This window comes from Leptospira dzoumogneensis, assembly GCF_004770895.1.
Classification (GTDB): domain Bacteria; phylum Spirochaetota; class Leptospiria; order Leptospirales; family Leptospiraceae; genus Leptospira_B; species Leptospira_B dzoumogneensis.
Genome location: NZ_RQHS01000010.1, coordinates 173,014 through 403,699, shown reverse-complemented (window position 1 = coordinate 403,699; position 230,686 = coordinate 173,014). Strand labels below are relative to the sequence as shown.

Genomic DNA, 230,686 nt, shown 5'->3' with positions numbered 1-230,686 from the left:
TGTGATCAGAGTTGTATCCGAAATTTTAGAATCCAATGGATCTTCTTCCATGGCTTCCGTATGTTCAGGATCATTAGCCCTAATGGCAGCAGGTGTTCCGATCAAGTCCGCAGTTTCCGGAATTGCAATGGGATTATTCTCGGACGAATCCGGAAGATTTGCAGTATTATCCGATATCGCAGGATTGGAAGACCATTTCGGTGATATGGACTGCAAGATCGCAGGAACCAGAAAAGGGATCACTGCATTCCAAATGGACTTAAAAGTAACCGGTGTTGATTTTAACGTTCTAGATGCAGTATTCTCTCAGGCAGAAAAAGCTCGTTTCCATATCTTGGATGTAATGGAAAAATCCATCTCCAAAGCTGCGGATTCAGTTTCTCGCACAGCGCCTAAAATTATCGTAAAATATATACCTAAAGATCGTATCGGGGAACTGATCGGTCCGGGTGGTAAAAATATCCGTGGGATCATCGAAGCTTCCGGAGCGGATATCAATATAGACGACGATGGAAAAGTGACTATTGCTGGAGCCAACCAAGAGCAGGCAGAAAAAGCTGCAGGCATGGTAGAAGGTTTCTTCGCAGAAGTAGAAGTAGGAAAAATTTACGAAGGCAAAGTAAAACGTATCACCGATTTCGGTGCCTTTGTGGAGATCCTACCAGGTAAAGAAGGACTTTGCCATATTTCCAAATTGGATTCCAAGCGTGTGAATTCAGTTAAAGACGTTGTAAAAGAAGGTGAGATCATCCGTGTCCGCGTATTGAACGTGGATAAAACCGGAAAGATCGATCTTTCCAGAAGAGACGCTCTCGAAGTTTAAAATCGAATCAGACCGGCGAAATTTTTTCGCCGGGTAGTACATTGGTTTTTCTAGAAGAAAAAAATCATAAAATAACATTAGGGAACGGACTTGTAGTCCTTTTCCAAAGAGCTCCTTATTCAGTAAGCGTGTCTATGGGAGTGTATGTAAAAGTAGGATCCAGGTCCGAGACCTTGGAAACTGCAGGTTACTGTCATTTCCTGGAACATATGCTTTTTAAAGACACCGAAAAGCGTACTGCAAAACAACAGGCGGAAGATTGGGAAAGAGTAGGAGCTTACTCTAACGCGGCCACTTCCAGAGAATACACTTACTTTCATGCAACCTTAGCTTCCAGGGATCTGGAACTCGGATTGGAATTACTTTCAGAGATGATGTTCCAACCTTTATTTAGGGACCAAGATATCCGCACGGAAGCGGAAGTTGTTTTGGAAGAAATGAAAGGTTACGAAGATTCTCCGGAAGATGCTATCCACGATTTTTATTATAATAATCTATTCAGAGAAAATTCTCTAGGAAGAGATATTATAGGAACCGAAGCCTCTATCAGAGGAGTGACTCCTTCCAGCCTTAGACAATTTTACGAAACCTATTATCATCCGGAGAATATGATACTTTCTCTTTCCGGAAATTATGAGCCTGAATTCGTATTCGATCTGATCTCCAAATACTTCTCCCATTCGGTTAAAAAAGGGAAAGAAGGAACATTCGAAACTCCTAAAAAAGAATTCGGATATTTCCGCAAAGGGAATAAGGAAACGGAACAGGCTTATTTTATTTTAGGCGGAGAAGGTTTCCCACGAAATTTCCACGATGCTACCAGGCTTTCTCTTCTCACACATGTTTTAGGCGGGGGAATGTCTTCTCGTTTATTCCAAAAAGTCAGGGAAGAAAAAGGACTTTGTTATCATATCACAAGTTACCCTTCTTCTTATCGTGATATAGGGATCAACTCGATCGTATGTTCCACTTCCAAGGAAAGATTTGCGGAAAGTTTGGAGCTGATCTTGGAAGAAGTGAAACTTTTTGTGGATAAAGGAGTGACTTCCCAAGAATTGAAGGACGCTAAAACAAACCACGAAGGAAGTCTTTCCATAGGTTACGAGCATACCGAAAGTAGAATGAATAATATCGCTTTCCAAGAATTGTATTACGGAAAATACAATTCTTTAGAAAACAGGATCAAAGAGATCCATTCAGTAACCGAAGAAGAGATCAACGGGACCGTCCGAAAAATATTCGCATTACCTCAATTACATCTTTCCGTTTTGGCAAAATTAAAACCAAAAGAAGAACAAAAAATTAAATCCATTTTCGGATCTTATTCTTACTAATATGAAAATCCCGGTAAAAAAACTAAAAGAGAAGGCTCTTCTTCCTGAGATCAAAACTTCAGGTTCCGCAGGTTATGATATTGCTGCTTGTTTGGATTCCACTCTGACATTGCCTGTGGGAGAAGTCGTTTTAGTTCCTACAGGACTTTCTTTTGCGATTCCGGAAGGATTTCATTTCGAGATCAGACCCCGCTCCGGATTTTCCACTAAATTCAAGATCCTAATTCCGAATACTCCGGGCACAATCGACTCGGATTATAGAGGAGAATTGATGGTGCCTCTTCTCAACCTGGGAAAAGAACCATATCTTCTCGAAGATAAAACTAGGATCGCTCAATTACTCATCCGCCGCACCTGGCATACTGATTGGGAATTAGTGAACGAACTTCCTGAATCGGAAAGAGGAGCGGGCGGCTTCGGTAGCACCGGTTTTTGAGACGCGGAGAGAAAAGAGACACAGAACTATTCTCACGCAGAGGCGCAAAGTCGCAGAGAGGAGAGATTTTGGGGTTGTACAAAAACTCTGTGCCTTCGCGGCTCTGCGTGTCTAAACTCCTACGCCGCGCCTCACCCCAACTCTGCGTCTCTTATTTAAAAACTTCTATCTTTAATTTTTTAGCTACCCCAGAAACTTTTTCGTCCAGTGTGGCGATCCCTGCTCCTTTGCGGATACAAAGTTCTAAGTAAGAAGCATCATAAGAAGAAAGTTCATAGTTCAGAGCCAGTTCTTGTATATGGCGAAATACTTCGAAAGAAAGATTGATATCGAATTCGATGGGAAGTGATTCGAAGATAGAAACGATCTGTTTTCCTTGGGAATCAGTCAGTCTTTTTCTCCTTTTAGAAACGAGTATTACGTTATTAAACTCGTGCCACCAAAGAGTAGGGACGACCGCGCGGACATTTTTGCCGATCGATTGTAGGAACTGATCTGCTTTAGGAGACTTTTCGTCCGGTAGAAAACTTGCTGCTGCTAAGGAACAATCCAAAACCCAGAGTTTTACCATTTGCGGCCTTCGTTGATAAATTCTTTAATATTTACCTTCGAAGAAATGCTGGCTCTGATTTTTTTTAATGTGCTAAGTCCCTCTTTGGGATCGAATTCGATCTCTTCCGAAAAGGGAACAAGTTTAGCGATCGGTTTTCCTCTGTGTGTGATCACAAATACTTCTCCTGTTTGTACTTTTTTGAGTAATTCCGATAAATGGGTCTTAGCCTGGAAGGCGGAAACCGATTCCATGTTTACGTTCATTGTAAACACTAGTCTATTAACTGGTTGATTTGAATTTTCAACCAAAAAATCGAAAGTAGGCCGGAAAACTCATTCCATTGGGGGAGACATCGAGTTTTGAAGAGAGGCGTAGCGCTTTTCTCACGCAGAGGCGCAAAGTCGCAGAGAGAGAGAAGATTTTTAGGGATACTTTCCTTGAAAAACTCCGCGCCTTCGCGACTCTGCGTGCCTAACTCCGTGTTCTCAGTGGGCCCTGTGCGGACGTTTTCCGATATTTTGTCTCTTTTCGGATTCCGGATTTCTGCCGATTCTTAGAGAGTATGGATAGAAGGGACCAAATAGTCGGACAAAATATAGCGATTTGGGAAAAGGGACGAGCGGCATTGCCGTATCTTATACTTTTTACAGGGATTTTCCTGACCCTTTCTCTGGGTTCTTTCACCATTGCTGAAAATGGAGTGGAGGCGAACCTTTTCGGAAGGCTTGGCCATTATCTTTCCTGGGGATTTTTATACTTATTCGGGAACGCTTCTTTTGTTCCAGGCATCATGCTCATTCTGACCGGTGGGATACTTCTCGCAAAACCTGCTCAGGATGTTACGAACAAACTTCTTACTATTCCATTATTCTTACTCGCGGTTGCTGTGAGCCTGAACGTTTTCGGAAATGTTTCGACGGTTCCATTCGCGTCTAACGGTGGAGTTCTCGGCCAAGCATTAGCCGTGGCTTTGGAATATCTTCTCGGTTCTACAGGAAGACTTCTGATCCATTTCGTGGTCTATTTTTACGGTATACTAGTTTATCTGAACGAATCTCCGGTCCATTTTTTAGGAAGGCTTCTTGCACAAAGCGGCCGGGACTGGAAGGAGCAATGGCTTTCCGGTTATATGAGTGGAAGAACCAAAAAAGAAGAAGATATCCCAAATTACGAACCAGCATTTGCTAAAAACAAATCTGCCGATTGGTCGAAAGGTCTTTCAAGTATGATGAATACCGTATGTTCTTGGAAAGAAACAGACACTGAAGTTTCGGAAGAGAATGTGCCTCCTTGGTTTCGTAGAGAAGTTTCGGGGCCTTCTTCAGAAAAACAAAATCCAGTGAAAACTACTGCTAATTTGGAATCTTATATCCAAAAAGCAAAGGGCAATTCTAAGGTCGCAGATCTAAAAGAATCTAACGTGCAATATAGGAATTCAGGCCTTCTCCAAGGTTTTTTTGAGGATGATAGAAAGATTTTCCAATTCCAAACCGCTTCTTCTCGTCTTGTGGAGAAGGTGTATGGAATTCAGGAAAAAAAAGAAGAAGTTCCGGCAGCTTCTTCTAAAAAAGTTTGGGAGATTTTAGATCTTCGCAGCGAAAGCGAAAGATCTGCAGTTCTTTCTTTTACAAAAGAAGAAGGTCCGCTCGAGACAATAGAACCGGAAGAGATTCCTGCAAACATCCAAAACTTTTCTTCGGAAGAAGATGAGCTGGAAGAATGGACCGAAGAGGAAGATTCTTTAGAAGAACTGGAAGACTCTGAAGAAGAATACGAGGAAGAAGCGGAAGACTCAGACGAGTTAGAAGAAATTGAGGAAGTAGAAGAGCCTAAGGCGGTTGTAACGCCGGAGGTGGTAATTCCGAGTACGTTACCTTCTCCAGTTGTTGGAGTTCCAACATCCACTCCAGAAAAGAAATCAAAACAATCCGAACTTCCTTTTTCACCCGTTTCTATGGTGCCGATATTCCGTTCTAAACGTTCCGTGTATCATATTCCTCTGAACCGTTTGAAGAGTAATCCTACAAAAGTCCAGGATGCACTTTTCAAAGTGGAATCCGAAAAGGTTGCATTCGAGATTGAGAATGCCCTGAAAGTATACGGCTACGAAGCTAAGGTTGTAGGCTGGGAAAGAGGTCCTATCATCACTCGTTATGAACTCACTCCTCCTCCTGGGGTGAAGTTAGGAAGGATCACTTCTTTGACTGACGAGCTTAGAATGTATCTTGCAGTTAAGAATATTCGTATCGTTGCACCTATCCCTGGTAAATCCACGATCGGTATTGAAGTCCCTAACAAACATAGAGAGGATGTTTTCCTTGGGGATATATTACGTTCTTCTTTAGCTCCTAAACCTAAAAAAGATCTGAACATAGTGATCGGTAAGGATATCTCGGGTAAGCTTGTATCCATCGATCTGAATAAACTTCCTCACTTGCTTGTGGCAGGAACTACAGGTTCCGGTAAGTCGGTCTGTTTGAATGCAATGATCGCTTCTCTCGTTCTAAATCTTTCGCCGGAAGAAGTCCGTTTTATCATGATAGATCCTAAGATGGTGGAACTTACTCTATTCGAGGATATTCCTCATCTTCTTATGCCTGTGATCAAGGATGCTCGTAAAGCAACCAAGTCCCTCTCTTGGGTGATCCAGGAAATGGAAGCACGTTATGAGGCTGTTTCCCAATTGAAATGCAGGGACTTCCGTTCTTATAATGAGAAGGTAGAAGAACATTATCACAAAGAAGGTTATAATAAAATGCCTTATCTTGTGGTGTTCATCGACGAGCTTGCCGACCTGATGATGGTTTCCGGAAAAGATCTGGAAGATGCGATCACTCGTATCAGCCAGAAGTCCAGAGCGGTCGGGATCCACCTAGTGATGGCGACCCAAAGACCTTCCGTGGATGTGATCACCGGTCTTATCAAAGCGAACTGTCCTGCAAGGATCGCATTCCATGTGGCCCAAAAAACTGACTCCAAGATCATTCTGGATATGAACGGTGCCGAGTCACTTCTTGGAAAAGGAGATATGTTGTATAAGTCTCCTACTTCCGCGGACCTGGCAAGGATCCAGGCTCCGTTTATTTCTGAGGAAGAAATTGAGAAGATCGTGGAAGAGGCCAAAAAATACGGAGCTCCTACCTACGTAGAATTCGATCTGGAAGAAGAAACCGAATCTGAATCCGCAGAAGAGATGGACGAGGAACTATTCGATAAGGCCTGGGAAATCGTAAGAACGGATAGAAAGGCAAGTGCAAGCTACTTGCAAAGACGTTTGAAAATCGGCTATAACAGGGCGGCTCGGATCATGGAATTAATGGAAGAAAGGGGATACGTTTCTCCGATCCTGGGATCTAAGGGACGGGAAATTTTAAGGTCCGCTTAAAAATTCGACCCGGTCTAGGAATTTCCAGGCCGGGAAAAGAAACCAAGTGACAGTGGGGCGGATACTCGCCATCCTGGAAAAAAATCCCTGCATTACCTGAGAATGAAAGATACCAGAAGCAATCGTTCTATATTTATCGCCCTAGGCATTGTCGTTTTATTCGGCAGCTTCTCCCTGGGCGCTCAGTCTTCCGCGAAACACCATTGGAATTCACCTTCTGAAGTGGTTAAAAAAGTCAGAAAAACTTTTTCGGACCTCAAATCTTATAAGGCTGATTTCGTGATCCAAACGGAATCGAACAAAAAAGTGGTCACTAAAAAAGGTGTCTGCTATTATAAGAAGGGCGGAAAGATCAAATATGAATTCTCTGATCCTTCCGGTGACGAGATCGTTTCCGACGGCAAAACTCTTTGGATCTTCATCAAAAGATTGAACGCAGCCGGAAAGCAGGATCTTACATTAAATAAATCTAATAAATCCGGTCCTATTTTTTCTCCAATGACGGAGGAGGGCCTTTCCAGGATTTTCAGAAAGTATCATTATAAATTCGAGTCCATAGAACAACCTCAGGTCTCTCCTAAGGACAATCGTCAATATTTCGTATTGGCTTTGGAACAAAGAGAAAAGATCGGCGGTTACGAAACTATGACCCTCTACGTGGATGCACAAACTTCCTTTATCAAAAAGGCAGTTGCGAGTGACGGAAGAGGCAAAACCACTACCGTAGAATTTTTCGGATTGGATGCGAACGCGGATATCGAGGACGGAGTATTTAATTTCCGTCCGGACGGTAATTCTAAAATCGTAAATAACCCCTTGGTGTCGGAAGAATAGATCTTCCTAGGAAAGGAGAGCGAAATTGAATCAGAAACGAGTAGGGCAAATCCTTAGAGAGGCTAGGGAAGAAAAAAAGCTCACTGTAAAGGACGTATCTAAGGATACGAATATTTCCGTTAAGTACATTCTCGCATTGGAAACTGAGGATTACGCTCAGTTCCCTGGAGAAACTTTTACCATAGGATTTTTGAAAAACTACGGTAGTTACTTAAAATTAGACACGGGGATGCTGATCAATTTATACAGAGGTGAGAAGATAGAAGAGTCCCAGGCTCCTCTAGAAGAACTCACCAAACCTACTTCCAGTTTTTATTATGATCTAAACTTCGATAAGAACAAGCTGATCACCGCTATCTCAGTTTTAATGGTGGCGATTGCTGCGGTTCTACTGTATACCTTCATTGACGGATCTTCTTCCGGCGACGATGTCGCGGAAGAAAGTGGAAGAAGATTGGAGATCCCGGAAAATATAGATTTTATCAATCGTTCCGTTCCGGAAACAAGACCTGAAAGTTTTATTTTAACTGCGAACCAAGGAGTGAGCTTTAGCGCTTCTAACCAGCAGTGTAAACTTTTCATTTCTTCCGTAGAACAAGGATCCGATACGAATACTGCGGTTCTTGCTTTTAACGTGTATCCTGAATTGACCGTTTACAAATTCAGATTGTCCGAAGGACAGGAAAAAGTTCTTAGCTATTCTATTCCTGAAATTTCTTCCTTACGCAGAAGTATCAGGATCGCAGCTCAAAGTGTGACCGGAAGTTCCGCAAAAGTTTTAGTTTCTTTAAGTGAAGAAGAGAAACAAGGCGCTGCTGTACAGTCTAATCCTCAAGGTGAGGATTCCACCAAAACTTTAGGTGATGTTCCGATCCAAGTCACATTATTTTTCTCTAAACCAAGTTATGCAGAGTTCATGATAGACGGGCAGATGGGATTTAGAGGCCTTGTTCAAGGCGGAGAAAATAAAACCCTAGAAGCGAAAGATCGTCTGGAGATCAAAGTAGGTGACGGTTCCGCAGTGGAGATGATCCAAAACGGAAAACCTAAAGTGGTCTTAGGACGCCCCGGAAAATTAGTGAAGAAAGTTTATATAAAAACACCAAACCCTTACGATAGCACTCAGTTTATCATTAAGGAGTTGGGCGAGTAAGGCTTCGTTTGGATAAAAAGTTCTACATCACCACTCTTGGATGTCCCAAAAATACCGTGGACTCCATGAGCATGCACCACTCCCTTTTGGAAGAAGGTTTTCTTCCGGCTACAAAACCGGAAGAATCCGATTTCCATTTGATCAATACCTGTACTTTTATCCGATCTGCGACAGAGGAAACCATCCAAACTATTTTGGGTGCGGCTCACGCTAAAAAGCAAGAAGGCCAGAAATTAGTCGTCGTAGGATGTTTTGCTGAAAGATATCCTAAAGATATCTCCGCAGAAATCCCGGAAGTGGATCTTGTTTTTGGCACAGGAAAATATTCCCAAGCAGGAAGGATCATCAAAGAAGCTTTCCGTAGGGATATCTCTTCTCCTGCAAAAACCGAATTTAACTCGGATATAGTAGAGAGAATGAAACTTTCTCCCGAGATAGAGAATTATTCCAAACCTTATGCTTATGTAAAGGTTTCAGATGGCTGCAACAGAGGATGTGCATTCTGTATCATTCCTTCTCTTCGAGGAAAATTCGTAGATTCTCCTCTGGAAGAGATCTTAAAAGATACTAAAAGAGCGATCGCAGCAGGTGCAAAAGAGATCTGTCTAGTTTCCCAAGATACAGTGTATTATGGAAAAGACTCGGACAAACTTTTGGATATGATCAAAGCGGTCTCGGATGTCGAAAATCTGGAAATATTAAGATTATTGTATTTATATCCTGATAAGAAGACTGAAAAAATCCTGAGATTGATGGGAGAAACTCCTAAGATCGCTCCTTATCTAGAATCTCCACTTCAACATGTTTCCGAAAGAGTATTAAAAAACATGAATAGAAGCGGGGGGTATTCCCAATTTAAGGATCTATATTCCCTCGCAAGGGAAATGAGACCGGATCTTGAGATCAGAACTTCTTTCATTTTAGGTTTTCCCGGAGAAACAGGAGAGGATGTGGATGAGATCCTACGTTTTGTGGAAGAGACTCGTCCCGAAAAACTGAACTTATTCTCCTATTCTCCTCAAGAAGGAACAAAGGGTGCCGATCTCACCCAAACAGTTTCCGATAAGGAGAAGGCGAAAAGGATCAATCTGATCCGAGATGCCCATTTGAAAATCCTGCAAGAGATCCATGAATCCAGAATAGGAAAAACTTATACTGCGATCGTAGATGGGCTCGAAGGAAACACTGCAATCGTGAGACGTTTGCAGGATGCTCCGGAAATAGACGAAGTGGTTTATGTAGAAGATCCTTCTTTGAAACCTGGAACGATCGGAAAAGTGAAAATCGAATCTTTTTACGAATACGACATGATGGGAACTTGGTTGGAATCTTGAATCCGAATATTAACTTACCCAACGCTCTTACCGTACTGAGAGTTGCTTCTCTTCCTTTTTTTATCTGGTTCTTGTACCAGAAGGAGCAGGCGTATCATATTGCCGCTCTGGTTCTCTTTTCTCTGGCATCTATTACAGATTTTATAGATGGTTATCTGGCCAGAAAATGGAAACAAGAGACCGAGTTCGGAAAATTTTTAGATCCGCTTGCAGATAAGATCATAGTAGTAGGTTGTTTTACCACATTCATATTTCTGCATGAGCAGATAGAACTTTGGATGGTGATACTCATCATCGGAAGAGATATGTTGATCACAACTTTACGTTATCTCGCGATCCGTTTGGGGAAATCCATCCGAACCACCATGCTTGGAAAAGTAAAGACCGCCTTCCAGATGGGGGCTATTATTTTAATTCTGATCTTCTTCATATTAGTCTCTTCGAATAAAAGAATTCTGATCAACGAAGTCTACCAAAGCGGCAAACTTGCTGGGATGACCGTTTTTGGGATCGCTTCCGAAAACGCAGTTGCATTCGTTAAGGTTTGGCAGGAAAACGGTGCCCCCGGCTGGAACGAATTGGTATTCGGATTGGGTGGATTTGTTCCGTACTTCGGTATGCTTTTGACCACTCTTATCACTGTACTTTCCGGAATACGCTATTTGTTTTCAAACAGGGAAGTGATCCGTTACAGCTCTATTCGGAAGGCCTTCGGTAAAAATGGAAATTAGACAAGCTATCATAAAAGTTTTAGAAAAAAAACATCTTACAGTTTCAGAAGCGGAAATTACGATCAATTCCGTAATGAAGGGAGAAGTATCCGAGATCCTGCTTTCTTCTTTTCTGACTGCAATGAGAGCAAAGGGAGAAACCGTAGACGAACTATTGGGTTTCTGTTTAGCGCTTCGCCGTAATGCTCTCAAACCTAAAACAGCTTTTCCTTTTGATATGCTGGACACCTGCGGAACAGGCGGGGACGGAAAAGGTACAGTTAATATCTCCACACTTTCTGCGATCGTACTTTCTTCTCTTGGGATCAAAGTTGCAAAACATGGGAACCGTTCCGTATCTTCTCATACCGGTTCCAGCGATATACTCGGAAGATTAGGTTATAATACCGAGAAGACACAAGAAGAAGTGGAATCTCATTTAGTGGAAAACGGATTTGCATTCTTATTTGCTCCTATGTGGCATCCATCCATGAAGTTTGCGGGGCCTGTCCGTAAAGAATTGGGTTTTAGGACCTTATTTAATATGATTGGACCTCTGAGTAATCCATTCTCTCCTCAATACCAGCTCATCGGAGTGTATGAACCTGAGTTGACTGAAACTTTTATCAGGGTTCTTCAAGGTTTGGGTTTGAGAAGGGCTCTGGTATGTCATTCGCGTGACGGCTTGGATGAATTTTCCATTTTCGAAAAAACGGATTATACTCTCTTAGAAGACGGTGTAATCTCCAGAAAAGACTTCGATCCTAAAGATCTGGGCGTAAAAGATCTAAATCCTGCGGAAGTATTCACCAGCGGCCCGGACCAAGCAGAGTCCTTGGCTAGAAAGATACTGGCAGGGGAGAAGATCGCCGGCACCCACGCGGTCGCCTTAAACGCTGGAGCCGGGCTTTTCACCCTGGGTAAAGCTAGTTCTATCCTAGATGGATATAAAACATCATTAGAACAGTTGGCTTCCGGAAAAACAGGCGCCTTCTTTCAAAATTTAATTACCAAGGGATAATAAAGGAAAATACTGGTCTCAAAAAGGACCAAAAAAGGAAACACAGGTTTCATCATGCTTAGCAATTTTCAAAATTTACTAATATTAGCCCAAGCGGATCCGGCAGGTGCACAAGGCGGCGGATTTAATACTCTATTATTCATCCCGATCCTATTTATTATTCTATATTTTATAGTGATCCGCCCTCAAAGAAACGAGGAAAAGAAAAGAAAAACGATGATCGAGGGTCTACAAAAAGGGGACGTGGTGATCACTTCTTCCGGGATTCATGGCAAGGTGGTAGAATTTAAGGATAATAACGAATCCGTTGTTTTAGCGATCGCTAAGGATACAAACGTTACCTTCAATTCCAGCACGATTTTAAGAAAGAAGGAAAAAGAGAAAGAGGCCTAATTCCCTTTTTCCGATAGTATCAGTATAACCGGTGCGACTCATGAATAAGATCCTATCCCTCCTTCTTTGTATCTCTTTGGCCCTGCCGATTTTCGGACAGGATGGAGAAGAAATCGATTTTTTAGATAAGGTGTCCGAACCTAAGAAGACAACCACTTCTTCCAAAAAGACACCTCTTGCAAAAGCTTCTAGAAAGAAAAAAGTAAAGAAGAATGCAGGCAAAAAGAAGAAGGTCCTAGAATCCAAAGAGACCGAGCAGAAAGAATCCGAGACTAAGAAAAAAGTAGAACCGGAAATCGCACCGGAAGATCCTACTCAGGGAAAAAATTCAGGAGATCCTAACGGACCGAATGAAACCACTGAGAGAAATCTAAACAAAGAAGTTTCGAATCCGGAAGTTTCGGCAGAGATCCAAAAACCGTACTGGCTGAATGAAGAAACGAATTTAAGTCCGAAAAATCTACCGGGTTATGCTGCTGAAGCTTCTTCTTTACCCAAAGAAGATATTTCTATCAGAGAGAAGCTGGGAGAGATCCTAAAACTCGGAGACGATAAGAAAAAAGAAGAAGAGAAAAGAAAAGCTGCGGAACAAAAAGAGCAGGGAGCTATCGCAGGATTTTTCTCAGAACATAAAAAAGGGATCATCATTATCGCAATCATACTTGCTTTTGCTTTATACCAATTCAGAGCCAAAGGCGCACGTGTCACTAGGCGTTCCCCTGTGACCATCAACAAAGTGAGAAGAGACTAGGAGTCCGAATTTGAAATCTGTCCAATGGATTTTTGTTCCAATATTGGTAGTGGCGTCTTCATTGACGCTTCTTTACCCGAACTTCGCCGAAAGGGAATTGGAACTCGCAGTAAGAAAAGAATTTAAAGAATTACCCGAAGAAACCCGCAAAGATGTTCTTTCCAGTTTTGCGGAAAGATGGAAAACCGATTATAACCCTAAAGGTGATTGGCAGATCGAACCTGATCCGAGCGTTTTTCCGGAACAGGATTATTATCTAGTCAAAGGAAGGTTTATCACTTCCGCAAAGATCAACCAGCTTTCCCAAGAAAACCAGGAACTGATCTTAGAACCTAAGAACAAACTTAGACCTACTTGGGTAGAAGAGTATATCTTCGGCGGAAGACCTTTGGCGATCCGTTTAGGATTGGACTTACAAGGTGGAATGAGGGTCGTTCTGAAAGGTGATTTCGACGATTATACTTCTAAATTAAAAGATTCTTATACAAAAGAGATCGAAGAACTTACTCGCAAAAAAGGTGACGCCGCTCTTTCCGAAAAAGAAAGAAAAGAAGCTCAGGACAAACTGAAAGAGATCGAAAGTTATTTCGAATTAACTCCTAGCAGAAAGCTTGCAGAGTTGGAAAAAGCGAAGTTGATCATAGACAACCGTTTGACCAACCAAAACTTGACCGAACCTCAGGTGCGTATCCAGAAGGACCAAGATTCTATCGAGGTTTCTTTACCGGGTGTAAGCAACTCTTCTCAAATCTTAGATATTATCAGAAACACTGAAACCGTGGAATACAGATTGAGAGAACCTTCTGATTCCAATGCAAACTCCAGAGGTACTTACCACGACGCCATCGAGTTGGAAGAAATGAAACTCATGAACGAGGGCAGAAGGGAAGAAACCGAGATCGTAAAATTCCAGAATATAGTGAAACAGAAACTGGGAAAAGACGAGCAGGACAGATTCCTCGCGGCTATGGAGAAGAAGTACAATATCCCTGAAAAATATAAATTGTACGTAAAATGGTCCAGGGCAAATAATCCTAAGGCATCTCTTCTTCCTAGAGAATTCGTAGTTCTGGAAAGAGCTATCTCTCTGGACGGAAAGGATATGAGAAACGCCCGCGAGAGTTATGACCAAAACAGACTTTCCTATTACGTTTCCTTCTCCTTAACTTCTCAAGGTGCCGAGAAATTTTTCGATATCACTTCTAAAAACGTAGGAAGACAACTCGCGATCGTTTGGGGAGACAAAGTTATCTCCGATCCTGTAATTCGTAGTCCTATCGCAGGCGGTAACGCTCAGATCGATGGAGAGTTCGGACAAAAAGAAGCTACGGATCTCGCAAATGTGATCAGTGAGGGTGCGCTTCCGATCCCATTGAACGTTTTGGAAATGAGATTTATCGGTCCTACTTTAGGGATCGAATCCATCGAAGTGGGATTAAAAGCGGTTCTTTTAGGATTCGCATTGGTGATCGTATTCATGCTGGTCATCTATAGATTGTCCGGCTTTGTTGCGGATATCGCACTTCTTGTGAACGTGATCGTGCTTATGGCGCTTCTTTCCTTGATGGGATTCACTTTGACCTTACCCGGTTTTGCGGGGATCATCCTCACAGTGGGTATGGCGGTGGACGCTAACGTTATTATTTACGAAAGAATTAAGGAAGAATTGGCCTCCGGAAAACATGTGTCCGCTGCGGTCGCACAAGGATTCGATAACGCTTTCTGGACGATTATGGACAGTAACGTGACCACTTTGATCTCAGGGATCCTGATGATCAAACTCGGGAACGGACCGATCAAAGGATTTGCGATCACTCTTTGCTGGGGTATCATCACTTCCTTGTTTACCTCCTTGTTCTTGAGCAGAATGATCATGGATATATTGGTAAACAAATTAGGAGTTCGCAAACTCCAGATCGGATTCAAAAAACTGGAGTCCAAAAATGTTTGATTTTATAAAATATAAATATATCTCTATTTGCTTTTCTACTCTCCTGATCGCGGTCGGGTTCGGAGTTACCTTCGGAAAATACGGAGGATTCGCTACTTCTTTGGATTTTGACGGAGGTTTAAGAGCCGTCGTCGAATTCCCTGAGAATGTAGAGCGTAAAAACTTAGAGGAGTATTTCTCCTCTAAAAATTTAGAAGCTGTTTTGGTCCTGATGGATAAGGATAAAAACGATTACCAAATCGATATCGGTTTGGGATCCGTAGATCAGATCAAAGAACTTTATGTGGAAAGAAAAGGTAAAGATAGTGTAGAAGCGAAACAAGCCTCTGCGATCGACGCTTTGATCGGTCTTTTACAAGAAGACTTTAAATTAGAAAAAAAGAAGATCCTATCTGCGAACCAAGTGGGTTCCGTGGTAGGAGCCGAGTTGACTTCCACTGGGATCTCCCTTTTGGGTCTAACTCTTTTCTTTATCATGATATACTTAAGCTTTCGTTTCCAATTCAAGTTTGCATTGGGAGCGATCTTGGCTCTTATTCATGACTTGGTGATCACAATTGCGTTTATCGGATTTTTCCAAATTAAGCCGAGTGTTCCTATTATCGCGGCACTTCTGACATTACTAGGATATTCCATCAACGATACTATCGTGGTATTCGACAGGATCCGTGAAAATGCGGGGAACTTAAGAGATACTTTCTCTCAAGTGATTAATCTTTCGATCAACCAAACACTCTCCAGGACTTTCAATACTTCGGTGGCAACTTTGATCTCAGTGGTTGCGATCATCATCGGTGGAGCAGTTGAGTTGTATGACTTCGCTTATGTTCTTACTTTCGGGATCATTCTTGGGACATTCTCCTCAGTATTCATTGCTGCACCTCTCGTAGACATCTACGATACTCTGAGTAAGAGGTGGAAACGCTCTTGAGTTCTGTCCTCCCGGATCGGATTCGGGAGGAATTGACTCGCTATTCCTTTGTCTCCACCGGATATTCTAGTCCGAATCCTCCGGTGGCCTGCGTTTTAGAAGACGCAAATACAGGCGAGATCCTCGCCTCCGCTTCCACACAAAAAACAGGACAAAACCACGCAGAAAGAGAAGCATATCGTTTGCTTCGAGAGATATTCCCGAATGGAAAACTTCCCGCCCATAATGCTTACGTAACCTTAGAGCCTTGCTCTCATTACGGTAAAACCCCTCCTTGTATCGATCTATTCTTAGAAGAAAAACCTGTTCGATTGGAATACGGTTGGAAGGATCCGAATCCTTTGGTTTCTTCTCATTCCGGTTTAAGTAAGCTGACAGAGATCGGTGTTCAGGTTATCGAGAATCCTGAGTTAGCCGAAATCTCTTCTAAATTTTTGTTCGGTTTTAGATCCAGGATAGAAAGAAGAAGGCCTGCTTTTTTACTCAAAACTTCTCTCAGCAAAGAAGGTTACTTCAGTTCGGGAGAAGGTCACAGAGAGAAAATATCTTCTCCGGAGTCGGATGTATTTCTTTCTATACTCCGAGCAAAAGTGGATGCGATCTTGGTCGGGCCGAATACTGTGCGAGTAGACGATCCAGGTTTGGATTTTAGAATACCTTCTTCTTTACCAATGGCAGGGACGCGGATTTTTGGTGCCGCTGCGGATCCTAACACTCGTGGGAATTCCTACAAAGGATTTTCAGGACTTGTCTCTGGAGTTTTGGAATATTCATCTGATCCAAATATATTTCAGATCCATAAAAAAAAAGAGAAGGATTACCAGCCGCTTAGAGTTTTCTTTTTACCGGATCAAACTTCTATCAGCCAAAACTTTTTAGAAAAACAAAACCAGATCAATGGTAGGACGGAAAAGAAGAATGCAGCATTCTTTTTAGATGAAAAAAGATCTTATGATCTAAACTTTCTAAAAAGTTTAGAAAACCTTTCTAAGTTTCCATTGGAGAAGGTCAACTTCTCGGATGTCTCCAGAGTTTTAGAAGTTTTGTATTCCTGGGAGATCAACACTTCACTTGTGGAAGGCGGAAATTTTTTATACAAACTATTTTCACCCATACTTTCGGAAGAGGATACAATCTTACAAATCAGATCGAATACCGTTTCTTTTCCAAAAGGGATCTTGCCTGAATGGAAGGGAAAATTTTCCATGGAATGGAAGGCAGAACTTGGTTCTGATCTTTGGGAGCTGGGAAGATGTTCACAGGATTGATAGAATGTACCGGAAAAATTGAATCCGTCCAAGACACCGGGGACGGTAAAATTTTTAAAGTAAGCACAGTATGGAAAGATCCGGACCTTAAAAACGGCGACTCTATTTCGGTCAACGGTGCCTGCCATACGGTTACTTCCTTCCAAGACTCCGGAAACAAATTCGAATTTTATTCTTCTTACAAAACTTTGGAGCTTACCAATTTCGGAAGTTTCCAAATAGGAACTAAGATCAATCTGGAAAGATCCGTTCTTCCTCATACCAGAATGGGCGGTCATTTTGTGACCGGTCATGTGGATCTAACAGGTACCATTCTTCTCTCCGAAGAAAAGGATTCCGGAAAAGTGAGAAGGTTCGTAATTTCTCATGATCCTTCTTTTACCAAATATTTTGCGGTCCGTGGTAGCGTGACTGTGGACGGAATTTCTCTTACAATCGTGGATTCTAAACCTGGAGAATTCGAATTGGTTTTGATCCCGGAAACTCTTATTGTCACCAACGCTTCCGAAGCATGGAAGGTAGGAGCCAAGGTAAACTTAGAAGTCGACCTGATCGCTCGCTATCTGGAACAGCTAGGTAAATATAGGTAAAGGTTTCGCACTGAGCACACCGAGTTCACTGATAGTTTGCGATGTTGAAGTTCCAAACCCTTTTCTCCATTCTCTGCGACTTGGCGGCTCTGTGTGAACCAAACCGTTCGAATTACCAACTATCAGTCTCACTTTTCCGAGTTGGCCAGGATTTATCATGGAAAAAAAACAGTCCAAGAAATGAGGTGGAATCATGATCGGCTCCATTGAACAGGCAATCGAAGATATAAAAGCGGGGAAGATGATCATTCTCGTGGATTCCGAAGATCGGGAAAACGAGGGAGATCTGGTTTGTGCCGCCCAATTCACCGACAAAGAAAAGGTGAATTTTATGGCTACCTACGGAAGGGGCCTAATCTGTTTTCCTATGGAGGGAGACAGACTCAGACAGCTCGGTTTGAACAGAATGGTGGACGACCTAAGTTTGGGTGACAAACACGGGACTGCATTCACTGTTTCCGTTGACGCAAAAAACGGAACCACTACCGGGATTTCCGCCCAGGACAGAGCTACTACAATCCAAGTACTTATAGATCCTAAAACTACTCCGGGTGACTTGATGAAACCCGGTCATTTATTTCCTTTGCAAGCGGTTTCGGGAGGAGTGCTCAGAAGAGCGGGCCACACCGAGGCATCTGTGGATCTTTCCAAACTTGCGGGGCTTTATCCTGCGGCTGTGATCTGCGAGATCATGAACGATGATGGAACAATGTCCCGTCTTCCTGATCTGGAAAAATTCGCAGAAAAACACGGACTGAATATTTACACGATCGAAGATCTGATTCGTTACAGAAGGAAAAAAGAAAATCTAATCCATCTGGAAGTAGAGACTAGTCTTCCTACCGAGTATGGAGATTTTTCCGTCAAAGCTTATTCTACGATCATAGACGATAAGGTCCATGTTGCATTAGTAAAAGGTAAAATTGATAAGAACGAACCGGTGATGGTCCGTGTGCATTCCGAGTGTTTTACCGGGGATATTTTCGGAAGCGGACGCTGCGATTGCGGACCTCAACTACATTCTGCACTTTCCATGATCGCTCAAGAAGGGAAGGGTATTCTTCTCTATATGAGACAAGAAGGTAGGGGAATTGGTCTTATCAATAAACTCAAGGCTTATAATATGCAGGACCAAGGTATGGATACTGTAGAAGCCAACGAAAAATTAGGATTTGCTCCCGACCTTCGCGAATACGGAGTGGGCGCTCAGATCCTAAAAGATATTGGAGTCGGTAAGATGAAACTTCTTACCAATAACCCTCGTAAGATCGTCGGTCTGGAAGGTTACGGTCTGGAAGTTACGGATCGAATTCCTATAGAGATCAAACCTACAGGGAATAACCACCATTATCTATTCACTAAAAAAATGAGAATGGGGCATTTATTAGGACTGAACTAAGGTTGTAGTCTGGTTTTTACCCAAGAGCCGCTTTCTTTTCGGAATAAGATCCGATCATGTAAGCGGCTCCTTCTTCCCTGCCAAAATTCTATTTCATAAGCTTCTAATATATATCCTCCCCAGTTTTCAGGGAGAGGTACGGTTTTGCCTTCGTATTTAGATTTCAGTTCTTCATAATGTTTATCTAAAATAGATCTATCGTCTACAGGATCACTTTGAGAAGAAGCGAGTGCGCCTATTTGGCTTGCGAATGGTCTGGAATGAAAATAGTTTTCCGAATTTTCTCTGGAAACCTTGGAGATCTTTCCTCTGATACGGACCTGTCTTTCTAATTCTGCCCAGAAAAATACCAAACAAGCATTCGGATTCGAGTCTAATTCTTTTCCTTTGGCGCTTGTGTAGTTTGTATAAAATTGGAATCCTTCTTTTTCGATCCCTTTTAGAAGAACGATCCTTGCGTCCGGCATTCCGTCTTTTCGAACAGTTGCCAATGTCATTGCGGTAGGTTCTTTTACTTCCGAATGGATGGCTTGGTCGAACCAAGTTTTGAAAAAATCAATAGGAGAATCTCCGATCTCTTTTTCGTCCAGAGAAGCCTGGCTGTATTCGTTTCGAATATCAGAAATATTATTTTGCATATTTCTTATAGAATGAGATCCGCCCAGTTAGGAAGTAAACCTGAATTTGAGAGCATTCTGCCTATAAATGTCAATACAAGCCCGATAGAAAAATAGACTCCCATCGGGATCGGAACTTGTCTTAAACTCTCTCCTTTTTTTCTTTTCAGGACTGTGATAATGATCGCGATCCCATAAGAAGAGTTTAAGAAGAAGATCCACCAAGGGTGCATACTTAAAAATGCAAATGCGGGAGCGAATATCGCATCGGCAAATCCCATACTCGCAGGAAATATAAAATACACTAAAAAGAATACGGCGGAGAAGGAAACATACACGATCAATTCCGCCTTGCCTGGAACGGAATCGAATAATAGATAATTTGCCAATGCTCCAAATAGAACGATAAAAGGCAGATTTTCATAATCTAAGGAAAACTTTTTGAAGTCTGTGCTTGCAGCGACTAATAGATGTCCGCATAAAGCAACGAATGCAAAACTGCCTAATAATTTTCCGGAAAGAAGAAAGCTGACTACGAATAATAATCCGAATATAGCCTCGCATAAAGAATATAACGGATTGATCGGGGTTTTACAATTACTACATTCTTTTTTGGAAATCCAATATCCGAATACAGGAATGATCGAAGTACCTTTGATCCGTGTTCCGCAGGATTCGCAACAAGAAGGTTCTATTAAAATTTTCTTAAGTCTAAAAAGTTTAGAACCGATCTTTCTTTCTTTTCCATAATAGAATCTTAAGATCCTGTAAGCCAGGGTAGAATAAAAACTTCCCATGGAAAAGGAGACTAAAACGCCCCCTATCCATAGGAAGAAGATCAAATATGGGAATTCGGAATAGTACTCCGCCAAAATTTTCTCTTAAGCCAGTTCTTTTAGTGCAGTTATACCTCGTTTCAGATTCTCCCATTCGGAAGCGAAACTGATACGGATATATTCTTTGGAATCCACGAATATATAACCGGGCACTAGGATCAGACCTTTTTCTTTTACGGCTTTTACGATAAAATCGTCGTCCTTCTCCTTTATTTTTAAGAAGAAGTAGAACGCACCCCCGCTTTTTTTCAGCTGGTACTGGTCTTTTAGATTTTCATAAACATAATCCCTTTTTTCCTTATAATCGTCTATATAAGGCTGCATATCTGTTTTAAGAGCTTCTATTCCCATCCATTGAGTGACTGAAGGTGCACAAACCAAAGTGTATTGCTGCAGGGTAGTTAATGTTTTTATAATAGGAGCGGGAGCGACTATGGAAGCAAGTCTCAATCCAGTCATACTATATGTTTTGGAAAACCCGGAAAGAGTGATCGCTTTTTCGTAAAAAGACCCAACTGATAAGAAAGACTTATCATAATCGAACTTCTCGTAGATCTCATCGGAGATCAGATAAGCCCCGGTTTTTTCCGCAAGTTCTGCAAGTGCGGTCAGTTGTTTTTTAGTTAATACAGTTCCTGTAGGATTAGAAGGAGTGGAGAAGATAATGATCTTTAACTTTTTATCCTTGAATACATTCAGATCTTCCGGTTGGAAATCTTCTGAAATTGTATTCATCTTCCCTCCGTAAATTTTGATATAAGCAGGATACATTAAGAAGTGAGGAGTTACTACAAGACACTCATCTCCTTCGTTCAAAAGAGAATTGAAAAGTAATAAAAACGCGGAGCTGATCCCAGAAGTGACTAAAAGTCGATCCGGACTTGCGTAATCGATCTGATTTTCCTGTTTGTATTTTTGGGAAAGAGCTTCTTTCAGTTCGGGAATTCCTGCGGTCAAAGTGTAAGCGGTTTTTCCATCGCGAAGTGCTTTGACTCCGGCTTCTACGATATTCGGAGGACAAGGAAAATGAGGTTGTCCAATGGAAAGATTGATCGGGTCTTTTAATGTCCCGGCTAATTCGAACGCTTTTCGGATGGCTGAGGAATCCAAACCTTGGATTCTTTGCGCTAGTACATAATCAAGGGTACTCTGGCTCATATAAAGACTCTAATGCGAAGGCCGTTTGCCGAACAAACTGAAATTGGGTAAAGAGTAGAAAATTTTCACGCAAAGCCGCAAAGTAAGAAGAGCCGCAAAGACGCAGAGAGGTGTTGATGTTGGAGTTCCTACATTGTTTCAAATTTTTCCTACCTCCGCGACTCGGCGTCTCTGCGTGAGACCTTAACGCTGCGCCTCAGTACGAACCTCCGCTTCTCTGCGTGATCTAGTTGGAGTTCCCAACCAATCGTTCTCAGAAATACCGAAATGAGATTGCCTCGGAATTCCACTTTCCGGATCTTGGGGACATGGATACAATTTCAATCGCCGGCATCAAAGTACCTAAGTCTAAATTAGGAAATAACTCCGGCTCTCTCGGTTCCGATCTGGTGGAAACAGATTCTACTGTAAGGAACTTGCAAAATATCCTGTATCCTCTTCTGGAATCTCGTCCTGTGCTTCTTGTTGGAGATGCAGGGGTAGGTAAAAACGCACTTATCTATTATATTAACTTTAAAAGAAATCATCCGACTGCAAGATTTAGTTTTAACGAAGACACTCTTCCGGAGGATCTGATCGGTTCTTATCGGTTACTCTTGGATGGAAAGGGTTTCGCTTGGGGAGATGGCCCGTTAACTTCCGCAGTCAGAAGCGGCGCAAGTTTTGTGGCGGATGAGATGAACCTTTGTCCACCCCATATCATCAAACGTTTTTCCACAGTATACGAATCCAATTATCTGGAGCTGATCGAGGGTGATGGAACTCGTATTCATGGTGCGGAAGGTTTCAATTTTATAGGGACTCAAAACCCTTCCGAAGGATTCGAGGGACGTAAACCTCTTCCTTTCGATATCACCAGATATTATTCTACAGTATTCATAGATCCTCATACTCCTGACGAGATATTGTTCATTTTAGGAAAATTATATCCGAATATGAACACTGATATTCTTAAATCCTGTATCCGCATTTCCTTGGAGACAGAGACAAAAGTAGTTTCAGGTAATTTAGGAAAAGGTGATTTAGAAAAGTATCACTTCAATATCCGAAATCTCAAAAAACTTTGTAATCGTATTCTTGCTTTGAAAGCGGACCAACCGGAGCTTAGATTCAGAGAGCTTTGGAATTTTTACGTAGAACCATTCCGTAAAGAAGAAGATCGTAATGCACAAATAGAACTTCTACTCAAAGAAACCGGGCTTAAAACCAAACCGAACCTGCCGGAGCCTAAGTTTGAAGTGCATAAAGGATCCTTATTCTGCAACGATAAAGAAATCTATGTAACCAACGAAAATACTGCAAAAGAAATTTTGTCTTCCGTTCCAATGCCTTTAAAACTAAGGGAGTTTGCGGAGAAGGTTTACTCTGCAGTCCAATTTAAAGAAAACGTACTGATAGAATATTCAGAAGAGCAAGATCCTCAGCTTATTCTACCATTATTCACTGAGATCAGCGGAGTTCCATTAGAAGCGGTTCATTTATGTAAAGGAATCCATACTGCTGATATTATTGGAGCATTAAAACCGATTGCCGGTTCCCAAGTAGGCTGGGTAGACGGTCCTCTTACAAAAGGTATCAGAGAAGGTGGAAATATACTGATCACAAATCTGGAAGCAGCAGGCGCGGAACTAGTAGAAAAATTGAATATGCTTACGGATGATGCAAGAGCACTCGTTCTTCCTCCTGAAAGTTCGGAAGATAAGCCTCTTTCTTTAAAAGAGGATTCTAGGATCTTCGCACTTAAATTATTTAGAAAAACAAAGTCTACTCCTACAATTTCCAGAGCATTCCGTAACAGGTTTACTTCCGTTCTATTTCCTGAACTGGAAGATAACGCAACACTTAAAGAAATCCTGAATTTCTATCTACCTGAAGGTGATCTTGTCTCTAAAATGGCGGAGTTCCATACTAAGATTAAGGATCTTGCTAAAAAGAGAACGATCGGTTCTGCAAATTTAATGCCTTATACATTCGGACTTTCTAATCTTCTGCAATGGAAGGATCATATTCTTCGTTATGCAGACGAGTCTCTTGGAAAAGAAGGACTGCGTGAGATTGCTTTCCGGGGCGGAAAGATCGCTTATTCCAATCAGGTTTCAGATCCTGGAGAAAGAAAAGAATTGGAGAGAATTTTAGAATTCTCCTTATCAGGGATCGAGATTGTATCCGACTTCTTCCAAACTTTGGAGGATAAGAAAAAAAAAACTCTGACTCCTTCTACCGAAATCGAAAAGAAACGTTGGTGGGATCCGGAACTACATAAGAGAGAACCTCTTACCGGAAAAGCTGAACTTAAGAACTCAGGAAGGGAATTAAGAGAAGGCCTGGAGATCAACACTCCCGAGACAGGCGGCCAAAGAAAAGAAGGACCCGATGCCTGGTACGGACAAGAGACCCGCGGTAATATGGGGCAAGGCGAACCTGCTGGCGGAGGCGGAGCCTGGGGTTATCGCACGGAAGAATTATACAAAGCATTCTTAGCAAAACGTAGGATACTTTGGGAATACACGATCCAAACAAGCATCAAAGAATTTAAGGAAGTATTCGGACGCAGTTTGGAAGAAGTGGAACTGAATCTCGAAAGACTTTTTGATCCGGAGATAGACATCAACCGGATGTATAGAAGTGAAGGTTCTCGCATCGACACTCGTAAATATATATCCTTTCTCTCCGGAAAAGGAGACTCTAAGGTATTCGATAAGACCACAATCGATAAGGACGAAGAAAAATTAAAAGGTGTAGAAGTCGCCTTCCTGGTTTCTAAGTCCCGTAGGATCTTCAACTTCGAATATTCTGTCGCTACATTATCCGCAATGCTCTCCAGCGCTCATATCTTGGATGAACATGACGTAAACTTCTCCGTAACTGCTTATTCGGATAGAATGAACCGAAAAGACAGGATCGACCTGGTCCAAGTGAAACGAATGGACGAATACTTCGATTCCAAAAAGGAAGAGGAGATGTTCGATTCTCTCCGTTCCGACTGGCAAGGGGATTCGATTGAAGAATACCAGCTCTTAGAACAGATAGAATCCTACTTTTCCCCGGAGGCCCAGACGAAAATACTGGTTATGATTTCGGACTTTAGGGGACAAAGGGGTAAAACGGAGATCGAACACGAGATCCAATCCCGAGACAATAAACGTCTAAAGGCAGAGATCCTAAAACATTCGAATAAAAATTACGTGTTTTTGGGTGTGGGACTAGGACGCAGATATATTGCGGAGCATTTATTTCCGGATTCTATCCAAATCACTTCCGAAAACTTTTATAATATGCCGAATTTGATCGGAGCAGAACTGGGAAGATTGATCCTCACTCACCATTCTTCCCGATAACGGCAAGCGGGTAAATCCCGCGCCCTGGGAACTATGGCAGCGAAGAAGGAAAAAGACAATAGCCCTCAACCTCTGGTAAATAAAAAAGCCAAGTTTAACTTCGAGTTGATCTCATTCATCGAAGCAGGCATCGTTTTGTCCGGATCGGAAGTCAAAAGTCTGCGAGAAAAAAAAGCAAACCTCACCGATGCATTTGCAAAGATAAAAAACGGAGAAGTTTACCTGGATAGTTTTTCCATCACTCCGTATAAGAACGGGGGATATACGAACCATCCTGATATCCGCCCGCGTAAACTTTTACTGAATAGAAAAGAGATAGATAAACTAGATAAACAGATTAAAGAAAAGGGATTGGTGCTTGTCGCTACTAAAGTATATTTTAAAGACAACCGTTGGGCTAAAGTGGAGTTAGCATTAGGAAAACCTAAAAAACTCTATGATAAACGGGAAGATATGAAGAAGAGCGACGCAAAACTGGAAATCGCGAGAGCGATGAAGACCAAGAATTACTCCTAAATGTCCTCTAAAAAAAGAGTTCCGATTATTAGCATCGTAGGACGCCAGAACGTTGGTAAGTCCACATTATTCAACGCACTTCTTAAAAAGAAATTAGCGATCACCGAGGATTATCCTGGTGTGACTCGTGACGTTCTTCGTGCTCGTGTCCTAAACCCGGAAAAGGGCCTGGATTTTATTCTATGCGATACTCCGGGTCTGGATATAGAAAGACCTGAAAGTCTGGAAGAAGCGGTTCTTGAAAATGCTTTCAGACAAGTTGCGGAATCGGATCTTGTAGTTTTTCTTTTAGATCTACATGAAGTCACTTCTTATGATTCCAGACTCATTGACAAGTTCAGAAAAGATCCGGAATTAAATCAGATCCCGGTCTTATACTGTGTAAACAAAGTGGATCATCCGGAAGATGAAGAAGACTTGGATTCTTTTTATAAGATGGGCTTGTCGGAAATCCTGCCGATTTCCGCTATAGGAAGAAGGAATCTTCCTCTTCTTTTGGAAAAAATCGCATTCTTACTTCCGAACGCAAAGAGAAGGACCCAAACTACGGAAGAAGGAGAAACTACTTCCGTTTCTGCCGAGGACTTTAGTCTTGCAATCGTAGGAAAACCGAATGCTGGAAAATCCAGTTTATTAAATGCTCTTTGCGGATATGATAGAGCTGTTGTGAGCGAGGTTGCGGGAACAACTAGGGACTCTGTAGATACAACCGTTACTTTTGACGGGAAAAAGATACGTATCACCGACACTGCAGGTATTCGTAAAAAATCGGATAAGGCAGAAGCCTTAGAATTTTATTCTTACCAAAGAACAAAAAGGACCATCCAAAATTCAGACGTTGTAATTCATCTTTTAGATGCACTTAAAGGTTTTGGAGAATTCGATAAGAAGATAGTAGGAATGCTCCAAGAAGAAGGAAAACCATTCTTACTAGCTGTAAACAAATGGGACGCGATAGAAGACAAGGATAATGATTCCTTTAAGAACTACCAAGAACGTTTGTATTCCAGATTTCCTCTTTTGAAAGAGATACAGATCATTACTTTAAGTGCTAAAGAAAAACAGAGGATCCATAAAATGATGGAGATGACCATCGATCTGGCATCCCGTTCTAAGAAAAAGATCTCCACCTCGGAATTGAATCAATCGCTAAGAGCTTGGATGGCGGAAGCGGGCAGGTCCTTCTCCGCAAACAGACCTCCGAAGATGTTGTATTGTACACAAGTATCCGTTTCTCCGTTCCATCTCATCTTATTCGTAAACCATGTGGATTATTTCAAATCCAATCTATTAACATTCATTAAGAAGAAGTTAACTGATAAGTATAATCTGAAAGGGATCCCGATCCGTTTAGAATTGAGATCCGATAGAAAATGAACGAACTGTACTCATATTTTTTACCTGCATCTTTTCTTTTAGGTTCTATTCCTTTCGGATTTCTGGCTGCTAAATTGAAAGGGATAGATATCAGACAAAAAGGAAGCGGGAATATCGGTGCAACCAATGTGACCCGTATGCTTGGTTGGAGGATTGGACTTCCTGTTTTACTTTTAGATATAACGAAAGGAGCGGTGTTTCCTCTCACGATCAGATTGATCTATGGGGAATCCCAAGAGTATCTTTCTCTTTTTTGCGGAGTGGCCGCTGTCCTTGGTCATATGTTTTCTCCCTTCTTAAAGTTTAAAGGGGGGAAGGGAGTGGCTACAAGTTTCGGAGTATTCGCAGTTCTTGCTCCAGGGCCGATACTGATCACATTGATCGTATTCTTAAGTTTGAAAAAGATCTATGGGTTTGTGTCCATCGGTTCCATTGGGGGAGCAATCACTCTACCTATTTCGTATTATCTACTTTCTTTAATAGAAGGTAAAAGTTTTACCACACCTATCTTTTGGGCCATTATATGTATCAGTTCTACTATCTTGGTTTTGCATAGGACCAATCTGATCCGATTGTTCAAAGGCAAAGAGTTTGCTTCCGACAAAGAGAAGTATAAAGACCAAGAATAAACTTTTTCTAAAATTTCCAAAACTCAGTTTTAGGCTTGAATTTAAAGGCAGGCCGGTCTAAAAATCTATCATCAGTTATGATCCATAAGGAGATAGACGAAAACCGTACAAGAGAAGAGAAGATCGAGAGTCTAAATCGATTCTTGCAGGCTCATCCTTTGGCGGAGATCCAAGACCTGTACAAATGGCTTTATTACGGAGAATTCGGAGAGATCGCTATCCAGGAATTTTATACTGAAAAGAAAAATGCTCCTGCTCTTCATTCCATGTTGGAAGAGTTAAGATTCGACGGTGATAATAATATTTCTCCTGAAAACGTTTGGGAACCTCTCGGTTTTTCCCAAAGATACCTGATGATCTATTTAACACCATATTATAATATGGAATATCCATTGATGAGAGTGGTGAATCTAATCCAAAGATCATCCGCATTCCAAGGTTATCGAATGAGATTCAAACTGGATTGGATCCTACTCAAGGACGAGATCGTTTCCAGAAATATTGGATTTTCCAAACAAGACTTTATCAATTTCGAAGACAGGATCCAATTCCACCAATTGCCCGAGTTGGACTTCTCAGACACATTCAAACAAAATTATCCGGCCGCTAAAAGAATTATCGCAGGCAAATTATTCTTCGAATATTTTCCGGAATTTATAGGCGAGCCAAGAGGTTTCACATTACTAGAAGACGAAGCAGGTTCTTCCATTCCGGAAGAGGAAGAAGAGATGGTCTATCCTCGCTGGGAAGGAGAGGCTCTGTAGGAGTCGCAGAGTTTTTTGGCACACAGAGTTACAAAGCCACGAAGGATAAGCTTACAAGAAGAAGTTCAGAATACCGAGTGCTTTTGTTGGAACTCCTACATCGCCCCCTCTGCGTCCCTGTGCCTCTGCGTGAAATTCCTTAGTGACTCTTCTAAACTTCGCGTCTCCCAGCCGAAATTTCTTTCTTTACAAAACTTCCTGAATAGTCTAAATTTTGTAAAAATAGGATTCGCAGTTATGTTACAAGAAATCAATGCAGCCGGAAGCAATAACCGAGCCGCCCAACAATTCTCACAATCCGAATTCACCATCCGTAATATGCCGGATCGTCTGCATCCGCTTAGCAATATGGATACCGTTGTTACAGCTCCGAAGAGTCTCGCCAAGGTAGGCGTAAATACCGACGATCAAATTACTCGCAGGGGTTATCTAATCGATCTAAATGCATGATCTTTCAGATACAGACTAAAGTCGAAAGGAAAACCCGGCACTAAGGCCGGGTTTTTTATTATACTCCTCTTCAAGAGGTGAACAAAAAAACTGGTACTGAGGCAGAACTAGGGATGTTTCAAAATCAATCTATAAAATTCTTTATACTACTCGTGATCGCTATGGTGAGCTGGGGATTCGCTTGGCCTTCCGCAAAATCGATTGTGGGCACTGAACCTCCGATCGTAATCGTGTTCTGGAGATTTTTAGCGACAGCACTTTCTCTCGTACCGGTACTCATCCTCCGAAAAGAATCCATTGCCTTACCCGATAAAAAAGGATTACTACAAGTTGCGATAGGTGCTGTTTTATACACAATATACAATCAATTCTTCTTACTGGGACTTAGCCAAGGTTTGGCAGGAGCAGGTGGAGTATTAGTCACCACAATGAATCCGATCTTTACTTATATCTTGGTTCACACTTTCCAGAGAAAACTTCCTTCTGCAAAAGAATTCATAGGCTTATTCATTGGATTAGCCGGCGGGTTCTTGCTATTAAAAATTTGGGAAGGGGACTGGACTCTACTCTTCCAATCAGGGAATGTTTACTTTTTACTTTGTGCATTCAGTTGGGCAATTCTGAGCATGAACAGCCATAGCACAGGACAAAGAATGTCTCCGATGGTGTATAGTTTTTATGTGTTCAGTATAGGAACAGTTCTAGATCTATTTCTTGCATTTCCATATGATCTAGGCGGAGTGATGGACAATGATTGGAATTTCTGGGTCCAACTACTTTATCTTTCCGTAATATCTACTACCTTCGGGACCACTGTGTATTTTTATGCTTCCAGTAGACTAGGATCCAGAACTGCGAGTTCATTTATATTCTTAGTTCCGGTCACTGCACTTTTAGGAAGTTGGATCTTTTTGGGAGAAGAACCTAAATTGAGCACCTTACTTGGTGGATTATTCGCTGTTTCCTCAGTGATCATACTAAATAGAACGCAGGGTAAAAAAGAAGAAGTTTCGGCAGCGGAAGAAGAACTGGAAGTTCCGAATTAACCCCAGTTACTTTTATAAAAATGTTTTCCTTTAGGAGCCACCTGGAAACCTTCCGGGTGCTCCACGATCATGCTGGCCTCTTTTAGATCTTCTAGATGGGGCCTCAAATTCCATTCGGTTAAAGAAGTGTTCAGCTCCAAATCCCTCATAGTAAGAAATCCTCCTTCGGAAGATGCCCTATAAATATCTTGCAGGATTTGATTTTCGATACCGCTCATTGAAACCGTTTTTTAGTACAGGCGGGGAGCGGTCACGTCCAAAAATACATAGGCACCGGATTCCACTTCTCTGCTAAAAACGATCAGGTCCTTGACCGCGTCGCTATCAAAATAACGTTCGCTCATTCCCCAATCATCAGGCTTTCTCATAGAATCCCTAAGCTGCCTATAAAAATAGGGGAGATAAGACCAATTTTTACCGATCCCATGACTTGTTTCCCTGAAAGAATCTTCTCCTGTCCTCATATAATAAGGAGAAAGTTGTGTGCCCTTAGAATCGGTGATATACACCCTATGGATCTCCTTGGAAGATTGAAAAACGGTATAAGCGTCTATCAAATATCTATTCGCTATTTTTAATACAGGGAAAGGGCTCAGAAGCTCTCCCAAGGTCAGTCGTATCTTATTTTCGAAATTCAATTCCTGGCGAAGAGCTTCCATTTTTTTCTGATGAAAAAATTTCACCATTTCTTTGATGGAAAGAGAAGGTTCCTTGCCTGTAGAAAGTTCCGCTCCAGGCCTCAAAAGTAGAAATCCCTGCAGGAATCTTGCTCCACCTTCTAATGCAAAATATAATTCTTCCTGAGTTTCCAGCCCTTCGTATAAAACGGAAGCTCCTAAGGAAAAGGCGAGGTCTCGTATATGTTCCAATACTTTTCTCACGGAAGGAGAACGAGAAGATGCTCGTATCAATCTAAGATCTAATTTTAAAAAGTCGGGGCGGAGAAGTCCCACTCTTTCTATACCGGAAGCCTCCGAACCTAAATCGTCCAATGCGATCTTGAATCCATATGCGCGAAGAAGGTCCACTGCGATCCTTAAGGAATCCAAACTTCCGGAAAATTCCTCTTCTGTGACTTCTAAGATGATACGATTCGGTTCTATTCCGTATTCCCTGGCAAGACGTAATAATCTAAAGGAATCGATCCTTTCGTTCTCCAATTCTCTGTAAAGACGATTGGGAGAAATATTCAGGAATAATTTGGATTGGTCCGGATGAACTTTAAGTTTTTCTAATGCTTTTCTCCAGATCCCTTCTTCCAATTCTCCTAATTCGGAATCCGATAATCCTGCCTCTGCGGAAAAAAGATATCCTGCGGAAACGATACCATCCGGAGTCTTTTTACGGGCCAAAACCTCATGAGCGAAAATTTGCCCGTCTTCTACGGACAGGATCGGCTGAAAGAAAGGAATGATATCAGTTTCTTTGCCGATTACTTGTTCCATATTCGTTATATCGAATGAACTATTTGTTATATCAAATGGAATCTATACTCGAAGCTTGTTTTGACTGGAAAATGTTTAATATAGTTAAATATATTTAATATAAATAAACTTAAAATGAGTTATGGGTTTGGAGTCGAGTTATGATGAATAGAATATTCTATGATCTCGGTGAGTACTTTTTCATCGGAGATCGCGAAAGCAGCACCCCAGAATATAAAAGGCCATCCAAACCAATGTTTGATTTCAGTGGCCGGGATACGTATTTGCTCGACTCGATTTTTTAGATCTGTCCTTGAAATTTCCATATTCCATTCTTCTTTAAAGAATCCGGGAAATATTAAAAGAGAGAAAGAAGATAGATATAAGGACCAATGTATTTTACGATGAAAACCTTCGATTTTAATGGTTACCGTAGAGGAAAAATTTTGATCGTCCGAAGGGTCCGGGGAATCGTAAAAACAATTCAAATTTTTTTTGGTCTTACATAGTTCCGTCGAAATGTTTGAGATTTGGTCTATAAACCATTTCTTTCTAGGTGGATAATACTTAAATACGGAACTAACGGCACCTCCGGATGCAAAGTCTGCCGGCATCCAGTCTTTTATCCAATGTTTGCAAATGTTTGTATTGCCGGAACAATTCGGAGACATATCTTCCTTACTGCAAAGTTCCATACATCGATCTCCTGCTAAAAAGACCTGCAGTCTCACCGGTTTTATCTGATCATTTTGGATCTGTTTCGGAGGACTGGGAAAGGAGGTCATGGATCTATAAATACATCCATAATTAGAAAATATGAAAGTTAGGAAAATAAGGGATCGAATTACCATGACATATTCTATATAATTCGAGTCCCTTTCTTTTGCTATTAAGATTAGATATCGATTTAATTCGGTTTTTTATTTTTTCCTTTTGGCGCCGTAATTTGAGTATCCTGATTTTCCGTTTCTATTACTTTTTCCGATTCAGGGAAAGCGTTTCGGAATTCATTCATCTGTTTTTCGTTATATCTATCCGCTGCATTGATCACCCTGTATAAATGATCTTCTTGCTCTCTATTAAAACGAATTGAATTAGTTGTTGCAAAATCATCCCCCAGAAAATCAACAAAGAAGAATCCTGCAACGAAATCCGCTATTTCAGTATAGTGAAGTTCAAATTCGGCTCCGATCAAGATAAATCCTATCTTACCGCCATTACCCCAATAATCACGATAATTTATATAAAGAGGATTGCTCGGCATATGTACAAAGAAACCATTCCAAGTACCTGCATAGGCTCTTCTTCCCGTTCCGATTCTTCTTCCATGAATTGCGGCTCCTCCAAAACCTAAAAATGCATATTCAGCCGAAGATTCTTCTGAAATTCCTAAGTTTCTTTTTTGGGACCAGCCGAAGGATACTGTCTTTCCTGCATATAAAGTCGTCTGGAGTGCACGAGTGTTCCAGCTGCTTAAACCTATTTGGGGGCCGATCGATATATTTAAACTGAATATATCTAGTAAATCTAATAGACGATCCGGAATATACCACGCGATTCTCTCTAAAATTCCGCTGTCTTCGGGAGATCTTTTGGAAAAGGCTTGTCCTACTGCATTATCATACTTGGTTCTTCTTTGCCAAACTTCAGGTAATTTTTCCCAAAGAATTTCCGCTTTTGCGTTTTCCGGATATATCCTAAAAACCGCTCGCAGGGATTCCGAAGCCTCTCCATATTTTTTTTCTTGGATAAGACGTTCCGCATCGTTTAATAAATATATAACGGATGCATTTACTTCCTTATACGCCGGGGCAGATGCGCAATTTAGGACCGAAATATTTAAACAAAATAATATTAGAATTACAAAATATATTTTAAAGTAAGATAATTTTTTTCTTAGATTCATCTTGCTCCCTTTTTCCAGGAATTTTGAGAAACTTTCCGACGATTCATTAAACTTTCTTGGTTCCAAAATTTATACGACTCCGTTCTTAATATTTATACCCGAACTCGATTCCAAGTTGAGATCTAGTATCTCTGGAATTCGGGAAAGGGCCTAAAGGAGGTGATGCTAAGGTCCATAGTAACTGAGAGAAATCGCCTGAAAGTACGCTTCCTCCTGCAGTCGGCACATCCGCTTCTTTAACTTTTTGTGTTGAATCTTGGTATCCGAAAGAGACCCTAAAAAAGGCAATTTCGCTGATATCATATCTGTAACCTAAAGATGCTCGAAAACCTTCTAATTCACTTTTTACGAGTCCGGTTGCTTTCGCAGGAATCAAAAGGTATGTGCCGAAAGAGGTTATGGACATGGAGATATATTGGTTTTCATATCTGGAATCGTTCCCAAAACTTTTAAAGTATTCGAAACCGAAATCGAAACTTGATACGGGGGATAGACTGAGTTTATAATTCAATCCGATCACTCCATTTCCAAAAGTTTCCGCAAGTTTGATCTTCTCTTGGTCGATTGCATCTATCCCGGAATAAGGCGCTCCGTTGGAAATTCCGACATATGGATATGGTTTTGAAGAAGTACTAAAGGTGTTTGAATACGCCTCGACACCTATACGAAAAGCTAAATTTTCTAAATATTTGTTCGAGGAATTTTCAAAAAAGAAAAAGTCCGTCAAAAAAGCGACCCTAGAGGTAATCAGCTTATTGTTTGAATAAGTTTTGAAAGACAGATCGGTAATATTCACCGGGGAACCCATAGAGGGCTGGAAGTTTAAGGTTGCGAGATCGTTTAGATTATTACTTCCTGAGTGTAAGTTTGCATGAGATAGGAAATAATTCGTTCTAATAAAATTGCTATGCCTAATATCTGTTTCCCATTCTATTCCCTGTCCTTGGAAATTCGCAATACTAGGCTTTGCGAATTCATTTGAGCCTGAATTTATTTGGTTGATTGCCCTGGTATTTATAAGGCTCATCGCATTATTTGCCGTGGCCGAGTTTACGGAAATGTTCGTGATCCTAATTTTAGAAAGAGTGTATCCTTCTACCGTTTGATCCGCGTCTTTCGAATATATGGAAGAACTTAGTAAAAATACGCAAAATAAGATCCAACAATTAATATATCTCAAAAGAAATACCTCGACTTGCTTTATCAAAAGCGAATGACGTTTGGGTTAATTAGGATTAAATCCAGAACCCTGTTTTTATCTCAATTATTTATGTAAAAAGTAATGTAAAAAAATAGAATATTCTTCCATCTGTGACGAATTTAAGCGGGCATAACTTAAAATCTGTAATATCTATTAGTTGATTTATCTCAAACGGGGTATGCGGATCTGCAGAATTGGATAACGTTTGAAGAATGTTTACGGCCTTCTCCGTCCGGTCCGGAAATATTCAATTTTTTGAATGATTACACTTTACCTAATATGGGGTTAATGCGACCAATCTGTCGCATTAATTAAGTCTTTTTTCTTTCTCTAAAATTTTAGAAAGCAGGGGCAGGGTACCTAAAACCAGTAAAACTTCCAAGGCTCCATATAGGATCCCTGTGAATTCCAGGCCCAAGGTTTTGTCGTATATACGACTAAAGGATTCCTGAACGGAGATGGAGACCAAAGGCCCTAAAAGAAATCCTAAGGATCCAAGACCTGTGAACACAGTCATTACCACTGCATTAAAGCCGCTGGGTGCAAGTGAAGAAGCAAGTCTCATCGCGGGCACATACATGATCCCGGCACCTATTCCGCATGCGATCATGGATAAATATAATCCGGAAGAAGTGTTTAAAAATCCTGTGCTTGCTTGTGCAATTCCATAAATGAAAGAACCGATCCAAACTAAAGCGATAGAATTCCATTTTCTGGAAAGAAGTGCAGCCGGAAGGGATAATACACTCATCAATAGGAACATTACTCCGAAAAGTCCACCTACTTGACCTGGAGAAAATCCAAGGTCTTCCCTCAGATGTAAATTTAAGGAACTTAAAAAATAACCTACAGTAAATCGATCAATAAAATGGAAGGAGATCGGAACGAGCAATAAAGGAGAAAGTGCCAAAGCTGTTTTTGTTTTTTGCCAGCCTTCCCATTCTAATTTTTTTAGATTACCTTCTTCCAAAAGGAAAAAAGATAAAATCCCCAAAACTAAAAGAATGAACCCGCCCACGAAAAATGGAAGAAGTGGATTTTTATTCCCTAAAAATCCGAGAGATTGGCCGACTCCCCCTCCTAAAGTGAGAAGTGTTCCTGCTAATCCGAATAGAATTCCTTTATTATAAAAACTGGATGTTTGGTCCTTCTCCTTATCTGCAATACAGGTGAGAAGCAGGCCGATCACAAAAATATGTGCTCCTCCTTCTAAAAATCTCAAAACAAAAAGAGAAGAGATATTTGGCATAAATGGAAGGGAAGCGAGTAATACCGCATCAACGATCGCAAAGATGGCGATCAGCTTTTTTCTGGTCCCGAGTTTGTCGGAAATCCAACCGGCGATCGGAGAAAATAAAAAAGAACCGAGCATTGCCGAACTTTGGAACCACGCGACTCCATATCCGGTTCCACCCAGTCTGTCTTTTACAATTTCTTTATATACCGGCACGATCATCGTTACGGGAAGCATAGCTAAAAAAATGAAGGATAGAGTGATCCAGGGAAAAGAATCCGCCCCCAAGGAGGAGGATTCTTTTTTGGCAGATACTTTTAACAAAAATCAGTGCCTCGCAGGACTTGCTAGAACTTCTTCGAACTTCGCTTTTCCTATGGAAGAGATCAAGGTTTCTTCCAGCTCGTCGAAAATTTTTCCGTTCAGTTTGAATACTTCGTTCGCTTCTTGAACGATTTTTTCTTTTTCAGAGTCTGAGAGTGGGAGAGAATCCAAGGTGTTTCTGTATTTATCCTTAAAATCTTTCGGACTGGAAATTTCAGGAAATTCATAAAAATCCAGACCTGATGTTCCTTCTATCCCTAAAGCTTTGGCTGCTACTCTTTTCAAGATCTGTCCACCGGAAAGATCCCCTAAATAACGAACATAACTATGGGCCACCAATAATTCCGGCGAAGTATTTGCAGTTTCTCTAATATGTTTTACGTAAGCTTCCGTAGCCGGAGTTGCTTTTGGGGAATGTCCTGGCTGGAAAAAATGTGCCAGGTCCTTTTCGATCATCCCTTTTCTATATAATTCAGGGAATCTGATCTTTCCTACGATTGGATGATCTTTTTTATTTTCCAACTCTTCTTCCATTACCGCGTAAACGAAATAAAAAGATTCCAAATGTTTGGCGTAACTTTTTGGCTCCAATACTCCTTTCATAAAGCAGCGAATGAATGCGTTATTTTCCGCGATGGTATGAGATTCGGAGGTTCCGTCTCTTAATGCTTGGGCTAGGCTCATGGGGTTTCTCCTGACAATACTGTGACAAATCTCCAATTTTAGGTTTGAGAGTCAATCTCAAAAATGTCAAAAAGGAGAAGATCTGCAATCCTGAAATCAGGGTTCCTAGGGAATTTTGTAGTATCTTCGACAAAGGGGAGAAGGCGGGGAATTTGCATTACACGGGAGCCCGTGAGCTAGTCCTCCATATCCCAAAAAAAATCCTTATTCGTAAGCTCAGACTCTTCCGTTTTAGCAAAGTAGTTCCTACCATCCGACTCAGTAGAAATAGGAAGATCCGAACCCAATCTTTCCAGGTCCTGGGTTTCTTTTTCCCAATATTCTTCCGTTCCGAAATGAGGAAACGTATTCGGGAAAGAAGGATCTTCCCAACGTTTTGCGATCCATGCTGAATAATGAATATAACGTAACCCCCGCAAAGGTTCCACTAGATCAAACCAAGAAGAAGGAAATTCGCGGAATTCTCTATAACCGGCCAAAAAGATATCTCTTTCATACTCGGAAGCGGAGTCGCCAAAAGGAAGAAGCATCCAAAAATCTTGGACCGCAGGCCCGGTCACAAAATCGTCGAAGTCTATAAAGCAGAGTCCGTCTGCGGTTTGTATTAAATTTCCTTTATGGCAATCCCCGTGGATACGATGGAACGGCATGTCCTTGGAAGCCTCGGAAAATGAGTTAAAAATTCGATTAGCAGCTTCTTCATATCTTTTCCAGAGATGTGTTGGTAGGAACTCCTTCTCTTTTAGAAAACGTAAAGGTTCTTCTCCGAAATTTTTCAGATTATATTCTACCCTATGTTTAGCCGGTTTAGAGGCGCCAATATTGTGGATCCTGGCGAGTAATCTTCCTGTTTGGACTAAATTTTGCTCATTTAGCTCTTCTACCAATCTTCCTTTTTGGAGAGGCCAGATCGTATAATAAATTCCTTTTGTTTCTCTTACTGTGACCCCGTTTTCTAAAGGAAGAGGTGCAACTACTGGGATCTCTCCTTCTTCCAGCTCCTTTAGAAAAGAATGTTCTTCTAATATTTGATCGAGAGTCCAGCGCCCTGGGCGGTAGAATTTTACTACGAGTCTTCCTTCTTCTTCCAAGCCGACGTCATATACTCTATTCTCTAAACTGTTTAGAGCGAGACAATGTCCGGAGACTGAAAATCCAGCATCTTCTACCGCTGATAAAACGGAATCTATATCGAGTCTATTATAGAATTCTTTGCCTGGAGTTTCCATTTTCTCTAGTCTCCCGCAAGCAGCTTTCTTCTCAAGCCGGTAAACTCTTTCAGGATCGCACCCAAGAATAATTCTTTTTTGCGGGCCTCGTCCAGCTTATCTTTATGACGAAGAATGTACACTTCCGTTTTTCTGATCAAATATCTTAGATCTTCCCATTTACCTAATGTGTTCCGGAAAAGAGAAAGTAGATCTGCGTACGCTTCTTCTTTTTTTTCCGGTTTAGAGAATTCGTCTTTGATCATATCTATCGTTTCTAAGAGTTCTTTTTTGAAATCTATGGGAGATCCTACCAGGGTTTCCTGGATCAATTCCGGTTTCCAAGCGGGCAATTTTTGCCAGAAGTATTGATGATTCTGGAATCCATTTAGGATCTGGGTGGCTTCTTCCGGGCCTATGTTCTCTGCATTTTCTATTCTCGCGCCTTGCGTGTTTACATTATAGACAGGAAAGTCCAGGGATTTGGAAGATTCTTCAAACCAATGCCTGTATAAGTCCAATACGTAATCTGTTAATACTTCTCCGCCTGTGACGGATGGAACGTATCTTGTGTCTCTTTTTCGGACCACAGCTTCATTAATTTTTTCTAAACTTGTTTTTCTGGTAAGTAAAGTGAGCCATTTTTCATTATGATGGGTTCCAGTAGAATGGATCTCTCTTCCTGAATAGGCAAGGTCTTGGCCCACTAAAAAGCAGGGTTTACATCCAAGACTTCTGAGTAGATCAAATGCAGTTGTAGCGACACTTCCTCCGGATTGTATGTCTCCGATCGGGCCGAGCAAGGATTCTGCACTGGAACTTCCTGCGGTGGCTTCTCTTTTTAATTCTCCGGAAGCATCTACCAGATATTTTGCAGTGATACTATGGACCACCGACTTAAATTTTAAATTTCTTAATATAGGAGGAGAGCTGACCAGGTCCGCGAATAATGGGATCTTGACCGTATCTTCTTCTCCCAGAAAATGGAATACTGAATGAGTTTGTGCATCTAATGTCATTACTCCATCCGGTATGATCCCGTATTTCAAAAGTACTTTGAGAGAAGTATCGCAGGACATTACGAAAACTTTATCTCTGATACTTTTAATCCACTCACATTGTCTGCGCAGGTTTGGCCCGGCGGATACAAGAAGGGAAGGTGTTCCGTCAAATTTTTCTTTTAAGGATTCTATTTTAGTCCTAGGGCTTGGTGGAGATAAAAAATTTGCAGTGTTTACAAGAGAATTTCTCACCCAAATCCTTTCGAATTCGAATTTGGTGAGTAGATCACTCATCTTAGAAGATAAAATTTTTCTAAGTCTTATATCCGTTTCCGCATAGAACATTTCTTCTAAGGAAACACTTGCTGCGTTTCTCAAAATTCTGATGCCTGAAACTCTTTCAACCGGAAGTGACTCTAAATAATTCCATAAAAGAGAGAGAGAATTTTCCCCCAAGAATAAATGTCTTCCGGGGACTTCCATCACAGGTTCCAACCATTCTTCCCAGAGTGGAAAAAGCAGGTCTCTGTCCTTGTCTATGAGCAATAAAATTTGCCCAGGTTCTAATTTGGATTCTACTTCTCGGATCAAATGCGGGTTTCCGAGCCCTAAAACTGCGACCAGGTCTGTGGATTGTATGGAGACCGAGTCCACTTGTCTTTTTGCTTGGGTAAAAGGAGAAACTGAACTTGCTAAGGCTCTTCCTTTTTTGGAGAGAAAGAACTCATTTTGGTTTTTAGCCGCTTCCAGTCGGAACTCCAACATTTCCGTAGGAGGATTTTGGAAATACAGGCTGAGATAGGGTTTTTTCCCGAATATTTCTCTTGTTTTTTCCGGGAGATCGTGAGACATAATACTCCTAAGCATTCCAGAGTCCGCCCGATTCTGGTCACTTGCAATCAATTTCCCAAAGAAACACAAAAATACATATGTATCTCAAAAGCCTGAATATTGTTGGATTCAAGACCTTTGCGGACGAGACAGAAGTTCTTCTCGATCCGGGATTTACCGCAGTTGTAGGACCTAACGGTTCCGGAAAATCGAATATAGTCGACGCTTTAAAATGGGTCTTCGGCGAAAAATCCGCCAAGGGTCTTCGCGGTGATAAGATGGACGATGTCATCTTTCACGGATCGGAAGCTCGTAAGCCTGCCGGTTTCGCCGAAGTCAGCGTAGTTTTCGATAATTCTTCCAAACTTATCAAGATGGATTATCCGACCATCAAATTGACGCGCAGATTATACGCGGATGGAAATAATGAATATCTAATAAACGATTCTCGTGTGCAGCGTAAAGAGATCGAAAAGATCTTACTCGATACAGGTATCGGAAAATCAAGTTACTCTATCATGGAACAAGGAAAGGTGGATCGTATCCTTCATTCCAAGCCGGAAGAGAGAAGGCTGATCTTCGAAGAGGCCGCGGGTATTTCCAGATTCAAGATGGAAAGGCAAGAGGCTCTTAAAAAACTTTCAGACACCAACCAGAACCTTCTTCGTATCCAAGATATTATGAATACGATGAAGAAGGAGATGGAAGTTAAGGAAAAACAAGCGGAGAAGGCGGAAGAATATTTCAGACTCAAACAAGAATTGGATGAGACTGATAAGATCATTCGTTATATCAAATTTTCCACCTTAACTAAGAAGCATGAGACTTCTGAGAATGAATTAAAAGAAATTAAAGAAAAGAACGTAGTTCTACTCGAAAGAATTTCCGCAGAAACCGGCAGGATCGAAGAATTAGATCATCATAAGTCTGATTTAGAGAAGAAGGTTGCAGAGATCGACAAAAAACTTTTGGACCATCTCACCCAAACCCAGATCCAAAAAGACAAGGTAGAAAGTAATAAAGGAATTATCCTAGATTATTCGGATCGTATTTCTGATATTAGAGAATCCTTAACTAAGGAAGAATCCGCACAAAGCCTTCTACAAATCGATAAAGAGAAGTTGGAAAAAGATGCGATCGATCTGGAAGGAGAAAGTAAATCCTTAGAGCTTGGAATAGAAGATCTTCGTAAAAATAAAACGGAGATCGAAGTAAGGATAGAATCTGAGAATACTTCCATCCAAGAGAAAGAAACTCGGATCCAATCCAATGACAAACGACATGTGGAACTGAGAGAAAGACTAAAAGAAGTAATCTTCGATCTGATTTCTCAGTTGGAATCCCGTAAAAAAGAAGCCCAATCTACAGAAGAGGAAAGAAATCGTCTGAAGGAACTCCTACTGGGAGAAGCTGATAGAATTCATTCTGTCGAAACAGAACTTAAAACCGCTTTGGATTCTTATACTGGAGAAGAGACTAAAAACAAAATCTCTTATCTGGCTGGAAAACTGGAAACTGAAAAGTTCAGATCTCAATTAGGGGAATATTTCTCCTTAGAAGATAGCATCCGTAGTTTATTATTCGATAGAGACGGATTTTTATCTCAAAAAGAAGGTTTAGACCAAGAGATAGAAGATCTGATCTTAGAGAACGAAAATCTGACCAGGTCTATTAAGGAATCCGGATTAACTATAGAGTCTCTTAGAGAAGAATCTGAGAATATCCGTGAAAAGATCGTTTATTTAGAAAAACGGATCTTAGAATTAAATTCCGAAAAGAATGCAAAACTAGAATCTGCTAAGTCTCTTTCCGAAAGGATAGAAGAGACCCAAAAAAGGATTTTGGCGGCTCAAGAATCTATCAAAACACTCGGCGCTAAAAAAACGGAATTCGAAAAAGAAGTGATCGAACTGGAACAACAGATCGAGAACAGATACAACGAATTTTTGGAAATGAGCCGTGCTCTTGATTCCGAAAAAGAAGCACTTAGAAATATAGTAAAAGAGATCCAAGGTCTTAAAAACGAGATCCAGAAAAACCAAGAAGATTATAAGAACTTATTCCCAATCTTAACCGAAAAGGAAAAGGCAGTTTCCGTTTATAAGGTCCAACTGGAATCTTTCTCAGAAGAACTCTACAACGATTATTCTATCTCCGAGCAGGAACTTGCGGACGAATTCAAAGACAAAAAACCTGAAAAAGGGGAAAGTGAGACAAAACTCAAACGTTTGAAGTCAGACATCCAAATGCTTGGCTCCATTAATCCTCTTTCTATCGAAGAATATAGGAACGTAAAAGAGATCTACGAGCACCATCGCACTCAAAAAGAAGATATCGAAAGATCCAAAAACGATATCACAGAGATCCTGAAAAATATCAACGAAGAGTCGGAAAAACTTTTCAGAGAAACATTCGAAAGGATCAGAACGAATTTTCAGGAAACATTCTCCACTTTATTCAATGGGGGAAGAGCAATGCTCGAACTCGTAGACGGGGAAGACAGCCTAAACGCCGGTATTGAGATCATGGCAGAGCCTCCAGGCAAACATGTCCAAAACCTAAGACTACTTTCCGGTGGAGAAAAATCCCTAACTGCGATCGCACTCTTGTTTGCGATCTATATGGTAAAACCTTCTCCATTCTGTTTCTTGGATGAGATAGATGCAGCGCTTGATGAGGCGAATAAACTTCGTTTCTGCCAGATCTTGGATAAGTTCAAAGACAAGTCACAGTTTGTAGTGATCACTCACGCTCAGTCTACGATACATAGGGCAAATTCAATCTTCGGAGTCACAAATGAAGAACCTGGAATTTCCAAAATTATCAGCTTAAGACTGGACGAAGCTAGAGATTTTGCTGGAAGAGCGACCGAAGCAGTATAATCTGGAATTGTGGCGGAATCAGACGATCTAATCATCGCAGGCAGAAGGTTCAAATCCAGACTGTTTTTAGGTACTGGCAAGTTCTCTTCTGGCACTTCTTTGGAGCAAGCGATCCATTCTTCCGGAACGGAAGTAGTGACTGTTGCACTACGAAGAGTGGATCTGTCCTCGACGGAAGATGATATTCTGACCAAAATTGACCGGGAAAGAATATTACTTTTACCTAATACGAGTGGCGCAAGAGACGCAGAAGAAGCTGTCCGCCTAGCAAGACTCTCCAGAGAACTAGGCGGGGGCGATTGGGTAAAACTAGAAGTAACTCCTGATCCAGTGTATCTTCTTCCGGACCCGATCGAAACCTTAAAAGCCGCAAAGATCCTCGTAAAAGAAGGATTTAACGTTTTACCTTATATAAACGCTGATCCGATTTTATGTAAACATTTGGAAGAAGCAGGCTGCGCTACAGTAATGCCTTTAGGATCACCGATAGGCACCAACCAAGGGATCCGCACCTTAGCAAATTTAGAAATTATCATAGAACAATCCAATGTACCTGTGGTCGTAGATGCAGGACTCGGATTACCTTCTCATGCTGCGCAAGCGATGGAGCTGGGTGCGGATGCAGTTCTTGTAAATACTGCAATCGCGATCGCAAAAGATCCTGCAAAAACAGCGTACGCATTCAAACTCGCGACCGAGGCAGGAAGGATCTCCAGATTATATTCCAATTCCGGAATAAAAACTTCGAAACAAGCATCTGCTTCTAGTCCTCTTACGGGATTTTTAGAAGAAGAATCCAGAAATGTACACGGAGTTATTTGATAAAATCTCCTTCTCAGAAGCGAAGGAAAGAGTATTATCTAAATCTAAAATCGATATAGAATCCGCACTCCATAGTTCTCACTGCGGAAAACCGCTCAATTTCGAGGAATATCTCTCTTTAATCCATCCGACTGCTGATCCTTATTTGGAAGAGATGGCGAGACTCGCGCTAGACTGGACCAAAAAAAGATTCGGAAATACGATCTCTCTTTATATGCCGATGTATCTTTCCAACGAATGCAGATCTTCCTGCGTTTATTGCGGATTCAGTTTTGAAAATAAGATCCCCAGAAAGACTTTAAACGAGTCGGAGATCCGGGCAGAGTCGGAAATTCTACATTCCAAGGGGATCAGACACCTTCTCATCCTGACCGGAGAAGATTACTCTATCACGAATTTAGAATATTTGAGATCTGCGGTTCGTATCTTAAAATCTTATTTCGATTCTATCTCCATTGAAATTTATCCTATGGACCGGGAAAAATACGAGGTATTGATAGAAGAAGGAGTAGAAGGTCTGGTAGTTTACCAAGAGACTTATGATCCGGAGGTCTATTCCAATTATCATCTGCGTGGGATGAAAAAGAATATGAGATATAGACTGGATGCTCCAGACAGAGGAGGACTTGCGGGATTTAGAAGGATCGGAGTAGGCGCACTTCTCGGACTTTCCGATCCGTATGGAGAAATGTTCCGATTAGGGGAACATGCACATTATCTTTCTAAAAAATATTGGAGAACTACCATCCAAATCTCTCTTCCTAGAATGAGGCCTGCCCAAGGTGAGTTCGATAAGACAATTTTTGTTTCTGATAGAGAGTATGTTCGGTTCTTATTTGCACTTAGGCTTTTTTTACCGGATAGCGGACTTGTTCAATCCACAAGAGAATCCATTCGGATGAGAAACCATCTGGCCGGAATGCCTATCACTCATATGTCTGTGGAATCCAGAACGGATCCCGGAGGATATTCAGGCGGAGAAGAATTAAAACAATTCGAAATAGAAGATACTAGGAAGATCGAAGAATTTACGGAGATGTTAAGGAAGAAGGGACTGGATCCAGTCTTTAAGGATTTCGACCGGGCATTTTTACAAGTACCCGATCGAATTGTTTAAGGATTATTTTTTACCTTTATAACTGTCCATCAGGCAGCTATTAAAAGCTGTACATTGGCCTGAATGAGTTTCGTAACAAGAAGTAACTGCTGAATAATTTTTGCGGCATGTATTTAAACATCCAGCTCCCACTTTTTGTTTATCTGCAGCGCTAAGCTTTTTTTGTCCTTCTACACAAGTTGTATAAAAATCACAGATCTGGTTGCATGCTTGGCTTTGAGCGGAGACCGAGGAGAATCCGGTGAAAACCGTAGCGAGCAAGATTAGGGTTGCGAGGATTGTTTTTTTCATGGGTGTGTTTTCTCCAAAGGACCTAGCGACGCAGGGATTCGAACCCCGGACCTGCGGATTATGATTCCGTTGCTCTAACCAGCTGAGCTACGTCGCCGTTATTCCTAGGAAATACCTTAAAAGGTATTTACCGGTCATTTTTTTTGAAATACCGGCCTTGTCAAAGATTTCTCTCCGGGTGATTCGAAACCTTTCCTAGGATAAATCGGCCCAATATTCTTTAATCAGACCTTTGCCCGATTAGAATGTTCCAGCTTTCGGGTGTTTTTCCGTTCCCTTTTTGTTCCGAATTCGGTAAATTTTTTCTTTCTAAGAGAAAATTTTCGAGACGAGTCTGTAATGTTTTCCCTAAATTTTCCCATTCTGATTTTAGCTCTTCCGGAAAGGAAAGTTTGGAATGAGATTCTAGTTGGGAGAGAAGGTCAGGGATCAGTTTTTCTTCTAGTTCCTTCTTCCTGAGCTGGAAATGTTCGGATAGATCTTTTTGAGAATGCGCATATTCTTTTTCTAATTGTTTAAGAAGGAATCTGTCGGTTCTGTCTGAATATTTATCCAGTAAATGAACGACTTTTTCTTCAAAGATCGCTTCCATTCCGGCATCCGTTTTGGGATGGAATTCTTTTTGAGTCCATTCTTCTAACTTGTTTAACGCGTCTTTTTGTTGGGGTCTTTCTTGTATGAAACGAGAAATTAATTCTTCGTATGCTTCTGCAAGAACGGAAGAGAGTAGTAAAAGTTGTAGTCCGAATGAAAAATAGATCTTCGGTTTAAAAACAAATCCATTCTCGGATCCGATTTTTCCCAAAGCGGATAATAGGGAGAAGTATTTGGAATCCGCTCTTTTGTATAAAAACTTTTGGATCGCGGCCTCTAACTCGGAAGAAGATCCGGAAACTAATTCGTATTCATAGATCTCTCTGATATCCGTCAAAGATCCTACAAAAAACGCCTTCGCCAAGGAGAAGGAGGAAGAAACTCTTTTTCCATTCTCTCTTCTTCCCCATAATTTTCTTTCTAATAGTAGAGAATTTGAATGTTTCTCTTCTTCTTTCCAAACGATCTCAGGGATAGAACGGATCTCTGTTCCGAAAATTCTGCCGAGTTGTTCTTCGGATCTTTCGATTTTTTCTAAAACATGAATATAAGAGTCCGTTAAGCTAGTTCCTTCGGAAGTCCAGAAGCAAAGTTTTTTTCCGAATAATACCGGAGGGAGTAAATAGGAGAAGGTAACTGGATTCGGGATCTCCGTTTGCGCGCGGACCGGATAAGAGGGAAGGGTAGAAAACAATTGAGAAGAAGGAACCCATTCTTCCAAAGGAGCTAAAAAATATTCTTCCGCTCCATTCTCCTTTGCCCATGCCAAGACGGATTGAAAATATTCTTTGGAATCTGGAATTCCTGATTCGGAATCTCTCCCGTCTGAAAAAGAAAGCTCTGATGGACTAGGCCATTTGGCAAGGGTTTGCATGGTTTCTCCCATGATTATATTTTGAGCGTAGTGTACCAAACTAGCGCAAGACAAAGGACAGATAGATCCAAGACCTCGGGGCTGAAAATTCTATCGAATCCATTCAATCGGAGTTTTTTACTGATTGCCTCAGGTTCAAGGATTTTTAGCCTGAGCATGGACTGCTTTTCAAGGGGCTCCTTCTTTTTTTATAAGGAGAAGAGATACTTGCAGGATGGGTATTAGGATTTGGCACATCTCTTGCATAAGCTTAAGCAGGACACGCTTTTCGCGTGCGAATTAGAGACCCCTAGTACAAAGATATAGGAGATAAGTATCAATGGCGAAAAATGCCGCAGAAGTGATCGCTTTCGCAAAAGCGAACAAGATTCTTTTCTACGATTTCCGTTTTACGGATATTAAAGGAGCTTGGCACCACGTTTCTTACCACGTAGATTCCGTACAAGAAGACACTTTAAAAGGACTTCCTTTTGACGGTTCTTCCATCCCTGCTTGGCAGCCGATCCACAAATCGGACATGCAGTTGATCCCTGATCCGACTTCCATCTTTTTGGATCCATTCACTGCAGATCCTACTCTTGTAGTATTCTGTGACGTTTGGGACATCTATAAGAACCAAGCTTACGAAAAATGCCCTCGTTCCATCGCTAAAAATGCGGTGAAATATTTGAAAGATTCCGGGATCGGTGACACCGTATATTTCGGACCAGAGAACGAATTCTTCATTTTCGACGGCTTAAAAGTAAGAGACGCGATCAATATTCAGTATTATGAATTAGATTCTTCCGAAGGTATTTGGAACTCTCACACCGATATGCCGGGCTCCATCAACACTGGACACCGTCCAGGAACCAAAGGTGGTTACTTCCCGGTAGCTCCTGTGGATTCTCAAGTGGATCTTCGTGCTGATATCGTTAAAACTCTTCATAAGATCGGAATGGAAACTTTCGTGGTTCACCACGAGGTTGCGCAAGGACAAGGAGAGATCGGAGTTAAATTCGGAACCCTTATTGAAGCGGCAGATAACGTTCAAAAACTGAAATATGTTGTTAAGAACGTTGCTCATAAATGGGGAAAAACTGCTACCTTCATGCCAAAACCTCTTTACGGAGACAATGGTAACGGTATGCACTGCCACCAATCCATTTGGAAAGATGGCAAAAACCTATTTGCAGGTAACGGATACCAAGGTTTGAGCGAGCTTGCTCTTAACTATACCGGCGGTGTATTGAAGCACGGAAAAACCGTAGCTGCTTTCACTAACGCTTCCACTAACTCTTATAAGAGACTTCTTCCAGGATTCGAAGCTCCTGCGATCTTAGCTTATTCCGCTCAGAACCGTTCCGCTTGCGCGAGAATTCCGTTCGTTAGCGGCGAAAAAGCTAAACGTGTTGAGTTCCGCTTCCCAGATTCTTCTGCGAACCCTTATCTTGCATTTGCCGCATTGCTTATGGCAGGAATCGACGGTATCCAGAACAAGATCGATCCGGGACCACCTCGGGAAGAAGATTTGTTCGAACTTTCTCTGGACGAGATCCGCGAGAAAGGCATCCAACAAATGCCTCATACTCTCAGAGAAGCAGTGGAGCATATGTTGGCAGGTAAAGAAATTTTCAAAAAAGGAAACGTATTTACCGAAGAGTTCATCCAAACCTACAAAGCATACAAATTCGAAACCGAAATTTGGCCTTGGGAAGGACGTCCTCACCCGTTCGAGTTCCTTACTACTTATTCTTGCTAATTGTAAGAATTCAGTATGGATTAAAAAACCCCGAGATTTCTCGGGGTTTTTTTATGGGCACGCAGAGAGATAGAAATGCGAAGAAATAATTTCCACGCAGAGCCGCTAAGCCGCAGAGAGGTGGGATGTAGGAATTCCAACAAAACGCAAGAAAACTTTGCGACTCCGTGCCTCTGCGTGAGAATGCAGCTAAGGGATCTGATCTAGGTTCGGCTTATCTGCTTCCGGATATTTTGCCAGATAAGCTCCCACGGTTTCTCTTTTTTTAGTCAGCCTTTCCCTATGATCGGAAATGATCTGCCCGAAGTCCAGCTTGCCAGTGATGATCTCGTATCTTTCCGTTTCTATGGTGCCTAGATCCAGATCATAATCTATCTCTGAAGCTTGATCTGCGTATTTTCTGGAAGCTTCCCAATAAGGAATAGCTTCTTTATAAAATGAATCCGCAACTTCGAAGGATTGTTTTAGCTCGTGTGCAAAATCTAAATTATAAAAATATAAATGTCTTTTGTCGAATTGAGAAGCTATCCTCATATAGGATCTCATGATCTGCAGATTCATGTGCATAAAGATCAGAAGTCTGTATTTATGATATTCTTCTTCATTGGTTACTCTACAGAGTGCATTCCTTGGATGACGGAATCTTTTTTGTAATCCGGCCTTTAGAAAGAATATATTCCTTCTGAGTTCATTCTCTTTATAATGAAGTTTAAGACCATACATCTCGTAGTAGTCTTCTAAAAATTTCGGTTCCCATTTATGGAGTTTATAGGGTACCCAGTCCGAAAACTTGGTATATACACCGTTCTTCTCGTATTCGTAATTATAATCCAAGTCAGGTTCCGTGCTGATGGAGACTGGAATTGGATTCAATTTTTGTAATGTAGGGGAGAATAGCAGAAAGACTAAGATGCTGGCCCTGGCTATATATTTGGTCTTTCTAAGCATTCTATCTTATTCTATCGGTCTTTCCGCGCAATCCTGGATGGAAAAGAAGTTTCGGAATATTCTACTTTAGCAGAGGAAATGCCGATTTGTCATATTAAATGTAAGTTTTCTATTCAAAAAAGCGACTGAAGGTCAAAAAATCTAGGAAAATATCAAATAAATTGTTTACAAAATCTGCTAAACTCTAATTTATATCCGCTATATTGGATTTTAATCCAAAATAAGGGACTCCCCATATGTTAAAAAATACAATTACGAGCCGACCGAGTCGGAACAAAAAATATTCACTCTTGCCAGTTCGACTCTTTTTGTCTTTCGGGCTTTTCGGATTGGGAACCCTTTGGGCCCAAGATGCAGCACCTCCTAAGCAAGAGACAGTGACTCAGGCGGAGACTACTCCAGCCAAGCCGGTCGCTTCGGAGGAAAAAAACACTGCTCCTTCTACCCAGACTCCTGCTGCAACTCCGACTAGTAATTCGGATGCTAAGGACAAAGATAAGGAGAAGGATAAAGCTCCTGCTGTTCCTTATAAAAGTCCTTGGAAGGGTAAGTTAGATGGGGAATTACTCGGGACTTTACTTTTAACTCCTGAACACCAGGATTCGATTAAAAAAAGTCCAAATCTTTGGATCACTGATAATCTTCGTTTCGGTATTCAGATCCGTCCTAGATTCGAAAATTTTAATAACCAAGACTTTGACAAATCCACAAGTGATTCCAAGAACTACGTTACGCAAAACAGCCAGTTCTGGACACTCTTAGATATCAACGAATCCTTCGCGGTAAAATTGACCATCCAAGACACTCGTTTGTATGGACAATATAAAGACCCAAGTGGGACTGGATACGGTCCAACTTCTTTCACAAATTCTATCGGGACTGCATACGCTCCGGGAAGCCAAATCCCGGTAAAAAATAATACGGATGTGCGGGAAGCTTATGTGATCTGGAAAGATTTTCTTCCTTATACAAAAATGTATTTAGGTCGTCAGGTTTTCTCTTATGGGGATTCCAGGATCATCGGTGCTCGTAACGATAGTCAGATCGGTAACTCTTTCGATGGGGTAAGAGTTGCATTCGATACTAAGACTTGGTCTACTCATGCAGGTTATACCGTTCTTGCAGAAGAGAGTAATGGCCCGAACGGATTTGTAACTGCGAATAGCCAGAAAGTCAGCGGAGCAAGCGCGCTGAATGATACTTATCTTGCATTCTTATACAATACTTGGAAACCTTCCGAAGAGTTAGTGGTAGATCTGTATGAGATCGGTGTTATCAAAAAGTACAATACTACTACCGCTTCCGGTCCACTTGTGGATCCGAATCTAAGAACAAACGGTAGAGATAATCTATTCACTACCGGTATTCGTCTGAGCAATAGAACCGCTTCCGGTAGAAGTCTTCCTGCAGGAAAATCCTGGGACTGGGGTGTAGAATATGCGGCCCAAACAGGAAGCACCGGTCAGACAATAAACGCTTCTTGGGATACTCTGAATACTACCATCGGATCCGGTGCGAACAAACATGCTGCCTACAAGGAAACTGTTCAGCATGACGCTTCCTTCTTTTTGGCTCAAACAGGTTATAACTATAAAGGTTTCCGTGTGGGAGTCCAATTTGCAAGAGCCTCCGGTGACCCGAACAGAACCGACGGAAAATCCGCAACTTGGGATCCACTATTTGCTACAAGATCCGGTGGATTCCCTTATTTTGACTCAGGGAACGGTATTGCAAACGCTGCCTTCTGGGCGAACGTAAGAACTTCTTCCATTCATCTACAATACTATGATGATACTTGGGGAAGATTCATTTTCGCAATTTATGATATTCGCAAGGATAAGGTCCAAGACGCATGGTATGACGGTAATAGGAACGCAGTTACTGGAACAACCGGATACGATGCGAACGGTAATTTTGTTGCGAACAAAACTGTTACAGGAAGTACCGAAAACGCTGCCAATAATCCTTTCCTGAAAAATTGGCAACCTGGGCACAGACTTTTACTGGAATATGATCTGATTTATATCAAGAAGATCAATGACTACTTCTCCATCTGGGCAGGAGCCACTGTCCTTTACGCGGGAGACGCGATCAAAAACCAAAAACAATTCAATTTCGATCGAAATAGTACCTATTTCTCACTCACTCTTCAGTTCGCCATCTGAAGTAGCCATCCAGCTCATGCCCGGTCTTTTTTTAGGAAAGGATCGGGCTTTTTCTGTCCTTTCTACCTTTCCGCTTCGTCCAAACAAGTACGGACCAAATCTAGGGGTCACCGATCCGGGAATTCAGGATTGACCATACTTTTAGAAATCGCAACTTGGTTTCGAGGTTATGGAGCCGATAATGAATCTTAGGAGAAAGACAAATCCTGTTTGGGTCTAATCGTCCATCTCATGAAGAAAATTCGGATCCTTCTCTCCTTAATGTCTGGTCAAAGAGCCGGACTTCTAATATTCTTCTTTTTCCTAACTAGCTCCCTGCAAGCCCAATCCCAGGTAGTCTCCGAATCCTGGATGTCTTCTCTAAACAGATGGTTGGAGACGGGAATTTCCGGTTCAGAGTTCGGATTTCATTCCGCGATCTTTCTGGTCTTGGGAGGGCTTTGTGCCAGCCTCCTTCCTTGTGTTTATCCTTTGTATCCGATCACGGTCGGGATTATAAAAGCAAGGGGGGAAACCGCCACAAACAAAATGTTCCACCCTTTGGTGTATTATGCCGGGCTGGCTTCCATGTATTTTTGCTTCGGTCTTGTGGCGGGAATTTCAGGCGGAGCGTTCAATACTGTTTTAAGATTTCCTGGAACGAATCTATTTTTAGCCGTAGTTATTTTTTTATTGGGACTTGCTTCATTAGGAATTTTGCATTTACCGATTTTTCCCGTAAAAGAATGGAAAGGATGCCAAGGATGGAAGGGGACTTTCCTTTTGGGTATGGGAGCAGGTTTTTTATCTTCTCCTTGTGTAGGTCCGATCGTAGTTGCGATTTTGATCCAAGTGACTGCAGGGGTCCAAAGTATCAGCGTTTATTCTTTAGCTGTTTCCGCATTCAAGATGGCTTTGTTCGGACTAGGACTTGGATTGCCGTTCTTATTTTTAGGAGTGTTCGGTCTTTCTCTTCCTCGTGGAGGTAGATGGACCAGATGGATACAGATCGTTTTAGGATTTGTGGTCTTCTATTTTGCATGGTCTTATTATAATAAGGCAATGCAATTATGGTCCGTTCCTCTCGATCTGAGTCTTGGGATCCTGGTTGCTGCTCTTGGAGTTTTAGCAACTGCATACTTTTACCAACCGGCATCACTTCTTCGCACTGAAAGAATGAAGAAAGCATTACTTCTTACCGGATTGATCTGTTCCAGCGCCATCCTGATCCGGCTTGCAGGCTGGGGTGTTGCTCCCGGCGGGATCAAGAAGGATCTAGTGGAAGAACATGGGAATCTAGAGTGGCATAGGATTTCCGATACCGCATTCGAGACAGCTAAAACCGAAGATCGTTTGGTATTTGCGGATTTTTATGCGGATTGGTGCTCTAACTGTAAGGCTTTCGAGGACCTTACCTTATCCGATACGAACTTGAACCAGGCACTCGGCAAAACCATTCTTTTAAAGATCAAGGACGATGATAAGGATTTTCTAATATATGAGAATGATCCTAGATTTCCTGAATTAAAGATCGGACTTCCATTCTTTGTGATCTTCTCCCCGGACGGTAAGGTCCTTTTTAAAACTACGAATTATTTGAATACTGCTGATATGATCCGCACTATCAAAGGTGAGAATATCCACGCCTCAGGCGAATAGCTGCCAAGGGTTCGCACCGAGGGCACAGAGAACACAGAGGGTTTTTCACGCAGAGTCGCAGGTTTTTTATCCCACGCAGAGACGCTAAGACGCAGAGTTTTTATCACGCGAAGGATTCTTGGTAATAACTTTGCAGGAACTCTTACGAGTTATACAACGAAGGACCAGAAGCTGTGTTGGAACTCCAACAAACTTATCTTTTTTACCCTCTGCGGCTCCGCGCCTCTGCGTGATTTAAAATTCCCTCTGTGTTCTCCGTGAACTCCGTGCGAAAAATTCTTTTAAGCTTTGTGCCTCTTAAAACTCCGCGTCTCCTTAAGCCGGGACCGGCTCCTTCTCCCAGAGTTTCCATTTCACTAAGAAATAAATCCCTACCAGTATGATCGCGATAGATACGTACTGGGATTGAGAAAATCCATGCCAGTAGTATCCGTTTAAGAAGGTAGTAGTTTCTCCGGTTGCTCCCGGAATGTTTGATTGAACCGGTGGATCAAAGAATGGGATCACTGCCTTATTCACTCTTAAGAATTCAATCGCTAATCTAGCAAGTCCATGCAGGATCAAATATTGAGCGCCTAAGCTGAATTTTTTGAAGTTTTGGAATCTTGCCCATTTTTGGAAATAGATGAAGAATAGAAAAGATACGAATGCTTCCATGACAGGAGTATTCCAAACTGGAACACCGCTTGGAACGGCACTTGTCGGCCAGTAGGTGAATGTTAAAAGTGGGATATGTTGGTGAGTCGCAAATCCGTAACAACCGTCTCCGGAAACAAAACATCCTAATCTACCGATCGCATAACCCAATGCCATGCTTGGAATCGTAGCGTCCAAGTAGGATTTTACATCCAATTTGTTTTGGATCATGTATAAGCTAATGAATAGTATCCCGAATAGGAATCCTCCGTAAAATACCAAACCGCTTCCGGAGAATAAGCTGGACCAAAGTCCTGGACGACCTGGGAAACCATCGGCGTGGGTGAGTGGATATAGATACTTTCCGTCAAATCCCGGGGTATCTACGAATATTTGGTCCCAGATCTCGAAGATAAAAAATACCTTAGCGCCTACGAATGTTCCAAAAACCCCTAAGATCAAAAGCCAATCTGCATGAGACGGTTCTAAGTTTCTTCTTTCTAGTTCTTTTGGCAGGAGATAGGAAGCCGCTAAAAATGCGATGACTACTAAAATGCTGAATGTGGAAATTCCTTCCCAACCGCTGCTGATGTATTTCTGGACGAAAGGTACTAGTCCGGGAATATCTATGACTTTATACATGGTTCCTTCTTTGGATCTTTTTTCCCTTATATTCGTTCCCCGAATCGGGAAAGTTTCGGAGAGATTAAAATTTATTCCATATTTACGAATTCTGCAGGATCCATAGGAGGATCGTAACCTATATGGACCTCGTAATGTACGTGAGGGCCTGTGGCCTTTCCTGTGGAACCTACATTGCCTATATGCTGGCCTCTTGTGACAATCTGTCCTTTTTCTACAAAGACTACGGAACAGTGTCCATACACTGTATAAAATCCGTTCAAGTGATTGATACGAATACTTTTTCCGAGTCCACCTGCGGACTGTCCATTATCTTCTATCACACCTGGAGCCGTCGCATAAATAGGAATTCCTTCGCCTGCAGCAAAGTCTATGCCTGAGTGGAACTCTCCCATCTCCACTAGACCGAATGGATCCACCCTTCCTCCGAAAGTAGAAGTCACAAATCCTACTCCGGGTTTTAAAGGACGGCCTCTTGGCATCGCGTATAGAATGGATTCTCTTTCTTCCAAATAATCGAATGCGTTTTGGAAGGCATGTTTGATCTTGTATAATTCAATATTTCTTTCTGCAAAACCTTCCACAGTATCCGAATATAGATCCATGTTAGTCGAAGATTCCGGAACATTTTTCTTTAAGCTGAACTCAGGTACATAATCGAAGGTGAGAATTCTTTTCCAGGGAACTTCTTCCCAGGCGACTAGGTTTAACTGTTCCGTCTTTTTTTCTAATCCGGAAATTTCTTTCTTAGCGTCTTTTAGAAGAGAGTTATAATAAAGAAACAGCCCGACATTATTGTCGGTCTCTCGGATCAACTCACGATTCGGTACAAAGAAGAAGTTCATATAGACCACGAATGCACTCGCGAGTAGAAAAAGTAGGACGGAAAGCACTCCTAAAAACGCGGCCATAAAAACGCTAAGCTCCACATTCAGCACAGCTTCGTGATCGTGAGGTACGAGTAGGAAAGAAATTTTGCGAGAGCCTTTTTCTTTGATTTTTAGCCAGGAAGAACGTAAACGAAGATACTTGATCTTCAGCCTTTCTGCGGCTCTGGGGCGGTCTTCGAACTTTGCCTCGTTGTTCATAGATTTTTACTTGCAGGTAGGGGTCCGACGGGGATTATAGGACTTAACTATCCCATCATATGAAATTTCTGTCCAATCTCTTCAAGAAAAAAATAGGATCCGTCGACGACATTCTTATTTATCCGGAGGGACGGAGGTTCTATCGGGATTCTCATCCGATCCGTAAGACAATGATCGACGAGGATGCGGTAAAGATCATCCACCGTCTCCACAAATTCGGATACAAGGCCTATATCGTGGGTGGGGGAGTTCGTGACCTTCTTTTGGGACGCAAACCGAAAGATTTCGACGTGGTCACCAACGCGACTCCGAATCAAATTAAAAAAATCTTTAATAACTGCCGTATCATCGGTCGTAGATTTAAGATCGTTCATATTCTTTTTAAGGGAAAGGTGATCGAGGTCAGTACTTTTCGTTCTCTTCCGGAACATCGTTTCGAAAAACATGTAGAGGATCAGGACTATCTGATCAAACGAGATAACAAATTCGGTACTCCGCAGGAAGACGCTGCCAGAAGAGACTTCACGATCAACGCGTTATACTATGATATCCGCAATGATTCCATCGTGGATTATGTGGGCGGATATGAAGATATCCAAAGCAGACAACTCAGAGTGATCGGAAATCCGGATATTTCTTTTAGAGAAGATCCTGTGAGAATGTTGCGTGCAGTAAAATTTGCCGTGCTGCTTGGTCTTAAAATAGATAAGGGAACTTCCAAATCTATCAAGAAGAATGTACACGAGCTGGAAAAAGCCTCCTCTTCCCGTATGTTGGAAGAATATAATAAAATTTTCCGCACCTGGAGAACTTCCCTTATTTTCCAGGGAATGGCCCAAAATTCTCTTTTAGAAGTTTTACTCAAAGAAGCATTCGAGAGAGAACGCAAAAAAAATCCGGACTTCGGAGAGAAGTTTTTGGAAACCAGAGTAGGGAAACGTTTGGCGATCGCAGACAAACTTCTTTCCGAAAGAGAGGAGCTTACTCCTCAGATATTTTATGCACTTTTATTTTCCGATCTTGCAGAAGAGTCTTTAACTAAGAAGAGCGGGGGGCATTTAGTTGCTTCTTTGAAACTCGCTTTGGAGCCGATTTTCCAAAGATTAGGAACTCCTAAAAAAGATAAGGAAAGACTGATCAAGGTATTTGCGTCTCAGGAAAGATTTACTCATATAGAAGACGATAAAGCCTCTCAGAACAATTTTTTCCGTAAGAAAGACTTCTTCTACGACGCGTTTTACGTTTATAAGATCAATGCGATCGCGGACAATAATGATAAGGCTCTACAGTCTGCATTCTTCTGGGAAATTTCACTTCGCAAAAGACCTGTTCTACCGAATAGTATCGGAGGCGGAGGCGGAGGAAGAAGAGAAGGCGGACAACAGGGTGGACGTCCGAACCGAAACCGTAAAGAAAGAGAAGGCGGCGGCGGTCGATTCAAAGATCGTAACAGAAAGGGCGGCCGTCAAAACGGGGAACAGTCCAAACAACAGCCGGAAGCGAGTTCCGAAAATTCCGATTATAACGAATCGGATTGATATTGATCATTCGAAAGATTGGATCACGAACTGAAGGCTTGTTTTGCCTCTGAAAGTGTTCTCTTCTAAACTACCCCAAAGATCCAACTCACCTTTATCTCTTAAAGTTTTCGAGAATTCTTCCGCCTTATTCCAGACAATACATTGTATGGATTCGGAAGAGGCTAAAATTTTGAACCTTGCATGTTTGCCATCCGACAAAGGACGATAAGAAAGTATTCTTGCTCCTTTTATGGAAAGTAGTGGAGCAGGATTTTCCATACCGAAAGGTTCGAATAATCCAAGCTCTGTATATAAGTTTTCTCTTAACTCTTGGGGTCTTAGACTCACCAAACTTTTCGTCTCTTCTTGTAAGCCGGTAATATTTTCCGATTCCAGCCAGCTTCCCGCTTCTTGGAAAAGAATTTCCGCAAGTTTAGGGATCTGGTCTATGGAAAGAGAAAATCCTCCCGCTTCTTTATGACCGCCGAATTGGTGAAAAACATTCTCCGCTTTTTTGAGAAGGTTTAAAACATTCTCACTTCCGTAAGCTCTTACACTTCCTTTTGCATGTCCGTGATCGGGCGCTATGAATACGACGGGTCTTTTGTATTGTTCCACAAGTCTTGTGGCAACGATCCCTGAAACTCCAGGTTCAAAATCGGGCTCATAACAGAAAAGGATCGGTCTTTCTGTTCTTTCTCTTTTTCTTTTTAGAAAACCTTCTACCCTGAATAAATTTCTTTTGGTCCTCTCTCTTCTTTCTTCATTTAATTTGAGAAGGTCCGTTGCCAAAGATTCCGCTTCCTTATCCGAGTTCGAAAGAAGAAGTCCGAGTGCAGCTTCCGTTTTTTGCATTCTGCCGGCAGCGTTCAATGCGGGACCGATGCTCCATCCCAAATCTCTGGAGAGTACCTTCTTCTTATCTAGATCCAATTGAGAGAAAAGTTTTTCCAAACCGGGACGATGTGAAAATTCTCCCGTTTTGATCTTTTGTAGAGTAAAACAACCTTCTTTGACTATGATCCTATTTTCTCCCACAAGAGGCATCATGTCGGTGATCGTTCCGATAGAAGCAAGATCTAGATTTTTCAGGACTTGTTCCCAGATCGCAGGAGAAGAATGGATTTGAGAATAGAAAACTTCTCTTTCAGGATACTGAGTTTTAGAAGTTGTAGGCCAATCTATAAAAGTCCCGGAAAAACGTTTTTCTGCTTCCGACTTGTCTCCTTGGAAAAGTTTGATCCCGTTTTTTACAAGAGAACCGCTGAAAAATGTCTCTCCATCCGGTATCCAGACCAAAGAATTATAATATTCTAATGTAGAATAAAGCCATGCAGTGATCAGTTTCCAGGAAATAACGGAAGTGCAGATCTTTTCCGTAGGATAAAGGGAATCTCCTCTTTTAGGAGAGATAAGTTTGCAAGAAGAAGGTATTCTGTCCGGAATTTCATGGTGGTCCAGGACCACTACCTGCATTCCTTCTTGGTTCAATTCTTCTATTTCCGCGCTATTGCTTGTTCCGAAGTCAAGTGTTACGAGCAGGTCGGGTTTGACTTCTCTCACATATTTCATCGCAGGTTCGCATAGTCCGTAATCTTCTTCGCTGGAAGTTTTGACTGTGAGTTTTCCCGGATGAATTCCTCTTAGAAAATTGGCGAGTAAACTTGTGGAACAAACACCATCGCTGTCCCTATCCCCATAGAGTAAGATGGACTTGTTTTCTTTAACTGCTGTTTGAAGAATGCGGATAGATTCATCCATGTCCGGTAATAAGAACGGAGAAGGAAGATCTGAAATATTTTGGGTGAGAATCTTAGAAGGATCAGAAACCCCTCCGAATTTTGTCCCGAACACATGGGACTGGAGGGGAGTTAGACCTTGTATGGAAGAATTTGGTAGGTTCTGAAAATCCGGTCCATGCTGGGGCATAATTACATGATGCAATTTCCGCTGAATTTTGCTCCTGATTCGATCTCAAGATCCGGGGTGCGAACATCTCCGACTAATTTTCCAGTCTTACGGACGGAAACTTTGGAGGCAGCGCTGATATTTCCTTTTAGATCTCCCTCGATTTCCAGGGTCCCTGTTTCGATATCGGCCTCGACTCTTCCGGTTTCTCCCACGATCAATGAGCCTGTGGTCTCAATGGTGCCCTTGAATTGGCCCTTGATCTTCAGTGCGTTATTGAAACGTAGTTTGCCTCGGAATTGGATGTCTTCCCCGATAATCGTGTCTATGGATTCTTCGCTCATGAGTCTCCATTTTTGGACCTTAATCAGGCCTTTCAAATGTTTTTCCCGACATAAGAAGATTTTTTCTCACGCGGAGCCGCAAAGACGCGGAGGGTCGGTTATTGGAATTCCACCAGGACGACCAACTTTAGCGCATGTAGGAACTCCTACATACCAAAAACCTTATAAAAAAATCGACTCTGCGACTTCGCGCCTCTGCGTGAAAATCTTTAAAACGCTGCGACTAGAATGGTCTCGATCTCGTTTTTAGGAAGTTCCCTAGGAAGGGAATCCAAGAAAGGAAAAGAAGAAGCAAGACTTGCGATCCCGGGAAGATCTATCTTACGAACTTCGTATTCAGAAAGCCTTTGAGGGATCTTAAGTTCTATATAAATTTTACGGATACCTTCCACCGCTTTGATGGCTGCCTCGATCACGGAAATATTGGTGATATCCTCGTCTAGGGCTTTTGCGATCATCACATATTTACCCGCGGAAGAGGTGAGGTTATATTCCATTACGTGGGGAAGAAGAATGGACATTGCCTGGAAAACATCCAAGTTCGTTAGGTTAGAAGCAGCCAAGGAAAGTGCATAACAAAGTCCTAATGAACTAGAAGAATGGGACATTCCTACAAGTAAACTTGCACCAAAGATCGCGTTTTTATACTGCAGATTCTTAGGGTCCCTGATCGCAGGCACAAGGTTTTTATAAATGATCTCTATCGCTCTTAAAGAAGAAGAGTTCGTAAGTTCATTTGAATATTTAGAAAGAATACTATCTACTGCGGCAGCTAAAATTCCCACTCCGACTTTCGCAACGTCCGCAGAAGTCATAAAGCTGCTGATCTTAGCGTCGGCGATCACCATCTCGGGGAAAAGGAACTCATTCGCGAAATAACGAACGGTTCTATCGTCATCCATATACACTGTAGCAGTAGGAGAACATTCCAGACCCATCACCGGATGAGTAGGGATTAGGATAAGAGGGATAGGTTTTTTAAGCCTAAGATTTTTTTTAAGAATAAAAACATCTTCTGCGAAAGCGTCGTTATTTGCGAGAAGTGCAACTAACTTAGCAGTATTTAAACTTTCGTAAGAACCGTAACCTATGATACAGTTTGCGTTGGAGATCCTGGCAAAATAAGCGGCAGTATCTAATTCTTTTAATGTAGGTTCCTTCTCTATATTATCATAGAGGATCACACCATCTATATGTTTCTCTAGAGAAGTTTTGATGATGGAGAACTCGTCCATATTCTCCAACTCGCTTTGAGTGGAAAGAATGACCGCACGATTGCCTATGTTCTTGACGAAGTTCCCCATTTTAAAGCCGCAATCGACTTCAAAATGGATTTTGGTGGGAAAACTAAAATTGATCCAGTCGGGGAGTATCGGCATTGTGTGTCGTTCTCCCTTTTAATTGAGAGGAAGTATGTAAAATCCGGAATCCAAGGGAAACAATTCCGGATTTAATTATGGATTAACGGCCTAAGAAAGATTCTGCGATACGATCAGCAACTGCGTTCAAGATCTCAGGGCTGAGATTATCGTAATCTCCATTCTTAAGTTTTTCCTTAACTTCTTTCAGCTTGGTAGAGCGTTCAGAATCCACCGGGCTTGCTACGATCTTTTGTGCGATCGTTTGCACTTCCGCTTGGATACGAGCTTCCGAAGCTTTTTGTTTAGCAGTGTCGGAAATAGAAATATTATCAAATGATTCTTTAGATTCAGATTTGCGTACAGGAGTCGACTTACGTGGCTCGTAAGATCCTCCGCCAATGCCGCCTATTTTATCGATAGTCATGGGTTTTCCCTCTCACTCCAAAGTATCGGCATCTCCGACACGTCCGTTAAGCATTTTTTTAGGATTTGTATAGATTAATACTACAAATTCGCCCTTTTCCGGGAATTTCAGGGATTCCAAGGCCTGAACAGGTTCTATTTTCAGGATTTCCTCATGGATTTTGGTCAATTCCCTTCCTAAAAGAATCGGAGAATTCGGAAAAATTTCCCTGATAGCGGACAGAGTATCCCTAATTCTATGAACGGATTCGAAGATGGTAAGAACTCCTTCGAAGTTTTCCCATTCTTTGAGCTGGTTTCTTTTTTTGCCCTTCTTCTCTGATAAAAAACCTAAGAAGAGTGAAGGTTGCACCTGCCAGCCGGAAACGGACAACATTGAGGTAAGTGCACTTGCCCCTGGGATAGGAACGATTGGAATATTCTCTTCTCTTAAGATCCGCACTAGTTGAGAGCCCGGATCTGAGACTCCAGGAGTTCCTGCATCTGAAACTAAAGCCAAAGTTTTTCCGGACTTCAGATCTTCTATAATACCTTTATAAGGTTCAGCGCCCTGGTCTTTATATAAGGTCCGAGCCTGGGTGGGAATATTATAGGTCTGCAGAAGTCTTCTGCTATGAGAAGAATTTTCGCAATAGATCACATCCACCTGCTTCAGGACTTGTACTGCTCTGAAGGTAATATCTTCTAAGTTTCCTATGGGAGTGGCAACTACGTAAGCAGCTCCTGGTCGTACGGTAAATTTAGAGTTAGGAGCTTCGCTCATAGATTGCAACCCGGCGGAGATTGTCCCGCAGGGCAGGCACAACCTGTGGCAGCAACTCCCTTAGTACAGGGATTACAAGCGGTTCCGACAGGGCAAAGAGATTGGGTAGAAGTAGAGCAGCTCGCAGTAGTACAAGCGCTAGGATTACAACTGGTATTGGTCCCACAATGGTCCGGATAAATGGAACTACATCTTGTGACCGGAGTGGACATATTAGAAGTGATCCCTGTATTCAATAATGCTCTTAATGTGAAAGTGTATACCTCACATTTTTGGAACATCTGCACAGGAGAGAACGGCTGGTAATTTTCGATCGTATTCGTTACTATATTAGAAGTGGAAGCTTGGATCGCCAACTGAGGAAAAGAAGGTTGTACCCCGTTTTCTAAATATAAATTTGCGTTACTTAGAGTTTCTCCCGCAGAAGGGATCGCGAAAGTAATATAAAGATTATAACCTACAAATTGAGGTTCCATATTCGTGATATAATACTTTAGATCGTACTCCGGCCTATGAGTATCCAGATTATCGTACTTAGCGGTGATCGAAAAAATTTGAGGAACCGCAACGGGAGTCAGGAACACAAAAGGGGATTGGGTTACCTCCGTATTCGTTCCGCATGAGGCAAAAAATAAAAAAAACGAGAATAAAACCGCCTGAACGACAGGGGTTTTTAGGTTGCCTGCCTTTAGGCTCTGCTGGATTCTAAATTTACAACCCACAAGGATAGAATTCGACCTTGGAGTGGTCTTACAACTAAAAAATATGGGGCTTCCTCATCGTGACTAGAGTTCGTACATTATTAATTTCAGTAGTTTTTATAGTATTCTTCATCTTCCTATTGGTAGTCTCATTTTGGACTGATGACGACGGTTCTGACTCCAAAAATAAACAAAGTGAAGCGGAAGCACTCGCCAGTATTTTCGGCGGGGGATCTGGATCCACTTCCGGGCGTTCCGGTTATGGTAAAACGGGTGCGGATCCTTCCTTGTTTGATTCCAATTCGGATTTTTATAAGGCCGGAAAAGCGGAATACCGTGAACCGGAAGCGGGAGAACCTTCTTCCGAAAATAAACCGGGAGCACCCGCAGCGGATTCGAATAATCCGGTAAATCCTCAGACTGGAAAACCATACACAAACGAGGAGATGGAAAGGTTCGCTCAACTGAAAGAAAAGTTCCCGAATAACTCACTTCTTCCTAGCCGAATGACTCCTGCGGAAAAAGAACAAAGAAAAGTTTTCGAACAAAGAGTTTCCGAGGCGACTCGTGCTGTCTTAAGCCGCACTGCATCCAAGGACCAAACCGTAACTTATTACGATTATATGGAGAAACAATCCAAGGACAGATTGGAGATCGTAAAATACTTGGTGGATCTTCAAAAAGGATCCGGAGATCCGGAGCAAGAGAAGAAGTTAGAAACCATCCAGCAAACTATGATCCAACAATTGGAGCAAGTGCAGAAGGATAAGCAAAGAGCTTACGAACAAGCCGGGTTGTGAGACGCGGAGTGGGGAGAGTCTCAGAGTTATTCTCACGCAGAGACGCAAAGCCGCGGAGAGAAAGATTTTTTGGGGAGTTCTTTTGTATCAAAACACTCCTTGTTCTTTGTAAGCTCCGTGTGAACTTAAAAAAAATTCTTAAAACAATTTTCACACAGAGTCACGGAGCCCAAAGGGGTAGGGGCGGGTCTACATCATCTTTACGGCTACACAAAAACTCTCTGCGACTTCGCGCCTCTGCGTGCCTAAAAATTAATCTCACTCAATATCGGAAAACGGAAACTGGACTTAGGATCCAAACCGTATTCATCCAAATGAAAAGAAGGCGGAAGCCTTTCTCTTTTCCATTGGCTTGCGGAGAATAATTTCAAAAATTTCTCTTTGCCTTCTTCCGCTTCTTTTGGATCGGACCATTCTTGCGAACCCAAAAGATTGTCAGGAGACTTACCTAGATACACAAAATTTCTTTCTAATTTTTGGAGAAGCGGATAAGGCATTAGATCCTTCTCATCTTCCTGTTTTTCGGACAGCGGTTTTAGTTCCGCTGTGGGTCTAGAATCTAAAATTCCTTCCAGTGCATTTATCTTAGGAAGAATAATATCTTTTCCTTCGTGTACATTTTTCAGCCAAGATAATACGAATTCTTTACTCACACCTGTGAGAGGAGCAACAGAACCGGAAGAGTCCCCGTCCATTGTAGTATATCCTACACTTGCCTCACTTCTGTTCCCTGTGGAAAGAAGAAGATGACCATTCAGATTTGCAAGTAACCAGATAAGAGGAGATCGAACCCTGGCTTGTATGTTTTGGAGTGCAAGATTATGATCTTTCCAATTTGGGACGAGACCTTTCACTGAGGAAATTTTTTCCAGCATGGATTTTACTTCCGAATCCACAGTGATCTCTGCATGAGTAAAACCTAATTCTTCCGAAAGTTGTTTTGCGGAATTTTTAGTTTGTTCCGAATTGTTTTCAGTTCCTTGGAAAAGTGTGAACAGTAGATTTTTAGGATCTAATCCCAAGGATCCCAAATACTTGGGTCCTAGTTCTTTCTGGGAGAATAGAATTCCTGCTTTTACAAGAAGTGCACAGGCGGCACTATCCGCTCCACCTGAAAGTGATAATGTGTAACCTTTCGTTTTGGATTTGATCAGATAATCGAATAAACCAAGAGAAGTTGCCCTGGTAAAATCCTGAAATAGATCCGACTTAGAGACTTGGACAGAATTATTAAAATTCTTTTGGGTTTTGAGTGGAAGTATCTCTATTCTTTGTAGGCCTTTTCCTCTGGATCTAAATTCTCTTGTGCCGGAAGATCTGAAATTTCTGGCACGATTTGATCTGAGTTCTATGGAATCCAAATCTAAATGAGTACTTTCAAAATCCGTAAAATGAAGTTTTGGACCTTCTTGTTTTACGTTCCCGTCCACGATCCCCATACATCCGCCTTCGAAGATCAAACGACCGGATTCGTTCCCGTCTAAATTTGCATAAAGGATTGCAGTGGAAGAATTTCTGGAAGACTCAGAGAACATTTTTTTACGTATCTCTTGTTTTCCCAAAGCAAAATGAGAAGCTCCAGGAGAAAGGATTAGATCAGCTCCTGCTTCTACCAAATATTGACCCGGTCTTGTTTGGACCCAGGAGTCTTCGCAGATCTCTATTCCGAAATTGAAATCTGCACTTTCAAAAAGTAAGGAACCGAAAGGAAGTTCTGATCCGTCGGGAGTGATCGCATAATTTCTGGATTCTTCTCCTTTTGTGAACCATCTGTTTTCGTAATGAACTCCAGTTTGAGCCAGGTTTTGTTTTGGGACGAGTCCCAGTATCTTGCCGTTTTGTAAGACCGCAGATACATTAAATAGATAAGGGCTTTGGAAGAATGGAAGTCCAACAATGACTGTTTTATCGGATGTTGCTTTAGCGATCTCTAAAAGACTTTTCCAGGATTGTTCCCAAACCCAAGGAAAATAGAAAGTGTCCTCGCAACCGTAACCCGAAATACAAAGTTCCGGAAAAAGAATAAGAGAAGAATTTTCGTTAGCCTGGATGGCAGCTAGGATCTTCTCTCGATTTCCCTTAAAATCCAGGGCGGTCGTTTTTAAACTTACTGCTGTACAACGGTAGACGGACATTTCCTTCCTAGTATCCTCACTTAGCAGTAATAGAAAAGGATTTTTTGTTTAGGAGTCGCAGAGGAAGGAGAGGCGCAGGGTTATATTTCACGCAGAGCCGCGGAGCCGCAGAGAGGAAGGTTGGGGGACATGGTGTTTGAATGTTGGAGTTCCAACATGGGGGATTTGCGCTGTAGGAATTCCAACAACGTTACAGTTTCCATGCGAAGCCTTAAGAGTAGAAGATTCTGGCTTTTAAGTTCCTAAAAACCTCCGCGTCTTAGCGTCTCTGCGTGCCTAAAAATCTCTGTGGCCTCAGTGCTCTCTGTGCGAACCTAAGCTCTTATCTCTTTGTAAATTCGCTCTGCTGCGCCTCTGCCTGTTTCCACAAATTGGCGATTGGAAAAACGAATGGCCTCTTTTCTTTCGGAGCTTAATTGAAGTATTTCTAAAACTTCTTCTTTTGTTCGGATAATGAATAGCCCGCCTCTATGATTTAGCTCTATCGCTTCAGGAGCATGAGTGATCCTTGGACCGCTTAAAAGTGGAAGTCCAAAGTAAGCAGGTTCTAGAACATTATGCACTCTATTATGGATTGCTCCGCCTATATAGGCAAAGTCAGCGGCCCTATACGCATGTGCCAAAATCCCAAGCACATCAAATAAGATCACCCTGGAAGAAAGTGAATCAAACTCGGTTCTAGAGTATAAAGTATAATCAGAAGTGAATGATTTAATTTCGGATTCTAACTGAGTAATTCTAGAAGGATCTGTTTTATGGGGGAAGATCCAGAAAGCAGTATTTTTAAGAGAAGATTCTTGCAGAAGTGGAAGTAATAATTTTTCACAAGGCTCGTAGGTAGAAGCGAGTAGAAACACTTGAGAGAAAGGATAATTTTTTGGTCTTTTAAATTCTCTTTGGCTTGTTTCTATTTTTTGGATCACAGAATCAAATCTGGAATCTCCAAGTGTTTTGATAGTTTTTTTCTGACCTAGTAATTCTTTAAACTTCTCTTCCCCGGAAGAATGAGAAGTTAGAATTTTATCGAATAATGAAAATGCCGCCTTGTAAAACTTCTTCTTTAGAAATCCTTTTGGAGGAGTGATGACCGCGGAGGCAAGGACGGTTTGGATCCTTCTTCTTTTAGCAGCTAAAAGTAAATTAGGCCATCGATCCCAGGCCATACATACTAAAACTTGGGGAGAAAATTTATCTAAAATAAAATCATAACTCCAAGGAAAATCCAAGGGAAGACGAAATTTCAGATCGGCCGGAAATGCCTCGAGACTAGAATCTCTTACTGAATCGGAAAATACACTTTGGAGAATAAAAGTTTCCGGCTCCTTCTTCTTATAAACTTGCGCAAGTGCCTTACATTGGTCCAGTTCTCCAACGGATGCCGCGTGTAACCAGACTACTTTTTGTGCCTTGGGTGCAAAAGGGTAGGAGAGTATCCTATGTTTATCTTCCTTTCTGGTTTTGAGAAAATTTTTTGCAGCCGGGATAAGATAGGAGAAAATGAAAATCCAGGGCCAAAGAAGGATCGTCAAAATCCGATACGTTATTAGCATAGTGGTATGAGATCTCCTCTTTTTGTATTCGATCTAATGGATACCCTGATCCAGGACCCGTTCCATCTGGCCTTAAAAGAACTTTTGCCCAGAGAACATTGGGAAGATTTTAAGAACGGTCGGGAAAAGCAAGCCTTCTTAGATTTCGAAATGGGAAGAATCGAAGAAGAGGATTTTTTCCATAGATTTTATTTGGATTCTCATAAGGATAAGGGTCTTCCTCATCCCAAGGACCTAAAGGAAAAGATGTTTTCCAAGATCACGCCGATCCCTGAAACTTTGGAGATCGTAAAAAGTTTAAGATCCAAAGGTTTTTCCGTGATCCTTGCCAGCAACTATTCGATCTGGTACAAAGAAATTATGAAATTCCAAGAGATAGGAGAACTTCTTCATTCTCTGGATGCTTTGTATTTTTCCTGTGAGATGGGTGTGAGAAAACCTGCCCAAGAATATTACCAATGGATAGAGACTGATTTTCCGGGAAAAGATTATGTATTCGTAGACGATAACCCGACCAATGTGGAAGTTGCGGGTTATATGAATTGGAATGCTTTTAAATTTAATCCTAAAAAACCGGAAGAGCTGAAGGAATTCCTTACAGAGCAGTACCCCAATTGTCTTTGACCTCTGCTCCGGGATAAGATTCTTCTCTGCTATCGATGAGTATCCCAAGCCGGTCCATATAAAAATAAAATTCACCTTTTGGCTGGAAAGGATTCGGTTTGATCCGGATGGAAACTAACTCCAAAGGAAAACGAAGAGATTGGTTGAGCCTGATATTTTTAGCGGGAACCGCAATTTGGGTCTCTATTCTTTTCCAACCGTCGAATTTCAGATCTCCTAATTCCAGAACGATCTCTTTGGATTTTTTCTGGTGGAATACCAATTCCAAAACCACGTTATGATTATTGGAGTAAGCCCAGAAAAACACTCTTGTTGGAATTCCAATCGGAAGACGGATCGCTTCCTTAGGTCTGATCTCTAAATGTTCATGTTTTGGATTTTCGAAAAATGTTTGGACCATCATGGACCTGTATTCTTCTTTAGGAGAGGACTTGTATAATTCTCTTTCTTTTAAAAATGCTTGGGAGTCAGGGACTTGAGAAACATAGTCTATCCTGTTTAAGAAGGAGACTCCTCTATAAACTTCCCAGGGTCTTTCTCCTTCGAATGAATCTACTAGAAAAAGATTGTAATGCTTCCAATCGAGTAGTACTTTTTCTAATTGAAGGACTCTGCTTGCCTCGTCTTGGTCTCTTTTGACCGGAGGCGCCCAGGTCGGTTTAGGAAGGATCCATAAACTTAGGCAAAAACAGAATAGAACGGTCCGGATCACTCTAGATCTTTCGGTAGATTTTGTGGATCTCCTAATAAGAAGCGGGGTTTTTTACCGAATTCCGGTGTTTTCCCGGCCGATAATTCTAAAAGGTATTTTATGAACCGGGATATTCTCAAAATCCTACTGAGCGGACTTCTGATCCTGCTACTTGGATCTCTTGCATTTTATTTATATGTGGAAAGGGATCGTATCGCCGCTTGGTATAAGGACAAAAATGTCCAGGTAGAGGAGAAGTCCCAACCGGAAAGGACCATTCTTACACCGGAAGAAGTGCCTGACGGAAAGGATCTATCTTCTCCGAGCCAAAACTTTGACTCCGATTTTTCCAAACCTAAGGATTCGGTTACTGAACCTTCTTCCCAACCATTACCGAAAGACTATGAGGTTCCAGGTTTAGGAAAGGAGAAGAAGGACTCTAACGTTTCTACAAAAACTTCCGAGAAGCCGGAAACAAAAGTTACTGAAACTTCCGATCTTCCTAAAAGAGAAGAAATGGATCGCCCTAGAACAAAACAAAGGGATGAAAATTTAGTAGAATATGACGACGGTCCTAAACTCAAAAAAGAAAAACGTAATTTTAAAAAGTTTAAAAAAAGAAGAGCGGCTCATTCTTCCGTAAATTCTAAGATCAGTTCTTTGGAAAAAAGAGTAGGGCGTTTAGAAAAAAAACTAGGAATGAAAAACGGATCTCCCAAGAAGAAGAGTAAGATCTCCTTACGCAAACGTGTGGAAATCCTGGAACAAGAAGTTTCCGGTCTGAAAAAAAAGTCCAAGGCCGATTAGGCGTGGGTGTCTCTGAGAATTATAGATCTATAGTACAAGAACTGGAGTCCCTGAAACCTGTAGGAACTCCAACGCTCATTGCAGTTTCCAAATTCCAGCCAAAAGAAAAAGTACAAGAAGCGATCTCGGGTGGAGTGATCCATTTCGGAGAAAATAGGGTCCAAGAAGGGATAGAAAAATTTTCCGATCTGGGAAAACCCGAAAAAGATTTTATACTACATCATATAGGTCCAGTCCAATCTTCACATATCAGAAAATATGCGGGACTCTATTCATTTGTGCATGGAGTGGGTTCCGAGAAGATCCTGCAAGAATTGAAAAGAAGAATGGACCAGGACCGATGGAAGATACGTTACTTCCTACAAGTCAATCTAACGGAAGAAGATTCAAAATCAGGATTTTCCAAAGAAGAAGTTTTGGAACTTCTACGTAAAAAAGAAACTCTCAGTTCGGAGTTTTGTGTATTAGAAGGATTTATGACTATGGGCCCAAGTTCCGGCGATCCGGAAGAAACACGTAAAGTATTTAGAGAGATCGCAAGCCTGCGAAAAGAATTTTTGCCCCAAGGAAAATTATCCATGGGAATGTCAGGCGATTACAGGATTGCATTGGAAGAAGGAAGCGATTATCTTAGGATTGGGACCGCAATATTCGGAGAAAGAACATGAAATATAATAAAATCGGTATCGTAGGCTGCGGAAATATGGGAGGAGCGATCTATCATTCCCTCCAATCTAGAAAAATAGATGTGATCGGTTTCGATCCTTATCTAGATCCTAAAAAAGCGGAAGGAATGGTTTTAGAATCCGATTGGTCGAACTTCCAAAAGAAAGCGGACCTTCTAATCTTAGCGGTAAAACCTGCGGAGGTTTCTAAAACTCTTAGATCCTTAGAAGCGCCTAAAGCAATTCTATCTGTTGCGGCAGGTATAGACACAAAGATACTTTCTTCTTCCGCTCCTGCTGGATCTAAGGTGGTCCGTATTATGCCGAATCTTCCTATTCTCGTAGGAAAGGGAGCTTTGGGTTACTATGGAGATAAGGAATTATACGAAAGCCTGAAAGAGATATTCACACCTATCTCTTATTGTTTGGAACTTTCCAAAGAAGAATTAGTGGATGCGGTAACTGGACTCTCCGGTTCAGGTCCTGCCTACGTACTAAGGTTTATACAAAGTTTGGCAGAAGGTGGAGTTGCCTCCGGTTTGACATACTCTCAAGCATTGGAACTCTCCATACAGACCGTGATAGGCGGAGCCGAATTACTTGCAAAAGAATTGGAAAAGAATCCTGATACTCATCCGGAAGTTTTGAAAAACAAAGTAACTTCTCCAGGCGGAACAACAATAGCTGGTTTAGAAGAGTTGGAGAAGAATAAGTTCCCGTTTGCCGTTATCTCCGCAGTGAAAAGAGCAACGGAACGTTCTAAAGAGCTGGGAAACTAAATAGAAAGGATTATCAAATAAGAGATTTGTTTCTTTTTTATAAGGAAAGAGTAGAAAAGGTAGAAATTAAACGTCTCTTTGTCTACTTTTGAGGATAATGATTTGATGTAAAACGCTCTAGCGCGGACAGGATTCGAACCTGTGACCTTTGGGTTATGAGCCCAACGAGCTACCGGCTGCTCCACCGCGCGGCGTCTAAAACCATGTTTCCTGAAGCCAGGCTGAAAGTCAAATGAAAAAGTAAAAAGAGTTTGATTTCCCCGAGGAAAGCTTTTTGATGCTACTACCTCTTGCGGATCGACTTCACGGAAAATGTTCAGAGTCCGTAGGCGAAGAAACGGATTAGCGAAATAAATTATCTTTTCAATTTTGTATTGGGAGATTCCACAGTTGATCGGAAAAGACAATGATCCATTGATGATCGAATATTATGAGAAGAAGATCTACGATCAGAAACAACTTCTCGAGATCAGTAAGGCTCTTAATTCCACACTGGATTATAAGTATCTAATTGATGCTATTTTAAATATTTGTTTAGCTCAATTGCAAACTTTGAGCGCGGCTATCTTTTTAGCACCGGAAGCCGACTCCAATTATTTCGAATTGGAGCCTAGCTTTAAAGGATTCGATCTTGCAGAAGATGATGCAGGATTTAAGATCAAAACGGATGCACCCTTAGTTACTTTTTTAGAAACCAAACTTAAGGCTATGACCCCGGACCAAGTAGAAGAGTCCATGGGTTTAAGTCCTGAATTGGAATTTTTAAGAAGGATCGGCGGAGACCTGATCATTCCTTTGAACGCAAAAGGGAAAGTGAACGGACTTCTTCTATTGGGTGAAAAGATCACCATGGGAGAATGGATGGAGGAGGACAGAGACTTCCTCACTACACTTTCCACTCTTGCCGGAATTGCAGTAGAGAACTCTAGACTGTACGAACTTGCTACCGTAGATATGATGACAGGTTTGAAAGTACATCATTACTTCCAGACCAAACTGAAAGAAGAGATGGAACGTTGCCGTAAAAAAAGAACGAATCTTGCTCTTCTATTCACCGACGTGGACAATTTCAAAAAGTTCAATGATACTCATGGGCACCAAGCAGGGGACCAGGTATTGATCGAAGTTGCTGCAAGGCTGATCCAATGTGCCGGCAAACATGATATCGCCGCTAGATATGGTGGAGAGGAATTCTGTTTGGTCATGCCTGGAGCGGACTTAAAACGTGGTTTTGAAATGGGGGAACGTTTGAGAAAGGCGGTAGAAGCTGCTTCTATCCCGAATCCGAACGGAGGTCCTGATTTCCAAGTCACTCTTTCTATAGGGGTTTCCGAGTTTTGGTCAAATGACCGAAACAATAAGGACCTGATAGAAAGGGCGGATAAAGCACTTTACGAGGCAAAACATTCCGGTAAAAACAGGACCATTTCCTTCCAAATACCGGTCCAGAACTAGTTTTTTCCGATTTTCTTAGGGATTTCGGGCTTATCGAATCCTAAAATTCGGCCGAAACCTCTATCATGGAAAAACAACTTGAGCTGGACCATTATTATATCAGCCAGATCGAAGAGGCGGAGCTCGGAAAACGTATCCGTAACCGCGCTTTAGGAAGAGAAGAGTTCGATTTTTCTCCTTATTCCTGCTTTATAGAATATAAAGCGAAGGATGCCCAGACAGGAATTGAATATAGAGACTGTGTGATAGATTACACTCGTTGTCCGAATTCCCGCTGCATCAAAAAACTACTGTAATTGAGGCGAACTCTTATGAGTTCGCTTTTCCAAATAAAAAAGGATCGATTTTTTCCTTAAATTTGAAACTCTAAGCCGGTCTTCTTTTGTAAGTCCGATGTTTTCCATTCCGAATCGTACATTCAAAAAAACGTATATTCTTTCCAGACTACTTCTTGGTGCATTCTTCTTTTTTGCGGCCGGATGTACTACATTCGATTTTCGGAATTTATTCTCAGGTTATATCCGTTACGAAAAAGAGGCAGGCGGGATTTGGATCCGTCTTCCTCTAAAGGAAGTCGATCATCTTCCTGTGATCTATCTTTCCTTGGACAAAGATAGAGCGCCTCTTAGATTCCTGATCGATACAGGTGCATTCGTTTCTTTCCTTTCGGAAGATCATGTTCCGGAAAATTCTCCTAAAAGAGTTTTGAGCGCTAGCTTTCCCGGGGGTTCCGTCCAGTCGGTCAGAAGAACGATCAAGAATGATCTGTTTATCGGAGGAATTCGTCCATTCGAGTCCGTGGAATTTTATTCTCATGTGTTCCCTAAAGAACTTAGAGTGGACGGGATCTTAGGAATGAATGCATTCTTAGGTTCGGTGGTTGTTTTGGACTTGCCGGATAGAATTTCTCTTTGGAGATCTTCTACTTCCAGTCCTGCTCCCGGTTTTTTGGAAGAAAATTTATTTCCTATGTTCTTAAAATCAGGCCAACCTTCAGCGGTACTTCTCCGCCCGCCTGGAACTAGAAAAGAATCTTGGATCTTGGACACCGGAGCCGAATACAGCGTTCTAGACTGGGACACAATCAAATCGGATCATCCCACGGAGTATGTAGAAGGAAAGGAAGCCACAGTATTCAATTTTGGCGGGGGCCGGCTGCAGGCAAAAATCAGAACACTTCGGCCTTTTTGTCCTGTTTTTGTGAAAAACGATTCTGAGGGGATAGGCTTCTGCACTCCCGAATTGGAGGTGTTTCCAGGAGGTATACCGCCGGACGCTTTACATTCAGACCACCGAAAAGGGATCGTTGGGATCTTGGGCCGGAATTGGATGGAAAACTATCGAATTCTTTTGGACACCAAAAGGAGTCTTATTGGTATAGTAGGAAAGGAATCGGTCTCAGGAAATGAGTAAGGGTAAGATCATAGTAGCGATGAGTGGAGGGGTGGACAGTGCCGTCACTGCAGGCCTACTCATGGAACAAGGTTACGAAGTGATCGGGGTCAACCTGCGCACCTGGGAATATGAGGCTCCTGCCTGCGATACCACTAAAAAATCATGTTGTTCTCCGGAAGATATTCGAGACGCGAGAGATGTTGGTCTCTCCTTAAATATCCCTTTTTACGTGATCAAGATGGAGAAACTTTTCCAAGAGAAGGTCATAGACAGATTTGTAAACGATTACATGGAAGGGAAGACCCCGAATCCTTGCGTGGAATGTAATACTTTCGTGAAGTTCGGTGCATTATTCGAAAAGGCGCAAGCATTAGGAATTGATAAAATAGCTACCGGGCATTATGCGAATATCGTAGAGATAGACGGAAGATATGCAGTGTCCAATGCCCAGGACATGAATAAAAATCAGGCATATTATCTATACGGTTTGTCCCAAGAGAATCTGAAAAATACAGTTTTTCCTTTAGGCGGAATGACTAAACCTGAGGTGCGCGAGATCGCGCGTAAGATGGGACTTCCGGTGGCTGAAAAAGCGGAATCCCAAGAGATCTGTTTTATTCCTGAAAACGATTACAGAAAGTTTTTAGCAAAGAAGAATATAGACTTCACTCCCGGAGTTTTCAAATTACAGAATGGACAAGTGATCGGAGAACATTCCGGAAAAGAGAACTTCACCATAGGACAAAGAAAAGGTTTAGGTATCGCTTGGAAGGCGCCTTTATATGTGATCTCCATCCAAGATGACGGAACAGTTGTTTTGGCAGAAGAGAGACAAACCTTTGTGGAATCTTTTATAGTAGAAGATCTGAATCTACAAGCCTGGGCTCCCATTTTAGGAACGGAAAGTTCGGAATGCAGAGTGCAAGTGAGATACCGTTCTCGTCCTATCAGAGCAAAAGTAGTACGTAATGAAAACTTTATACAAGTATTTCCTTTGGAAGAAGTGAAAGGTGTGGCTCCAGGCCAATCCGCAGTTTTCTATCCGAACGATTCCGATTATTTACTCGCAGGCGGGATTATCCGAAAAGGAAGTGTGACCACTTACGAAAAATCGGGTACCGGTATATTACAAAATTTGGAATTAGGAGAAGGCGTTCTTCCGTGAGTAAAAAAATCGCAGGGAAAACGATCCTGATCATAGGCGGAGGACTTTTACAGGTCCCCATCATCCAAACCGCAAAAACGATGCTTCTTAGGACAGTGGTGGCGGATATGAATCCGGAAGCACCCGGTCTGAAAATTTGTGATCTTCCTCTGATCATGTCCACAAAAGACATTGAAGGAATGGTGAGAGAGGCCAAAAAATTATCCGCAACTACTAAGATAGATGGAGTCATCACCGCAGGAACCGATGCGAGTATGACTGTTGCGGCAGTAGCTAACGCACTCGATCTCCCCGGCATCCGATTCGTGGACGCGGAAGCAGCTTCTAATAAAGTAAAGATGAGAGAACGCCTGAAAAAAGCGGGCGTTCCTATCCCTGGATTTGCTCCTGTTTGGAGTATCCAAGATACACGTGACGCGTTGGAATTCCTACAATTCCCTCTGGTAATGAAACCTGCGGATAATATGGGTGCCCGCGGAGTTGTAAAAGTAAATAATAGAGAGGAGTTACAGGCCGCATTCAAACATGCAAAAAAATATTCTCCTACAGGTGAGATGATCCTAGAAGAATATATGCCAGGTCCTGAAGTTTCCGTGGATGCACTCGCTTGGGACGGAAAGTATATGATCACCGGTCTTGCGGACCGTATCATAGAAAGAGAACCTTATTTTATAGAGATGGGCCATAATATGCCCTCCGCTCTTTCCCCTGAGATCCAAAAAGAAATAGAAGATGTGATGTTCCGAGGAATGCAGGCCCTCGGGATCAGAAGAGGTGCAGGAAAAGGAGATATCAAAGTGACTCCTACAGGTGTAAAAGTAGGAGAGATTGCCGCAAGACTTTCCGGCGGATTCATGTCCGCATTTACTTTTCCTTTATCCAGCGGGATCAATCTGAATAGAGCCGCAATACTCATCGCACTCGGAGAAGAGCCTGATAATTTAGAGCCATTATTTCATAGAGTTTCAATAGAAAGAGCGTTACTCGCGCCTAAGGGAAAACTTCTTTCCATCGATGGATTGGAGGAAGCAAAGAAGATAGAAGGTGTAACTGATATCTATTTATTGCATAAAGTGGGGGATATTATCCCTGAGCCCACAAACAATATTGAAAAAACAGGGCATGTGATCATATCTGCGGAAAATTTAAAACAAGCAGAGACTGTATTCTCCAAAGTACTAGAAACGATTCGATTTACTTGTGATGAATTATATTCTATTTCTGAAAAAGAGATCGCAGCAAATGCAAGGGCTCGATTCGGAAAAGAGATATGTTGGGTCTGTAAAGTTTGTGACGGAACAGACTGCGCCTCTGGAGTTCCTGGAATGGGCGGAGTTGGAAGAATGCTTAGCTTCCAAGACAATACAAAGGCATTAGAAGAATATTCAATTCTTCCTAGATATATCAGAGAGAATGTTCAGGCTAGCACCGAGAGCCAATTTTTGGGACAAAAATTATCCACTTCTTTTATGTGTGCTCCCATGACGGGTGCGATCACAAACATGAGCGGAGCCATGGATGAGTATACTTTGGCTGCGGTCTTATTGGAAGGATGTTTGGCATCCGGCAGCTTAGCATGGTTAGGTGATGGAGCGAGTCCCGAAAAATATCTGATCATTCTGGAAGCTCTCAAAAAAGTGGACGGAAAAGGAATTCTCATCTGCAAACCTCGAGAAGACGAGGGACTCATCAAAGAAAGATTCCAAGAAGCGGAGGCTCAAGGGGTTCTTGCACTAGGCATGGATATAGACGCGGTGAATTTCAAAACACTGGTCCAGAAAAAAATCCCTTCCGTCACGAGAGGAGTGGATGCTCTTTCTAAAATACGTTCTTATACAAAACTTCCTTTTATCTTAAAAGGTGTGATGAGTCCGGAAGATGCAATCCTCGCAAAAGAAGCAGGAGCGGACGCAATCGTTGTCTCCAATCATGGAGGCAGGGTTTTGGACGATATGCCCGGGACTGCAAGAGTCCTTCCCATGATCCGAGAGGCATTGGGTCCTGATTTTCCGATCTCTGTGGACGGAGGGGTGAGAAGTGGGGCGGATGTTTTCAAAATGCATGCATTAGGCGCAAACAATGTTCTAATCGGAAGACCGATGGCGATTTCCGCAGTGGGTGGAGGAGTGGCTGGGGTTAGATTTTTGGTGGGCCAATACACAGAAGGTTTGGCACAGGCAATGAATACCGTCGGGGTTTCCAAAATTGGAGAGATTAGGAAAGAATTTATTTTCAGAAAAAAAGAGGAAACTTCTTCTTAAATTCAACCTTCGATTTTCTTTTTGCCCGGCTTTTGATACAATTCCACAAAAGGTTTCCAGGGCATCCCCACAACGTATTAGTAGAATATAATGCAAAAAGAATGACCCGGAAAATTCCTTGGAATCAGTAATTTCCTTTCCCTAAACGAGGGAGCCGTTAAACTCGGATTCCTTGTTAAAGGGTAGACGATCCTTTAGGAGGAAAGTTTGGATAGGACAGTCAAAGAAACAGAGGCTCTGACTAAAATCCTCCAAACATTGTTTGCGAGACTGCCTGTTTCTGTGGAAATTAAAGGCAGATCCTATCCCGCAAAGATCGTAGGTCTCAAAGATGGTGTCTATCTGCTTGCTTCTCTGCCCGGAAAATCGGATGGAGAGAAGACAAGGATCTTATTTCTCACTCATAATAATCATTTTTTCCACGGAGTTTTTACCGTTGTCCAAAGAAATGAGGGCAACGGTTTGGAATTACTTCGGATCCAAGCCGTAAAAGTCAGCGAAGCAAAACGTGCCCAAGGCAGGGTGGACCTGGAGGGGGGAGGCGGTGAGCCTATCGTTCTTACCAATATCATCAACCAACTTCACTTAAGACGTTCATTAGGTTTTATTGATAAAATAGTGGAAGGTATTCTTCAGAAACATTCCAAAAAGATGAAGGAGACCTATCCCGATTCTTTGATCTATTTTTCGGATCGGATGGATAACCGTCTTAGGATCATGTATAACTTCGAACAATCCATCTTTGTCACCAATCGTTTGGAAAGAAGTTCAGGCGGAGCGGGACAAAATTTCGTTCCGATCGAAGAATATCTAAAACTTCTGGCATTGAATAAGATAGAATCCAGATTTGTTTCCGAAATTTCGGTCCTGATCCGTTATAAAAATTATACTCCTCTAGGTTATGTGCAGGTACTTTCCGACAGACCTATGGATACGGAAGATTATAATAAGATCACATTATTTGCCGCGGCCATCTCTAGGGATGTGATCTCTTCCGGATTCTTCCAAGAATCTAAGGAAAGATGTATGGCGGAAGATATAAGCAGGAGCGGGCTTGGATTTTTCCACCCTCAATCTATATTTTTCTCCAGAAGTTTTGCCGTGGGCGAAATTTTACTATTCGATCTACAATTGAACCAGGAACTAAGAGGAACTTACAGGGCCGTTATCCGAAATATCACGAACACCGATAAAATGTTCCGTATCGGTTTACAATTTTTCAATTTGAATTCTAAAGAAGAAGAGATGCTGAACCAATTCGTGGATTCCAGGCTCGGACCGGGAGAAGGTTCTCAGGCTCCTGAATCGGACGTACAAGGATCAGGTCCTCCATCCGAAGAGGGAGGAGGAGCCGCGGAAGGGTCTTCTTCTGAAATGGAAACTGTTTCGGAAGAAGTTCCGGATATGGGTTTCGAAGGAGAAGAAGAATCTGTCTAATTCTCCCACACAAGAAGGTCTCAGAACAAAGATCGGAAAAGAAGAAGCAGGTTCCAGACTGGATGTATTTCTCGCCTCCAGATTTACTTACCAATCCAGATCCAATTGGAGAAAAATATTAGAAGAAGGTAAAATACTAGTCCAGGGAAAACCTGTAAAACCTTCCTACTCCATCAAAGAAGGGGACGAGATACTTTATCTTCCTGGAGAAAGTTTCGAACCTCCGATCCAAACCGATTTTCAGATTTTATACGAAGATCCTTATTATATCACTGTGGAAAAACCGGGAGATATTCCGATCCATAGTGCAGGCAGATACAGAAAAAATAATCTTACCGATCTCATCCAAGAAGATCCTCGTTTCGAAAAAATTTATACGATCCACAGATTGGACAGAGAGACTTCAGGAGTTGTGATCTTTGGAAAGGATCCCGAATCCGCCTCCAAATTGTCCGATCTATTCTCCAAAAGAAAAATCCAGAAAACTTATATCGCGTTTGTTTGGGGAGAATTTCCGGCCAGATTGAAAGCGAAAGGATTTTTGATATCGGATCCTTCTTCTTTGATCCGTAAGAAAAGAAAATTCGTGCATGAGGATTCTTTTCGAAAATCGGATGTTCCGGAAGAGGATTATGAAACTTCCGAGACGATATTTAGAAAAATTGGAGAAGGTACGTTTCAGGGAATTCACTTTTCTAAGGTATATTGTCTTCCAAAAACGGGAAGGCTCCACCAGATCAGGGCTACTTTATATTCTTTAGGATTCCCATTGCTGGGAGATAAAATTTACGGCAAGGACGAGGGTACATTTCTAGAATTTATAGAAGGAAAAGATCCTGATCTGATCGCAAAACTCGGAATGAATAGACAGGCTTTACATTCCAGTTCTTTAAAGTTCATTCATCCGTTTACAGGGATCAAAACAAAGATCAGATCTAATTTACCTAAGGATTTTCCGAGATGAACGAAAAACCCGGATTTTGGATCTCCTTATTTCCTCTTGGATTTTTGATCCTTTCCTTAAGTATCGCAGGATATTTATTCGGAAGCGGGATCGCAGAAGGGCCTGCTCAAATTTTGTTATTCAGCGCAGGTGCGATCTCCGCGGGAATTTCCAGACTCAGAGGGATTTCTTGGGAAAAAATTGAGAGCACTGTTTTAGATTCTCTTAGGAATGTTCTCCAACCCATACTCATTTTACTTTTGATCGGTGCATTGATCGGGATTTGGATCCGTTCCGGAATTGTTCCTGCACTTATTGTCTGGGGACTGGAATTATTAAAGCCTGAGATATTTTTACCATCCGCTTTAATCTTATCTTCCGTAGTTTCTTTGGCGACAGGAAGTTCTTGGTCCACTGCCGGAACGATCGGAGTGGCACTCATAGGAGTTGGTGCAGGGCTTGGAAAACCTTTGGGAATGGTAGCGGGGGCAGTGGTTTCAGGAGCCTACTTCGGAGATAAACTTTCCCCTTTTTCGGAAACCACAAATCTTGCATCTTCCATTACCGGGGTTTCTCTTCTATCACATATTCGTAATATGGCGAGGACTACTTTACCTACATTCGGGATCTGTCTTTTGGCATTCGGATTTTTAGGGTGGGGCGGAAGCCATGGAGAAACGGAAACTGCAACAGGGCCGGTGATCTCCGCATTAAAAGCCGAATTTCAAATTTCTTGGGTCCTACTTCTTCCACCTCTTCTCACATTCTTTCTCATCTATTTTAGAGTTTCCGCAATTCCTTCCATCTTTATCGGGATCTTGAGCGGTGGAGTTTGTTTTATTCTGACTCAGTCAAATATATATACAAATTCTTCAAACTTTCAAGATGCCGCTTCCGCCGCTTTTAAAAATTTGGTCTCTGCCGCCTCGGAAGGTACAAAAGTAAAAACAGGACATGTAGTAGTAGACGGTTTATTGTCCAGAGGCGGGATGTCATCTATGCTTTCCACTGTTTGGTTGATCATCTCCGCAATGTTTTATGCGGGGATCATGGAAGGAGGCGGAATGACCCAGGTTTTAGCGGAGAAGGTCTTAAACTGGGCCAAGGCAAGAGGATCCCTGTTTGCAGCCACAGTATTTACCTGTATGGGAACCAATCTATTCTGCGCAGACCAATATCTTGCGATCGTGGTCCCGGGTAAAATGTTCAAAGAAGCGTATTCCAGAAGAGGATTGGATCCTAGAAATCTTTCCAGATGTTTGGAAGATTCCGGTACCATGACTTCCGCACTAGTTCCTTGGAATTCCTGCGGTTCATTTATGGCCGCAGCATTAGGAGTTCCTACACTTGTGTATCTTCCTTACGCATTTTTAAATTTACTTTCTCCTTTGTTTTCTTTAATCACCGGATGGACAGGCTGGGGCCTGGCAGGAAAAGATCCAGGATCTAAAAAAGAATTATCCTAAACTCTTTTTCGCTTTAAAGAAGAATCAGCTTTGTATAACATTTGCTCGATTATAAATCTCAGAAAAATGCTTGTGTCGTCACAGCGATATGCGAAAATACTAAAAAAGTGAGCAAAAGCTCACATTTTAAAAAAGGCATGTCTCGGGTGAAATTCCGAGATACTTCGAATATGAGGAGAGGAGTTCCGATGCCTAAATTCCATTTAAAAGAAAGATATATTCCCGTTCTAGGACTATTGGTCCTTGGGATTTTGATGGGAGCCTTCGCTTCTTCTTGCAGCAGCAAAGAAGGAGAGACAACGGAAGGTTTTGCCCATGTGGTAATGGTGGATAATGCATTTTCTCCCCCTATGCAAAAGATCCCAGTCGGCGGTCAGATCGAATTCGTAAATTCAGGGGCTAACCCTCATAATGCGATCGCAGTGGATAAGTCTTGGTCTACCGAAAAAAGTTTCGGTAATATCGTGATGCCGAGAGGCGCAAAGGTAAAGATCACTTATCCTAAGGAAGGGGTTTTCCCTTACTACTGTAGCTTCCACGCTTCTCCCGATGGAAAAAGCGGAATGGTTGCGGATATCGTAGTCGGAAACGCAGCTTATAATCCGGCGGCGAGAGCAGGTAAGGATTGGAAGGTGGCTGAAAAATTCTCAGGAACCACTCGTAAAGTCCCGCAAATGTATCCTACCATCCAGAACGCAGTGGATGCCGCTTCTCCTGGAGATTTGATCCTAGTCGACGAAGGTGTATATTATGAAGAAGTGGTGGTCACTACTCCTTCTCTTACCCTAAGAGGAACGGATAGGAACAAAGTAATTTTAGACGGTCAGTTCCAAAGAGCGAACGGTGTGATCGTGGTAGGAGCGAACGGTGTTGCGGTAGAGAATATGACTGCAAGGAACTCCACGTTAAACGGATTCTTTTGGACAGGCGTAAAAGGATGGAGAGGTTCTTATCTTACCGCTTATAATAACGGAGACTATGGGATCTATGCTTTCGATTCAGTGAACGGAGTATTAGAACATTCTTATGCTTCCGGATCTCCTGATGCGGGTATCTATGTTGGTCAGTGTTATCCTTGTAAGGCTATCCTATATGATGTGATCTCCGAAAACAGCGCCTTAGGTTATTCCGGAACGAACGCAGGGGGAGAATTATACATCCTCAGCTCTATCTGGAGAAATAATATAGTAGGTTTAGGGCCGAATTCCTTGGATAGGGAACTTCTTCCTCCGGAAAGAGAAACTTATATCATAGGAAACCTGATCTATGATAATAATAATTTAACTGCTCCTATCAAACCTTTGGAATATCCTACTTATGGAACAGGAATACTGATTGCGGGCGGTTTGCATAATGTGATCAAAAATAACGTAGTGATCGGACATGATAACCACGGGATCGCGATCTTTCCGAACCTGGACGAAAATTTCTGGTTCTCTCATAAGAATATTGTGGAAGGAAACATAGTACATTCTTCCGGTTTTGGGGACTTGACTCTTGCAGGACCGATCAGTATCGGGAACTGTTTTTCAAACAACAAATACCAGACCTCTGTTCCTCCTTTATTGGAAAAAACGAATTCTTGCGGTTCAGGGATCAGATTCCCGATGGGCGGAGAAATTTTCACTGCGTATAACGCGCTTTCTTTGATGGTGGATGCTACTCATGGAATTTATCCTAGTGGAGATTGGAAGAATCAACCGGTTCCTCCTCCTCAAGCGAATATTCCCGGTGGAGTTGCCGCTCCAATTAAACCTGCTATTCATCCATTCGAAGATTTCGGTTTAGATCTGGATAAAGTAAAACTTCCTGAAGAAGCGGCTAAGATCCTCGCAGAAAGAAAGCCTAAGTTCGGGGACGTTTTAGGCGGATTTTCGGTTCCGAAACCTTTGGATATCCAGATAGTGATCTTCCGTTGGTTCGGATATTTACTTCCACTTCTTCTTTATGTATGTTTGGTCAGCTTAAGTGTTTATGATCTGGTTTCCAAATCGGAGATCAGCCCTGGTAAATACGTTTGGTTAGCATTTGTTTCCTTAGTGCCGTTCATCGGAGGAGGAGCTTATCTTCTTTCAGGCAGATCTTCTTATCCTAAATATTTGAGATTTACTCTGGTATTCGCGGGATTTGGGGCTTCTCTGGCTTTCATTCTCTATCTTGGGTTCACCATAGTAGGGAACGTCGGAGCGGGTTGATCTTAGGAAACTAATACATTAGAATTTTAAAATATATTAAGGAGTTATTTATGGAAACTACTCAATTTTACGATCCCGGATTTTTTACCTTACTTTTCAACTTTTACGGATACTACATTTTCTACATTTTATTCGCTCTTTGGGCTCCTTTAGCCCTGATCGATTTGTCTAAAAGAGAGGACGTTGATCCTAAAAAAGGAAGTTTATGGACTGCTGCGATCATTCTTGTTCCATTATTCGGAGCAGGAGCGTATCATTTGGTCGGCGGTTCTAAGATCCCATCTTGGGCAAAGAACAGTCTTGTGTATGGCGGGATCGGCCTTTTGGTTCTAACACTTCTGATCTCAACAATCGCAAGATTCTAATAAACGGAAAAGTAATATGAATCGGAAGGATTTCCTTCGTTGGTTAGGAATAGGCGGTGCAGGACTCGCAGCGGGTACCGGGATCGCCGGGATTACCTCGGGCAAAAAAGAAGATCCTCTTTGTAGGACAGGATCTTCCGTTCCGGGGCAGACTTCTTCTACTCCGAATCCTTCTATCAGACTGCCTGGATCCATAGGTGGGAATTCCTATGGAAGTATGATCCATCCTCCAATGTTCGCGGATGCCGCGTCCTTGTCTAGGATGGAATTGAATACCACCATTCCTCAGGCACCTTCCGGTCCTAAGTTCCGCTCCGAGGTCAATATTATAGAAATGCCATTGACTGTGGCTCATAACACAGTCGTGGATGCTTGGACATTCGATGGTGTTGTGCCTGGAAAAGTGATCCGTGCAAGACTTGGTCAAGAGATGGAACTCACTTTTAGGAATCATTCCAATCATCCTCACTCAGTCCATTTTCATGGCACTCATGATCCGGGGCAGGATGGTTGGGAGCCGATCGCACCTGGTGCAGAAAGGATCTATAAGATCACTGCAGGTCCAATCGGTTTTCATCCTTATCATTGTCATGTTCCTCCTTTAGCGAGTCATATGTCCAAGGGTTTGTACGGTGGATTTATAGTGGATCCTCCAGGGGGAAGACCTCCCGCATTAGAGTTCATGTTGATACTTGCGGGCTGGGATCTGAATGAAACCGGCCGTAATGATATCTATGCTTGGAACGGTATCGCGGGATATTATGATCGTTTCCCTATCAAAGTTCCTGTGGGAAAAAAAGTAAGATTGTACATTGCGAATATGACTGAACATGATCCTATTGCTTCTTTTCATCTTCATTCACAAACATTCGATGTGTATAGGACCGGGACCAAACTTGTACCTGATGAACATACAGATGTGATCACTCTCGGCCAAACGGAAAGAGCGATCGTGGAATTTACACTTACTAAAAGAGGAAGATATATGTTCCATCCTCATCAGACCCATATGGCGGATAGGGGAGCAATGGGCTGGATCGTAGCAGTATGAATTTTCTAAAATCGAATTATAAAAATATAATTTTGTCCCTATTGATTCTTGGGATCGGTTTCGGCGTCGGGTTTTATATGAAGAAGAAACCTTCTTCTAAATTCGCATCCGAGGCGCCTGTAGCAGAATGGAAAACTTCTATCCTGAAAGATACAGAAGGCAAATCTGTTCGCCCTGCAGAATTACCCGGGAATTTATTCGTAGTCTATTTCGGATTTTCCCATTGTCCTGATATGTGCCCTATGGCTTTGAACGATATAGAGAACGCATTCATATCCTTAAAAGAAGACTCTAAAAATATCACTCCCGTCTTTATCACAATTGATCCGGAAAGAGATACTCCTGAAGTATTAAAAAAATATATTTCTCATTTTCCGGGAAAAGAACTCGTGGCCTTGACCGGCGGAAAGGATCAGATTGGGGAATTACAGAAAGGATTTGGAGTATTCTCCCAAAAGACCCAAGTTCCGGCAGGAAATGGAGAATATGGAATGGATCATACTCTATTCATTTATTTGGTGGATAGAACAGGAAATGTCCTAAGAGCTTATCCTACGGGAATCAAGGGAGAAGAATTAGCAAAAGAGATCAGAGAATTATTATAAAATCACCTTGGCTTCTTACTAAACTAAAAAGCCTCCATGTTCTCTGTGTCCTCCGTGCGAACCAATCATTCTTTATCATAAAAAGCGAACACAACTGCAAGGATCACCAAAAAGAAACTTACCGCGTGATTCCATTTCATCTTTTCTTTTAATACCAAAATTGCAAATCCTACAAAAATAGTGATCGTGATCACTTCCTGCAGGATCTTAAGTTGGAAACCGCTTAATCCATCTTCTGCATATCCGATCCGATTTGCGGGTACCATAAAACAATATTCTAAAAATGCGATCCCCCAAGAGATCAGGATCGTTTTCCAAATCGGAAAGTCCTTAAAGAACTTTAAATGACCATACCAGGCAAAGGTCATGAATAGATTGGAAAGGGAGAGTAATAGAAAAGTCCTCATAAATCCAGGAAAACCGAACGGAAGAATGGAGGCAAAAAAAAACCGGGTGGAAGCCCGGTTGTCAAGTAAGGATTTGCTGAAAAACAATTAGTTGGTTTTGACCTCTATCTTCTTGCTTGAAGGTTTCTTCCTTGGCAGTCTGAGCTGCAGGACTCCGTTCTTAAGGACTGCGGAAATTTTATCTTCTTCCACAGGCTCGGATACAAGGAAGGTCCTTTTATAATCTCCGGTTCCGTATTCCGAATATCTTAAGTTACCTTTCGGTTCGGAAATACTTGTCTTCGCAGAGATCCTAAGCTCGTCCTTCTCCAAAGAAATTTCAAGATCGGATTCTTTCACACCAGGAAGATCCAGGACGAGAAGATGCTCTTCTTCATTCGAATAAAGATCCGTTGAAGGAGTGTAGGTCGGTCTTGGTCTCTGAGTCTTCTCTTGTTCGGTTGCTGCTTTTTCTTCTGTTTTTAATAATTCTGATACGCTCATTTTTTTCTCCTTATGCCTTTGCTTCGATACGGATCTTTCTAGGTTTTTCGCTCTCTAAGATTGGGAGCACTAAAGTAAGAACTCCGTCTTTTACGGTTGCTTCTACCTTTTCCGAATCCACTGCAACCGGCAGTTCTAGTCTGCGTTGGAATTTACCCCTGGCTCTTTCTATCCTGCGAGGTTTGTCTTGTGTGTATTCCTTCCATTCACCTGAGATAGTGAGAAGGTTATGGGCTACCGTGATGTCCAGATCTTCGGGAGAAAGTCCAGGAACTTCTGCGGTCACTGAGATCTTGTCTTGGTCTGTATAAACATTTAGCGCAGGATATACCTGTCCGCCTTCCCAGACCGGATCGAATAAATTATGGAATCTATTTTGAATTCTTCTGACTTCGCTAAAAAAATTAGGGTTTCTCATTATTTGCCTCCTGGGCGTATTTAGCACTTTAATATATAGAGTGCTAAATTGTTCAAAAGGTTCCACTATTTTTTATAAAAATTAGCACTTTTTTATAAAGAGTGCTAATGGGCGGAGAAGGTCCCGGATCCGACCGATCCAGCCCAAAACCTGCTTTTGGAAGGTAAAAAGAAGATATTCCTTTTCCGGTTTGGCAGGAAGATTAGCCGAAATTTTAGACTTCTTAGGCGATTCTGCAGACTAGAAAAGGAGAAATTTTGAACCAGGAATCCAATCTGAAAAAGAACAGAATACTCTTGATCCGTTGCAAAGACGAGGCAGGACTCATCCATAGGATCACTGGATTTTTAGCGAATATCGGCGCCAATATCGTAGGTAATCAGGAATTTGTGGAACCATTGGAGAAGGTATTCTTTATGAGAACCGAATACTCTCTTGAGAACAGCTCCAAAGAAGAAGGTCTTATCTCCGAACTCGCAAAAATCCTGCCGAAAGATGCGGAGCTTACTCTATCCAACCCAAGATTTCCTAAGGTAGTTTTACTCGCTACAAAAGAGCCTCATTGTTTGGGAGATATTCTTCTTCGTTGGAGATACGGAGAATTACCCATGGAACTTTTGGGTGTGGTTTCCAATCACGAAGTTTTAGGAGATCTGGTCCGAGACTTTAAACTTCCTTTTCATTGTATTTCGAGTGAAGGGTTAAGCAGAGAAGAACATGAAAACCAATTGAATTCTTATCTGAAGAAACTCCAACCGGATTGGATCGTTCTTGCAAAATATATGAGAATACTCACTCCGGAATTCGTAAAAAAATGGGAGCATCGTATATTAAATATCCATCATTCGTTTTTACCTGCATTCGTGGGTGCAAAACCTTACGAACAAGCATATAAACGCGGGGTCAAGATCATAGGTGGAACTGCCCATATAGTGACTGAAAATTTGGACGAGGGTCCGATCTTAGTCCAAGACGTTTGTCATGTCGATCATGGTTATTCTCCGGAACGTCTGGTCCTATACGGAAGGGATCTGGAGAAGGTAGTATTATCCAAGGCTCTTCGTCTGCTTTTGGAAGATAGAGTTATGATCTTTCAAAACAGAACGATCATTTTCGAATGATATATCCGGTTTATATTTTTTGTTACGGATTTTTGAATATTAGGTTTTTAGCACATATATGAAATTGAAATACGTCGGTTTTATTTTTTCCATACTACTTGCTTGTGTTCCTCCTGTATTTTCCTTTTACGGTTATGTTCCTCCTTCCGTGGGAGGGATGTTTTTTATATTTTTGATCTCTGCAGGATTATGGATTTTCGAGATTATTCCGGGTCATGCCACTTCTATCCTGATCATATTTTCCGAGATCATCATTTTTTCGAATCCAGGCAAATGGGAATTTTTAAAACAATATGCGGGCCCCGGAAAACCGACTCCTCCTGCCGTATTCTTGGCGTCACTTGCTGATTCCGCAGTTGTTTTGTTTTTGGGAAGTTTTGCATTAGCCAAGTCTTGTGTGAAAGTAGGAGTGGATCGTTGGCTTGCAAACAGGGTTCTTCCTTATTTCGGGACTTCTCCCAAATATGTATTACTCGGTCTTATGTGTATCACTGCCACAATCTCTCTTTGGATGAGTAATACTGCCACGGCTTCTCTGATGATCGCACTTGTGTTCCCATTACTTATGGTTTTGGATAAGGATGAAAAATTTAGAAAAGCGGTCCTGATCGGGATCCCATTTGCTGCAAACTTAGGGGGGATTGGAACTCCGATCGGTTCTCCTCCGAATGTGATCGCATTTGCAAATTTGAAAAACCAAGGATATGGAGATTATATTTCTTTCGGCACTTGGATGCTCGTTGCTGTTCCGCTACTCATCATTCTACTTTTTGCAGCTTGGTTCTGGCTTCTTCGCGCATTTCCCGCGAGTGAAGGTTTAACTCTTTCTCTTCGTTATGAAACGATCTCCGAAGAAGGTTCCGAGAAAAAATTGAGATTTGTTTTGTTCGGATTTTTGACTACCGTACTTCTATGGTTGAGCGAATCATTTCATGGGATACCTGCGGGAGTTGTGGCTTTATTCCCACTTCTTCTTTTTACTTCGTTCGGAATATTAGAATCTAATGATTTACGTTCTTTGGAATGGGATGTTCTGATCTTAGTTGCAGGCGGGATCGCTCTCGGGACAGGAATAGAAAAAAGCGGGGCAGGGATCTGGTTCGGAGAATTGATCGGTAAACAAGCAGGACCCGGAGAAAGTCTTTGGGTGCTTGGGATTTTCTTCTCGATTGGACTTTTTCTTTCTACATTCTTATCCAATACTGCTACTGCAAATCTTTTGGTTCCTTTGGCTCTTCCTGTTGCTGCCTTATTACTTCCTGGAAATGAATCCTATGCAATCCAGTTGGTTTTAGGATCCGCGTTAGGTGCGTCTTTAGCGATGTCTTTGCCTGTATCTACTCCTCCGAATGCAGTGGCTTATGCTGTGGGCGGTTTCGAGATCAAAGATATGGCTAAAGTGGGCGTGAGGATCGGGCTTTTGGGTTTAGTTTTAGTTCTTTTTGGCTTTCTGATCTTTAAATAATAGATCCTGCTAAGGGTAGTAACAGCTTATTTATTTCTAAAGAATCTCCTTAAGGGTTTTTCTTTTTTCAGTATTTTATTTCCGAAAACGAATCGGGACTTAAAACTGTCCCGAAACATGTTGTTTTTTCGAAAACACCTCATTTCCTCGATTTCGGTCCTTCTCAGTTTTCCGATTTTACTCACGTTTGCATGCGCTGGAGTTCCTGAAAATTCTTCCAGTGCCGAAAAACCTGTCGAACCACAAACAAGTATCGTAAATAAGATCGAAACCCAAATAGAAAAGTTATTTGGAAAAGAAGAAGATCCCGAAGTGGTAAAAGTCCTACTGGGCGGGGACGTTATGTTTAATTGGGGGATCCGGGATACGATCAAGTCCAAAGGAGAATTGGCCCCGGTTAAAGGACTAAAATCGGTTTTTGAAAGCGCTGACCTAAGAATTTTAAATTTAGAAACTCCTGTGGTATCCGAAAAAAGCTGGGATCACGGTAAGGCTTACGTTTTCCAAGCAAAAGAATCTGATCTAGAAACTATGAGCTTTTTAGGAGTGGATCTTGTTTCTCTTGGAAACAACCATGCGATGGATCATGGTCCGGAAGGACTGGAAGAAACTCTCAAATTTTTAGGAAATAGAAATATCTATTCTATCGGTGCCGGCAAAAATTTGGAGTTCGCTTTTCGTCCTTGGGTTTGGGAAGGGAAGGATACTTATCTTAGAGTTTATTCCGCAACTAATGTGGCGGAAGGTAGGTCTCATTACGCAGGACAAACTCCCGGTGTTATGCCTCTGGATCCTGAACTGATCTTAAAAAAGGTCCAAATAGAAAAATTCCAACTGAATTCATCTCGGACTTCTAAAAGAGATAAAAAATCTAAAACAATTTCCGCGGGAAAACAATTCAGGATACTTTCACTTCATTGGGGAGTGGAATATTCTCCTTTTCCGACGATTGAACAGAGAAAGACCGCAAAAACATTGGCTGACGGCGGATTGGATATTATTGTAGGACACCATCCTCATATTCCCCAAGGTATCGAGAAGATCGGAAATACGATCGTATTTTATTCTTTGGGAAATTTGATCTTTGGAAGCAGGAACGCCTACTTAAACCATAACTTAATCGTAATACTTCATATTAAAAAAAGCAAATTGATCGATATTGAGCTTGTCCCTATTTTCGGAAAGTTCCAAAATGAAGATCATTTAGTCAGACCTCTTGAAGGAAAGGAAGCCGAGAATTTTTTGAAAGAAATCGCGGTCCTTTCCCAAGACTTGGGTACTAAGATTCGGATAGAAGGAGATAGAGGCTGGGTGGAACTGAACTAAGCTGCGTAGGCCCAGTTTTCTATTTTTAGTCCTGGAATTTTTTGGAAATGCCTTTCGTTATTCGTAACTAAGGTATAGTTCAAATACAAAGCCGTAGATCCTATGAGTAGATCGAAGTCCTCTATAGGATTTCCTTTTTTCTGCTGAGTAGCCTTGAGTTCTCCAAACGTTTCCATAATTCCTTCGGTCAATTCTATCACCGGAAAAAGTTCGGCAATTCTTCGGACAGTAGCTAGATTTCTTTCCTTATAAGAAGATTTCTGGGCCCCAAAAACCAATTCTCCATAAGTGATTACGGAGACTGATTTGATGGAGTTCTTACGGTCCAAAAAATTTTGCCGGACAATCGGATCTTCCTTTAAGCTATAGATGATAATATCAGTATCAATCAAATAGCTCATCTGCATCCTTTCCTATCGTGTTCTTGGTTCGAGAGGAACGTATGTCCTTTACGATCTTGTCAGGACTTCTGTCATCTACCCAGGAGCCTGATAATTCTAAGAAACCCAAGGTCTTACGTTCGGATTCTTTATTGTCGTGTGCTAGATAGTTCTCTATTAGAAGAACTACTTCTTGGCTTACGGATCTGTGTTCCATTTCAGCCCTCCTTTTTAATGCTTCGTAGAGTCTGTCGTCTATGTCCCTGACTTGTAAGTTTGCCATATTCTGAACCTCCCAGAAAATGGTGGGCCAGTTTCATGAAATCGCAAGCAAAATTCATGAAATATGGAGTCTTAGGACGGAAAAGACATTCCCTTGCATTTTGGAGAGTCAAAAAATGGATCTAGAAAATTGGAATTAGAAATGAAGAAGGTTATCGGAATATTGATTCTAATTACGCCTTAGAAGCTTTTTGGGAACTAAGACGCCCAAATCTATTCCACTTGACCCCTTGCCCCTAAAGCCGAAAATAGGACAAAATTCGGTTCTTCTGCTCGCCGCATTTGCGCAGACGGGCATTTTCCCATAGGAGAAACTTTTGAGAAACTACGAGATTACTACAATCACGCGTTCAACCGCGAAGGAAGTAGCTAAAACTGAGGTCCTAGAGATCTTCAAAAAGCATTCCATCAACGTGACCGCAGAAGAAGATTGGGGTCAAAAGAAACTTTGGCATCCAATCCAACACCAAGACTACGGAATATTCACACACTTCAAAGTGAATGCAGAACAATCCGCCTTAGAAAAGGTAGAGCGTGACTTTGGTCTAAACCAAAATTTACTTCGCTCTATGATCGTCCGCCTCAATGGCTAACGATATCAATCGGGTGACCCTTGTCGGGCGCCTGACCCGTGATCCGGAATTTAAAACCGTAAACGGGACTTCTCTTGTGAATTTTTCCTTAGCTAACGGTCGCACTTATGTAACCGGCGGAGAGAAAAAAGAGGAAACTCATTTTTTCGACTGCGAGGCTTGGGGAAAAGGCGCGGATATCATCCAGCAATACTGCAAAAAAGGCAAACAACTCGTGATCGAGGGTCGCCTTAAGCAGGACACCTGGGAAACCATGGAAGGCAAGAAGGCCTCCCGCATTCGTATCGTCGTGGAAAATTTCCAGATGATAGGCGGTGCAAGGGAGAATGGAAGCGGAGAGTACGGCTCTTCCGCTAGTAGCGGATCTTCTTCTTATTCATCTGCTCAAGATGATATGGGAAGTTCTGCGATGGACGACGATATACCTTTTTAACGAGGACAACATTCATGTCAGATAATGAAACACAAGAAGAATTAAAGCAGGAAATTACTGCTGAGGGCATGCCTTTAGACCAAGATGGAGGACGCCCCCCTAAAAAACAAAACAAGTATAAGAAGAAAGTTTGCCGTTTTACTGCAGACCCTGAACTTGCTAAACAAATTAATTATAAGAACACCGAACTTTTGGAAAGATTCATCACTAACCGTGGTAAGATCATTCCAAGAAGAATTACCGGAACTTCTGCAAAGTATCAAAGAATTCTTGCAAGAGAGATCCGCAAAGCGCGCAGCATCGGTCTTCTACCGTTCAAAGTAAACTAAGGAGAAACTAATGAGAGTAATATTACAAAAAGATGTTTCTAACTTAGGAGACGCGGGAGATGTAAAGGAAGTTGCGGACGGTTTCGCTCGTAATTTTCTTTTCCCTCAAAGACTCGCTGTAAGAGCTTCTGAAGGTAAGACCAAAATGGCTCTTCACCAAAAGAAACTTGCAGATCTTAAAAAAGAAAAACGCAAGAAAGATATGGAATCCGTATCTTCTGGATTGAACGGAAAAGAATTCGAAATTTCCGTTAAGACCGGAGGCGGGGATAAACTTTTTGGAGCGGTAACTCCTGCCGATGTAGCAGCTTTGTTAAAAACCGCAGGATTCGAAGTAGACAAACGTAAAATCGAATTCCCAGAGCCTATCCGTAACCTAGGTTCCTATAAATTAAAAGTGCGTCTTGCCGAAGGTATCCTCCCGACTATCACAGTTCATGTGAAGAAAGAGGAAGTCGTTTCTACAGAAGCGTAAGCCGGAGCAAAAATGCAAGCCGACTCCTTGTTTGAACTGGAATCCGAGAAGTCCTTTCTCGGATTTCTGCTTCTTAAAGGAGCGGATAATCTAATCGATATTCCCCTCGTTCCTGAGGATTTTTACCAAGATACAAACAGAAGAATTTACAAGGCAATCCTGGACCTTGTGGACAAACGGATCGCAGTAGATCCTGTTTCCGTCCTAAACTTCTTAAAAGAAAATTCATTACTTAAAGATCCGGAAAGAGAATACGAATATATTTATTCTCTTTATAAGGATTCTGTAGTTTCCCATCCTCTGGGTTACTATGCGGAAAGGATCAAACGTCTTTCCGAAAGAAGAAAATATTCTAAATTATTAATGAACGCCCTGGAGTTGATCCAGAAAGAACCGGGCGAAAACGAGTCGGTATTCAATCAGATCGAACAAAGTCTTACGGATGTTTCCAGATCTGCGGATGTAAAAGGACTTCTTCCTGTTTCCGGAGATAAGGCGGCACTTTCCGAATATATCAAAGATATCATGGAGAGTAGAGGCCAGATCAAAGGTCTCAGGACTAATTTTACTCAGTTCGATGAGATGACTTCCGGCCTAAAAGAATACGAGATGATGGTCTTGGCTGCAAGACCCGGTAACGGTAAGACCACATTGGCACTGAATATCGCATCCAATGTTGCTCTGATCCATAACCGACCGGTGGTGATCTTCTCCTTAGAGATGAGTAGAATGGAACTTCTGCTCAAACTTGTGTGTTCTTATGCCCAGGTGGAATCCAATAAATTAAAACGTTCCGAAGTGACCAAGTCGGATGCTCCCAAGCTGATCGATGCAATCATTAAGGTAACTTCTTCTCCTATTTATATAGATGATTCAGGCGCACTGAGTGTGGACGACTTTAAGGGAAGAGTCCGTAAACTTCTCACCAATGAAACACTTGGACTCATTATCGTGGATTATCTCCAGCTCATGAACGACCCCAAAAATAGGGACGGGGGAAGACAACAAGAGGTTTCTTCGATTTCCAGAGCGCTTAAGCAGATGGCAAAAGAAGCAAGATGTCCGGTGATCGCACTTTCTCAGATGAACCGATCCATTGAGCAGAGATCCAAGGACCAAAGACCTCAACTTGCGGACTTAAGAGAGTCGGGTGCGATCGAACAGGACGCTGATATTGTTACATTCATCTATCGTGGAGAGAAGGGAAAGGACGAAGAGGAAGATCCTAGAATGAAGGGAATGGCGGAGATCATCATCGCCAAAAACAGGTCCGGACCAACCGGTTCTTTTCCACTTGCCTTCCGACCTGAACTTTCCAGATTTGATAACGTGTAGTCCCGGCAAGGCCGGAATTTACGGGACCGTCTTTATTAATCGAAATGCGGCTCGATGTGTCTGTTCTGAAAAATATTTGGAACAAGTTATTATATTAATAAATAAGGAACTGGAATTTCTTTGGAAGATTGGATTTTAGAAGGTTATAAATCAAGAGCCTGGGCAGGAGAAGTAACTGATGCCCAAGAAGGAAAAACTCTCACTCTATTCGGTTGGTCTTTCCGATTCCGGGACCAAGGCGGGGTCATCTTTGTGGACCTCCGGGATAGAACAGGGATCCTGCAAGTAGTATTGCGTAAAGAGATCCTGGGAGAAAACTTCGCGGCTGCGGAGAAGATCCGCTCCGAATACGTGATCGCTGTCCAAGGAAAGCTCAAAAAACGTGATGCGGAAAGTATCAATCCCAAAATGAAAACCGGTACGATCGAGCTTGTTGTAGATCAGCTTATTATTTTGAACTCCGCAAAAACTCCTCCATTCTCCTTGGATGAATTCGAAGAGATTTCCGAAGAGAACCGACTGAAATACAGATACTTGGATTTCAGAAGGGACGAACTCAAAAACAGAATGATCAAACGTCATGAGTTCGTATTCGCAATTCGTAATTATCTAAACTCTCGTAAGTTTGTGGAGATCGAGACTCCAATCCTGAACAAGTCCACTCCGGAAGGTGCAAGGGACTTTTTAGTACCTTCTCGCTTGAACCCGAATTCATTCTATGCTCTTCCACAATCTCCTCAGATCTTCAAACAGATCCTGATGGTAGGTGGGATGGAGAGATATTTCCAGATCGTAAAATGTTTCAGGGACGAGGACTTAAGAGCGGACAGACAACCTGAATTCACTCAGTTGGATATGGAATTCTCCTTTGTTTCCCAAGAAGAGATCCTCTCAGAGATCGAAGGTCTATTCTCCCAAGTGATGAAGGATGTGTTCAGTCTGGATTTCAAGGGTCCATTCTCTAGAATGCCTTATAAACAAGCCATGGAAGAATACGGTTCCGATAAACCCGACCTTCGTTTTGGAATGAAACTGGTAGATGTTTCCGAAATCGTAAAAGATTCGGATTTCCAAGTATTTGCCGGCGCGGTTGCAAACGGTGGAGTAGTAAAAGCGGTTTGTGTTCCCGGCGGTTCCGTAATTTCCAGAAAAGAGATCGAAGATCTGACTGCTTGGTTGAACAGAGATTACAAAGCAAAAGGCCTCGCATACATGAAACACGGGGCAGAAGGTTTAGAATCTACTATTACAAAAAGATTCACTCCGGATGCCCTTTCCAAAATCGCAGGCTTAGTCGGCTCTAAAGAAGGAGACATGGTCTTTTTCGGAGCGGATGAAAGAGAAATTGTAAACCATTCTCTAGGCGCACTTCGCCTGAAACTTTCGGAAAGATTTGACAAACCTGCAGAAGGAAGCTTTCATATTTCCTGGATCGTGGACTTTCCGATGTTCGAATGGAACAAGGACAGCAAACGCTGGGATTCTTTACACCACCCGTTCACTTCTCCCGGGGATTCCAGTTTGGAAATTTTTTCTTCCGAGGAAAGACTCCAAAAAGAAGCGGGAAATGCACTCGCTAAAGCCTATGATCTGGTGCTGAATGGTGTGGAGATTGGTGGAGGTTCCATTCGTATCCATTCCAAAGATGTGCAGACTCGAGTCTTTTCCACTTTGGGGATCGGACCAGAGGAAGCTAAGGAAAAATTCGGCTTCTTATTGGAGGCCTTGGAATATGGGGCACCTCCTCATGGAGGGATCGCGTTCGGTATCGATAGGATCTTGATGCTGATGACCGGCGGAAAATCCATCCGAGATGTGATCGCATTCCCTAAAACTCAGAAGGGTGTTTGTTTGATGAGCGAATGTCCGTCTGAAGTGGAAGAGAAACAGCTCCAAGAATTGAAGCTTAGGTTGATAAAGGTTTAATCGTATCAGGAAAGAACAATTTACTTTCGAAAACCAAGACCTGTATCGTAAGATCTGTGGGATCAACGATACGGGTGTCAAAAATTTGGAAAAACAATTGGAGATCGATCTAATCCCTAGGGGGAACGGTTTTCAAGTGGAAGGAATTCCTACAAAGGTGGAATTCGCATTGGATTTTTTCAGATTATTGGAAACCAATTATCGGGACAGACCGGACCGTGATTTTACGGACCAATTCGATTTCGGTTATCTTCTTAAACAAGCTACTCGGGAAAAGAAGAAGGAAGAGCGTAAGTCGGATGACGAGCCCTTCAAACCTACCGAAAAGATACTCACCACATACAAGGGAAAACATCTTTATTCCAGGACTAAAAACCAGGAAAAGTATATTCAATCTTTCTTAAATAATCTGATCACATTCGGGATCGGTCCCGCAGGAACTGGAAAAACGTTCCTATCAGTCGCAATGGCTTGCAGATTTTTACAGAACGGGATCGTGGATAAGATAGTATTAACAAGACCTGCGGTAGAAGCGGGAGAGAATCTTGGATTTTTGCCAGGGGATCTAAACCAAAAAGTGGATCCATATCTTCGTCCGGTTTATGATGCATTGAACGAATGTATCGGTTTTGAAAAAACCCAAGAATATATCGCGCTTACTAAAATAGAGATCGCACCGGTTGCGTTTATGAGAGGAAGGACTCTTTCCAAAAGTTTTATCATTTTGGACGAGGCTCAAAACTGTACTCTTGCTCAGCTTAAAATGATTATGACCCGTTTGGGCCGTAATTCCAGGATGTGTATCTCCGGGGACGTGACCCAAATCGACTTAGAACATGGTAGATCCGGTTTCGATCGTGTGGTAAACTTGTTCAGACAGACGGAAGGAATAGGCCAGGTGTTTTTCGGAAAAGAAGATATCACTAGACATCCGCTGGTAGAAACCATCGTGAGGAAGTTCGAGGAATTGTAATGTTTCCTTTGGGATCACTATTAGAAAGAGGGATGGCTTGGATCACGGATACTTTGACCAAGATCCGTCCGATCTCTTTCGTGAGAAAATTCCAGGTGATCCTCACTGCGATCACTTTGATCATCGTGACTTGGATGCTCGCGATCCCATTTTTCGGTCAGGACAAAATTAATTTATCTCAAGACGGTCCTTATTCGGAAGGCAAAAACGCTTTAGAAAAAGTTGTCTCCACTAAAGATATAGTTTACGAAGACGAAGAAAAAACAAAGGCCAAAAGACTAAAGGCATTTCAATCCGCTCCTAATTTTTTCGATAGAGATTATAGAGTTCTAATAGAGGTGATTCGCCCTGCCATCCAAGAAGATATGGAGAAGTATAGGGAACCGAAACCTACTGGAGAGGTGAAAACTTCTGCGGAATTACTGACTGCAATTCCAAGATGGAAGAATAGATCCAAAGAAGAATTGGATCTGCTGCTTAAGACCCCCGGAAAGTCCAGGGTCAGAGATCTTGTCCAACAATATAGTAATTTAGTTTTTTCTAATTTTTGTATTTTAAGAGATCAACCTGGGGATTATTCCGCGATCCGTTCCGCGGAAGCAAGAGTTCGTAATTCAGGTGCGAGCGGAAATAAGGAACAAATCTCTTCTGTAGAGGGAACTCTTGTAATCCCTCGTATGTATTTATATAGGGATAGTGCTACTATAGATACCTTGAACCGTTTGGCCGCGGAGAAGTTGCAAGCCACAGATCCTCAACTTTTATCTGTGATCCAAAAACTTGCGCTCACTTATGTGTATTCTAATCCGGCTTGTACTTATAATGCGGAAGAAACTAAAAATCAAAAACAAGCCGTTATGGACAGAACGGAACCTGTTAGCAGCAGGATCAATGCGGGGGAAACCATAGTAAAAGCGGGTGAGATCATCACTCCTGATATCTATCAGAAATTACTAATAGTAAATAGATATGCAACTCGTGCAAATATCGCATCCATCATCTCCATTCTTCTTATCCAATCCATTTTTGTAATTATAGTTTATGCATTCTTGAAGAAATATAACCCGAAACGATTGAATGACGTATCCAGTAATGTGATCGTATTCACTTTGATCTGGTCTTTGGTGTTATGGGCTTACTTAGCTTCCAAGGCTTTTTTTAGTTTTGAGAATAGTTACGATTCCGTGTTTTACTTCGCACTTGTGATCCCTACCGGAATGGTTTGTCTGATCTTGTCAATGATCTATGATGAACAATTGTCGATTGCGATCGGATTCTTTCTGTCCTTCTTCGTGTTTGCAGCTTCCAGATATAATCCTACTTCTTTCATTTTAGCGTTCGTAATGACTGTGGTTGCGGCTACTTACGGAAGGAAGATGAGAAAGAGGATCGATTTTATCAAGGCAGGGTTCTATATGGCCTTGGTCCAGATATTGATCTCTTCTTCCGGATATTTATTCGATTCGAGGAATTATTGGGTAGCGGTTCCATCCGGTTCTTATCTGAGAGATCTTTGGGAATCGAATATATTCAGATTGTATTTATTATGTTTAGTGAATGGATTCGTTTGTTCCACTTTGACTCAGCTGCTTCTTCCGATCTATGAGTATGTATTCAATATACCTACCAGATTTAAGTTGATGGAACTTGCGGATACTGGTCACCCATTGCTGCAGGATCTACTGACCAAGGCACCTTCTACCTATACTCATACATTCTTAGTGGCAGCTATGTCCGAAAGAGCCGCTCAAAACTTGGAACTGGATTGGCTTCTAACCAGAGTTGGCGTATATTTTCACGATATCGGTAAGATCCCGAATGCAGGATTTTTCGTAGAGAACCAACACTTAATCCCTAAAAAGGAAAATATAGATAAGAATAATCCTGCGAAAGCCGCGAAGATAGTGATCGATCACGTCCTGGACGGGATAGAGATGGCTAAGAAGGCGAGGCTTCCAAGAGAAGTGATCGATTTTATTCCGGAACATCATGGTACTTCTACCATGGCGTTCTTCTATCATAAGGCGCTTGCTGAACTTTCTCCTTCTCAAAAGAAAAAATTAAAAAAAGCGGATTTCCAATATCCGGGTCCTAAACCTCAAAGAAAGGAAACTGCGATCGTGATGATTGCAGATAGTTTGGAAGCTGCAAGCAGGTCCTTGGAAGAAGTGACTCCAGAATCTTTAGATGCACTTATTACTAAGATCGTAAACGGAAAATTGGCAGAAAACCAATTGGACGAATGCGGACTTACATTAGGAGATCTGGAAGTTGTAAAATTTTCCTTTAAGGAAGTTCTTCTCTCTAGTCTTCACTCTAGACCTAAATATCCTAAACCCGAGGATACAAAAGCTTTAGAAGAGAAGAACAAAAATATTCTGGGGAAACACGCCCCTAAGAGTCACTGACTTGTTTGAGTTCTCTTCGGATTTCGATCCGAATTCTCTTCCTGACTGGTTATCCGAATCCGCTCTGGGATCCCGCTGGAAAATTTTAAGTGCATTCTCTTTTCCTAATATAAATACTCATCTTTCTCTGGTTTTGACGGATGATGAATCCATCCAAGAATTGAATCGAGTCCGAAGAGGAAAAGATTACGCGACCGATGTTCTTTCCTTTCCTTTAAGTTTTGATCTGACTCCTTGGGAACTTCCCCCAAACAAAAAAGAGAACTTCGGACCGATCCTCAGCTTAGGAGAGATAGTGATCTCTTGGGATACATGTAAGGCCCAAGCTAAGAGTATAGGTCATAGCGAAGAAGATGAATTTTTTAGATTATTCGTGCACGGTTTTTTACATTTAATCGGTTACGATCACGAACGTGGAGAAGAAGACGAGGCTCTAATGAAGGAGAAGGAGGATCTATGTCTGGATCTAGTCCTGGGGCCTTAAAAAAAACGACCGGCATTGTGATGGAAAGCCGCATTCTTCCGGAAGGAGATGCATTCCTGCGACTTCTACCGGAAGAAGGAGAAGTAGGAAGTTTCCGAGTAAAGGGGATCAAAAAAAGTAAAACAAGACCAATCGCCGCAGTGGAACCGGGATCTCTTACCGTATTAGATTATTATTTCACCCAAGGAAGAGAAACATTTAACGTAAAAGAGATCGGGTTGATCAGAAGATTCGATAAGGCAAAAACAGGATATTCAGGAACTGTTTTGGTTTCTTATCTGGTGGAACTTGTTTCTTCCTTCTTAACGGAAGGAGGATCTCATCCAATGGAATATAAACTTCTTCTAGGCGCCTTAAAAGAATTAGATGAAGACGATTATAAACCTGTGTTCCTCCCTTTTTTTAAACTGAAATTATTATATGTGGGCGGCTTCTTATCCAAGGAAATGGAATGCGCGAGCTGCGGAAAAAATCTCTCAGAGATCCAATCTTGCAGCTTGGACGAAACCCATTTTGAGATAGTATGTGGAGACTGTGGAAATCCTAAACCGGACAAGTATGGACTCGTATTATTCGTCCAAGATTGTTTGGCCTTGAGATACAGGGACCTGAAGGACAAAAAGATTTCCCTTGAACTCCTGAAGGAGGCGGATAGCTTAAGCAACCGGGCCTTAAAACCGCTTCTTGGAAGAAGACTGAAATCGGAACCTATGCTGTACGAATCCTTAGGGGAAAATCTTGGATAAACTTTTTAAAACTGCATTTTTACTTATCTATACCGTGGGCCTGATCTTTCTGATTATCCTTCAGGAAAGATGGGGGAAGAAGGATATCCCACCTCGTCCAGTAATGGCCGAGGCCGGGAGAAATTGCCAATATCTTGAATGTATCCTCAGGGAGAAAAATCTGGTTCTCGGGGCCCTGGATAAAAGTTGGAAACTGATCGGAAGCAAAAGATTGTTTCCGGATTGGGATGATAACTCCCCTAAAAAATAGGAACTACTACAAAAGATAGAATGAAAGAAACGGAAACTCTTAAACAACTCGTTTTAGAAGCTTTAAAGGAAGGAGTAAAACTCTACTGCGAAAAAGAAGCGCCTAACGTTTCTTTTGAGGATCTTCGCATCCGAATAGAATATTCCAGAGAAGAATCCTTCGGAGATTATTCCACTTCTTTCGCTTTGGAAAATTCAAAACTTCTGGGCAAAAAACCTTTGGATTCAGCCGCAGTTCTTGTGGGCTATCTTCAGGCAAAAACGGATCTATTCGAAAAGGTGGATTTTACTCCTCCTGGTTTTGTGAATTTCAGGATCTCTCCTTCTTTTCTGATCCGTTTCTTGGAAAATACGGTCCAGAAAAAGGATATTTTTCCTAAATTAGAAAATCCTAAAAAAGTAAATTTAGAATTCGTAAGTGCGAATCCAACAGGACCTTTAAATATCGTATCCGCAAGAGCTGCAGCTACCGGAGAAGCATTTGCGAATCTACTCAAGGCAGTAGGTCACTCAGTAGATAAGGAATTTTATGTAAACGATTATGGAAACCAGGTGTTTTTACTCGGTGTTTCCACTATGGTCCGTATCCGAGAAGCTTTGGGAGAATCTTCTTCTATCCAAGAGAATGCAGAAGACGGTAGGTCTATTGAGGAATTACTTTCCCAAAACGTGATCCCTGCAGAAGGATATAGGGGGGATTATCTCAATATCATCGCGAAACAATTATTAGAAAATCCGAATACTGAAAAAGAGATCAAATCCCATCTGGAGAAAAAGGAATATTCTGCTCTTGCTGAAAAATGTTCCCGTTGGACAGTCGAATCTAATTTGATCTGGCAGAAAAAAGATCTGGATCTATTCGGAGTAGGATTCGATAGATTTTTCTCCGAGACCACACTTCATAGGTCCGGAAAAGTTTTGGGAGTGCTCGAGAACTTAAAAAAATCCGGCAAAGTTTTTGAAGAAGAAGGCAAACAGGTCTTTAAATCCGAAGATTACGGAGACGATAAAAATCGTGTAGTGGTTCGGGATGATGGACGTCCTACATACCTTCTCGCAGACATAGCGTATCATAGTGATAAAATTTCCAGAGGTTATGAAAAGATCATAGATATCTGGGGGCCGGATCATCATGGATATATAGCAAGGCTTGCAGGTGCAGTCCAGGCATTAGGTTATCCTAAGGAAAATTTCCAAGTAATCATTGCTCAACAAGTGAATCTTCTCATGGCCGGACAGAAGATGAAGATGAGTAAACGTGCGGGAGAATTCCAGACAATGGAGGATCTTCTGGGTTATTTAGGAAAACATGCTAAAGATGTGGCACGTTATTTCTTCACAATGAGGTCTTTGGATTCTCCTCTGGATTTCGATCTGGATTTGGCAAAGGATGAATCCGATAAAAATCCAGTATTCTATCTGCAATATGCTCATGCGAGAGTTTGTTCTATCTTTAGAGAAGTAGGGACAAGCTCCGATGCTAAAGCATTAGAAAATCTTGAAATGACGGAAGAAAGGAAAAGGCTTCTTTTCTGGATATCTCGTTTTCCGGAAGAAGTGTTGGATGCAGCGGCGACTTTAGAACCTCATAGGATCGCAAACTATCTCCAAAATCTTGCAAGAGCGTTCACTCAATTCTATATAGCAAAGAATAATCGACTTAAAGAGTCGGACGAGTCTACAAGACTGGGACTCGCAAGAATTTGCCAAGCAACTCGCGTTGTACTTGCAGAAGGTTTAGCTCTACTTGGAGTTTCCGCTCCGGAAAGATTGGAGAAAGAAGATTGAATTCGCCTAGGGTCACAGTCATTTCCACAGGTTCAGAGCTGACTGCGGGAAGAAGCCAAGACACAAATTCTTCCTGGATCGCGAACGAACTTTTCGGATTAGGATATTCTACTCAAAAATTCCTGGTATTGCCTGATGATCCTAAACTGATCCGAGACGAACTAAAAAACTTAGCGGCCGAGGCTTCTAGGGAAAATCCGGTCCTTCTTGTAATGACAGGCGGTCTTGGGCCTACTGAAGACGATTATACTTTAGAAGTGGTATGTGAACTCACTTCTTCCCAGCCTATATTGAATGAAAAAGCACATGATAGACTGCAAGCATTGTATAGGCTTCGTGGAAAAGGATTCCAAGAGGCGCTGACCACGGCATTAAGACAGGTTTCTATTCCATCTAATTCTACCGTTTTGAATAACTCAGTAGGAATTGCTCCGGGCTTTTGGTCGGAGCTCCAACCAGGTGCTTACTTGGCATGTATGCCTGGAGTTCCATCCGAGATGGTGACAATGTTCAAAGAGGAATTGGTCCCTTTGATCCAAAAACAATTCCATTCAGGAGAACTATATTCAGATTTTCTGTTTATCTGGGGAATGAGTGAGTCTTTATTCCAACAGGAATTTATAGAAGGGATTGAACCATTAAAGAACGGTAAAGCAGTCTGGGGAGTGGCGGCTAAAAAAGGATTTATCCGTGTCACCTACCAATCCGAAAACAAAAGTTTAGTCGAAGAACTGATCCAAAAGACCAAAGAAAAATACAGCGGACTTTGCACCGGAGATTTATTCGAAGAATTTCCAAAATTTCTCTCCGAAAAAAAACTCACCATAGGAACGATCGAAAGTTGCACAGGTGGACTTGCAGCCAAGATACTTACGGACCGTGCAGGTTCTTCCGATTACTTTTTAGGATCTGTAGTCAGTTATTCTAATCTGATCAAAGAAAATATAGTAGGCGTCAAAAAAGAAACTCTCGAAGCTCACGGTGCAGTGAGTGAAGAAACCGCAACAGAAATGGCAGATAATGGAGCAAGGCTTCTTGGAACGGATCTGGCAATTAGCATTACAGGGATCGCCGGTCCTGGCGGTGGAACTCCTGCAAAAAAAGTAGGGACCGTATTTATAGGAACCCATATCAAGGGTGAAAAAACGGAAGTGAAGGAACTCTTTCTTCCTTTCAAGAGAGAGCTTTTCCGAGAAGTGGTGGCCGCTACTTCTCTTTATCTAATGTACAATCGATTGAGGAAACTAGTATGATCTCTCGGATCCTTACTTTAAGTCTTATATTCTTTTTAGGATTTTATTATTTTTTAGGGAATCCTTATGAGTCCGCGAGAACCGTACAAAAAACCTGGTATTGGAATAAAGAATCTAAGTTAGCCAGCTTTCCCGATCCTCGCAGTGATTTTGATCCGGAGAGGATCATCAACGGATACAAAACGAAAACTTCTTATATCAGAATTCCTTGGGGAGAATCCATTCCAACAGACGATTCACTTAGAATAGAATATCCGCTCAGAGCTAAAGGATATTTAGCTTACAAAAAGATCGGTAGTTCTGTGGAATTTTTTTCGGAAGCAGGAGAACTTCTTTGGACCAAGGATTATAAAAGTTATCCTCGTATCCATCCTGATGGGAGCCTGGTCCTATTTTTATCCGGAGATAATAACCAAGTTTTAGTTTCCGATATTAACGGAAATTCTCTCGGAGCCAAAAAACTGGACGGTAGATTTTTGACCGATATATCATTTGCTCCAAAAGGAATTTCTAATGGAGAAACCGCAGTCCTATTTTCCGGTGGAGAATTATTTCTTTTAGATGGAAAGGGAGAAAAACTTTTCGAGGCTAAATTAGGGGAAAAGGAACCGGTCTTCGCAAAAAGTCTTTCTATTTCTTCTAACGGACAGAAGATCGCAGTTCACTTCCTGAAAAACAATAGAGATTTTATTCGAGTGTATGATAGGGACGGATCAGAATCGGAAGAATGGAATCTTGGTAGAGTGATCCCCTACAAAGTGAATCTTGCTGTTTCAAATAATGGGGGAGTGCTTGCAGGCTTCTCCGATAAACTGACCTTATATTCTAAATCCGGAAAAACGATCTTCGAAAAAAATCGAAGCAAGGCGCAGTCGGTTTACCAAACTGTATTCAATTCCGGAGCTTGGTTTGCCGGAGAATGGGAAGGAAACTTATTCTTCCTAGATGAAGAAGGATCTATCCTGAAAGAAGAAAAGATCCGCACCGGAGAAAAACCGTTTCGCTTTTATTCTTCTGGCCGCAGTGGAGAAGCGTTCTTAGAAGGCGGATCCGACATTGTGCTCTATAGAGAATTAGAGAGATAGATTTTAGAGACGCGGTTTTATTGGCACGCAGAGGCGCTAAGTCGCAGAGAAAACAGATTTATTGATGTTGGAATTCCAACATCGTTTACAATTATGAATTTGTGTTTATATCTTTTGTGTAGGAGTTCCAACACACGTTATTATCATTTTTATGCTCTAAAAACTCTGCGGCTCCGCGTCTCTGCGTGAGAAAACTCTGCGTAAGAAAATCTCAGCGACTCTGCTCACTCTGCGCCTCAACTCAAACCTCATAAATCGACAAAGACTTATAACCTTTATTGGTCTGCTTATCTAATAAAGCGATAATCTCAGTCCTTGTGTCCTTCTCAATATTAAAGATCAACTGATCCGAGATCTCCCTACAAATATACAAACCGCGACCATGAGAATCCGCAAGACCTGCTGGCAAACCGCTAGGACTGTCCACAGTGATATGTCTGTCCAAACGTTTTAAAATTTCTTTTTTGTTCAAAGAGCCGAAATGATCTCGGACCACAACAATATAAGAATTCTCTGCTATACCGTAACCGATCTCAAAATAATCGGTTTCTGCGAGTTGTATATGTTCTAATGGGACCAAAAGATCCCGAGAAGGAAGCTCATACTGGTATTTTGAATTTCCCTTAGAGTCTCTTGGTGCGCGGATCATTGCATTAGAAGTAAGTTCTTCTAAAATTTGATGAACTGCGTTGGGTGCTCCCTTTTCGATCAGGAATTTTCCCACTCGATTGCAGATATAATTTCTATCCTTATCGGAACTGATCTTACGAAATACGATCCCATTTTCCGGTGGAACTAGGAATACTTCTTCCCCATCTCCTTCTAAGATCTTGAAGTCCGGACCAAAATATTTTTCCACACCGAATATATCTTTGTACAGAAGTTTTTTGACCATCACAGTGATCAGATTAATGTCCAAGAAGGAATATTTAGGAATGATATTCCAGATATCGTGTTGGTAAGCGAAGTTTATATAATCATTAATATTATAAGCTGTCATTAAGGAATACTGGACGGAAGGGTATTCCTTTTGGATCGTCTTGATCAGATCCAGTCCTGATTTTCCAGGCATACGAATATCTGTGATGACCAGATCCACATGTTCGTTAGAAAGGATTTTGACTGCCTCATCGTAGTTTTCTGCATCGAAAACTTCGTAATCTCGGACCAGGATATCTTTTACCGCCTCCCGGATGGAATGTATATCTTCTACTACTAAGATACGACGATTGGACAATTTAGTTTCCTTTTGGTTGTACTAATGGAAGAGAAATTTTAAATCTGGTCCTTCTATCATAAGAACGAACAGTCAATTCTCCTGAATGTTCTCTTACGATGGAGTGGCAGATAGAAAGTCCTAGACCGGTTCCGATCCCTGACTTGTTTTTGGAGAAGAATGGAGAGAAAATTTTATCCAGCATATCTTCCGGAATTCCTCCTGCCGTATCTTCGACAAAGATATGCATCATATTACGAGTGCGTCTGACTTCTACTTTGATCTTACCTTCTCCATAATCATAAGCTTGTAGAGAGTTTTTGAAAAGATTGATGAATAATCTCTCCATCTTGACCGGATTAAATTGGAAGGTCATACCGGGTTCGCTTAAAATTTCCCATTCGGTGTTTTTAGAAAGAACAGGATACACCCAAGTGACTGAGTCTTTTGCCTTCATTATGGTTTCGTGAATATCAGCGTTTGTAGTGACTAACTTATCCGGTTTAGCAAAACTGATCACGTCCAAAACGATCATAGCAGCGCGGGTCAGGTCTTCTTTGATCATCTCCAATCTTTTACGGAAAAAAGCAGGATCCATACTGGATAAATTATTCATCAAGTTTTGGAGAGTAAGGCTCATGCCGGTGAGTGGGTTATTCAACTCATGGGCCACACCTGAGATAAAAATACCAAGAGAAGCAAGGTTACGTATTCTAAGATTTTCTTCTTCTTTTTCTTTGATACGAGTGATATTGCTGATCTTCTCCACTATGGAAACAATACTTCCATCCTTACGAATAGGGAAAAAATCTAAGTATAATGTTTCCTTTTGATTGTTTGCTACGTGGAATATTTCACGCCCAACTTCTCCCTTACCTTCGAATTGTGCGTCGAAATCGGCTTCGTTTTCATGATGATCCTTCATAGGGCAGTAAGGACAAACTGCAGAACGATTGTACAGAATTTCGTAACATTTTCTGCCAAGGATAGAAGGGAAGTCAGGCTCACTTGAAAACTCGAGAGTGGCCTTGTTTACACGACGGACCCTAAAGCCCGAGTCTATTAAAACTAGGGGCTCTGTGATTCCGTCCAGAATTGCTTGGAGTTCCTCCGCTCTTTCGTGGAGGTTTTCCATTAGGGATGACATCCGGATCAATATTCTAGGGATTCTTTATAACTTTGCAGTAATTTTTTTTGATTTCTGGAAGAATGTTGAGACTGCATTTCCTGAAGCCTTAGGACATGCACGAAAAAATCCTCAATTAGTTTTAAGTAAAATTCTTTTTTAAACTCGGATCTGTCCCGGTTTACCCCCTCATCAGGTAGGTAATTCAGAGGATATTCCGCCTCTTTACCGTTCTTATCCGCATAAATTACCAGATCATCCACATTATTATCCAGAGGAGTGGTATCGGTCATCCGGATCATGATCGTATCTTCCGAAGAATAATTCGCAGTTTTGATTTCAGAAACCACCTTAGAAAGAGTGGATCCGTTAAATTCCAGGAGAATGGACTTTTCTTCCGCCTTTTCTATCCCGCCCGGAGTAGCGGATTGGGTCACTGAGAACTTTGTGATCTTCACACCTTTGCGGTTCGGATAATTTCCCACCCAAGTTACCAAGGTTCCGATAGGAAGAGCGTCCATTCTTTCAAATTTCAAAAGTTCTCTTGCGACACTCAGGCTTTCATACGCACGTAGGATACGCTGGTTCAACATTTGGGTAGAAGAAGACGTTCCGCTCTGGGATTTTGTCGCATCTTGGTTTTGAGCGAAGGAAGGAAGAAAAGTAAGGAGAAGAAGGAGCGAAATGAAGACGGCCTTGAGAGCCGCCTTCGGAGAGAAATAAAAATTAAGGCTTAGGTTGCTCTGGGGCTGCAGTGCTAGGTGCGGCAGTAGGCGCGGATTCTTGGGCATTTGTCCCTCCTTGGTTGCCCTGGGCCTCTTCCGCAGCAGGTGGAGGAAGGATCTCAGGTGTTGGAGTGGTATTGTATCCGCTAGTCTTCGCAAAAAGGAAAGAAAGAATCAGAGACAGAGCCAAAAAAAGGAGTCCAGCAACTCTGGTTGCTTTAGTTAAAACGTCCGCAGTAGAAGAACCAAAAACGGATTGGCTTGCTCCTCCACCAAGAACTCCACCCATTCCACCTTTGCCTGTTTGGATCATGACAAGAAGGATCAGAAATAGACTGACGAAAACGAAAAGAACAAGGATGGTTCCGGTGATAAAGCCCATGAGTCGAATTCCTAAAGGTAAAAAGGTATGTTTTTTTGCGAAATAATCCGCTTTAAATCCAAACTACCGCCAAGCCCTAGGCTGACAAGCCGTTTAGTACATTCCTAAACGTATGCCTATGACGGTAGGAATCAATTAGAATAAAGCTAAGAAACTGTCCAGCTTCTGGCTGGCCCCGCCTACGAGCCCGCCGTCAATATCCGCTTGGGATAGAAGTTCCTTTACGTTATCAGCTTTCACTGAACCGCCATAAAGGATAGGCATCACATCCGAGATCGTTTTCCCATTTTGGAATAATCCCGAAATTTCTTTTCTGATAAATGCGTGGGCTTCCTGCGCCTGAGCAGGAGTTGCCACTTTGCCGGTTCCGATCGCCCAAACAGGTTCATAAGCTACCCAAATACGAGAGAATAGGTCGCTTTCAATAGAACCTAAACCTTCTTGGATCTGTTTTTTCAGAACTTCGAAAGTATTACCCGATTCTCTTTCCGCAAGAGTTTCTCCCACACAATACACAGCGGTAAAACCATGTTTAGCAAGATAAGAGATCTTTTGATTACAGAATACGCTTGTTTCGCCCAAGAACTGTCTTCTTTCAGAGTGACCAACAAGTGCAAATTTGATCCCTAGTTCTGAAAGTTGGTCTGGACCGGTTTCCCCGGTCATAGCGGTATTAGGAGCAGGGTAGATATTCTGAGCTCCGACTGCAATTTTCGAATTTTCTAATATTTGAGCGACTGCAGCCAGATGAATAGAAGAAGGAAATACAACCGCCTTTTTATTATCCGGAATAGAAGAAGATTTTTCCTTTAGGCCGCTTGCGAGTGCCAACGCTTCCTTTTCGGAAAGATTCATTTTCCAGTTACCGGCGATAATTTTAGGGCGCATATATATTTCCTTTGATTCTTTAGATTATTGTTTTAGAAGAGCAATAACTCCGGGGAGTTTTTTACCTTCTAAAAATTCTAAGGAGGCTCCTCCTCCAGTAGAAACGTGAGTGATCTTATCTTCCACCTTAGCCTTATTGATCGCAGCGATGGAATCTCCTCCGCCTACTACAGTTCTGGCCTTGGACTTAGAAACCGCTTTTGCGATCGCCATGGTTCCAGGTGCGAATTTATCGAATTCGAAAACTCCCATAGGACCGTTCCAAACGATGGTTGCAGCATTCTTAATTACTTTTTCGTAATTTGCGATCGTTTTAGGACCTATATCCATTCCCATCCAACCGTCCAAAATTCCCATCTTGTCTACGGTTTTGGTCTTAGCGTTCGCATCAAATTTATCGGCGATCACATGATCCACAGGAAGTTGGAAATCTACTCCTGCGACTCCTGCTCTTTCGATGAGTTGGAAAGCTTCTACTTCGAAATCTTTTTCTACTAAAGAATTTCCGACCGGGATCGCTCTGGATTTGAGGAAAGTATAAGCCATTCCGCCGCCGATCAAAATATGATCCACTTTTTCGATCAGGTTTTTGATCACACTGATCTTAGAAGAGACTTTGGAACCTCCGATGATAGCCACAAAAGGTTTTGCAGGGCGGGAAAGAAGGGAAGAAAGTTCGGTGATCTCTTTATACATCAACAAACCTGCAAAAGAAGGCAGAAGATGTGCAATTCCTTCCGTAGAAGCATGGGCTCTATGAGCCGCACCGAATGCGTCGTTTACATAAACATCAGCAAGAGCGGCTAAACTTTTGGAAAAAGCAGCATTATTCTCCTCTTCTTCTTTATGAAAACGTAAATTTTCAAGGACCAGGATCTCTCCATCCTTAAGTTCTTTGGAAAGTTTTACGGCATTCTCTCCGATTACGTCTTTGGAGAATATTACGGAAGTTTTAACTAAACCTTTAAAAACTTCGTAAACAGGTTCCATAGAATATTGAGGATCCGGTTTACCTTTAGGGCGGCCAAGGTGACTTGCGATCACCACCCTGGCACCTTTTTTTACCAAAAGTTCAATGGTAGGAAGTGTCTTTTCAATTCTAGTCTTGTCGGTAACTTTTCCGTTATCCAGAGGGACGTTAAAATCGACCCTCAGAAAAACTCGTTTCCCCTTGACGTCCTCGTTTTCGAGTCTAGGTAACTGGGGTAATTGCATCTATTAACCTTTTTTAGCCATGTAACGGATCAGGTCTAGAACTCTATTAGAGTAACCCATCTCGTTATCATACCAGGAAACCAATTTAAAGAATCTGGAATTCAATTCGATACAAGCGTCCGCATCAAAGATAGAAGAAAGTGTAGAACTTAAGAAATCGTTGGAAACAACCATCTCGTCAGTGTAACCTAAGATACCTTTCATAGCACCTTCGGAAGCTTCTTTCATTTTTGCGGAAATTTCTTTAAGGCTGGTCTCTTTAGTAGTTCTAACAGTTAGATCTACAACGGAAACGTCCGGAGTCGGAACTCTGAAAGACATACCTGTCAGTTTTCCATTCACTTCAGGAATACAAAGACCAACCGCTTTAGCAGCACCGGTAGAAGCTGGGATGATGTTTTGCATTGCTCCTCTTCCACCTCTCCAGTCTTTTTTAGAAGGACCGTCAACAGTAGGTTGAGTAGCGGTAGTAGCGTGGATAGTGGTCATCAGACCTTCTTCAATACCGAAATTGTCCAGAACCACTTTAGTGATCGGAGCCAGACAGTTAGTAGTACAAGAAGCGTTGGAAACAACATGATCCTTGCTTGGATCGTATTTTTCGTTATTCACTCCCATCACAAAAGTAGGGATGTCCTTGTCTTTTGCAGGAGCGGAGATCACCACTTTTTTAGCGCCTGCTTTGATATGTTTTTCGGCGCCGACTCTGTCTGTGAATAGACCGGTAGATTCGATCACATAGTCCACTTTCAGATCTTTCCAAGGGAGTTTTTCCGGATCTCTTTCGGATACACAAAGAACTTTTTTGCCGTCTACGATAAGTGCGTCTTCAGTATGCTCCACGGTGCCGTTAAAACGTCCATGAGTAGAATCGTATTTTAAAAGATATCCTAGGTTGTCCGGAGTTACTAGGTCGTTGATTGCTACAAATTCAATATTTGGGTCTTTGATCCCTGAACGGAATACCAAGCGACCGATTCGGCCAAAACCGTTGATAGCGATTCTTGTCATTTTCTTCCCTTTATTTCCTTAATGTTATTTGATAAAACGAGGAGCCTTAAGCTCTCAAATACATGTTTTTATAACAAAACCATCCTGAAAATCCGTTTTTTGGTGAATTTTATAACGGATTCTAAAGGTAAGAAAGGGTTTGGGCGACTTCTCGCTTCGCTCGAACCGCGCTGCTCCGGGCTACGCTTCGCTTCGGTCTCTACGAGACTAAACCCTGTGCATCGCTGTCGCGGTTCTGGTATTAGATTGGGAAGTGGGTTAAAGGACTTTGCCTAGGATCTTTTCAAAGGGCAAAGGGCCGAAATCTCTGGAATCCACGCAATCATCTCTATTATCGCATAGAAGAAAATAATTTCGATCTTCTACGGTTAAATTAGAAAGATTGTCCCTGCTCGAGTACGTTCCGGAGAATGCAGGTCTTGCATCCTTGTATTGTAAGTTGAAGTCTGATTTTTCCTGAGCCTCGGATATACCGTTCCTATAAAGGACCTTGTCCTTAATGGAGATCTGATCTCCTGATTTTCCCATGATACGGACCAGTGCCACTTTTCCTTTTTGAGTTGGATGTTCCACTAGGACCACATCACCTAAAAATAAGGATGAATCCCGAACAAATCTGGAGATATAAATTCTTTTTCCCTTAGGAAGAGAAGGAGACATTTCTTCCGTTTCCGGGACGAATGGAAATACAAACCAGATCCGAACGGCGGCCGCGAATAAAAATCCGACTACGGCAGAAATGGAAAGGATTTGAACGAATTTTTTTCGATCAAATTTTTTCTCCTTCTCTCCGAACTCTTTCTTCAATGAGAACATTATAGGCTAAGGTAAGAATCTAGTCCCAAAAGGTCAAAATAGATTTTGGATCTATTATATTTTATATACTTATCTAAGTTTTAAATTTCCAATACTGAATTTCAAACTTGCTTTAGCTGATTCTTCCCGGTTATCCAGGTTGGAACGTACTGCAGATTCGAAGGATTCTTTTTCCCAGATCATTTTGCCGATCCCATATGCAAATTTGGAATTTTCTTTGATCGTACTTTTTACTTTTTCTCCGAAAATCCTATCGTTTGCCTGGACCAATGCTACCTTTTTGCCTGGATAAAATTTAGAAAGATCTGATAAAAATTTAGGTAGTTCTTCTGCAGAATAAACTCTGAAAATTATTTTATTAAAATAATCCGAGCCGGCAATATATGCCAAAGAATCATCCGAAAAGATCCAGATCTCGGAATTTGTAGAATGCAGGGCTGAATTATTCGCTTCCTGTTGTTTGCGACCTTCTTTTACGTATTTTAAACCGATTAAACCGCATAGGAAGGAAAATAGTATACATGCCAAAAACAGAATGCGTATAAATTTAAATTTTCTTTTGTTCTTTAGAAAATAATAATATTTAGAGAATAGGATCGCAAAAGGAAATACTGCCGGTCCGAAAAATCTAGGCCCCCAATTATTAAAACCGTCGTTTGGGATTATGAGTAAGACTAAAAATATATAACTTAAGGTGGACCCTAAGAGGATCCTATTCCTGGAGGATAATTTTTTCCAACCTGAGATTAAAATGGGAAAAAGCAAAAGAGATGCAGGCATATATCCAAAATAGCCTAGTTTGAAGGTTCCGAAAAATAATAAGGTCTTTGCCCATTCCAATCTAGTCGTATAGGAAACGTTAAGACCGGATTCATTAATTATGAATCTAGGTCCTAAAAAATGTCCATAGTCTATAAAATTAAATAAAAAGAAAACTCCTACCGATATAGAAGCGCCTAAGCAGAAAAATAAGAATTCGGAAATGGATTGTTTGAATGATCCTTTTTTGTTCCCTGCAGCAAGGATCCAAAATGCAAGAGAGGCACAGTAAACTAATCCTTCATGCCTAAACCAGACAGAAATCCCGCAAAAGATCCCGGAGAAGATAAATTTTGCCAAAGAGTTTTTTCCTCTTAAGGCGAATGTGAGAGAATATAAGGCGGAAAGCATAAAAAAGCTATGCTCTGAATATTCCACACTTAAGATCCAGGCGAATGTTCCTAATCCGGCAATTGCCAATGAAAACTCGGAGAATTTCCATTTTTTATAAAGAAGTAATAGAGAAAGTAATAATCCGATCGCACTTAAATAAGGAAGAGCTGAAAATCCGAAAACCCAGAGCCATAAAGAGGAAATTGCGGCAAAAAAAACGGGGAAAGCGCTTAAATGTCTTTGCTCTAATTTTAGAAAAACATTATTCTGAACCGGAAAATAATTGTATTCCGGATCAAATTCCTTTCCCGGATAAAATAATTCTTCGGATTGAAACTTATTCTGAAGTAATGAATAGGATTGGACTAATTTATTATGTGAGTCCCAATTAAATGAATATTTCGGCTTTAGATAATTTACACTAGAAAAAACAACTATGACCAGTAAAATGGCAAAAAGCCGGATCCCATTCTTTCTTAAAAAATTCATATATTGCGAGAATGTTTCTCCGGAAATCCTTGCTGTAAAGAAAAGTTTGAAAAATTTACACTTGTTCTCTTTTTAAAAAGCCTTAGAATTGAACTGCGATTGAGGGAAAATATATGCAAGAAGTACATCTGGCCGGAAATATATTAGAATACAAGGGTAAACGTCCTATCTTCAAAGACGGAGTATTTTTAGCTCCGGGTTCTTTGGTAGTAGGAGATGTAGTGATCGGAAAAGATTCTTCTATCTGGTTCCAAACATTGATACGTGGAGATGTGAATTATATCCGTATCGGAGATAATGTAAACATTCAGGATATGACGGTGGTCCATGTTTCCAGAAATACCCATCCAGTGGAGATTGGAGACAACGTTTCCGTAGGTCATAGAGCTGTTCTTCATGGATGTAAACTTAAGAATAATTCCTTTGTTGGAATGGGTGCGATCATCATGGACGGAGTGGAACTGGGAGAATACTCCTTCGTAGCCGCAGGTGCCATGGTAACCCCTGGCAAGATCATTCCACCGGGAGCGATGGTGATGGGATCTCCCGCAAAGATCGTAAGAGATATCACTGAGGAAGAAAGGAATCTGATCGAGAGAACCGCTGCAAATTACGTCACTTATAAGAACAATTATCTGGATGATTTTTCCTATAGGATCAGCATAGTTTAATTTTCCAAAATTTTCCTATACGTTTAGGGAATATGCAGAATACTTTACTATGTGAGCGAAACGAAAATTCCGGGAGTATACCTAAGAGGGACAGGGGTCATCGGCTGGCCTCTGGCATCTTTGTTATTATTATTAAAAAATAAATTTGGCGGCTTCCAAGTATTTGTAGAACCGTACAAATTACAAAAATCAGAAATACCTCAAATACTTTCCCTGCTCGAAAAAGGTGGGATCATAGTAGACGACGGTTCCAATGGGGTCCGTAACTTTTTTCCGGAATGGATCTCCAAACAAGACGCATTGTCCCAGTCACAGGCGGTATGTGATTCTTCTCCACCAGGGGTCGCAGATAAAAGAAAATCCGAATACTCAGAACCAATCTACGATCGGATCCGGATCTTTATCGCTCAGGGAAGTGAACATTCTTTCGGACCTCAGTTTTTGTATCCTGAAAGTTCTCCCATCTTAGAAAAAAATCCTCCTAAGTTCATTCATGTTTCCACATGTAATACTCATACGTTAGCCGGAATACTTAGGCCCTTCTACTCAGAAAAACCAGAAGAGCTTGTAAATATTTTAGAAGAGGCGGATTTTTTCGTGATCAGACGGGATGCGGACATGGCAAAAAATGATCCTCACGTAACTGGGCCTTTACTTGTTCTTCCCGAATCTGAAACAGGTACCCATCACGGTAGATTATTGAATGAAGTTTACGCGGATCTCGGATTTAAGATCAAATTGGGATCTTCTTCCGTAACGATCAATTCACCTTATATGCACCTGATCCGTTTTCATCTTCGCTTAAAAAGGGAAGTCACTAAAGAATGGTTGGTTTCTAAGATCAATAATGATCCATTCTTAAGTATCACTGAACTTGTTTCCACGAATTCAATCTTCTCCTCAGGAAGAGATCGCGGATTATACGGTAGGATTTTCTCCCATGCAGTGTTCCCACTTTCTGCCTTGGAAGTGAATGGAAAAGAAGTCAGAGGATATGCAGCCACACCTGGGGATTCAAATGTGCATATTTCCAGCATCTATGCGGTTTATAAAGGTTTAGGGCTTTCTTGGGGACCTGAAACAGAAGCCTTTTTAGCCGGAATTGTCTTGAAAGAAGTTTAGATCTTCTTAGAAATATCCAGACAGTTTTGATCTTTTTTCATTGATCGCATTTGATATATTGAAAAAGATGTTTAATATATTGACAAGTTCACAAAAATCCAGCTGCAGAGGTAGGAATTCCTAATGAAAGCAAATAATATCTTAGAGACGATCGGTAATACTCCACACGTAAAGATCAACCGACTCTTTGGATCCAAATACAATGTATATTCTAAATTAGAGCGTAGCAATCCAGGCGGTTCTATCAAGGATCGTATCGCGCTTTCTATGATCGAGGACGCTGAAAAAAGCGGAAAACTCACTAAGGATACAGTAATCATCGAGCCGACTTCCGGAAACACAGGTATCGGTTTAGCTCTTGTTGCGGCAGTAAAAGGATACCGTTTGATCCTGGTTATGCCTGAGTCTATGAGTGTGGAAAGAAGAAGAATTATGGCTGCTTACGGCGCGGAATTCGACCTAACTCCTCGCGAAAAAGGGATGCCAGGTGCGATCGAAAGAGCAAAACAACTGGTTTCCGAAAATCCAAAAGCTTGGATGCCTCAACAGTTCGAGAACGAAGCAAACATCACAGTACACGTAGAAACTACTGCAGCAGAAATCCTAAAAGATTTCCCTAATGGAGTAGATGTTCTGATCACAGGAGTTGGAACAGGCGGACATATCACAGGTGTTGCTAAAGTTTTAAAGGAGAAGTTCCCTAAAACCAAGGTATTTGCAGTTGAGCCGGAAGCTTCTCCAGTAATTTCCGGAGGAAAACCTGGACCACACCCAATCCAAGGGATCGGAGCAGGATTCATTCCTAAAAACTTACACACTGATCTATTAGACGGAGTGATCCAAGTTTCTAAGGACGAGGCTTTCCAATACGCACTTCGTGCAGCAAAAGAAGAAGGAATTTTCTTAGGAGTATCTTCCGGTGCGTCTTTGGCGGCGGTTGCTAAAAAACTTCCTGAACTTCCGGAAGGAGCTACTGTCCTTACATTCAACTACGACACTGGAGAAAGATATCTTTCTATCGAAGGACTTTTCCCAGTTCCTTCTAACGGCTAAGATTTAATCTAAGTCTGTGACTTTCAAAATCCCGGCCGTAAAACGTCGGGATTTTTTATTTATACACACTAGTATCGCGCAGAGCACACGGAGTTCACAGAGAGCTTTGTATTAGATATGACGTAGGAGTTCCTACATCATAACCGAAAAATAATCTGGTTGTAGGAAACTACTTTTTGTGATAATTCCATCGGGGTACCACCGCACCGGCCCCCACCCTAAGCGGGCGGGGAAAACTTTGACTTAAGTAGGAGTTCCTACATTTCCTCAGCGGCTCCGCGACTCTGCGTGAGTCTAACTCCGTGGCCTCAGTGATCTCTGCGTGCCAAACCCCTATTGTTTGAAATAAAAGTATCTAAATAAAATACTTGCGTTTCAAATTTAACCGAACATCTGTGCGAAAAAGAGATACAATAAAAAGTTCGGTATCAAAGGAAAAAGTAAACAGATGTTCAACCGTTTGAAGATATTAAAACAAATTAATGAATTGGATGCGGAGAAGGATGCGCAGAAGATCGTATTTCTCTCCGGAAGTTATGATTTTCCTCAGGATGTGGAAATCTCACTTGCTATATCCTTCTTCCGGACATTTGCAATTCCTTCTATTTCTAAAATATTAAATACAACCAAACGATTCGAATCTGCAGGACAAAAAAGATACGACGATACCGCGTTGATCCTCGCAGAATTTATCGAGAACGGACTGGACAGCGAAAGAGGAAGGGAAGCAATGAGAAGGCTGAACCAGATCCATAAAGAATACAATATTAAAAATGAAGATTTTCTTTATACTCTTACAACTTTTATATTCGAGCCGGATCGTTGGAACCGAAAGTTCGGTTGGAGAAAGAGCACTGAAAAAGAAAGACTAGCTAACTTCTATCTTTGGAAACGGATCGGAAAAATGATGAATATCAAAAATATTCCGGAAACTTACGAAGAGATGCTTGCGTTCAATCTAAGATTCGAAAAGGAAAATTTCCGCCACACCCCGGACTCGGAACAAGTTGCGCTTGCCACTATGAAGATCGCTTCTGCTAGGATCCCAAAAATCCCCGGACTTGAATATCTAGTTTATAATGCAGTGTATTCTCTTATGGACAAACCTTTGAGGGAAGCAATGGGATTTCCGAAAGCGAATCCTATCGTTGCCGCTTTGACCTATGCGGTTTTGAAATTTAGAGCATTCTTCCTAAGATATCTTTGGCCGCCTAGAAAAACTCCTTATTACGTGACCAAACGAAATAACCCTACATATCCGAACGGATATTTGATTGAAGAGTTAGGACCACATTAGAAAAATACGGAAGGGCCGGATTTCCGGTCTATTCCGAAATGTCCGTCCTAGTAATTGTAGAATCTCCTACCAAAGTCAAAACAATCTCTTCCTATTTGGGAAAAGAATATAAGGTACTCGCTACCTTCGGACATATTTTGGATCTACCTCCGGATCGGATCGGGATCAAAATCGAAAAAGATTTCGAACCTGAGTATGTTCCTCTTAAAGGAAAAAAGAATATTCTATCTTCTATCTTAAAAGAAGCAAAGTCTCATTCTTCCATACTCATAGCGACCGACCCGGATAGAGAAGGCGAGTTTATAGGTTATATCCTTGCCCAGAAATTAGGGAAGAAGGCGAACATCTCCCGAATCCGTTTCCAAGAAATACGGAAGGACAAAATTTTACAGGCAATCTCCGAACCTGACAAGATCGATCTGGACCTGGTAGATTCCCAAAAAGCCAGAAGGATCTTAGATAGACTCATCGGGTATAAGGTCAGTCCATTTTTATGGAGAGCGGTAAGCGGAGAAGGTTTATCCGCAGGAAGAGTGCAATCGGTCGCTCTCAAATGGATTTGTGAAAGAGAAGAAGAGATCCGAAGTTTTATTCCGGTTACCACCTGGCTCGTCTCTGCCACAGTATTTTATGGATCAGTAGAAAACGAAAAAATCGTTTTCTACCCTAAAAAAGACGCCTTCTCCAATCAGAAAGAAGCCTCTGGATTCTTGGATTCTATATTAAAAAAAACGAAAGTATTGCAGGTCACTGAAAGAAAGGAGAAGGTAGGAGAAACTTTACCTCCTCCGCCGTTTACTACTGCTGCATTGCAGCAGGAAGCATTTAGGGTCTTAAAATTTTCCGCATCCAAAACAATGAAACTCGCCCAAGAACTGTATGAGGGAACGGATCTAGGAAAAGGAAAATCCCAAGGACTCATCACATATATGAGAACTGATTCGGTTCGGATGGGAGAAGACGCGATAGATTCTATCCGTAGAAAGATCTCTTCTAAATTCGGAAAAGAATTCGTATCGGATAAAGCTCAAACATACAGGCTCAAAAAAACAAAAGGGAAATCGCAGGATGCTCATGAGGCAATCCGGCCTGTGGATGTATTTTTGGAACCATCCTACGTATTCGAACTTGCGGATCGGAATTTAAGTAAGGATTCCAAAAAATTATACGAACTGATCTGGAAACGAGCAATCGCTTCTCAAATGAAACCTGAAGCTTGGAAAAGATTAGGATTTGTAGCAAACGGAGCCGGGGAAGTTTGGGAAGGAGAAAAACTTTTTACCATAGATCCCGGTTATAAAAAGATCTATAATATTGGCTCGGACCTTCTTCCTGATTGGAAAAAGGGGGAGACTCTTATACCCGATCCTTGGGAGATCCAAGAAAAAACCACAGAACCTTCGTCCAGATATACGGAAGCAAGTCTTGTATCCAAACTGGAAAAAGAAGGGATAGGCAGACCTTCTACGTTTGCTTCTATCCTGGAAACATTATACAAAAGAAAATATGTATATTCCGAAAAAGGAAAATTATATTCCGAAACTCTTGGAGAAAGAGTAAATGCGTTCTTGCAGGCAGCCTTCGCAGATCTATTCAGAGAAAAATTCACTTCTGAAATGGAACAAAAATTGGATTCAATTGCTTCCGGGGAAGAAAGTAGATCCAAGGTACTTTCCGAATTTTATTCGGTTTTAGATTCTCAATTAAAGAAAACGAATATAACTGCAATCAATAAGCAGTTAAAAGAAAAACCAAAAACTCCCAAATACGGGATTTGTCCCGTATGCAAGGAAGGGGAGAGGGTCAGAAAAAAATCCTCCAAGAAAAAAGAATATTATATCTGTTCCCGATTTCCTGCCTGCGACTACGCAGAATATCTATAAATCTATTCCAAATCTCTCTGCGCCTTCGAGTCTCTGCGTGAGAAAAACTCTGAGTCTCTCTAAACTCCGCGTCTCTTGAGCTACTTTCTCTCGGTGACTGCGACCCAGGTGCCATTTCGATTTTCCGCTTCTACTTTGCGATCGTATAGATCGGAAAGTCTTGCAGAACTGAATGCTTCTGTGATCTCGCCTGAAAATAAAATTTTACCGGACTTCAAAAGAGCTGCGTGTTCGTAAAATGGAGGGATCTCGTCGATCCTATGAGTTATATAAATAGAAGTGAAGTTTCGATTCTTTTTATATTCATCCAAGAAGTCTATGAATTCTTCTCTGGCAGTCAGATCCAAACCGGAGCAAGGTTCATCTAAGATCACAAATTCAGGAGAAGTGCACATTGCTCTTAAGAATAAGATCTTTTTCTTTTCGCCTGAAGATAAAGTGCGGAATAATTGGTTTCTTTTAGCGCCGAAACCGTTCTCTTCTAAAATTCGTTCCGCTTCTTTTTCTTCCCAGGCATTTGATTCCCTATAAAAACCTATGGTATGAAAAAAACCGGTAAGAAGTACATCGTAAACGGTAAGACTTTTTTGGAGTGCGCTTTCTTGTTGGGAAGAATCCAGGATGCCGATCTTATTTCTCAGGATCTGTAATGGAGTTTCTCCAAAGGTCTCTCCGAAAAGATTGATCCTGCCCGCGGTAGGCCATACGGAACCGTAGATCAAATTTACAAGTGTGGTTTTTCCGGCACCATTACGCCCTAATAGAACCCAATGTTCTCCGGAATTGATCTGAAAATCGATCCCGTCCAGAATAGGAGTCCCGGATCTATAAAACTTAATTCCGTGTAAATTGAGCAGATTATTGGATTCAGTTTTCTTCATTCGCGATCTCGTAGGCCTTTGCTAATTTTTCGCAGGTCTCTTCGAACTTTGCCTTATCATCTAACTGGAATTTTTTTAGTATACTCGAGTCAGCTGCGTAGTAGCTGGTTTTTTTATCCAGATAATCGCACATCATATTTGCGACGTATACGGAATCAACTAAATCCGTATAAATAGTGTTAGTCGCCATGAAGGCTCTATGGTGAAATTCGATCATATGAACTAGGTCCGGAGGAAAATCCCATTTTCTGGCGAGCATCGCTCCCAGAGTCGGATGAGAAATACCTGTGGAAATTTCTTCTAAGATCGTGGAATTGGAAAGATCCCTATGCTTTTGGTAAGCCGCCAAACGTTTGAATAACGTAGGATCCAATGAAAGCAAAATGAATTTTCCTAAATCATGGAGCAGGGCACCGACTGCTGCGATATCGGAAAGTTTTCCGAGTCCAGCTCTTTGGGAAACCTGCCTCGCAAAATAACTCGCAAGATTGGAATGGTTCCACACTTCTTGAAGTTTGGAATATCTTCCTTCCATGATCTTTCGTACACCTGAAACATACAAAAGATTTCGGACGTTCTTCAGTCCCACGACCTTAACAGCTTGGACGATCGTATTTACCTTATTCCTACTCGCGAAACCTGCCGAGTTAGAAAGTTTTAAAAGGTCCGCACTGATTGCAGGGTTCCTTTCTATTTCGTTTGCGATTACACCTAAATCCGAGTCGGGATTATTACAAAGATTTATGATCCTTGTGAGAGTATGAGGAAGAGGGGGAAGTCCATCTACTTCTGACAAGATCCTGTCTTTAAGTTTGGTAGCTACGTCCAATGGAACGATTTGTTTAGGGATCACTAAGGTTGCTCTTGTGATCTTACCGTCGGTTTCTATCTTAAATTTATCAGAACCTATTCCTGAGTTTTTTAATAATAACTGTATGAGTACAAGTCCGAGACCCGCACTCTCTTGGCTGTCCGCCATGGAAAGAAATGCGTCGGATAGATCGTTGAACTTACTAGCGGATTCTAATCTTGCTTTGATCCTTTCGGATTCTTGGGGAAGAAGTGCAGCATCATTCTCGATCAAGAAGATCAGGTTCTGGTTCATGATCTTTGCGCGAAGACGAACGGATAGATTGGAACCTTTTAGAACCTTCTCCTGTTCATCCCATTTATGAATGATATCCTCTAAAAAACGTTTCATCCCTTTGTTGTAATGAGATGTCTCGTTGATATTCAAACCTTCGGTTAGGAAAAAAAGCCTCTTGGCGTTCGCTTTATTCGCGTTCATCAAAAGTTCTTTTAGAATGGTAGAGACCACTTCCGTAAGAAATAATCTATCCAAGTTTCCTAAAACTTGAAGAAGCAGAAGATAGATCTGCTGGTGGTCCTCGTCCGAAATAAATCTATATTCCAGTTCGATATCTTTCCCAGAGACGAGGGTTTCCGTGAGTTCTGTCGGATTTAGCATTCCCTCAAATTTGGGTCTAAACTCCCTTGTCGCAAGAAAAAAAATGCGCTCCATTCTTCGGATTGGGCACCCGTTTGTCCGGGGAAAACCTAAAATATTAGTTGGGGGCCGGAAATGGAGAAGGAGCCAAAAAATTCAGAACAAGGATCCGAAAAGATCGGAGAGGATTTGCAGGAAGAACTCAGGTTTTTTCTGGAAAATCGATTGGACGGGCTTTTGGACGAGGCGGAGAAGTTCAGGCAAACCAAACAATCCTACAGAAAGACCCGATCTACATTTTTGAGAAAGGAGCCCATACCGGACAAAAACCAGGGATTTTTGCCTTTTCTATATTCCATATCCAAACAAAGGGAGGGGAATAGGGAGGAGCCGGAGTCTAAAGTATCAGGGGATGAATCTTAAAATGAGACCCGTCCCAGATTATTTTCTCATTAGCCAAATAAAGATGGACATTTGGATGGAAAGATTCATGGTAGAGGCGAATGGATAGCAACTTCTTCTTCGAAGAGGCTCCTGAGGACTCGGAGAGTCGGGATATCTTAGATATCATGGACTCCTACCGTTACATGAACTCCTCTTACTTTTTCGATTTTATATCGGATGGAAGATGGGATCATGGAAAGGGTTGGGTGGAGAAAAACATCGACCGAGGCCAATGGACCACAAGATTCGTTCCGGGCAGCATAGATCGTTACCGTCGACCACAATCCGGTCAAAGTCCCTGAGCACAAAAAAAGGACCCTTTTTCGGGTCCTTTTTTATTATACAGATACTAGAGTAACTCTCGAAGGTGCTGGTATAGGCTCTCCATCTTTTCTCAATCCTTCTAAATGAAATTCAATTGCCTCTTTGATTAGTTTTGTAACTTCTTCTTCTGTCTCTCCGACTGCAACACAACCAGGCAGATCTGGAACGTAGGCTCCAAAGCTTGTTGGGCCTTTTTCAATGATAACTGGATATTCCATAAATTATTACTTTAGACCTGATTGTTTCAAAATACTATTCAAAGTTCCAGGAGGAATATCTGCATTTTGTTTACCAGCAACTGTTACTCTTCCAGATTTACGAGGATGTTTAAATTGTTTATGGCTTCCTGTCTGGTTTACCAAATACCAACCATCGTCCTCTAGGATTTTGATTATTTCCTTTATTTTCATAATCTCAAATCATTTTTACAAGTATTTAGTTGAAGCAGATCTTTTCTTTAGAGAAAAACATGTTAAGCAATTTTGCCCAACTTCATATTTTAGTATTATCTTTGTAAATGAAATGAGTTGGATCGTGCCGGAAAACTGATTCCAATAAAAAAGGACCCTTTCGGATCCTTCTTCATACTGAGATTGTAAAATTAGAAAGTATTCTTAGTTCACCAACTTCAATCCGTTGATGTCTATGATCTTACGATAGACTAGTTTGTTCTTTTCTTTTTGAGGATTGAAGATCAGAACTACAACCTTATTAAAAGTAAAATATCCAGGACGATACTCGGTATAGTGGTGAGAGAAGATCGTGGATTTATACTTAGCGTTGTATACGGTATAAGTATGTTTGCTTAAAGTGTCGTGTTTTTGTTTTTGAAGATCTTCCGCAGTTTGAGGCACAAAATTACTGATCAAAACTTTGTCTTTTGCAGGACCTTCTTCTCCGTAAAGAACGATAGGAAGTGCATCCTTAGGATTATTAGTGAGATAATGAACTAGAGTGTCCAGATTCGGGTTAGGGAATTTTACTTTTTCTCCTCTCGCGATCTTTTCGTCGTAGCTCTTCTTCACTTCTCCGTACTTCTTCTCTCCCCAAACATTTTTACTGTCTAGTTTAACCGGAACCAGGTTCTGGAAGTTTACAACTTTCGTTTCTTCTTCCACATCGTACTGTCTCCATTTAGGGAAGGGGACAAGCTCTCTGCGGTCATCCACTCTGGAAAGAGGAGTTTCATTTACTGCTAAAATATAAATGGAGAAGTTCGCTGCGTCAAAGTCTCTGTTCTCGAGTTCGACCATTACGTCCATGAACTCTCCTTTTCCGTTATCCGCGTGTCTACGGAAGAAGGAAACTTCTTTGACTAAGAGTCTATCGTCGTAATACGCGAGTGGATAGTATTCCACTCCTTCGGAACCTTTACTTTCCTTCTCTGCATTGTTTTGGCCGGAAACGCCATTTCCAAAAAGGACGAATAATAGGATAAAAGAAAATTTTGCGACGGATTTCATGCGATTTATTGTCCCAGTACGGTTCTTCATATTGAATATCGACTTAAAAGCCCCGAAACTTAGCCGTTACTTCTCGTTTTCCTTAAAAAAATGAGAAGAATTCCAGTCCCGGCCGAAAACGGATCGATTCTATCTGAGCTGGGAAATTTAGTCCAGCGGATTAAGTCTTTGGAAAAGCCTAAGGAATTAGGCTTTTTTGATATGATTTTTGTCGTCTACGAGAACGACTTGGGGTTTATAACCTTTCGGCAGGTCCTTTTCTTCCAAGGAGCCGTAGGAGATGATGATTACTTTGTCTCCTTTCATTCCGAGACGGGCAGCAGCACCGTTCAAACAGATCTCTCCGGAACCTCTTTTGCCTTCGATCAGATATGTCTCGAATCTGGATCCATTGTTTACATTCACAACGGAAACTTTTTCGTAAGGAAACATTCCAGCGGCATCTACCAAATCCATATCTACCGTCAGACTTCCCTCATAATTGAGGTCCGCGTCGGTTACGGTGGCTCTATGGATTTTACCTTTACAAACAGTGATGAGCATTCGTGTTTACTCGCTAAAAAGTACCTTAAATATTTTGCCCGAGATATTCAAAAGCGTTTTTCTCCTAAAGAAATGGATTTTAGTGTTAATAGTTTCTTTGCTAAACTTTATTTCCGAGAAAAGGGGAGTGATCACGTAATTCTCATATAAATTCGGATACACTCTATTTTCGTCGTAAACACTTCCTTTGAAATTTTCCAGAACCTTACGAAGAATTCTTTTCTCCTGACGGTTCAGGTCTATCTCGTCCTCATGCTCGGTCCCGACCCAGGTTAATAAATAACCGGAGATACCGGTCTCGGTCAATTTTGGGATCACATCTATTAGACGATTTTCTTTCAGGTGGAGAAGAGCCTGATTCAGTTCCATAGGATAAGGAGAATCTTCCAAATGGATGTACTTCTGCCCAGTAATCACTTTGGCGTATTTTTGGAAGAATACTCCGTCGGAAAGATAGACCAGTTTTGCGAGTTCCTGACGGTTTCTTCCCCGCGGAGATCTTTGGAGTATAAAGGAGATGACTTCGAGCAGCTTTTCCATAAATAATACAAGTGTGCAGGCTTTTTCCCTGAAAAATCCCCTTCCGTACGAAGATTACGTCCTCTTCCAGGAAAAGTCCCGGGAGAATAGAAGGGAATCGATTCTATTTTTAGAACACCCTCTTACGATTACCGGGGGGATCAATTATAATATCGACAATCTTCTCCGAAATGAGGACTTCCTTTCCGAACACGGTATCTCTCTCCAATACATAAAAAGAGGAGGGGATTATACCGCTCATGAGCCAGGACAGATCGTTACCTATGTACATTTGGACTTAAAAAAAAGAGAAATTTCCATCTCGGAATTTCTGGATCAGGTACTTGGATCCGCAATTTATTCCACAAAGAAAGTTTGGGGTCTGGATTTGGTAAAAAATCCTCACGCTCCAGGGCTTTATCTTTCGACTTCTCCGAATCGCAAAATTCTTTCCATGGGAGTTTTATTCAAGTCCTGGTTTACCAGCTACGGGATCGCTCTAAACGTTTCTAATGATTTTTCCGCGTTTCAATGTATCCATCCTTGCGGGCAGGACTGGAAGTCCATGATCTCAGTCTCTCAGCTAGGGCTCCCAAGCGGAGAAGATAAAAAGAAGGAATGGATCCAAACTTTTCAGACCAAATTTCTGGAAAATTTAAAGCCAATCAGAGACGGTATTCGCGCCTAAATTGATTTTTATTCTTTAGAAAAAAGCCGAAATCGGCCGATTTTTAAAAGAAGAGAGGTTCTCAGGTGCAAATTTTCAAACATATTCTATTTTTCATTTTAGCACTTTTGGTTTGTGAAGGGATCGCTGCCGGAGCCTCTGCATGGTCCTTTCTGGAATCTTCTCTTGCTTCTTTTGAGCAGATCAAAAATCTTTCGGACCAAAGAGCCAGAGATACGATCGGCGCCATCTCTAAATCCAGCGAAGGAAAATTAAGCAAGGACAGATTAGAAGATCTGAACTTTGCATTCACTAGACTTGTAAAAGTGACTTCTGGAGATAAAGAAGGATTTATCATTTCTGAGATCAGTATGACTGATGATTCGGGAGTAGTTCTTGCATCGTCTAACGAAGATTATGTGTCCGATCCAAGGGCAAAAAGAAAACCTGAACCTAAGTTTTTATCCACTAATTATACCGCTGCTCATCATTTGAGAAAATGGCAGATCGGAACTCCAATCCTTTTGGGAGATAAGAATACATTCCAGAATGATAAACTGATGCAGATCGTTTCTCCTTATTTCCCTGAAATTTCAGAGCCAAGTGTTCTTCTTTCCATGGCAGTATACCACCCTGAAAAATTGGAAAGAGTGGCTTCTCTTCATATGAAATACGAAAGAGGGAATTTTGCACATTTTGTGAGGATCCAAACCGAACTATTCTGGTGGACCTTACAAAATAACGCGATCATAGCTCTGATCTGTGCTCTTATATTAGGATTTTCTCATTTACTCATTAAGAGTGTCCGCACTTCTTTTACCCAAGACGGAAAGTATATTGCGGATCCTTCTTCTCCTCCTTTATGGGAGAAGGTTGACTTTGCTCAAACCCAAGGTCCTATCCGTTGGAGAGAAAACGTTTCTTCTTCTCCTTCTACTGCGCAAGCAGTCAATCGAGAAAAAGCGGAAATTATAGACGCTATTTATCTAGGATAAACTTTTTTGGAAATTCATACTACAAAACTGGGACATATATTGAAAGTAACTCCGAAAGGGGTTCTTGATTCCTATTCCGCATTCGATCTGGTGCGTTTTATTAAAACTCGCTGGGAAGAAGGGGAAAGGTTAGTACTAGTCAATTCTAGTCTCATCGAATATATAGAAGAGGATGGCATCTCCGCACTTGTGGAATTAAAAAACTTCTTCGAAAAATTCGGCGGCAATATTGCATACAGCGATTGGAATGAAGAAGGATTATTGGTTTTAGGATTATTCGGTTTAAATAAGAGCCCTAATCTCTTCGCACATGAAAAAGAAGCGGAAGTTTGGCTTTCCTCTTTGAAGATAGAAGATAGAAGGACTTTATCCGAGAAGTCGGAAAGTATTTCTTCTCTTAGACAAACGAAACCGATCCAATTCTATTCCAGTCCTTCTTCTAGTCTTAGTAAGTCGGATGTGTATGTTCCCGAGATCAGCACAGTTCCAATTCCCGGACAAGAACCCGCTGAAAAGACTCAGATCGGAAAGGACCTGGACCATACTTTGGAGCAGGCGAGAAGTTTCCAAGAAAGGATCTTGTATTGCGAATCTTGCAGGGCAAGACTTAGGATCAAAACTCTTGGTCGTCACCAATGTCCTAATTGCGGAATTCAGTTTGACGTGAGTCGCACCGGCGGAGTTCGATACTTGGAGAAACTATTAGGTTAGTTTCATTTTTGTCGGAAACACCGACCACGTAGGATCTCTTGTCCCAAGCAGCCAGAAGAAGTTTCGCTCTTTCTTTTTACACCCTCGTTTCCAGAATTTTAGGAGTGTTCCGAGACCATTTTATGGCGGTGTCTTTCGGGACAGGAACCATTGCCTCCGCATTTTCAGTAGCATATAGATTGCCCAATATGTTCCGAAATCTTTTGGCGGAAGGAACTCTTTCCCAATCCTTCATGCCTTTATATTCGGATGCGGAGAAGGACGGGGTAGTCGCCGCAAGGAAGATGAGCGGGGCCGTATTAAGTTTTCTTTTTGTAATCCTTCTTAGTTTCGTAGTAATCGTTTTTACATTTTCACCGTTTGCACTTCCTATCCTTGTGGGAGGGACTGCGGAATATTCCGGGCTTGTAGTCGAGCTTACCTATATTCTGTTTTTCTTAATCGTTACCGCGAGTTTGTCCTCTATCTATATGGCGATCTCCAACGTCAAAAATAGATTTTTTGTTCCTTCTCTTTCTCCTATCATCCTGAACTTAAGTTATCTCACCGTGTTTTTAGGGATTTTCCCTTTCGTGGATTGGGAACTTTTAACCAAGGTGAGAGTTCTTTGTTTTGCGATCGTAGGAGGAGGGATCATACAACTAGGGGTCCAGGCCTGGTATGTTTCCAGAAATGGAGAAGGCCCTATCTTCTCCTGGAATTATAAACATCCTGCTATTTCAAAAATATTTAAACTGATGCTGCCTGCAGCGGTCGGAGGCGGTTTTTACCAGCTCGGGCTTTTAGTGGATATATTCCTCGCAAACTATGTACAGAATACGAATCCGGGCTTAGGCGCAGTCGTTAGTTTGGATTATGCCCAGAGACTAGTGCAGCTTCCTACCGGGATCATAGGTGTGGCGCTTGCTACCACAACTTTACCCGCGTTACTTTCTTCTTTGAAACAAAACAAACATTCCGAGGTTCCCAAGGAAATGTTGGGAGTTTTGGGATTTGCGGGATTTTTAACTGCGCCCGCTGCTTTGGGGATTGGGATCTTAGCCGGACCAATTTTGGATTCCATATATTATGGAGGAAGATGGGATCATATTGCAACTGAGACCACGATCCTACCTTTGATCTTTTATTCATTAGCGGTCCCATTTTACAGCATGAATAAAGTTTTGATATCTACATATTACGCATTCCAAGATACTAAAACTCCTTTGAGGGTCCAAGCATTCACATTTGTACTGAATCTGACCTTGAACTTTTCTTTGATCTTTTTTCTAAAACATTCCGCGATCGCATTGTCTTCCGCCGTATCAACTGTGGTAACTTGGACCTTACTTTCTAGTTACTTAAAAAAGCATAATGTCTCTTTTCCGTGGGAAGGTTTTCTTTCCAAAATTGTAAAATTGATCCTGCCACTATTCTGCATGGGTGCATTTTTATTCTTCTATAAAGAAATGATCCATTCTTGGGCTTTGGCTTTTCTTTCCGAAAAAGGCCTAAGTTATGCGAATTCTTCCAGAATCTCGCTTTGTGCTGCCATCCTTCCTGGTATGGCAATTTTTTTCCTGATCAGTCTGCTTTTGGGTCTGGAAGAGATAAGGTTAATAGCTGGAAAAATATTTCGTAAGAAGTAATTTTGCCCGGAAGATCCGCGGTGAAAATTCAGGTCAGGGTAAAACCGAATTCTAAAAAACCGTCCGTAACTAAAGGGGACGACGGTGTTTGGATCGTTGCCGTAAAAGCACCGGCTACCGAAGGTAAGGCGAATGACGCAGTGGTTCGAGCCGTCGCGGCAGAATTGGGACTGGCTCCTTCTAAAGTAAAAATTCTGAAGGGAGAAAAGAGTAAGTTAAAACTTCTAGAAGTTTATGATTAGGGATTTTTTCAAAATTTTTTCCACTAAAATCGGGAGTGTTATTCTTTCTTTTTCGGTCCTTCTCCTTTGTTTTTCTTCCGAGATCCAAGCGGTGGATTATTTCGATACTTTAACTTCCGAAAAGAAGCCAATCTTAGGAAGTGATAAAGAAGATAAATATACTTTCAAATTTTCTCCGTTTGCGAGTATAGAGAATTGGGGACCGCATTACTCCTTGGATGTTCTGGTCCTTTTCACTTACACTGATTATCCTAAGTTCAAACAGATCAGTTTTTTTCCTTTATTCGATCATATATCTGCAAAACAAAATAATTCATATAAATCTTATTTTTTCCCTATTTATTATGCGCAGCGTATCCAGGACCCTCAGTCCAATTATGAAGTAAACTATTCTTTATTTCACTATAACTCGTACGAATCCAGAGGGGAAAAATTTTCGGAAAGTTGGTTATCCTTTCCTTCTTTTCTTCCTTTGTTCGGTAGAAGTAAAACGATTGAGAGTGGTAAGGAAGAATCGTTTTACTTTGCTGTCCCTTTTTTATATTTTCGAAATCGGAACTTGAATGATGATTGGAATCATTTTCTGATCTTTCATTGGGGAGAAGACAGAGAATCTTCCTACGGTTCCATTCTTCCTTTGGTGTATTGGGGTTCGGGAAAAAGAAAATTCAATTTCACTTTTTTCCCGATCTTCTTCTATAATACATTATATAATTCTTATTCTGATAAGGAGGATTTTCATTTTACGATCTTCCCTTTGTTCTCTTATAATTCTTTGAATTCGGGAGAAGAAGGTTCCCTTCTTACTCCACTTTTCGGTCAGACTTGGAAGGAAACCCCTCAATTAGGAGGAGGGGGAAAAGAAGAGGAAAAATTTTCCTATTATTTACTCTTCTTCTTAAATCGAAGTTATCATAACGGTGAATTGCAGAATTATACTGCGAATATCCCGATCCTATTTAATAGGAAATGGGAGAAGGGAGGAAAATCCGAAACAAATCTGGCGTTGATCAGCGGTTGGACCTCCAACGAGAAGGGAGATTATTCTTCCTCTTATCTATTTCCTTTGATGTTCCATAAGAAAAACGAATCTCTTTATGTGTTCCCTTTTTATTTCGATAATGGAACCAGCAAGTTCGGGGCAGTTCTTCCATTCTATTATAACCGGACTGCAACGGATATGGATCTTTATGTTTTAAATTTTTATTATACAAAAGATTGGAACGGTTCCTCTAAATCATTATTTTTCCCGATCTATTATTATTCCTTTAAACCGGATGAGTCCAAGTTCATCACTCCGATCTTTTATTATTCTTCTTCGGATCTATCCAAGAGGACTACTTTATTTTCTTGGCTCCTTTTTTATAGAAATAAAGAAAAGGAAGCCTCTCAGAATTATTTTATCAATACTTATCTTTCTTGGGATGAACAGGGAAAATTTCAGCGGGGATTTTTCTTCCCTCTTTTGTTCTATAAATACAATGAATATTTTCATTTTTTCCCTTTATGGGCAAAAGGAAACCAGGCCGGGAACGAATACACTTGGATCATTCCTTTATTCACTTATTGGAATAAGACTAGGACTTGGGTAGGTCCATTTTATTCCAGAAAGAGCGAGATCGGCGATCAATATGAAAGATGGATCCTATTTCCGTTCTGGTATTTTTATAGGGACTCTTGGCAGGATGCTAAGTCCGAAAGTTATACACTTCTTCCGATTTTTCAATGGAACGATACTTCGGAATACAAAGAGCTTATAACCCCCTTATCTTATTCGAAAGAATATAAGACAAAATTCGAAAATTATTCCCTGATCACTTTGTATGAAAGATATGATACTGACCAGGAATCCAGAAGAAGGATCTACCCTTTCTATTTTTCAAATAACACAAACGAATATTCTTATTGGAATGTTCTGGGGCTTGTAGGTAGAGGATTTGATAAGGCAGGGGATCCAAGATATACTTATTTGTTTCCTTTCTATTTTTATAAAAGGGACAGTTTTCATCTGGTTTTACCTTTGTTCCTGAAGTTCGGAAATGATGAGGATGATCATAAACATTTCGGCCTTCTTCATTATAGGAATACGTCCGCGGAAAAAGAGAACACATGGATATGGCCTTTATTATGGTTTACGAATATAGATAAGGTCCATAAGGAGGAATTTACCACTAAACTTCTTTTCTACTGGAATTGGAATAATCCGCGCAATAAAGGAAAAATTGTACTCCCTTTTTACTTAAATTACGAAGAAGCGGATAAATCTCTCGAACTTGTACTCGCATATTCTTCTACTGAAACCATAGGGAAATTCGGGGCAGGGGCGGGAGCTACGGAAAAAGATTATTATTTGGATACTGATGCTTCCTTATTTTATAATCTTTTCAGTATTTCTACCAGGTCCTCTATCTCTAAGAAAAGATTAGAATTTTGGAAGGCTGAACATCCTGCGGAAGAGATCCCTATTGAAACGATCAAAAAGGAAGTCGCCGTGGAAAAGAAAGAAGAGAAGGACGGTTTAAATAAATACAAAACTTTAACAAGGGAAAGTTCCCGTTCTTTCTGGGGAGTTAGTGCTCTATTCGGGATATTCAGCTATGAAAGAGGAGACGATAGACGACATATCCGTCTTCTTCCTTTAGCATGGTATTCTTGGTCCAAAGAAAACTCGGATAAGGTATACACATTTTTTCCTTTTTATTTCTCGAGCAAAATTGCGGATGATTCTTATTTTGCAGTCGGGGCAGTTCTACCTATATATGCTCGCCAAGATAAAGGATCGGATTTTCAGGAGTCTTATCTTCTTTTCGGTTTCCTAAGGGGAAAACAGGGAGAAGTGAGAGACTATTCAGTTCTCTGGCCTCTCACACGTTTGTATTATTCACCGGATTCTTGGGGATTTAGGATCTTTCCGTTTGTTGCTCATGACGAGTCTAAAGATCATTCCCGCACAATTTCTCCTTTATATTATAGAAAACAGATCGTAGAAGGAAATACTACTACCGAATCTTTTCATTCTTTGCCAGTACTATTATTTTTATTTCATTCCGGGACCGAATCCAGCCGAGATCAGGATCTATTCCAAGAAAAATCCTATAGTCTCTTCATACCAATTTATTTGAGATTTGGTTCTAAGATCAGAGTTCCATCTGAAGAAGCTTATGTATCCAAGTTTTATACTTTATTATCCGCTTATTCCAATAAGAAAGAATTGAACGGAGAGGAATCCTCTTCTTTACTCACCCCATTCTATTATTATTCCAGATATAAGGGAGCTTCCGAAACTTCGGAACAAGCTACTAAGGTGGACTTTTTGTTTTTCCCTACGATCTACTATAAACGAAACACCACGGAAAGTACGCTTTTTATATTAGTATATTATAATGAATCTTCTCCTTCCGTTTCTAAAGGAAATTTCCTAGGTCTGGTTTCTTCTTCTGAAGAAAAAAACGGGGAAAGGACTTCTAGTTACTTCCATTTATTTCCTTTTTATTTTTCCGGTTCGGAGAAGGAAGGGGAGAAGGTCCTAGAAAGTTATACAACTGTGCCTATTCTTTATTACGGTTATAAAAAAGGAAACGGCTCCGGATGGAATATATTAGGACTATTAAGCGGTTCAGGTTCGGACCAAGAGAGTTCTTTTGCGATCTATCCTTTCTATTCCAATCGGGAAAAAAATATTCCGAATTTATTTAAAAAAAGGGTCACCTGGGGACTTCTATATTATTCGGATAAGACTGAATTCCAGACGGGGAGTTGGAATTCCTTTAATGTGAATCCATTCGGGATTTTTTCCTCTTCCGGAAGTAAAACTCTGGAATCTAGTTCTTCTTTCTATTTTCCTTTCATGTACACATATTCCGAAAAACAAAACTCGGAAAATAAGGAATATTCCAAGAGAGAGATAACATTCCTAAAGTTGATCGATTATTCAAAATACGAATCCGTTTTACCTAAGGAAGGAAGTGCGGATAAGGTTGTAGATCAGTGGAGGGATTTTAGCGCATTTTTCCTTTTTTCGAATACATTGCATACCGTTAAGGATCTTAAAAAAGAAGAAACGACTAGTATGTATTTCAAATCTTATCTTTTCCCTATATATAGATTTGAATCCGCAAACGATCCTTTCAGAAAAGAAAAACACTTAAACTTTTTGTTAATTACCGATTATAAATCCGGGAATTCCGGTTTAGAAAGATTAGTGGTCGGTCCCGCTTTTTATTTGGATAACCCGGAACGTACCGCTTACGGTCTGGCTCCTCTCGCATTTTATAGGAAAAGTAAAGAGTCAAGATTCTGGTTTGCATTCGGCTTTTATAGTTATAAGGACAGCGATTGGGACCGCTGGGGACTTGCGGGGATTTTTGATATAAATAAAGAAACCTATTTGAAACGTAGGAACTTCAATTTATTCCTAGGTTTGATCCATACGGAAGTAGAAGAGGAAAGGACTAGAGTGGCTGTTCTTGGGGGGCTTCTCGGTGGATATGAAAGACGAAATGATTATTCGGATACGAATCTGCTTTGGCTTCGTTGGAAGTCCACTCCGGAAGAGACTCTCGCCAATTTCCTTCCTGTAGCCTATTATCATTCTGATCCTTCCGGAACTGCAACTTTGATCCCTCCGGTCCTAGGATATTTCTCTTCCGAAAAAGACGGAAGATTCGATATGCTCGGTTTAGGATTATTGTATTATAGAAACCAAAAAATTTCCAAAGAAGAAGATCTGATGCTTGTAGGTCCCGGATTATTCTACTATAGACAGTACGGAAATAATATGAACGGCTTGCATGCGATGGGAATTTTGGCAATCCCAGGAATGGGAGGACTTCTATGGGATTGGGAATACGAGACCAAGACTAAATACAGCAAATACTCTATTCTACATATCTTATATAGTCATACGATCACTAAGGACGGAAAAGAGATCGATAGGGTGTTCAGCATCAAGTTATAATAAAAAAGCCGAGGTTGTTCAACCCCGGCTTTTAACTTTTCCGAAAGGAAAGAGGGCAAGATTACATCATGCCGCCCATTCCTCCCATACCGCCCATTCCACCCATAGGAGGCATTCCGCCGCCGTCTTTTTCAGGTTTGTCGGTAATTGTAACTTCCGTAGTTAACAACATTGATCCGATAGAAGCAGCGTTTTGGAGTGCGGAACGAACTACTTTAGCTGGGTCAACGACTCCGGCTTGTAGTAGATCTTCCCAAACCATAGTAAGTGCGTTGAAACCTTCGTTTCCTTTTTTACCTTTTGCTTGTTCTACGATCACGGATCCTTCCAGACCTGCGTTAGAAGTGATCATACGGATCGGTTCTTCTAATGCGCGGAAGATGATCTTTGCTCCGGTAGCCTCGTCGCCTTCTAATTTAAGAGCGGCAACTGCTTCCTGAGCTTTTAGAAGAGTTAATCCACCACCAGGAACGATTCCTTCTTCTACCGCAGCGCGGGTAGCCGAAAGTGCGTCTTCCACACGGTGTTTTTTCTCTTTCATTTCCACTTCCGTAGCTGCACCAACATGGATCACTGCAACACCGCCTGCAAGTTTTGCTAGACGTTCTTGGAGTTTTTCACGATCGTACTCGGAAGTAGTATCTTCGATCTGTTTTTTGATCTGACCTACGCGGCCTTGGATATCTTTAGAAGCACCTTGTCCTTCGATGATGGTGGTGTTTTCTTTATCCACGGTAACTTTTTTAGCACGTCCCAGTTGTTGAACTGTTGCGTTTTCCAGTTTCATTCCGAGGTCTTCGGAAATCACTTGTCCACCGGTAAGGATTGCGATATCTTCCAACATCGCTTTACGACGATCCCCGAATCCAGGAGCTTTAACAGCCACACAAGAGATAGTTTTACGAAGAGTGTTCACTACGATAGTAGCTAATGCTTCTCCTTCTACTTCTTCCGCGATGATCACTAAAGGTCTTCCTGCTTGAGCGACTTTTTCCAATACAGGAAGAAGGTCTCTCATAGAAGAGATCTTTTTGTCGTAGATTAGAATATAAGGATCGCTTAAAGTTGCGATCATTGCTTCCGGATCGGTTACCATATAAGGAGAAACGTATCCACGGTCGAATTGCATACCTTCTACCACGTCTAAAGTGGTTTCGATGGATTTTGCTTCTTCTACGGTGATAACTCCGTCTTTTCCGACTTTGTCCATAGCATCTGCGATCAGATTTCCTATATCCTTGTCGTTGTTTGCGGAGATAGTCGCAACGTTAGCGATATCTTTTTTGTTTTCGATCTTAACTGAACGTTTTTTGATACTCTCTACTGCCGCGCCAACCGCTTTATCGATACCGTGTTTAAGCGCCATAGGGTTTGCACCTGCAGTAACGTTTTTTAAACCTTCGTTAACGATGGATTGAGCAAGAATAGTAGCAGTGGTAGTTCCGTCTCCGGCAACGTCATTCGTCTTTGTGGAAACTTCTTTTACCATCTGAGCGCCCATGTTCTCGATGGAATCCTCTAGTTCGATCTCTTTTGCTACGGTAACTCCGTCCTTAGTGATGGTTGGAGATCCGAATTTTTTGTCGATTACTACGTTTCTTCCCTTAGGACCAAGGGTAACTTTTACAGCGTTCGCAAGTTTGTTTACGCCTTCTAAAAGTTTACGTCTAGCCGATTCATCATACTCGATAATTTTTGCCATTTTTATTTCCTCGGTATATTACTTTTTCACGATGGCAAGAATGTCGCTTTCGCGGATGATTAAGTATTCTTTACCTTCGGATTTAATTTCAGTTCCGGAATATTTGCCGTACAGAACGACGTCACCGGCTTTCACTTCTAGCGGTATAAGCTTTCCGTCTTCATAACGTCCGCTTCCTACTTCTACAACTTTTCCCTCTTGCGGTTTTTCTTTAGCCGTATCAGGAACGAAGATGCTGCCGATCTTTTCTTCAGCTTCTTGTTTAGGCTCGACCAAAACACGGTCACCTAGCGGTTTAATCGCCATGACTTTCTCCTCTTAGCACTTGAATTAAATGAGTGCTTGAATATAAATTCCAGGAAATCCGAAACAGGGGTGGGCGGTCAAGCACTTTCAGTCATAGAGTGCTAAAATATTGCCCAAATTCCTTTTAAACCCCCGAATTTTTCATTTCCCGTTTTTTAGGGAATGAAGTCTAAGGGAGAATTATGGCTGCTCCTTCGCTTCGCTCGGACCGGGCTAAGATTGGCACGCAGAGACACGAAGCCGCAGAGGAAGATAGTTTAAAATATCTATCCCTGCACGATAGAGTTCATACGAATATTGATTGTTATGCTAAAAATCTCCGCGTCTTTGCGCCTCTGCGTGAGAAAAAAATAAGGATATATTATATTTGTTCTCAGAGAAAAATTTAATTCGGGTAAGAGAAGGAAACGGAAAGCCGGTTTTAGAAGAAGGGGAATATATTCTCTATTGGATCCGAGCGAATCGAAGAATTGCCTGGAATCATTCTTTGGATTATTCCATCCACCTTTCTAAAAAATTCCAAAAACCTTTGGTCATTTTCGAAACCGTCATGATGGATTTCGAATGGAGTTCTCCTAGACTCCAACAATTTCTTTTAGAAGGAATTTGTGATACTGCAGAAGACGCGGCCCGTATCGGTTTTACGTATTGGCCTTTTGTGGAAACTAAGGAGAATTCCCTTTCCGAGATCACCCGAAGTATTTTAGAAAAAGCTTCTATAGTGATTACGGATGATTTTCCTTGTTTTTTCCTGCCGCTACATGCGGAGAAGATTTCCCAAGACCTAAATTGTAAACTTCTACTCGTGGATTCTAATTCTATCACTCCACTCGCTTCTTATGAAAAATCATTCGGCTACGCCAGGGTTTTAAGACCTAAACTTCATGATAGATTCGTGGAATCTTATGTACATAGATCCAATCCTAAACCGGATCCAAAAGGAATTCCAAGTTCTGAATCTTTAAAAAAACCTAAATTTTTATTTTCAGGGAAGAAGGAGGACATCTCTACCTATTTACAAAAAATGAGCTCTAAGTTTCCGAATATTCTTGCTGTTCCTGGTAAGACTGGGGGAAGAAAAGAAGGGCTGGACCTTCTCAAAAAATTCCTAAAACACGGAATTCCATTCTATTCGGAAGAAAGAAGTGAGCCAAGACCTCCTGAAAGAGTTAAGGCATCCTCATTATCTCCTTATTTACATTTTGGAATGATCTCAGTAGATGAGATCGTAACTTCAGTATTAGGATCGGATCCTAAAATAGGCTGGAGCCCTGATATATTAAATCATTCTTATAGAGGGAAGAATGAGGGTTTCTTTCATCCGGATCCGAATATAAATTCTTTTTTAGATGAACTTCTAACCTGGAGGGAACTGGGTTATCTTTTGTTTTATAAGGAGCCAAGTTTTAGAAAAGATCTCTCCATTCTTCCGGATTGGGCAAAACTTTCTTTGGAGGCTCATAGGGGAGATAAAAGAGAATACGTATATTCCAAGGAAGAATTTGAGAATGCAAAAACCCATGATCCGATCTGGAATGCGGCTCAGAAAGAATTAGTTCTTACGGGGACCATCCAAAATTATCTAAGAATGCTTTGGGGGAAAAAAGTAATAGAATGGTCTTCTTCTCCGGAAGAAGCATTTCGTATATTAGAAGATTTGAATCATAAATATGCGTATGATGGAAGGGACCCGAATTCATATACGGGTATTCTATGGTGTTTTGGTGCGTTCGACCGGCCTTGGTCCCCGGAAAGAGCGGTGTTCGGAAATATCCGTTATATGTCCTCGGATTCTACTTCTAAAAAATTTAAAATAAAACCTTATCTGGAATATATCCAATCCCTGGAAGGTTTGTCGGAACTCCAACTCTTTAAATAACGGGTGTTATTATAAAGGGATGAGAAGTTGTTGCGGATTCTTTTTCCCTGCCGTATTATGTAGTTCCGGAGGGACAAAGATGACTGAAAACAAAAAATACGAAACCCTGCAGGAATTCTGGCCATTCTATCTGAGAGAACATTCGAACAAGATGAACCGGGTATTCCATTTTATAGGAACCACATGTGCTCTTGTGTTTATCGTTTCCGCAATCTTCTATCTAAACGCTTGGTACTTGCTGGGAGCATTGTTTAGCGGATACTTTTTCGCATGGATCGGACATTTTTTCTTAGAAAAAAACAGACCTGCTACTTTTATTTATCCGTTCAAATCTTTCGTGAGTGATTGGAGAATGTATTTCTGCACGATTACCGGACAGCTCGGGAAGGAATTACAAAAAGCCGGAGTGAAGTAAGTAACTATTCACTTCTAAATCTCCGCGTGCAGCCCGATCATTCGATTTTTATTCACGCGGAGTTTACGCAAATCCTAAATTTTAAGCTCCCACAGCTACTACAGTTACAGGTTTTTCTTTTCCTTTTACTTGTACTGGAGGAAGAGTTTCTCCTCTGAAATTTGCGCCTGCAAGTTTCCATGTTTCTTCCGAGACTAATAATTCTTTTCCGAAGTTTTTAGTAAGAGATTCGATCCTGGAAGCTGTGTTGACCGCGTCTCCGATCACTGTGAATTCAGCTCTTCTGCTCGTTTCTATATTTCCGGAGAAAACTTCTCCCGTATGGATCCCAATTCCGATCCTTACAGGTTCTAGTCCTTTGGATCCTCTTGCCTTATTAAATTCTCCTAATTTTTCCAACATCTTCTGTCCGCATTGTAATGCACGAATCGCATCCGAGGCAGGATCTGCGGATGGATAAGGAGTTCCGAATGTTGCCATAACAGCATCGCCTATATATTTGTCTAAAGTCCCGCCGAATTCGAAAACGCAATCAGTTAATGTTTCTCTAATGGAAGAAAGGAATCTGCTTAGTTCTATAGGATCCATATTTTCTGAAAGCGCCGTGAAATTGCGTATATCGGTGAATAATATGGTGGCAGTTTGTCTTCTTCCTTCCAATACGTTCGGGTTAGTCATCATTTCTTCCACCATTCCGGGGGAGAAGTAACGAGAAAGTAAGGATCTTTGCGCTTCTCCTTCTCCAATTCGTCTGATCATGATCAGAGTTCTTAATATACCGAAAGAAAAGAAAAATGCAAGGATCAGATAGACCATAGGTCTTCCGAATAATGCGTCAGTGACCAGGACATTCGGTCCCATCACATAATCTCCCCAATCTTTTGCGAATACCATCTTATCGTATATTAACGCATAGGAGAAGATCCCGAAATAAACCAGATAGAATAAGATTACGCTTAAAACCACGTATCTTAATCTGAATTGGATCAATGAAAATGCGAGGGGGAAGAATAGGAAATTCATGATCGGATTTTTGATCGCAAATCCAAGATCGAATGAATTTTCGTGAAGAGTATAATATAATAATAAAGAACTGATCACAAAAAAGTCTGCAACCAATGCAAGATAAGAAAAACCTTTAATTGCCCAATGAGTGCAGGTCCGGATCACATATGAGTGTCCGATCGTAACCACGGTGAAAATCCCGAAAGCGATCCCGTTTACGAGCGCATCTCCACTTTTCCAGTTTAAGGCCAACTGAGCCGCAAAAAATATTAGAAGCAGATATCGGAAGGCGTTGGATACATAGGCGCCTATTATTTCCTCGTTTTCTAAAACCTTACGGACGGAATCGTCCATTTTACTTCGATCTGTTATATCCAGAATATTACAAAGAAACTTAGGTAGATAATCTTTGATAGGCATAGCTCCCTAAAATACTCCTTTTCATTTTTGCTTCAATCGTTTCTTATTGTTTTCGACTGAATCGAATAACAAAAGGAATGTTATAATTCCGAAATAAACATACGAATCAGTGGAACTTTTACATAAAACCCGGATCGATCAGATCTTGGCTGGAACAGGATGGAAGAATGGACCATAGAATCGCGATCATTGCTGGCGGGACCGGACTCGTCGGTGGAGAACTTGTACAGGAATTATTGATCGATCCGTCTTGGGACAAGGTTTATCTTTTGGTCCGAAAACCGTTAGAATGGACCCATTCCAAATTAGAATTGATACTTACCGATTGGGAAAATCTCTCCGAGTTTCCTAAAGGTGTAACTGACGCATTTTGTACTTTAGGAACGACGATCGGCAAAGCGGGTTCTAAGGAAAATTTTAAAAAAGTAGATTTAGAATACCCGGTCCGGTTTGCTAAAGCAGCAAAGGAGAAGGGTGTAAGATCTTTTTTTATAGTGACCGCACTCGGAGCGGATCCAAATTCTTTCGTATTTTATAATCAGGTAAAAGGAGAAGTAGAGGCCGAAATTTCTAAACTTGGTTTTGAGACATTCGGGATTTTTAGGCCTTCTCTTTTGGAAGGGGATCGAAAAGAATTCAGGTTAGGGGAGAAGATAGGGTCAAAACTTGCTTTCCTGATCAATCCTCTGCTTTTAGGTCCTCTTAAAAAATACAGATCTATTCATGCAAAGACAGTTGCTAAGTCTATATTGAATTTGGCTTGGTCGGATAAAAAAGGAAATCATATTATAGAATCGGATAGGATCGCGGCATTAGGATCTTCTTCCGCTAGAGCGAATCTAGAAAATTTAATATAGATCCGATTAGGATTTTCCGTTTAATTTTTTTAGGATCTCGGAAGCCTTTTCATTTTCCGGATCCAATTCGAGACTCAGTTTGGCGAAGTTGGCGGCTTTTTCGGATCTTCCTAATTTTAGATTTAAGTCTGCTATATGAGCAAGATTTGCCGGGATCCCTGGATTACGAAGCTGGATCCTTTCTGCAAGTTCTAAGGAACGATTGAAGTTTCCGATCTTTTTGAAACAGAAAGAAGCTGTATAGATCATATCCGTATCACCTGGATTTTCTTCCACATAAGTATCCATAAGCAGGCAGGCATCTTGGTGATTCCCATTTTTATAATGAAGTCTGATCAAATCACGTTTTAATATTTGGTTTTCCGGAGAAATGTTTAAGGCCTCTTCTATTGTAAGGATTGCTTCCGGGATATTCTTATTTTTTAAGAATTCTTTCGCTTTTTTACTTAAATTTTGGACTTCTTTCCCAGCCTTAGTTTTGTTTGAAGATTTTCCGGGATCGTATTCTATCCGCAAAAGAGAAAGATCATCCGTGATCCTTCCTTTCTCTTCCAAATTAGATAGGATCTTTTGGAGATTTCCATCGGAGGATTCCACTATTTTCATGAACAAGGACTCATCTTCGTTCATAGTTTTTTCTCCCGACTTTGTGGAGATCTCTAAATCGTCTCTTCCGTCGGACCCGATCACCAAAACATCCGCGGGTTGGAGTCTAAAAATTTTTACACTTAAACTTCCCTCCATGCCGGGAGTCCCTAATTTTCTATATTGTAAACTTTCTTCTAAGAAGGAGGCTTTTCCATCCCTGTATAGAACGGACCAAGGATGTTCTGCATTAATATAGTATAATATACCTGCCTGTTCGTCTAAAACGCCCAAAACCATGGAAACCAACATACTTCCATCGAATCCCTGGAATAATTTATGTAACTCGGTAAAAGCGTTTTTGATCCATTTTTCTGCATATAAAGAGTAGGTGTTTTCGTTTGTTAGAGTTCTTTGTAGAATGGAGTGGAATGCCGCTCCCAGAACAAGAACACCTCCTGCTCCTTGGAGAGATTTCCCCATGGCATCCGCATTCAAGAATACTGTGTATTCCTTTCCTCTTAAAATGATTTCTTGTGCGATACAAATGTCTCCGCCTATCTCGCTTTCTTTTCCTTTAAATACGAAATTCTTTTTTTGTTTAATTAGAAAATCGACCTTGGCTTTTCTTCCGGTAGTTCGATTGATCCCTAAGGGTTTGATCAAAAGAGAAGTTAGAAAGTAATCCCCATCCTGTTGTTTTTTAAGTTCTTCTACAGTACGTAATGTTTCTCTGAGTTCCGAAGTTTTTTCTTCCACTAAAGACTGAAGATGTTCCCTGATCCTTCCGATCTCTCCTGTCGCTTTGGCGAAATCCCTTGCAAATCCCAGAAATTCTTTGTCATTCGAGACCAAAGGTAATTTTCCCGGGCCGCCTGCTGCCAGATCGTTGGCGGATTTTCCGATCTGCTCTAATGTAGTCGAAATAGATTGAAAATATAATATAATGAGTATTGTCGCCGCAAAGAAGGTGAGTCCGATAAAAAAAACGATCTCTAAATAAGAATTCGGTCTTAGTCCTACATAAACCGCTAATATACTTAGGGAAAGTAATACTAAAGAAAGTAAAAATCCGAATTTTCCCTTTAATCCTAAAAATCCGGACGGGAAATTGGAAGAATAGGATCTGCTCAGCAGAACTTTTTTTAACATTACTCTTTTAGGACCCGTGATATAATCCGTAATGATATAACTAAAACCGCAATAAACGAAAATGGCCGCCGACCATCCTAAAAATATATACCAAAGCTCTTTTAGATCGTAATTGAATATCAAATAGGATGCCACATTGACTAAAAATACAAAACATCCATAACCTAATGCGGTAATCATATTATGAGTAGGTAATTTAATTAGATCGGATAAGATTAGGTCCAATTCTTCCGAATCGAGTCTGCGCAAGGAAGAGTTGTGATTTAAAGCCTTATTAATTCTTCTGATATGAATTTCGATCCCGGAAAAACCTAGGCGAGCTAATAATCCGTATTGGATGCCATGCAGGATCGTAACTAAGATTGTTGCTAAGAAAAAAGAGAGAATGATCGGGTAATGTGTTTGTACCGAAAACATCGGGATTGTCGCCTGCCCGAAAAAATAGGCGTAAACCGCTCCGAACCATCCGCCGGTTAAGGAAAACGCAACGATAGAGAATGTATAGGAAACTTTTCTGTGAATCGTTTCGAAAAGATGATAAAAATATTTTTGTATCATTTAGAGTATCCTGGAACAAGTCCGGATTTAATACATAACGTCTTGGAATAAGACGTAACGATTGTTTAAAAGATATTTTGAAAGGAAAGATATTTTTGGATCCTTTAGGCAAAGTGTGAATAAATAATTTATTATTTATTCGAGATGGAGCCTTTGAGTAATTAATTTTATGAACAAATGTTCATGTTAATTGAAGGAATAGTATTTTTGCTTTCCAAATAGCCTGATTAAATTAATTTCTCCAAGATCTAAAGGGAAGGGAAAATGGATATTAGAGGAAAACGTATCGTGATCACCGGAGCAGCATCCGGAATAGGTAAGGAAACTTTACTCAAACTTCTTAAATTCGAAGATGTTAAAATTTTAGCGGTTGATCTAGATCCTTCTCGTTTAGAAGTTTCGGACGATAGAGTGAAAAAATTCAAGTGTGATGTTTCCTCTTCCGAGAATGTGGATAAAATTTTTAAGGAAGCTGAAAAGGTTTTGGGTGGTATCGATATCTTTTATGCGAATGCAGGTTTTGCATACTACGAAGAGATCAAAAATCCGGATTGGAAACGTATTGAGAAAATTTTCCAGACAAATGTTTTTTCGGCTATCTATGGCTTACAAAAGATCCAGGCGGAATATTCCAATCCGGTTTATTATATCATTACCGCATCCGCTATGAGTTTTCTTTCGATCCCAGGTTATGCGTTGTATTCCGCAACTAAGGCCGCAGTACATTCTTTTGCAGAAGCATTTCGGTTCGAATTGAAAAAACCTCATAGACTGATGATCGTTTATCCGATCGCTACTCGAACGAATTTTTTCGATGCTGCCGGTAAGAAGGTGCCGGTGCCTTTTCCTTCTCAAACCCCTAAACAAGTCGCTTCGGCGGTAGTCTCAGGGATCCGCCGGAATAAAAAGAAAGTATTACCTTCTAAAATATTCACTCTGATGATGTTCGCGGATAGATTTCTGATCTATCCGCTGCGCATGTATCAAATCATCGAAAATTGGAAACGTAAAAGAGCCCTAAACTAGGGCCGGGCTCTTCTTATTTTCAATTCGGATCTTATTATATTCTAATAAAGCCGAGCTATCTAGGTTATAAGAGTGGATTAGAGCGGCTCTTTCGTTTTTAGGATCCCCATCTAATTTTTTAAGTCCTCTTTCTAAAATCACTCCAATGATGATTCTGGTTGCGGATTCTACCAACTCGAACGCAACCTCGTCCTTGGATGTTCCGTTTTCCAAAGAAGTATAAATGGAATGGGATTCTTCCAGTTTTTTGCGATTTTCTAAAAGTTCTCTAGAAGGGGAGAAGGAACTCATTTCTTCGTCCAAGTATTGTCTCAAGATACCTTTTGATCCGAGCCCTGTGACAATTCCACCGATGGCTGCTACTACCTGCAATTGTGTGGTTCCTTCGTAGATATTTGTGATCCTTACGTCTCTATAGATCCTGGAAATATCGTAATCGTAAGTATATCCGGCCCCTCCGTGGATCTGTAACGCGTCGAATGCGATCTTATTTGCCTGTTCCGTAATATAATATTTAGATAATGGAGTGAATAGATTCGCGAGTTTTTCCCATTTTTTGATGGCTTCGTCCTTTTTGATCTCTCTTTCGTCCACTCCGGACTCTTTCATTTTTTCGGATTTCCAGTGGTATAGGTCTATGGATCTGGAAGCTTCCTGCAGAATGGAACGCATTGCTATCACTTCTCTATCCATTAGATCCAACATCTTTTTGACTGCCGGGATATTTCTGATCTTCTTGCCGAATTGTTCTCTTTCGTCCGCATATTTTTTGGCTTCATAATAAGCAGCGGCCCCGATTCCCATTGCCTGTCCTGCAATAGAAAGTCTTGCTCCGTTCATCATCGCCATGGAATATTTTACGAGTCCGTAACCTTCTTCCCCGATTAATATACCCGGAGTGTTTTCATACACCACCTCGCAGGTGGGAGAGCAGTGCAGCCCCATTTTTTTCTCTATCCCTGCGATCTCTACGTCTTCACTTTTGACTATGAAGAAGGAGAGTCCTCTTGCGCCGCTTGTTGGGCTTCCAGTTCTGGCTAATGTAAGAATGATGGAAGGTTTATCATCGAATCCGCAACCATGCGTGATAAATCTTTTGGCTCCTGTAATTCTCCAGACCCCATCTCCTCCTTTGATCGCTTTTGTTTGTAAGTTGGGAAGGTCTGATCCATAATTCGGTTCCGTGAGCGCCATCGCACCGCATAGTTCTCCTGCTGCCATTTTAGGCACATATGCTTGGACCATTTCTTCCGAGCCGAATCTTTCTATTGTCTCTGCAAGGTTCATACATCCTAAAGCGATTGCAAGTGAGCCATCCGCCCTGGAGAATATTTCCATAAGCATTGCTTGTACCGTACAAGGTAGCCCTAATCCTCCATGTTTACGTCCGATAGAATAGGGAAGAATTCCCGCTTCCTTGACCTGATTGACTGCGTTTATCATTTCTTTTGGAAATGTAACTTTACCTTTTTCATATATTAAACCTTCTGCATCCATTTTCTGAGCAAAGGGTGCCACTTCTTTTCCAGCAATCTCTCCGGCGGATTCCAATACGGATCTATAAAATTCGATGGCTTCTTCTTTACTTCCTGGAGCTAATGAAAGTTCTTCCTTTCCTGTTTTTTCATATTCTTTTTTGTCAGAAAATCCTTGTTCGAATGCTTCTACTACTTCTTCCCAGTCTATTAAGGATTCGAAATATTGTTTTAAGTCTTCATTCTCTATGAAATAATTATTTTCGAGCATGGATATTCTCCGGATATAAAATATATAGATGAACTTTTGTTCAATTCGATTGCGTTTCTTAAGAGACCCTTATTATTCCGATGCGATATGGAAAGGGAAAAATTTTAAGACAGAATATTTTTTAAAGTCAGGGTTCTTTTCGAACAGCATTAGGTTTCGCAGGGGAGACCACGGAGTAGGGAAGAGGTATTTTCACGCAGAGTCGCAAAGCCGCAGAGAGGGTTTGGATAATAGTTTATGATGGCTTGAGTATTTGGTAAAAGAAATAACTCCGCGGCACTGAGTCTCTGCGTGCGAAATTGCAGCTAAGCAAAAGGTATAAAAAAAGCCGCCGGTTTTACCCGACGGCTTTCGGCTTTAAGCAAAGCGGGAAAAAGAAGGATTACTTCTTGTCTCCAGCAATTGCAGCTTTCAATTTTTCTTCTGCATCGACAGCCAATTTTTGCAATTCAGCTGGGTTTGCGTGAAGAATAGGAGAAAGACCTGGAACACCTGGAGGGCCAAGAACTCCAACAGTAGCTACGAAAGAACCTTTAACTTCGCCTACTTTGTAAGTAGTGAAGGTAATTCTGTATAAACCGCGAACTAAAAGTTTTTTAGTGTCGATGTTTTTAAGTTCATCCAAGCTTTTTGGAATATTAGGAATTTGGATACGAAGTAAAGAGTTGTACTTGTTGTGACGCTCTTCATTATAAGTATCGTCTCCATCATCATTGTCGCCAAGATTTTGAAGAGCTTTTCCTTTAGCTGCTCCTTCGATTTGGTTCGGCATAATAGCTGCTAAGCGCTCTACGCGAATCCAAGTATCGAACCAGTTCGGCATGCTTTTTTCTTCCGGAGTTGCAGCTTTGAAAGCCTCACTTTGGAAGTCGTCGCTAGATGGCTCACCAATTTCTCCGGTAGGGGAAATTAGACGAACACCTAATTCAACGATAGCTGCTGGAACCCAAACAAAAAGGAAATATGATTTCTTTCCGTTTACTACTGCGTCAGCGGCTTGTCCTGGTTTGATGTATCCCCAATAGTTCACAGTTTCAGAATAAGGTGCGAAAAGCTTCTTAACTCCTACTCCTGGAATGTCTTGCTCTCCGACAGAGAAATTACTTTTTAAGCCGGGGAGTCCACCGATACATGCAGCAAAGCTGACCATTATAGCGGTGGAGATTATAAGGATCGAAGATTTTTTCATTCGAGAGATCTCCTTGGTATGGATTGCTCAAGATAGAGAAGAGATTCCTTTTTGTAAATCTAATTAATAAATTTTTGTTTCCAACCCCTCTTTTGCGGTGCAAAATTTTTACAAAGTGGTAATTTTACGTCTCAACAGGATCATATAACAAGTTCCATTTGATAAGTAAAAAAATTTCCAGGTCTCTTAACAGAAACGTTTTGAATGAAGGGATGATGGATGGGTTGATTTAGTTTAGTTTTTAAAAAGCCAGGACCAAAACCATTCCCAAAGATCCAATAACCAGGCAAACAATCTACCAAGGATCCCTGTATGGGAGTATCTTCTTAATAGCTTTTGGGCCCTTTCTTGTTCTTCAGGGGTAAACGGTAGCCGTACATTGTTTTCTTCGGCCTCGATCAAAACTCTTTCTTTTTTACTTCGTACATCTACGATCCGAACATCAACATATTCCCAGCCCAGAAGTTTCACACATTCCAGGCGTCTTTCGCCGGAGACTAATTTATTGTCCAGGTCGATAATGATCGGATGCAAAAGCCCTAAGTTTTGTATGGAAGATTTGAGACCTTGCAAGTCGCCTAAATCTTTACGAATGCGGTTCTTTACCTTAATATCGGAGACCCGAATTTTCATCTAAGAAATGCTTTTTTCACCGTATAAATCCTACAAACCAATTTCAGAAGTTTTGACTAAATTTCCGTCCGAACCCTTCTGGGATTGGAAAAGGTTGGGTCGGATTCACTTGACAGTGACGACTTGCATAGGTTTATAGTTTTAGGCGGGGAAGATTCTCCCCTTCGAAATAATTTTAACAGGAATTACAATCGAATGTCCCTTCAAGACTTCATCTTTACCTCGGAATCCGTATCGGAAGGACATCCGGACAAGGTTTGCGACCAAATTTCCGACGCAATTCTGGACGCTTATTTAGCTCAGGATCCTAAATCCAGGGTAGCCTGCGAAACTTTAGTGACTACCAACCTTGTTGTAGTTGCCGGAGAAGTAACTAGCAAGGGGAAAATCGACGCAGTAGAGATCGCAAGAAATGTGATCAAGGATATCGGATACAACGATGTTTCCTTAGGTTTCGACGCTGAGTTCGCTGTAGTTTCTTCTCATATCCATGCCCAAAGTCCTGATATTTCTCAAGGTGTTACCGAGGGAGAAGGTCTGTTTAAGGAACAAGGAGCAGGTGACCAAGGTTTGATGTTCGGATTCGCGATCGACGAAACTCCTGAACTAATGCCTATGCCTATCTACTACTCTCACGAGTTAGTCAGACATTTGTCAGGCTTACGTCATAGCGGTAAATTGAATTGGTTACGCCCGGACGCTAAGTCTCAGGTGACTGTAGAATATAAAAACGGGAAACCTACTCGTGTAGACACCGTCGTAATTTCTACCCAACATTCTCCTGACGTTTCTCATAAACAGATCGAAGAATCTGTAATCGAAGAATGTATCAAGAAGGTAATCCCGGCTAACTTCTTGAAAGATACGAAATATTTTATCAACCCAACCGGACAGTTCATCATAGGTGGACCTCACGGAGATACAGGTCTGACTGGACGTAAGATCATCGTGGATACTTACGGTGGTTACGGAAGACATGGTGGTGGAGCATTCTCCGGAAAAGATCCATCCAAAGTGGACCGTTCCGCAGCTTATATGGGAAGATATATCGCGAAAAACGTGGTAGCTGCAGGACTTGCTTCTCAGTGTGAAGTGCAGTTGGCATATGCGATCGGGGTTGCCGAACCTGTTTCGGTTCACGTTGACACTTTTGGAACCGGTAAACTTTCCGAAGAAGAGATCGTTAAAAGAATTAAGGCAAACTTCAAACTCACTCCAAGAGGGATCACTGAGTCCTTACAATTATTGGAGAAGGGAAGGAAATACAGGGAAACCGCTGCTTACGGACATTTCGGAAGAAGTGGAGAAACATTCACCTGGGAAAGAACTGATAAAGCGGGAGCATTGAAAGGTTAATGGGAGCAGTATCCGCATCTAGCGCAGATCAAAAAGCAACCAGAGACGGTTATGGAGACGCATTGCACGAGTTAGGTGCAAACCGTTCCGATATCGTAGTACTAGACGCGGATCTTTCCGGTTCTACTAAAACCAATAAATTCGCAAAAGCATTTCCGGATCGTTTTTTCAACGTAGGAGTTGCAGAGCAGAATTTAGTGGGACATGCAGCGGGGCTTGCTCTTGCAGGTTACGTTCCATTCGCTTCTTCTTTCGCGATGTTCTTATCCGGAAGAGCTTGGGAAGTGGTCCGTAATAGTATCGTTTATCCTTTCTTAAACGTGAAATTAGTAGCTTCTCATGGCGGGATTACAGTAGGTGAGGACGGAGCTTCTCACCAATGTATCGAAGATTTCGCCACTATGAGAGCCATTCCTGAAATGGTAGTGATCTGTCCTTCCGATTATAACGAAACTAAACAGATCATTCATGCAATCGCGGATTATAAGGGACCGGTTTACGTAAGAGTTGGCCGTCCTAATCTTCCTTTGATCGAAAGAGAAAATTATAAATTCGAGATCGGAAAAGCGGAAGTGATGAGAGAAGGTAAAGACGTTCTTATCATCGCAAACGGAGTTCTGGTCAACGAGGCGATGATCGCAGTAAAAGAACTGGAAGCGGAAGGCATCCAGGCCACTCTTTTGAACATGGCGACTATCAAACCTATCGATAAAGAAGCTATATTAAAATATGCTAAACTTTGCGGAGCAGTCGTGACCTGCGAAGAGCATAATGTGATCGGTGGATTAGGTTCTGCGGTCAGCGAATTTTTATCTGAAGAGTATCCAGTCAGGGTCCTAAAATTAGGAATGAAAGACAGTTTCGGTAAATCAGGTACTTGGTCCGGACTTCTGGATTATTTCGGGCTCAGATCCAAAAACATAGTGGAACTAGCGAAAAAAGCAGTCCAATCCAAATAATAAATAACCCGGTGTTGAACGCCGGGTGTAATTTTCGTGCCATGCCTAACTCTCCCTCAATAGAAGAAATCACCACAGAAGATCCGGTGCAAATCGGCGGACCCTGGAGAGTGGTTTTATGGGATGATAACGAACATACTTACGAATATGTGATCATGATGCTTATGGATGTTTGCAAGATGACTCCGGAACAAGCATTTAGCCACGCTGTAGAAGTAGACGCCCAAAAAAAGACAGTAGTGTTTGCAGGGGAATTAGAACACGCAGAACATATCCAAGATCTTATCTTGAATTACGGACCGGATCCTCTTCTTCCCGCATCCAAAGGCTCCATGAGCGCAACCTTAGAAGGGTAGCCCACGCGAAGTTGCCAAGACCGAAATGAGACGCGGAGTAGTAATGACTCACGCAGAGGCGCTGAGCCGCAGAGTATTTAAGGTTTATTGATCCAAAAATTCTCTCTGCGTCTTCGCGGCTCTGCGTGCGAAATAAAAAACCCGGCAGTGCCGGGTTTTTAAATTTGATCGTTAATTTGAAGTTAGTGTTACTTTTTCTTAACTAGGATCTTTCTTTCGATCTCGAAAATTTTCTCAGGAAGTTTTTCCTTACCGTGTTTTTTCTTATCGTTCTCTTTGAGGAATAGATCCGCTCCGAATTTTTCGAAGGCGTCGTTTGCCTTGATGTTTTTCAGACCGATGAATTGAAGATGGACTTCTCCCGCAGGGATACCGAATTCAGTTCCTCTATCTTTTACGGATAGAACTCTTGTGATCGCAGTCACAGTGTCTCCGCTGAAAGAAGGTTGGGTATGATATCCTTCGGTGAATCCAAGGTCCCAAATCACATTTTCAGTCACATCTCTGGAAGAAAGTCCGCATAACCATGCGAATACGAGTCCTCCGTAAACGACAGGTTCTCCACCCATTGGTCCGGAAATTCCGGAAGAGTAAAGTTTGTCGTAATGAAGCGGGTGAGTGTTCCCGACTCTGTAAGTCCAAGGGAAATGTTCGTCGGTGATCGTTCTTCCGTTTTGGTGGATATAGATCTGACCTGCCGCGAAGTTTTCGAAATAAGTATCCGTCCAAGTAGAGGTTTCGAAACCTTTCGGGAATTTTAACTCAGGAAGTTCGATCACAGGGCTGTCAGTCTCAGGGAAGAAAGCGTCTTTGATCACCGGTTTTGGAGTTCCTTTCGGCTTTCCGTTAGAGTGATAGATCATGATCTTTCTTTCGTATTGAAGAACTAATTCTTTGTTTTGGTTCAAACAGATCGTGCGAACATGAACGATCCCCGGTTTATCCGCTCCCTTATCATCAATTTTGATAATTTTGGTTTTAGCGGAAAGAGTGTCTCCAGGATATACAGGTTTCAGGAATTGAACGTCATAGTATCCAAGGTTCGCGAGTGCTTTTTCGGAATCGTTTTGAACTCCCAAAGAAAGTGCCACGTTGAACACCATCAAAGGAGAAACTAATAGATCCTTAAATCCGTGAGCTTGTGCATAAGGAGCGGAAAGATAAAGTGGATTTGCTTCCATAAAACTGGTAGCAAACTCTTGCGCAAAAGAACGATCGATTGTCAGTTCTCTTGGATGTTCGAAAATTGCACCTTCTGTAAATTCTTCCAGATATCTACCGTAAATACCCCGTTTTACGGTTCCGGTTTCCACCGGAGTTTTGGGACCTAGTTCCGCGAAGGGGGAAGTAGGGATTTTAGCCATAGTGAGAACTCCTGCTTCGTTTTTAGTTTCTTCCAGGATTTTGAGATCCTCCGCTCGGAAAAGGCTTTTTCCTATCAATAAGTCCCGAAATACCCGTCCAATTGGCTTCTGGATCCGAAACGGAACTCTGAAATTTGGATCTCTTGTTTGGAAAGTTGCGGATTATTATCCTTCTCCCCAAACATATGATTCCAGGTGTTTACATAAAGAATGGGCAGTGAGTTCCGATTTTCCAAAAGGGAAGAAGAAAGTATCCTATCCTTATGAGTAACCGGGTCCTCTTGGAAGATCTGTTCTCCGGAGTAAACATTCTTCAGATCCAATTGGAAAGTTTTACCATCCGGTTCCAGTCGGACTAAAAATGATTCAATGTCGTAGGTCCTGCCATAACGGATCCTTCTGTAGATCCTGTAGAAAAAATCCTTCCAGGTGCTTGGATGGATCTCATCTCTAAACACCAGACTGATCTCCCATTCAAATCCGATCGGAGTGATATTCGCCTTACAATAGATGCCTACCAGGTCATTTCCAGTCTGCACATCTATCTCTGGTTGGGATAAAACGAATAGATCGGATTTAGGACAGATCCCTTCCGTGGTTTGGAATACAGGTAAAGGAGGACTAGTGCAGCCCAAATAAAGAATGAATGCAGGTATAATAAGATAAAATTTCATGAGAGGCCGGAATGGGGGAATTCGAATCAGTTTTTCAATCTTGTCAAGATGGAAAATAGGTGCTTTTCCATTCGGGAAGAGAAAGTCTGGAATCGATGAGTTCCTCAGTTCTATTCAGAGAATTTCCCCAAATTGCACTTTCTGCCCAAAAGGAGAAGGTGAGAGAAAAGATCCGAAACACTAAAAAGGTTTTGGAAGAAGTTATCCAGAAGAAGGACGTAAATTACGAGTCCGTAATACGACCTCTGAATGATTCCATGGAGGAGTTACAGGAAGAATTCACCGTACTTTCTCACCTAAATAGTGTTAAGAACAGCGAAGAAACCCAGGAACATTATACTGAGATCTTACCTGAGATTACTGAGTTTTATACAGAACTAGGACAGAACGAAGAATTATTCAAATTATACTCTCAAATTTATGAGAAAGAAAAATCTTCCTTAGACAGACCTAAAAATAAGGTTCTGGAAGATGCGATCCTACAATTCAAACTGGGTGGAGTAGGACTTCCTGAAGATAAAAAAAATCGCCTCCAAGAAATCCAACTTAGGCTTTCCGATCTTTCCAACCAGTTCTCCCAAAACCTTTTGGATTCCACAAATTCTTTCGAAATGAAAATAGAATCTGAAGAAGATGTAAAGGAAATCCCTGAATCGGACAAGGCATTGTACAAAAACGAAGACGGAACTTACACATTCACTCTTCAGTTCCCAAGTTATAATTGTTACATGACTTACGGAAGCAATCGTTCTAAAAGAGAAGAATTGTATAAAGCGTATGTAACTCGTGCTCCAGGAAACGGAAAAATTTTAGAAGAGATCCTGGCGCTCCGAGACGAGTCTGCAAAATTGCTCGGATATAAAAATTATGCGGAATCTTCTTTGGCTACTAAGGTAGCAGACTCCCCGGAGCAGGTACTGGACTTCTTACAAAAAATTGGAAAACTAGCGAAACCTGTAGCGGAGAAGGAGATCTCTGCACTCAAAAAATTTGCAGAAACACTTGGAATTCCGGACTTCCAAGCATTCGACAGCGCTTATGTTTCCGAAAAATTAAAAAAAAGGGACTACGATTTTGACGAAGAGCTGACCCGTCCTTATTTCGAAAAGAATACTGTGGTGAAAGGGACCTTCTCCTTTTTGGAAAAACTATTAGGATTAAAATTCGAGAAGACAAACGCTCCCATTTGGGATCCTAAAACAGAAGTATATCATGTAAAAAACGGCTCCGAAATTATCGCAAGATTGTACTTAGATCTGGAAGCCAGAAAGGACAAACAGGGTGGCGCCTGGATGAACCATTGGGAAACTAGAAATAGGTTTTCCGGTAAGACAATCCTTCCTTCCGCATTCGTGGTTTGTAATTTTCCTCCTTCTAAGGATTCTGCTCCTTCCCTCTTAAATCATTCGGATGTAGTAACATTTTTCCATGAGATGGGACATGCACTTCATCATTTATGTGCAAAAATTGAAGAGCCTCCTGTGAGTGGGATCAACGGAGTGGAATGGGACGCAGTGGAATTTCCTTCTCAGTTTTTGGAAAATTTCGCTTATGAACCTGAGGTCTTGGACTTCTTCGCATTCCATTATGAAACTGGAAAAGCAATCCCGAAGGAACTCGCCCAAAAATTAAAGGATACTAAAAACTTTTTGGCCGCAATGGGAGTGGTCCGACAGTTGGAATTCGGAATTTTTGATATTAGGATCCATCTCCAAAAATACTCGGAAACCGAAGTGCAGAATATTTTGGATTCTGTTCGTAAAGAGGTAAGCGTTCTTTTTCCTCCTGGATATAATAAGTTCCAGAACGGATTCGGCCATATATTCTCAGGCGGGTATGCGGCCGGTTATTATAGTTATAAATGGGCGGAACTTTTAGCGGCAGATGCGTTTTTTGCATTTAGATCCAAGGGAATTTTTGACGAGGACCTGGCGGTAAAATACAGAACAGAGGTTTTGGAAAAAGGAGGTTCTGAAAACGCTATGGTATTATTTAAACGGTTTCTAGGAAGAGATCCTGAACCTGATGCTTTATTAAAACTCTATGATTTAGTGGCTTAAAACGACTAAGAAAGTTTTTTGCGGAAGTTTTGAAGCAATTGTTCCGTGCCTGAAAGTAGTAATTCTACCTGATCGGAATCGATATTATAGACCACATTCGTCTTTAAAGAATCTTTAAAGGCGTTTGCATCTATCGCCTTCTGATCGTAACTATCCTTTAAAAAATTGTACCATCCGGCTAGGATCACTTTTAAGTGAGGAAGTTCTTTGATTGGGACCGAAATGACTTTCTCTGCTTCCATAAAGACACCAGCAGGTTAATTTGCGAACCGAACGAGTCAACCAGATTTTTTGCAACTAGGTTTGATCCGAATTTTTCTCAAGGAAAAACGCGGCGCACAAAATCTGAGATTTAGATCCTCTCTATTTGCGGAGTCTTTTTAAAGCTTTCATCACGACTGACTTCGGTTTGTCCACTTTTGCTGCATTCGGATTTTGCATCATCATATCCAGATATGCTTGTAATCCCGGAATTTCGAAAAGTGGATTCGGAGAGATCCAATCTGCGATATGATCGTTTATGATCTGAAAGGTGGCAAACGCGGAACAATCCGCTGCGGTGAATTCTTTACCCGCGATATAAGGAGAAAATTTTGCCACTCTGGAAAGTGCCTTCGCTCCTTTTTGGATGGAGGCTCTTGTGAGTTCCACAGTTTCAGGCGAAATTGTTTTTCCTTCCACAATCGACTCGTACAATCTGCGGGCCGGAATATCTATATAATTCTCGATGAATGATATAATGGTCCTAACTTCGGCCGCTTCGAATGGATCCGCCGGGATCAAACGTTTGGTAGTGGGATAAGCATCATCTAAAAATTCCAGAATTGCCTGGGACTCCACCAGATATTTTCCATCTACTTCTAAGTAGGGAATTTTTCCCATTGGGCTTTTTTGCAGGAACTCCTCTTCTTGGGAGAATGGTGTGCGAATTTCTTCGAACTCCAAACCTTTTTCTAAAAGTGCCAATTTGACCTTATTCGTATAATTGCTGATAGGGTAACCGTATAGTTTTATCATAAGAGCCTAGGATCTTCCAATTATAAGTAGGATGGTAAAGTCTTTTTCAAGAATAAGATAAGAAAGAATGGGAACCGAGATGGATTTTCAATTTCTACTTTCCTGAAAGGAAATCTAAATCTAAAATTGGCTGCGAAAAAAGCGCTTATACTCTTTCGAAAAGGAATCATAGAGATCATGAAAAAAACAGCATTAATTACCGGAGCAAGCGTAGGCATCGGTTATGAAATTTCTAAATTGGCCGCAAAAGACGGTTACGATCTGATACTCGTAGCAAGAAATCTCAAGACCTTAAATTCAGTAAAAAAGGAAATGGAAAGTTTGGGAGCGAATGTAGAAATTCTTTCCGCAGACTTGTCCGATCCTAAATCTCCTAAAAAAATTTACGACTTCGCCAAAAAGAAAAAGGCGATCGTAGATCTACTCGTGAATAACGCAGGCTTCGGAACAAACGGAAAATTCCATTCTTTGGATCTGAAAGAAGAATTGGATCTCATACAAGTAAACGTAATATCTCTTGTAGAGTTAACTCATTTATTCTTAAAAGATATGAGAGAAAGACATGCAGGAAAAATTTTAAATGTGGCTTCTACTGCCGCTTTCCAACCGGGGCCTATGATGACGAACTATTATGCTTCCAAGGCGTACGTTCTATTCTTCTCGGAAGGACTTGCAGAAGAAGTTCGTAAAGACGGTGTAAATGTTACCTGTCTTTGTCCAGGTCCTACTAAAACGGAATTTTTCAAAAGAGCAGAAATGGATAAATCTGCGATCTTAAATAGTGGTCTTGTTCCAAAAGCGGACGCGGCTTACGTAGCAAAGGTAGGTTACCAAGGTGTAAAATCAGGTAAGGCTGTTGTGATTTCCGGAATAGCAAACAAGGTAATGGCACAATCAGTTCGGATCAGTCCTAGGTTTTTGGTCCGAAAATTGGCGAAATTTCTAAATACGGTAAATTAAATAGAAGAGTGTGGGATATGCAAGAAACGATTTTGGACAAGGCGGTTCCTTTTTTTCTTGGACTTGCTTTGATAGAGTTTATATGGGGAAGAAAAAGATCCGTCTATAGATGGAATGATTCCGTTTCCGATCTGGCGACCGGGATATTATACTCTTTTACCGGAGTTGTGATCACTTTAGGAGCCATTCTTCTATATGATAAAATCAGAATATATTATTCCGTCCAGACTCTGTTTAACTTGGGGGAATTTCCATCTTCTTCTCCTTTGATAAAAACCGCCGAGGGTTGGCAATTCAACCTAGAGTCATTTCTTGCATGGACATTTGTTCTGATCGCCGTGGATTTTATCTATTACTGGTTCCATAGGGCAACTCATGAGATCCATTTCCTTTGGGCATGTCACGTAACCCATCATTCCAGCGAAGAATTTAATCTGACAGTTGCACTTAGGCAATCCATGTTCCAAAGGATCTTTGAATATGCCTTTAATCTTCCTTTGGCCCTGCTCGGAATTCCTTGGTGGATGTTCTTTATTTGCCATGGGATCTTGAAAATTTATCAATTCTGGGTCCATACTAGATTGATCGGAAAATTAGGTTGGATGGAAAAAGTCTTACTGACTCCTTCTCATCATAGGGTCCATCATGGAAGAGATCCTGAATATTTGGATAAGAATCACGGAGGGATACTCATACTCTGGGATCGTTGGTTTGGAACGTACGTAGAAGAGAAGAAGGAGCCGATCTACGGATTAACGGAACCTCTTCCCACATTCAATCCTATCTGGGCAAATTTGCATGTGTATATTTCTCTTTGGAATTTAGTGAAGATCACTCCTAGTTGGAAAGATAAACTTCTTCTTCTGATCAAAAAGCCCGACTGGAGACCCGATTCGCTCGGAGGAGAGAAGAAGGTCCCTGAAATAAACAGGTCCACTTATACCAAATTCGATCCTAGTATTTCCAATTCCAGAAAAGTATACGGGGTCTTACAGTTTATCGTTCTCGCGGGACTTTCTGTGTATCTATTAAAACTTATAAAATTAGGAAAGATGTCTCTTGTTTTATATTCAGGCTTTGGACTTTGGTTCTTCTTTGCATTTTTAAGTTTAGGTCTTGTATGGAATGGCAGATCTAAGATGGAAAAATGGGAAGTTCTTAAGTTTGTGCTGCTAGGTGTTCTAGTTTGGAATCTGAAATAATATTATAGTGCGGATCCTTTTAGTTCGTGTAACAAACAATAGTGCCGATTCTATCAGGCGGAGTAAAAAGCTTCGCTTGATCTATCCATACCTTCTTATAAAGATTGCCCAAGGATCGAATCCGAATTTGAAAAAGAATATCATTGGGAGGCAAGCTTGAATTCACCGCTTCAATTCGAATTACCAGAGGAATTACAACAACTCAGAGAACTGGTCAGGGACGTAGTCAGAAAGGAAGTCGTTCCGAACAGAATGCACTACGACGAAAATAACGAGTATCCGAAAGCTATTTTACAAAAATTTAAAGAAGCAGGATTATACCAGGCATTGTTCGACGAAGAACATGGCGGACTTGGATATGGAATGATGGGGGGTATCGTCCTCGCAGAAGAAGTTTCCTGGGGATGTTTGGGAGTGAATACCGCATTTACTTCTACAAAACTAGGCGCTCTACCGATCGATGTGGGAGGGACCAAGGCCCAAAAAGACAAATGGCTTCCTCTTCTTGCTTCCGGTGAGAAGACTGCAGCATTCGGTTTGTCGGAACCTGGTGCTGGTTCGGATGTTCCTGCAATGGCGACTACTGCGGTAAAAAAAGGAGACCGTTATGTTCTGAACGGTACCAAACAATGGATCAGCAGTGCAGGCCAAGCTGATATTTATACAGTATTTGCAATGACCGATAAGGACAGAGGCCCAAGAGGGATCTCTTGTTTTATCATAGAAAAAGGTACCAAAGGGTTTTCTTTCGGAAAGAAGGAAGATAAATTGGGGATCAGATGTTCCGAAACAAGACAGCTCATCATGGAAGACTGCGAGATCCCTGAAGAAAATCTTCTGGGAGGAAAAGAGAATATGGGATTCTTACATGCGTTCAAAACTCTCATACTTTCCAGACCTGCGGTTGCTGCGGGAGCAGTCGGTTTAATGCAAGGCGCATTTGATGCTGCGATCGAATACGCGAGAGAAAGAGAACAATTCGGAACTACGATCTCTTCTTTCCAAGCAATCCAGCATATGCTAGCCGACATGGCTATCAAGATAGAAGGTTCTAGACTTCTGACTTATAAAGCAGGGGTGTATGCGGAAACATTCCATAAGGACGCGGCGAAATTTTCCGCAATGGCAAAATGTTATGCATCCGATTCTTCCGTCCAAGTGGCGTCGGACGCGGTACAAATTTTCGGCGGATACGGATACACCAAAGAATACCCAGTGGAGAAATTTTACAGGGACGCTAAAATCCTGCAGATCTACGAAGGCACAAGCCAGATCCAGAGGAACGAAATTGCTGCAGGGCTCATAAAAGATGCAGCATCTAAAACCAAAAAAGGCTAAAATTCTCTTTTAGTCTCCGGAGGGAGAATTTTGACTTGCTTGCCGATCCGCCAGAAGTCAAACTTTTCCCTCCGGTTTTTTAGAAAGAGTGAAAGGGTTTTCGGACATCCAAAATTTTTTACCTTGGAGAGTTTTTTGTAAACTCTCGTTCACTTTTTTTATTCTTTCCGTTTTCAGTCCGATTTTCGCATTCGATCCTTCTTCTCTTCCTTATGATGGGATCTCTCTTGTGCCTCATGCGGAGGTTTGGGCGGACGAAGAAGGTGATACCAACTTCGAAAAAATGCAAAAGAAGGAGTTTTATCCTCTTTCTTCCTCGAGTTTAGGTTATTCGGATCTGACTCATTGGTTTAAGATCCCGGTAGAAAATAAATCCTCTCATTCAATTTCTTGGATTTTGGAGATCCATTATAGTCAATTGGACAAGGCAGAATTGTATCTGGCTTCCAAAGGTGATAAGGTCTTGTTTCGTGGAGGGGACAGGATCCCTTTTGGAGAAAGACCGATCCAATATAGATTTCCTAGTTTTCCCTTAGAGTTAAAAGCAGGGGAGAAGGATACGGTTTATCTAAAGATCCAAACTAAAAGTTCGGTCAACTTTGCTGCGTTTGCGTATAAGTCTGAGGACTTTTTTTTCAATATAAGTAATGAGCAGATATTACTCGGGATCTATTTTGGATCACTTTTGGTAATGGCATTATACAATCTGTTCCTGTTCTTATCCACGAAGGAAAAAACTTACTTAGCATTCTTCGCTTATGTCGGTGCCGGAGTTCTCGCCCAATGGTCCCTTCAAGGATATTCTTTCCAATTTTTCTGGCCTAACTCTATTGTTTGGGCAAGCCATATAATCACTTGTTTTACTTTTTTAGTTTCTGCGACCACTGCGGATTTTATAAGGCTCTATTTCGATGCGCCCCATTATTATCCGAATTCCAATCGTATTCTGAAAGGAATATCAGTTTTATCTTATGTACTTGTAGTAGTAGGATATTTTTTACCGTTCGGATTTGCATTGGCTCTTTATGTTTTTCTTTCTACGATTACACTGTCTATGATCCTGTTTCTGGGCTTCCAAGGATTTTCCAGGAATTTAAGACCTGTACTTTTCTTTTTAGGTGCCTGGCTTGCTCTTGTGACCGGTGCATTCGTATTTACTTTACGTTTTTCAGGGATCATTCCTCATACGATCTCTTTGGCTTATTGGGGAGTGGAGATCGGAACTGCGACACATATTCTTCTTTTGGCTTTAGCCTTAGCGGATAGAGTAAATGATCTCTCTAAAGATCTTTCTTCTAAGGTAGAAGATCTGAATGAGGCCAAACACGCGATCGAACAATCCGAGCTTAGGTTCAGGAATTTGTTTGAGGGAGCGGAAGAACTTCTTCTTACATTAGACCAAGAAGGGAATATCAAGGATGCAAACCGTACTCTTTCCAGACTCACAGGTTATAAACCCGCGGAAGTGGAAGGTAAAAATTTCTTAGATCTGATCTACACTCTGGATACACAAGAAGGATCCATCGTACTTCTTCTTGCAAAAGAAAAACTGGAAGAACATTTAAGGACAAGAAAGACCGTAGAGTTCCATTCAGAATTTAAACAGAAATACGTAATGGAGCCTAAACCGGTAAAGATACGTCTCCAATCTTTCGAGAGTGAAGCTGGAAGAAAGGTATTGGGAAAAGTTTCCGAGATCTCGGAAGACATTCTATCCCGCTTTTTGATCTCGGAAAGTATGCATTTTACCGTGAATAATTATCTCAGGAATGCTGATATATTAAGTAGGCAGCTTACTTCTAATCTAAGTCAGTTTGCAGGTTCCGAAGTAATTACCGCGATACGCACATGTCTTAGAGAAGTTCTGATCAATGCGATCGAACATGGGAACTTAGGGATCAGCTTTGATGAAAAAACGGATGCGATGAAGTCCGGAAATTATATGGAGTTCATCCAAAAAAGGCAAAGAGAGGCATTTTACGGGGCAAGGAACGTAAAAGTGGCTTATTCATTAAATTCAAAACGGATCGGCTTCGAGATAGAAGACGAAGGAGACGGTTTTGACTTTAAGAAGATGTTAAACTTGGACGGAGAAAAACTGAACGAGGAAAGTTATACCCATGGACGCGGGATCATGATGACCCGGAAAGTTTTCGACGTGGTCAAGTTTAACGAAAAAGGAAATAAGGTGCTTCTGATCAAATATCTCCAAAAACCTCTCAAATACAAAAGAGAACCCAGTTCCTTGGATATTGATTAATATTTAGGAACTTATAAAGTTTCATCCAAATTTACGGTTGATCTGTTCTTAGATCCGGTTAGACCATTGCTTCGATTCCGAGTTTCCGTCCGGAGGTTTAATCATTCTTATGAAACATGTATATCTGATCGTATTTCTTTTAATTCCTATACGGATATTTTCCTGGGATTTGGAAAAAGAAAAAAACGGGATCACTGTCCATACCAGAGCCGTCGAAGGTTCCGAATTAAAGGAATTCCGCGGTAAAACAAAACTAAAAGCGGATCTGAACACTGTAATCTCTCTAATGGAAGATAATCCGAATTACGTGACTTGGTTTAAAAATTGTAAACATGCGGAAGCGGTAAAAGTCTTAAATACGAAAGAAAAGTATATTTATATACAGAACGGCGCTCCTTGGCCGGTGAATGACAGGGACTTTGTGATCCATACCGTTTTTAGCCAGGATAAAAATACCGGAACAGTAACTTATACGATCCGGCCGGTTGCGAATATAGTAGCCGAGAAAAAAGGACTCGTTCGAGGAACACTCAAAGGTTTTTGGAAATTCGTTCCTGTCGGCGACGAGATAGAAGTCACCTACCAGATTTTAAGTGATCCCGGCGGAAGTATTCCAACCTCTATCGCGAATTTTGTAGTGGTGGATATTCCGTATGAAACCTTAAAAATGATGAAAGAGAAGGTGACTGAATCTAAATATATTAATTCTCCCAAACACCCGGACCTGATCCTTCCGATGGCTAAGTGAATATTCAGATTTTATAATTTATAGTTCACACCGAAGAATAGTCCGCCGTAAGCGGACTGCATGTCCAATTTTCTGGAATATTGATTGGAAAGTAGTATATTGTCCTGGTTTGTGGATTCTGTGAGGGGAGAAACTCTTCCGTCCTGTCTTACATAAAATGAGGCGGTATCTCCGTTAAAGGAACCGTCAAAAGAAGTGATATTGATCCAGGCTAAATAAGTCCCGAAACTTAAACTCACTCTTTCGTTGATTGGATGGATGAGTGATCCTTCTAATCTGAATTCCAATCCGCTTCCTCTCATGTTCCCGTTTTGTTGGTAATATTCTTTGCCGTCTGTGGCGTAACCTTTCGTTACCCATAAAGCTCTTGTGATCCCGAGCCCAAGCCCCGTTTCCCAGCGAAAGTATCTGTTTAATCTACCTTCTTGCCAGACCATTCCTAAAACATAAAAACTTTCCATTTGAAAATCCAGTTTAGTATAAAAAGGTTCGGAGGTAAGGTTAGTGAGATGAAATGGGTCGAAGTATCTATATCCGCCTATTATCCCGATCTTGAAATTTTCACTTAATCTGGTCCTGGCTAAAAATTCTCCTTGGATACTTCCTCTTGTGTTTTCCTGTTTTGTTTGGCTCGCCACTAAAGGATTCAGGTTGGAACTAAAACCGTTTAAATTTTGATCGAATCTGTTCGGTCCTCTCATTCCAAAACCGAATCTGGCTCCGAATTCCCAAGTGTCAGGAGTTTCAGAAGCCCTGTTTTCAGGCATTTCCTTCAGTTTCGGCGTGGTTGCAGGACCTTCTTCCGCACCCAAGGAAATCATTCCGAATAGCAACCCGGTCAGTATGATTGAATAGAAACTTGCTCTTCTACCCGTGGGCCCCGACGGCTTTTTAAAAAGGAGTGGTTTTGGGACTGGATGCGTGAAAACTGTGTAGGAGCCCGGCATGCTAGCAGAATTTTCCGGGCCAATAATTGTAAAAGCCTTTATTTTAAGGAAAGATTGATTGGGATGCTGACTACTAAACTATTTCCGTTCTTGGATTTGGATCTTCTAAAACCTTATTTTTACTTTTTAGTTTTTATTGGGTTATACCTTACCTTCCGTTTGAAGTTTCCTCAGGTCCGATTCCTATTTTTAGCGATTAAAATTTTTTCCGGGAACATGGATTACAAAGGTTCCAGAGGACGTTTGGTACATTCTCAGGCATTCTATGCCGGAACAGGTTCCTCCTTACTTCCAGGAGCAGTGCTTGGTTCCGCACTTGCATTAGTATTAGCAGGTCCGGGAGTTCTAGTTTGGATCTGGCTTTCTAGTTTTCTGATCATGCCTCTTCGTTTTGTTTCTTCTACACTCGCGATCCGATTCAGGATCAAGTTGGAAAGCGGAAGATACCTTTCAGGCCCGATGTATTTTATAGAAAAAGCTCTTAGAGCTAGATGGCTTGCCATCGCTTTTTCTTTGGCTTGTTTGTTAACGGTACTTTCTATGGGAAGTGCGATCCCGATTTTAGGTGCTTCCTTTTTGGCTCAGAATGGATTGGATATCCAAGGGATGACCGTTCCGTTTTTAGTTTCGATCATAGTAGTATTCGTGGTGTTAGGCGGGATCAGAAGGATCGGAAGAGTTTCTTCTTATATAGCTCCTATAGGTCTTATTCTATTTTTCTTAAGTTATATTCTATTGTTCGGAGATCATTTAGGGAATTTTTATGCGTTCCTGGAAGCGGTCTTTAAGGAAGCGATGCAACCTTTCTCTCTTTTACTTGGAGGAGGATTTTCTCTCGCAAGGATTTTCAGCACCGGGACGGGAATGTTCTTCTTATCCACCGAAACTGGGATCGGAAAAAGTGCCGGAGTAGCAGGAGTGGTTCGTACCGATTCCGCCGCAAAACAGGGGATCGTGAGTATGCTTGCCACATTCTTCGAAGGATTTGTGATCTCCACTCTGGTGATCTACGCGTTATTCTCCTTCGGAGTGAAAGATCTTGAGTCTGTTAAAAATTTCTTATCCGTATTGATAAACGGTCCTACGGATCCTGCAAGACTGGCTTTGATCGCGTCCTTCTTATTATTCTCTATAGTTGCGATCTCCGGGTGGTTCTATACTGGAGAGCAGAATGCGAGATATATCTTCGGAGAAAAATTCGCAAATGTGTATCGGATCCTATTCATAGCGTCCTTACTTGGTTCCGCTTATGCTTACGTTCAATATGGAGAAGAATTCCTATTGCGAGTATTCGGTATTGGTTATGGACTCGCTCTGATCACTGCGGTTCCAGTTCTGATCAGTTTAGTTCTTTTAGCTAAGGTGGCCCAAGGGGAACTCAGAAAATTCCTGGAGGGTGGGGCGCATTACGAGATCTTTAAGGATTTTTATCTTCTTCTTCTTTCTATCCTGCCTAAAAACTTGGTCTCTTTATTATTCGGGATCTTAGCTTCCTTAAGGCTGCCTAGATTTATCATGATCCCGATCTTAAAGGCATTTGCAAAAGCATACAAGATCAACTTGAACGAAGCCGAATTGGAGATCAAAGAGTATAACTCTTTAAACCAATTTTTTACCAGAGCATTAAAGGCCGGTGCGAGGATTATCGATTCTGCGGAGAATGCACTTGTTTCTCCAGTGGATGCAAGGATCACAGGTTTTGGAGATATCAACGATCAGGTAATCCTACAGGCAAAAGGTGTGGATTATAACTTGAAGGAATTGATCGGCGGGGACAAATACCTTTCTAAATTCGAGAACGGAAAATATATCACATTTTATCTTTCTCCTCAGGACTATCATAGGATCCATTCTCCTGCATACGGAAGAATATTAGGATATTATTATGAACCTGGAAAACTTTTTCCAGTAAACGAGCTGGCAGTTTTCGGGATTAGAGGACTTTTCCCTAAGAACGAAAGATTGATCACATTCTTACAGACCGAATTCGGACTTGTAGCAGTGATCAAAGTGGGTGCTTCTAACGTAGGTCGTATACGCGTGACTTACGATAAAAAGATCATCACGAATACTCTCATCAGAACAACCAAAGAAGAAGATTATAAAGACGTTTCCATCATGATCGAAAAAGGTGCGGAACTAGGAAGATTCGAAATGGGTTCCACTGTGATCCTGATCTTGGAAAGAGATACTTTCGATTTTGCGGAACTTCCTCTAAACGAAAAGGTGACTTACGGAACCACGATCGGAACTTTCAGAAAACAGGTCTTAAAACTTCCTAGATAATATGAGCCTTAGTTTAAAAGCGACTACACCGGAAACCATAGAATTCGATGAGAATATTCTAAAAATAGAATGGAAAGACGGAGTGATCTCCGAATTTCCTCTATTAGAACTCCGAAAAAGATGCCCCTGCGTGGTCTGTAAGGGGGGACATGGAGGAAAAGTAGGAGCTACGACTAGCGGGATTACGCAGGCCAAATTATTATCTTTTTCCAAGGTGGGAAGATACGCGATCAATTTGGTCTGGGGAGATTACCATAATACCGGCATTTACAGCTTCGATTCTCTCAGATTGTATGCGCAGGGAGAACCTGGGGACCTGGGAATTCCATGAATCGTATCCTTTTCGTCTTTCTGATATTTTCCGTATTTGTATCTCTCTCTCCGGAAGAGAAGAAGGAGCCGAATTTTCCTTTGAACCTGACCATTCCTTTCGACTGGTTCCCAATGGAACCTTTTGCTGGAGGAATTTTTGCGGCAAAAGATTATAATGAGTCCGCAAGTGTTCTGATCACTCGGAAAGAATTAACGGAATCCATAGATCATGGTGCCTTAAATCGTGAATTCCAAATGGGGATCATTGATTCCATCAAAAAAGGGAACGGCAGGGTCATAGAATTCGGAGAATTAGAAGTAGCAAGTCGTCCCGCATTCAGGGTCTATTACAAAGACAAGGGAAGTAATCTTCATATTCTGCATATCACCTTATTTAAAGAAAACGTAATGTATGGGATCATGTTCTTTTGTTTGGGAGAAGATCCCGGCCAAAGATATGATATCCAAAAAATGGTCAAGAGGGCATACTTCAGAGTAGATACCTGAGGATTTAGGGCAAGTAGTTGTGTCTGTCCCGGGCTTTCAATCAAACGGTATGTAAAAACATCTTATAAGCCGGATTATCCGTTTCTTCTTCGTAAGGATAACCTAAACTTTTGAGTCTCTCTCTAAAACCTTCTCTATCGGAAGAAGGGACCTGGAATCCTACTAATACCCTTCCGTAATCCGCTCCATGATTCCTATAATGGAATAATGTAATATTCCAATTGGTGCCGACCGATTCCAGAAATTTCAGCAAGGCTCCCGGTCGTTCCGGAAATTCACATCTCAGAATGATCTCGTCTTTGAGTTCTGAAACTCTTCCTCCCACCATATATCGGATATGGATCTTTGCCGTTTCATTCGCACTAATATCCAATACCTCGTAACCTAAGGATTCTAATTCTGAGATCACATTTTCTTTTTCGGAAGAAACTTTCAGTTTTAAACCTACGAATACATGTGCCTGTTTGTCTGTGGCATATCTATAATTGAATTCAGTGATGATCTTATTTCCTAGAGTCTGGACGAATCTAAGATAACTTCCCGGTTTTTCCGGAATGGTGACTCCGAGTAAAATTTCCCTGGATTCTCCGATTTCTGCTCTCTCTGCAACATGTCTGAGCCTATCAAAATTCATATTTGCACCGCTATTGATCGCGATAAGTGCTCCGGTTCGATTCGGATTTTGTTGCACATAGGATTTTAATCCTGCAAGAGACAGTGCACCCGCGGGCTCTGCGATGACTCTCATGTCTTCGAATATATCTTTGACTGCGGCACAGATCTGGTCCGTATTTGCGACCAATACATCGTCCAAGAGTTCTTTACAAATATTGAATGTTTCTTCTCCCGCTTGTCTGACCGCTACACCGTCCGCAAATAATCCGACTCTGTCTAATATGACCCTTTTTCCTGCGGAGATCGCTTCTTTCATGGAAGCAGCGTCCGAAGGTTCCACTCCTATTATTTTGATCTCAGGCCTTAAAAATTTAATATAAGAAGCGACTCCTGCTGCTAAACCTCCTCCTCCTATCGGAATAAAGACCGCCTCGATCGGATCCGGATATTGTTGTAAAATTTCGAGACCCACGGTCCCTTGGCCCGCGATCACGTCCGGATCGTCGTAGGGATGAATAAATTTTAGTCCCTTCTCCTTTTCTAATTTTCTAGCATGAGAGTATGCTTCGTCAAAAGTATCTCCATGAAGAACGATCTCCGCTCCGAAATATTGGACTGCTTCTATTTTGATGGATGGAGTAGTGATAGGCATCACAATGATTGCCTTGATCCCTAATTTTTGAGAGGAGAGTGCGACTCCTTGTGCATGGTTTCCTGCGGAAGCGCAGATCACTCCTGACCTTTTTTCTTCGGAAGAAAGTCTGGAAATTAGATTATATGCTCCTCTGATCTTAAAGGAGAAGATCGGCTGTAGATCCTCCCTTTTTAATAGGACCGAAGAATTTAATCTTTGGCTCATTCGGATCATTGGGTCCAAGGGAGTATGGACCGCAACGTCGTACACTCTCGCGTCTAAAATTTTGCGGATATAATCTATCACGAAAGGAAATCCCCAAGAGCAAAAGCGCTCTTAGGGATAGAATTTAATCTACTATGATTTACTTCCAAAGATTTTTTGATCCAAGGAGAATCTTCCTGCTCCTACTGTCAGAAATACCAAGGAGATTGTAAAGAACACTCCAGCCAATTCGTAGGATCTCCCACCGGTCAGATTGATGAAAGAATCCCCCAAGATCACCGAATGAAAGTAGGCGGCCACGATCATAGTGCAAACGATCCCGAAGGAAGCAAGCCTTGTCAAAAGTCCAATCACCCAAGCTATCCCTCCGCCGAATTCTGAAAGAGCGGCTAAAAATTGGAAAATAGCAGGCACGGAAGAATCCGGTCCCATCCAATGAAGAGGATCCTGTATTTTTCCCCAGCCATGCAGTATAAATGCGTAACCGCAGACCACTCTTGCCACTAAGATCGCTATATCCGCTTTGATATTCAGGGTTTCATTCTTAAATATGTCCAAATTCATCCAATAGTTTCCTTTAAATTTTAATAATATTATGAAATTAAGCTCCGGCTCTTTTCCTTTTTTGGAAAGGAAAAATGATGATCCAAAAACTTAGTATTTGCAGCAGATTTGTTTTCATATTCTGTTTCCTTAATGTTTATATTTTGTTTCGTTTTCCATCCAGGGTAATTAAGCAAAAATCGCAGTAAGTTTGTCCAGGGTTTGGGTCCAACCTTCTTCCATACCTTCCACTGCAGGATAAAGTTCAGGATCCACCTTGATCGGAAGTGCACGCACTTGAAGTTCGGTTTGAGAACCCTTGTCTGCAAATAGAATTGTGATCTGGATCTCCGCCGCAGGTTTTTTGCCATCCATCTCGAAAGCGATATAAGAAGAAAATACTATCTTTTCTAAAGTAACTATCTCCTTATAAGTACCGTTCATAGGATTGACCCCACCTTCAGGATCCTTCATGTGGATGAGTATTTCTCCGCCTGGACGAAGATCTAATTGGCAGAGAGGAGCAGTAAACCCATGCGGGCCCCACCATTGAGATACCATATTCGGATCCGTCCAAGCCTTCCATACCAGATCTCTGGGTGCATTCAGAGTCCTGGTCAGCATCATTTCCTTAAATTCAGGTTGTTTGATCTCGTTCACAAACTTCTTCTCCGCTCTTTAAAAAATTATTATATTCGAAAGTAGGTCTGAAACTTCTCACTTCTTTTCCAAGAATTCTCGTAGACGTCCCAGAGTTTGTCTAAGTCCTTCCAACGCGTAATCTGCGACTTTTTTAATATCTTCTTCGCTCGCGAATCTGGATCTCATGGTAAGTTTGGTTTTAGAACCTTCTTCTTCGAAAATGACCGTTACATGGAATTGTTTCGGATTAGAATCGTCTCCATGATCATAGACCAGTTTTTCAGGTTGAACCACCTCTATGAACTCGATACGATTCGGATAATCCGTTCCATCGGGACCATGCATTATGAATCTCCAGACTCCTCCCGGTTTTACGTTCATTTCGTGAATGGTATTCGTAAAACCGTTCGGTCCCCACCAGATCGCTACTTGTTTAGGGTCGGTCCAAGCGCTCCAAACTAATTCTCTTGGGGCATCAAAAGTTTTAACCCCTATAATTTCTTTTCCAACGACTGAAACTTCTGCTTTCATTCTATTTTCCTTATTTATATTCTATTAATATTATCTTGCCGCTTTATCCAACTCTACCGGCTCGGCAGCCGCTTCCTGCTCTTTTCTATCCTTTAAGATGAAAAAGATCGCAAACGCCAGAGCGATAGAGATCCCTACACTTAAAAAAGAAACAAAGTGTAAAGAATCGGTGAATGCGCCTTGTGCAGTACTAAGCAGGATCTGTCTGCTCGGTTCAGGAAGTTCTTTCGCTATAGCTACCGCAGAAGCTAAAGTATTATGAGAACTTTCCCATTGCTCTGGAGTAAGCCCGGGAAGATCGATTGAATTGATCCTGGATTTGAAGATCGCAACACCTATACTTCCGAGTACTGCAATTCCAAGAACTCCGCCAAACTCTGCCGCTGTCTCAGAAATAGAAGCCGCAGCTCCCGCTCTTTCAGGAGGCGCAGAACTAACGATGATATCGGTTCCTAAGATCACAACTGCGCAGATCCCGAGGGACATGATTAGAGATCCTGCAATGATTACCCAAACACCGTTTTCCGTATTGATGAGTGTATACAAAAACATTCCGATCGAGAGTAATACTAAACCGCTTATCATCACGTACAATGGACGCATGCTTCGAACTACTATGGGGATAGTAAGTGAACCGATCACGTTACCCACTGCTCCGGGAAGGGTCCATAGTCCAGCTTCCAAAGGAGAAAGTCCTAAAACCAATTGTAAGTATTGGGAAATGAATAAGAAAGTTCCTAATGCCACAAAGATGGTCATAGTATTTCCGGCAACTGCAGCGGCGAACGCAGGAAGTTTGAATAATTGAAGATCTATCATCGGATCAGCAAGAGTAGATTGTCTTTTGACGAAGATAGCTCCGACTAAAAGCCCTGCAAGTATGGTAAGAGCGGAAACAATTCCCAAACCGTTCTCTGCGATCTGCTTTAAGCCGTAGATGATAGAAAGCACGGATACTAAGGATAGAACCGCACTTGGCAGATCCATCTTGCCTGCATTCGGATCTTTGAATTCAGGAAGAAGTTTAGGTCCAACGATTAGAAGAAGTATCATAATAGGAACGCTCATCAAAAAAACGGAACCCCACCAGAAATATTCCAGTAGAACTCCGCCTACAAGAGGACCGATCGCTCCGCCTAAGGAAAAACTCATTCCCCAGATACCGATCGCAAAAGTTCTCTCTTCCGGATCTAAAAACATATTACGAATTAATGATAGGGTAGAAGGAGCCAAAGTTGCCGCCGTGATCCCTAAGATCGCTCGTGTTAGGATCAAAATTTCGGAACTAGGGGAGAATGCAGCAAGAACGGATGCCACTCCGAATGCCGCTGCCCCATAAAGAAGAAGTTTACGACGACCTATTCTATCTCCCAGATTTCCCATGATCACAAGAAAACCTGCGACTAAAAATCCGTAAATATCCATGATCCATAATTGTTGAGAAGGAGTAGGATTCAGATCCGCAGTCAATTGAGGAGCCGCAAGATAAAGAACAGTTAAATCCATCGCATATAGCAGGCAGGGCAATGCGATCACTGCCAGGCCGATCCACTCTTTTTTAGTGGCTTTGGTCGTGTTTTCAGTTTTAATTTCAGACATTCTGAATGTACCTTTTTATATAATTCTAATATAGCACCGGGACAAATTCCCGGTATAACCGATCTATTTTTCCGGCTCTTTATTTTGAGCTTGGAGTTGTTGTAGATATGCATCCAAACGATCCAAACTTTCTTCCCAGAAATGGCGGTAATGATCCAACCAACCGGAAGCTTCCTTTAGACCATCCGGTCGGATCTTACAGGGCCTCCATTGCGCCTCTCTTCCTCTTTCAATTAGCCCTGCTTTTTCCAAAACCTTCAGGTGTTTAGAAATGCCGGGCAGGCTCATATTAAAAGGTTCCGCCAATTCCTTTACGGTAGCTTCTCCGGAGACTAAATAGAGAAGGATTTCCCTCCTGGTTGGGTCTGCCAAAGCGGCGAAAGTATTGCTCAGTCGATCGGATTGTGTCTCGTATTTAACCATTTAGTTAATTTACCGTTTGGTAAAATACGAGACTTCCAATTGCCAGTCAAGTCCAATCTACGCAAAAAATCGAAAAAATCTGGTATTGGAAAGGCGGCCTGACATTCGTTTGGACTGGGTGAAAGAGACGATCTCCAATCCTGATTATAAAGTGATCCAGATCGATAAAAGATTTCGCTACTGGAAATGGATTGACGAGGCCCAAAAATACCTTCGTGTTATTACTTTAGAAGATCGCAAAACCGTTCATAATGCCTTTTTCGATCGGGGATTTAAAAGATGAAAATTACCCATTTTCCTGAAACTGATTCTGTCTATATCGATTTATCTGACCGTCCTTCGACTGAAACCAGGGAAGTGAACACGGATCTGAATATCGATTTGGATGCGGAAGGCAAGCTTGTGGGGATCGACATCCATGGAAACGCTTCTCAATATGTGGACCTTTCTTCTTTTCTGATCGAGACAGTGGAGACCTGATTTCTTTTTAACCAAAATATACTTGTTTTCACTCCAAAACTAGGCTTTTATCTAATAAGCCCCCGGCCTTTTCCTACCGATTTTCTGAGCAAGAAAAAAAAGGGTCGACAAATTTCTTTTTATTATGTCTCCTAATCCAAAACTAAGAGAGAGTGCCCAATATGGGTGAAGGATCCCTTTCCCAGGAAGAAATAGACGCCCTTTTAGCGGGTGCAAACGATTCATTTGATCCAGGCAGCAGCATGGCTGCCGGAGGCGGGTCCAAGGAAGCTGCCGGTCTTTCTCCGGTAGATAGGGATCTTCTGTCTGACTTTCTTTCTCATTGTTTTATGACTGCAGGGAATACCTTAGCAGCTATTCTTTCTAAAACTTCCAACTTCATGAATCCGACTTCCGAGGCAAAGTCCCGGAAGGATGTGGAAGCGGAACTTAAGTCCAACACGTTTTTATTATATTCTACCTATTCAGGAAATCTGAACGGAAGAGTTGTTCTTGCGATGGGGGCCGATAATGCGGCTCGTATCGCAAACATGATGATGGGTGGTTTCGATTCAGGCGGTCTGGACGAAGGCCAGCTCCAAACTCTAAGAGATAGTTTGACTCCTATTATGGGAGCGCTTCAATCTCAGATCGCTGCTAAGACAGGTGGCGGAGTGAATGGTTCTCCTGCTGAGACCAGGCATGTAACTTCTCCTGCCGCATTGGTGCTCCCGGAAGGTGATCCACTTGTGCGGACCTTCTTCAATTTAGCGATTGAAGGACTTCCATCTTTTAGAGTTCAGTTCATTCTATCTTTATCCATGGCGAATGATATTCTCTCCCTTTCCAAAAGATCCGGAGGAGGGGGAGGCGGAGATTATGGTGGCGGCGGCTACCAAGGTGGAATGGGCGGCGGAGGAATTTCCCAAGTAGGAATGAAGGGAGTTTCTTTCCCGAATCTTGCAACTGCAAGCGGCGCCCAAGGCACTCCGAACCTGAATCTTCTCATGGACGTTCAGATGTCCGTGACCGTGGAACTCGGAAGAACCAAGATGTATATTAAAGATATCTTAGGTTTGGGAGAAGGTTCCATCATAGAGTTGGACAAGTTGGCAGGTGAGCCGGTGGATCTTTTAGTGAACGGTAAGTTGATCGCGAAGGGAGAGGTTGTGGTCATCGACGAAAACTTCGGTGTGCGTGTAACGGATATCGTAAGTCCGGCCGATAGGATCAAGCCGGAGTCGGGAGGCGGATGAGCCGAATTTTTCAAACGATCCATTCGTTTTTTTCAGGATTCGGCTCCCTCGCTTTGGCGTTCGGAGTCTTTTGTATTTTATCGGGTATTGCCGGAGGATTATACTCCCAAGGTTCCGAAAGAGAACAAATGGACGAAGTTCTCAAGAGGGAATTGGGCACTGCTGACAAAAAGGCCCCTGAATCTTCGGCACCTTCTACTCCTAAACAAGAGGAGAAGAAGGAAGCGGCAACTGAGTCAGCGCCGAATCCTGTGGAAGAAAGATATAAGCCTGTTTCGGATGGACCAAGTCTCGCAGGGATCTTATTTAGGATCGTTCTTGTATTAGGGATTCTTTGTGGAGCTGCATATTGGGTCTTAAGGACTCTTGCAAAATCCAGAGAAGGTTCTCTTCCCGTTCGAGGAGAAATGAATCTTCTTGGGAGTTTGAACCTGGGCACGAACAAACAGTTACAAATCGTGGAAGTGACTGGGCAAATTTTCGTATTGGGTGTGGCGGATAACGGTATTAATTTAATTTCCGAAATTACGGATACGGAAACTAAGGCAAGGCTCCAGAGAATGAGAGACGAATTTAAACCTCCGGAAGGCGGTTTCTTAGTCACTGCTCTGGAACAATTAAAGGATTTGAATATTCGTCTGACCGGAAAGTCGGAAGATGAAGAACAAACTCTTCGCCAAACTCCAAGTGAAAGAAAAGAGAAACAGAGAAAACTCAAAGAGAAGTTAGACGAAATTAAGAAGGAAAGGAATAGTCTGGAGAACGGATTATTCGATTTGAACTAGGGGGAAAAGTGGGAGAGGGGTTCGCTACAAAGGCAGGGAAAGAGTTTTCTGAAGGTATGAGACATAAATTTATTATGTGGAAGATACTTTCGGGAGTCCTTCTTTTTGCCGTTTTGATAATTGCGATCCCCGAGGATACTTTCGCCCAAGCAAATGCGCCTAGGATCCCTATCCCAAATCTGAATATCAATGTGAACGAGGCAAAAGGTCCTAGAGAAACGAGTCTTTCTTTGATGATCCTTTTCTTGGTTACCATTCTTTCTTTGGCTCCTGCAATCGTGATGTCCCTGACTTCTTTCACTAAGATAGTGATCGTTCTGGATTTTGTGAGAAGGGCACTTTCTATCCAGAACCTTCCGCCTAATCAGGTAATGGTGGGCTTAGCGTTATTCATGACATTCTTTATCATGGCTCCCACCTTGAATATCGTGTATGAGAAAGGTCTGAATCCGTACATGGAAGGCAAGATAGATACAAACGAATTTTTTGATAAGTCCATGATCCCTCTTAGAGAATTTATGATGAGGCAGATCGGTACAAGCGGAGCCAAGGATGTGGCTCTATTTTTAAAGATCGGAAAAGTGGAGAATGTAGAATCATTCGACGATGTTCCGAATTATGTTCTTATTCCCGCGTTCATGCTTTCAGAGATAAAGAAGGCGTTTTGGATCGGGATTATCATATTTATTCCGTTTATCGTAGTGGATCTTGTGGTGGCTTCCGCACTTCTCTCCATGGGTTTGAATATGCTTCCTCCTGTGATGGTAAGTTTGCCGTTTAAATTGATCTTATTCGTTCTTGTGGATGGTTGGAATTTAATCGTCTACGAGCTCGTGAGGAGTTATAAATGACGGAAGTAGATGCAATCACTCTGATCAGAGACGCATTGTTTGTGACTCTGAAACTTTCTTCTCCCATCCTGCTGACTGCGATGGTGGTAGGGTTGATCATAGGTATTTTACAAACCACAACTTCTATCCAAGAGCCTACGATCGCTTTTGTTCCTAAATTATTATCCATTTTTGCAGTGATCGTGATCTTTGCGGGTTGGATGCTCCAGACAATGACTGATTATACCAGGGATCTTTTCCTGATGATAGAGAAGTTTTAGATTCAAAAAATGGAATACTTTGTAGGAAATTTCCAAGTGTTTCTTCTGATCCTGGCAAGGATCGTGGGGCTTCTATCCGTGGCTCCTGTGTTCTCCTTTGCTTCCATCACTTTTGCGCAAAGGATGACTCTTGGTTTTCTGATCTCCGTAATTTTATTTCCTGTAAGTGCAGGTTTTGTTCCTCCGATCCCGGGCAATATGACTGATTACGGTTTAATCGTGATGGCTGAGGTATTGATCGGTGTGCTAATGGGATTTTTAGTGAGTTTGGTATTCTCTTCCTTCCAAATGGCGGGAGAATTTTTTAACGTCCAACTTGGTTTCGGTTACGCTGAGATCTTGGATCCTATCTCTCAAACAAGTCTTCCTGTGATCAGTACTCTTAAGAATATGTTGGGTATGCTTCTGTTCCTCTCACTCGGAGCTTACCGTTTTCTATTCGAAAGTTTGGTATATTCATTCGAGAAGGTGCAGGTTTTGAAACTTGTGCCAGAGATCCAAGACGGTCTTTACAAGGCGATGGAAGAGGCGATCGGTGCTATGTTCCTGGTGGCTTTCAAAATTTCCCTGCCGATTCTTGGAGTTCTATTCTTAGTTACTGTTTCGGAAGCTTTGATGGGCAAAGCCGCTCCTCAGTTGAATATTCTACAGCTTAGCTTTCCCATCAAGATCGCGATCGGTCTTGTAGTTATGATCCTGATTGTTCCTTTTTTGATCACTCAGATGGACAATGCATTCCAACTTTCTTTCGAGAAGATGAACCTAATGCTGAAAGGATGGCCGAACTAATGGGATCCTTTTGGAAGAAGATGTCGGGACTTTTCTCTGATGCGATGTTGGAATTCCTACACGCGACTCCACGCCCACAGCCCGCTGCTGTTCCTTTTCGGATCAACCTGCAATTATTCGCAGCGGAAGACGAAGGACGTACACAACCTGCCAGCGAAAGAAGAAGAAGGGAAGAAAGAGAAAAAGGAAACGTTCCTAAGAGCCCCGAAGTCGCATCCGCGATCGTTCTACTCGCAGGCATCGTTCTGATGTATCTCATGGGAGAATATTTTTTCATGAGATCCTATTATCTTTTGAGAAAATATTTTTTCGGAATACGTTCAGCGAATGTGGTTAGTTCCGAAACAGTAAGTGAACTTCTGAACAATGCTCTTGTGGATATTACGCAGCTGCTTCTTCCTTTAATGGGGATCACAGTGGTTGCTGCGATTGTTGGTAATGTTGTTCAAACTGGATTTTTATTCGCACCTCGTGCATTGGCTTTCAATTTCGGAAGGATACGTCCTAATTTCAAAAAGGTACTTCCGAATCGCCAGACATTATTCAGCTTAGGTAAGTCCTTAGTCAAAGTAGCCGCGATCGCTTGGGTTTCCTATTTTGTTATAGAGAAGGACTTCTTCAAGATACTCATGCTCGGGAATATGGGGCTCGAAGAATCGGTAGCATTAATCACTTACACTGCATTCAAAATTTTTATAGTAGTAGGTATACTACTTCTCGCGATCAGTATCGGGGATTACTTCTTCCAAAGATACGAATACGAAGAAGCACTCAAAATGACTCCTTCCGAATCCAAAAGAGAGATGAAGGAACAGGACGGGGACCCTTCTTTACAAGCCAGAAGAAGACAAATGGCCAGAGACCAGATCAAAAAGAGCAAGATGCTGGCAGAAGTTCCCAAAGCGGACGTGGTCATTACCAACCCGACCCACTTTGCGGTGGCATTAGAGTATAAACCGAACAAACACAGAGCGCCTGTCGTGATCGCAAAGGGTGTCGACGATTTCGCATTACGTATTATCCGGGTGGCAAAGGCGAACGATATCGCAACAGTCGAAGACCGCCCAATGGCAAGGACACTTTATGACGAGGTGGAGATTGGACAGGAAGTTCCTGCTAAATTCTATACCGCCCTAAGTGTGATCTTTACGAAACTCGAATCTTTCCGGAGAGCGTTCCGAAACGCTTCTTAAGCCTAGGAGAATATTATGGATAAGAAATGGTATACACAATCCGACTTCATCCTGGGTGCGGGAGCGGTAGCTGTCGTCGGGATGTTAGTCGTTCCATTACCGGGATTTATTTTAGACATTCTGATCTTATTCAGCTTGGCATTAAGTTTACTCATCGTTTTGACTTCTTTGTCTATCAAGGAGCCGGCTGAATTCTCTATTTTTCCTAGCTTATTATTGATCACAACGATCTATCGATTGGCTCTGAACGTTTCTACAACCAGACAAATTTTGTCGAAAGGTCCTGCGGTAAATAGTGCGATCATCGACGCATTCGGTTCCTTTATAGTGGGAAGTGAATCCGGTTTAAGTAAGTATGTAGTTGGATTTATTATCTTCTTAATTTTAGTGATCGTTCAGGTGCTTGTGATCACTAAAGGTGCGACCCGTATCTCCGAAGTGGCAGCAAGGTTCACGTTGGATGCATTGCCTGGTAAACAAATGGCAATCGATATGGAACTTTCTACCGGGAACATAAACGAGGCAGAAGCCCGAAAACGTAGAAAGAAGATAGAAGCAGAAGTGGACTTTTACGGTTCCATGGATGGAGCGAGTAAATTCGTGCAAGGGGACGTGAGAGCAGGGCTGATCATCACAGGGATCAACCTGATCGGTGGAGTTATCATCGGTGCAAGTATCCGAGGTGAATCTTTCATAGCTGCAGTCGAAACTTACGGAAAATTCACCATTGGTGACGGACTTGTTTCCCAGATCCCTGCGCTTCTCACTACAGTCGCTACAGGTATCATAGTTACTCGTTCAGGTTCCGAATCGGATCTCGCAAAACAATTTAAGACGCAGCTATTTGCAAACTCCAAGGTATTGTATGTAGTCGCCGCCTCTATGGGGCTCGGTTCATTTATTCCCGGGTTACCTTTTATCCCGATGGTACTTCTTGCGGGAGGACTTGCATATCTAGCTTACTCACTTGAAAGAACAGTCCAAGAACAGCTAGAGGTTTTGGAGAAGAAGGAAAAAGAGGCCGTCGGAGACCGCAAACCTAGAGACTATTACGACGAACTTAGGATCGAGCCTATCGAGATAGAATTCGGTTATCATTTGGTACCACTCGTGGACGCTACTCAAGGCGGAACATTGATGGACCAAATTTCCAATTTAAGGGGAAAATTCGCTCGTGAAAGCGGGATCGTTATTCCTCCGATCCGTATATTAGATAATTTGGAAATACCTCCGGATCAATTCACGATCAAGATCAATGGAGTGGAAGTAGGCTCCAGTACAATCCGTCCTGAAAAACTAATGGCAATGCCTTCCGCGGAAAGCCAGGATCTTTCTTCTATCGAAGGAGAATCTTTCATGGAACCTGCTTATGGGAGGACCGCGAAATGGATCTCTGCGGATTCGAAAGGAGATGCGGAGTCCAAAGGTTTTATCGTGGTGGACTCTTCTACCGTAATCATCACATATTTGAGAGAATTACTTGCGACTCACGCTTCCAGTTTGCTCGGAAGAGAAGAAGTCAAAAAACTTTTGGATCATTACAGATCTCAGTATCCGACACTTATCCAAGAATTGGAAGCGGACAAACCGGGGAATTTGGGAATGTTGCAGCAAGTACTTCAGAATCTTCTCAGAGAAGGTTTGGGGATCCGCAATCTTGTCCCAATTTTGGAAACAGTTGCAAACAAGATGGGCAAGTATCCGAACCCATATGTTCTTACGGAATTCGTAAGACAATCTATCTCCAATACGATCGTAAAAGATTATATGGTGGATGGAAAATTACAAGTCATCGTGGTAGAAGGCCGGGTGCTCGACAGATTGAACAAGTCTCTGGCACAGGATCGTTTGGAAGGAAGGGATATTTTGGTACTTCCTCCGGATTTCCAAAGAAGACTTTTGGAATCAGTAGCGGATATGAACCGCAAAGTCCAAGAAGGAAGAGGATTCCCGATCTACGTGGTGAACAGAGAAGTAAGAATGCCTTTCGCTTATTTTTTAGCGAAAGAATTCCCGCCTAGGAACTTCGCGGTTCTTGCATTGGAAGAAGTTCATTCATCCGTTCCGACGGTAATCGCAGGCGAACTTAGGATTGCACAAGCCCAGGCGGCGGAACCCGCGGAAGTGGTTTAGTAAAACGTAATATTTTAATCGAAAAAACAGGAGGATCACATGGATTTCGCAAAGATTAGGGGCAAGGATCTACAGGACTGCCTAATGCAGATGAAGATGAAATATGGCCCGGAAGCCCATGTCATCGAACATAGGATTTTGACCGAAGGCGGGGTTTTCGGGACTGGACTTATGGCCCGCAAGGTTGTGGAGATCCAAGTTGGAATTCCTGAAAAGGCAAGTTCCAGAGAGAAGGTGGAGAAAAAACTCCAAGACCTAAAAGAACTACTCAAACAAAAGTCCACTCTTGGATCCGAAAAAAGAAGAAGCCTAGAAGAATTGCCTAGCTGGGAAGAAAGAACTTCTCGCCCAAGCAGAGCTTCTTCTTTGCCGAAAGAACTGATAGAAGTCACTTCCGAAGCGATAGAATCCGAAGAGAATTTAGGACTTTCTTTCTCCAAAGAATTCGAGCCTAAAATTTCCAGAAAGGTCCGTAAAGAGCAGGATTCCAATATCCTTAAAATGAGGGATAAGCTTGTCAAAGAAGGAATGAGCGAGGCTTATGCGGAAGAAATTATTTCCCAAGCGGAGCAGAGACTTTCTCCTTTGGATCGTTCCCGGACAGTTGCAGTTCAGGAAAAAATTGTAGAGGTTCTTTCCGAAAGAGTGCAGGTGGAACCGGACATTTTTAAAGGAACCAGAAGAGGACAAAGAAAAGTGGTTTTCTTTGTGGGACCTACAGGCAGCGGAAAAACAACTAGCATCGCAAAACTAGCCGCTAAGTACCATCTTCATATGGGAAAATCAGTGTCTCTTTACACGACTGACAACTATAGGATCGCTGCGATCGAGCAGTTAAAACGCTACGCAGATACCATGGAAATGCCTTTTTATGCCGTAAAAGATCTGAAACGTTTTCAGGAGACCCTGGCAAGAGACGGATCGGAACTGATCTTAATAGATACTGCGGGTTACAGCCATCGCAATGTGGACCAGCTTAGTAAAATGTACGGATACCTTTCCGCTTTCGGAGAAAGGGACAACGTAGAAAATATCCTTGTATTATCCGCCACATCTTCGTATCATCACACCCACTCCGTAATGAAAGCCTACGAACCCCTTGGTTTCCGTAGAATTTTATTAACTAAACTGGACGAAGCGGAATTTTTGGGTGGATTTCTGGAACTAGCCGATACACTTAATAAGGGTTTTACCCATTTAAGTGTTGGCCAAGAAGTTCCCTTCGATATGATCCCAGCGGAAAAACACCAACTCGCTGAATGCGCAGTAAATCCGGAAAAACTCATCGAGATCCGTGGAGAAGTATTCTCCGCTTAAGGTTTCGGTAGAAAACCTAAGTCCCAGAGAAAGAGGTTAGGATGGACCAAGCGACTCAGTTGCGGAAACTTACCGAGGGTAATACGAGTTTGAAACTCGTGTCTTCAACCAAACCTATGACTAAGATTATAGCGATCGCTTCCGGAAAGGGTGGGGTCGGTAAAAGTACTATCTCCGTAAACCTTGCCATCTCCATGGCAAAGGCAGGACAGAAGGTCCTAGTATTCGACGGAGATCTAGGACTCGCTAACGTGAATGTGATCTTAGGGATCATCCCTAAATACAATTTATATCACGTAGTCAAGGGACATAAAAGTTTAAAGGATATTATCATCCAAGCTCCGGAAGGAGTGGATATCATCGCGGGCGCTAGCGGTTATTCACAACTCGCGAACCTGAACGATACCCAAAGAAATAATTTGATCAAAGGATTCGCCGATCTGGATTCTTATGATTATATGATCATAGACACAGGAGCAGGGATCAGTTCTAACGTGATCGGACTCACACTTCCTGCGGATGATGTGATCGTAGTTACTACACCGGAGCCTACCGCAATCACGGACTCTTATGGACTGATCAAAGCGATCGTTTCCCAAAGCAGAGATAAAAATCTAAAGATGGTGGTGAACCGTGTACGTTCCGCTATCGAAGGGAAAAAAGTAGCGGATCGTGTGATCGATATCTCAGGTCAGTTCTTAGAAGTTCGGGTCGAAAATTTAGGATTCATCTTCCAAGACGACGAGGTGGAAAAAAGTATCCGGGAACAAAAACCGTATATCATCCATTCGCCTAAGAGCAAGGCAGCAGCTTGTTTGAATCGGATCACATATTCTCTACTCAACCAAGAAATGGATAATTTAGATGATTCCGGGATCACCGGATTCTTCCGTAAGTTTTTCAATTTTGTGGATGTGAGAGAAAAACAACAGAGCGAGGAAGAGTGAACCTGCAAATTGGTTTCCTCGCTTTTTTCTCCTTTTTAGGACTCATCGTAAGTCTGGTCTGCGGCATCATGGTCGGAAATTATTTCGGCCATATCATATTCATTACCTTTTTATCCACGGTCGGTATGGCTGTTTTTGGATTCGGAGTATATTCCGTATTAGCTTCCAAAGTTCCCGAGTTTTTAGAATTGTTGGGTAATTTCACCGGCGCTCATTCCAGCGGAGATGAGGATGGTTTGGATGGTGGAGGTCGTCATTCCTACTCAGAACATGCAGATACGGATACTTCTACCCCTCATTTTGATTCTCCGGGCAGCGCAGACGAAATGAGAGCTGCCGCGAGCGGGATCCCTCGTAAAAAGGCGGATAAATTCGGGGATCATATCATCGTAGAAAATATCGCGATCAAAAACGAGCCTAAGTTAATGGCGGAAGCGATCCGTACAATGCTCGCGAAAGACGACGGCAGCCAGGAAAAATAGGCCGCGTCCTTCGCGGGTAGTGAAAGAAATATCCCTACTTTTCCAGCTCTGCGTCTCCGTGAACTCTCCGCGATCATTTGTTTTTTTGAGGCTACTGAGATCACGGAGGTTTTGAATGTAGGAACTCCGGCACCGCGATTTTAGCGTAAATCCGCCTAGAAACCCAATGAGACAAAAAACTGCTTGATTTCCCTTTTTTGAGTCAAAAAATGCTATTGCAAATCGGTTTGGTCCACGACACTCTTAAGCAGAGGACCAGCCCATCCCGTAGTTATGTCCAAACTTTTCGAAAAATACAATAATACGGATGAAACCGAACTTTGGAAGTCCTACAGGGCAACTAAAGACCAGAATATTCGCAGTTATCTTGTAGAAAAATATTCTCCTCTAGTCAAACACGTGGCTGGTCGTATCGCGATCGGTATGCCTCAGAACGTTGAGTTCGATGATCTTGTTTCATACGGTGTGTTTGGACTTCTAGATGCGATCGAAAAATTCGATCCGGATAGACAGATCAAATTTAAGACCTATGCGATGACTCGAATCAGAGGTTCTATCTTCGACGAACTTCGTTCCATCGACTGGATCCCTCGTTCCATCCGCCAAAAAGCGAAACAGTTGGAACAAATTATCGGAATGCTCGAGAATAAAGAGGGCGCTCATGTCGAAGATGAGGCGATCGCAAAAGAAATGGGGATCTCCGTCGAGGAGTTCAACTCACTTCTTACTAAGATCAGCGGCACGTCACTCGTCTCTTTAAATGATATTTGGTTCCTTGGCGATGAGAACGACGAGGTTTCTTTCATGGAGACATTAGAATCTCCTATGAACATGAACCCGGACACGATCATCGAAAAAGAAGAGATCAAAAACGTGATCGTGGAAGCGATCAAGACACTTCCGGACAAAGAAAAAAAAGTAATCGTTCTCTATTATTACGAAGATCTAACATTAAAAGAGATCGGAGAAGTATTGGAAGTAACCGAATCCAGGATTTCCCAACTTCATACGAGAGCTGTAGCAAGACTTCGTAGTAAATTAGGAAAAGTGAAATCGGTTATTAGTAAAAAGTAATATACTTAGCTGCGCAGGAATCCTTGTTCTGTATTACAAGGGAATAGGAAGTTTGGAATATGTATCGCTTCCTATGGGGCGCGATACACCCGTTCTCCGGGGAATCCGATCTTCTAAACACCCGGACCCAAATGGATAGGAGGAGTTTCTTTTGAGTCTTACATCCTTTCTAAAAGACCAATCTAAAGAATTAGATAAGCTCCAACATGAGCAAGTCGAAGTCATAGCTCCTACATTAGAAAAATGTCTGCAGATGGCTGCTTCTCACCTTAAAAGAAAATCCCATGAGCTGGACTATATAGTAATCAAACGTGGAAAGAAAAAACTTTTCGGTTCGGAACCTTGGCATATCAGAGCATCCGTTCTACCGGAAGATACATTCTTAGACGAACTTTCTGAACTGGACAAAAAGCTCACAGGTGGATCCGGCAAACTAGTCTCTAAAGATCTGAAGGAGTTCCTACAACCTAAGGACAGAGACGGAAGAGCGGTCGTTCAAATTTTCAGAAATGGAACTTATCTCACGGTCTATCCACCTTCCGGCGAAGGAAAACCGATCGAACTGTCCGAAGTTTCTCGCAGACTCTCCGTTCGAGGAATTAATGAAGTAGATGATAATCAGATCCGTAAGATCGTAAAAGAGACCAAGGGAGAACCTATCTATATTTCCAATATGAAACCAAGGCAGGGAGCCGAAGGTAAAATGGTATTGGATATTGCTCCTGATAAGATGAGGGCAAAGATCACTTTTATTCCACCTAAACCTGCGGGCAGAGATCTAGAGGTAAAAGACGTAGTCAATTATCTCAAGAATGCAGGGATCAAATACGGAGTAAAAGAAGAAGAGATCCAAAGAAGGTTGGAAGACGAATTTTACAACCAACCTTTCACCGCGGCAGAAGGAGATCCTCCTGTGAACGGTAAGAACGCGCAGGTCATCTATCATGTTCGTATCAGTAAGAAGGTAGTCTTCCGAGAAGATGAATCCGGAAAAGTGGATTATAAGGATATGGATCTGATAGAGAACGTTGTGGTAGGACAACTTCTGGCGGAAAAAATCCCAGCAGAAAGAGGGAAGTACGGCCGCACATTATTTAACGAACTTCTTCCTGCAAAAGACGGATTAGATACCGAACTCAAACAAGGAAAGGGAACCATCCTCTCCGAAGACAGAACCAAACTCACAGCAGAAGTGAATGGACAAGTGGTCTATGCAAGCGGTAGACTTTCCGTGGAAACTGTTTATAGAGTGAACGGCGATGTTGGGATCAAAACAGGTAACGTTACATTCCTAGGTTCAGTGATTATCACCGGAAACGTAGAAGATAATTATTCTGTAAAAGCCGCAGGAAATATAGAGATCTACGGCACGGTCCAAAAAGCAAACGTAGAAGCTGACGGAGACATTATCATCCGCCAAGGTGTTTCCGGTAGGGATGAGGCCCGGATCGAATCCACGGGCGGGAACGTAATCGCAAAGTTTATCCAGAACGCAACCGTAGTCACGGAAAAAGATGTGATAGTACAAGAAGGGATCCTTCACTGCTTTGTGAGTGCAGGAGGAAAAGTGGTCTCCAATGGTAAGAGGGGACAGATTGTAGGGGGTACGATCCGCGCTTCCGATACGATCGCTGCCAAGGTCATAGGATCTTCCGCCAACCCTGCAACGGAACTTATAGTAGGAACGGATCCTAAGGTATTAAAACAGATCTCCGAATACGAAGAGAAACTGGCTGAAAACCAAGACAAGTTCGAACAAATCTCCAAAAGCCTTAAGACTCTCAAGGCCAGAAAGGAGAATGATCCTGCTTCTTTCACCCAAGACCATGAGCAGCAATTGGTCAAGACCAGTAAGGCCACTGAAAAACTGGAGATACGAGTCCGTGAATACGAAAACGAGATCCAGAACCTCAAGTCATATATAGAAGAAAGGGCCGCAAACGGTAAGATCAGTGTAGAAAAGACCCTATTTGGCGGGGTGACCATCAAGATCAAAAGTGCTGACTTCAAGACCCGTAACGAGATCAAACATAAGACTTTCGTGGAAGAGAACGGGGTGATCCGACAATTGCCGTACCAAGATCCGGAACCGGATAAAAAAGACTGGAGAAAAAACAGATCTAGAGGAAAATAAAGGATATGAGGCTGAACGAACCTCTTTCCGGATACGGTGCCGCGAACGATCTGGTCCGAAGGACTATGGTGGAGAACCCACATACTCTTTCGAACGTAATCGCTCAGAACGAAAAATCGGTCCGAGAGTATTCTATAGATAAAAAGTATGCGGTGCAGATGTACACCGAGACTTTTTCATTATCTCCTGAATACAGAGAAAGACTTCGTAACTCATACACCCAAAGGATCGGAGAAATAGAAAAGGAAATCCGTTCTTTTAAAGGGCCAAAACCCGAGGGTGGAAAGGAGAGAATTTTCTCCTATGATAAGAGCGGTAGAAAAACCGAAATTCGGACACCTACTCGTTCCACAGTGGACTATATAGCTTAATAAAAACGCTCTGGCTTTCCGAGGGATGTTGTTGGAAATATCCTCGAAAAGGACGCTTGTGCGATGGAATTATTCACAGTCCTATTCTTAAATATTATTATAGCCATAGGCTTATACGTAGGCGTGTCCGCTCAGGTGACTAAGAGGATCCGTTCTCATATGATCCGTCGTATCAACGAAGAAATTCGGACATTAGTAGACGAGATCCAAACGGAAACCGAAAGTCAGATAGAACTTTTAAATTCTAAGATCCAAGCCTATAAAATTTTAGTACAACGTTCCGATTCTTTGGAGGATAAATACAGATCTATTCTCCAAAAACTGGAATCACTTCCGGATAGAATATTTTCTAACGAAGGTAAAAAATTAGAAAAACAGAATATTTCTTCCGAACCATTAATGGAATTCGAAACGGTAGAAGAAGAATTAGAGACCAGTAGGCCTTCTATCCTTACTCACCAAGAGGAAGTGCAAATTTCAGACGAAGAAAAGTTCAAGAATGAATATCTGACTTTAATTCGTGAAAAACAAAAAGAACTAAAAACTGCTCCGACCGAATCTTTGGAGAATAGAAAACAGGAACTTGCTGCAAAAGCGGGAGAAGGAGTAGGCAGGCTTTATAAACAGAATCTGAGAGAAAATTACTCCCCAGAAAATCCTAAACAGTTCTTAGATCCTGATAGAAAAAATCTCAAAAAAGAAACTGCTGCCGTTCAGGAAGAAGAGTCCGGGACTTTGGGAATTCTGAAAAATTTCGGCAAGACGATCAAGAATGTAATGGGTTGGAAAGATTCTCAGGAATTGATGTCCGAAATTTCTCCCACTAGAACTCCTCAGCCGATGTACAATCCAAGTTCTACATTTGATATTTCCTTGGATGGAGATCCATTCGAAGAGAATAAGATCGAATTTTCGGAAGATATCAGCGGAGGTTCTCTGAAGGCGGAGCCCGATTATACTCCTGAATTGGATCCTAAAAAAACGAGTTCTAAGTCCAAAAGAACGGACAATAAAATTCCTGCAGAAGAGAATTTCGGAAAAATCCTGGAAAGAAAAATGACGGGCTATACTCCTCAAAAACAGGATTCCTTAAAAATTTCTTCCGAAACGGCGCTAAAAGACCTAGGAGAAGGGGCGAGTAAAATAGAGAAGGTCGTTTTCCTCTTGAAAAAAGGATACTCCCATGAGGAAATCTCAGAAGCCTTGGATCTCGCCACCGGTGAGGTGGACATTATCGAAAGATTTAGGTTGGAGAGAAATAGGAGGACCTAATGTCCCAATTTAGCGTCTTGAACGTAGGTTTTGGAAATATAGTTATGGTTTCCAAGATCGTGGGTATCATTCATTCGGATTCGGCTTCCGCGAAAAGGATCCGAAACGAAGCCAAAAGTAATAACAGTTTGGTAGACGCGACGCAAGGGAAAAAGACCAGGTCCATTATTATCACTGACTCCAACCATTTGATCCTTTCCAACTTAAGAGTCGAAGCTCTCACAAGAAGGATAGAAAGCAGGGATAATTCTATCGCAGAAGAAGAGGAAGAAAAGGACTGAAATCTCCCAAGCTAATCGTTCTGTCCTCCGTTGCAGGAGGAGGCAAATCCACACTTATCCAAATGATCCGAGCCAAACACCCAGATTTGGCTTTTTCAGTTTCTTGTACTACCAGGGCCCCGCGTCCAGGAGACAAGGAAGGAGTAACGTATTTTTTCCTGAACAAAGAAGAATTCGAATCCGGGATCGATAAGGGAGAATTTTTAGAATGGGCCAAGGTCCATGATAATTATTACGGGACTCCACTAAAGTTCGTGAACGGGTGTATGTCCTCAGGCAAGTCCGTAATCATGGACTTAGATGTTCAAGGTGCAGCTCAACTAAAACGAAAGTTGGGAGAAGAAGTAATCACTATCTTTATACTTCCTCCAAATGAAGAAGAATGGGAAAAAAGACTACGAGGTAGAGGGACCGATTCAGAAGAAAGTATCTTAAAAAGGATCAAAAATGGAAAAGAAGAGCTGGCTCATAAAGATGAATTCGATCATATTATAGTGAACGATACACTGGAACATGCATTGTCCCGTTTAGAAGAGATTTTATTTTAAGAATTTTTTCTAAATTCGGAAACCTAAACTGTTCTCCGCTGTCTTATTTTGGACCAAGGATTAGGCGCTATGAAATTCTTACTCAATTTTCTTTTTGTTTCTATATTCGCTATCATTAGTTTTCAATGTATAGTCCTCATCAAACCCAGAAAAAATTTTGAAGAGAGTAAAAATTTAACTCCTCCTGATTATTCTAAATCCGAATTTTGGGCGGCACTTCCGGATAAAAAAGATAACGCAGATCTTGTTCCTGAAAATTCAAGCCTAAAAGAAAATCAATCCTTAGCAGAGGCGGATACTTTTTATATTCATCCGACTACATTACTTCTTCGACCTAAATATTGGAATGGAGATCTAAAGGATGAAAGTTTAAACGAAAGAACGGATAAACATCCTATCAAGACCCAAGCAAGTGCGTTCAATGAATGTTGTAAGGTTTATGCACCTAGATATAGACAGGCTGCATTTTTTGTTTTTACGAAAGATGTTCCGGAAGGTGAGGCCGCGTTAGATCTTGCATTCCAAGACGTGAAGAACGCATTTCTCTATTATATGAAACATTGGAATAAAGGACGTCCTTTTATCATTGCCTCTCATAGCCAAGGCACCAGACATTCTGTTCGTTTGTTAAAAGAAGTAATTTCTTCTAATCCGGAATATAAGAAAAATCTGGTAGTGAGTTACTCGATCGGTTTTCCATTTAAGAAAGAAGAGACAGGTTTGCCTGTATGTTCCAGTCCGAGAGATACGGGATGCGTGGTAGGTTGGAACTCCTATATCTGGGGGAATTCTCCCGGCAGACTATTGGATAGATATGGAAAAGACACTGTTTGTGTGAATCCACTCAGTTGGAAACAGGATGAAGAAGTTTCTCCAAAGTCCGAAAATTTAGGAAGTGTGAACCGAAGTTTTGATCAATTACTCCCAGGAGTTGCGGATGCAAAATGTAATTCCGGGGTTTTATGGATCCACGAGCCTGAGATCAGTCGGACCCCCAACTTGGGAAAAGATGGGAATTTACATACCGGAGATTTTCATTTCTTCTATGCGAATATTAGAAAAAACGCAAAAGAAAGATTAGAAGCCTTTAAGGCACAGAGTGTTAAAAGAGGCAGAGAGTAAATTATCACGCAGAGCCACGGAGAACGCAGAGTTGTAATTATAGAATATGAATCAATATAACTTTAACTTCTCTGCGTCTTTACGCCTCTGCGTGACAAAATATTAATTTGTACAGTAGGTCTGTTCTATGACGATAGAGGGCATATCCGTTCTTTTTCCGTCCAATTCCAGCTTCTTATTTTTTAGATAGAATCCGCAGACTTCTACATAAGAACCGACGGATACTCGGTTCATTAAACTGTAATCGTCCGAATCCAGAACTACCGGTTTACCGGAAAAGTGAACTACGAATCGGATGGAATTTCCTTTGTATAATACATGGGTTACTGTGCCTGCAACTCGTACAGTTTCTCCGACCGCTTTGCCTGGATTATTGACTAACTCTTCGCCCGAAACATATTTCGATTTTGCGGGAGCGGAAGATTTTTTGCTCTTAGAGTAAATTGCTCCTGTAGAAATTAATAATACTGAAAGAAATAGGATCGTTTTCTTTTTCATAATTTTAAAGTTCTTCCGACTCGGAATTGGATTCAGGAGCCTTGATCACGTCGGATCTGGACAACCATTTATTCGTAATATTCGCCCTGCGTTCCGCCGGGAATAAGGTGAGAAGGTAGGTAGTGATCGTTTGTCTACCGTCCTGTTCAGCATCCTTGTCCATTTGGATGAATACGTCTATGATGTCCTTGTCCGGCCAATTGGTAAGCATCTGCACTGCATTATCAGGAGGCATATTCGCTACCTTCTCCGCCATGACCTTAACCAATTTACCTCTGCTATTCCTTTCGGATTCGGAAGATTTTAGCTCATTCTCCTTGGAAGTAAGACCTCGTTTGAGTTCCTCGATTTTTTCGAGTTCCGCTTCCAAACGTTCTTTTTCTTTTTTGAGTTCTTCTTCTTTTTGAGAGATCTCGTCTCTGTCCTTAGCGAGTCTTTCCATTTCTTTACGGAATTCTAACTTCTCCAATTCGGAAGGGGATTCTGAGTCCGCATTCACTAAGCCGGGCTCCGTTCTTAAAAAAGGAAAAATTTCAGCAGCGTCTATGATCTGAAAATAATGGAACGCAAAAAATCCGATCAACACTAGGAAGAAGATCAGAAGTATTAGATATACTGCTCTTGCTTTGTCGGTTAAACTTGCCACTTTTTATACCCGGATGTCCAGCCTGGAGCCTGAAATTCTTTTTTCCAATTCTCCCGCCTTGTTTTCCAAATTAGAAATTTTATCTTGGAGATTTGCCATGCTCCCGATTAAAGGATCGGTAGATCCTACCGTTTTACGTACTTCTAAAAAGGGGAGGTCACTTTTTATAACGCTCGTAAAGTTTTCTGAGTTCAGAAAGTCCCGCATCTTCTGTACCGGTGCGCTCGACGCCTCCCGTATCATAGGTAAATACTTTCGGATCCCGTTTAGATCTATCATCCCCATAAATTTCCTCCCTCTGTTTCCTATAAAGATCTGCTAAAAATTGCTCTTCTGCCTGGATTTTTTCCGCCTTTCTATAGGAGTGCATATACTCCTTGAAGCGGTTCTCTTTTAGAAGTTCCAGTACCTTCTTCTCTTTTCTTGCTTCCGAGACTTCCGTTCTTTTTTTTTCGACCGGTTCATCGAAAGAACGTATTTCATTTTCTAACTCCGTGTTTCGAGTTAGAAGTTGTCTCATATAAGTTTGTAAATAAGAATACTCTCTTAGATCAGCGCTTCCTGATAATGTAGTAGAAGATAAAGAATGTATTCTCGCGTCATTAGAGTCTATTTCCGATTGTCTTTGGTTGACTTCTGCCACGAGTTCGGAAAGTTCTTTGAGTTTTTGGTCTTCTTTGATCTTCTTTAAACGAAGTACCGGTTCGAGTCTGAATTGGAATCTTTTCATAGATTAAAATTCCTCTTCTTCTCTTTCTTCTTTTAAGATATCTCTTAAGCCGCTGACTGTTTGTGGGAAAAGACTTCTTTCCGTAAGTCTTTGTTTTAGATAAGAATCTATTTTATCTTTTTTGCGGATGGCAAGATCCACTTTAGGATCGGATCCTCTTACATACGCGTTCAATAAGATCAATTCTTCCACAGAATTATAAGTGGAAATAAGTTCTCGGATCATCCCGGCTCTCATAAATTGATCTTCTTCCACTATGGATTGCATTACCCTGGAAAGGGATGCAGGTATATCGATCGCAGGGTAATGGTTTCTTTCGGCCATCTTACGAGAAAGAATGATGTGGCCGTCTATATAACCGCGAACCGCATCAGCGATAGGATCTTCCATCTCGTCAGTGTCGGTTAGGATTGTATAAAATCCTGTGATACTTCCCCCTGATTTGGAAGTACCGGAACGTTCTACAAGTTTTGCTAATTTAGTAAAAACGGATGAACTAAAACCTCTTGTGATAGGAGGTTCATGGTTGGAGACAGAAATCTCCCTGTTTGCATGTGCGAACCTGGTCAAGGAATCCATCATCAAGTTTACATGAAGTCCTTGTTCTCTGAAATATTCCGCGACTGAGGTAGCGAGTAGGGCGCAGTTGACCTGTTCCATTTTAGGCGCGTCGGAGGTTGCCGCGAATACTACGGATTTTGCGAGACCTTCTTTCCCTAGGTCTCTCTCCAAAAATTCGTTCACCTCTCTGCCTCGTTCTCCTACGAGCGCGATCACGTTTACATCCGCGTTAGTGAACCTAGCGATCATACCGAGTAAGCTGGATTTACCTACTCCTGATCCGGAGAAGATCCCTAATCTTTGTCCTCTACCTACTGTTAAAATTCCATCGATTGCTCTTACACCTGTAAGAAGAATATCCCGGATCACCGGTCTATCCAGAGGATTGATACTTTCACCCTCAGGAGATTTTTCTTCGGAAGTGATGATGAGACCTTTTTTGTCGATTGGACGTCCTACACCGTTTAATACTCGGCCGAGTAGTTCTCTTCCGACGGGAACATTCAAACTTCTTCCCGAAGAAAACACGAAAGCGTCGGGATACACACCTTCTACAGGACCTAAAGGCATCAGTGTATATACATGATTTTCGAAACCTACGATCTCGCATTGAAGATAACCTTCCGTTCCTGCTTTCTGGACTTCCATGATCTCTCCGATCTTGGAGTCCGGAGGTCCTTCCGAATAGATTACGTTTCCGGAAACTCGAACAACTCTTCCGGATTTGCGGATGGTTTCTGTGCGGTCCAAGATCAGGAAATACTTGGAGATGACGTCTACCTTTTCGTGAAACTTCTTCTCTATCATGATCTTAGGCTCTTAGATACCGGATACTGTCCCTGGGATTTTGCCCGGAGTCAAGTGATAATGAGAATATAACCGAATTATGTCACTTTGGGAACTAATGCAAAACCCGTCGAAGTGCCTACAAAGAAAACCCCCCTGACCCGACCGCCTATGATTTCGGCGGCCGGGTAGGAGACTAAGTTTGGACGTGAATGTTAGATTAGATCGGCTCCGCATTTCGAATTGCTTCTTCGATTTCTTTGAGCTGTGTGGAGATCCTTGCATCGATTGCACCAACATCTGTTTCGATGATGACCCCGCCTCTGTCGACGCGAGAGTCTTCGTAGATATTGACCTTGCGAAGAGACTCCATAAGTTTGATAAGTTCGTCTTTGTGAGCTGTGGTGATCTCCAAGTCCGCAAAGTTGACTCGAATATCCACACGGTCCCGGTCCTTGATACGTTTCAGGGCTTCTCTAATATTATTGAGTACGATTTCTTTACGTTCAATGATCTCGTCTTTGATGATCTTACGAGCGATGATCAGGATCATCTCCACCATCTGCTTCTCGGAAGCTTGGATGAGTTCAGCACGGATATCGATCGCTTTACCTACGATGGTTCCAAGACGGTCGATTAGACGTCGGACTTCTCCTTGTCCTTTTCTGAAACCTACTTCTCTTCCAGCTTCAAATCCTTTTAAGTAAGCCTCATGTTCGATCTCTGCCGTTTTCATCTCGGCTTCTTTGATCATTCTTTCGGCTTCCATCTTGGCTCTTTCCAAGATCTGTTCCGCTTTGGCTTTACCTGAATCCTCTTCGAGTTTGATCTTCTCTTTGGAATCCTGGATCATTTGGAAGGCTTTTTTACGGCCTTCTTCCTCGATCTCCTCCGACTTGCGACGGGAGTCCTCGAGCATTGTTTTGATATTCTCTTCGGTTTCTTCTTTATAACGATTGAGCTCTGCCTCGATCTCTTCGATAGAAGGGCCTTGGTATTGCTCTATAATATTTCCTTCTTGGTCGACTTCGAACTCTTCGGCGTCTTCGTCCCTATGGAATTTTTTATATTTGTCCGGAATTTGCAGCTCTACCTGATCCTGCATGTCCGCGATCTGGATAGGTTTGAAGACTAGTTTTGCCATATTAGTTCTTTCTCCGGAACTTGATTCTTCCTGATTCTACGGATTCCTTAAAAATTTCAAGTAGTCCGTTTTGGGCGGTTTCAATCTCTGCGAGGGAAACCGGTCCCATAGAATCTTCTTCCAATCGGATGGAGGAGGCAAGAGAAGGATCTAACCTTTCCAGTAAGACCTGTTTCGTTTCCGGTTCAGTGCCCTTAAAAGCGGTCGCGGTCACGATTGGATGAAGATCGCCCATAAACTTGTTTAGTGCTTCTCGGCTCAGATCCATCAGGTCTTCCATTCGGAAGAAATGCTTATTTATATTTTCGGCAAACGATTGGCTCTTTTCGCGTATCCTGGAGAATAATTTCTGAGAATCTTGAGGGTCCAATTTACCCAAAAGTTCCGCTGCTCTTTTGCCGCCTTTGTCCCTGGTAGGAACTCCAGACTGGGGAGATTTTAGGACTTCTTTCTTGAAGCGCAAAAACCTCTCCAAAGAGTCCAAAAGTCCCGCAGAAGAAAGGTCCAGATTCCGGATGGAAAGTAGGATCTCCTCTTGGGTCTCTTCCGGGAATTCTTCCAATACTCTGGCAGAAGTATCCGGATCCGCGTAACAGAAGATAAGAGCTATTCTGTCTGCGGATTCTCCCGCTACGATCTTGGAAAGTTCTTCCTTGGTATAGGATTTGAGTTCCTCGGACCATTCCGGCTCTGAAACCAAATCCTCTTTTAAGATGGTTTCGAGTTCTTGGATTAGAGCCAAGGTATCTCGATCGATCCCTTCTTTCGGGACTGTGGAAAGTCCTTCTAAGAAGGAGCCTAAAAGTTCTCTTTCTTGTTTCGCTTCTATTTTGCCGGACTTGTGAAAACTTTCTAAAAGTTTCGACGTGTCCTGAGGGCCGAGATGGCGAAACACTTCCGGGGGAAGATGCTCCCCCAGGATTCGGAGGAGCTGTCCCGCCCGGTTTCTTTTTCCGGACAGGATACTCATTAGGTTGCTTCCTCTTCAGATAACCAGGTGCGTAGAAGTTGTGCCACTTCTTCCGGTTTTTCCCTGGCGAGATTGATCGCGTTTTCGAGAAGTTCTCTTCTGAGTTTTTCGTCCAGAGAGAGTTCGACTTCTGCGCTTCCGTCGTCCATGACCCGAAGTGCTGCTTCTCTCATCATCTGCTGCATTGCTGCGAGTTCTTCTTCGCGTAGTCTGCGGCGTCTTGCGATCTCTTTTTTGATCGCTCTGTAGATGAGGATAGTGAGTATTAAGAATAATACTATGACTAAGGATGCGATTACCATTTGTCGGATCGCTTTCTGTTTTCTTAATTCTTCATCTTCTGCAGCGAACTGAGCGGTGCGGTCTTTTGCAATGCTGATTACGGAGATTTGGTCTCCTCTTGCTTTGTCTATACCTACTGCTGCTTCTAAGTTTTTACGAACAGTTCTAATGTCGTCATCGGAAACCGGGATATAAGTTCTGTCGTAACCGGTTCCATCCGCGTTTTCTTTTTTAGTCCATTGACCGTCAACTACCACGGAAAGGTTTACTTTTTCGATCTTCCAAGGTTGTTTTTGGACTTCGCTTACTCTTCTGTTGAATTCGAAGTTATTAATATTCTCGGTTTTCTTATAATCTGCTTTTTGATAGTCGGTATCTTTATAACCGGGAGGAAGGTTAGGCTCTGTTCCTGCAGGTCCGTCCGGAGTGAACCCTCTTCCTGTGAATTGTTCACTGGTTTCTTTGGAGGAAACTTTTAAGCTATAACCGTCTACGATCTTTAACTCGGAGTAAGGAGTATTCGGATCATCCGGTCTTTCGATTACCGGAGAAACTTGGTTGTCTTTATAAGATTCCTTGTCCCAGTTTAACATGTACTCGAATCGAGTGATGTCTACTCTGTCTTCTCCACCTAAGAACCAACGAAGAGTGTTTCTTACGTCGATCAATCTTTGGATCCTTTGTTCTTCTTGGATCCTCAATTTTTCTTGGACAACTCTAAGTTCTAATCTTTCTTTTTCCAGATCTTCTTCAAAGTCGGAGATGATCTTGCCGTCCGCATCTGCGACTACTACGTTTTCCGGTTTGAGTTTAGGCACCGCTCTGGAAACCAAGTTTACGATACCTTTTACTTCTTTTTTGGAAATCCCTTCGACACCTGGGATAAAATGTAAAATGACCGAGGCTTTTACTGGAGAAGCATTCGAGTTGAACAGTTCATCTTCCGGTATTGCGATGTTCACGAACGCTTTGTCTACAGGTCTTAGGGTCATCAAGGATTGTTCGATGGCTCCTTTTAATGCCCTATACTTTTTGATGTCCTTGTCGAACTGGGTCTCGGTGAATTTCTCCACATTGAATAATTCCCAGCCTTGCACACCTGCAGGGATCAGGTTCTCTTGGGCAAGTTTAGTGATAATTTCCTGCCTTTGTTCCGGATCCACGCTCACAATACTGGTGTCTCCCGTGCTGTAAGAATAGCCCATGGAGTCCAATTTTTTAGTAACCTCTGCGAAATCCTTCGCAGTAAGGTTTTGGAATAGAATAACCTTATTCTTTTGAGAGGAAACGGTTGTCAGAAGCCCTAAGGCAACGACCACAGTGATCGCCACTCCACCTAAAATCAGTTTCTTTGTAGTATCTAAAGAGTTGAAGAACTCCTTGATATTGTTCAGAATCTTTTGTAATTGCTCGGGCATTTTCCTTCACCACCGGACAAGATAGGGGACATAATAGATTTTCGGAAACAAAGTACAATCCCTTTTTAAAAAAACTTTAGAATTTTTTTATTTTCTTTGGATTTTTTATATTAACTCTTTCGGGAACTGCTTCGAAGCGAAAAATAAATCTTGTTGTACATAATTGCTATATTAATGTTTAGTATAATTTCGACTGCTTCTTATTTACTCTCAAGATTTGTCTAGGAATGAAAACATTTTGAACATGAAACTCACCCAAGAACATTCAGATTTTATAAATCTAGAAGAAGCGATCCAGTTAGAAGAATATTTTAAAACTTTAATATCAGCGGAGAAGGCCTCTAAGATCCAAGAAGTAGCTTCTTTTCGTACAAAGTACTTAACAATTGTAATGGAAGATATATTCCAACCTTATAATGCTAGTGCTCCTGTACGAACTTCAGAATGTTTAGGGCTAACGGAACTCCATGTAGTGGAAAATCGAAACTCTTATAAACCGAATGAAGGTATTTCTCTAGGCGCACAAAAATGGATACAGATCCACAAATACCAAAAGCCAAATTACGATAATACTAGACATTGTATAAGCGGTTTAAAGGAGAAGGGCTATAGGATTGTGGCAACTTCTCCACATACATTAGAAAATTCTTACGAACTAGATACTTTACCTTTGGATAAACCTAGCGCCATATTATTCGGATCTGAAGAAAAGGGATTGTCCTCTTATTCTATGGGAGAAGCGGACGTATTCCTAAAACTTCCTATGTACGGTTTTACGGAAAGTTATAATATTTCGGTAACAGTTGCAATTGTACTTTCTCATCTTGCATTTAGGCTAAGGAAAGAAGTTCCAAACTGGGCTTTAACAAAAGAAGAGCAGGTTTATATCCGAAATTCTTATTATAAAAAATGCCTTCATAACGGAAATCTTGTGGAATCTGACCTATTACAAAGGATCAGATCCGAAGCAGCAAGGGTCCAATAAATCAATTCTCAGCCAAAAAGTAGGGTAGGATGGAACAATTCAGCGGTGTTTCTAAGTTTGTTAGAAAGTTTTCGATCGTATTTGCGGGCATTTTTGCATTTCTATTTATAATCAGGCTTATCTATAGTTATGCTGTCGGTCCCGAAACAAATATCGTAAACCAAGAACAAGGTTCTTCCATCAATTTTGATTATGGGCGAAAAAACTACGCTTCCGAAAAGTTTTACGCACCACAGGATAAGATTACTGTTTCAAGTTCTTCTCAAAAATATGAGAAGGTAGCGGCAGTTTCTTCCAAAACTTCCGAGTTTGATGAAAATGAAAAGAAAACCCGCAAGATGGTAGAAGATGCGAAAGGTGTCATCCAATACGAACAAAGATCGGGACTTTCCGGCAAAAGAACATTGCAGTTGGGAATCGGAGTAAACCCGGACAAGTTCGATTCTATGGTAGAATCTATTCAGACCATAGGTGTTATTGATTCTATCTCAGTGAATAAAACCGACAAAACAAACGAATACAAAAATATCACGGCGACTCGGATCTCCTTGGAAAAATCCAAAGCAGGACTTTTGAGTTTAAAAGGAAGAAACGGCAAAATAGAAGAATTGATCTCTCTAGAAAAAGAAATTTTGGAAATAGAGGGTAAGATCCAAGACCTAGGAGTGAAGTTAGGCGAATTCGATCAGGAGAATGAATTCTGTACGATCAAATTCACCTTAAAGGAAACTGGCGCAGTCGCTGGAGGATTTATTACTTTTTTAAAGAAATGTAAAATATCCTTGGAATGGACCATTAAATACGGATTATTATTCTCTTTCCTTTACGCATTTGCAGCGGTCGGGGGATGGATCACTTGGTTTTTTGGAATAAAAATATTTGGATATTTAAGAACGAAGGGTATATTGTAAGTTTGATATTTCACACAGAGTTCGCGGAGAGCACAGAGGGAAGTGATGTAGGAACTCCTACAATATCAATCTCTGCGGCTTTGTGCCTCTGCGCGAGAATAACTCTGTGGGCTCCGTGCGAAATAAGCTTTAATTCAAATTCGACTTAGAAAAGAAAAACTGTAGTAGCTTTCTCATTTGATTCGTGGGAACTCCTGCACCCAGGTATTCTCCGTCCACCCAGATCTCGAAATGCAAATGGATATTTTCATCATTTCCTTTTGCCTCTCCCATTAAACCCGAATTGCCTACGTTACCTATCTCTTCCCCTGATTTTACTTTTGCACCCGGTTTGATCCCTCTTTTGATGGAAGAAAGATGATTGAAAGAGGTCATAACCCCATTCCCATGATCGATCCAAACCTGTCGGCCTCCGAAATCTTTTTCCACATAAGTGACCCCGTTTTTTTGGGCTAATGCAGAATACTTTTGGAATTCAGAAAGTGTCATAGGAGAGTAGTCTAGATCCGCACGGATAATCGTTCCATCCGCTGGAGATACAAGCACGTCTTCGAAGGTTAAACGTCTAGGCGGACCTATCTTCTCTCGTTTATAATAAATATCTAATCCTTTATGGATCCCATTCCTGTATTCTCTGGGTGCCCCGGGAAGTTGGTAATCCTTTTCGGGAAGAAGTCCATCCGGAACAGGGTATTGGTATCCGGTAAATCTATTAGAAACCGAATTTAGGACGGTACCATTCAATAGGATCTTAAATTCACCGATCACTATGTTCTTTTCTTCTTTTTTAGGAAAATATAATCTAAGAATGGATGCATCGATCGGTGGAAGATTATGCTGATTGACTAGATCCACCTTATCGTTTTTAAAAATCGTTTTCCAGTTTTCTTGGTGAAGTACTTGGATCTCGTATTCTTCCGCTGCTCTTTTTCCTCGGAACATCGGAACTAATATCTCGATGGAATTGATCAGCCTTTTAGAACCGAAATCCACAATGATCCATTCCGGTTTATTCTCTCCCGAAGAATACCAATAAGATTTCGGATTGGAATCGAATAGATTGAATGCACCGTATTCTTCATCATAAGAAGAAGATACTGAATAGGAAAAAGGGGCCACTGTCACTTTTCCGAAATCCAAAAAATCCACTTCGGAACCCAAAGATCCATAAGACTTGGGTGCTGCGGAAATGCCGAAAGAAAGAGCCGTAAATAAGAGACAGATTTTTCGGATCATATTAAGCTGAGAAAGGTTCTCCTGGTTTCGGTCCTTTACCATGTTTGACGATAGAATTTGCCTCATCCAGCTTCCACGAATCAAAATATCTTTTATCTTCTTGGCTTAAGTCCGGGCGAAGTGAGATAGGATTTCCGTTTTGGTCTGCGTATAATCCTCTTCTTCCGAAAAATCTGCCGCCTGCTTCCTGGGGTTGCACGACCTTCTTCTTTTCTCCTCTCATTTGGAATGCAATCCTTGCATTTTCAACATAAGATTTCAGTTCGAAAGGATCCACAGAGATCGTATGGTCCGGACCGGGAAGTGCTTTATCCAAGGTAAAATGTTTTTCTAAAACGTTTGCTCCTAAGGATACCGCCAATGCTCCTGCAATACTTCCTGCAGTATGGTCAGAAAAGCCTAAAGGACCATTGAATATTTTTTTATAATATTCTAAAGTTTGCAAATTCGCTTTTTCTGGAGGAGTAGGGTAAAGAGAAACACAATGGAATAATACTAGATCTTTCACTTTTTCGGATTCCAAAAATTCTAATGCACGAATGACTTCGAAACCTTCTGCGGCACCGCTGGATAAAAATAAAGGGAGTCCCGTGCTTGCACATTTTTGCAAAAGTTGTTTATTTATTATATCTCCACTCGCGATTTTAAGAGCTTTCACTCCTAAATTTACTAACAGATCAACACTTCCCGGGTCTAAAGGAGTGGAGAAGAAGAAGAGGCCTTCTTCCTTGGCAGTTTTTTGGAATTCAATATGTAACTTTTCCGAAAGTTCGTAAGTTTGAAAAATATCCACTAGGACTTTTGCTTTAGGATTTTTAATATCTAGAAAATTTTCAGTCTTATAGGTTTGAAATTTTACCGCGTCCACTCCGGCTTTTTTGGCCGCCTGGATCGTTTTTTTACCTAATTCCAGATCTGCGTTATGATTCAATCCGATCTCGGCGATTATAAACGGGGAAGAATCCTGGCCGATCTCCCATTTTTCTTCCAAACGAAAACTTTTCGAAAAAGACATTCTTTCTCCTGAAATGAAAGGGCGATACCCTTAAGACTAGGATCGGAATACCTGGCCGGAAAGGGAAGGATTAAAGTTCACTTCTCCGGAAAGATCCGGTTCGTATTCAGAAGCTCATAGCTCAGATTCAAAAATGCCTTTGCTTTCCGTTCATACTCATCGCAGGTTTCTTTGATAGAAGCACACTTAGACTTGTTTTCGCTCCAAGGCATCGGATAGGCCTCTCTTAATTCTCCTTCTGTGGATCTATAAAGAGCATAGTCTTTCTCAATCCAACCGATTACGCTGGAAAAAGCAAAATAAGAACTGCCGGTTTTGGGTTGGGGCAAATTAGAGAGCAGGTCCCTGCCGAAGGAAGAGAATTTTACTTTTTTACCTACAAGACCCAATATGGTAGGGATCACATCCAACTGAGAAGAAACTTTCGGGTCCAATCCTGGTTTTACATATTTAGGAGAATAGATCAAAAACGGAATATTACGATCTTCGAATGGATTTAAGTCTCTGTGATGAGTATGGTCCGCAACGAATATAAAAATGGTGTTCCGGAAATACGGGGATTTTTTCGCCTTCTCCATAAATCTACCGATGGACTCGTCCGAATAGGAGTAAGTATTAAAATAATCCGAGTCCTTCATAGTGTCCGGATAAGGATTTTTTCCTGTTTCCGGGACCTGATAAGGATAATGAGTGGTCAATGTCAGACTAACCGCCGCAAAAGGTTGTTTTGCTTTCGAGATTGTACTATGCAATTCTTCTAATACATCTCCATCGTAAAATCCCCAGGCACCCGATCTATATTTTCCCGTTTTTTCGATCTCCTCTTTTCCTATGATGGTATCAAAACCCCAATGAGGAAAAAGAAAACTCATATTATCGAATCCTACATCTCCACCGTGAACGAAATATGTGGAATATCCCAAGGTTTTGAGTAAAGATCCAAGACCTCCGAAATTTCCTAATACCTGATGTGTTCTGACTACTGTGATTCCAGGTCGATCAGGGATCCCGGTGAGAACCGACATGAGACCGTTTACAGTCCTTCCTCCAGTCGCAAAAAATCTAGGAAAGTATCTGCCTTCTTTTACTAAAGAATTAAAATTAGGAGCGAGTTCTTTTCCTCCTACGATCCCATCTCCGTTCGGTTTCAAAAATTTTCCAGTCCAGCTTTCCAAAAGAATTAGAACTATATTTGGAGGAGTTTCCTTTCTGGTGTCTGAAGTTTCCCTTAAAAGCGGATATTCTATATCTATAAATTCTGCACCTGGATAATCTATCTCATTCTGTACGATCCGGATCGATTCTTCTTTAGACATTTGTAATTCAGGAAGAATGGATTTGGATTTTAGGTCCATGACCGTGGTAAATACTCCGTTCAAGGGGAGTTGGTTTAAGAAGGGATTTTCCGAATGGATCGCTTCTGTGGATCTTAACGGCCTGGCCTGCAGTCCTCCTCGGAATAGAAACAATAATAAAATAATGGCAACAGGTATTTGTACCAATTCTTTGTTTCTGTTTTCAGTAGAATATTGGTATCCATTGTACTTTATGAAAAGATAAATTAATGCAGGGAGTCCGGTGAATATTCCGATCAATCCCAGGATCACTTTTAAAGTGTCGTTCTTGATCGCTGCTTCTATTAAGATCAGAAGATCTTTTCCTAAAAATACAAAACCTTCATAACCTAGATGTTTGTCCGCTTCTCCGAAATAGATCGTGTCTCCTATCAAATGTCCTGTCATCCATAAGAATAATGGAATGGGAAGAATTCCCCAAATATATCTGTAAGATTTCCAGCGATTCGGATAATGAATGGAAGATAGGATCCAGGGTAGCCCTAGAACTATGGAGATCACACATAGATCGAAACGTATCCCGATCAGAAAAGAAGTAAAAACTTCGCTGATCGGTGAATTCCCCAGTTTTGAAAAATAGATAAAGAGTAATACAAATCTAAAAACGGTTAAAAGGACCAAAAAACAAAAAGAGTAAAATATGATTATCCTAAGGTTTGCAGGCAGCCTTTTTATCATGATCAATTCCAGCCTAAAGATTTAGAAAAATGGAAAACTAAAAAAGAAGAAGTATATGCAAGAACTGTCATATACGTGAACATAAAAAACGGCCAGAACATGGAGTTCGTCTCCTTTCTTACCACTGCAAGAGTAGACATACATTGGCAGGCGAATGCAAAAAATACGAGTAAACTTAGAGCGCTTGCGATTGTCCAAACAGGCTTTCCTGTTTCCGGGTCTTTATCTTTTCTGAGCGCAGACCTTAAATTTTCGTCTTCCGAATCTTCTCCTTGGACCCCGTAAACAATGGACAATGTGGATACCATTACTTCTCTCGCTGCAAATGAAGTGATGATACCTAGTCCCATCTTCCAGCCGAAACCGATCGGCTCCAAGACAGGCTCCATCATTTTGCCCATTCTTCCTGCGTATGATTCTGAGATCTGTAAGGACTTTGCTTGGGTAGGGCTTAAATTTTCCACTTTGGGACCTTCTACCCTTGGATAATTTGCTAAGAACCAAAGTATAATGGAAATGAATAAGATCACTTTTCCTGCGTTTCCTATGAAGGCTCTGATCTTTTTATATACGGTAAAAAACAGACTTTTGAGAGAAGGCCATTGGTATCTGGGAAGTTCCATCAGAAAGTATGCAGGTTCCGATCTAAAAAAAGTTTTTTTGAATAAGAATGCGGCTCCCATGGAGGCGAACATTCCTAAGAGGAAAAGACCGAATAACGCTAGAACTTTAGGGGAGAAGATCCCAAAAACGGGTTCTGCGGAAAAAACGGTGCCGATCACTAAAATATAAACAGGATATCTGGCAGAGCAGGTGATAAGAGGGGAAACTAAGATCGTAGTGAGCCTGTCCGCTTTGTTCTCTATGGTCCTTGTTCCCATGATTGCAGGAACTGCACATGCGGCGCTGGAAAGTAATGGGATAAAAGATTTGCCTGAAAGTCCGAATCTTCCCATGAACCTGTCCATTAGAAAGGAAGCTCTTGCGATATATCCGCTTTCTTCCATGATCCCAATGAATAAAAATAATAAGCTGATCTGAGGAACGAATACTAAAACGGCACCAACTCCACCTATCATTCCTTCTTGGATAAGAGAACGAACCGGTCCTTCCGGTAGAAAACTTCCGGTCCAATCCGCAAGATCTCCGATCCTTCCTTCTATCCAATCCATTGGCACCTCGGACCAGGTGAATAAGAATTGGAATACCAGGGCCATGATCCCTAAGAAGATCGTAAGTCCCCAGATCGGGTGGAGAAGTATTTTGTCTGCGAATCCTAAGATCCCTTTTTCCGCGATTTCCGAGCCGGAGACCGCTTTGGATAAAAGCTTTTTGATCCAGATGGATCTTTGGACCAGTTCTTCTCCATAAGAAAATTCTAATTTAGATCTTTCCCATTCTGAATGTATGAATTCCCTGGTTTTTTCGGGAAAAAATCCGGAAGAAGGTAGTCCTGTTTGTAAACTTTCTCCGCTGAATTCTTTAAAACTATTTTCTAAAACGAATCGAACCGAATCGGGATCATCCACGGAAAGTTTAGAAAGTACCGACTCGATCAATGCCGTTCTTTTTTTGTCCCAAGAAAAATCGGGATCAGGTGTTTTATAAGAAGAAGGATCGGTTAAAACTTTTTCCAAAACTTCCACACCCTCTCCTGATCTTGGATTTACAAAATGAAAAGGAACTCCGAATGCCTTGGATAAAACTTTTAGATCTAAATGAACTCCTTTCTTTTCCAAGGTATCGTTCATTGTGACTGCAACGATCATAGGTATCTTGAGAGAAGATACTTGCAATAAAAATTGGAGTCCTCTTTCGATCGCGACTGCATCCAGTACGAAGATGAGTTTGTCTTCGGATTCTCTGGAAAGTAGAATTCGTGTTGTTACTTGCTTATCTTCCGATTCTCCGCCTAGACTGTAAGCGCCCGGAAGATCCACGATGTTTACAGTTCTATCTTCCGCATGGACGGTCCCTTCCGCTTTTTCTACGGTGACACCGTGGTAATTTCCTGTTTTTTGCCTAAGCCCTGTGAGTCTGTTGAACAATGTGGACTTGCCGCAGTTCGGATTCCCTGTAAGTAATACTCTGAATTTTTCGGTTTTATGTTCCGGAGATCGTATTTCGGTATTTAATAATTTCATAAACTAGTTCAATTCCAGAAGATCCGCTTCTAATTTTCGAATGGCCAGTCGGACAAGACCCAATTTTACGATCATCTTGTCTTGGTCCTGAAATTTTCGGACCACAGTGATCTTAGTCCCGGGAAGAAAGCCCATATCTAAAAGGTTTCTGACCAGCCCCGTTTTTCCGGATTCGTTCTTAATTCCGGTGATTTTTCCGGATTCTCCCTCTTCTAATTCGAAAAGTTTGGATTTCATTTTATGAATTTTTCCCTATCCCGGATCAGATCCAATTCCGGCGCGAAAGATTTGATATATCTGTCAAAGTATAAGATTTGTTTAATAAGAAGTCCGAATTCTTTAGGGATCTTTAATCCGTTCCGATCTGAAATATCTCTGAATTCGAAAAGGATAGTGTTCATCTTCTTCTCATCAAAAGCATCCAGTTCTCCCATTTGGATGTCCAGGACCATTTTGCTCATTTGATCGAATACAGTCTCGAGGTCTTTTGCTAACTTTTTCTCGTCTACGCCTTTAGCAGTTCCATCCATACGGACTAGTCCGCTTGCGATACGATCGGTTCTATTCAATGCAAGGCCTTCTAAAAAGATCATTAGTCCTTCCCAGACCTTGGAGGAGATCCTACCGACAATACCGAAATCTATAAAACCTACCGTTCCATCCCTTAGGACCATTAGATTTCCTGCATGTACATCCGCATGAAAAAAACCCGATTTGGAAAGTGTAGAGAACCAGATCTCAAGAGCATCTGAAAGTGTTTTGGAAGGATCTTTACTGAATTTTCGAAGAGAGACCTCGTCGGTGATGGGAGCGCCGTAAAATTTTTCCATTACCAGAACTTTTTTGGTACTGAGTTCTCTATAAATTTTGGGGACTCTTGCTCTGGTCTCTCCGGAAGAAAGAAGATATCTTTCGAATTCCTCGCAATTGTTCGCTTCTTTTATAAAATCTATTTCTTCTAGGATGGAGGATTGGAACATTCCCACCATTTCGGAAAGTCCTGATTTATTCAGACCGGGCACGAATATTTCGAATAGTTTGGAAGCCAGGAATAGAAGGTTTAAATCGGCTCCTAACGCGCCTTCTATATCAGGTCTTTGCACTTTTACCACCACATCCAAACCGTCTTTGGTCACTGCGGAATGGACTTGTGCGATAGATGCAGATGCCATCGGGGCAGGATCTATACTTTGGAATAATTTTTGGTAATCTCTACCTAGTTCTTTTTTTAATACTTTTTGGATATCAGAGAAAGGAAGAGGTCTTACTGAATCCAAACATTTTTGCATCTCCGTTACGATCTCTTCCGGGAAGAGAGAAGGGGCAGAAGCGATGAACTGGCCTAATTTAATATACGTTGCGCCTAATTCTTCAAACGCTTCTCTCAAGCGAACTGGAATATTACGGGATCCGCTTCCCCCTGTAGCCAAATCCTTTAAAAGTAGGATGGTTTTGGTGGAAAAAACATAACTACTGGTCACTATACGACTAGCGCTGTTTACCCCTTGCAGAAGTTGGTCTAGGAATCCTGGCATTTCAGCTCCAGATTAAGAGAACTTGAAAGGAACACAATCCAAATCGGAGAACAAAGAACCGAATCAGGATAAAGGAACCTGAAGAAAGGTACTTGGGTCTACCCAAGCATGTTCCGCCTAGAAAACCGTATTTTAGTTTACGGGAGCGGCGAGAATTAGAGTATGGCTCTCGAACGAGAATTTCGGTCAGTGGTATGAGCGGCGAATCGGTTTTATTGCAAGAATTAGAAAAACTCGAACTGAACGACCTAAAGAAGACAGCTGCTCTCTGGAACATTCCAAAGCTTCCGTTCAAAGAAAAGAATAAGAACGTTAAGTTCCTTTTCGACAGTTTTCTGGATGAGTTTTACCTCAAAGGTGTATTGGAAAAACTCACTGTACTCCAAGTTAATATCTATACTTCTATCTTAAAAAATAAGAATGTTCTCACTTTGGGAGAGATCTCTCGTAAAGTAAACATTCCACCAATCAACGTGGAGATGGAACTTAACCTTCTCCGTAAATACCAACTCGTATACCAAAGAAAAAACAGAGAAAGACTTACCAATAACCTGGATAAGTACCATGCGTATGACGAGCTGGCAGCACTAGTTTCCTTAGACCAAAACCTGAAAGGGGACAAATACAAGGTCTCCGTCGAAAAACTTCTAGATCGCAAGAAGCTGACCGATATTTCCAACGAATGGAAGAAGGCTGTAAAGGCTCCTGCAAAGATAGACAGCATCCGCAAGTTTATCACTCACGCGACTTCCGACGAGGCGTATGAGTCGGCTATTCTATCTTTATCCGAATTGGAAAGAGATACTGTAGTCAGGATCTATCTAAGCGGCGGTGCTGCCGACGCGGACGATATCAGAAGTTTTATCGTAATGAGCAGAGGCAAATACGAGACAATCATTCCTGCACTCGTTGAAAAAGGAATGATCGCCGACGTTTGTTTCGTTGAGGAGAAATTCGTAAGGATTTTTGCTCTACCGGAAGAACTTTTAAAATATATCCAAAATAATCCGATCCTTCCTTCCGTTAAAAAAGGAACCCGCCAAAGACAGGAAAAACTCGCTACGAACGAGTTGGACTTCTTCTTAAATACCAAAAAACTTCTTTCTTATATCAGCAGAAAAGGTTTGGTACTGGCGAAATCCGGAAAGGTAAAACAGGCGGATCATAAAAGAACAGAACAGGAATTATTAAATCCGGACATCAGTATCTTCCCTGAAAAAAGCCAGATCTATCAGATGGAACTTATACTTCCAATTCTGAAACTTCTGAATCTGGCGGATATTAAGGGTGAGAATATCATTCTGAGAGGGGACCTGGACGGTTTCCTGGCAAAGGATATTTTCGAGATCATGAAGCTAGTCATCCATGAGGTGAACGAAGCTAGAATGAAACGGGTAAATCCTCCCGAGGTTTTCCAACCTACTGAAATGCCTTTTTACGATAAGATGATCTTGGACAAATGTGTGAACTTGATCATCAAGTCCAAACGTATTCATCTTTCCGTTATTTTCTCTAATATTATCAGGGAACATCTGATCTTCAGCCCCGGTTTCCGCACTAAAAACTTCCAGACGGATCTGGCGGATCTTCGTAAAGAGATCATGAGTGCGATCTTCTATCTGCATCTATTCGGATTATTAGAAGTAGAATACCCGAACCGTTTCCTGACTCTTTCCAAACTGGGAGAATATTTCTTCCAAACTGGAGAGCTTGCTGGAGTTACGGAGAAGGGTGGAATTACGATCAACCCTGACTTCTCCGTGATCGCGTTCCCTGAAAAAGTTTCTATTTACGGAATTCATCTTTTAAAAGCGTTCACAGAACTCAAAGACTACGACAGAGTTTATACTTTCGTTCTGACCAAAGAAGCATACCAATTGGGAATTCTTCTGGGATACAAAACGAATGAATTCGTAGACTTCTTAAAAGCTTCCAGCAGAGCGGAACTTGCGCAAAACCTTCTATTCTTATTAGAAGATTGGGGCGGAAACCTTCCTGTGGTGGAAGTCGCAGAAGATTGTGTACTTGTCCGCACCAAAGACCAGAACGTGATGGAACTTCTACTTGGTCAGATCAAAGGTAAAAAGATCGTTCTGGACGAGATCGGACCAACCGCAGTGCTTGTGGACAAAACCCGCGTCCAAGATGTGATCACAGTCGCAGAAAAACTGAACCTGATCATTAACCTTACTAGATAACCTATTTACTAATTTTCTTCGCACGCAGAGGCGCGGAGACGCAGAGTTTTGGATTTTTGTAAGTTGATTTCTTTTCGATTCTTAGATATTTTCTTACGAAAAAACCTTTAAAAACGGATATCCCTAAAACTAATTTCTCTCCGCGGCTCTGCGTGAGAAATCCTTGGGCCTTTCTAACTCTCTGCGGCTTTCAATCGGGGGTGACTTTGATCTTGGTTTTGAATTCCCATTTGCGGAATGGAGCCAGGGCTTGTAGTCTTTCTTCGCTCACGAAAAAAAGACCTTCCCCAAATTTGACCAATCCGCCCTTATAATGGGCGTATTTGGTTTTATGATCGATCAGACCTATTTCCTTTACCTTATTCCAGTCATCACAGGTTTTCAGGGTGGGAACTCTCCTGAGATACAATTCCTTGATTGAACCGTCCCTTACAGAGTCCCTTAAGATCTTTTCCCATTCCATATAAGCGCAAATTAGAATAAATTCTCTAAAATGCAACTAAGTTTCGGAATCTTCTTTTTCTCCCGTAAATCCGAGCGGAGCAGTTTCAAAAATGAAAGTACTCCGCTTGGTTTTTCAGATCCTCTGACAAATGGGCGAGACCCACGGAACCTGAACTCAATTCTTCTGTAGAAGAAGCGTTAGATTGTGTCAGGTCGTTGATACTCGAAATAGTTTTAGAAATTTCTTCGACTGCCAGTTTTTGCTCCTGGATCGCGGTTTGGATGCCTTCCGATCTTTCCTTAACTTCCTGGCCTTTTTTGTTCACTACCTTATTTCGGACCAGCTGCTCTCCCATCACGGAAGATACCTCGTTCATCCGGATATAGATCGTTTCAATTCTCTGGATAATCCCTCCGATCACACTTACCGTGTCCCGGATATTGCTGACCCCGATCCCTATCTCAGTTTCGTTTGCTTGGATGATATTTTCTATCTCCTTCATACTGTCGGAAGTTTTATCTGCGAGTTTGGAAATTTCGTCTGCGACTACTGCAAATCCTTTTCCTGCAGTTCCGGCTCTTGCTGCTTCTATAGCTGCGTTCAACGCGAGAAGGTGGATCTGCTCGGAGATTGTTGTGATGATCTCTATCACGCCTGTGATCTGATCGGAACTTTGGGAAATTTTACGGATACTTTGGTCGGTTAGCTCCAAAGATTTTCCACCTCTTCTCGCTTCATCAGTGATCTCTTTTACATGAGAAAGAGTGTTTTCTAAATTTTCAGAAGTAGCCAGGATAGAAGAAGAAAATTCCAGCATCTCGGAATCCAGAGAGTTGAGAAGGCTGACTTGCTCTTTTGTCCTATAGGAGATTGCATCCATTCCCGCGGAGATCTCTTCGATAGAAGCTGAAATTTCCTCGGAGGCAGCGGCTTGGCTTTGTGCATTATCTGAGATCGTTTTTAAGGTGCCTGACATTTCTTCGGAAGAATTAGCCAAACTATGAGAAGCATCGAAAATTTTATAAAGAACCGCTTTTACCTTACGATTGAATTCGTTGATACTGATTGCCATCTCTCCGATCTCGTCTCTGGAAAGAACTGTGAGTTTATGGGTCAGATCTCCTTCCGACATTTTTTCGATCAGGTTTTGGCTGTCTCTTAAAGGTTTTAAACTTTTGGATAGAATGAAATAAATGATAAATCCGATTACAAACAATCCACTAAATGAAATTGCTAACATATAGAAGATTGTGGAGATCGCTTCCTTGGAAACTTCTTCGTTTACTATAGTTACGAAAGATCTAAATCCGTATTTTTTATTCGTGTGAACAACCATAGATTTATACGCACCGTCCATTACATACTTGATCGGGACTCCATCCGGCGCGTTCACGAATGATTTTGCGAATGGAAGATCTTCCATTTTTTTTAATCTCATACTTTCGCTGATATGATTTAAGAATGTCATCTTGGGAGTGAGAAGTCCGGGATAACCCGTTTTTCCTATCTTAATGGATTGAACTATATTATTGGTCAGATCTCCTATACGAACGGAGAATACCAGAAACGCCTTAGAGCCGTCATTCAATTCAAATTCTCTAATATATAAAATGACTGGAGAACCGTTTTGGGTAGAATTGGAAGGTTCGCTAAAAAAGAATGCCTTCTCCTTATTTGTATTTCGTATTTCTTCCGCTCCCGGAAGTTGGAATGCGGAAGTTAATGGAACTATAGTGCTGCTCGCTAATGTCCCGGTTCCCACGGAATGAGAGAACCAATCTCCTGCTTCTTTCCAAACTGCGATCCCTTCGAATCTTTGGCTGGAACCTAAAAAGCCAGTTAGGAAGTTTTCCGCTTCTTTCCATTTTTTCTGAGAGACTAGAGATCCTAGGGTTTTGTTTCGGATGATAAGTTCGGCTTCTTCTTCCGTGTCCTCGTAAATTCCTTGGGTAAGAAGGTCCAAGGTATGAGCCACATTCAACATTTGGTTTGTATAAGCATTCTTTAAAGATTCATAATTGAGTTTATAAACCACTAGTGAAACACCTATCGCTAAAACAAGAACGATGGAAAAAAAGACCAATGCCAAGGTTTTGGTTAGATTGAGTTTAACCAAGGACTCTAAGGAAATAGAGCCGAATAGATCCGTTCTAGTTAAATTGTCCTTTAGCCAATCCGTGATCAGATAAAAATAAACGGCGCTCCAAAGGCCCCCGAATACGATCAGCCCTAATAGAATAGAATAATCGGTCTTACTGATAGGCAGAAAGATCCCTAGAAAAACTACAAAGATCCCGCCTCCCATCCAGATCCTTACCAGTATGTCTGCTGCGTGTAGAACAGGTAGACGGAAAACCGCTTTTTGAGCACCGATGACCGTTTCTCTAGTTACTGCACCTTCTGCAAATTGTTTGGAATATTTTCGTAACGGTTTTAATTTATAAAAAGAAGAAAGTGAACTGGTAATAAGTCCTAGGACGAAGATCGCTCCCATGACGAACCAAAGAGAGTCCACTCCCGTAAGATCCAAGTCCATAAAATGGATCAGAAAGACGATCGCAAATGGAGTTCCGATCAGATAACCTAAACCTTCCGTTAAGAATAGGAACCTTGCGGAGAATACGGAAATTTCTTTGTTTATGTTTTTCATGCGCGATCCTGGTTGATTTTTTTTTTCGACCTAGTATGATCTAAAAAAGTTTGTTTTAAAAGACCTGAGGAACGAAACCTAAAAATTAGGAAAACAAAATTGATATTTGATTCTTCTGATAAACGGATCGCTGTAGTGGGCGATATACATGGATTCTGGACTTGGGTCGATACGGAATACTTTTCTAAAAGCAATTATGATTCCGTGATATTTACGGGAGATCTTGGGAATAATCGACCGGGGAATACGAACAAGATCGCCCAATTGATCTCTAAAGTCCGGAAACCAAAGTATATCATTTTAGGAAATCATGATACTACTTCTATCCCTCAATTACTAATGGAGATCACAAATGCCTCGCCTAACATGGGCTACTTAAGTCATACGTTCCATCTTCTTAGATACAAAAAGCTTCTTAAGGATCTGGGAGATACTCGTATCTGCCAATATAATCTTTTCGAGGATGGAGACGGACTTTCCATTTTAGGTGCCAGACCTCTTTCTATGGGAGCCAGGTTTAATTTTCCAATATTTATCAAACATGTATTCGGGATCTCTTCTTATGAAGGATCGGAGAAAAAACTGCATGAATTGATCCAGGGCATTGACTTCCAAAAACAGGATCTGATCATTCTTGCTCATAACGGTCCTTCCGGCCTGGGAGACAAAGCTTATGATATTTGGGGCTGCGATTTCAAAAAAGAAGAAGGGGATTTCGGAGACAAGGACCTGGGCAATTTTATACGAAGGACCTCAAACCAAGGCAGACAACCGAAGGTAGTGATCGCAGGGCATATGCACCATTCTTCCAGAAAATTAAGAGTAAAGACTAGGATCTGGAAAAGAAAAGAAGAAGGTACACTGTATCTAAATGCAGCTCGAGTCCCGCGCATCTTCTCCGACAAAGAAGGAAACATTTGGCACCATCATGTGGAACTGACTAGAAAAAATGGGATTTGGGATGCTGAGGCGAAATATTTGAAAAATGGAGTGGAGGAAATTTTTCCCCTCCCTGAATTTATAGAGAGGGAGAAAAATCGGATAGAAATAAAAGACTGAATTATTCCGAGAATGAATCCAGCTTTTGTTTTACTTCCTCGTTTAAAGGCTGCTTTCTGTGGAAGTCGTTCAATAACTTGAGAGCCTCGTCCCTTTTTCCCATATCGGAATAGAGTTCCGAAAGTTCCACCACAGGGCGAGGGTCCATCGGGAATTTTTTGTGAAGATCCACATAAATTTCCTCCGCCTTGTCTCTTGCACCTTTCATCTTCAAAGAAGAAGCTTTTCCAAGAAGTGCGAAATAATCCTCACCTTCCGAAAGAATTCTATTAAAACATTCTAATGCTTTGTCGAATTCTCCCATACCTCTTAAACTATCTGCATATCTGTTGATGATAAGTTTATTGTCCGGATCGAATTCCAAAATTCTTTCCCAAAACTCGTTTGCTTTGCGGAAATCTTTTTTACCACGATAGGATTCCGCCAAACCGTATAGCGCGAAGAAGTTCCTTGGATCCAAATCCGCTGCTCTGCGATAATAACGGATCGCCTCATCGAAGTCTTTGATCTTACGATAGCTGTTTCCGATCTCGGTTAGGATCTTGATATTGTCAGGTTGGATAACCAACAATTTTTCCCACCAGCTGATTGCGTCTTTATACCTTTGGCAGGCGAAGAATAAATGCCCCAAACCTACGATCACATACTGATCCTTAGGATTGATCTGCAGCGCCTGCATATAATATACTTCCGATTCTTTGAAGTTTTTGAGTTTTCTATGAGCGTCCGCAACCCTGCTTAATATGGATGCGTCAGTGATAGTAATATGTCTATATTCTTCCGCTACCTCGATGACCCGATTGAGCAGGTTCATCTCTCTATAGCAGTTCATAAGTCCCATTAGGGAAAACTTATTGGATGAATCTTCTTTGATACATCTGTTATAAAAATCCAGAGCCTGTCTGAATTCCTTTCGTTTAAAATGAAGGTCTCCCATCCCGACTAAACCGTAGGTATTACTCGGTTCTTTAGCCAGAAGTTCCTTCAATTTGGATTCGGCCTTGTCCCATTGTCTGCTATCCAGAAAACGGTAGGCTTCTTTTGCTAAACTTTTGATCTGAGCAAAATGTGAATCTTCTTCTTCCTTTCCTGCTTGGGGTTTTTCAATAGGCTCGTTCATAGGACCGAAGTTCCTTTTTAAATTTAGAAGGAAGATCTGAGAGATTCTTCATTCAATTTTTTATTTAATATTACTTTGACGGATGAGTAAAGGTTTTCCTTGGTACTAAATCCGTAAAGAAAATTTGAAATTAGAAAAAAAGAGAGAAATCCGGGTTTGCAGTGCATAAAATAATACGAAAGTTATAGTCCATTCTTCCTTCTTGACAGGGCCCTTACTTCGCATGGAATGGATTCTAACGAGGGAAAGATGCCGAAAACCGAAGCAAAAATCTCCGGTGCCCGTTTGATGGTCGAACTCCTGGAAGAATACGGAGTGGATATCGTCTTCGGATATCCAGGCGGAGCAATTCTGCCGTTTTACGACGAATTATATAAAAGTACTAAAATTAAACATATCCTAGTCCGCCATGAACAAGGTGCAATCCATATGGCAGAAGGGTATGCTCGTTCTACAGGTAAGCTCGGGGTATGTATTGCAACTTCCGGTCCGGGTGCTACGAACCTTGTGACCGGACTTACGGACGCAAAACTAGACTCGGTTCCGATCTTAGCGATCACCGGTCAGGTGGCAACCAACGCAATCGGAACAGATGCTTTCCAAGAAGCGGATATTTATGGGATCACTATCCCGATCACAAAGTACAATGCACTTATCAAGTCTGCGGATGATATCGCTAGACATTTCCAAGAGGCGACCTTAGTCGCTTTGGGTGGAAGACCTGGTCCGGTTCTTTTGGATTTTCCTAAGGATGTTCAGACAGAGCTTACTTCCGTTCGTAAAGTAGATAAACTTAAAATAGATTCTAGACATTATCAAAAGCCTCCGATCGGAGGAGATCTGGATTCTTTCGCGGCCGCATTGAATAAGGCAAAACGTCCTCTTCTTTATGTGGGAGGAGGAGCGATCAATGCGAATGCTTCCAAGGAGATCAGGGAGATGGCGGAGAAGGGCAACATCCCTGTTACCACAACTCTTATGGGGATAGGAGCATTTCCAGGTACTCACCAACTTTCAGTCGGGATGTTAGGAATGCACGGCACGGCTTATGCTAACAAAGCCGTATTAGAATGTGATTATATTCTAAACCTGGGAGCTAGGTTTGACGACAGAGTCGCTAAGCCCGGTGAATTCGCGGAGAATGCAGTACGTGCTCATATCGATATAGACACTGCGGAATTTAATAAAAGAGTTTCCGTGGATTATCTTCTGCATGGAGATCTAAAAGAAGTACTAAAGGCCCTTATCCCGAAAGTGAATAAGGTGGATCGTCCTGAATGGGTCGGATTTTTGGATACATTAAAGAAAAACCATCCATTAGAATTTGATGATACTACCGATACGATCAAACCTCAGGGGTTTTTGCAGAAATTATACGAAAAAAGTAAGGGAAAGGCGATTGTTTCCACGGATGTGGGACAACACCAAATGTGGGCCGCTCAATACTATCTTTTCGAAGAAGCAAATCGTTGGTTGACTTCAGGAGGACTAGGCACCATGGGGTACGGTCTTCCTGCAGCCATTGGAGCTAAATTCGGAAATCCTAATAAAACAGTGATTTGTGTTTCCGGAGACGGTTCCATCCAGATGAATATCCAGGAATTGGCAACCATCGCGATGTACAAGAAAGGGGTCAAGATCCTGATCTTTAATAATAATTTCTTAGGAATGGTCCGCCAGTGGCAGGAACTATTCTATGAGGAAAGATTCTCAGAGTCCGAATGGAATTATAATCCTGATTTCGTAAAATTGGGCGAGGCATATTCCATAAAGGGATTAAGAATTTCTAATAAATCCGAAATCGACAAGGCTCTGGAATTTTTCTTAGAAGATGACGACGCAAGGATCCTAGAAGTGATGATCCCTGCCGAAGAAAAAGTATTCCCTATGATCCCTGCGGGCAAATCCCAAAAGGACATGATCGAATTTTCCGACACAGTTCGGGCCGGTAAAAAATGAAACATATACTGAAAATTTTGGTAAACAATCATCCGGGTGTGATGAGCCATGTGTCCGGTCTATTTACCAGAAGAAGTTATAATATAGATTCCATCGCTGTTGGTATGACCCAAGATCCTGAGATCTCTAATATGGTGATCGTAGTGAAAGGGGACGATTCAGTAGTAGAGCAGGTAAAACGCCAACTTCTGAAATTACCTGATGTGATCGAAGTGGAGGATCTTGCTTATCATGATTGTATCAGCAGAGAGCTTGTACTTGTTGTGGTAAAGGTAGAAGATTCAAATCGTACAGAGATCATTTCTATCTGTGAAGTTTTCCAGGCAAAGATCGCGGATCTGACCAAAACTACAATGACCATAGAGTTTTCCGGAAATACCAGACAGGTGGAACATTTTATGGAAATGATGCAGAAGTACGGGATCCAAGAAATCGCTCGTACCGGTCAGATCGCTTTAAAATACAGATCTACCTGATTCCATATAAAAAAGTGAATTTTACGGATAAATCCATTTGTTACAAAATTATTACAATTTGATTACAGATGAAGTTGATCTTAGAAATTAATTTCCAAAGAAAAACTAACGAATATTCGAAATAAAACGATCCGATCTTCAGATCGTTTTTCTTTTTTACAATTTCGTATCGGAAAGAATTTTTTTTGTTCCATATTTGAGGTTTCCCTATTCTAATTCCCTCCTATGAGCATTAGGGCCCGAATTTCATTATATCTCTCCTTAGTTCTATTTTTAGGTTTTGCAGTGCTTACCGCGATCAATTCGGTGATCTCTTATCGCAGTTTGCATACTGAAATCGAGTCAGGATCCGCATTAAGCGCAGAAAGATACACTTTCGAAGTGAAAGATTATCTGGATAACGCGATGGGGATGACCAGAGGTTTCAGGATGCTTCTTATCTTCTCCAACCCTAAAAGAGAAGAAGTAATCAATACGATGTTGGAGATCCTACATCGAAATCCGAAATGGTTCGGAATGTGGGCGGTATACGAGCCGAATGCGTTCGATGGTCTGGATGCTCAATTCAAAAATAAGAAGGGCCATGATTCTAGCGGAAGATTCATAAGTTATGTTCACTCCGTAAAATCGGTTACGGATGCAGTGATAGAACCTTCCGTCAATTATGATGCTATAGATGGGACTGGTGACTTTTATCAGATCCCTAAAAAGACAATGGAACCTTACGTAACGGATCCATACACTTATACGGCCGGTGGAAAACAAGTACAGATGATCTCTCTTTGTGTTCCTGTAAGTAATGCGGGAAAGTTTTGGGGAGTGCTCGGAATGGATATCACTACCGCTCAATTGCAAGAGGCAATGGGAAGTATAAAACCATTTCGTAATTTAGGATATTTAGCTCTCATCTCTCCTAAAGGAATTTACGCTGCGAACGGCGGTGATCCTAGTTTAGTGGGGAAGGTTATTCCTAACGCGGAAGAATTAAAATTAGTTCAAACCAAATCGGAAGAGCATGAACGTTTTACTTATGAATCGGATGATTATACTCATCATTTTTTCCCATTCAAGATCGGTAAAGGGCAGAAACAATGGGTGATGCAGATCAGCATCCCTAATTCCATTTTTGTAAAAGAACTATTCAGTGTACTTTTGCAGAATGCAGTTTCTTCCTTACTCATAGTGAGTTTGATCGTTGTAGTTCTTCATTTTATATTCCAAAAATTGATCTCCGCAGGGCTATTAAAGGCGATCGGATTCTCGGAAGAGATCGCAAGAGGGAATTTACTCGCTTCTTCCGATTATAACCGTAACGACGAGATCGGCGCTTTATTGTCCGCTATGAATACGATGAGAGAACATCTATTCGGTGTGGTAAAAGAGATCGGTTCTTCCACAAACAAGTTAGCCGGAACAGCAGAGAAGATGGCGGTTTCTTCTCGTAACTTCTCGGACGTGGCACAAACACAGGCGTCTGCGGCGGAAGAATGTTCTGCAGCGGTAGAAGAATTGGCTGCTTCTGCCCAAAATGTGGGTAAGTCCATGCAAAGAGCAGTCTCCAGTATGAGAGAGATTGACGGGAACGTAATTTTATTAAAAGAGCAGATCGCAAGTATCAATGCGGAGATGCAAAGTCTGGTAAGTCTGGCTGCTTCTTCCAAAGACGAAGCTGTTACCGGGGAATCTGCGATGAGCACTTCTAACAGCGCTATGGGGGCGATCGGGGACAGCGCCTCTAGGATCAATGAGATACTTTCCCTTATCACCGAGATCTCCGAAAAAACGAACCTTCTTGCATTAAACGCAGCGATAGAAGCTGCGAGAGCCGGAGAAGCAGGAAAAGGATTCGCAGTGGTCGCAGAAGAGATAGGTAAACTTGCCTCCCAAACTTCCAGTTCCGTGCAAGAGATAGGCGGGCTCGTAAATTCCACCAACACTACGGTATTGGATGGAAATAAAAAAATGGGAGAAGCGTCTCAGATACTACAAAGGATTAAGGAGAGGGTGGACGAATTCGATAAGTCTGCAAAGGCGGTTTTGAGTTCCGTGAAAACCCAGGAATCCAATACGAGAGAGATCGCAGAAAGTGCAAATTCTCTCATGACCTTCAGCTTACAGATCGAAGAGGCTGTAACCGAGCAAAGGAGAGCAACGGAGGAGATCACTAAAACCATCGTAAATATCTCGGAAGGTACCCAAGAGATTGCGACAGGAGCGGACGATCTTACTACATTCTCCGGAGATATGCATGGTCAGTCTGAGCAATTGTCCAATCTGATCGGAAAATTCAAAGTAAGCTAGAAAGAAAAAGCGTTCCAAAATTTCTTTCCAATTTAAGAATGGAGCCCTTATGAGTATTCGGCTCCGAATTTCTTTATATATTTCCATCGTTCTATTCACCGCATTCGCTCTGCTTGCGGCGTATAATTCCTATTCTTCTTATCAGAACCTAAGAGAGGAAGTGGAACAAAGTTCCGATGTCACTGCGGAAAGATGGACCTATGAAATTATGGAAGAGTTGAATACTCTTATGGGTTTGATCCGAGGTCTTCGTTTTCCTTTGATCTATGCTTCTCCTCAGAGAGAGCAGGTGATCCAGACCTTGCAGGAAATTATGAAACGTAACCAAGACTATTTCGGCATGTGGCTTTGTTACGAACCGAACGCGTATGACGGAAAAGATACTTTGTACAAGAACAGGCCCGGCCATGACGGATCCGGTCGTTTTATTCCGTATTTAAACCGTGCCCGTGCCAAAGACATGGTGGATCTGGAAGCTTTAAGAGATTATAATAATACGGACGACACCGGAGATTTTTACCAGATCACTAAGAAGACGGATAAACCAACCGTGGTTGGTCCTTATTATTATACCGTAAGCGGTAAAAATATCCTGATGATCTCTCTTGTAGTCCCGATCAGTGTGGAAGGTCATTTTTACGGCGCCGCAGGTATGGATATAGATCTGAAAAATCTGCAGGAGAGGATCGGGAATAAAAGACCTTTCCGTGGTAAAGGCCATATCGCTCTTATTTCTCCGGCAGGTCTATACGCGATCAACGGGGAAAATAAGGACTTACTCGGTAAAAAGATCCCGGACGAGAATGAACTGAAACAATATCTAGAAAATGTAAAGGAAGGAAAAAGATTCGTATACGAGTCTGGCGGGGATACTTCTTATTATTTTCCGTTCCATATCGGAAAGGACCCCAAGTTCTGGACCCTGATGGTAAGCATTCCGAATTCGGTATATTATGAAAATATAGGAGAGATCATTTTAAAAGCCGTTCTTTCCTCCTTTTTGATCTTGATCGTAGTGCTACTTTCTTTAAATTTAATATTTGATCGTTTGGTGAGTTCAGGTCTCTTGAAAGCGATCGGTTTTTCCGATGAGATCGCAAAAGGGAATCTAACGGTTCGAAATGATTATCCTGTAAAAGACGAGATAGGCACATTATTCTTATCCATGGACCAAATGAGGGAGAATCTGCTAAACGTGGTCAAAGAGATGAGATCCTCTTCCGAAAAATTGAGTTCTAAATCGGAAGAGATGGCAGTTTCTTCCAGAAATTTTGCGGATATCGCTCAGACACAAGCTTCCGCCGCAGAAGAATCTTCCGCAGCAGTAGAAGAACTTGCCGCTTCCGCGCAAAACGTGGGTAAGTCCATGGAAAAAGCCGTGGAGAATACCAAAGAAATAGACGGTAATTCCATGCGCTTGAAGGAACAGATCGTAAGTATCAACCAAGAGATGCAGGGTCTGGTCAATCTTGCGGTAGAATCCAAAAGACAGGCAGTGACTGGAGAGAACGCAATGTTCGCTTCCACAAATGCGATGGGTGAGATCGGAGAAAGCGCCTCTAGAATTACGGAAATCTTATCTATTATCACCGAGATCTCAGAAAAAACGAACCTTCTCGCATTGAACGCAGCGATAGAAGCGGCCAGAGCGGGAGAAGCAGGAAAAGGATTTGCGGTAGTTGCAGAAGAGATAGGAAAACTTGCCTCACAAACTTCCAGTTCCGTGCAAGAGATAGGGGAACTAGTGGAATCCACGAATGATGCGGTCATGAACGGGAACTCCAAAGTAGAAGAGGCTTCTCAAATATTGAAAAAATTGAAACAAAGCGTGAACGAGTTCGAGATCTCCGCGAATAAGGTTTTAGTCTCCGTAAAAGAACAGGAAACGAATACCGGTAAGATCCAAAGCAGTTCCAATACTTTAACTTCTTTTAGTATGCAGATAGAAGAAGCGGTCATCGAGCAGAAAAACGCCACGAATGAGATCACTAAAACGATTATCAGCATTTCGGAAGGGACTCAGGAGATTGCAGGCGGGGCGGATGATCTCACTACATTCTCCGGTGAGACCCAGATGCTTGCGGAACAACTTTCTAAATTGATAGAAAAGTTTAAAGTGAACTAGGTTTCTTGGTTCGCCAGATCTAAAATTTCGGAATCTAAGAATAGAACTGATCTTTGGTTCCATTGAAAAATGGTCCCGTCCAGGCTGCATTTTCCTTCCGAGGCCTTTTGTTTTAATTTGGAGAGAATGTTTTCTTTTTTCTCCGGAAAATAATTTAAAAAGTCTTTTAAGTCGACAGGAAGAAATATCCTGAAAAGGGATATTAAAATTTCTTCAAATGGATCTGAAGTCTCGTAAGAATAAGCATCCTTTCCTGTTCCGTTAATGTATGCGGAAGTATTTCTGGGATTGGAATATCTGCCTGAAGGCAAAAATCCATGGGCCCCAGGTCCAATCCCCAAATAATGTTCATAGGTCCAATACTTCATATTATGGCGGGAATATAATCCGGGTTTCGAATAATTGGAAACCTCGTATTGAACGAATCCTTTAGATCTCAAAAAATCAGGCAGGTCTTGTAGGATTTTTTCCTGCACTTCCTCCGAAGGCGGGGCAACGGTTCCCGCGGAAACTTTTCTGCTATATTCTGTTCCTTTCTCCACAGTGAGTGCATAAATGCTGATATGTGAAACTCCGGATGCCAAAACGGAATTTGCGTCTTCGTAAAATTCTTTTTCAGTCTGTCCTGGAACTCCGAACATTAGATCCGCACCATAATTCTTTATTTTAGAAGTTTGTAATGCTTCTAGGGTCCTGGTGTAAGTGTCCGGATCGAAATATCTGTCTAAAAACTTCAGGTTTTTGGGAAGAAATGACTGGATCCCCACATGAACTCTATTAATTCCCGCATCGTACAATCCCTGCAGATATTCCGGAGTCACATCTTCAGGATTACATTCCAATGTGATCTCTGAATCAGGAGAAAGATCCAAATTATCTTTTAGGAATTTTATAAAATCCGCATATCGAGTGTAAGACGCCTTGGAGGGAGTTCCTCCGCCGAAAAATAGACTATCAAAAATTCGGTTTTGGTAGTTCGGGAAATTTTTAAGCCTAAGTAATACTTCTTCTTTGTATTTGGAAAATAAGTTTTCTTCTAGGGGAGAAGGTTCTAATCCTATTCCTTCCGAATAAAAATCACAATAACTGCATTTATGAACGCAGAATGGATAATGTACGTAGATTCCCGGTCTGTTTGTTTTTTGCAGGACCGGGAGTCTTGTTTCCAAATTATTTTGTATTCTTACTTACCGAGTCTTCTTCCGTTTCTACGGATGCGGAAGATTTTTTAGGATTCGGTTTTAAGATCAGATCTACAAGTGGGATCTCGTTCTTTCTGTCCAATACGGAATACAATAATGCTTTTTTGGATTCAGGAGTAGGGGAGAAAGAGAATAATATTTTTAGGTTGGGCGCATCCGGTAGATCCAAGAATGGAGTTCCGTAATGCAGACAAACGATTTCCGCTTCCGGGAATTTTTGAGCAAGAGAAGCGGCCAGATCCAATTCGGTTTGGGTGAATGAATTTAGTATTGCACGTTTTACTTCTTTCTTTTCTAATTTTTTACGTAGATTAGCCAGGTCCGAGTTTACGATGCTGCGAGATCTTAGATCGGATACAAACTCTTCTCCCTTTAAATAAAAGACTGTGCTTTCAATGGAGGCGTTTTCCGGAAGAAATGTTTTAGGAAAGGAAACAATCGCCTTTCTGCTTACATCTCTATTCAAAGTATCTTGGTAATATTGAGAGAATAAATTCTCACGATTCTTATCTTGTTCTTCAAAATGATTTTTTAATACTTCAGGTAGTTCTTTCGGGAAAATGGAGTTTGCTCTTCCGTTTTTAGCAAGTTCGCCAAACTCCGAAATGATCCCGTATTTTAGTTTATAATAAGTTTGTCTTTTGACCGCTTCTTTTAAAAGATCTTTACCTTCTCGGACCAAACTTCCTTTTTTGTAAGCCTTTAAGATCTGGTCTCTCATCGCTTGTGTGGTCGGGCCCCAGCTAGTCATTAAAATAATATCCGCTCCTGCAACCAAAGCAAGCACACCGGGATCTTCTTTTTGGTAATGTTCGTCTATCGCGTCCATTTCCATTGCATCAGTGATGATGAGTCCGTTATACTGGAATTCTTTTCGAAGTAGATCTCCTAAAATTTTAGAAGAGAGAGTTGCAGGGAAATTCGGATCAATTTTTGGATACACGATATGCGCGCTCATGATCGCGTCTGCACCGTTTTGGATTGCAGTTTGGAACGGAATAAGTTCGAAACTTTTCAACTCTTCCAATGTTTTTTCTATTTTAGGAAGTCCTAAATGACTGTCCACATTGGTGTCCCCATGTCCCGGGAAATGTTTGATCACAGGAATAGAACCGCCAAGTCTTGCTCCTTCTTCGTAAGAAACTCCTGCGTTCAATACGGTTTCTAAATTACTTCCTAGTGATCTTGTATTAATGACAGGGTTGAATGGATTATTGTTTATATCCATATCAGGCGCGAATAAAAAATTCAGACCGAGCTTTCTCAATTGGTAAGAAGTAACAAAGCCTACTTTTTTAGCCATGTCCTTGTCTTTGGTTTGGCCGAGTGCCATTGCTCCAGGGAATTGGGTTACTCCGTCTTTGACTCGGATCACTCTTCCGCCTTCTTGGTCTACCGAGATAAGTAATGGTAATCCAGTATTTTCTAATGCACTTGTCTGCAAGTCTTTGTTCAGAGATTTGATTTCCGATCGGGAGCCTAAATTCCTTCCGAATAAGATCACTCCACCGGGTTTGATGTTCTCGATTTCTTTTTTAGCGATCGGATCTAAAACGGTTCCAGGGATCGCAACATGGATGACCTGACCTACTAATTCTTCCGGGCTTAGTTTGGAAGTGATCTCCTCGGCTTGACGGAGCATTCCTTCTTGGATTTCCTGGGCTTGGAGTTCACTTCTGTATTGGCCCAACCAAAAGTATAAAAAGAGTAAGAAAGCGGAAGAAACGACTGCGATTAAAAACCGTTTGAACATACTTACTAGATCCCAATCGGTTGTGTATTCGTAAAGCAGAACTTAAGCCCTAGTTTTTGGGATCTAGGTCGGATAAGAAGGGTCGGATCAGAGATAGGAGAAATAATGAGCCGTTTATCGTATTATGGATTTTTTAGTATTTTAGTACTCTTTTCTTTTGTTGCTTCTTGCAATAAAGAAGGATCGGAACAAGAACACCAGGTCTCTCCTAAAATGGAAACAAAAACAAACGGCAAAAAGATCTTATTTTTCGGAGACAGTTTGACTGCCGGGTACGGCTTGAACGGCCCGGAAGAATCATTTGCCTATTTAGCTTATTTGGAACTCCAAAAAAAATATCCGGATCTTCAATATGTAAATGCGGGTGTGAGCGGGGACACCACCTCCGGCGGGCTTGCAAGACTAGACTGGGTTTTGAATACAAAATACGATATATTCGTTTTGGAACTCGGAGCAAACGATTCTTTGAGAGGGCTTCCTACAAAGATGACGGAGGAAAATCTTACCAGGATCATCCGAGAGGCCAGGGCCAAATATCCTTCTATTAAAATTCTATTAATTGGGATGAGAACACTTCCGAATATGGGACCTCAGTATGCAAAGGAATTTGCCGCACTATTTCCTCGAGTTGCTAAGAAAGAAAAGACTGAGTTTATGCCATTCTTACTGGAAGGGGTTGCAGGAGACAGAAGGTTAAACCAAGACGATGGGATCCATCCCACAGCGGAAGGTCATAAGATACTCTCCAAACATCTGATCCCTTATTTGGACAAACTTTTAAAATAGTTCGAGCCTCCAATTATATAAAGTCCGCTAATATTCGTAAATGCTTGCTTTCTGATTTCGGATAGGAGATAACTCCTTCCTGGGACAGGGGCAAGAGATGGTACGCCAACATTATAGATCATGTACTTTATGCGAAGCTATGTGCGGACTCAGACTAGAGATAGAGGACAATATAGTCGTCGCAGTCAGAGGAGATAAAGAGGACAAGTTCAGCAGAGGCCATCTATGTGCCAAAGGACCCGAACTTAAAAATTTATACGAAGATCCTGATAGACTTAAATTTCCATTAAAACGTACAGAAAAAGGATGGGAGAAGGTAGACTGGGTCACAGCTCTCACTGATATCGCTACAAAACTTGTAGAGATCCAAAATAAATACGGAAACGATTCCATCGCGGTATATAGCGGAAATCCAAGCGTTCATAATTACGGTTCCATGTTATTCGGCCAAAGGTTTATCGGAAGGCTTAGGACTAAAAATAATTATTCTGCTACTTCAGTAGACCAACTTCCTCACCAATTGCTTTCTTATTGGATGTTCGGTCACCAACTACTAGTCCCGATCCCGGATATAGACAGGACAAATTTCTTTTTGATCTTAGGCGGGAATCCATTCGCATCTAACGGAAGTTTAATGACCGTTCCGGATGTAAAAAAGAGACTCAAAGAGATCCAGGAAAGAGGTGGAAAATACGTAGTAATCGATCCAAGAAAAACGGAAACCGCGGTCCATGCGGACGAACATCATTTTATCGTTCCAGGAACGGACGCTTTTTTCTTACTTTCTATTATAGATGTATTATTCAAGAAAAACTTAACTAAGAAAAATTCCTTGATCAAAGAAGAAGATTTATTAAAACTAAGATCTGTCTCTTCTCAATATCCTGCAAATGAAACACAAAAACTGACCGGGATCTCGGTGGAAGCCGTAGAACGTATCGCTCTAGAATTTTCTAATGCGAATGGAGCGGTATGTTATGGTCGCGTAGGAGTTTCTACGCAGGCATTCGGCGCACTTTGCCAATGGCTGATCAATTCTATCAACTGTATCACAGGAAATATGGACTCGGTAGGAGGTGCAATGTTCACACTTCCTGCAGTGGATATGATAGATCCTAAGGGAGTTATGAAAAGTTCTCCGGGAAGTTTTCATACGTACGGTTCAAGGGTCAGGGATTTGCCTGAATTTAACGAAGAATTACCTGTCGCTGCACTTGCGGAAGAAATTTTAACTCCGGGACAAGGTCAGATCAAGGCATTAGTCACTTCTGCAGGAAATCCGGTTTTATCCACACCTAACGGTTCTCAATTGGAGAATGCAGTCTCTAATCTGGAATTTATGGTGAGTGTGGACTTTTATCTGAATGAGACTACAAAACACGCTCATTATATTCTTCCGCCTAGTTCCGCTTTGGAACATGACCATTACGATCTAGTATTTAATGTTTTTGCGGTACGAAATACGGTAAGATACAACCAGCCTGCATTCGAACCCGAAGAGGGAATGCTTCATGATTGGGAAATTTTTTCGGATCTGACCAAAAGAATTGAACTTTTAAAATCCGAAAAACCTCTTCCTAAAGAATTGATCAAAACAAAGATCACTCCTTCAGCGATCATAGATCACGCCTTGAAATCGGGACCTTACGGAGAAAAATCAGGATCTCCCGTAGGGATGAGTTTGGAACTTCTGAAAAACAGTCCTCATGGAGTGGATCTTGGGCCTCTGAAATCTTGTTTTCCGGATAGACTTTGGACGGAAGATAAGATGATCGCCCTTGTTCCCAAGGAAGTCGTTTCAGATCTAGATCGATTAGCAAAATACGGGCAAAAACTTCTCGCGGATAAAAAAGAGAACGGATCCTTTTTGTTAATAGGAAGAAGACATTTAAGAAATAATAATTCATGGATGCATAATCTACCGAAACTAATGACCGGAAAAGATAGATGTACACTCATGATCCACCCGGAAGATGCAAACTTACTCGGCATTCAAGAAGAAGAGGAAGTTCTTGTGGAATCCAGAGTCGGTAAAATTCGGCTGCCTGCGGAAATCACGGAAGAGATGATGAGGGGAGTGGTGAGTATTCCTCACGGGTTTGGACATGCAAAAGAAGGAGTCTCTCTCCAAGTTGCTTCCAAATTTGCGGGTTCGAGTATCAACGATTTGACCGATGATCAGGTCTTGGATGAACTTTCCGGAAACGCAGCATTCAGCGGTATTCCAGTTTCTTTAAGCAAATGATCCGCGAAGCGCCTGCGATCACGGCTCTGTCGGCGGATCTTTGCCAAGATAGACCGAACTTATCCTCTTCGTTTTAGATAAATAAATCCACCCAGCCAGGAGAGAGGGATAGAAATTACTATGAGTCCGATAGAATACCAAGCAGGCCCCTGATCTCCCATTTGGATATGGCCTAATGTGCTTGCGATTGTGCCTATCACACCTAATACGATAACGTGGCCGATCGGACTATAAGGAGAAAGTTTCGCGGTGTAAAACCCTCCTAAGATCGCAAGAGCCAAACGGTAAGAGATCGCGAGAATGAATAGGTTATCGGACATTCTTTCTCCCATAGGAGGATAACAATTCGTAATATGTAATATTGCATCGATCGCTATAGCAGGAATAACGTTTATTAAAATTCCTGTAAATACGGCGCCTATACTTTTTAATATGGATTTAGTTTTAGGATTCATTCTTATTTTTCCTTATGAGTTTTGAGTCAGAGTGTTGAGTAAAGTTTCCAGACGATTATAACTTTGAGAAGCCCCGCCTTCCATTGGAGATTTGACGACCGTATCTCTTCCTTCTTTGGTTTCGTACAGAATATTGATCGTAACAAATGTTGTTCCGGATTTTTCAACAAAGGTTGTAGTGAGCAGAGCTTCTCCAGGATACCAAGCTTCATCAAAAGATTCAGTCTGAACTAATTTATCCGGTCCTGAAATTTCTTTATAACTCCCTCCAGCCCCCATTATAGATCCATCTTTTAGATATTTCCAAACGTATCTATATTTTCCACCGACTTTCAGATCTACTGTACATACATCCAAACTCCAGCCGTCCGGACCGTATAACCAGCGTTTGATCAATTCAGGTTTCGTAAAACATTCGAATACCAGATCTTTCCCTGCATTAAATTCCCGGGTCATTACGATCTCCCTGTCTCCTTTAGCCTCTACCTTTAAGGTTCCAACAAAGCTGCTCATTCTATTCTCCTTTTTTATTCTTATGTTTTGGGGAAGGTCGTTTAGAAAGTTTTAATTCTTCAATCAGTGAATCCAATCGATTGAATCTTCCTTCCCAGAATTTCCTATAATTTTCCAGCCATTCAGTAGCTTCTTCCAACGGTTTGGCTTCTAGTTTGCGTAATCTTTTTTGGGCATCCTTGATTCCCGAGATGAGTCCCGCTTTTTCTAAAACCTTCAGATGTTTAGAAATTGCGGGTTGGCTCATGGAAAAAGGTTTAGCCAAATCCATTACGGAAACCTCTCCATTCGCTAAACGTGCCAGGATCGCCCTTCTGGTAGGGTCTGAGAGGGCCGCAAAAGTTACGTCCAATCGAGCCGACTGACTAAGTGCATGATTCATATTTTATATAACCATATGGTTATATATTTGAAATAAGCAAGCACTTTTTGGGAAAGTATTTTCGAATTCGTTTGTAGTTAAGAATGTGACGAAAGAGGAATTATGGAACAGATCTCCGTTCATATATTGGCATTTAACGAAGTGGAAGTTTTGGATCTTTCCGGTCCTTACGAAGTTTTCTCCATCACTGAGAATGAAAATAAGGAGAAATTATTCAAAGTTTCCATAGTTGCGGAGAAGAAGGAGTTATTACACGCTCGCAATCGATTTCCTGTTTTTCCTCATCTTAGCATAGAAGAAGCGGGTGTTCCGGATATTTTAGTGATCCCTGGAGGATATGGAGCGGAAGAAATAGAGATCCATAATAAAAAATTGATCCATTGGATCAAAGAGATGGAGCCCAAGGTAAAGATCTTAGCTTCTATCTGCACAGGTGCATTCTTACTCGCAGAGGCAGGGATCCTTGACGAGATGGAAGTAACTACTCATTGGATGGACCAAGAGACTCTTCGTAAAAACTATCCTAAGATCAAAAAAGTAGTGAACGAAAAATTTATAGATCATGGACATATTCTCACCTCCGGAGGAGTTTCTAGAGGGATTTTAATGTCTTTGCATTTGGTCGAAAAATTGGTAGGCAGGAAAATCGCAGAGTTTACCGCGAGAAGAATGGAATTCGATTTTTAAAGGATCTCTTCTAAGACTAAAATTTTTCTTCCTCCTTGTAGGGAATAAGCAGTGAGTCCAGCTTCCTTTAAGATCTTGGCCGCTTTTTTGGACCGGATCCCGGATTCACAAATTGTAATATAAATTTTTTCTTTAGAAAGATCAGATGCAGTATTTATGGAGAGTTCTGAAAGAGGAGAGAATATAGAATTTCCAATCGGAGTCTCTTTTCTTTCTTCCAATTCTCTTACATCTAACAGAATATATTTCGGGTCCTTCTTCCATTCTTTCCAATCTTTTAGATCGATCTCATCTCTGAGAGTTTCTTCTCTTTTACCGGAACCACATTCCGTACAATTTGGATCCGCTTCTAAAAAAGTTTCGTACAAAAGTGGAGATTCCCATTCCAATTGGAATGTGGAATGAGTCGGGGACTTATCCGGGAAGAGCAGGTATTGGATCGCAAAAGAAGCCTGGTATAAACCTGCGATTGCAGTTTGTACTCCTAAAACCCCTCCGTCTTCGCAGGAAAGAAGTTCGGATCCTTCTAAATTCGGATACAAACATTTATAACAAGGTTTTCCATGAGGGGAGAAGATCGCAATTTGAGCGCTTGTCCTAAAAACGGAAGCAGCGACAAGAGGCCTGAAATTTTGGATACAGAATCGATTGATCGTATATTTGGCCTGGATTTGATCCGTACAATCCAAGATAATATCGTAATTTTTGAATATACTTGGATCTATTCTTTCCGAAAAAATTTCGGTGAATGTTTCGATCTCTATTCCGGGAACTCTTGCTTGGATATATTCCTTGGTTGTATCCGTCTTTTTTTTACCAATATCAGAAAGAGTGAATGCAGTTTGCCTATGTAGATTGCTTAGTTCGACTACATCAAAGTCCCAAAGACCGAGCCTTCCTACTCCTGCAGTCGCTAAATGCAAAGAAGCGGGGGAGCCTAAACCTCCGAGACCGATCACCAATGCTGATTTTTGGAGAAGTGTCTTTTGACCGGATTCTCCAAAAAACGGCAGTTTAGTTTGTCTGGAAAAATACTTTTTCTGTTCCGGACTCATCTAGAGGAAGGATCTTATATTTTCGCATGTCCGACAAGACTTTTTAATTGGCTTTCATAAGTGTCCGGGTATGGTAAGCTTGGCATCGTGGATGTTTACGGTCGAAAATTCGAAGTTCTTAGAGTGAGTGTTACATCCTCTTGCGGATTCGGCTGTGTGTATTGTGCTCCCGGCACCGCATTAAATGGAGAAGGAGCAAACGGTTCTTTCTTAAGCACGGAACTTCTGCGTAAAAATATACTTCTTCTTTCCCGTAAAATTTCCATTAAAGAGATCCATTTGACCGGAGGAGAGCCGACTCTTCATAAAGATCTGCCTAGTCTTGTGCGAGTTGCTAAAGAGGAGAAGATCCCGAATATTGCTCTGACCTCCAACGGATTTTTTCGCGACGGTCTTATTAAAGATCTAAAACTTGCCGGTCTTGACAGAATGAACTTCTCCTTGGATTCACTTTCTCAAGAATCCTTTTCTCTTATCTCCGGCAAAAATCTTCCCGTACTTCGCTTATTAAATAGGATAGAAGAGGCAGTCCAAGAAGGGTTGGAAGTAAAACTAAACTGCACCGTATTAAAAGGTTATAATGAAGAACAGATCCGTCCACTTCTTCAGTGGGCAGGAGAAAGAAATCTTCCGATCCGTTATTTGGAATTAATGAAGATGGGCCCTCTTAGGGCAAAACATTCCGAGTTATTCTTCTCCGCTGCAAAAATAAAAGAGGAGTTAAACCAAGAATTTGATTTTGAGCCGGAGATCACTCCGATCGAATCCACTGCAAAATACTACCGCACTTCCGAAAACTATAGATTCGGGATCATAGCGAATCATACGGAACCTTTTTGCGACGGTTGTAATCGTCTTAGGATGGATCATTTGGGAAAAATTTACGGATGTTTAAGCGATTTCCGTTCTTTTCCTGTTTCAGAAGATGGATCAGAGTTAGAACATTCTTTGGATCTTGCGATGAAAACCAAAAAAAACGAGTTTACCGGAAGTGAACTTTCTATGAAATATATAGGCGGATAGATGGATATTCAACTTTTGTTTTTTGCCGCAGTCAAAGATCATTTTCCGGATCTAAAAAGAATAGAGGTCTCAGAAGGAGATTCTATTTTAAATCTTCGTAAAATTCTTACTCATACAAATCCAAGCTCCGAATCTATTTTAAAGGTAAGCAGATTCGCTGTGAACCAATCCATCGTAGGTGATGATTTTGTTTTAAAGGAAGGTTCAGTCGTTGCGGTACTTCCTCCTTCTAGCGGCGGTTGATATGTCCGTTTTAGGAACTTCTTCCCATATTTTTTCTTCTCCCATTTTTGTTTCTTCCGAGTTGCCTGATATTCCCGAGATGGGTGGTTTTGTGGTATTTTCCGGGATCGTTCGAAATCTAAACGAAGGGAAGAAGGTGACACATCTTGAGTATGAAGCATATGCTCCCATGGCAGATGAGATGATCCGATCCATTCTTGCAGATGCTCGAAAAAAATGGGACCTTCTTCATGCAAACTGTATACATAGAGTCGGAAAATTAGAAATTTCCGAGATTGCAGTGATCGTAGAAACAGGCTCGATACATAGGGCAGAAGCTTATGACTCCAACCGTTATATTATAGACCGAGTCAAACACGAGGTCCCGATCTGGAAAAAGGAATTTTATATAGACGGTTCTTCCGAGTGGTCGAAGGGCTGCGTACATGAGAGCCATTGATTCCGTTGGGATCGTACTCGCAGGTGGTAATAGTTCCAGAATGGGAAGGGATAAATCCTTTCTATCTCTCAAAAGCCAAAAATTCTTTCTTTTAGAATCTTATAAAAAACTAAAATTCTTATGTAAGAACGTTCTTGTTTCCATTCGAGAAGAACAAAGAGAAGAATATTCCAAACATGTTCCGAACGAGTTTCTTGTTTCCGACTCGATCTCAAACTTACAAGGTCCTTTGCAGGGTATTTTCAGTTCATTTCTTCTTTTCCAAAACGATCCGAATATAAAAAATTT

The 230,686-nt window shown here is 41.6% G+C and carries 216 protein-coding genes and 2 tRNA genes (2 of these 218 running past the window's edge); 127 read left to right on the top strand and 91 right to left on the bottom strand.

Going from position 1 to position 230,686, the window contains the following annotated elements; genetic code table 11:
• The 3 genes in view from pnp to dut are tightly spaced (at most 41 nt apart) and all read left to right on the top strand, a layout consistent with a single transcriptional unit that may run on beyond the window.
• On the top strand, positions 1 to 823 hold the final stretch of the coding sequence (gene pnp, locus EHR06_RS07715) for a polyribonucleotide nucleotidyltransferase (RefSeq protein ID WP_135756456.1). Its footprint begins 1,265 nt before the window's first position; 823 of the gene's 2,088 nt are visible here — the last part of the coding sequence; the start codon falls outside the window, past its left edge; its stop codon occupies positions 821 to 823.
• Between the two features lie 41 nt (positions 824 to 864).
• On the top strand, positions 865 to 2,157 hold the full coding sequence (locus tag EHR06_RS07710) for a M16 family metallopeptidase (RefSeq protein WP_135756455.1): 1,293 nt from the start codon (positions 865 to 867) through the stop codon (positions 2,155 to 2,157).
• A 1-nt stretch (position 2,158) separates the two neighbouring features.
• Entirely contained in the window at positions 2,159 to 2,593 is a 435-nt protein-coding gene (gene dut, locus EHR06_RS07705; RefSeq protein ID WP_135680293.1) for a dUTP diphosphatase, read from the top strand.
• Between the two features lie 151 nt (positions 2,594 to 2,744).
• Here dut and EHR06_RS07700 read toward each other — a convergent pair whose 3' ends face one another.
• Together EHR06_RS07700 and EHR06_RS07695 are read right to left on the bottom strand one after the other, a co-directional pair.
• Positions 2,745 to 3,164, bottom strand: a complete 420-nt coding sequence (locus EHR06_RS07700) for a type II toxin-antitoxin system VapC family toxin (RefSeq protein WP_135756454.1) — start codon at positions 3,162 to 3,164, stop codon at positions 2,745 to 2,747.
• Positions 3,158 to 3,409, bottom strand: a complete 252-nt coding sequence (locus EHR06_RS07695) for a type II toxin-antitoxin system Phd/YefM family antitoxin (RefSeq protein ID WP_244288534.1) — start codon at positions 3,407 to 3,409, stop codon at positions 3,158 to 3,160. The genes EHR06_RS07700 and EHR06_RS07695 overlap by 7 nt, the downstream gene beginning before the upstream one ends.
• Positions 3,410 to 3,708: 299 nt before the next feature.
• On the opposite strand from EHR06_RS07695, the gene EHR06_RS07690 reads away from it, so the two are divergent.
• The 13 genes from EHR06_RS07690 (at position 3,709) to EHR06_RS07630 (ending at position 18,866) form a co-directional block, all read left to right on the top strand.
• Positions 3,709 to 6,531: an FtsK/SpoIIIE family DNA translocase gene (locus EHR06_RS07690; RefSeq protein WP_135756452.1), complete on the top strand. Its 2,823-nt coding sequence runs from the start codon at positions 3,709 to 3,711 to the stop codon at positions 6,529 to 6,531.
• Positions 6,532 to 6,633: 102 nt separating this feature from the next.
• Positions 6,634 to 7,365, top strand: a complete 732-nt coding sequence (locus EHR06_RS07685) for a LolA family protein (RefSeq protein ID WP_135756451.1) — start codon at positions 6,634 to 6,636, stop codon at positions 7,363 to 7,365.
• 25 nt (positions 7,366 to 7,390) lie between these two features.
• A complete protein-coding gene (locus EHR06_RS07680; protein ID WP_135756450.1) occupies positions 7,391 to 8,518 on the top strand; it encodes a helix-turn-helix domain-containing protein in 1,128 nt (375 codons plus the stop codon).
• Positions 8,519 to 8,526: 8 nt separating this feature from the next.
• A complete protein-coding gene (gene rimO, locus EHR06_RS07675) occupies positions 8,527 to 9,852 on the top strand; it encodes a 30S ribosomal protein S12 methylthiotransferase RimO (RefSeq protein WP_135756449.1) in 1,326 nt (441 codons plus the stop codon).
• Positions 9,849 to 10,583, top strand: a complete 735-nt coding sequence (gene pgsA / locus EHR06_RS07670) for a CDP-diacylglycerol--glycerol-3-phosphate 3-phosphatidyltransferase (RefSeq protein ID WP_135756448.1) — start codon at positions 9,849 to 9,851, stop codon at positions 10,581 to 10,583. Before rimO ends, pgsA begins: the two co-directional genes overlap by 4 nt.
• Positions 10,573 to 11,583: an anthranilate phosphoribosyltransferase gene (gene trpD / locus EHR06_RS07665; RefSeq protein WP_135756447.1), complete on the top strand. Its 1,011-nt coding sequence runs from the start codon at positions 10,573 to 10,575 to the stop codon at positions 11,581 to 11,583. Before pgsA ends, trpD begins: the two co-directional genes overlap by 11 nt.
• 54 nt (positions 11,584 to 11,637) lie before the next feature.
• Positions 11,638 to 11,976 (top strand): preprotein translocase subunit YajC, encoded by a 339-nt coding sequence (gene yajC, locus EHR06_RS07660; RefSeq protein ID WP_135756446.1) that lies wholly within the window; start codon positions 11,638 to 11,640, stop codon positions 11,974 to 11,976.
• A 40-nt stretch (positions 11,977 to 12,016) separates the two neighbouring features.
• Positions 12,017 to 12,727: an SRP-less Sec system protein gene (locus EHR06_RS07655; protein ID WP_135756445.1), complete on the top strand. Its 711-nt coding sequence runs from the start codon at positions 12,017 to 12,019 to the stop codon at positions 12,725 to 12,727.
• 10 nt (positions 12,728 to 12,737) lie between these two features.
• Positions 12,738 to 14,678, top strand: a complete 1,941-nt coding sequence (gene secD, locus EHR06_RS07650; protein WP_135756444.1) for a protein translocase subunit SecD — start codon at positions 12,738 to 12,740, stop codon at positions 14,676 to 14,678.
• Positions 14,671 to 15,609 carry a protein translocase subunit SecF gene (gene secF / locus EHR06_RS07645; protein ID WP_135756443.1) on the top strand — a complete coding sequence of 313 codons (939 nt, stop codon included), beginning with the start codon at positions 14,671 to 14,673 and terminating at the stop codon, positions 15,607 to 15,609. The genes secD and secF overlap by 8 nt, the downstream gene beginning before the upstream one ends.
• 32 nt (positions 15,610 to 15,641) lie before the next feature.
• The gene (locus EHR06_RS07640; RefSeq protein WP_244288533.1) at positions 15,642 to 16,877 is read left to right on the top strand and encodes a bifunctional diaminohydroxyphosphoribosylaminopyrimidine deaminase/5-amino-6-(5-phosphoribosylamino)uracil reductase RibD; all 1,236 of its coding nucleotides are present in this window, start codon (positions 15,642 to 15,644) and stop codon (positions 16,875 to 16,877) included.
• On the top strand, positions 16,862 to 17,467 hold the full coding sequence (locus EHR06_RS07635; RefSeq protein ID WP_135756441.1) for a riboflavin synthase: 606 nt from the start codon (positions 16,862 to 16,864) through the stop codon (positions 17,465 to 17,467). The genes EHR06_RS07640 and EHR06_RS07635 overlap by 16 nt, the downstream gene beginning before the upstream one ends.
• 193 nt (positions 17,468 to 17,660) lie before the next feature.
• Positions 17,661 to 18,866: a bifunctional 3,4-dihydroxy-2-butanone-4-phosphate synthase/GTP cyclohydrolase II gene (locus EHR06_RS07630; RefSeq protein ID WP_135756440.1), complete on the top strand. Its 1,206-nt coding sequence runs from the start codon at positions 17,661 to 17,663 to the stop codon at positions 18,864 to 18,866.
• Here EHR06_RS07630 and pdxH read toward each other — a convergent pair.
• From pdxH to EHR06_RS07615, 3 genes are read right to left on the bottom strand one after another with little or no spacing between them, the layout of a single operon-like run.
• Positions 18,863 to 19,504 carry a pyridoxamine 5'-phosphate oxidase gene (pdxH, locus tag EHR06_RS07625; protein ID WP_135756439.1) on the bottom strand — a complete coding sequence of 214 codons (642 nt, stop codon included), beginning with the start codon at positions 19,502 to 19,504 and terminating at the stop codon, positions 18,863 to 18,865. The two genes, EHR06_RS07630 and pdxH, sit on opposite strands and share 4 nt — an antisense overlap.
• 5 nt (positions 19,505 to 19,509) lie before the next feature.
• A complete protein-coding gene (locus EHR06_RS07620; protein ID WP_135756438.1) occupies positions 19,510 to 20,355 on the bottom strand; it encodes a prepilin peptidase in 846 nt (281 codons plus the stop codon).
• A gap of 9 nt (positions 20,356 to 20,364) precedes the next feature.
• Positions 20,365 to 21,477, bottom strand: coding sequence for a pyridoxal phosphate-dependent aminotransferase (locus EHR06_RS07615; protein ID WP_135756437.1), 1,113 nt, complete (start codon positions 21,475 to 21,477; stop codon positions 20,365 to 20,367).
• 308 nt (positions 21,478 to 21,785) lie between these two features.
• Here EHR06_RS07615 and EHR06_RS07610 point away from each other — a divergent pair, with 308 nt between their 5' ends.
• From EHR06_RS07610 to EHR06_RS07580, 7 genes are all read left to right on the top strand, one after another.
• Entirely contained in the window at positions 21,786 to 24,815 is a 3,030-nt protein-coding gene (locus EHR06_RS07610; RefSeq protein WP_135756436.1) for an AAA family ATPase, read from the top strand.
• A gap of 33 nt (positions 24,816 to 24,848) precedes the next feature.
• Entirely contained in the window at positions 24,849 to 25,331 is a 483-nt protein-coding gene (gene smpB, locus EHR06_RS07605; protein ID WP_135756435.1) for an SsrA-binding protein, read from the top strand.
• Positions 25,332 to 26,708, top strand: coding sequence for a ribosome biogenesis GTPase Der (der, locus tag EHR06_RS07600; RefSeq protein ID WP_135756434.1), 1,377 nt, complete (start codon positions 25,332 to 25,334; stop codon positions 26,706 to 26,708).
• Positions 26,705 to 27,337, top strand: a complete 633-nt coding sequence (gene plsY, locus EHR06_RS07595; protein WP_208757758.1) for a glycerol-3-phosphate 1-O-acyltransferase PlsY — start codon at positions 26,705 to 26,707, stop codon at positions 27,335 to 27,337. The genes der and plsY overlap by 4 nt, the downstream gene beginning before the upstream one ends.
• Before the next feature lie 77 nt (positions 27,338 to 27,414).
• Positions 27,415 to 28,101, top strand: a complete 687-nt coding sequence (locus EHR06_RS07590; protein ID WP_135756433.1) for a hypothetical protein — start codon at positions 27,415 to 27,417, stop codon at positions 28,099 to 28,101.
• A 237-nt stretch (positions 28,102 to 28,338) separates the two neighbouring features.
• Positions 28,339 to 28,551: a hypothetical protein gene (locus EHR06_RS07585; protein ID WP_008592748.1), complete on the top strand. Its 213-nt coding sequence runs from the start codon at positions 28,339 to 28,341 to the stop codon at positions 28,549 to 28,551.
• A 113-nt stretch (positions 28,552 to 28,664) separates the two neighbouring features.
• A complete protein-coding gene (locus tag EHR06_RS07580; protein ID WP_135756432.1) occupies positions 28,665 to 29,597 on the top strand; it encodes a DMT family transporter in 933 nt (310 codons plus the stop codon).
• Here the strand turns inward: EHR06_RS07580 and EHR06_RS07575 are convergent.
• From EHR06_RS07575 to EHR06_RS07535, 9 genes are all read right to left on the bottom strand, one after another.
• Complete coding sequence (locus EHR06_RS07575) at positions 29,594 to 29,815, bottom strand: hypothetical protein (protein ID WP_135756431.1); 222 nt, start codon at positions 29,813 to 29,815, stop codon at positions 29,594 to 29,596. The genes EHR06_RS07580 and EHR06_RS07575 overlap by 4 nt on opposite strands.
• A gap of 12 nt (positions 29,816 to 29,827) precedes the next feature.
• On the bottom strand, positions 29,828 to 31,042 hold the full coding sequence (locus EHR06_RS07570; RefSeq protein WP_135756430.1) for an EAL domain-containing protein: 1,215 nt from the start codon (positions 31,040 to 31,042) through the stop codon (positions 29,828 to 29,830).
• Positions 31,043 to 31,161: 119 nt separating this feature from the next.
• A complete protein-coding gene (locus EHR06_RS07565; protein ID WP_135756429.1) occupies positions 31,162 to 31,806 on the bottom strand; it encodes a hypothetical protein in 645 nt (214 codons plus the stop codon).
• A gap of 122 nt (positions 31,807 to 31,928) precedes the next feature.
• Positions 31,929 to 32,927 carry an outer membrane protein assembly factor BamD gene (locus tag EHR06_RS07560; protein WP_135756428.1) on the bottom strand — a complete coding sequence of 333 codons (999 nt, stop codon included), beginning with the start codon at positions 32,925 to 32,927 and terminating at the stop codon, positions 31,929 to 31,931.
• Between the two features lie 85 nt (positions 32,928 to 33,012).
• Entirely contained in the window at positions 33,013 to 34,107 is a 1,095-nt protein-coding gene (locus tag EHR06_RS07555) for a hypothetical protein (RefSeq protein WP_135756427.1), read from the bottom strand.
• A gap of 328 nt (positions 34,108 to 34,435) precedes the next feature.
• Positions 34,436 to 35,686: an MFS transporter gene (locus tag EHR06_RS07550; RefSeq protein WP_135756426.1), complete on the bottom strand. Its 1,251-nt coding sequence runs from the start codon at positions 35,684 to 35,686 to the stop codon at positions 34,436 to 34,438.
• A 3-nt stretch (positions 35,687 to 35,689) separates the two neighbouring features.
• A complete protein-coding gene (locus tag EHR06_RS07545) occupies positions 35,690 to 36,370 on the bottom strand; it encodes a biliverdin-producing heme oxygenase (protein ID WP_135756425.1) in 681 nt (226 codons plus the stop codon).
• Between the two features lie 176 nt (positions 36,371 to 36,546).
• On the bottom strand, positions 36,547 to 37,599 hold the full coding sequence (locus EHR06_RS07540; RefSeq protein ID WP_135756424.1) for a serine/threonine protein kinase: 1,053 nt from the start codon (positions 37,597 to 37,599) through the stop codon (positions 36,547 to 36,549).
• Between the two features lie 5 nt (positions 37,600 to 37,604).
• Positions 37,605 to 39,431, bottom strand: coding sequence for a motility associated factor glycosyltransferase family protein (locus tag EHR06_RS07535; protein ID WP_135756423.1), 1,827 nt, complete (start codon positions 39,429 to 39,431; stop codon positions 37,605 to 37,607).
• 77 nt (positions 39,432 to 39,508) lie between these two features.
• Here EHR06_RS07535 and EHR06_RS07530 point away from each other — a divergent pair, with 77 nt between their 5' ends.
• The 3 genes from EHR06_RS07530 to thiH are packed head-to-tail and all read left to right on the top strand — an operon-like array spanning position 39,509 to position 44,231.
• Positions 39,509 to 42,292 carry a chromosome segregation SMC family protein gene (locus EHR06_RS07530; RefSeq protein ID WP_135756422.1) on the top strand — a complete coding sequence of 928 codons (2,784 nt, stop codon included), beginning with the start codon at positions 39,509 to 39,511 and terminating at the stop codon, positions 42,290 to 42,292.
• 9 nt (positions 42,293 to 42,301) lie between these two features.
• Positions 42,302 to 43,114 carry a thiazole synthase gene (locus tag EHR06_RS07525; RefSeq protein WP_135756421.1) on the top strand — a complete coding sequence of 271 codons (813 nt, stop codon included), beginning with the start codon at positions 42,302 to 42,304 and terminating at the stop codon, positions 43,112 to 43,114.
• Positions 43,095 to 44,231, top strand: a complete 1,137-nt coding sequence (gene thiH / locus EHR06_RS07520; protein ID WP_135756420.1) for a 2-iminoacetate synthase ThiH — start codon at positions 43,095 to 43,097, stop codon at positions 44,229 to 44,231. Before EHR06_RS07525 ends, thiH begins: the two co-directional genes overlap by 20 nt.
• A gap of 3 nt (positions 44,232 to 44,234) precedes the next feature.
• Here the strand turns inward: thiH and EHR06_RS07515 are convergent, their stop codons facing one another.
• The 3 genes from EHR06_RS07515 to EHR06_RS07505 all read right to left on the bottom strand — a co-directional run bounded on the left by EHR06_RS07515 (position 44,235) and on the right by EHR06_RS07505 (position 45,990).
• Positions 44,235 to 44,522 (bottom strand): Cys-rich protein, encoded by a 288-nt coding sequence (locus EHR06_RS07515; protein WP_135756419.1) that lies wholly within the window; start codon positions 44,520 to 44,522, stop codon positions 44,235 to 44,237.
• Between the two features lie 23 nt (positions 44,523 to 44,545).
• Positions 44,546 to 44,619: transfer RNA gene (locus EHR06_RS07510), tRNA-Met, on the bottom strand.
• 123 nt (positions 44,620 to 44,742) lie between these two features.
• Positions 44,743 to 45,990: a hypothetical protein gene (locus EHR06_RS07505; RefSeq protein WP_135756418.1), complete on the bottom strand. Its 1,248-nt coding sequence runs from the start codon at positions 45,988 to 45,990 to the stop codon at positions 44,743 to 44,745.
• A gap of 319 nt (positions 45,991 to 46,309) precedes the next feature.
• Between EHR06_RS07505 and glnA the strand changes: the two genes are divergently transcribed.
• Entirely contained in the window at positions 46,310 to 47,731 is a 1,422-nt protein-coding gene (gene glnA / locus EHR06_RS07500) for a type I glutamate--ammonia ligase (protein ID WP_135756417.1), read from the top strand.
• Between the two features lie 189 nt (positions 47,732 to 47,920).
• On the opposite strand, the gene EHR06_RS07495 is transcribed toward glnA, so the two are convergent.
• A complete protein-coding gene (locus EHR06_RS07495) occupies positions 47,921 to 48,679 on the bottom strand; it encodes a hypothetical protein (RefSeq protein ID WP_135756416.1) in 759 nt (252 codons plus the stop codon).
• A 329-nt stretch (positions 48,680 to 49,008) separates the two neighbouring features.
• Between EHR06_RS07495 and EHR06_RS07490 the strand changes: the two genes are divergently transcribed.
• A complete protein-coding gene (locus EHR06_RS07490; protein ID WP_244288532.1) occupies positions 49,009 to 50,844 on the top strand; it encodes an alginate export family protein in 1,836 nt (611 codons plus the stop codon).
• A gap of 231 nt (positions 50,845 to 51,075) precedes the next feature.
• Complete coding sequence (locus EHR06_RS07485; protein WP_135756468.1) at positions 51,076 to 52,482, top strand: cytochrome c biogenesis protein CcdA; 1,407 nt, start codon at positions 51,076 to 51,078, stop codon at positions 52,480 to 52,482.
• A gap of 315 nt (positions 52,483 to 52,797) precedes the next feature.
• On the opposite strand, the gene EHR06_RS07480 is transcribed toward EHR06_RS07485, so the two are convergent.
• Together EHR06_RS07480 and EHR06_RS07475 are read right to left on the bottom strand one after the other, a co-directional pair.
• On the bottom strand, positions 52,798 to 53,760 hold the full coding sequence (locus tag EHR06_RS07480; RefSeq protein WP_135756414.1) for a prolipoprotein diacylglyceryl transferase: 963 nt from the start codon (positions 53,758 to 53,760) through the stop codon (positions 52,798 to 52,800).
• Positions 53,761 to 53,831: 71 nt separating this feature from the next.
• Entirely contained in the window at positions 53,832 to 54,848 is a 1,017-nt protein-coding gene (locus EHR06_RS07475) for a M23 family metallopeptidase (protein ID WP_135756413.1), read from the bottom strand.
• Between the two features lie 59 nt (positions 54,849 to 54,907).
• Here EHR06_RS07475 and pcnB point away from each other — a divergent pair, with 59 nt between their 5' ends.
• Positions 54,908 to 56,386, top strand: a complete 1,479-nt coding sequence (gene pcnB / locus EHR06_RS07470; protein WP_135756412.1) for a polynucleotide adenylyltransferase PcnB — start codon at positions 54,908 to 54,910, stop codon at positions 56,384 to 56,386.
• Between the two features lie 6 nt (positions 56,387 to 56,392).
• Here the strand turns inward: pcnB and recJ are convergent, their stop codons facing one another.
• The 6 genes from recJ to EHR06_RS07440 all read right to left on the bottom strand — a co-directional run bounded on the left by recJ (position 56,393) and on the right by EHR06_RS07440 (position 61,871).
• The gene (gene recJ, locus EHR06_RS07465; RefSeq protein WP_135756411.1) at positions 56,393 to 58,297 is read right to left on the bottom strand and encodes a single-stranded-DNA-specific exonuclease RecJ; all 1,905 of its coding nucleotides are present in this window, start codon (positions 58,295 to 58,297) and stop codon (positions 56,393 to 56,395) included.
• 2 nt (positions 58,298 to 58,299) lie between these two features.
• Positions 58,300 to 58,620, bottom strand: coding sequence for a bactofilin family protein (locus EHR06_RS07460; RefSeq protein ID WP_010515397.1), 321 nt, complete (start codon positions 58,618 to 58,620; stop codon positions 58,300 to 58,302).
• Positions 58,621 to 58,829: 209 nt separating this feature from the next.
• Positions 58,830 to 59,999, bottom strand: a complete 1,170-nt coding sequence (locus EHR06_RS07455; RefSeq protein WP_100707025.1) for an iron-containing alcohol dehydrogenase — start codon at positions 59,997 to 59,999, stop codon at positions 58,830 to 58,832.
• 82 nt (positions 60,000 to 60,081) lie between these two features.
• A complete protein-coding gene (locus EHR06_RS07450; protein WP_008592868.1) occupies positions 60,082 to 60,405 on the bottom strand; it encodes a flagellar biosynthesis anti-sigma factor FlgM in 324 nt (107 codons plus the stop codon).
• Positions 60,406 to 60,417: 12 nt separating this feature from the next.
• Positions 60,418 to 61,167, bottom strand: coding sequence for a 16S rRNA (cytidine(1402)-2'-O)-methyltransferase (rsmI, locus tag EHR06_RS07445; protein WP_135756410.1), 750 nt, complete (start codon positions 61,165 to 61,167; stop codon positions 60,418 to 60,420).
• On the bottom strand, positions 61,164 to 61,871 hold the full coding sequence (locus tag EHR06_RS07440) for an LIC11073 family putative lipoprotein (protein ID WP_425269492.1): 708 nt from the start codon (positions 61,869 to 61,871) through the stop codon (positions 61,164 to 61,166). The genes rsmI and EHR06_RS07440 overlap by 4 nt, the downstream gene beginning before the upstream one ends.
• Positions 61,872 to 61,948: 77 nt before the next feature.
• Here EHR06_RS07440 and EHR06_RS07435 point away from each other — a divergent pair, with 77 nt between their 5' ends.
• Positions 61,949 to 62,668 carry an LIC_20245 family lipoprotein gene (locus EHR06_RS07435; protein WP_425269484.1) on the top strand — a complete coding sequence of 240 codons (720 nt, stop codon included), beginning with the start codon at positions 61,949 to 61,951 and terminating at the stop codon, positions 62,666 to 62,668.
• A gap of 245 nt (positions 62,669 to 62,913) precedes the next feature.
• On the opposite strand, the gene nadE is transcribed toward EHR06_RS07435, so the two are convergent.
• Positions 62,914 to 64,803, bottom strand: coding sequence for an NAD(+) synthase (gene nadE, locus EHR06_RS07430; RefSeq protein WP_135756408.1), 1,890 nt, complete (start codon positions 64,801 to 64,803; stop codon positions 62,914 to 62,916).
• A 314-nt stretch (positions 64,804 to 65,117) separates the two neighbouring features.
• The gene (locus EHR06_RS07425; protein WP_135756407.1) at positions 65,118 to 66,353 is read right to left on the bottom strand and encodes a 3-deoxy-D-manno-octulosonic acid transferase; all 1,236 of its coding nucleotides are present in this window, start codon (positions 66,351 to 66,353) and stop codon (positions 65,118 to 65,120) included.
• A gap of 6 nt (positions 66,354 to 66,359) precedes the next feature.
• Here EHR06_RS07425 and EHR06_RS07420 point away from each other — a divergent pair, with 6 nt between their 5' ends.
• Positions 66,360 to 66,977, top strand: coding sequence for an HAD family hydrolase (locus EHR06_RS07420; protein ID WP_135756406.1), 618 nt, complete (start codon positions 66,360 to 66,362; stop codon positions 66,975 to 66,977).
• Here EHR06_RS07420 and EHR06_RS07415 read toward each other — a convergent pair.
• Positions 66,949 to 67,689, bottom strand: coding sequence for a flagellar filament outer layer protein FlaA (locus tag EHR06_RS07415; protein ID WP_135756405.1), 741 nt, complete (start codon positions 67,687 to 67,689; stop codon positions 66,949 to 66,951). The two genes, EHR06_RS07420 and EHR06_RS07415, sit on opposite strands and share 29 nt — an antisense overlap.
• 99 nt (positions 67,690 to 67,788) lie before the next feature.
• Between EHR06_RS07415 and EHR06_RS07410 the strand changes: the two genes are divergently transcribed.
• The 3 genes from EHR06_RS07410 to proC are packed head-to-tail and all read left to right on the top strand — an operon-like array spanning position 67,789 to position 69,919.
• Complete coding sequence (locus tag EHR06_RS07410) at positions 67,789 to 68,475, top strand: hypothetical protein (protein WP_135756404.1); 687 nt, start codon at positions 67,789 to 67,791, stop codon at positions 68,473 to 68,475.
• A gap of 2 nt (positions 68,476 to 68,477) precedes the next feature.
• Positions 68,478 to 69,143, top strand: coding sequence for a YggS family pyridoxal phosphate-dependent enzyme (locus EHR06_RS07405; protein WP_135756403.1), 666 nt, complete (start codon positions 68,478 to 68,480; stop codon positions 69,141 to 69,143).
• Positions 69,140 to 69,919 carry a pyrroline-5-carboxylate reductase gene (gene proC, locus EHR06_RS07400; RefSeq protein WP_135756402.1) on the top strand — a complete coding sequence of 260 codons (780 nt, stop codon included), beginning with the start codon at positions 69,140 to 69,142 and terminating at the stop codon, positions 69,917 to 69,919. The genes EHR06_RS07405 and proC overlap by 4 nt, the downstream gene beginning before the upstream one ends.
• Before the next feature lie 118 nt (positions 69,920 to 70,037).
• Here the strand turns inward: proC and EHR06_RS07395 are convergent.
• Positions 70,038 to 70,110: transfer RNA gene (locus tag EHR06_RS07395), tRNA-Met, on the bottom strand.
• 199 nt (positions 70,111 to 70,309) lie between these two features.
• Between EHR06_RS07395 and EHR06_RS07390 the strand changes: the two genes are divergently transcribed.
• The 12 genes from EHR06_RS07390 to EHR06_RS07335 all read left to right on the top strand — a co-directional run bounded on the left by EHR06_RS07390 (position 70,310) and on the right by EHR06_RS07335 (position 84,257).
• A complete protein-coding gene (locus tag EHR06_RS07390) occupies positions 70,310 to 71,374 on the top strand; it encodes a sensor domain-containing diguanylate cyclase (RefSeq protein ID WP_135756401.1) in 1,065 nt (354 codons plus the stop codon).
• A gap of 65 nt (positions 71,375 to 71,439) precedes the next feature.
• The gene (locus tag EHR06_RS07385; RefSeq protein WP_008592549.1) at positions 71,440 to 71,670 is read left to right on the top strand and encodes a hypothetical protein; all 231 of its coding nucleotides are present in this window, start codon (positions 71,440 to 71,442) and stop codon (positions 71,668 to 71,670) included.
• A gap of 97 nt (positions 71,671 to 71,767) precedes the next feature.
• Positions 71,768 to 72,787 carry a retropepsin-like aspartic protease gene (locus tag EHR06_RS07380; protein ID WP_135756400.1) on the top strand — a complete coding sequence of 340 codons (1,020 nt, stop codon included), beginning with the start codon at positions 71,768 to 71,770 and terminating at the stop codon, positions 72,785 to 72,787.
• Positions 72,780 to 73,934: a tRNA 2-thiouridine(34) synthase MnmA gene (gene mnmA / locus EHR06_RS07375; protein WP_135756399.1), complete on the top strand. Its 1,155-nt coding sequence runs from the start codon at positions 72,780 to 72,782 to the stop codon at positions 73,932 to 73,934. The genes EHR06_RS07380 and mnmA overlap by 8 nt, the downstream gene beginning before the upstream one ends.
• Positions 73,910 to 76,195 carry an alpha-hydroxy-acid oxidizing protein gene (locus tag EHR06_RS07370; RefSeq protein ID WP_341867502.1) on the top strand — a complete coding sequence of 762 codons (2,286 nt, stop codon included), beginning with the start codon at positions 73,910 to 73,912 and terminating at the stop codon, positions 76,193 to 76,195. The genes mnmA and EHR06_RS07370 overlap by 25 nt, the downstream gene beginning before the upstream one ends.
• A gap of 207 nt (positions 76,196 to 76,402) precedes the next feature.
• The gene (locus tag EHR06_RS07365) at positions 76,403 to 77,632 is read left to right on the top strand and encodes a PilZ domain-containing protein (RefSeq protein WP_135756397.1); all 1,230 of its coding nucleotides are present in this window, start codon (positions 76,403 to 76,405) and stop codon (positions 77,630 to 77,632) included.
• Positions 77,633 to 77,663: 31 nt separating this feature from the next.
• Positions 77,664 to 78,596 (top strand): pseudouridine synthase, encoded by a 933-nt coding sequence (locus tag EHR06_RS07360; RefSeq protein WP_244288538.1) that lies wholly within the window; start codon positions 77,664 to 77,666, stop codon positions 78,594 to 78,596.
• Positions 78,593 to 80,041 (top strand): Na+/H+ antiporter NhaC, encoded by a 1,449-nt coding sequence (gene nhaC / locus EHR06_RS07355; RefSeq protein ID WP_135756395.1) that lies wholly within the window; start codon positions 78,593 to 78,595, stop codon positions 80,039 to 80,041. Before EHR06_RS07360 ends, nhaC begins: the two co-directional genes overlap by 4 nt.
• Before the next feature lie 188 nt (positions 80,042 to 80,229).
• Complete coding sequence (locus EHR06_RS07350; protein ID WP_135756394.1) at positions 80,230 to 82,236, top strand: PLDc N-terminal domain-containing protein; 2,007 nt, start codon at positions 80,230 to 80,232, stop codon at positions 82,234 to 82,236.
• Positions 82,237 to 82,286: 50 nt separating this feature from the next.
• Entirely contained in the window at positions 82,287 to 82,601 is a 315-nt protein-coding gene (locus EHR06_RS07345; protein WP_135756393.1) for a PLDc N-terminal domain-containing protein, read from the top strand.
• A gap of 16 nt (positions 82,602 to 82,617) precedes the next feature.
• On the top strand, positions 82,618 to 83,652 hold the full coding sequence (locus tag EHR06_RS07340) for a multicopper oxidase domain-containing protein (RefSeq protein ID WP_135756392.1): 1,035 nt from the start codon (positions 82,618 to 82,620) through the stop codon (positions 83,650 to 83,652).
• Positions 83,653 to 83,684: 32 nt separating this feature from the next.
• Positions 83,685 to 84,257, top strand: a complete 573-nt coding sequence (locus tag EHR06_RS07335) for an SCO family protein (protein WP_244288530.1) — start codon at positions 83,685 to 83,687, stop codon at positions 84,255 to 84,257.
• A 65-nt stretch (positions 84,258 to 84,322) separates the two neighbouring features.
• Here EHR06_RS07335 and EHR06_RS07330 read toward each other — a convergent pair whose 3' ends face one another.
• From EHR06_RS07330 to EHR06_RS07320, 3 genes are all read right to left on the bottom strand, one after another.
• Positions 84,323 to 84,664: a DMT family protein gene (locus EHR06_RS07330; RefSeq protein WP_135756390.1), complete on the bottom strand. Its 342-nt coding sequence runs from the start codon at positions 84,662 to 84,664 to the stop codon at positions 84,323 to 84,325.
• A gap of 87 nt (positions 84,665 to 84,751) precedes the next feature.
• A complete protein-coding gene (locus EHR06_RS07325) occupies positions 84,752 to 85,147 on the bottom strand; it encodes an Hsp20/alpha crystallin family protein (protein WP_135756389.1) in 396 nt (131 codons plus the stop codon).
• A 10-nt stretch (positions 85,148 to 85,157) separates the two neighbouring features.
• Positions 85,158 to 85,565, bottom strand: a complete 408-nt coding sequence (locus EHR06_RS07320) for an Hsp20/alpha crystallin family protein (RefSeq protein WP_135756388.1) — start codon at positions 85,563 to 85,565, stop codon at positions 85,158 to 85,160.
• Between the two features lie 257 nt (positions 85,566 to 85,822).
• Between EHR06_RS07320 and purU the strand changes: the two genes are divergently transcribed.
• The 3 genes from purU to EHR06_RS07305 all read left to right on the top strand — a co-directional run bounded on the left by purU (position 85,823) and on the right by EHR06_RS07305 (position 89,477).
• Positions 85,823 to 86,686 carry a formyltetrahydrofolate deformylase gene (gene purU, locus EHR06_RS07315; RefSeq protein ID WP_135756387.1) on the top strand — a complete coding sequence of 288 codons (864 nt, stop codon included), beginning with the start codon at positions 85,823 to 85,825 and terminating at the stop codon, positions 86,684 to 86,686.
• A 58-nt stretch (positions 86,687 to 86,744) separates the two neighbouring features.
• Positions 86,745 to 88,151, top strand: a complete 1,407-nt coding sequence (locus EHR06_RS07310; RefSeq protein WP_135756386.1) for an SLC13 family permease — start codon at positions 86,745 to 86,747, stop codon at positions 88,149 to 88,151.
• 117 nt (positions 88,152 to 88,268) lie between these two features.
• Entirely contained in the window at positions 88,269 to 89,477 is a 1,209-nt protein-coding gene (locus EHR06_RS07305) for a CapA family protein (protein WP_135756385.1), read from the top strand.
• On the opposite strand, the gene EHR06_RS07300 is transcribed toward EHR06_RS07305, so the two are convergent.
• Together EHR06_RS07300 and EHR06_RS07295 are read right to left on the bottom strand one after the other, a co-directional pair.
• Positions 89,474 to 89,878: a type II toxin-antitoxin system VapC family toxin gene (locus EHR06_RS07300; RefSeq protein WP_135756384.1), complete on the bottom strand. Its 405-nt coding sequence runs from the start codon at positions 89,876 to 89,878 to the stop codon at positions 89,474 to 89,476. The two genes, EHR06_RS07305 and EHR06_RS07300, sit on opposite strands and share 4 nt — an antisense overlap.
• On the bottom strand, positions 89,862 to 90,140 hold the full coding sequence (locus EHR06_RS07295) for a FitA-like ribbon-helix-helix domain-containing protein (RefSeq protein WP_135756383.1): 279 nt from the start codon (positions 90,138 to 90,140) through the stop codon (positions 89,862 to 89,864). The genes EHR06_RS07300 and EHR06_RS07295 overlap by 17 nt, the downstream gene beginning before the upstream one ends.
• Before the next feature lie 316 nt (positions 90,141 to 90,456).
• On the opposite strand from EHR06_RS07295, the gene rpsF reads away from it, so the two are divergent.
• From rpsF to EHR06_RS07225, 14 genes are all read left to right on the top strand, one after another.
• The gene (rpsF, locus tag EHR06_RS07290) at positions 90,457 to 90,732 is read left to right on the top strand and encodes a 30S ribosomal protein S6 (protein ID WP_008592451.1); all 276 of its coding nucleotides are present in this window, start codon (positions 90,457 to 90,459) and stop codon (positions 90,730 to 90,732) included.
• Positions 90,725 to 91,165, top strand: coding sequence for a single-stranded DNA-binding protein (locus tag EHR06_RS07285; protein ID WP_086446612.1), 441 nt, complete (start codon positions 90,725 to 90,727; stop codon positions 91,163 to 91,165). The genes rpsF and EHR06_RS07285 overlap by 8 nt, the downstream gene beginning before the upstream one ends.
• 14 nt (positions 91,166 to 91,179) lie before the next feature.
• Complete coding sequence (rpsR, locus tag EHR06_RS07280; protein ID WP_135756382.1) at positions 91,180 to 91,494, top strand: 30S ribosomal protein S18; 315 nt, start codon at positions 91,180 to 91,182, stop codon at positions 91,492 to 91,494.
• Positions 91,495 to 91,504: 10 nt separating this feature from the next.
• Complete coding sequence (rplI, locus tag EHR06_RS07275) at positions 91,505 to 91,969, top strand: 50S ribosomal protein L9 (RefSeq protein WP_020770849.1); 465 nt, start codon at positions 91,505 to 91,507, stop codon at positions 91,967 to 91,969.
• Between the two features lie 12 nt (positions 91,970 to 91,981).
• Positions 91,982 to 93,304 (top strand): replicative DNA helicase, encoded by a 1,323-nt coding sequence (gene dnaB, locus EHR06_RS07270; RefSeq protein ID WP_135756381.1) that lies wholly within the window; start codon positions 91,982 to 91,984, stop codon positions 93,302 to 93,304.
• A gap of 120 nt (positions 93,305 to 93,424) precedes the next feature.
• Positions 93,425 to 95,230: an aspartate--tRNA ligase gene (aspS, locus tag EHR06_RS07265; RefSeq protein ID WP_135756380.1), complete on the top strand. Its 1,806-nt coding sequence runs from the start codon at positions 93,425 to 93,427 to the stop codon at positions 95,228 to 95,230.
• Positions 95,231 to 95,234: 4 nt separating this feature from the next.
• Positions 95,235 to 96,203, top strand: a complete 969-nt coding sequence (locus tag EHR06_RS07260) for a PhoH family protein (protein ID WP_135756379.1) — start codon at positions 95,235 to 95,237, stop codon at positions 96,201 to 96,203.
• The gene (locus EHR06_RS07255) at positions 96,203 to 98,611 is read left to right on the top strand and encodes an HD family phosphohydrolase (protein WP_135756378.1); all 2,409 of its coding nucleotides are present in this window, start codon (positions 96,203 to 96,205) and stop codon (positions 98,609 to 98,611) included. Before EHR06_RS07260 ends, EHR06_RS07255 begins: the two co-directional genes overlap by 1 nt.
• A 64-nt stretch (positions 98,612 to 98,675) precedes the next feature.
• Positions 98,676 to 99,095: an rRNA maturation RNase YbeY gene (gene ybeY / locus EHR06_RS07250; RefSeq protein WP_425269491.1), complete on the top strand. Its 420-nt coding sequence runs from the start codon at positions 98,676 to 98,678 to the stop codon at positions 99,093 to 99,095.
• On the top strand, positions 99,068 to 99,841 hold the full coding sequence (gene recO, locus EHR06_RS07245; protein ID WP_135756376.1) for a DNA repair protein RecO: 774 nt from the start codon (positions 99,068 to 99,070) through the stop codon (positions 99,839 to 99,841). Before ybeY ends, recO begins: the two co-directional genes overlap by 28 nt.
• A complete protein-coding gene (locus tag EHR06_RS07240; protein ID WP_135756375.1) occupies positions 99,834 to 100,091 on the top strand; it encodes a hypothetical protein in 258 nt (85 codons plus the stop codon). The genes recO and EHR06_RS07240 overlap by 8 nt, the downstream gene beginning before the upstream one ends.
• 20 nt (positions 100,092 to 100,111) lie before the next feature.
• The gene (gene argS, locus EHR06_RS07235; protein ID WP_135756374.1) at positions 100,112 to 101,878 is read left to right on the top strand and encodes an arginine--tRNA ligase; all 1,767 of its coding nucleotides are present in this window, start codon (positions 100,112 to 100,114) and stop codon (positions 101,876 to 101,878) included.
• Positions 101,875 to 103,131 (top strand): CinA family nicotinamide mononucleotide deamidase-related protein, encoded by a 1,257-nt coding sequence (locus tag EHR06_RS07230; RefSeq protein ID WP_135756373.1) that lies wholly within the window; start codon positions 101,875 to 101,877, stop codon positions 103,129 to 103,131. Before argS ends, EHR06_RS07230 begins: the two co-directional genes overlap by 4 nt.
• Positions 103,128 to 104,216 carry a hypothetical protein gene (locus tag EHR06_RS07225; RefSeq protein ID WP_135756372.1) on the top strand — a complete coding sequence of 363 codons (1,089 nt, stop codon included), beginning with the start codon at positions 103,128 to 103,130 and terminating at the stop codon, positions 104,214 to 104,216. The genes EHR06_RS07230 and EHR06_RS07225 overlap by 4 nt, the downstream gene beginning before the upstream one ends.
• 241 nt (positions 104,217 to 104,457) lie before the next feature.
• Here the strand turns inward: EHR06_RS07225 and EHR06_RS07220 are convergent, their stop codons facing one another.
• From EHR06_RS07220 to EHR06_RS07180, 9 genes are all read right to left on the bottom strand, one after another.
• Positions 104,458 to 105,453, bottom strand: coding sequence for a response regulator transcription factor (locus tag EHR06_RS07220; protein WP_135756371.1), 996 nt, complete (start codon positions 105,451 to 105,453; stop codon positions 104,458 to 104,460).
• A 1-nt stretch (position 105,454) separates the two neighbouring features.
• The gene (locus EHR06_RS07215) at positions 105,455 to 106,579 is read right to left on the bottom strand and encodes an LIC_12097 family sensor histidine kinase (protein WP_135756370.1); all 1,125 of its coding nucleotides are present in this window, start codon (positions 106,577 to 106,579) and stop codon (positions 105,455 to 105,457) included.
• A gap of 5 nt (positions 106,580 to 106,584) precedes the next feature.
• Complete coding sequence (lenA, locus tag EHR06_RS07210; protein ID WP_208757763.1) at positions 106,585 to 107,244, bottom strand: endostatin-like outer membrane lipoprotein LenA; 660 nt, start codon at positions 107,242 to 107,244, stop codon at positions 106,585 to 106,587.
• 40 nt (positions 107,245 to 107,284) lie between these two features.
• Positions 107,285 to 107,665 carry a preprotein translocase subunit SecG gene (secG, locus tag EHR06_RS07205; RefSeq protein WP_135756369.1) on the bottom strand — a complete coding sequence of 127 codons (381 nt, stop codon included), beginning with the start codon at positions 107,663 to 107,665 and terminating at the stop codon, positions 107,285 to 107,287.
• 135 nt (positions 107,666 to 107,800) lie between these two features.
• Entirely contained in the window at positions 107,801 to 108,553 is a 753-nt protein-coding gene (gene tpiA, locus EHR06_RS07200; protein ID WP_135756368.1) for a triose-phosphate isomerase, read from the bottom strand.
• Positions 108,554 to 108,577: 24 nt separating this feature from the next.
• Positions 108,578 to 109,768, bottom strand: coding sequence for a phosphoglycerate kinase (locus EHR06_RS07195; RefSeq protein ID WP_135756367.1), 1,191 nt, complete (start codon positions 109,766 to 109,768; stop codon positions 108,578 to 108,580).
• Between the two features lie 3 nt (positions 109,769 to 109,771).
• Positions 109,772 to 110,779, bottom strand: coding sequence for a type I glyceraldehyde-3-phosphate dehydrogenase (gene gap / locus EHR06_RS07190; RefSeq protein ID WP_100709523.1), 1,008 nt, complete (start codon positions 110,777 to 110,779; stop codon positions 109,772 to 109,774).
• A 258-nt stretch (positions 110,780 to 111,037) separates the two neighbouring features.
• A complete protein-coding gene (gene lepB, locus EHR06_RS07185) occupies positions 111,038 to 111,595 on the bottom strand; it encodes a signal peptidase I (RefSeq protein ID WP_135756366.1) in 558 nt (185 codons plus the stop codon).
• Between the two features lie 69 nt (positions 111,596 to 111,664).
• Entirely contained in the window at positions 111,665 to 113,236 is a 1,572-nt protein-coding gene (locus tag EHR06_RS07180; RefSeq protein ID WP_135756365.1) for an LA_3751/LA_3752 family putative glycosyltransferase, read from the bottom strand.
• Positions 113,237 to 113,349: 113 nt separating this feature from the next.
• Between EHR06_RS07180 and EHR06_RS07175 the strand changes: the two genes are divergently transcribed.
• The 5 genes from EHR06_RS07175 to topA all read left to right on the top strand — a co-directional run bounded on the left by EHR06_RS07175 (position 113,350) and on the right by topA (position 119,262).
• Positions 113,350 to 113,907, top strand: coding sequence for a gamma carbonic anhydrase family protein (locus EHR06_RS07175; protein WP_135756364.1), 558 nt, complete (start codon positions 113,350 to 113,352; stop codon positions 113,905 to 113,907).
• Positions 113,908 to 113,958: 51 nt separating this feature from the next.
• Positions 113,959 to 115,029, top strand: a complete 1,071-nt coding sequence (locus EHR06_RS07170; protein ID WP_135756363.1) for a hypothetical protein — start codon at positions 113,959 to 113,961, stop codon at positions 115,027 to 115,029.
• A 123-nt stretch (positions 115,030 to 115,152) separates the two neighbouring features.
• Positions 115,153 to 116,082 carry a cysteine synthase A gene (gene cysK, locus EHR06_RS07165; protein WP_135756362.1) on the top strand — a complete coding sequence of 310 codons (930 nt, stop codon included), beginning with the start codon at positions 115,153 to 115,155 and terminating at the stop codon, positions 116,080 to 116,082.
• A gap of 448 nt (positions 116,083 to 116,530) precedes the next feature.
• Positions 116,531 to 117,379 carry an oxygenase MpaB family protein gene (locus EHR06_RS07160; protein WP_135756361.1) on the top strand — a complete coding sequence of 283 codons (849 nt, stop codon included), beginning with the start codon at positions 116,531 to 116,533 and terminating at the stop codon, positions 117,377 to 117,379.
• A 38-nt stretch (positions 117,380 to 117,417) separates the two neighbouring features.
• Positions 117,418 to 119,262, top strand: coding sequence for a type I DNA topoisomerase (gene topA, locus EHR06_RS07155; RefSeq protein WP_135756360.1), 1,845 nt, complete (start codon positions 117,418 to 117,420; stop codon positions 119,260 to 119,262).
• An 80-nt stretch (positions 119,263 to 119,342) separates the two neighbouring features.
• On the opposite strand, the gene EHR06_RS07150 is transcribed toward topA, so the two are convergent.
• Positions 119,343 to 120,143 (bottom strand): ABC transporter ATP-binding protein, encoded by an 801-nt coding sequence (locus EHR06_RS07150; RefSeq protein WP_135756359.1) that lies wholly within the window; start codon positions 120,141 to 120,143, stop codon positions 119,343 to 119,345.
• A complete protein-coding gene (locus EHR06_RS07145; RefSeq protein ID WP_425269483.1) occupies positions 120,130 to 121,665 on the bottom strand; it encodes an HDOD domain-containing protein in 1,536 nt (511 codons plus the stop codon). Before EHR06_RS07145 ends, EHR06_RS07150 begins: the two co-directional genes overlap by 14 nt.
• A 60-nt stretch (positions 121,666 to 121,725) precedes the next feature.
• On the opposite strand from EHR06_RS07145, the gene EHR06_RS07140 reads away from it, so the two are divergent.
• On the top strand, positions 121,726 to 122,013 hold the full coding sequence (locus tag EHR06_RS07140) for a hypothetical protein (RefSeq protein ID WP_135756357.1): 288 nt from the start codon (positions 121,726 to 121,728) through the stop codon (positions 122,011 to 122,013).
• A gap of 80 nt (positions 122,014 to 122,093) precedes the next feature.
• Complete coding sequence (locus EHR06_RS07135) at positions 122,094 to 122,336, top strand: hypothetical protein (protein ID WP_135626121.1); 243 nt, start codon at positions 122,094 to 122,096, stop codon at positions 122,334 to 122,336.
• A 36-nt stretch (positions 122,337 to 122,372) separates the two neighbouring features.
• On the opposite strand, the gene EHR06_RS07130 is transcribed toward EHR06_RS07135, so the two are convergent.
• The 5 genes from EHR06_RS07130 to EHR06_RS07110 all read right to left on the bottom strand — a co-directional run bounded on the left by EHR06_RS07130 (position 122,373) and on the right by EHR06_RS07110 (position 124,904).
• The gene (locus tag EHR06_RS07130; protein ID WP_135756466.1) at positions 122,373 to 122,561 is read right to left on the bottom strand and encodes a type II toxin-antitoxin system HicB family antitoxin; all 189 of its coding nucleotides are present in this window, start codon (positions 122,559 to 122,561) and stop codon (positions 122,373 to 122,375) included.
• Between the two features lie 21 nt (positions 122,562 to 122,582).
• Positions 122,583 to 122,768 (bottom strand): type II toxin-antitoxin system HicA family toxin, encoded by a 186-nt coding sequence (locus tag EHR06_RS07125; RefSeq protein WP_135756356.1) that lies wholly within the window; start codon positions 122,766 to 122,768, stop codon positions 122,583 to 122,585.
• Positions 122,769 to 122,972: 204 nt separating this feature from the next.
• Positions 122,973 to 123,821: a hypothetical protein gene (locus tag EHR06_RS07120; protein ID WP_135756355.1), complete on the bottom strand. Its 849-nt coding sequence runs from the start codon at positions 123,819 to 123,821 to the stop codon at positions 122,973 to 122,975.
• A gap of 186 nt (positions 123,822 to 124,007) precedes the next feature.
• Positions 124,008 to 124,364: an aspartate 1-decarboxylase gene (panD, locus tag EHR06_RS07115; protein WP_008592788.1), complete on the bottom strand. Its 357-nt coding sequence runs from the start codon at positions 124,362 to 124,364 to the stop codon at positions 124,008 to 124,010.
• Positions 124,365 to 124,370: 6 nt separating this feature from the next.
• On the bottom strand, positions 124,371 to 124,904 hold the full coding sequence (locus EHR06_RS07110; RefSeq protein ID WP_135756354.1) for a type II toxin-antitoxin system antitoxin SocA domain-containing protein: 534 nt from the start codon (positions 124,902 to 124,904) through the stop codon (positions 124,371 to 124,373).
• Here EHR06_RS07110 and lipB point away from each other — a divergent pair.
• The 6 genes from lipB (at position 124,882) to EHR06_RS07080 (ending at position 134,083) form a co-directional block, all read left to right on the top strand.
• Complete coding sequence (gene lipB / locus EHR06_RS07105) at positions 124,882 to 125,571, top strand: lipoyl(octanoyl) transferase LipB (RefSeq protein ID WP_135756353.1); 690 nt, start codon at positions 124,882 to 124,884, stop codon at positions 125,569 to 125,571. The two genes, EHR06_RS07110 and lipB, sit on opposite strands and share 23 nt — an antisense overlap.
• A gap of 65 nt (positions 125,572 to 125,636) precedes the next feature.
• Entirely contained in the window at positions 125,637 to 126,545 is a 909-nt protein-coding gene (locus EHR06_RS07100) for an LIC_12071 family protein (protein ID WP_135756352.1), read from the top strand.
• A gap of 6 nt (positions 126,546 to 126,551) precedes the next feature.
• The gene (locus EHR06_RS07095; protein ID WP_135756351.1) at positions 126,552 to 127,256 is read left to right on the top strand and encodes an STAS domain-containing protein; all 705 of its coding nucleotides are present in this window, start codon (positions 126,552 to 126,554) and stop codon (positions 127,254 to 127,256) included.
• A gap of 38 nt (positions 127,257 to 127,294) precedes the next feature.
• A complete protein-coding gene (gene murJ / locus EHR06_RS07090; protein WP_135756350.1) occupies positions 127,295 to 128,884 on the top strand; it encodes a murein biosynthesis integral membrane protein MurJ in 1,590 nt (529 codons plus the stop codon).
• Positions 128,885 to 128,904: 20 nt separating this feature from the next.
• The gene (locus tag EHR06_RS07085) at positions 128,905 to 129,126 is read left to right on the top strand and encodes a DUF167 domain-containing protein (RefSeq protein ID WP_208757757.1); all 222 of its coding nucleotides are present in this window, start codon (positions 128,905 to 128,907) and stop codon (positions 129,124 to 129,126) included.
• Positions 129,119 to 134,083: an LA_1737 family protein gene (locus EHR06_RS07080; protein ID WP_135756348.1), complete on the top strand. Its 4,965-nt coding sequence runs from the start codon at positions 129,119 to 129,121 to the stop codon at positions 134,081 to 134,083. Before EHR06_RS07085 ends, EHR06_RS07080 begins: the two co-directional genes overlap by 8 nt.
• 61 nt (positions 134,084 to 134,144) lie before the next feature.
• Here the strand turns inward: EHR06_RS07080 and groL are convergent, their stop codons facing one another.
• Both groL and groES read right to left on the bottom strand, forming a co-directional pair.
• Positions 134,145 to 135,785, bottom strand: coding sequence for a chaperonin GroEL (gene groL, locus EHR06_RS07075; RefSeq protein WP_135756347.1), 1,641 nt, complete (start codon positions 135,783 to 135,785; stop codon positions 134,145 to 134,147).
• An 18-nt stretch (positions 135,786 to 135,803) separates the two neighbouring features.
• Entirely contained in the window at positions 135,804 to 136,091 is a 288-nt protein-coding gene (gene groES, locus EHR06_RS07070) for a co-chaperone GroES (protein ID WP_135649261.1), read from the bottom strand.
• A gap of 367 nt (positions 136,092 to 136,458) precedes the next feature.
• Here groES and EHR06_RS07065 point away from each other — a divergent pair, with 367 nt between their 5' ends.
• Positions 136,459 to 137,970: a cryptochrome/DNA photolyase family protein gene (locus EHR06_RS07065; protein ID WP_135756346.1), complete on the top strand. Its 1,512-nt coding sequence runs from the start codon at positions 136,459 to 136,461 to the stop codon at positions 137,968 to 137,970.
• A gap of 79 nt (positions 137,971 to 138,049) precedes the next feature.
• Complete coding sequence (locus tag EHR06_RS07060; RefSeq protein WP_135626129.1) at positions 138,050 to 138,385, top strand: Mpo1-like protein; 336 nt, start codon at positions 138,050 to 138,052, stop codon at positions 138,383 to 138,385.
• Between the two features lie 81 nt (positions 138,386 to 138,466).
• Here EHR06_RS07060 and EHR06_RS07055 read toward each other — a convergent pair whose 3' ends face one another.
• Positions 138,467 to 139,810: an adenylate/guanylate cyclase domain-containing protein gene (locus EHR06_RS07055; protein ID WP_244288528.1), complete on the bottom strand. Its 1,344-nt coding sequence runs from the start codon at positions 139,808 to 139,810 to the stop codon at positions 138,467 to 138,469.
• 167 nt (positions 139,811 to 139,977) lie between these two features.
• Here EHR06_RS07055 and EHR06_RS07050 point away from each other — a divergent pair, with 167 nt between their 5' ends.
• Positions 139,978 to 140,667: an oxidoreductase gene (locus EHR06_RS07050; RefSeq protein ID WP_135756345.1), complete on the top strand. Its 690-nt coding sequence runs from the start codon at positions 139,978 to 139,980 to the stop codon at positions 140,665 to 140,667.
• 6 nt (positions 140,668 to 140,673) lie between these two features.
• Here EHR06_RS07050 and EHR06_RS07045 read toward each other — a convergent pair whose 3' ends face one another.
• Positions 140,674 to 142,962, bottom strand: a complete 2,289-nt coding sequence (locus tag EHR06_RS07045; RefSeq protein ID WP_135756344.1) for a PP2C family protein-serine/threonine phosphatase — start codon at positions 142,960 to 142,962, stop codon at positions 140,674 to 140,676.
• 264 nt (positions 142,963 to 143,226) lie between these two features.
• On the opposite strand from EHR06_RS07045, the gene EHR06_RS07040 reads away from it, so the two are divergent.
• Entirely contained in the window at positions 143,227 to 143,988 is a 762-nt protein-coding gene (locus EHR06_RS07040; RefSeq protein ID WP_135756343.1) for an SDR family NAD(P)-dependent oxidoreductase, read from the top strand.
• On the opposite strand, the gene EHR06_RS07035 is transcribed toward EHR06_RS07040, so the two are convergent.
• The 3 genes from EHR06_RS07035 to EHR06_RS07025 form a co-directional block, all read right to left on the bottom strand.
• Entirely contained in the window at positions 143,980 to 145,734 is a 1,755-nt protein-coding gene (locus EHR06_RS07035) for an acyl-CoA dehydrogenase family protein (RefSeq protein WP_135756342.1), read from the bottom strand. The two genes, EHR06_RS07040 and EHR06_RS07035, sit on opposite strands and share 9 nt — an antisense overlap.
• Before the next feature lie 382 nt (positions 145,735 to 146,116).
• Positions 146,117 to 146,923, bottom strand: coding sequence for a major surface lipoprotein LipL32 (lipL32, locus tag EHR06_RS07030; RefSeq protein ID WP_135756341.1), 807 nt, complete (start codon positions 146,921 to 146,923; stop codon positions 146,117 to 146,119).
• Between the two features lie 234 nt (positions 146,924 to 147,157).
• Complete coding sequence (locus tag EHR06_RS07025) at positions 147,158 to 147,556, bottom strand: ParB N-terminal domain-containing protein (protein WP_008592847.1); 399 nt, start codon at positions 147,554 to 147,556, stop codon at positions 147,158 to 147,160.
• A gap of 195 nt (positions 147,557 to 147,751) precedes the next feature.
• On the opposite strand from EHR06_RS07025, the gene metK reads away from it, so the two are divergent.
• The 3 genes from metK to EHR06_RS07010 are packed head-to-tail and all read left to right on the top strand — an operon-like array spanning position 147,752 to position 150,227.
• On the top strand, positions 147,752 to 148,912 hold the full coding sequence (gene metK / locus EHR06_RS07020) for a methionine adenosyltransferase (RefSeq protein WP_135756340.1): 1,161 nt from the start codon (positions 147,752 to 147,754) through the stop codon (positions 148,910 to 148,912).
• Complete coding sequence (locus EHR06_RS07015) at positions 148,912 to 149,871, top strand: transketolase family protein (RefSeq protein WP_135756339.1); 960 nt, start codon at positions 148,912 to 148,914, stop codon at positions 149,869 to 149,871. The genes metK and EHR06_RS07015 overlap by 1 nt, the downstream gene beginning before the upstream one ends.
• Before the next feature lie 41 nt (positions 149,872 to 149,912).
• Positions 149,913 to 150,227, top strand: coding sequence for an ATP-dependent Clp protease adaptor ClpS (locus tag EHR06_RS07010; protein WP_135615869.1), 315 nt, complete (start codon positions 149,913 to 149,915; stop codon positions 150,225 to 150,227).
• A gap of 188 nt (positions 150,228 to 150,415) precedes the next feature.
• On the opposite strand, the gene EHR06_RS07005 is transcribed toward EHR06_RS07010, so the two are convergent.
• Both EHR06_RS07005 and lsa23 read right to left on the bottom strand, forming a co-directional pair.
• The gene (locus tag EHR06_RS07005; protein WP_135756338.1) at positions 150,416 to 151,591 is read right to left on the bottom strand and encodes a MaoC family dehydratase; all 1,176 of its coding nucleotides are present in this window, start codon (positions 151,589 to 151,591) and stop codon (positions 150,416 to 150,418) included.
• A gap of 74 nt (positions 151,592 to 151,665) precedes the next feature.
• The gene (lsa23, locus tag EHR06_RS07000) at positions 151,666 to 152,265 is read right to left on the bottom strand and encodes a surface adhesion protein Lsa23 (RefSeq protein ID WP_135756337.1); all 600 of its coding nucleotides are present in this window, start codon (positions 152,263 to 152,265) and stop codon (positions 151,666 to 151,668) included.
• Positions 152,266 to 152,360: 95 nt separating this feature from the next.
• Between lsa23 and EHR06_RS06995 the strand changes: the two genes are divergently transcribed.
• Complete coding sequence (locus EHR06_RS06995; protein WP_208757756.1) at positions 152,361 to 154,325, top strand: M3 family metallopeptidase; 1,965 nt, start codon at positions 152,361 to 152,363, stop codon at positions 154,323 to 154,325.
• Positions 154,326 to 154,330: 5 nt separating this feature from the next.
• Here the strand turns inward: EHR06_RS06995 and EHR06_RS06990 are convergent, their stop codons facing one another.
• Together EHR06_RS06990 and EHR06_RS06985 are read right to left on the bottom strand one after the other, a co-directional pair.
• Complete coding sequence (locus EHR06_RS06990; RefSeq protein ID WP_135615873.1) at positions 154,331 to 154,567, bottom strand: hypothetical protein; 237 nt, start codon at positions 154,565 to 154,567, stop codon at positions 154,331 to 154,333.
• A 121-nt stretch (positions 154,568 to 154,688) separates the two neighbouring features.
• Positions 154,689 to 155,342, bottom strand: coding sequence for a glutathione S-transferase family protein (locus EHR06_RS06985; RefSeq protein WP_135756335.1), 654 nt, complete (start codon positions 155,340 to 155,342; stop codon positions 154,689 to 154,691).
• Positions 155,343 to 155,519: 177 nt separating this feature from the next.
• On the opposite strand from EHR06_RS06985, the gene EHR06_RS06980 reads away from it, so the two are divergent.
• The 5 genes from EHR06_RS06980 (at position 155,520) to EHR06_RS06960 (ending at position 161,850) form a co-directional block, all read left to right on the top strand.
• A complete protein-coding gene (locus EHR06_RS06980; RefSeq protein WP_167492277.1) occupies positions 155,520 to 156,302 on the top strand; it encodes an SDR family NAD(P)-dependent oxidoreductase in 783 nt (260 codons plus the stop codon).
• A gap of 17 nt (positions 156,303 to 156,319) precedes the next feature.
• On the top strand, positions 156,320 to 157,504 hold the full coding sequence (locus EHR06_RS06975; RefSeq protein ID WP_135756333.1) for a sterol desaturase family protein: 1,185 nt from the start codon (positions 156,320 to 156,322) through the stop codon (positions 157,502 to 157,504).
• 156 nt (positions 157,505 to 157,660) lie between these two features.
• On the top strand, positions 157,661 to 158,842 hold the full coding sequence (locus tag EHR06_RS06970) for an acyl-CoA dehydrogenase family protein (protein WP_135756332.1): 1,182 nt from the start codon (positions 157,661 to 157,663) through the stop codon (positions 158,840 to 158,842).
• An 88-nt stretch (positions 158,843 to 158,930) separates the two neighbouring features.
• Positions 158,931 to 161,102 (top strand): 7TM diverse intracellular signaling domain-containing protein, encoded by a 2,172-nt coding sequence (locus tag EHR06_RS06965; RefSeq protein WP_135756331.1) that lies wholly within the window; start codon positions 158,931 to 158,933, stop codon positions 161,100 to 161,102.
• A 109-nt stretch (positions 161,103 to 161,211) separates the two neighbouring features.
• Complete coding sequence (locus tag EHR06_RS06960) at positions 161,212 to 161,850, top strand: START domain-containing protein (protein ID WP_135756330.1); 639 nt, start codon at positions 161,212 to 161,214, stop codon at positions 161,848 to 161,850.
• 11 nt (positions 161,851 to 161,861) lie between these two features.
• Here the strand turns inward: EHR06_RS06960 and EHR06_RS06955 are convergent, their stop codons facing one another.
• Entirely contained in the window at positions 161,862 to 162,671 is an 810-nt protein-coding gene (locus EHR06_RS06955) for an LIC_11366 family protein (protein WP_135756329.1), read from the bottom strand.
• A 189-nt stretch (positions 162,672 to 162,860) separates the two neighbouring features.
• On the opposite strand from EHR06_RS06955, the gene asd reads away from it, so the two are divergent.
• The 3 genes from asd to EHR06_RS06940 are packed head-to-tail and all read left to right on the top strand — an operon-like array spanning position 162,861 to position 165,902.
• Positions 162,861 to 165,083 carry an archaetidylserine decarboxylase gene (gene asd / locus EHR06_RS06950; RefSeq protein ID WP_135756328.1) on the top strand — a complete coding sequence of 741 codons (2,223 nt, stop codon included), beginning with the start codon at positions 162,861 to 162,863 and terminating at the stop codon, positions 165,081 to 165,083.
• A gap of 1 nt (position 165,084) precedes the next feature.
• The gene (locus tag EHR06_RS06945; RefSeq protein WP_135756327.1) at positions 165,085 to 165,414 is read left to right on the top strand and encodes a DUF971 domain-containing protein; all 330 of its coding nucleotides are present in this window, start codon (positions 165,085 to 165,087) and stop codon (positions 165,412 to 165,414) included.
• Positions 165,411 to 165,902, top strand: coding sequence for a hypothetical protein (locus EHR06_RS06940; protein ID WP_135756326.1), 492 nt, complete (start codon positions 165,411 to 165,413; stop codon positions 165,900 to 165,902). The genes EHR06_RS06945 and EHR06_RS06940 overlap by 4 nt, the downstream gene beginning before the upstream one ends.
• Before the next feature lie 40 nt (positions 165,903 to 165,942).
• Here EHR06_RS06940 and ilvA read toward each other — a convergent pair whose 3' ends face one another.
• The 6 genes from ilvA to EHR06_RS06910 form a co-directional block, all read right to left on the bottom strand.
• Positions 165,943 to 167,457, bottom strand: coding sequence for a threonine ammonia-lyase, biosynthetic (ilvA, locus tag EHR06_RS06935; protein WP_135756325.1), 1,515 nt, complete (start codon positions 167,455 to 167,457; stop codon positions 165,943 to 165,945).
• A 51-nt stretch (positions 167,458 to 167,508) separates the two neighbouring features.
• Positions 167,509 to 167,940, bottom strand: coding sequence for a DoxX family protein (locus EHR06_RS06930; RefSeq protein WP_135756324.1), 432 nt, complete (start codon positions 167,938 to 167,940; stop codon positions 167,509 to 167,511).
• Between the two features lie 168 nt (positions 167,941 to 168,108).
• Complete coding sequence (locus EHR06_RS06925; RefSeq protein WP_135756323.1) at positions 168,109 to 168,579, bottom strand: SRPBCC family protein; 471 nt, start codon at positions 168,577 to 168,579, stop codon at positions 168,109 to 168,111.
• Between the two features lie 57 nt (positions 168,580 to 168,636).
• Positions 168,637 to 169,092: an SRPBCC family protein gene (locus EHR06_RS06920; RefSeq protein WP_135756322.1), complete on the bottom strand. Its 456-nt coding sequence runs from the start codon at positions 169,090 to 169,092 to the stop codon at positions 168,637 to 168,639.
• Positions 169,093 to 169,122: 30 nt separating this feature from the next.
• Complete coding sequence (locus EHR06_RS06915; RefSeq protein WP_135756321.1) at positions 169,123 to 170,691, bottom strand: MFS transporter; 1,569 nt, start codon at positions 170,689 to 170,691, stop codon at positions 169,123 to 169,125.
• A gap of 63 nt (positions 170,692 to 170,754) precedes the next feature.
• Entirely contained in the window at positions 170,755 to 171,114 is a 360-nt protein-coding gene (locus tag EHR06_RS06910; RefSeq protein ID WP_135756320.1) for an ArsR/SmtB family transcription factor, read from the bottom strand.
• An 85-nt stretch (positions 171,115 to 171,199) separates the two neighbouring features.
• Between EHR06_RS06910 and EHR06_RS06905 the strand changes: the two genes are divergently transcribed.
• The 19 genes from EHR06_RS06905 to EHR06_RS06815 all read left to right on the top strand — a co-directional run bounded on the left by EHR06_RS06905 (position 171,200) and on the right by EHR06_RS06815 (position 188,388).
• Entirely contained in the window at positions 171,200 to 171,397 is a 198-nt protein-coding gene (locus EHR06_RS06905) for a hypothetical protein (protein ID WP_135756319.1), read from the top strand.
• Complete coding sequence (locus EHR06_RS06900) at positions 171,394 to 171,594, top strand: DUF2283 domain-containing protein (RefSeq protein WP_135756318.1); 201 nt, start codon at positions 171,394 to 171,396, stop codon at positions 171,592 to 171,594. Before EHR06_RS06905 ends, EHR06_RS06900 begins: the two co-directional genes overlap by 4 nt.
• Before the next feature lie 161 nt (positions 171,595 to 171,755).
• Complete coding sequence (fliN, locus tag EHR06_RS06895; RefSeq protein ID WP_100769492.1) at positions 171,756 to 172,829, top strand: flagellar motor switch protein FliN; 1,074 nt, start codon at positions 171,756 to 171,758, stop codon at positions 172,827 to 172,829.
• A complete protein-coding gene (gene fliO, locus EHR06_RS06890) occupies positions 172,826 to 173,614 on the top strand; it encodes a flagellar biosynthetic protein FliO (protein ID WP_135756317.1) in 789 nt (262 codons plus the stop codon). The genes fliN and fliO overlap by 4 nt, the downstream gene beginning before the upstream one ends.
• Positions 173,615 to 173,670: 56 nt before the next feature.
• The gene (gene fliP, locus EHR06_RS06885) at positions 173,671 to 174,465 is read left to right on the top strand and encodes a flagellar type III secretion system pore protein FliP (protein ID WP_208757755.1); all 795 of its coding nucleotides are present in this window, start codon (positions 173,671 to 173,673) and stop codon (positions 174,463 to 174,465) included.
• On the top strand, positions 174,462 to 174,725 hold the full coding sequence (gene fliQ, locus EHR06_RS06880) for a flagellar biosynthesis protein FliQ (RefSeq protein WP_100707118.1): 264 nt from the start codon (positions 174,462 to 174,464) through the stop codon (positions 174,723 to 174,725). The genes fliP and fliQ overlap by 4 nt, the downstream gene beginning before the upstream one ends.
• Before the next feature lie 9 nt (positions 174,726 to 174,734).
• Positions 174,735 to 175,514: a flagellar biosynthetic protein FliR gene (gene fliR / locus EHR06_RS06875; RefSeq protein WP_135756316.1), complete on the top strand. Its 780-nt coding sequence runs from the start codon at positions 174,735 to 174,737 to the stop codon at positions 175,512 to 175,514.
• A 44-nt stretch (positions 175,515 to 175,558) separates the two neighbouring features.
• Complete coding sequence (locus EHR06_RS06870; protein ID WP_244288537.1) at positions 175,559 to 176,707, top strand: EscU/YscU/HrcU family type III secretion system export apparatus switch protein; 1,149 nt, start codon at positions 175,559 to 175,561, stop codon at positions 176,705 to 176,707.
• A gap of 15 nt (positions 176,708 to 176,722) precedes the next feature.
• Positions 176,723 to 178,840: a flagellar biosynthesis protein FlhA gene (locus tag EHR06_RS06865; protein WP_135756314.1), complete on the top strand. Its 2,118-nt coding sequence runs from the start codon at positions 176,723 to 176,725 to the stop codon at positions 178,838 to 178,840.
• Between the two features lie 39 nt (positions 178,841 to 178,879).
• A complete protein-coding gene (gene flhF / locus EHR06_RS06860; RefSeq protein ID WP_135756313.1) occupies positions 178,880 to 180,157 on the top strand; it encodes a flagellar biosynthesis GTPase FlhF in 1,278 nt (425 codons plus the stop codon).
• 41 nt (positions 180,158 to 180,198) lie between these two features.
• Complete coding sequence (locus tag EHR06_RS06855; protein WP_008597222.1) at positions 180,199 to 181,104, top strand: MinD/ParA family protein; 906 nt, start codon at positions 180,199 to 180,201, stop codon at positions 181,102 to 181,104.
• Positions 181,101 to 181,586: a hypothetical protein gene (locus EHR06_RS06850; RefSeq protein ID WP_135756312.1), complete on the top strand. Its 486-nt coding sequence runs from the start codon at positions 181,101 to 181,103 to the stop codon at positions 181,584 to 181,586. Before EHR06_RS06855 ends, EHR06_RS06850 begins: the two co-directional genes overlap by 4 nt.
• 273 nt (positions 181,587 to 181,859) lie before the next feature.
• Positions 181,860 to 182,660, top strand: a complete 801-nt coding sequence (gene whiG, locus EHR06_RS06845; protein WP_086446535.1) for an RNA polymerase sigma factor WhiG — start codon at positions 181,860 to 181,862, stop codon at positions 182,658 to 182,660.
• Positions 182,661 to 182,811: 151 nt separating this feature from the next.
• Positions 182,812 to 184,794, top strand: coding sequence for a FapA family protein (locus EHR06_RS06840; RefSeq protein WP_135756311.1), 1,983 nt, complete (start codon positions 182,812 to 182,814; stop codon positions 184,792 to 184,794).
• A gap of 5 nt (positions 184,795 to 184,799) precedes the next feature.
• The gene (locus EHR06_RS06835; RefSeq protein WP_100723639.1) at positions 184,800 to 185,165 is read left to right on the top strand and encodes a hypothetical protein; all 366 of its coding nucleotides are present in this window, start codon (positions 184,800 to 184,802) and stop codon (positions 185,163 to 185,165) included.
• A gap of 63 nt (positions 185,166 to 185,228) precedes the next feature.
• Complete coding sequence (locus EHR06_RS06830) at positions 185,229 to 186,437, top strand: hypothetical protein (RefSeq protein WP_135756310.1); 1,209 nt, start codon at positions 185,229 to 185,231, stop codon at positions 186,435 to 186,437.
• Positions 186,437 to 186,718, top strand: coding sequence for a DUF370 domain-containing protein (locus tag EHR06_RS06825; protein ID WP_008597280.1), 282 nt, complete (start codon positions 186,437 to 186,439; stop codon positions 186,716 to 186,718). The genes EHR06_RS06830 and EHR06_RS06825 overlap by 1 nt, the downstream gene beginning before the upstream one ends.
• A gap of 14 nt (positions 186,719 to 186,732) precedes the next feature.
• Positions 186,733 to 187,266 (top strand): guanylate kinase, encoded by a 534-nt coding sequence (gmk, locus tag EHR06_RS06820; protein ID WP_135756309.1) that lies wholly within the window; start codon positions 186,733 to 186,735, stop codon positions 187,264 to 187,266.
• Positions 187,267 to 187,335: 69 nt separating this feature from the next.
• Positions 187,336 to 188,388: a DUF3089 domain-containing protein gene (locus EHR06_RS06815; protein ID WP_135756308.1), complete on the top strand. Its 1,053-nt coding sequence runs from the start codon at positions 187,336 to 187,338 to the stop codon at positions 188,386 to 188,388.
• A 102-nt stretch (positions 188,389 to 188,490) separates the two neighbouring features.
• On the opposite strand, the gene EHR06_RS06810 is transcribed toward EHR06_RS06815, so the two are convergent.
• From EHR06_RS06810 to fliF, 7 genes are all read right to left on the bottom strand, one after another.
• Entirely contained in the window at positions 188,491 to 188,886 is a 396-nt protein-coding gene (locus EHR06_RS06810; RefSeq protein WP_135756307.1) for a TOBE domain-containing protein, read from the bottom strand.
• A 4-nt stretch (positions 188,887 to 188,890) separates the two neighbouring features.
• Positions 188,891 to 189,532 carry a periplasmic-type flagellar collar protein FlbB gene (locus EHR06_RS06805; protein WP_135756306.1) on the bottom strand — a complete coding sequence of 214 codons (642 nt, stop codon included), beginning with the start codon at positions 189,530 to 189,532 and terminating at the stop codon, positions 188,891 to 188,893.
• Between the two features lie 157 nt (positions 189,533 to 189,689).
• Positions 189,690 to 190,262, bottom strand: coding sequence for a flagellar export protein FliJ (gene fliJ, locus EHR06_RS06800; RefSeq protein WP_135756305.1), 573 nt, complete (start codon positions 190,260 to 190,262; stop codon positions 189,690 to 189,692).
• 3 nt (positions 190,263 to 190,265) lie between these two features.
• Entirely contained in the window at positions 190,266 to 191,630 is a 1,365-nt protein-coding gene (locus EHR06_RS06795) for a FliI/YscN family ATPase (protein ID WP_135756304.1), read from the bottom strand.
• Positions 191,631 to 191,829: 199 nt separating this feature from the next.
• Positions 191,830 to 192,753: a flagellar assembly protein FliH gene (gene fliH, locus EHR06_RS06790; RefSeq protein WP_008592071.1), complete on the bottom strand. Its 924-nt coding sequence runs from the start codon at positions 192,751 to 192,753 to the stop codon at positions 191,830 to 191,832.
• 1 nt (position 192,754) lies between these two features.
• Positions 192,755 to 193,723 carry a FliG C-terminal domain-containing protein gene (locus tag EHR06_RS06785; protein WP_135756303.1) on the bottom strand — a complete coding sequence of 323 codons (969 nt, stop codon included), beginning with the start codon at positions 193,721 to 193,723 and terminating at the stop codon, positions 192,755 to 192,757.
• Complete coding sequence (gene fliF / locus EHR06_RS06780) at positions 193,723 to 195,423, bottom strand: flagellar basal-body MS-ring/collar protein FliF (protein WP_135626170.1); 1,701 nt, start codon at positions 195,421 to 195,423, stop codon at positions 193,723 to 193,725. The genes EHR06_RS06785 and fliF overlap by 1 nt, the downstream gene beginning before the upstream one ends.
• A 244-nt stretch (positions 195,424 to 195,667) precedes the next feature.
• On the opposite strand from fliF, the gene EHR06_RS06775 reads away from it, so the two are divergent.
• Both EHR06_RS06775 and EHR06_RS06770 read left to right on the top strand, forming a co-directional pair.
• Positions 195,668 to 196,408 (top strand): TrmH family RNA methyltransferase, encoded by a 741-nt coding sequence (locus EHR06_RS06775; protein WP_135756302.1) that lies wholly within the window; start codon positions 195,668 to 195,670, stop codon positions 196,406 to 196,408.
• A gap of 29 nt (positions 196,409 to 196,437) precedes the next feature.
• The gene (locus tag EHR06_RS06770; protein WP_135756301.1) at positions 196,438 to 197,319 is read left to right on the top strand and encodes a DUF4349 domain-containing protein; all 882 of its coding nucleotides are present in this window, start codon (positions 196,438 to 196,440) and stop codon (positions 197,317 to 197,319) included.
• A 129-nt stretch (positions 197,320 to 197,448) separates the two neighbouring features.
• Here EHR06_RS06770 and EHR06_RS06765 read toward each other — a convergent pair whose 3' ends face one another.
• From EHR06_RS06765 to EHR06_RS06740, 6 genes are all read right to left on the bottom strand, one after another.
• On the bottom strand, positions 197,449 to 198,555 hold the full coding sequence (locus tag EHR06_RS06765; protein ID WP_135756300.1) for a M23 family metallopeptidase: 1,107 nt from the start codon (positions 198,553 to 198,555) through the stop codon (positions 197,449 to 197,451).
• Between the two features lies 1 nt (position 198,556).
• A complete protein-coding gene (locus EHR06_RS06760) occupies positions 198,557 to 199,570 on the bottom strand; it encodes an N-acetylneuraminate synthase family protein (protein ID WP_135756299.1) in 1,014 nt (337 codons plus the stop codon).
• Positions 199,571 to 199,647: 77 nt separating this feature from the next.
• Positions 199,648 to 201,603, bottom strand: a complete 1,956-nt coding sequence (locus EHR06_RS06755; protein ID WP_135756298.1) for an LTA synthase family protein — start codon at positions 201,601 to 201,603, stop codon at positions 199,648 to 199,650.
• 2 nt (positions 201,604 to 201,605) lie between these two features.
• Positions 201,606 to 203,747 carry a ferrous iron transport protein B gene (gene feoB / locus EHR06_RS06750; RefSeq protein ID WP_135756297.1) on the bottom strand — a complete coding sequence of 714 codons (2,142 nt, stop codon included), beginning with the start codon at positions 203,745 to 203,747 and terminating at the stop codon, positions 201,606 to 201,608.
• Between the two features lie 3 nt (positions 203,748 to 203,750).
• On the bottom strand, positions 203,751 to 203,984 hold the full coding sequence (locus tag EHR06_RS06745; protein ID WP_008592751.1) for a FeoA family protein: 234 nt from the start codon (positions 203,982 to 203,984) through the stop codon (positions 203,751 to 203,753).
• A complete protein-coding gene (locus EHR06_RS06740) occupies positions 203,981 to 205,282 on the bottom strand; it encodes an ABC1 kinase family protein (RefSeq protein ID WP_135756296.1) in 1,302 nt (433 codons plus the stop codon). Before EHR06_RS06740 ends, EHR06_RS06745 begins: the two co-directional genes overlap by 4 nt.
• 194 nt (positions 205,283 to 205,476) lie before the next feature.
• Between EHR06_RS06740 and EHR06_RS06735 the strand changes: the two genes are divergently transcribed.
• A complete protein-coding gene (locus tag EHR06_RS06735; RefSeq protein WP_135756295.1) occupies positions 205,477 to 207,480 on the top strand; it encodes a helicase in 2,004 nt (667 codons plus the stop codon).
• 190 nt (positions 207,481 to 207,670) lie between these two features.
• Here the strand turns inward: EHR06_RS06735 and EHR06_RS06730 are convergent, their stop codons facing one another.
• Together EHR06_RS06730 and EHR06_RS06725 are read right to left on the bottom strand one after the other, a co-directional pair.
• Positions 207,671 to 207,943, bottom strand: a complete 273-nt coding sequence (locus tag EHR06_RS06730) for a hypothetical protein (RefSeq protein WP_010515454.1) — start codon at positions 207,941 to 207,943, stop codon at positions 207,671 to 207,673.
• A gap of 85 nt (positions 207,944 to 208,028) precedes the next feature.
• The gene (locus tag EHR06_RS06725; protein ID WP_135756294.1) at positions 208,029 to 210,575 is read right to left on the bottom strand and encodes a methyl-accepting chemotaxis protein; all 2,547 of its coding nucleotides are present in this window, start codon (positions 210,573 to 210,575) and stop codon (positions 208,029 to 208,031) included.
• Positions 210,576 to 210,674: 99 nt separating this feature from the next.
• Here EHR06_RS06725 and EHR06_RS06720 point away from each other — a divergent pair, with 99 nt between their 5' ends.
• Positions 210,675 to 211,634: a metallophosphoesterase gene (locus EHR06_RS06720; RefSeq protein WP_135756293.1), complete on the top strand. Its 960-nt coding sequence runs from the start codon at positions 210,675 to 210,677 to the stop codon at positions 211,632 to 211,634.
• Between the two features lies 1 nt (position 211,635).
• On the opposite strand, the gene EHR06_RS06715 is transcribed toward EHR06_RS06720, so the two are convergent.
• Positions 211,636 to 212,754, bottom strand: a complete 1,119-nt coding sequence (locus tag EHR06_RS06715; protein ID WP_135626183.1) for a tetratricopeptide repeat protein — start codon at positions 212,752 to 212,754, stop codon at positions 211,636 to 211,638.
• Between the two features lie 249 nt (positions 212,755 to 213,003).
• On the opposite strand from EHR06_RS06715, the gene ilvB reads away from it, so the two are divergent.
• From ilvB to EHR06_RS06695, 4 genes are all read left to right on the top strand, one after another.
• Complete coding sequence (gene ilvB, locus EHR06_RS06710; protein WP_208757753.1) at positions 213,004 to 214,713, top strand: biosynthetic-type acetolactate synthase large subunit; 1,710 nt, start codon at positions 213,004 to 213,006, stop codon at positions 214,711 to 214,713.
• Entirely contained in the window at positions 214,710 to 215,189 is a 480-nt protein-coding gene (gene ilvN / locus EHR06_RS06705) for an acetolactate synthase small subunit (RefSeq protein ID WP_135756291.1), read from the top strand. The genes ilvB and ilvN overlap by 4 nt, the downstream gene beginning before the upstream one ends.
• A gap of 225 nt (positions 215,190 to 215,414) precedes the next feature.
• Positions 215,415 to 217,490: a methyl-accepting chemotaxis protein gene (locus tag EHR06_RS06700; protein ID WP_135756290.1), complete on the top strand. Its 2,076-nt coding sequence runs from the start codon at positions 215,415 to 215,417 to the stop codon at positions 217,488 to 217,490.
• Between the two features lie 49 nt (positions 217,491 to 217,539).
• Positions 217,540 to 219,615, top strand: coding sequence for a methyl-accepting chemotaxis protein (locus tag EHR06_RS06695; RefSeq protein ID WP_135756289.1), 2,076 nt, complete (start codon positions 217,540 to 217,542; stop codon positions 219,613 to 219,615).
• Here the strand turns inward: EHR06_RS06695 and hemW are convergent.
• Both hemW and EHR06_RS06685 read right to left on the bottom strand, forming a co-directional pair.
• A complete protein-coding gene (gene hemW, locus EHR06_RS06690) occupies positions 219,612 to 220,784 on the bottom strand; it encodes a radical SAM family heme chaperone HemW (RefSeq protein WP_135756288.1) in 1,173 nt (390 codons plus the stop codon). The two genes, EHR06_RS06695 and hemW, sit on opposite strands and share 4 nt — an antisense overlap.
• 1 nt (position 220,785) lies before the next feature.
• Positions 220,786 to 222,570 (bottom strand): glycoside hydrolase family 3 N-terminal domain-containing protein, encoded by a 1,785-nt coding sequence (locus EHR06_RS06685; RefSeq protein WP_135756287.1) that lies wholly within the window; start codon positions 222,568 to 222,570, stop codon positions 220,786 to 220,788.
• 105 nt (positions 222,571 to 222,675) lie between these two features.
• On the opposite strand from EHR06_RS06685, the gene EHR06_RS06680 reads away from it, so the two are divergent.
• Complete coding sequence (locus EHR06_RS06680) at positions 222,676 to 223,356, top strand: arylesterase (RefSeq protein WP_135756286.1); 681 nt, start codon at positions 222,676 to 222,678, stop codon at positions 223,354 to 223,356.
• 139 nt (positions 223,357 to 223,495) lie between these two features.
• A complete protein-coding gene (locus tag EHR06_RS06675; protein ID WP_425269490.1) occupies positions 223,496 to 225,601 on the top strand; it encodes a molybdopterin-dependent oxidoreductase in 2,106 nt (701 codons plus the stop codon).
• A gap of 59 nt (positions 225,602 to 225,660) precedes the next feature.
• On the opposite strand, the gene EHR06_RS06670 is transcribed toward EHR06_RS06675, so the two are convergent.
• The 3 genes from EHR06_RS06670 to EHR06_RS06660 are packed head-to-tail and all read right to left on the bottom strand — an operon-like array spanning position 225,661 to position 226,951.
• Positions 225,661 to 226,056: a hypothetical protein gene (locus EHR06_RS06670; RefSeq protein ID WP_135756284.1), complete on the bottom strand. Its 396-nt coding sequence runs from the start codon at positions 226,054 to 226,056 to the stop codon at positions 225,661 to 225,663.
• Between the two features lie 12 nt (positions 226,057 to 226,068).
• Positions 226,069 to 226,569, bottom strand: a complete 501-nt coding sequence (locus EHR06_RS06665) for an SRPBCC family protein (RefSeq protein WP_135756283.1) — start codon at positions 226,567 to 226,569, stop codon at positions 226,069 to 226,071.
• A 1-nt stretch (position 226,570) separates the two neighbouring features.
• On the bottom strand, positions 226,571 to 226,951 hold the full coding sequence (locus EHR06_RS06660) for an ArsR/SmtB family transcription factor (protein WP_135756282.1): 381 nt from the start codon (positions 226,949 to 226,951) through the stop codon (positions 226,571 to 226,573).
• A 102-nt stretch (positions 226,952 to 227,053) separates the two neighbouring features.
• Here EHR06_RS06660 and EHR06_RS06655 point away from each other — a divergent pair, with 102 nt between their 5' ends.
• Positions 227,054 to 227,638, top strand: coding sequence for a DJ-1/PfpI family protein (locus EHR06_RS06655; RefSeq protein WP_135756281.1), 585 nt, complete (start codon positions 227,054 to 227,056; stop codon positions 227,636 to 227,638).
• Here the strand turns inward: EHR06_RS06655 and EHR06_RS06650 are convergent.
• A complete protein-coding gene (locus EHR06_RS06650) occupies positions 227,635 to 228,693 on the bottom strand; it encodes a HesA/MoeB/ThiF family protein (protein WP_135756280.1) in 1,059 nt (352 codons plus the stop codon). The genes EHR06_RS06655 and EHR06_RS06650 overlap by 4 nt on opposite strands.
• Positions 228,694 to 228,816: 123 nt before the next feature.
• On the opposite strand from EHR06_RS06650, the gene EHR06_RS06645 reads away from it, so the two are divergent.
• The 4 genes in view from EHR06_RS06645 to EHR06_RS06630 are tightly spaced (at most 1 nt apart) and all read left to right on the top strand, a layout consistent with a single transcriptional unit that may run on beyond the window.
• Entirely contained in the window at positions 228,817 to 229,716 is a 900-nt protein-coding gene (locus EHR06_RS06645) for a radical SAM protein (protein ID WP_244288526.1), read from the top strand.
• A complete protein-coding gene (locus EHR06_RS06640; protein ID WP_135756278.1) occupies positions 229,717 to 229,959 on the top strand; it encodes a MoaD/ThiS family protein in 243 nt (80 codons plus the stop codon). It abuts the gene before it with no gap.
• Position 229,960: 1 nt separating this feature from the next.
• On the top strand, positions 229,961 to 230,398 hold the full coding sequence (locus tag EHR06_RS06635; RefSeq protein ID WP_135756277.1) for a molybdenum cofactor biosynthesis protein MoaE: 438 nt from the start codon (positions 229,961 to 229,963) through the stop codon (positions 230,396 to 230,398).
• Positions 230,385 to 230,686: the beginning of a molybdenum cofactor guanylyltransferase gene (locus EHR06_RS06630; RefSeq protein WP_135756276.1), read on the top strand. It continues 310 nt past the right edge of the window; 302 of the gene's 612 nt are visible here — the first part of the coding sequence; the start codon lies at positions 230,385 to 230,387; its stop codon lies off the right edge, out of view. Before EHR06_RS06635 ends, EHR06_RS06630 begins: the two co-directional genes overlap by 14 nt.

Bases quoted from the DNA above. Each gene is read 5' to 3' on its own strand.
- glnA (WP_135756417.1), top strand. From the start codon at position 46,310: ATGGCGAAAAATGCCGCAGAAGTGATCGCTTTCGCAAAAGCGAACAAG.
- groL (WP_135756347.1), bottom strand. From the start codon at position 135,785: ATGGCAAAAATTATCGAGTATGATGAATCGGCTAGACGTAAACTTTTA.
- fliN (WP_100769492.1), top strand. From the start codon at position 171,756: ATGGGTGAAGGATCCCTTTCCCAGGAAGAAATAGACGCCCTTTTAGCG.
- EHR06_RS06825 (WP_008597280.1), top strand. From the start codon at position 186,437: ATGTCCCAATTTAGCGTCTTGAACGTAGGTTTTGGAAATATAGTTATG.
- EHR06_RS07700 (WP_135756454.1), bottom strand. From the start codon at position 3,164: ATGGTAAAACTCTGGGTTTTGGATTGTTCCTTAGCAGCAGCAAGTTTT.
- fliR (WP_135756316.1), top strand. From the start codon at position 174,735: ATGGAATACTTTGTAGGAAATTTCCAAGTGTTTCTTCTGATCCTGGCA.
- EHR06_RS07110 (WP_135756354.1), bottom strand. From the start codon at position 124,904: ATGGAAAAGCTGCTCGAAGTCATCTCCTTTATACTCCAAAGATCTCCG.
- EHR06_RS06715 (WP_135626183.1), bottom strand. From the start codon at position 212,754: ATGAACGAGCCTATTGAAAAACCCCAAGCAGGAAAGGAAGAAGAAGAT.
- rpsR (WP_135756382.1), top strand. From the start codon at position 91,180: ATGTCAGATAATGAAACACAAGAAGAATTAAAGCAGGAAATTACTGCT.
- EHR06_RS06785 (WP_135756303.1), bottom strand. From the start codon at position 193,723: ATGAGTATCCTGTCCGGAAAAAGAAACCGGGCGGGACAGCTCCTCCGA.
- fliQ (WP_100707118.1), top strand. From the start codon at position 174,462: ATGACGGAAGTAGATGCAATCACTCTGATCAGAGACGCATTGTTTGTG.
- cysK (WP_135756362.1), top strand. From the start codon at position 115,153: ATGAAAGCAAATAATATCTTAGAGACGATCGGTAATACTCCACACGTA.
- EHR06_RS07615 (WP_135756437.1), bottom strand. From the start codon at position 21,477: ATGAGCCAGAGTACCCTTGATTATGTACTAGCGCAAAGAATCCAAGGT.
- EHR06_RS06910 (WP_135756320.1), bottom strand. From the start codon at position 171,114: ATGGTTAAATACGAGACACAATCCGATCGACTGAGCAATACTTTCGCC.
- EHR06_RS07575 (WP_135756431.1), bottom strand. From the start codon at position 29,815: ATGAGCGGTATCGAAAATCAAATCCTGCAAGATATTTATAGGGCATCT.
- EHR06_RS07150 (WP_135756359.1), bottom strand. From the start codon at position 120,143: ATGAAGAAAACTGAATCCAATAATCTGCTCAATTTACACGGAATTAAG.
- EHR06_RS07450 (WP_008592868.1), bottom strand. From the start codon at position 60,405: ATGACTATCGATAAAATAGGCGGCATTGGCGGAGGATCTTACGAGCCA.
- EHR06_RS07215 (WP_135756370.1), bottom strand. From the start codon at position 106,579: ATGTCATCCCTAATGGAAAACCTCCACGAAAGAGCGGAGGAACTCCAA.
- EHR06_RS07325 (WP_135756389.1), bottom strand. From the start codon at position 85,147: ATGAGCGTATCAGAATTATTAAAAACAGAAGAAAAAGCAGCAACCGAA.
- EHR06_RS06980 (WP_167492277.1), top strand. From the start codon at position 155,520: ATGAAAAAAACAGCATTAATTACCGGAGCAAGCGTAGGCATCGGTTAT.
- EHR06_RS07590 (WP_135756433.1), top strand. From the start codon at position 27,415: ATGATCCATAAGGAGATAGACGAAAACCGTACAAGAGAAGAGAAGATC.
- fliO (WP_135756317.1), top strand. From the start codon at position 172,826: ATGAGCCGAATTTTTCAAACGATCCATTCGTTTTTTTCAGGATTCGGC.
- EHR06_RS06735 (WP_135756295.1), top strand. From the start codon at position 205,477: ATGAGCGGCGAATCGGTTTTATTGCAAGAATTAGAAAAACTCGAACTG.
- EHR06_RS07655 (WP_135756445.1), top strand. From the start codon at position 12,017: ATGAATAAGATCCTATCCCTCCTTCTTTGTATCTCTTTGGCCCTGCCG.
- EHR06_RS06680 (WP_135756286.1), top strand. From the start codon at position 222,676: ATGAGCCGTTTATCGTATTATGGATTTTTTAGTATTTTAGTACTCTTT.
- EHR06_RS06920 (WP_135756322.1), bottom strand. From the start codon at position 169,092: ATGAAAGCAGAAGTTTCAGTCGTTGGAAAAGAAATTATAGGGGTTAAA.
- EHR06_RS06975 (WP_135756333.1), top strand. From the start codon at position 156,320: ATGCAAGAAACGATTTTGGACAAGGCGGTTCCTTTTTTTCTTGGACTT.
- EHR06_RS07635 (WP_135756441.1), top strand. From the start codon at position 16,862: ATGTTCACAGGATTGATAGAATGTACCGGAAAAATTGAATCCGTCCAA.
- EHR06_RS07320 (WP_135756388.1), bottom strand. From the start codon at position 85,565: ATGAGAAACCCTAATTTTTTTAGCGAAGTCAGAAGAATTCAAAATAGA.
- EHR06_RS06635 (WP_135756277.1), top strand. From the start codon at position 229,961: ATGTCCGTTTTAGGAACTTCTTCCCATATTTTTTCTTCTCCCATTTTT.
- EHR06_RS07695 (WP_244288534.1), bottom strand. From the start codon at position 3,409: ATGAACGTAAACATGGAATCGGTTTCCGCCTTCCAGGCTAAGACCCAT.
- EHR06_RS07050 (WP_135756345.1), top strand. From the start codon at position 139,978: ATGGACCATAGAATCGCGATCATTGCTGGCGGGACCGGACTCGTCGGT.
- smpB (WP_135756435.1), top strand. From the start codon at position 24,849: ATGGCAGCGAAGAAGGAAAAAGACAATAGCCCTCAACCTCTGGTAAAT.
- EHR06_RS07345 (WP_135756393.1), top strand. From the start codon at position 82,287: ATGGAAACTACTCAATTTTACGATCCCGGATTTTTTACCTTACTTTTC.
- EHR06_RS06745 (WP_008592751.1), bottom strand. From the start codon at position 203,984: ATGAAATCCAAACTTTTCGAATTAGAAGAGGGAGAATCCGGAAAAATC.
- EHR06_RS07480 (WP_135756414.1), bottom strand. From the start codon at position 53,760: ATGTATAAAGTCATAGATATTCCCGGACTAGTACCTTTCGTCCAGAAA.
- plsY (WP_208757758.1), top strand. From the start codon at position 26,705: ATGAACGAACTGTACTCATATTTTTTACCTGCATCTTTTCTTTTAGGT.
- EHR06_RS07455 (WP_100707025.1), bottom strand. From the start codon at position 59,999: ATGCCGATACTCCCCGACTGGATCAATTTTAGTTTTCCCACCAAAATC.
- fliF (WP_135626170.1), bottom strand. From the start codon at position 195,423: ATGCCCGAGCAATTACAAAAGATTCTGAACAATATCAAGGAGTTCTTC.
- EHR06_RS07045 (WP_135756344.1), bottom strand. From the start codon at position 142,962: ATGATACAAAAATATTTTTATCATCTTTTCGAAACGATTCACAGAAAA.
- feoB (WP_135756297.1), bottom strand. From the start codon at position 203,747: ATGAAATTATTAAATACCGAAATACGATCTCCGGAACATAAAACCGAA.
- EHR06_RS06870 (WP_244288537.1), top strand. From the start codon at position 175,559: ATGTTGGAATTCCTACACGCGACTCCACGCCCACAGCCCGCTGCTGTT.
- rsmI (WP_135756410.1), bottom strand. From the start codon at position 61,167: ATGAGCGAAGCTCCTAACTCTAAATTTACCGTACGACCAGGAGCTGCT.
- EHR06_RS06730 (WP_010515454.1), bottom strand. From the start codon at position 207,943: ATGGAATGGGAAAAGATCTTAAGGGACTCTGTAAGGGACGGTTCAATC.
- EHR06_RS07585 (WP_008592748.1), top strand. From the start codon at position 28,339: ATGTTACAAGAAATCAATGCAGCCGGAAGCAATAACCGAGCCGCCCAA.
- EHR06_RS06775 (WP_135756302.1), top strand. From the start codon at position 195,668: ATGAAACTCACCCAAGAACATTCAGATTTTATAAATCTAGAAGAAGCG.
- EHR06_RS06990 (WP_135615873.1), bottom strand. From the start codon at position 154,567: ATGGAAGCAGAGAAAGTCATTTCGGTCCCAATCAAAGAACTTCCTCAC.
- EHR06_RS07225 (WP_135756372.1), top strand. From the start codon at position 103,128: ATGATCTCTCGGATCCTTACTTTAAGTCTTATATTCTTTTTAGGATTT.
- EHR06_RS07005 (WP_135756338.1), bottom strand. From the start codon at position 151,591: ATGGCTAAAATCCCTACTTCCCCCTTCGCGGAACTAGGTCCCAAAACT.
- dnaB (WP_135756381.1), top strand. From the start codon at position 91,982: ATGCAAGCCGACTCCTTGTTTGAACTGGAATCCGAGAAGTCCTTTCTC.
- EHR06_RS07690 (WP_135756452.1), top strand. From the start codon at position 3,709: ATGGATAGAAGGGACCAAATAGTCGGACAAAATATAGCGATTTGGGAA.
- EHR06_RS07530 (WP_135756422.1), top strand. From the start codon at position 39,509: ATGTATCTCAAAAGCCTGAATATTGTTGGATTCAAGACCTTTGCGGAC.
- EHR06_RS06670 (WP_135756284.1), bottom strand. From the start codon at position 226,056: ATGAATCCTAAAACTAAATCCATATTAAAAAGTATAGGCGCCGTATTT.
- EHR06_RS07015 (WP_135756339.1), top strand. From the start codon at position 148,912: ATGGGAGCAGTATCCGCATCTAGCGCAGATCAAAAAGCAACCAGAGAC.
- EHR06_RS06830 (WP_135756310.1), top strand. From the start codon at position 185,229: ATGGAATTATTCACAGTCCTATTCTTAAATATTATTATAGCCATAGGC.
- EHR06_RS07305 (WP_135756385.1), top strand. From the start codon at position 88,269: ATGTTGTTTTTTCGAAAACACCTCATTTCCTCGATTTCGGTCCTTCTC.
- EHR06_RS06640 (WP_135756278.1), top strand. From the start codon at position 229,717: ATGGATATTCAACTTTTGTTTTTTGCCGCAGTCAAAGATCATTTTCCG.
- EHR06_RS07180 (WP_135756365.1), bottom strand. From the start codon at position 113,236: ATGAATTTTTTAAGAAAGAATGGGATCCGGCTTTTTGCCATTTTACTG.
- asd (WP_135756328.1), top strand. From the start codon at position 162,861: ATGCTGACTACTAAACTATTTCCGTTCTTGGATTTGGATCTTCTAAAA.
- EHR06_RS06900 (WP_135756318.1), top strand. From the start codon at position 171,394: ATGAAAATTACCCATTTTCCTGAAACTGATTCTGTCTATATCGATTTA.
- EHR06_RS06760 (WP_135756299.1), bottom strand. From the start codon at position 199,570: ATGTCTTTTTCGAAAAGTTTTCGTTTGGAAGAAAAATGGGAGATCGGC.
- secG (WP_135756369.1), bottom strand. From the start codon at position 107,665: ATGGGCTTTATCACCGGAACCATCCTTGTTCTTTTCGTTTTCGTCAGT.
- whiG (WP_086446535.1), top strand. From the start codon at position 181,860: ATGTCCAAACTTTTCGAAAAATACAATAATACGGATGAAACCGAACTT.
- yajC (WP_135756446.1), top strand. From the start codon at position 11,638: ATGCTTAGCAATTTTCAAAATTTACTAATATTAGCCCAAGCGGATCCG.
- EHR06_RS07300 (WP_135756384.1), bottom strand. From the start codon at position 89,878: ATGAGCTATTTGATTGATACTGATATTATCATCTATAGCTTAAAGGAA.
- EHR06_RS06930 (WP_135756324.1), bottom strand. From the start codon at position 167,940: ATGAATTTGGACATATTTAAGAATGAAACCCTGAATATCAAAGCGGAT.
- EHR06_RS06685 (WP_135756287.1), bottom strand. From the start codon at position 222,570: ATGTTCAAACGGTTTTTAATCGCAGTCGTTTCTTCCGCTTTCTTACTC.
- EHR06_RS07255 (WP_135756378.1), top strand. From the start codon at position 96,203: ATGTTTCCTTTGGGATCACTATTAGAAAGAGGGATGGCTTGGATCACG.
- recO (WP_135756376.1), top strand. From the start codon at position 99,068: ATGTCTGGATCTAGTCCTGGGGCCTTAAAAAAAACGACCGGCATTGTG.
- EHR06_RS07195 (WP_135756367.1), bottom strand. From the start codon at position 109,768: ATGCAATTACCCCAGTTACCTAGACTCGAAAACGAGGACGTCAAGGGG.
- EHR06_RS06985 (WP_135756335.1), bottom strand. From the start codon at position 155,342: ATGATAAAACTATACGGTTACCCTATCAGCAATTATACGAATAAGGTC.
- EHR06_RS06755 (WP_135756298.1), bottom strand. From the start codon at position 201,603: ATGATAAAAAGGCTGCCTGCAAACCTTAGGATAATCATATTTTACTCT.
- EHR06_RS06725 (WP_135756294.1), bottom strand. From the start codon at position 210,575: ATGAAAAACATAAACAAAGAAATTTCCGTATTCTCCGCAAGGTTCCTA.
- nadE (WP_135756408.1), bottom strand. From the start codon at position 64,803: ATGTCCGTCTACCGTTGTACAGCAGTAAGTTTAAAAACGACCGCCCTG.
- EHR06_RS06855 (WP_008597222.1), top strand. From the start codon at position 180,199: ATGGACCAAGCGACTCAGTTGCGGAAACTTACCGAGGGTAATACGAGT.
- flhF (WP_135756313.1), top strand. From the start codon at position 178,880: ATGGATTTCGCAAAGATTAGGGGCAAGGATCTACAGGACTGCCTAATG.
- dut (WP_135680293.1), top strand. From the start codon at position 2,159: ATGAAAATCCCGGTAAAAAAACTAAAAGAGAAGGCTCTTCTTCCTGAG.
- EHR06_RS06740 (WP_135756296.1), bottom strand. From the start codon at position 205,282: ATGCCAGGATTCCTAGACCAACTTCTGCAAGGGGTAAACAGCGCTAGT.
- EHR06_RS07035 (WP_135756342.1), bottom strand. From the start codon at position 145,734: ATGCTCGAAAATAATTATTTCATAGAGAATGAAGACTTAAAACAATAT.
- EHR06_RS06915 (WP_135756321.1), bottom strand. From the start codon at position 170,691: ATGTCTGAAATTAAAACTGAAAACACGACCAAAGCCACTAAAAAAGAG.
- lipB (WP_135756353.1), top strand. From the start codon at position 124,882: ATGACTTCGAGCAGCTTTTCCATAAATAATACAAGTGTGCAGGCTTTT.
- EHR06_RS07495 (WP_135756416.1), bottom strand. From the start codon at position 48,679: ATGCTTAGAAAGACCAAATATATAGCCAGGGCCAGCATCTTAGTCTTT.
- EHR06_RS06675 (WP_425269490.1), top strand. From the start codon at position 223,496: ATGTGCGGACTCAGACTAGAGATAGAGGACAATATAGTCGTCGCAGTC.
- EHR06_RS07140 (WP_135756357.1), top strand. From the start codon at position 121,726: ATGGAGAAGGAGCCAAAAAATTCAGAACAAGGATCCGAAAAGATCGGA.
- fliP (WP_208757755.1), top strand. From the start codon at position 173,671: ATGAGACATAAATTTATTATGTGGAAGATACTTTCGGGAGTCCTTCTT.
- EHR06_RS06655 (WP_135756281.1), top strand. From the start codon at position 227,054: ATGGAACAGATCTCCGTTCATATATTGGCATTTAACGAAGTGGAAGTT.
- EHR06_RS07040 (WP_135756343.1), top strand. From the start codon at position 143,227: ATGGATATTAGAGGAAAACGTATCGTGATCACCGGAGCAGCATCCGGA.
- EHR06_RS06815 (WP_135756308.1), top strand. From the start codon at position 187,336: ATGAAATTCTTACTCAATTTTCTTTTTGTTTCTATATTCGCTATCATT.
- trpD (WP_135756447.1), top strand. From the start codon at position 10,573: ATGGAAATTAGACAAGCTATCATAAAAGTTTTAGAAAAAAAACATCTT.
- topA (WP_135756360.1), top strand. From the start codon at position 117,418: ATGTCCGTCCTAGTAATTGTAGAATCTCCTACCAAAGTCAAAACAATC.
- EHR06_RS06665 (WP_135756283.1), bottom strand. From the start codon at position 226,569: ATGAGCAGCTTTGTTGGAACCTTAAAGGTAGAGGCTAAAGGAGACAGG.
- EHR06_RS07560 (WP_135756428.1), bottom strand. From the start codon at position 32,927: ATGAATCTAAGAAAAAAATTATCTTACTTTAAAATATATTTTGTAATT.
- EHR06_RS07515 (WP_135756419.1), bottom strand. From the start codon at position 44,522: ATGAAAAAAACAATCCTCGCAACCCTAATCTTGCTCGCTACGGTTTTC.
- EHR06_RS07685 (WP_135756451.1), top strand. From the start codon at position 6,634: ATGAAAGATACCAGAAGCAATCGTTCTATATTTATCGCCCTAGGCATT.
- EHR06_RS06765 (WP_135756300.1), bottom strand. From the start codon at position 198,555: ATGATCCGAAAAATCTGTCTCTTATTTACGGCTCTTTCTTTCGGCATT.
- ilvN (WP_135756291.1), top strand. From the start codon at position 214,710: ATGAAACATATACTGAAAATTTTGGTAAACAATCATCCGGGTGTGATG.
- EHR06_RS07385 (WP_008592549.1), top strand. From the start codon at position 71,440: ATGGAAAAACAACTTGAGCTGGACCATTATTATATCAGCCAGATCGAA.
- gap (WP_100709523.1), bottom strand. From the start codon at position 110,779: ATGACAAGAATCGCTATCAACGGTTTTGGCCGAATCGGTCGCTTGGTA.
- EHR06_RS07380 (WP_135756400.1), top strand. From the start codon at position 71,768: ATGTTTTCCATTCCGAATCGTACATTCAAAAAAACGTATATTCTTTCC.
- lepB (WP_135756366.1), bottom strand. From the start codon at position 111,595: ATGTTCTCATTGAAGAAAGAGTTCGGAGAGAAGGAGAAAAAATTTGAT.
- rplI (WP_020770849.1), top strand. From the start codon at position 91,505: ATGAGAGTAATATTACAAAAAGATGTTTCTAACTTAGGAGACGCGGGA.
- fliJ (WP_135756305.1), bottom strand. From the start codon at position 190,262: ATGAAAAGATTCCAATTCAGACTCGAACCGGTACTTCGTTTAAAGAAG.
- proC (WP_135756402.1), top strand. From the start codon at position 69,140: ATGAAATATAATAAAATCGGTATCGTAGGCTGCGGAAATATGGGAGGA.
- EHR06_RS06940 (WP_135756326.1), top strand. From the start codon at position 165,411: ATGAATCGTATCCTTTTCGTCTTTCTGATATTTTCCGTATTTGTATCT.
- EHR06_RS06865 (WP_135756314.1), top strand. From the start codon at position 176,723: ATGGATAAGAAATGGTATACACAATCCGACTTCATCCTGGGTGCGGGA.
- EHR06_RS07175 (WP_135756364.1), top strand. From the start codon at position 113,350: ATGCAAGAAGTACATCTGGCCGGAAATATATTAGAATACAAGGGTAAA.
- EHR06_RS07540 (WP_135756424.1), bottom strand. From the start codon at position 37,599: ATGGAAACTCCAGGCAAAGAATTCTATAATAGACTCGATATAGATTCC.
- thiH (WP_135756420.1), top strand. From the start codon at position 43,095: ATGTACACGGAGTTATTTGATAAAATCTCCTTCTCAGAAGCGAAGGAA.
- EHR06_RS06960 (WP_135756330.1), top strand. From the start codon at position 161,212: ATGAAACATGTATATCTGATCGTATTTCTTTTAATTCCTATACGGATA.
- nhaC (WP_135756395.1), top strand. From the start codon at position 78,593: ATGAACGAAAAACCCGGATTTTGGATCTCCTTATTTCCTCTTGGATTT.
- EHR06_RS07570 (WP_135756430.1), bottom strand. From the start codon at position 31,042: ATGGAACAAGTAATCGGCAAAGAAACTGATATCATTCCTTTCTTTCAG.
- EHR06_RS06695 (WP_135756289.1), top strand. From the start codon at position 217,540: ATGAGTATTCGGCTCCGAATTTCTTTATATATTTCCATCGTTCTATTC.
- EHR06_RS07125 (WP_135756356.1), bottom strand. From the start codon at position 122,768: ATGAAAATAAAGGAAATAATCAAAATCCTAGAGGACGATGGTTGGTAT.
- metK (WP_135756340.1), top strand. From the start codon at position 147,752: ATGTCCCTTCAAGACTTCATCTTTACCTCGGAATCCGTATCGGAAGGA.
- tpiA (WP_135756368.1), bottom strand. From the start codon at position 108,553: ATGCGCCCTAAAATTATCGCCGGTAACTGGAAAATGAATCTTTCCGAA.
- EHR06_RS07535 (WP_135756423.1), bottom strand. From the start codon at position 39,431: ATGTCTCACGATCTCCCGGAAAAAACAAGAGAAATATTCGGGAAAAAA.
- EHR06_RS07025 (WP_008592847.1), bottom strand. From the start codon at position 147,556: ATGAAAATTCGGGTCTCCGATATTAAGGTAAAGAACCGCATTCGTAAA.
- EHR06_RS06835 (WP_100723639.1), top strand. From the start codon at position 184,800: ATGAGGCTGAACGAACCTCTTTCCGGATACGGTGCCGCGAACGATCTG.
- EHR06_RS07425 (WP_135756407.1), bottom strand. From the start codon at position 66,353: ATGCTAATAACGTATCGGATTTTGACGATCCTTCTTTGGCCCTGGATT.
- EHR06_RS07460 (WP_010515397.1), bottom strand. From the start codon at position 58,620: ATGAGCGAAGAATCCATAGACACGATTATCGGGGAAGACATCCAATTC.
- der (WP_135756434.1), top strand. From the start codon at position 25,332: ATGTCCTCTAAAAAAAGAGTTCCGATTATTAGCATCGTAGGACGCCAG.
- EHR06_RS07145 (WP_425269483.1), bottom strand. From the start codon at position 121,665: ATGGAGCGCATTTTTTTTCTTGCGACAAGGGAGTTTAGACCCAAATTT.
- EHR06_RS07350 (WP_135756394.1), top strand. From the start codon at position 80,230: ATGCCTAAATTCCATTTAAAAGAAAGATATATTCCCGTTCTAGGACTA.
- EHR06_RS06770 (WP_135756301.1), top strand. From the start codon at position 196,438: ATGGAACAATTCAGCGGTGTTTCTAAGTTTGTTAGAAAGTTTTCGATC.
- EHR06_RS07630 (WP_135756440.1), top strand. From the start codon at position 17,661: ATGATCGGCTCCATTGAACAGGCAATCGAAGATATAAAAGCGGGGAAG.
- lipL32 (WP_135756341.1), bottom strand. From the start codon at position 146,923: ATGAAAAAATCTTCGATCCTTATAATCTCCACCGCTATAATGGTCAGC.
- EHR06_RS07580 (WP_135756432.1), top strand. From the start codon at position 28,665: ATGTTTCAAAATCAATCTATAAAATTCTTTATACTACTCGTGATCGCT.
- EHR06_RS07010 (WP_135615869.1), top strand. From the start codon at position 149,913: ATGCCTAACTCTCCCTCAATAGAAGAAATCACCACAGAAGATCCGGTG.
- secF (WP_135756443.1), top strand. From the start codon at position 14,671: ATGTTTGATTTTATAAAATATAAATATATCTCTATTTGCTTTTCTACT.
- panD (WP_008592788.1), bottom strand. From the start codon at position 124,364: ATGCTCATCACTGTTTGTAAAGGTAAAATCCATAGAGCCACCGTAACC.
- EHR06_RS07505 (WP_135756418.1), bottom strand. From the start codon at position 45,990: ATGCAAACCCTTGCCAAATGGCCTAGTCCATCAGAGCTTTCTTTTTCA.
- pdxH (WP_135756439.1), bottom strand. From the start codon at position 19,504: ATGCAAAATAATATTTCTGATATTCGAAACGAATACAGCCAGGCTTCT.
- EHR06_RS06660 (WP_135756282.1), bottom strand. From the start codon at position 226,951: ATGAATCATGCACTTAGTCAGTCGGCTCGATTGGACGTAACTTTTGCG.
- EHR06_RS06650 (WP_135756280.1), bottom strand. From the start codon at position 228,693: ATGAGTCCGGAACAGAAAAAGTATTTTTCCAGACAAACTAAACTGCCG.
- EHR06_RS07080 (WP_135756348.1), top strand. From the start codon at position 129,119: ATGATTAGGGATTTTTTCAAAATTTTTTCCACTAAAATCGGGAGTGTT.
- EHR06_RS07420 (WP_135756406.1), top strand. From the start codon at position 66,360: ATGAGATCTCCTCTTTTTGTATTCGATCTAATGGATACCCTGATCCAG.
- EHR06_RS07545 (WP_135756425.1), bottom strand. From the start codon at position 36,370: ATGAGCCTAGCCCAAGCATTAAGAGACGGAACCTCCGAATCTCATACC.
- lsa23 (WP_135756337.1), bottom strand. From the start codon at position 152,265: ATGAAATTTTATCTTATTATACCTGCATTCATTCTTTATTTGGGCTGC.
- EHR06_RS07160 (WP_135756361.1), top strand. From the start codon at position 116,531: ATGTTCAACCGTTTGAAGATATTAAAACAAATTAATGAATTGGATGCG.
- EHR06_RS07410 (WP_135756404.1), top strand. From the start codon at position 67,789: ATGAACCGGGATATTCTCAAAATCCTACTGAGCGGACTTCTGATCCTG.
- mnmA (WP_135756399.1), top strand. From the start codon at position 72,780: ATGAGTAAGGGTAAGATCATAGTAGCGATGAGTGGAGGGGTGGACAGT.
- EHR06_RS07340 (WP_135756392.1), top strand. From the start codon at position 82,618: ATGAATCGGAAGGATTTCCTTCGTTGGTTAGGAATAGGCGGTGCAGGA.
- EHR06_RS07120 (WP_135756355.1), bottom strand. From the start codon at position 123,821: ATGAAATCCGTCGCAAAATTTTCTTTTATCCTATTATTCGTCCTTTTT.
- EHR06_RS07330 (WP_135756390.1), bottom strand. From the start codon at position 84,664: ATGAGGACTTTTCTATTACTCTCCCTTTCCAATCTATTCATGACCTTT.
- EHR06_RS07610 (WP_135756436.1), top strand. From the start codon at position 21,786: ATGGATACAATTTCAATCGCCGGCATCAAAGTACCTAAGTCTAAATTA.
- EHR06_RS07285 (WP_086446612.1), top strand. From the start codon at position 90,725: ATGGCTAACGATATCAATCGGGTGACCCTTGTCGGGCGCCTGACCCGT.
- EHR06_RS07475 (WP_135756413.1), bottom strand. From the start codon at position 54,848: ATGAACAACGAGGCAAAGTTCGAAGACCGCCCCAGAGCCGCAGAAAGG.
- EHR06_RS06995 (WP_208757756.1), top strand. From the start codon at position 152,361: ATGAGTTCCTCAGTTCTATTCAGAGAATTTCCCCAAATTGCACTTTCT.
- groES (WP_135649261.1), bottom strand. From the start codon at position 136,091: ATGGCGATTAAACCGCTAGGTGACCGTGTTTTGGTCGAGCCTAAACAA.
- EHR06_RS07310 (WP_135756386.1), top strand. From the start codon at position 86,745: ATGAAATTGAAATACGTCGGTTTTATTTTTTCCATACTACTTGCTTGT.
- EHR06_RS06700 (WP_135756290.1), top strand. From the start codon at position 215,415: ATGAGCATTAGGGCCCGAATTTCATTATATCTCTCCTTAGTTCTATTT.
- recJ (WP_135756411.1), bottom strand. From the start codon at position 58,297: ATGCCCCAGCATGGACCGGATTTTCAGAACCTACCAAATTCTTCCATA.
- EHR06_RS06945 (WP_135756327.1), top strand. From the start codon at position 165,085: ATGAGCCTTAGTTTAAAAGCGACTACACCGGAAACCATAGAATTCGAT.
- argS (WP_135756374.1), top strand. From the start codon at position 100,112: ATGAAAGAAACGGAAACTCTTAAACAACTCGTTTTAGAAGCTTTAAAG.
- pcnB (WP_135756412.1), top strand. From the start codon at position 54,908: ATGAAATTTCTGTCCAATCTCTTCAAGAAAAAAATAGGATCCGTCGAC.
- EHR06_RS06810 (WP_135756307.1), bottom strand. From the start codon at position 188,886: ATGAAAAAGAAAACGATCCTATTTCTTTCAGTATTATTAATTTCTACA.
- EHR06_RS07565 (WP_135756429.1), bottom strand. From the start codon at position 31,806: ATGACCTCCTTTCCCAGTCCTCCGAAACAGATCCAAAATGATCAGATA.
- EHR06_RS07060 (WP_135626129.1), top strand. From the start codon at position 138,050: ATGACTGAAAACAAAAAATACGAAACCCTGCAGGAATTCTGGCCATTC.
- ilvB (WP_208757753.1), top strand. From the start codon at position 213,004: ATGCCGAAAACCGAAGCAAAAATCTCCGGTGCCCGTTTGATGGTCGAA.
- EHR06_RS07295 (WP_135756383.1), bottom strand. From the start codon at position 90,140: ATGGCAAACTTACAAGTCAGGGACATAGACGACAGACTCTACGAAGCA.
- EHR06_RS07485 (WP_135756468.1), top strand. From the start codon at position 51,076: ATGAAGAAAATTCGGATCCTTCTCTCCTTAATGTCTGGTCAAAGAGCC.
- fliH (WP_008592071.1), bottom strand. From the start codon at position 192,753: ATGGCAAAACTAGTCTTCAAACCTATCCAGATCGCGGACATGCAGGAT.
- EHR06_RS06955 (WP_135756329.1), bottom strand. From the start codon at position 162,671: ATGATTTCCTTGGGTGCGGAAGAAGGTCCTGCAACCACGCCGAAACTG.
- EHR06_RS07135 (WP_135626121.1), top strand. From the start codon at position 122,094: ATGGATAGCAACTTCTTCTTCGAAGAGGCTCCTGAGGACTCGGAGAGT.
- EHR06_RS07055 (WP_244288528.1), bottom strand. From the start codon at position 139,810: ATGCCTATCAAAGATTATCTACCTAAGTTTCTTTGTAATATTCTGGAT.
- EHR06_RS06795 (WP_135756304.1), bottom strand. From the start codon at position 191,630: ATGATAGAGAAGAAGTTTCACGAAAAGGTAGACGTCATCTCCAAGTAT.